This window comes from Salarchaeum japonicum (assembly GCF_020614395.1).
Lineage (GTDB): Archaea > Halobacteriota > Halobacteria > Halobacteriales > Halobacteriaceae > Salarchaeum > Salarchaeum japonicum.
Window position 1 is genome coordinate 1,349,543 of sequence record NZ_CP085324.1, and the last position, 222,238, is coordinate 1,571,780.

Below are 222,238 nucleotides of genomic sequence, written 5' to 3' on the forward strand. Positions count from 1 at the left end.
GTGGCGGCCGACGACGCGGTCGACGGCGACCACGTCGTTCGACGCGTCCTCCACGAAGTCGAGCGCGCTCTCGAACGCGACGTAATCGTCGTCGTCGAACTCGTGGTCGACGGCGTTCCGGGTCTGCTCGGAACTCCGCGAGCGGTAGTCGCTGACGTACGACGGCGACCCGTATTCCGTGGTCGTTTCGAGGTGCTCGGAGAAGGCGCGGAGGTCGTCGAGGCTCGGATTGTGTGTGATGTGGTCCGTCGATGCCGGGTCCGGGAAGTCGTCCGCGGTGTAGCGAGTCCGGGCTCGATTTGCCATTAGGTGTGGGGAGTAGGTGGACGAGTATAAACGCACAGGTATCCACGGAGAGTTGTCACCGACCGCACGAGTGGTTCGCGAGCGTCCGGTTTTCGATAGGCTCCGGGCCGTCGAGTCGCGTCGGTTGCGCGACGAACACGACGGACACCTGGGCGAGCGTCGAGTCGTGGGTGGCGTTCCAGTCGCGGCAGAGGTAGGCGGCGAACTCGTCGGCGAGCGACCGGCCGTCGAAGAGCGCGACGGTCGCGAGGTACTTCCGCCAGCGCGCGCTCGGGTAGGTCTCGGACACGTCGGGCGGTTTCGCGTACGAGACGGTGCCGCCGTTCCACGCGTCCACGGTTTCGCCGGTGGTCGTGGTGGCGGGCGCGACGTACCAGCCGTCGGTGCCGAGGGGTTCGGGGGCGAACATGTCCCAGCTGCGTTCGCTGGGCTGGACGGGCGCGCTCTCGGGGGTCTGGACGACGCCGACCGCGGCGGCGTTCCAGACGAGCACGAAGGCGAGGAGGAGCACGGAGAGGACGCGGGTTCCGCGGCGCACGAGCGCCCAGGGCGTGCTCGGGCGGGGGAGGTCGGGGAGGCGGCGGGCGAGGCGGTCGAATCGCGGCTGGGGGTCGGGGAGGCGGTTCCACACCGCCGCGGGCTGGAAGACGAGGAGCGCGACGACGGTGACGAGCGGGAAGACGCCGAGCGTCATCGTCGCGAGCATCCCGAGGTGGCCGACGGAGAGCAGGGCCGCGAGCGCGCCGCGGACGCGGCCCGTCGTGAGCAGGAGGAGCGGGGACGCGAGCAGGAGCGCGACCCACGCGTAGTCGGCGGCGGTGAGGAGGGCGGGATACCCCGCGAGGAGTTCGCCGAGCGGGCGGAGGAACTGGTCGAGGCTGAACACGTACCGGACGGCGGTGCCGGAGAGCCAGGCGTCCCCCCGGAGTTTGAGCGCGGCGTTCACGGCGTACACGGCGACGACTTGCACGAGCAGGCCCGCGGTGGCGACGCTCGCGACGGGGCCGAGCGCGCGGTCGCGGCCTCGCTCCCGGGCGGCGTCCACGCTCCACGCGCGGCCGAGCGGGAGGAGGACGCTCCAGAGGAGGAGTCGGCGGAGGAGGCTGTCGCCGGCGTTCAGGACGACGGGGTTGCGCGCCTGCAGGGAGACGAGGAGGACGAGGGAGAGGAGGGCGGCGAGCCGGCTGTGGTAGCCGACGAGCAGGCAGACGGAGAGCGCGGCGGCGAGCGCGAACAAGAGGAGTTGGAGCGCGAGGCCGCCGGAGAGCGCGTGAATCGAGACGGACGCGAAGCCGGGGAACTCGGCGTAGAGCGTTTCGCGGGGGAGGACGCCGTAGTCGGTGTAGAACGCGCGAACGTTCCGCAGGCGGAGGAGGAGGTCGAGGAGGACGACGCTCCCCAGGCCGATGCGGAACGCGGCGAGCGCTCGCGCGTCGATGGCGGCGCGGGACGCGACGAGTCGGCGGAGGCGGCCTGCAGCGGACACACTCGCAGTCCGCGCGAGGCACCCATAGGCGTTGTGCACCCGCTCCGTCCCCGGGTGTGACCGGCAGGTCTTTGCCGGCGGCCGCCGCGTTCTCCGGTATGGCTCGGGTCGCGCGACTCACGCGGTATCCGGTGAAGGCACTCTCCGGTGAGGACGTGGAGACGGTGCGGGTGACCGCGGGCGGGACGCTCGCGGGCGACCGCGAGTACAAACTCGTGGACGCGAACGGCGACCTCGTGAACGGCAAGCGCACGCCGCGCGTCCACGACCTCGCGACGACGTACGACCGCGACGCGGGGACGCTCACGGTCGAGACGAACGCGGGTGAGACGGCGACGCTCCCGCTCCGAGACCGCCCCGGGGAGGCGGCGGCGTGGCTCGGCGACGTCTTCGGCTACGACCTCGCGGTGGAGCGCGACACGGAACTCGGATTCGTGGATCGGCGGTCGGCCGGTCCCTCGGTCATCAGCACGGCGACCGTCGAAACCGTCGCGGACTGGTTCGACGACCTCACCCCGGAGAGCGTGCGGCGACGGATGCGCGCGAACGTCGAGGTCGCGGGCGTCCCCGCGTTCTGGGAAGACCGGTTCGTCGGCGCTGACGCGCCCGCGTTCCGCGCGGGGGACGTGCGGTTCGAGGGCGTTCAGCCGTGCGGGCGGTGCGTCGTCCCGGAGCGCGACCCGGAGACGGGCGAGCGCGACCCCGGGTTCCGCGAGCGGTTCGTGGAGCGCCGGCGCGCGACGCTCCCCGACTGGGTGGACGAATCGGCGTTCGACCACTTCTACGCACTCATGCTCATCGCGGACGTACCCGACGGCTCTCGCGGACGGACGCTCTCGGTGGGCGACGAGGTCGTCACCGAAGCTTAATCCCCCTGGAAACTATAACGCAGACAATGATACGGACGACGTCCTGGGGTCGCTCGGACGGCCCGACGGCGGGGTCGAACGGGTCGGCGCTCCGAGCGAACCCGGGCGTCGGCGGGCGGACGACGGGAGAGAACCCGTCGTCGAAGGACGCCACCGACGACCGAACGCGCACCGACGCCGGCGACGGCGACGCCCGCGGCGACGGTGCCGTGCTCGTGGTGGACGACGAGCAGGGGTTCGCGGACGCCGTCGCGCTCTGGCTGGACGACTACGAGGTCGTGGTCGCGTACGACGGCGACGACGCGCTCGACGCGTACACGCCCGACATCGACGTCGTCCTGCTCGACCGCCGGATGCCGACCGTTCCCGGCGACGACGTGCTCCGCGAACTCCGCGACCGGAACGCGGACGTACGGGTCGCGATGCTGACCGCGTCCGAAATCGGCGTCGAGTCCGCCGACTTGCCGTTCGACGAGTACCTCCAGAAACCCATCGACCGAGACGAGGTGCGGGACGCCGTCGAGGCGTTGAAGCGCCAGCACGCGTACCCGGAACCCGTCCGCGAGTACGTGAGCGTGCTCGTCCGACTCTCCGAACTCGAATCCACGCACTCCCGACAGCGGCTCGTGGAGACGGACGCGTACGCCGACCTGGAAGCCCGGCTCGACGACGTGCGGCCGGCGGCGGAGCGCGCCGTCGAACACCTCTCGGACGACGAGGTGGAGTTCCTGCGCGCGTACGTCGGCGACCTCGAACGCGACAGCCGGATTCTCTAGCGCGCGGGCGGTTGCGCGAGGAACGTCAGTTCGAACACGGTACCGTGCGGGTCGTTCTCTCGGATTTCGATGCGGCCGCCGTAGGCCGCCATCAGCTGTTTCACGAGGTAGAGACCGAACCCGCTCCCGGGTTCGCTGAGCTGTGAGACGCCGGTTTCGAGCACGCCCTCGCGTTCGTCCTCGGGGCTGCCGGGGCCGTTGTCCGCGATTTCGACCGTGACGCCCGGGCACTCGACTTCCTCGACGGCGTGCGGCCGGTCGGGGTCGGGGACGTGCGTGCCGTCGTCGTCCACGTACGCGGTGGTCGTGGTCTCTGCGACGGTGACGTCCACGGTCGGCGTGCTGGCGTCGTTGTGAGTGACGGCGTTGTCGAGGCCGTTCTCGAACACCTCGAATCGGTCGGTTCGGTCGGCGACGCGGCCACCGTCCGGCCCCGCGCTGGAGGTGACCCAGAGGACGCGGGAGCGGACGGTCGGCTCCGGTGACATACCGAAGTCGAGTGTGCGCGAGGGGATCTATCCGATGGCGGAACCGGCGCGTCCGCGGCGGCCGTGCCACCCCCGAGTTCGCGTATCGGAAAGAATTGTGCGCTGTTCGCTAACTCACAGATTGTAAACGAGAATCCCATCGGTGCATTTATGAAGATATCTGCTCAGTATTGATGTGACGGAGACAACAATGGAAGACGCATCCAACTGCGGAACGGCTGTGCGCGACGAACCGACGTTCGACGCCGAGGTGACCGCGGCATGACGTGGTCGAACCAGGAGTGGTGGCCGAACCTCCTCCGACTCGACATCCTCGACGACAACGCCGCCGACCTCGACCCCTACGGCGACGACTTCGACTACGCCGAGGAGTTCCAGAAGCTCGACCTCGACGAAGTGAAGTCCGACATCGCGGACGTCATGACGGATTCGCAGGACTGGTGGCCGGCCGACTACGGCCACTACGGCCCCCTGTTCATCCGGATGGCGTGGCACAGCGCCGGCACCTACCGCACCATCGACGGTCGCGCGGGCGCGTCCGGCGCGCTCCAGCGCCTCCCGCCGGAGAGCAGTTGGCCCGACAACGTCAACCTCGACAAGGCCCGTCGTCTCCTCCAGCCGGTCAAGCAGAAGTACGGCCGGAAGCTCTCGTGGGGCGACCTCATCGTCCTCGCCGGGAACGTCGCCCTCGAATCCATGGGCTTCGAGACGTACGGCTTCGCGGGCGGCCGCGTGGACGAGTACAAATCGAACGAAGCCATCGAGTGGGGTCCCGAGACCGAGTGGGAGACCACGTCCCCCGAGCGCTTCGAGGACGAGGAAGTCGGGAACCTGAAAGACCCGCTCGCGAACACCGTGATGGGCCTCATCTACGTGAACCCCGAGGGCCCGTACGGCGAACCCGACCTCGACGGCTCCGCGAAGAACATCCGCGAGGAGTTCAGTCGGATGGCGATGGACGACGAGGAGACCGTCGCGCTCATCGCCGGCGGCCACACGTTCGGGAAGGTGCACGGTGCCGACGACGAGACCGAAGTCGGCCCCGACCCCGAGTCCGCGCCCATCGAACAGCAGGGCCTCGGCTGGGATCACGACTTCGAGAAGGCCGGCATGATTACGAGCGGCATCGAGGGGCCGTGGAACGCCACGCCGACGATGTGGGACACGGGCTACGTGGACAACCTCCTCGACTACGAGTGGGAGCCGCACAAGGGCCCCGGCGGCGCGTGGCAGTGGCGGCCCGCCGACGAGGACGACCGCGAGAACATCGAGAAGGCCCCTGACGCGCAAGACTTCGACGAGTCCGAGCAGCCGATGATGCTCACGACGGACGTGGCGCTGAAGCACGACGAGGACTTCCGCGCGGTGCTCGAAAACTTCCAGGAGAACCCCGACGAGTTCCAGGCGGCGTTCGCGCGCGCCTGGTACAAACTCCTCCACCGCGACATGGGTCCCAAGGAGCGCTTCCTCGGCCCCGAAGTGCCGGAGGGCGAGTTCGTCTGGCAGGATCCGGTTCCGGACGCGGACTACGAGACCGTCGGCGAGGACGAAATCGAGGAGCTCGAAGCGGCGATTCTCGACGCCGACATCGAGCGCTCCCAGCTCGTGAAGACGGCGTGGGCGTCCGCTTCGACGTACCGCGACAGCGACAAGCGCGGCGGCGCGAACGGCGCGCGCATCCGCCTCGAACCCCAGAAGAACTGGGAGGTCAACGAGCCCGAGCGCCTCGCTGACGTGCTCGACACGTACGAGGAGATTCAGGCGGAGTTCAACGAGTCGCGCGACGACGACGTGCGCGTCTCGCTCGCCGACCTCATCGTCCTCGGCGGGAACGTCGCCGTCGAGCAGGCCGCGGCGGACGCGGGCTACGACGTTGACGTGCCGTTCGCGCCGGGTCGCACGGACGCGAGCGCCGAGCAGACGGACGCCGACTCCTTCGACCCGCTCGAACCGAAGGCGGACGGCTTCCGGAACTACCTCGGTGACGGCGACTACAACGACCTCTACGACACCCTGGAGGAGCGCCTGGTCGATAAGGCCGAACTCCTCAACCTCTCCGTGACGGAGCTGACGGTGCTCGTCGGCGGGCTTCGCGCGCTCGGCGCGACCTACGACGACACCGACCGCGGCGTCTTCACGGACGACCCGGGCACGCTCACGAACGACTTCTTCGTGAACCTCCTCGACATGGACTACGAGTGGGAGCCCGTGGACGAGGACGACGAGGTCTTCGAGGGCTTCGACCGCGACACGGGCGAGAAGGTGTGGGAGGCCACGCGCTTCGACCTCATCTTCGGCTCGAACGCGCGTCTCCGCGCGCACGCCGACGTGTACGCGGCCGAGGACGGCGAGGAGAAGCTCGTCGAGGACTTCGTCGAGGCGTGGAGCAAGGTCATGCAGGCCGACCGCTTCGACCTCGACTAGCGCGCGTCGAGTAACGGCAACCCCGCCGTCTTTCAGGGGTTTCTTATCCGCGGTTCGTCTCCCCCTAGTCGTGTCAGAGGTTCGTCGCCGCGTCACCGAGTCGCTCCGGGGGTTGCGTGGCGACGGCCGCGGCTGGATATTGTTGAGTATCGCGTCCGGATGGCTGCTCACGCTCGGCCTGCGGTTTCTGGTGCCGGCGGTGATTCCGCAGGTGAAGGAGACGTTCGTCGTGGACAACGCGACGGCGGGCATCGCGGTGACGGTGGTGTGGGCGTTCTACGCGCTCACGCAGTTCCCGGCCGGCCTCATCACCGACCGCATCGGGGAGCGAACGGCGCTCGCGGGGAGTCTCGCGATGAGCGCGGCGAGCCTCGCGTTCCTCGCGAGCGCGCCGGTGTTCGCGGTGTTCCTCGTGGGCGCGGCGGCGTTCGGCATCGGGTCGGGGTTCTACGGGCCGGCACGCGGCACCGCGCTCTCCCGGGCGTTCCCGACGCGGGCGGGCGCGGCGTTCGGCATCACGCTCGCCGCGGGGAGTTTCGGCTCCGCCGTCCTCCCGCTGGTCGCGGGCGTCGCGGTGGACGAACTCGGCTGGCGCGTCCTCGTCGGCGGCGCGGTTCCGCTGTTCCTCGCGGTCGCGGCGCTCGCGTACCGCGTCCTCCCCGACCCCATCGACGAGTACGCGGAGACCACCATCGACACCGGCCCGACGTTCACGCTCCGCGAAGCCCTCGCGCGGGTGCCGGACGCGGTGCGCGACCGCGACGTCCTGCTCGCCGTCCTGGGGTTGACGTTCTACCTGTTCGCGTTCCAGGGGTTGACGGCGTTCCTCCCGACGTACCTCGTGGATGTGGAGGGAATCGGGCAGGGCGTCGCGTCCGGCGTGTTCGCGCTGTTGTTCGTCGGCGGCGGTCTCACCCAGTTGGCGGCGGGGTCGCTCTCCGACCGCTACGGGACGGTGCCGGTGCTCGTCACGGCCGCCGCGGTCGGCGCGCTCACGCTGTTCGCGGTGCCGTTCGTGGACTCGCTCGCGGTCTGGGCGGTGCTCTCCTTCCTCCTCGGGACGCGCATGGGTATCGCGCCGGTCGCGAACTCCTCGGTCATCGCGGCGCTCCCGACGGACGCGCAGGGCGCGTCCTGGGGGTTCCTGCGGACGTGTTTCTTCCTCGTGAGCGCGACCGGGTCGGCGTTCGTCGGCGCGATGGCGGACGCCGACCTGTTCGACGAGTCGTTCGTCGTGCTCGGCGTTCTCACCGCCTGTGCCGCGGTCTGCTTCCAGCGCCTCGGCGCGCGCTAGGGCGTCGGCACGTGCGTTCGGTCGTCACCGCTGGTCGTACAGCCGGCGAGCGCGCCCGCGGCGAGAACTGACCGACGGCACATGGTTCTAACCGAAGTCCGCGCGCAAAAAGTCCCTTTGGCTCCGTTCGGGGGGAGTAAGTTTTTCCTGTCCGAGTCGAACACCCCGATGCGGGTTCACACGCCCGCACGCGGTCCGTCAACCTGTGACGGTACCGTCGCGGGGCCGGCGCACCCACGTCGGCCCCAGGACACGCGTGTCCTTTTACTGGCGGCCGAGCGTCGCGCGGAGGCGGTCTATCGCGCGTTCGACGAGACTGCTCGCGGTGTCCTCCGAGAGGTCGTGCGCGGTGGCGTCCCCGCCGGCGAGCCGGCGGCTTCCCGCGGTGTCGTACACGACGGACGCCAGCCCCCAGCGGCGCTGGAAGACGGACTGGGACTCGATGACGGTCTGGAGGCGGTAGTAGGGGACGACGGTGGTGGAGCGCGACCAGAACCCGCTCCGGGTGACGGCGTACTCGTCGCCCTCGGCGTGCCCGAGGTGGAGCCAGCGGTAGTGGCCGCCGGCGACCGCGAGCGGGAACAGGAGGAGCGAGAGCCACCAGTAGGGGAGACTCCAGAATGCGTTGGCGGCGAACGCGCTCGCGGCGACTATGCCGGCGAGAATCGAGTACCGGCCGACGTACCGGCGGCGCGCCCGGGTTGGCGGGCGTTCGACCGCGATGTCCTCGAAGGGTTCGAGCATCCGGGCGAGCGCGACGGCGTCCTCCCGGGGGGCGAACGGAACGGCGGCCTCGGAGCCGCCAGAGGGCGTGTCGCCGGGCGCGTACCCCGCGGTCTCGACGGCGAGCGTGGCGTAGCCGACGCGGCGCATCAGGACGTTCTCCGTGAGGGAGACGGACTGGAGTTTGTCGAGCGGAATCGTGCCCGTGTAGCGCTTGAGGAGGCCGCGCTCGTACCGGAGGTCGTCTCCCTCCCGACGCAAACGGAAGCCGTAGAACCGCACGAACCGGACGGCGGCGCTCGCCGCCCAGAGCGCGGAGACGAGGAGGAGGACGGCGACGCCGACGAGGACGACGAGGAGCGCGGCCCCGAAGCCGTTCACGGCGTCGCCGAATCCGAGCGTCGCGACGACCGGGCCGAGCAGTGGGAAGAGCACGGCGATGCCGGACGCGACCCGGGGGTCGAAGGAGAGGAAGCTGTACGCGAGCAACGACCGGTCGTCGAGTTCGTACAGCACGTCCCCCGCCGTCTCGCTCTCGGCGTCGGCGGTCTCGCCGGCTTTGAGGCGGCGGATTTCGGTCTGGAGGCGTTCGGCCTCCTCCGCGCTCACGCACTCCAGTTTCGCCTCCGTGCTCCCGCCGCCCGCGGTCTCGACGCTGACGGTGGCGATGCCGAGCGCGCGCTGGAGGACGTTCCGCGTCACGTCCACGTTCTGCACGCGACGCAGCGGAATCTCGCGCTCGCGGCGGCTGAGCACGCCCGAGTCGATGTCGAGCGTGTCGCCCGTGAGTTCGTACGCGAACCGCTGGTAGTACGCGTACTCGTAGCCCAGTCCGAGGACGGCGAGCGCGACGACGCCGGCGAGGATGAACGGCCAGAACTCCGCGAACGCGCCGCCGGATGTCGCGGCGACGCCGATGACGGCCGCCCACCCGAACCGCAGTCCCCTGTCCACGACGCGGTACGGGACGCTGAACGGGTGGAGTCTCATACGGCGTCCTCGGGTTCGCTCTCGATGGCGAGTTCGCGGAGCGACGCCTGCAGTTCGTCCGCGCGCTCCGGCGTCAGCCCCGGAATCGACACGTCCGCCCCGCGGCTCCCCGCGGTGTAGACGACGACCGAGGAGAGGCCGACGAGGCGTTCGAGCGGGCCGCGCTGGGTGTCCACGTGCTGGACGCGGACGTACGGAACCACGGTTCGCACGCGCGTGACGACGCCGCGCTGGAGGAAGAGCGTGTCGTCGCGCACCTCGAACCGGAAGACCCGGTATCGGAGGACGGCGAACACGACGCCGACGACGCCGACGAGGAGGAAGACGCCGACGCCGTAGAGCGGCGTGAACCACGGGAACTCGCTGGTGTCCGCGAACAGCGCGACACCGGTGACGATACCGCCGAGGACGAGGGCGGTGACGAGCGCGCCGACCGCCCAGACGACTCGGACGCGGGGATTCAGGCGTTCCATACGCGTTGAGGGAACGCCTGCCGTGAAAAACCCTCTAGTCGTCGCCGAGGATGACGCGGTGCGTCATCGCCTCGGGGTCGAGGACTTCGTCCGCCTCCTCCTCGGTGAGGTAGCCGCGTTCGAGCACGACCTCCCGCACCGTCTTGTCCTCCTTGAGCGCGGCCTTCGCGACCTCGCTCGCCTTGTCGTACCCGATGGCGGGGTTGAGCGCGGTGGCGAGCGCCATCGACTGCTCGACCTGGGTCTCGCAGTGCTCCTCGTTCGCTTCGAGTTTCGCGACGAACTTCGTGGCGAACGTCTCGCTCCCGTTCGCGACGAGGGTCGCGGAGTCGAGGAAGTTCTGCGCGAGGATGGGCTTGTAGAGGTTCAGGTCTATCTGGCCCTCCGCCGCGCCCGCGCCGACCGCGGCGTCGTTCCCGACGACCTGCTTGTGCACCTGATTCACCGCTTCGGCGACGACCGGGTTTATCTTCCCGGGCATGATGGACGACCCGGGCTGGTTCTCCGGCTGTTCGATTTCGCCGAGGCCGTTCCGCGGGCCGCTCGCGAGCAGGCGGAGGTCGTTCGCTATCTTGTTCAGGCTCCCCGCGATGGTCTTGAGCGCGCCGTGCGCCTCGCTCATCGCGTCGTGCGCGGCCTGCGCCTCGAAGTGGTTGTCCGCCTCCCGGAACTGGATGCCCGTCTCCTCGCTGATGTAGTCCGCGGCCGCCTGCGGGAACTCGGGATGCGTGTTCAGGCCCGTGCCCACGGCCGTGCCGCCGAGCGCGAGTTCGCGCAGGTGCGGCTTCACGTTCTCCACGCGCGCCAGCCCCTTCTCTATCTGCGCGCGGTACCCGCCGAACTCCTGGCCGAGGCGGACGGGCGTCGCGTCCTGCAGGTGCGTGCGACCCGTCTTCACGATGCCGTCGAACTCCGCTTCCTTCGCCTCCAGTTCGGCCGCGAGCGCCTCCAGCGCGGGCTGGACGTCCTCCACGAGCGCCGACAGGGACGCGACGTGCATCGCCGTCGGAATCACGTCGTTCGAGGACTGCCCGAAGTTCACGTGGTCGTTCGGGTGAATCTCGCGCGTGCCGATTTCGCCGCCGTAAATCTCGGTCGCGCGGTTCGCGATGACCTCGTTCGCGTTCATGTTCGACGAGGTACCGGAGCCCGTCTGGAACACGTCCACGGGGAACTGGTCGTCGTGCTCGCCCGCGATGACCTCGTCCGCCGCTTCGACGATGGCGTCCGCCTTGTCCGCGGGAATGGTTTCGAGGTCGCGGTTCGCCTGCGCCGCCGCCTTCTTCACGACGCCGAGCGCGTGCACGAACCGCGGTTTGAACGTCTCCCCGCTGATGGGGAAGTTCTCCACCGCGCGCTGGGTCTGTGCGCCCCAGTACGCGTCCGCGGGAACCTCCATCTCTCCGAGACTGTCCTCCTCGACGCGGTAGTCGTCTGCCATACCCGGGGGGTCGTCGCGGACAGCGTAAAAGCCACCGGAACGCCGCGCGCTCGCCGCGACCTACGGTTCGAAGAACTCGGGGCTGGCTTCCTCGTCGAGGAACGTGGTGACGTTCTTCACGAGGTCGGTCTGCTCCTCGAAGTGGTGTTCGTCCACGGAGATGGCGAGGCCTTCGCCGGACGAGATTGGGAAGTTCATCTCGACGGACTCCGTGAAGTACGTGATGCTGCACCGGAGGTCGCCGCATCGTTCCGCGAACACGTCGTTGATGTACTCGCGGTGGAGGGTTTCGAGTCGCATCTCGTCCACCGCGGCCGCCACGTCGTCGGGCGTGTAGCGGTGTTCCACGTCGTCGCGGAGATACCAGAGCGCGTACTCGTCCGTGGTGTACGCGACGACCGAACGCAGCGTCTCGCCGACCTGGTCGTGGAGGCGCGAGACGAGGTGCTCCCCGAAGTCGTCCCGGTGCACGTACGCTTCGGATTCCATGCGATACACTATCACGCGCCGTGGAAAAGACCTGTCGGCTATTCGTCGTACTCGTCGGGCGTGTACGTCTTCAGTTCGAGCGCGTGGATGTCCCGCGTCATCTTCCCCTCCAGCGCGTCGTACACGAGCTGGTGCTGATCGACCAGGGACAGTCCCTCGAACGCGGGCGACACCACGACCGCGCCGAGGTGGTCGTCGTCGTGCGGGCCGCGCGTGCGCGACACCTCCGCGTCCGCGTCCTCGATGTTCGACTCGATGAGCGCCTCGATTTCGGAGAGGTCCATGCACGAGGAGGGAGTGCTGTGAGGAAAAACGACGCGGTCGGGGAACCCCTGCGTCGAACCACACGGATTTTTGACAGTCGCCCGGATTGACACGCCCGTGCTCGACTCCCTCCCTCGCGCCCTCCGCGCTCTCGTCCGACCGCGAGCGGCGTTCGCCGATTCGCGGCCGGTGTCGGTTCGCGCGGGCGTCGCCGTCGTCGTCCTGCTGTGCGCGCTGAACGCCGCGGGCGTGCTGTACGCGTCCGGCGTCGTCGCCGACGCGACCACCGGCAGCGTCCAGATAGACAACCCCGCGCGGCCGTCCGAGACCATCTGCGAGGACGCGCAGTCGCCCGGCGACTTCTTCTACGAGTACCACCACGAGACCTGCGCGACCGAACCCGCGACCGTCCAACAGCCGCTCGCCAGCTACGCGGCGGACGCAGCGTCCGACCTCGCGTTCGCGGCCTTTCTGGTACCGTTCGCGGTCTGGATAGTCGTGAGCGGCCTCCTGCACGTCGTTATCGGCGGCGCGACCGCGGACGACTACGACGACCGCGTGCGGTTCTCGGCCGTGCTCGCCGTCACGGCCGTCGGGCTCGCGCCGACCGCGCTCCGCTACCTCGCGCGGCCGCTCGTCGTGGAACTGGAGACGGCGACGCTCACGCCGGCGGGCATCGACGCGGCGCGCGCGCTCGCCGCCGACGCGCTGACGCCGAGTTCGTCGGTCTGGCTCGCGGTCGTCGCCGCGACCGCCGCGTGGTCTGCGCTCGTCTGGTGGCAGTCCTGGCAGGCCGCGTTCGACGTGTCGTCGCGGCGCGCCGGCACCATCGCCGGCGTCGCGGGCGCGTGCTTTCTCCTTTCCGCCCTCGCACCCGTCCTGGTCGGCGGCGGTGCCGGCGTAGTCGGGGTTCTCCTCGTCGCCCTCGGCATCCCGGCGCTCGCGTTCCCGCGCGACCTCGAACGCATCGACCTCGCGTTCGACCTCATCGGCACCCGGGGCGGGGAGAACGTGGAACCGAAGCCGTGGCGGGTCGCCCTCCAGCAGGTCTCCGGCCTCGCGCTGGTCGCCGTCGGAACCGTCCTCCTCGGCGGGCTAGCGCTCGCCTAAGTCCACTGGTCGAGGCCGGTCTGCACCATCGACTCCTCGATGCGGTCGAACGCGGTCTCGACCTCGCTCGCGGGAATCTCCCACTCCTCGCAGACGTAGTCGCGCGCGGCGCTCACGTCCGGATCGACGTCCAGGTCGAGCGCGTAGTCGTCGGTCACGTCCGGGTCGAGAAACAGGTCGCGGATGCGGTCCGCGTGCTCGATGTACTCGTCGTCCGCGTCGAGGACGCCCCAGAGGTCGCCGTGCTCTTTCACCGAGTTCAGTGCGGTCTTGGGGCCGTAGCCGCTGATGCCGTCGTTGAAGTCCGTGCCGCAGAGGATGGCGACGTCCACGAGTTGCTCCCACGTGATGTCGTGTTCGTCGAGCGTCGCCTGGAAGTCCATGCGTTCGGGGTCGCCCTTCGAGGTGAGCTGGCGGAGCGTGTACGGCGCGCCGAACAGGATGGTGTCGTAGTCGTCGCTCCCGGCGTAGTCGATGGCGTCGTCCGTGCGCGCCATGTACGCTGCCTGCGCCTCGCCCTCCGCCGGCGCTTCGACCTGCGGGACGCCGAGGATGTCGAGCAGTTCCCGCGTCGTCTCGTGGATGGTGTCGGTGAGGCGCTGGGTTCGGGATTCGAGTCGGGCGACCGCGACCGCGTCCCCCTCCTCGCGCGCCTCTTCGAGTTGTGCCTCGTACTTCTCGCGTTGCTCGCGGCGCTCCTCGATTTCGGCGTCCTTGAGTTCGGTGACGCCGCCGTCCCAGACGAACACGGGCGTGAGGTCGTTCTCGAAGAACTTCGGGAGGCCCTTCACGACGCCGAGGAGGTTCGCGACTTCCGTGCCGTCGCTCGTGGTGTAGACGGCGTCGCTCGTCCACTTCACGGTCGTGGTGAGGTACTTGTAGAGCCAGTTGTGCGCGTCCACGGCGACCGCGTCCCCGTCGAGGTCGCTGAACGCGACCTCCTCGATGACGGCGAGCTGCCGGAGGTCGGAGAGTCCCATTACCCCGTGGTTGGGCGCGTTCGAGGTTAAGGCTTCGTCACGCGCGCCGTCAGAGCAGGCCGACGGCGAGGAGGACGAGGCCGACGAGGATGGTCGCCGCGCCCGCGCCGCGCTGGACGAGGACGGCTTCGCGGTCGGTGAGGTCGTCGTCGCCGTCGTACATCGCGTTCTCGGGCCGGAAGACGAGGCCGGGTTTCGCGAGCGCGGCGGTGCCCGTGGCGAGCGCGAGCAGGCCGAGTACGAGGAATATCGGGGACATGCGTGGGGGTCGGTGGAGCGCGCGGTTCAGGCTGGCGGTTCCCGGGTCGGGGGCGCGCCGGTGTCGAGTTTCTCCGCGACGAACGCCGATTCCGCGTCGGTCAGGTCGCGCTCGCGGTACCGTCGAAGCCCCTCCCGGTAGTCGGCGTCCGCGGGCGCGGGGTGGGCGAGCACGAGTTCCGCGAGCCCCGTGGTGTCGCCCGTCCAGCCGAACCCGGCCTTGTGGAGCGCGTGGTACGCGAAGGGGTTGTTGACGGCGATTCGCACCGTGTCGTAGCGCTCGTGGAGGCGGTCGGTGGCGAACGCGCAGAGCCGCGGGCCGACGCCCTCGCCGCGGTAGTCCTCGCGGACGGTGACGTACCGAAGCCACCCCGTCGCGTCGTCGGTGCGGTCGGCGTTGAAGGAGACCGCGCCCACCACGTCGCCGTCGTCGCGCGCGACGGCCTTCCCCGTGTTCGACATGACGAACTTCCCGGCGTACGCGAAGCGCCGCCAGTCGAGGCGCACGGTCGGGTCGTCGCCGGGCCAGCCGAGCACGTCGAACTCCATACCGACACCTGGGTCGGCGGAGGCTTATGTGGCACGCCCGCGACTCACGGGTGTGCACGACGTTCCGTACTTCGACGCGTTCGCGCCCGTCTACGACCTCGTGATGCCGGCGGCGGAGCGCGCGCCGCTCGCGGATGGCCTCGCGCACGCGCAGCGGGACGTGGCGCGCGTGCTCGACCTCGGCGGCGGAACCGGGCGGGCGGCCCGCGCGCTCGGCGGCGCGACCGTCGTGGACGCCTCCAGGGGGATGCTCGAACGCGCCGCGGGCGACGGCCTCCCGGTCGTACAGGGAGACGTGGGCGCGCTCCCGGTGCGGTCGGCGTCAGCGGACGCGGCGGTCGTCGTGGACGCCCTCCACCACTTCCCGGACGTGCCCGGCGCGCTCGCGGAAGCCCACCGCGTCCTCCGCCCGGGCGGCGTGCTCGTCGTCCGCGAGTTCGACCCCGCGACGGTTCGCGGGCGACTGCTCGAAGCCGCCGAGCACGCGATTCGGTTCGACTCGACGTTCTACACGCCGGACGCCCTCCGCGACCGTCTGGCGGACGCGGGGTTCGCGCCGCGGGTCGTCGAGCGCGGGTTCGCGTACACCGTCGCGGGCGTCCGAGAGCAGAGAAGCGAATAGGGAGGCGAGCGAAGCCCCGGTATGTTCGAGTTCGACAGGCGGACGGTTCGACGGTTCGCCGCGGGCGACCTCGTGGCGATTCTCGCGTTCGTCACCGTGGGCGAGTACCAGCACAACCCATTCCTCTTCCAGCCGTCGCAGGCGGGCGACCTCGCGGTTCAGCTCGCGGGCGCGGCGGTGCCCTTCCTCGCGGGCTGGCTGGTGGGGTCGTGGGCGCTCGGCGCGTACGGCGAGCGCGTCGCGGACTCCCGGCTCCGGCTCGCCGGCGCGACAGTCGGCGGCTGGCTCGTCGCGGACGTGCTGGGCCAGCTCGTGCGGAGTACGGCGTTCTTCCCGGGTGACGCGTCGCCGGTGTTCTTCGCGGTCGCGGCGGCGTTCGGCTCCCTGTTCCTGCTCGCGTGGCGGGTGGCCGCGACGACCATCCTCGACTCATAAGTTATGGATTAGCCATCGTTCAGCCACACTTCACCTGTGGAAAAGACTTATATGACTATCTCGCATAGTATACATCATATTATGAGTGAGTATTACGACGTCATTCTCGGCCTCATCCCCCTCGCATTCCTCGGAACCGTCGGCGGCTTCAGCCTCTCCGGGTTCTCCATCACCACCGCCGTCACCGCCGCCGGCCTCGTCGGCGTCACCCTCGTCGGTCACGCCCTCTTCGTCAACGGCCCCGTCGACCGAACGCCCGACACCACGACGCCCGCAGCCGGCGCGCCCGCCGCGCAGAACGTCTCCGGCGCGATGAACGCGCCCGTGGACGCGGAATAACCGCTCTGCTCCGTCTCCCTCAACGCTTTTCCTCCCGCCGCGCGAACCCGCACCTGTGACAGACGCACGCTACCTCGCGAGCGACGACGTCTCCGACCTCGCGACACCCGCAGACTACGTCGAGGCCGTCCGGGACGCCTACCGCCAGCGCGGCGAGGGCGCGCCCGCGGAACCGCGCACGAAACTCGTGAACGACGACCCGCCCGGGATGTTCACGACGTACGCCGCCGTCCTCCCGGACACGGGCGCGATGGGCGGCTACATGTACAGCGCAGGGTTCAGCGAGCGCGACGCGTGGTTCATGACGCCGCTGTTCGACGCGGACTCCGGCGAACCGCTCGCCCTGCTGGACGGCGCGAGCATGAACCCCTTCAAGACCGGTGCGACGGGCGCGGTGGGCGTGGACGCGCTCGCGCGCCACGACGCCACCTCCGTCGCCGTCATCGGGAGCGGCGCGCAGGCCCGCGGCCAGTTGCGCTGTACCGCCGAAGTCCGCGACCTCGAAACGGTCTGGGTGTACTCGCCGACGAAGGAGAGCCGGGAGGCGTTCGCGGGCGAGATGAACACCGCGCTCGACGCCGCCGTCGCGGCGGTCGCGTCCCCGGACGCCGCCATCGAGGACGCGGACATCGTCATCACCGCGACGAACGCCGCCGAACCCGTGTTCGACGGCGACCACCTCGAAGACGGCACGCACGTCACCGCGATGGGGCAGTACCACCCCGGGAAGCGCGAACTCGACGCGACGACCATCGAGCGCGCCGTCTACGTCCCCGACCTCCGCGCCCGCGCGACGAAAGACGCGGGGTCGTTCCTGCACGCGCTCGACGAGGGCGTCGTCACGGAAGACCACATCCACGCCGAACTGGGCGAGGTGCTCGTCGGCGACGCTCCGGGACGAACGAGCGACGACGACATCACGGTGTTCGACTCCGGCGGCACCGGCATCGAAACCGCCGCGGCCGCCTACATGCTGTACGAACGCGCGGAAGAAGCGGGACGCGGAACGACAATCGACATCTCGCCCGCGAGCGACGCCCTGACGGGCGAGTAATTACTCCTCGGCGTTACGGCCGCGCACGCGTTCGACGCGTTCTTTCACGCCGACGCTCTTCTCGCCGACGATAGCGCCGACGAGACCGCCGAGCGCGCCGCCCGTGCTCGCGGTGTTCCGGCCGAGCAGACCGCCGACCGCGGCACCGACCGCTGCGCCGATTGCTGCGTACTTCGCGCGACTCACCGCCCGGTTGATTCGGGACTTCATAGTACCCCGTAGGCGTCCCCGACACAAAAGCTTCGCCGCCGACTAGAGGTAGTCGGCGATACCGAGCGCGATATCGAGGGGGACGCCGGCGAACAGCGCGCCGACGAGGTAGCCGAGAATCGCGCCGCCGTTGAGGAGGGGGAGGCCGGCGTGCGCTTCGCCCTCCAGAACCTCGCGGAGGAGGACGACGAGGCCGACGAGGGTGCCGGCGGCGGCGGTGAGCGCGGGGATGGGGACGCCGAGGATGGCGTCGGCGTCGAGGAAGAACGCGGCGCTCGCGACGAGGATGGTGGGCATCACCGCGTCGCCGAGACCGATGAAGAGCGCGTCCCGCTCGCCGTCCTCGCCGTCGTCGTCGCCGGCAGCCTCGGACGCGGTGTCGTCGCGGAAGGAGTAGCCGAGTCGGGTCGGGACGACGAAGAGGATTGGGACGTTGAGGTTCATCACGCCCTCCGCGAGCGTGAGCATGTGCTTGGTGCGGTAGACGCTGATGGCGTCGTAGACGGCGAGGCCGACGAGCAGGAGGAGCGCGGGGAACACGCCGAAACTCACGCCGAACAGGGCGGCCGCGCCCATCCCCATGACGACGCCGGCGGCGTCGATGACGTACCACTCGGGGTGGACGAGCAGGCCGAGCACGACCAGGGCGGCCGCGCCGCCGCCGACGAGGCTCCCGCCGACGACGCTGAACACGTAGTAGGCGACGAGCGCGCCCGTGGCGATGATGACGTACCGGATGGCCTGCTGTTTGCCGTACTTGATGACGGCGAGCATCACGGCGGTCGCGACGAGCAACAGTCCGATGTAGAGGACGCTGTTGAGGGGATTCGTGGGGTCTTCGATGGTCTGGTAGCGTTCGAACGGTTCGACGAGCGCGAGCGCACCGACCTGCACGAGGAAGAACAGGAGGACGGTCGCTGCGCCCGCGAGGAGGACGCGCGTGCGCTGCTTCATGTCGGCACAGAGACGACCGGGGGTTTTCGTCGTTCCGACTTACCGGAGGTAGAGCGTGTCTCCGAGGAGCGCGGGGACGTGCACGCCGCTCGCGGGCGTGACCGCGAGGTACGGGCGGCTGGTGGGGCCGAACACGTCCACGACGCGGCCCACGTCGTCCAGGGAGGAATCGACGACGGTCGCGCCGATGTCGGGGTGGTCGTCGTCCTCACAGCGGACGATGGCGAGTCCTTGCGCGGTTCGCGTGACGGTGCCTGCGCGCCGCATTACTCGCGGAGCGCCGTGACGTACGCGCCGACGGCCTGCAGGAGGTCGGACTTCCCGGCGTCGTCCGCGTTCTCGACGAGCACGCGGCCGCGCTCGCGCCAGCTCTCTCGGCTGTAGGACTTATCGCGTTCGATGACGGCGTCGTATCCGACCTGTCCGACGGCTTTCGCTATCTCGTCCACCGTCGGGTCGGGAACCGCGAGGCTCTCGGGCACCCGTCGTCCGTCCGTCCGCGAGCACTCGCTGTCGAGGTAGGCGGGGTAGATGACGTTCTCGACCATACGCGAAAAGAATCGACGGGACGGTTAAACCCTGTTGGACCTAGCGACGCCGCGCGACGACGAGCGCGCCGGCGAGCGCGGCGAGCGCGGCGAGCACGCCGAATCCGGGCGTGCTACCCTCGGCGCTCGTGGTGGTCGCGGCGGTCGTCGTCGTTGTGGTTGTGCCGGACGAACTCGTCGTCGCGGCGGTCGTCGTCGTCGTGGTCGTGGTGTTCACGGATTCCCACGCGTCGGGGTGGAGGGCTTTCGTGATGTCCACGAGCGGGTAGACGACGCGGGGCGCGGGCTGGCTGAGGTAATTACTGTTCACGACGACGATGTTCTCGTTCTGGTAGGCCTGCGTCTGCTTGAGGGCGTCCGTCGCGACGGATTCGAGGGCTTCAGTCCCCGATGGCGTCTCGTTCACGAGCGCGGGCGTGTAGCTCGCGAGCAGCCACTCGGGGTTCTGCTGGACGACGAACTCGCCGGAGACGCCGCTCGCGGTCGCGCCGGAGAAGTCGCCGTTCAGGATGATGTTGTGCGCGCCGGCGGTGTTCATGATGTCCGTGATGAAGGAGTCGGGACCGGGCGCGTACCCGCTACCCTGGGGGTAGTGCATGGACTTCGCCTCGACGTCCTCGGTCGCGGCCTGCACCTTCGAGACCTGGTTCTGCATCCACGTCACGGTCTCGTTCGCGCCCTCACAGTTCCCGACGAGCTGGCCCGTCAGCCGGGTCTTCTCGTAGATGTCCTGGAAGCTCGTCGCGGCGTCGAACTTGAAGACGGTCGTGCCGTTCTGCCGGAGTTTCTCGGCGGTGCTGTTGCGCTGGATGTTCGCGAGCAGGACGAGGTCGGGGTCCTGGGCGAGGACTTCCTCGACGTTCGCGTACCCGAAGTCGCTCGCGACGTTCGTCACGTTCTCCGCCCCGTCGAGGTAGGTCGTGTAGGGGCTGTTCCAGATGCCGACGACCTTGTCCCGTGCGCCGATTTCCCACATCGTCTGGGTGCCGCTCGCGCCGACGACGACGACGCGTTCGGGCTCTTCGTCGACCGTCACTTCGGTTCCGGTGGCGTCCGTCGCGGTGAACGGATAGCCACACGTGGCGGTTCCGGAGTCGTCCTGGGCGGCGACGGTGCCGCCGAAGGCCGGAACGCCCGCGGTTGCGAGCAGTGCGACCATCACTACGGTAAAGAGGCGTCTGTGCACGTCACCCCGTCCACGCTTGTTCAATAAATATTTACCTAACCCAAACCTGGTTGTTCTCGTATGTCCGCCGCCCGCGTCAGAGTCTTCTCCGCGACGCTCGCCCTCGCCGCGCTCACCGTGGCGAGCGTCGTCGCGAGCGCGACCCTCGGCCCCATCTCCATCCCGCCCGCCGAGGTCGCGCAAGCCATCCTGAACGCGGTCGTCGTCCCCGTCGGCGCATCCCTCACGTCCGGCTTCCCCTACCTTGACGTGACGTGGGCGCACGTCTTCCACTTCGCCGTCCCCCAGCCGTACCCGTTCGTCGTCGTGAACCTCCGCCTCCCCCGCATCGTTCTCGGCGCGGCCGTCGGGTTCGCGCTCGCCGTCGCCGGCACCGTCATGCAGGGCTTTTTCAGAAATCCGATGGCCGACCCCTCCATCATCGGCGTCTCGTCCGGCGCGGCCGCCGCCGCCGTCGCCCTCATCGTCCTCCCGCTCACCGTCCCCGGCGGCATCCCCGCCGCGGCCTTCGTCGGCGCGCTCGCCGCCGCGTTCTTCGTCTACCTCATCGCCACCCAGAACGGCCACACGCCCGTCGCCACCCTCCTCCTCGCCGGCGTCGCCGTCCAGACCTTCCTCGGCTCCGTCGTCAGCCTCCTGATGGTGCGCTCCGACCAGCACAGCCTCCAGCGCGCCATCCACTGGCTGATGGGAAGCCTCGCCGACACCGACTGGGCGGAAGTCCAGCTCGTCCTCCCCGTCGCCCTGCTCGGCGGCCTCGTCCTCTACGCGTACAGCCGCGAACTCAACCTCCTCCTGCTCAGCGAGGAGGACGCGCACTCGCTCGGCGTCGAAGTCGAACGCACGAAACGCCTCCTGCTCGCCGTCGCCAGCGTCGTCACCGGTGCGGCCGTGATGTACGCCGGCGTCATCGGCTTTGTCGGACTCATCGTCCCGCACGTCCTCCGCCTCGTCGTCGGCCCCGACCACCGCATCCTCCTCCCGACGAGCGCGTTCGCCGGCGCGAGCTTCCTCGTGCTCGCGGACACGCTCGCCCGCGTCGGCGTGGACGGCCTCCCGCTCGGCGCGCTCGGCGTCACCGGCGTGTTCGGCGGCGGCCTCCCCGTCGGCGTCATCACGTCCTTCCTCGGCGCGCCCTTCTTCCTCTACCTCCTCCGGAAGCGCGAGGTGCACGAACTGTGAGACTCGACATCCAGAACGTCGAACAGTCGTTCGGCAGCCTCCGCGTGCTCGACGGCGTGAGCGCCACAATCGGCGAGGGGTCGCTCGTCGGCCTCGTCGGCCCGAACGGCGCGGGGAAGACCACGCTCCTCCGCACCATCACGGGCGGGCTGAGTCCCGCCGCCGGCACCGTGTCCGCGGGCGACGCCGCCGTCCACGACCTCTCCTCGCGCGCGGCGAGCAGGCGCATCGCCGTCGTCCCCCAGGAGACCACCATCTCCTTCGACTTCACCGTCCGCGACGTGGTGGAGATGGGGCGTCACCCCCATCAGGCGCGCTTCGGCGCAGACCCCGACCCCGACATCGTGACGGAGGCGATGGAACGCACCGAGGTCGCGCAGTTCGCCGAACGCTCCATCACCGCGGTGAGCGGCGGGGAACGAAAGCGCGTGCTCCTCGCCCGCGCGCTCGCGCAGGACGCCCCGATACTCCTCCTCGACGAACCGACCGCGGGCCTGGACGTGAACCACCAGATTCGCACGCTCGACCTCGTCCGCGACCTCGTCTCCGAGGGCCGCACCGCGCTCGCCGCCATCCACGACCTCGACCTCGCCGCGCGCTACTGCGACGAACTGCTCGTTCTCTCCGACGGCGGCGTGCTCGCGTACGGCCCGCCCGACGAAGTGCTCACCACGGACACGCTCCGGGCGGCGTTCGACGCGCGCACCGCCGTGAGCGAGAACCCGGTCACCGGCTCCCCGGCGGTGACGCCGCTCTCCGAACGGGCGGACGAGCGCCCCGAAACGGTTCACGTGCTCGGCGGCGGCGGCACCGCCGCGCCGCTCGTCCGACGGCTCGCGGACGCGGGGTTCCGCGTGACCGTCGGCCCCGTCGTGGAGGGCGACGCCGACCACCGGGCGGCGCGCGCGCTCGCCGCCGACTGCGTGACGGTCGAACCGTTCGCGGGCGTCGCGGGCGACGCGTACGACGCCGCGGGCAGGCTCGTCGCGGACGCCGACGCGACCGTCGTCGCGAGCGACGCGCTCGGCCTCGGGCGGAACCGCGAACTCCTGGCGGGCCACGTGCTCGTCGCGGGCGACCGAACGGCGCTCGACGCGCCGCACGTCGCCGCGGAGCGCGTCGCCGCCGCCGTGCGCGAGGGAGAACCGTGTCGGCCCGGCGCGGCGAGCGCGCGGACGGACTAATCGCGGACGCGAGCGACGAGCCGGCGGTAGCCCGGGAACGGGAGCACCGACTCGGGCGGAAGCCGGTGGGCGAGCGCGTACGCGACGCCCGCGATGAGCGTGGCGGCCGCGGCGTCCACGAGCCAGTGCATCCCGAGGTAGAACGTGGAGACGACGATGAGCGCTGTCGTGCCGCCGGCCGCGAGCGCGTACCGCCGCGTCGTCTTCCGCGCGTACAGCGCCGCGAGCACGGAGAGGCCGGTGTGGAGGCTCGGGAACGCCTTCAGCATCGAGTCCGTCGCGAGCATCCCCGCCTCCACCTCGGGCGTGACGAACACGAGCGGTTCGACGCCCGCGGGCGGGTAGAACGCGGGGATGGAGACCGGGAACCGGAGGAAGAACGGGACGGCGAGCAGGACGACGAGGACGTAGGAGACGGCGTACCGCCGGGCGTCCCGGTCGGACGCGTACGACTTGAGGGCGAAGTAGGTGAGCGGGACGAGCACGGGGAACGCGACGAGGTAGACGACGGCGAGCGTCCACGTGAGCGGCGGACTGGCGACGGACTGGAGGACGGCGACCGTTCCGCCCTCTACGGCGTACACGGCGTCCGTGAACGTCCGTTCGACGCGGTTCGCCTCCGCGAGCGACGGGAGGTTCTCGGCGACCAGCCACGCGACCCCGATGTACTTCCAGTCGGACCGGAAGAACTCGCGGACGTACCACGACGGCGACCGGGGGAGGAAGACGACCGCGGACGCGAGGAGGCCGAGGCCTGTCGCGGCGGTGACGACGAGCATGTACTCGCGGGCGGGTGAGAGCGAGAGCATCCGTTGTCTGGTGGTAGGTCGCTCCGACCGGTATGTCGGTTTCCATCCGCCCACAGAGTAAAGCCCGCGGCGGCCGCAGGCCGGATATGGAACGCGCCACGGTTCTCGTCGCCGCGCTCGTCCTCGCGGCCGTCGCGCCCGCCGCGGTCGGCGGCGTCGCCGGTACTAGCGGGCCGGGAGCGGCCGCGGCGGACGCGAGCGCGACACAGCAGGCGAACGACCTCGTTCGGACGACGACGCTCCGCCTGACGCCGGACGACCCAGGGACGGTGGCGGCGGTGGTGGCGTACGACACGCCGTCGAACCTCGCGTCGCTCGACGTGCGCGCGGGGACGGGAACGGTGGTTTCGACGACCGGGTTCGCGGAGACGGAGAGCGGCCTCCAGTGGGACGAGGAGACGGCGAACCCGTCGTTCACGCTCTCAGTGGACGTGAACCAGACCATCTCGAGGTCGCGGGCGCTCCCCGGCGACGTGCACACGACCCCGGACGCGGCCCAGGAGTCCGGCGGGTACTCGTTCGTTGACGTGGGCGAGTGGGCGATACTGCCCGTCCCCCAGTTCTCCTCGCAGTGGACGTGGTACGGGAGCGGGAGCGTGACGCTGTCCTCGGACGTGACCGTCGCGGGTGAGGGCGCGGTCGGCGGCACCATCGCCTACCTCGGCCCGGAGACGACGTACACCGCCACCAGGAACGGCCAGGAGTTCCGGCTCGTCGTCCCTGCTTCGGCGTCGCTCGCCGAGTCGCCGGACGAGATTCTGGCGTCGCTCACGAACGCCTCCGCGCTCCTGCAGGTGGGCGCGCGCGACGAGCGCGTGCTGACGGTCGCCGCGCCGACGAGCGTGGACTGGGGGCCGGCGGGCCTGGAGTACGGCGGGAGCGACTCCTGGGTGCTCGCGGACAGCCGGCTCGACACGGCCGGGAACGTCTGGCTCCACGAGTACGTCCACACCCGCCAGGACTTCTCGACGACGAGCGCGACCCAGTGGGTGACGGAGGCGACCGCGGAGTACTACGGCGCGCTCCTCACGCTCCGGCAGGGCCGCATCGGGTTCGACGCGTTCGCGGAGCACCTCGAACGCGGCACGCGGTCGCCGTACGCGAGCGCGGTGCTCGCGAACCCCTACACGTGGACGTACGCGAACTACGTGAAGGGGCCGCTGGTGTACGGGAACATCGACCGCGGCATCCGGCTCGTGTCGGACGGCGAGCACACGGCGGCGGACGTGCTCGGGCGGTTGAACGTCGATTCGGACGGGACGGTGACGCAGTCCGAGTTCCTGTCCGCGGTCGCGGCGGCGGGGTCTGACGACGTGGCGTCGTACGCCCAGCGGTACACGCAGACGCGCGCCGCGCCCGACGTGTGGAGTCGCGAGGAACACGTGGAGGCGTTCGAGGGCGCGGTCGCGCGACTGGTCGCGTCCGTGGGGGGTGACGGCGTGCGCGTCACCGGCCCGTACCGGAACGCGACGACGGGGAGCGTGCCGACGCTCGTCACGGGCGAGACCGCCGCAGTCACGGTCGGCGTGACGAACGAGGGCGGTCAGGCCGGGACGTTCGCCGCGACGCTCGCCGGTTCCGACCGCACGCTCGACGCCGCCGAGGTGTCCGTCGCGCCCGGCGAAACCCGGCAGGTGACCGTCCGCGGGACGTTCAGCGAGCCGGGCGCGTACACGCTGACGTACGGCTACGAGACGACGACGATTCGGGTGCGGGAACCGGCGACGCCGAACGCCACCGTCGAGGTGGACGCCACGACGGTCGCGGCGGGCGACGCGGTGCGGGTCTCCCTCGACGCGTCGAACCCTGCCGAGTACCCGGCGAACGCGACCTACCCGGTCGTCGTGGACGGCGAGACGGTCGAGACGTGGACGGCCGCGCTCGACGCGAACGGGACGGCGTCCTTCGAGACGACGGTGACGTTCGACGAACCGGGCGCGCACACCGTCCGGGTCGGGGAGCGCACGTTCACCGTGACCGCGGAGGAGACGGCGACGAGCACCGCCGAGGGCAGCACGCCCGGGTTCGGCGTCGCGGTGGCGCTCGTGAGCGCGCTCCTCGCCGTCGCGGTGGCGGTTCGGCGGCGTTAGGCCGCGGCGACCGCGACGTACGTGGCGGCGGTGAGTGCGGCGGCGGCGAGGAGGGCGAGCGCGGTGAGTTCGACCGCGTGTCGGCGGTCGCGGCGGCGGGCGTCCGCGTCGCTCACGGTGCCGCGGTCGCCGCCGAAGGAGAACGCGCCCCGCCACGCGAGGCGCACGCAGAACGATTCGCGGCCCTGCACGTACCACTCGACCCCGACCGCGAGCGGCGCGAACGCGCCGACGACGAGGGCGGCGGGGACGGACGTGACGGCGACGACGAGGACGTACGCGGCGGCGAGCGCGAACGCGGCGTACGCGACGCGGTAGCGGCGGCGGCGTTCTCGCTCTCCGATGTTGCACGTCCCGGGGACGTACTCGCTCATGCGTCGTGGTAGTGGCGCGCGCGGGTAAGCGTCTCGGGCAGAGGCGACACCCGCCGGGTCACGGACGGGCGGCGTCGAGTTCGTCCTGCACGACCCCCCACGCTATCGGGGGTTCGAGGTCGCGCACCGCGGACGCGAAGGCCTCGACGCGGTCGCCGTGGGCGTCCCGCCACTCGCTGGTCGCGCTCGCGTCGATGCGGGCGGCGATGTCCGCGCGGCGGTCTGCGAGGGCGTCGAGCCGGTCGGCTTCGTCGTCGTAGCCGCCGTCCCACGCGCGGAGGTCGGCGAGTTCGGCGCGGAGGTCTGCGACGACGAGCGAGAGAACGTCGGCCTGCAGGGCGGCCCCGACCCACGTCGTCGCGTCCGCGTCGCCGCCGTCGAGGCGGTCGGCGGCGTCCGCGAGCGCGTCCAGGGAGTCCGCGGTGTCGTCGAGGTCGGCCGCGAACTCCTCGCGGCGGACAGCTGGGTCGGTGAGCCAGTCCGCGAAGGACTCGGCGTCGTCGGCGAGTTCGTCGGCGTTCCACTGCGCGGTGCTCGCGTCCTCCCGGAGGTCGTGGAGGGCGAGCGCCGTGTCCGCGAGCGAGCCCTCGCGCGTGTTCGACACGATGGACTGGAGGCGTTCTCCGAGGCCGGTGACGGTGGCTTCGAGCGCGCTCAGGCGGTCTTCGTACGTGTCGAGGCGGGCGGCGACGGTGTCGTTGTCGGGGGCGTCCGCGGCGGCGTCCCGGGCGTCCGCGACCGCCATCGCGGCGAGTTCGACGCGCGTCTCGGGGGTGGCGACGACCTTCGACGCCTCCGCGAGTTCGGCGTCCACGCCGTCCCAGGTGACGCGGCCGTCCTCGTCCGCGATAGCGCCGAGCGCCGCCCGAACGACGGCGGGGTCGCGGTCGGTGTCGTCCGCGACCGCGTCGGCCGCGGCGTCCACCGGACGCCCGTCGATACCCTCGGTGTCCGCGCGTTCACGCATACTCGACGGACTCGGACGCGCGAGGATATAATTTTCGACTGAGAGCGCCGCTACCGGCTGTTTACGCCGACTGTGGCGGACGTACGACTATATAGGTGGACGTACGGCTCGTTCGAGTATCGAGGGTACGGAGCCGTACGTCCGGGTACGGGCACGAATAGTAGACTATTATAAAGGGTCTTTATACGGTACTCCAACCACTCAGGTGATGCCTCAGGACTCAACGGGCACGGGAGCGGGCGTATCACGGCGTAAGTTCATCGCGGCGACGGGCGCGGTCGGCGCGGCCGGCCTCGCCGGCTGTCAGACGGAGAGTTCGGGCGACGACACCACTCAGACGACGGAGAGCGGGAACGGCGACCAGAACACCCAGCAGACGACGCAGTCGTCCGGCAACGACACGTCGATGCTGACCGCCGAGGGGTCGTCCACGGTCTACCCCATCGCGAACACGGGGAGTTCGTACTGGAACTCGAACCCGCCGAACGACGACGGCGAGTACTGGGGGTCGAACGAGGAGTCCACCGTCCCCGGCTGGGACGACCTCGGAAGCCCCGACATGCGCCTCGCGGACTACTTCGCGAGCCTCTACGGCTTCGAGCCGACCGGCCAGCAGGCGACGCCGCCGTTCATGACGTCCATCGGCCTCAGCCACTCCGGCACCGGCTGTCAGTCCGTCTGGGACGGCCTCGTGGACATCGGGAACTCCTCCGGCCCCATCACGGCCGAACTCGGGTGGAGCGAGTCACAGGCCGAGGAGCGCGTCGTCGACCACGTCGTCGGCCGCGACGGACAGCCGGTCGTCGTCAGTAGCGACATCTACGACGCGGGCGTCACCGAACTCACGGGCGAGGAGATCCGCCAGATCTACCAGAACGAGGTGTCGAACTGGAGCGAACTCGGCGGCCCCGACCAGGACATCTACGTCATCGGGCGCGCCGAGGGCTCGGGGACGGACACGTCGTTCCGCCTGAACATGCTCGGGAGCGCGGACGCGCCGATGCCGGGCGTGAACACGCGGTTCGGCCAGAACCAGCAGGTCGCGCAGGCCGTCTCGCAGAACGAGGGCGCGATCGCGTACATGGCGCTCGCGTTCACCGGCCCCGAGGTTCAGCCGATCGCCATCAACTTCGAGGGCACGACGTACGTGCCCGACCGGGACGCGGAACACACCATCTTCGACAGCGACTACCCGCTGAACCGCGACCTCCACCAGTACACGAAGATAACGGACGACACGCCGAACGGCACGGACCTGCGGGAGGCGGCGTTCATCAACATGTTCCTCACGTCCTTCGGGCAGACGGTGTTCGTCGAGGGGAACAACTACATCCCGCTCCCGACGAAGGACATCGAGTCCGAGAAGGCGAAACTGCCCGAGCAGGCCTGACGCGGCCCCCAACCACCCGTATTTCATTCATTGATGTCATCAGTAACAGACCGTGTGGCGGCCGTCTCGGCGGCGGCGTCCCGCGCGCTCCGGCGGAGCCGGGAGTTCGTCGCGGACACCGACCCCGTCGCGCTGGCCGTCGTCGGTATCATGACCGTTTCGTTGCTCGGCGCGCTCGTCGGGTTCCTCGCCGTCTCCGCGCTGACGGCGGTGCCGTTCGTCGTGTTCCTCGCGAGCGCGGCGTACGGCTGGGTGTTCCACCAGGAGCTCACGGCGCGCGCGCTGACGTTCGCGATGACCGCATCGACGATACTGATACTCCTGCTCATCATCGTCTTCATCTTCGCCGAGTCGATTCCGGTGATTCGGTACGAGAGCGCCACCGTGTTCGGCGTGAGCGTCCCCGGCCTCCGGCTGTTCGTCCAGCCGAACTGGGACGCGGTGTCGCCGCCGATTCGGTACTCGATGGTGCCGATGATTCACGGCACCGTGATGGTCACGGTGATAGCGACGCTGGTCGCGGCCCCGCTCGGGGTCGCGGCGGCGCTCTTCCTCTCCGAAATCGCGCCGCCGGCCGTCCGCGAGACCGTGAAGCCCGGCGTGGAAATCCTCGCCGGCATCCCCTCCATCGTGTACGGCTTCATCGGGTTCACGCTCCTCGGGCCGTGGGCGTCCGATAAGTTCGACATCCTCGGCCAGGGCACCTACCTGTTCGTCGGTATCGTCGTCGGCCTGATGGCGCTCCCGACCGTGGTGTCCGTCGCGGAGGACGCGCTCGCGGCCGTGCCGGAGTCGATGAAGTCCGGGTCGCTCGCCATCGGCACGACCGACTGGCAGACCATGACGAGCATCACGCTGCCCGCCGCGATTTCGGGCGTGTCCGCCGCCGTTCTGCTCGGCGTCGGGCGCGCAATCGGGGAGACGATGGCGGCGACCGTGATGCTCCGCGGCGTCCCCCGGCTCACCGACCCCATCTACAACGTCTTCTACGGCCAGGAGACGCTCACGTCCCTCATCGCGCGGAACTACGGGGAGGCCGACGGCCTCCAGATGGACGCGCTGTTCGTCGCGGGCGTCATCCTCTTCGTGACCGTGCTCGCCATCTCCATCGTCTCCCAGTACATCGAGGCGCGGATGCGGCACAAGCTCGGGGGTGACGCCTGATGGCGACCGAATCCCGCACGCCGCTCGTCGCGGGCGACACGTCCGGGACTGACGCCGTCGCCGCCGTCGCGGTCGGGGTCGCCGCCGCCGTGTTCGCGACCGCGGCCGCCGCGCTGTTCGGTCTCGTCAGCCTCACCGACACCGTGTTCGGTATCGACGTGCTCGCCGCGCTCGGCGGCCTGCTCGTCGCGCTCGGCCTCGCGGTTATCGCGTTCGGCGTCGGCTCCCGGCTCGGCTACGTCGAGACCCAGCCGCGGCCGAGCGCGGGCATCGTCGCCGGCGTCGCGTTCACCGCCGTCTGGTTCGTCGCGGGCGGCCTCGTCGCGTCCCAGACGCTCGGTTTCGGCACCGTCGGCTGGCTCGCCGTCGCGTTCGCGGTCGGCGCGGTCGCGTTCGCCGTCACCACGTTCACTCGGGAAGACATCGGCTCGACGCTCCCCGCGGGCGCGATAACCGTCTTCGCGGGCGTCGTCTTCCTCCTCGGCGTCATCGACGCGTCGTGGGCGTGGAACCTCGGCTGGGAGCAGAAAGCGTCGTTCACGGCGGCGGTCGTGATTCCGTCCCTGGCGTTGTTCTGCGCGCTCGTCTCCGGATGGGCGTCCGCGAAAGCATACGGCGGGTTCGGCGCGCGCGGCCGGCACGCCGGCGCGTACCTCCTCATCTACCTGAACGCGCTCGCCATCATCACCGTCCTGTTCGGCCTCGTCGCGTTCACCGCGTTCAAGGGCTTCCCCGGGCTCACGCGCGGGTTCGAGGTCGGACTCGGCGTCGGCCCGACGACCACCATCGCGTTCTTCCTCCACCTCCCCTTCCTCGACGTCGCGCCCGGCTTCGTCTTCAGCTTCGACTGGCCGGTCTCTCTGCCGTTCGTGATGAACGGCGTCGGCCTGCTCAACGACTTCAACGGCGTGCTCCCCGCCATCGTCGGCACCGTCTGGCTCGTCGTCGGCGCGTCGGTGTTCGCCATCCCGCTCGGCGTCGGCGCGGCCGTCTTCCTCACCGAGTACGCCGAACGCGGCCGGTTCACCCAGGTGGTGGAGATAGCGACGAACGGCCTCTGGAGCACGCCCAGCATCGTGTTCGGTCTGTTCGGGTTCGCGTTCCTCGTCCCGCGGTTCGGCGGGAACAAGAGCCTGCTCGCCGGGATGCTCACGCTCGGGTTCATGCTCCTCCCCCTGGTGCTCATCACGAGCCGGGAAGCGATGCTCGCCGTGCCGGACGAGTACCGTGACGCGAGCGCCGCGCTCGGCGTCTCCCGGTGGCAGACCATCAAGAGCGTCGTCATCCCGGCGTCGATACCCGGCATCGTCACCGGCGTCATCCTCGGCGTCGGCCGCATCGCCGGCGAAACCGCACCCCTGCTGTTGACGATGGCTGGCGGGACGTTCGTCCCGGGCGGCCAGACCGTCGACGTCATCGGCGGGTTCGCGTTCCAGGCGACGCCGCCGTTCGTCACGAACCCCGAGCTCCTGCAGGCGACCAGCGCGCTCCCCTACCAGCTCTGGGCGCTCATCGCCGCGGGCGTCGGCGTCTCCAGCAACGTCGGGGACGGCGAGGCGTTCAAGTGGGCGACCGCGCTCGTCCTGCTCGTCGTCGTCCTCGGCTTCTACGCCATCGGCATCGCGATGCGACAGTACTTCCGGCGGAAGATTCAGTCATGAGCGAAACAACACAGCCCACGACCGACCAGCCCCTCGAAACGACGAGCGGCGAAACCACCGAAGCAGTACAGGACGAGTGGCGCAACCACAGTTTCGACGGCGCGACCAAGCTCGCCGTCGAAGACCTCGACGTCCACTACGGCGAGGAGCACGCGCTCAAGAACATCTCCATCGACATCCCCGAGCAGTCCGTCACCGCCCTCATCGGGCCGTCGGGCTGCGGGAAATCGACGTTCCTCCGGTGTCTCAACCGCATGAACGACCGCATCAAGGCCGCCAAAATCGACGGGTCGGTGGAACTCGACGGCGAGGAACTCTACCAGGACGGCGTGAACCTCGTCGAGCTCCGCAAACGCGTGGGGATGGTGTTCCAGCAACCGAACCCGTTCCCGAAGTCGATTCGGGACAACGTCAGTTACGGCCCCCGCAAGCACGGCGACCTGGACACGAGCCTGTTCTCGCGGTTGCTCGGGCGGAGCGACGAGGCGGCGGAAAACGAGCTCGTGGAGCGGGCGCTCCGGCAGGCGGCGCTCTGGGAGGAGGTCTCGGGCAGACTGGACGACAACGCGCTCGGGCTCTCGGGCGGCCAACAACAGCGCCTCTGCATCGCGCGGACGCTGGCAACGGATCCGGAAGTGATTCTGATGGACGAACCGGCGTCGGCGCTCGACCCCATCGCCACCGCCAAAATCGAAGACCTCATCGACGAGCTCTCCGAGCAGTACACGGTCGTCATCGTCACCCACAACATGCAGCAGGCCGCCCGGATTTCCGACCAGACGGCGGTCTTCCTCACGGGCGGCGAACTCGTCGAGTACGGCGACACCGACCAGATCTTCGAGAACCCCGAGAGCCAGCGCGTCGAAGACTACATCAGCGGGAAATTCGGATGACTCGGGAGAGCTACCAGGAGGAACTCGACGACCTCCGGCGGGACGTGCGGGAGATGGGCGACCTCGTCCTCGGGCGGCTGGACGACGCGCTGGCGTGCCTCGCGGGCGACGCGGGCGACGACCTGGCGCGCGAGGTCGTCCGGGGCGACGACGAGGTGAACGAGCGCTACCTCGCGCTCGAAGACGCCTGCATCGACCTCATCGCGCTCCAACAGCCGGTCGCGGGCGACCTCCGGTTCGTCGTCGCGTCCTTCAAGATACTCACCGACCTCGAACGCGTCGCCGACCTCGCCGTGAACCTCGCGGAGTACTCGCTCGCCGCGTCGGACATCGCGGTGCCGACCGACGACCTCTCGACCATCGGCGAGCGAGCGCGCGACCTCGTGGAACGCGCGCTCGACGCGTACATCGACACCGACCCCGTCGAGTGTCGCGCCATCGCGGACGCGGACGACGAAATCGACGCGCTGTGCGCGCGGGCGAACGAGACCGTGGTTCGCGACCTCATCGAACGCGAGGCGGACGCGGACGCGTGGACGGTCGAGACCCTCATGGACGACGTGTCCCGCGTCCTGCTGACGGTTCGCGACCTCGAACGCATCGGCGACCACGCCGTGAACGTCGCGGCGCGAACGCTCTACATGACCGAGAACGACCCCGAACTCATCTACTGATGGAGTCCCGGAAAGTCCAGTCCGTCGGCGGCGGCACGCTCACGGTCTCCCTCCCCCGCGAGTGGGCGGACGCGGCCGGCCTCGCGGCCGGGGACTCCGTGGACTTGCACGCGCACCTCGACGGCGTGCTCGTCGTCCAACCGGGCGCGAGCGAGGACGACGACACCAGCCACGTCACCGTTCACGCGGAGGACGAAGACCGCCTCGGTACGGCCGTTCGTGCCGCGTACACCGCCGGATACAGGACGATAGCGCTCGACGCGTCCGGCGGCGTGACGACGGGCCAGCGGCGCGCGCTCGACCGCGCGGTGCGCGGCCTCCCCGGCCTGAACGTCGTGGAGGAGGGCGGCGACGAACTGCGGTTGCGGTACGTGCTCGACCCGGCGGAGGTGTCGGTGTCGCAGTCGGTGCGCCAGCTGGCGTTCGTCGCGCGGAGCGTCGGTCGGGACGCCGCGGACGCACTCGCGGACGGCCGCGATGTCTCGTTCGACGACCGGACGAGTCAGGCGAGTCGGTTGAGCGCGATGGTCGAACGGCACTTCTCGCGCGCGCTCTCCCGGCTGGACGAGGTGGACGCGCTCGGGCTGACGCGCCCGCGGCTGGCGGAACTCCGGACGACGGCGCACGAACTCCGCGAGGTCACGGGGGACGCGGCCCGGCTCGCGTCCGTCGCCGGGGACGTGGACGCCAAGAGCGCGTCCACCCGGGAGGTCGTCGCGCTCGCGGGAACCGCCCGGGAGGCGGTGGACGGCGCGACCCGGAGCGTGCTCGGGGACGCGGACGCGACCGCCGCGCACGACGCGCTCGCGACCGTTCGCGGCCTCCGCGACGACCTCGACGCCCTCGACCGGCGGTTGTTCGAGGCGGCGGACGCGGACTACCGGCTCGTCCGCGCGGCGGACGCCGTGCGCGACATCGGCGGGCGCGCGGAGCGCATCGCGTCGGTCGGCGTTCAGCGCGGCCTCCGGGACGGCGCGTCGGTCGCGCCGACGGACGCGCCGGGGCCGCCGCAGTAGATCCGTATTTTTGCCGGAACTGGTGGGCTTACCTGCACGCCCCCTGTCGAATCCTTCACGAATGAAGAAACAGTTACTCGTGACCGACTTCCTCGACCGCGCACGCGACTACTACGGCGACCGCGAGGGCGTCGTGGGCGCGGACGGGAGCCGGTTCACGTACGGGGAGTTCGGCGAGCGCGTGGACGCGTTCGCCGCCGCGCTCCAGGCGCGCGGTATCACGCCTGGCGACCGGGTCGCCGTCGTCGATCCGAACACGCACTACCACCTCGAAGCCGCGTTCGGCGCGATGAGCGCGGGCGCGATTCACGTCCCGCTGAACTACCGGCTGACGCCCGACGACTACGAGTACCTCCTCACCGATTCGGGCGCAGACGTGGTGTTCGCAGACTACGAGTACGCGGAGAAGGTCGAGGCCGTGCGCGACGACGTGCCCGCGGACACCTTCGTGACGAACGACCCCGAGTCGGTGGCGGGCGACTGGCTGGACTTCGAGGCGTTCCTCGGCGACCCCGACGACTACGAGCGTCCCGAGATGCACGAGGACGACCTCGCGACCATCAACTACACGTCGGGCACGACGGGCGACCCGAAGGGCGTCTGCCGCACGCATCGTACGGAGTCCCTGCACGCGCAGTTGGCGACGATTCACCACCACCTCGCGGACGACGACACCTACCTGTGGACGCTCCCGATGTTCCACGTCAACGGCTGGGGACACATCTACGCCGTCACGGGCCGGGGCGCGACGCACGTCTGCACGCGCGGCGTGGACGCCGAGACGGTGTTCGACGCCATCCGGACGGAGGACGTGTCCTTCCTCTGCTGTGCGCCGACCGTGCTCACGCTCCTCCAGGAGTACGCGGAGGAGAACGACCCCGACTTCACGGGCGCGAACCCGATTCGCGTGACCGCGGCGGGGAGCGCGCCGCCGACCGCGACGATTCGCGCCGTGCAGGAGGAGTTCGGCTGGGAGTTCCTCCAGCTGTACGGCGCGACCGAGACCGGCCCGCTCATCGCCACGTCGGACGCCGAACGCCTCCTGCCCGACTCGGGCGAGGAGCGCTACGCCACCCAGCAACGCCAGGGGGTCGCGCCGCTCGCGACCGACCTCCGCGTCGTGGACGAGGACGGCGAGCGCGTGCCGAGAGACGACAGCACCATCGGGGAGGTGGTGGTGGCCGGAAACCAGGTGATGGAGCGGTACTGGAACAAGCCCGAGCAGACGGAGGAGGCGTTCAGCGGACGGCTGGACGGGTTCTTCCACACGGGCGACCTCGCGACCGTGGACGAGAACGGCCTCATCTCCATCAAAGACCGGAAGAAGGACATCATCATCTCGGGCGGCGAGAACATCTCCTCCGTGGAACTGGAGGACACCCTGTTCGGACACGACGCGGTGGGCGAGGTGGCGGTGATTCCGTCGCCCTCCGAGAAGTGGGGGGAGACGCCGAAGGCGTTCGTCGTGCCCGCGGACGGCACGCCCGAGAACCCGGGGGTGAGCGCGGCGGAACTCACCGCGCACACCAGAGAACGCCTCGCGGACTACAAGACGGTGCGGGAGGTGGAGTTCGTGGAGTCGATTCCGATGACGGCGACCGGGAAGATTCAGAAGTACGAACTCAGGGAGCGCGAGTGGGACGACGAGGACGGCATGGTCGGCGAGGGATAGCGGCTTAGAGCAGGTCGGCGAGGAGTTCGTGGGAGCGCATCCCGGTCTCGTGGTCGGGAACCGTGTGTTGAATCATGATTTCTTCGACGCCGAGGCGCTCGGTGAGTTGGGAGAAGACGGATTCGAGGCGGTCGGGGGTGCCGGCGAGCGCGCGCGGCCACTCGTCCTCGGGGAGCGTCTCGGGCGTCGGGTCGGGGACGCCACCGAGTTCGTCGATGGCGTCGGGGACGGTCGGCGTGGCCGTGAGGTCGCCGCGGCGCAGGCGTTTGCGGGCGGCCATCGACACGGCGCGCAGGCGCGCGGCCTCCTCGTCCGTGTCGGCGGCGGCGGCGTTCACGGCGACCATCGACCGCGGGCTGTCGATACCCGCGGCGAGCGACGAGGCCTCGAAGTGCTCGCGGTAGGCGTCGAGCGCGTCGGGGGCCCACCCGGGGCGGATGAAGGACGCGAAGCAGAAGGGGAGGCCGAGTTCGCCCGCGATGGTCGCGCTCGCGGTGCTGGAGCCGAGCACCCACGGCTCCGGGGGCTGTGCGCCCGAGCGCGGCACCTGGAGGTCGGCGTACGCGTGGCCGGGCGGGTAGTCGTCGTAGAGGTGGTTCAGGACGGCCTCGATTTTCTCGCGGTGGTCGTCGTCGGGGTTCTCGACGTGGCGTTCGGTGCCGAGCGCGCGGTCGGCGGCGGGCGACCCGTTCGCGCGCCCGAGGCCGATATCGACGCGACCGGGGGCGAGGCCGTCGATGGCCCCGAACTGCTCTGCGACCTTGAACGGACTGTAGTGGTTCAAGAGCACGGCCCCCGACCCGAGGCGGATGCTGTCGGTGTGCGCGGCGAGGTGGCCGAGTAGGACTTCGGGCGTCGTGCCGGCGAGGCGGTCGGCGCGCCCGTGATGCTCGGCGACCCAGAACCGCTCGAACCCGAGGCGTTCGGCCTGCTGGGCGGCTTCGACGGTGTTCGCGTAGGCGTCGGTCGCGGTGCCGCCGCGCGGAACCGGCGAGAGGTCGACGACGGAGAGCTTCATGCCCGCAGTCGGGCCTTCGCGGGAATAACGGTTCGGTAAGGGGCGAGCCTATGTCCGATTCATCCCGGAGTCCACGCCGGACTGCATGAACCGCGCGAGGATGCGGCCGATGCTGCTGTGCTCGGTCCACATCGCCTCCTCGCCGCTCCCGCCGTCGGTGGCGGCGGCGAGCAGGACGGTTTCGTCGTCCACCATCAGCGCGCGCCCCGCGAAGTCGGCGGGATGGTCGTCGTCCATCACGAGCACGCGAATCGGGGCGTCCGCGAACCGCTCGCGCGCGCTCGGTTCCGCGCTCAACACGGTGACGGCGAGGCCGTCGGCGGCGCGGTCGCGGAGCGCGGCCTCGATGCCGTCGGTGACGGAGCGTTCGGCGGGCGCGACGAGGAACACGCTCTCCGTGGCGTCCTCGACGAGGTCGGCGATGCGGTCGCTGATGGGTTGGCGGCCGCGGAGGGTGGCGACCGCGCCGGTCGTCTCGCGGTTCGTGGCGGTGGCGCGGAGGTCTTCGAGGTGGTCGAAAGCCGCGTCGCGCTCGCGTTCGAGGCGCTCGGTGAGTTGGGTGCGGGCGGCGTCGAGGCTCACCGCGCGGTACTGTTTCGGCGAGGACTCCACGAGCTCCGCGAGGCCGCGTTCCACGAGGGCGTCGGCCGCGCCGTACACCTGCGAGCGCGGCACCTCGGACGCGTCGCTCACCTCCTGGGCGGTGGCCGTGCCGAGTTCCTGGAGGGCGACGAACACGCGCGCCTGGTAGTTCGGGAGGCCGAGGCGTTTCAGCGCGGCGACTGCGTCTCGTGTGCTCATGGTGTCTCGCGGCAGATAGTGAGGGTTCGCGGGGCGGGTTCTTCAGTACCGCGCTCCCGGAGCGATAGATATAGTAGAATACTACAATATTTATGTTCTCTCTGGGTGTAGGGAGGCGTATGTCACCGGCAGACCGCTTCGCGAGGTTCGTCACGGCCCACAGCAAGGTCGTCGTCGCCGTCCTCCTCGTCGCCACGCTCGCGGTCGGCGCGGGCGCAGCGAACGTCGACGGCGGCCTCACCATCGCGGGGTTCACCAGCGACTCACCGGAGGCCGACGCGTACGACTACGCCCGTGAGAACTTCCGCACCGACGGCGAGAACACGACCGCCGTCCAGGTCGTCGTCCGCGACGAGAACGCCCTCTCCCAGGAGAGCCTGCTCGCCAGCCTCCGCTTCCAGCGGGAGGCGAGAGCCGCCGCGAGCGTGAACCAGACCCTCCGCGACGACCGCGCGTTCGTCGACCTCGCGTCGGTCGTCGCGACCGCCGCCATCCACGCCGAAGACGGCGCGAACGCCACCGCCACTCCCTCGCTCGACGCCCAAATCGCCCAGCTCGACTCGATGACGCCGGGCGAGGTCGAGGAGACGGTCGCCCGCGTGCTCGACCCCGACGCCTCGCTCCCCGGAACCGACCCCTACTCGCTCCTCCCGACCGACTACACGCCGGGCGCGACGACCGCCGACGCCCGGGTCGTCTACGTCTTCCAGGACACCGCCGGCGCGACCGGCGACGACCTCCCCGACGCCGTCGCCGCCGCCCAACTCGACCTCAAAGCCATCGCCGCCGACGCGCTCCCCGGCGAGAGCTTCGTGTTCGGCGCGGGCATCGTGAGCGAGGAGAGCACGCAGGCCACGGGCGAGAGCTTCGCCATCATCTCCCCGGTCGCCTTCCTCCTCATCATCGTCGTCCTCGGCATCGCCTACCGCGACGTGGCGGACGTGCTGTACGGCCTGCTCGGCGTCGCGCTCACGCTCGTCTGGATGTTCGGGTTCATGGGCTGGGCGGGCATCGGCCTCACCCAGATACTCATCGCCGTCCCCTTCCTCCTCGTCGGCCTCTCCATCGACTACGCCCTCCACGTCGTGATGCGGTACCGGGAAGCCCGCGACGACGACCCCTCGCGCTCCCGCCGCAAGGCGATGCGGCGCGGCCTCGCAGGCGTCGTCGTCGCCATCGGCGCGGCGACGTTCACCACCGCCGTCGGCTTCCTCTCGAACGCCGTCAGCCCCATCGCGTCGATTCGGGACTTCGGCGTCGTGAGCGCGGCCGGCATCGCCGCCGCCTTCCTCGTGTTCGCCCTGCTCCTGCCCGCGCTCAAACTCGAACTCGACGGCCTCCTCGCCCGCGTCGGCCTCGACCGTCGGGCGTCCCCGTTCGGCCGCGGCGGCCTCGCGGGCCGCCTGCTCGGCGTCGGCGCGACCGCCGCCCGCCGCTCCCCGCGCGCGATTCTCGCCGTCGCGCTCGTCCTCACCGTCGCCGGCGGCGCGGTCGTCACCGACATCGACACCTCCACCGACCAGACCGACTTCCTCCCCCGCGACTCGCCCGACTGGATGGACTCCCTCCCCGACGCGTTCCAGCCGAGCGACTACAGCCTCGTCGAGAACGCCGAGTACCTCCAGGACACGTTCGTCCAGGACCGCGAGCAGTCCACCGCCATCCTGCTCCTGCGGGGAGACGTGACGCGGGCGGGGACGCTCGACGCGCTCGCGGCGGGTCGCGCCGACCTCCGGAACGCCAGTTCCACCGTCACGCTCGCGGACGGCAGTCTCGCCGCGACCGGGCCGCTCGAAACCATCGACGCCGTCGCCGCCCGCAACGACACCGTCGCGGAACTCGTCGCGGACGCCGACACCGACGGCGACGGCGTGCCCGACCGGAACCTCGACGCGGTCTACGACGCCGTGTACGCCGCCGCGCCCGACGACGCGGCCGCCGTATTCTCCCAAGAAAACGGCGAGTACCGCGCGCTCCGCGTCGCCGTCTCCGTCGCCGGGAGCGCGGAACCCGAGACGGTCGCGGGCGACCTCCGCGGGGTGGCCGCGGTCGTGGAATCCGAGAGCGGCGTTTCGACCATCGCCACCGGCCAGCCCGTCGTGAGCTACGTCGTCCAGCAGGGCGTGCTCCGGACGCTCGTCGAGGGCTTCCTCATCACCGCGGGCGTCATCCTCGCGTTCCTCACCGTCATCTTCTGGACGCGCTACCGCTCGCTCACGCTCGGCGCGGTGGTGCTCGCACCCGTCGTCGCCGCGCAGGCGTGGCTGTTCGGCACGATGTACCTCGCCGGCCTCGCCTACACCACCGAGACCGCCATCATCGCCGCCATCGGCATCGGTATCGGCGTGGACTACGCCATCCACATCGGCGAGCGGTTCGTGGACGAGTACGACGGCACGAACGCCACGGACGCGCTCTCCCGCACCCTCACGGGAACGGGCGGCGCGCTCCTCGCGAGCGCCACCACGACCGTCGCCGGGTTCGGCGTGCTCGCGCTCGCGCTCGTCCCGTCGCTCCAGCGCTTCGGGTTCGTGACGAGCGTCGCCATCGCGTACGCGTTCCTCGCGAGCGTCCTCGTCCTCCCCAGCCTCCTCACCATCTGGACGCGGTACACGGACGCCGCCGTCGCCGAGTGAGCGCTACTCCGTCGCGAACGGGTCGAAGTGGCGGCCCGTGAGCGTCTCCGGTTCTAGCCAGAACAACCGCAGGACGGCGTCCTCGATGGGGACGCCGGACTCGTCGAGCGCGGTGAACACGGCGTTGTCAGCGAGCGCGTCCAGCGCCTGCGGCGCTTCTTCGTCCGCGACGGACGAGAGCGGGCCCTGCGCGACGACGCTCGTCGCCTCCAGCGTCTCCGTTAGCTCGAACACCGTGAACGAGGCGGTGCGCGTCGTCTCCACGAAGTCGCGCTTCCGGCTCCACGGCGCGTCCGCGAACTGGAGGCAGATGATGCGGTCGTCGCCGTCGTAGCCGTAGGATATCGGGAGGCCGTAGGCGTCGCCGTCGTCGGCGAGGGAGAGCACGCCGACGCCGTTCTCGCGGAGGAACGCGTCGACTTCGTCGTCACTCAGTTGAAGCGCGGGGCGGCGGTCCATACCCGGGACTGTGGTGGACGCGCCGTATAGTGGTTGGTACCTAGCGGCCGGGCGTCCACTCGCCGTCGAACGCCTCGTGCGTGAACGGGCGGGCGTCCTCGCCGGAGTAGGTGGCGACGAGGTGGCCGTCGCCCTCCAGGTAGTACTTGTAGGTGGTGAGGCCGTCCAATCCGACGGGGCCGCGGGCGTGCGTCTTCCCGGTGCTGATGCCGACTTCCGCGCCGAGGCCGTACCGGTAGCCGTCCGCGAACCGCGTGGAGGCGTTGTGGAAGACGCTCGCCGCGTCGATGCCCTGCATGAACACCGCGGCGTGCTCGTCGTTCTCCGTGAGAATTGATTCGGTGTGCTTCGACCCGTGCGTGTTCACGTGCTCGACGGCGTCGTACACGTCCGCGACGACCTTGACGGCGAGTTCGAGGTCGCCGTACTCGCTGTCCCAGTCGTCCTCGGTCACGGGGTCGATGTCCACGATGTCGCGTGTGTGTTCGTCGCCGCGGAGCGTCACGCCGGCGTCCCGGTAGCACTCCACCATCCCGGGCAGGAACTCGGACGCGACGGATTCGTGGACGAGCAGGGTCTCGACGGCGTTACACACCGCGGGGTACTGGACTTTCGCGTCGAACGCCACGTCCGCGGCCATGTCGAGGTCGGCGTCCTCGTCCACGAACACGTGACAGATTCCCTCGGTGTGGCCGAGCACGGGAATCTGCGTGTTGTCCTGGATGTAGGAGACGAACTCGCTCGAACCGCGGGGCATCACGAGGTCGACGCTGTCGTCCATGTCGAGGAGTCTGTCCACGTCCTCGCGGGCCTCGATGAGTTGCGCCCACCCCGGGGACACGTCGTCCGCGACCTCGGTGATGATGTCGTAGAGGACGCGGTTGGACTCGCTCGCCTCGCTCCCGCCCTTCAGGATGACGGCGTTCCCGGACTTCAGGGCGAGCGCCGCGATTTGGACGAGGGCGTCCGGCCGCGACTCGAAGACGGTGGCGACGACGCCGATGGGAACTGAAACCTTGTAGAGGTCGAGGCCGTCGTCGAGTTCGCGCGCGGAGAGCGTGCGGCCGAGCGGGTCGTCCTGGCCGGCGACGGACTCCACCATCCCCGCGATGTCCTCGACCTTCGACTCGTCGAGGCGGAGGCGGTCGACGAGCGCCGCGGAGTACTCGCCGCGCTCGTGCGCCTGTTCGGCCGCCGTCACGTCGGTCTCGTTCGCGTCCAGTATCTCGTCGGTGCGCTCGCGGAGCGCGTCCGCGATAGCGTAGAGCGCGTCGTTGCGTTCGTCCTCGGGGACGTTCGCGAGGTCGAGCGCCGCGCGCTCCGCCGCGTCCACCTTCTCGCGTGTGCTCTCAGTCATCGTTCTCGATGGGGACGAATACGGTGCCCGTGGGCTTCCCGGTGGCGATTCTGTCGAGGACGTTCGGCGTCTCGGAGCCGGCGATGACCGCGGGGATGCCGTGCTCGGCGGCGGCGCGCGCCCGCTCGACCTTCGTCAGGATACCGCCGAACGACCCGGTCGCCGTCTCCTCGATGAGCTCCTGCACGTCCGCGTAGTTCTCGCCCACGGCCTCGATGCGATGGGCGTTCGCGTCCCGCTTCGGGTTCCCCGTGTACACGCCGTCCACGTCGGTCAGCGTGACGAGGAGGTCGACGCCGACGCCGATCGCGACCGACGAGGAGAGCATGTCGTTGTCGCCGATGCGGATCTCCTCCGTCGCCACGGCGTCGTTCTCGTTGATGATGGGGACGACGCCCCAGTCGAGCAGGGTCTCGACGGTGTTCGTGACGTTCGTGAACCGCTCGGGGTTCGAGAGGTCGTGTTCGGTGAGGAGGAGCTGGGCTATCTTCTGGTCGTATCGCTCGAAGCTCCGCGTGTAGTGCCGCATCAGGTGGCTCTGCCCGACCGTGGAGAGCGCCTGACTCTCCTCCAGCGTGTGACTCTCGCGGTCGGTGTCCTCGATGGCGTCGATGCGGCCGATACCCGCGCCGACCGCGCCCGACGACACCAGGAGCACGTCCGTCCCGCGCTCGCGGAGGTCGACGATGTCGTCCACGAGCTTGTCGAGTTTCCCGCGGTCGAGCCGCGAATCCTCGTCCGTGAGCGAGTTCGTCCCCGCCTTCACGACGACGCGCTCGGCGTTCGCCGCCCGGTCGCGCGCCCGCTCGACGTCCGCGGGGCTGACGCGCGCGACGGTTCGTTCCTCACTCATCGTAGTCGCCCGCGAGTTCCCGAGAGCGCTTCTCGGCCGCGTCGACCGCCGCCCGGACGGCCGCGTCGGCGTCGCTGTCCCAGAGAACCTCCATCCCCTCGATGGTGGTGCCGTTCGGCGAGCAGACGGCGTCGATGAGTTCGTCCACGCTCCGGTCGTCCCGGAGCACGGTCTCCGCCGCGCCCTTGAACGTCTGCGCCGCCAACACCTCGGCCTGCTCGGGGTCGAGGCCGCCGTCCACGCCCGCGTCCTTCACCGCCTCGATGAGGTAGAACGCGAACGCCGGCCCGCTCCCGTTCACCGCCGTCGCCGTGTCCATCAAGTCCTCGGACACCTCGACGTACTCGCCGAGCGCGTCCAGGATGTCGCGGACATCGTCGGTCACGCCCTCCTCGGTGACCGCCGCCGCCATGTCGCGGCTGGCGGCCGCGAGGTTCGGCATCACCCGCACCACGTCCGCGTCCGTTCGCGCGTCCACGAACCCACGGGAAACGCCCGCGGCGAGCGTGACGAGCGTCTGGCCCGCGCGGAGGTCGAGGTCGTCGAGGACGTGCGGGACGGCGTCGGGCTTCACCGCGATAACCACGGCGTCCGCGTCCCGTGCCGCCGCGATGTCGGTGGTCGTCTCGGCCGCGAACGGCTCGACGTCGGCGAGCGCGTCCTCGTCGAGGTCGATAGCCGTGACGTGGTAGCCGTCCGTCCGTGCGAGTCCGCGGACGAACGCCCCGCCCATGTTTCCGCAGCCGATCACACTCACGCGTGTCATAGGTAGGGAGAGGGGATAGACGAGTATAGGGACTGCGCTTAGCGCAAGCGCGTGACGGCCTGCCTAGAGGATGCGTTTGCCGAGCGCGCTCGCCGCGAGTTCGGCCGCCATCTCCGCGGTTCGGTTGCGTTCGTCCAGAATCGGGTTCACTTCCACGAGTTCGAGGCTCCGCAGGAGGTCGTCGGCGCGGTTGCGGTCGGCGAGGCGTTCGAGCGCCGCGTGCGCCTCCCGGTACGTGACGCCGCCGCGAACCGGCGTTCCGACGCCGGGCGCTTCGTTCGGGTCGAGCCAGTCGAGGTCGAGGCTGACGTGCACGCCCTCGACGCCCCGGCTGGCGATGTCGATGGCTTCGTCCACGACGGTGAGCAGGCCGCGCTCGTCGATGTCGCTCATCGTGAACGCCGTCATCTCGCTCTCCAAAATGTCCGCGCGCTCGTCCGCGTCGAGCGACCGCAGGCCGACGAGCGCGACGTTCTCCTCGCGGAGACCCGTGGCGTTCGCCCACTCCATGTCCGCGAAACCGTCCTTCCCGAGCGCGGCGGCGAGCGGCATCCCGTGGACGTTCCCGGACGGACTGGTCTCGGGCGTGTTGAAGTCGCCGTGCGCGTCGAACCAGATAGCGCCGACCTCGGCGTCGCGCGCGCTCCCGACGAGACTCCCGATGGCGATGGAGTGGTCGCCGCCGAGCGCGAGCGGGAGGTCGCCGTCCGCGATGGCGTCAGCGACCTCGTCCGCGAGTTCCTCCGCGACCTCCCGGGTCTCCCGGAGGAACTTCGCGCGGCCCGACGCCGGACGCTCCCGGTCGGGGTCGCGCTCCTCCGCGCGCGGCACGGCGAGGTCGCCCGCGTCGGTCGTGCTCGCGCCGGTCGCCTCGATCTGGTCGGCGAGGCCCGCGTACCGGATGGCGGACGGTCCCATGTCGACGCCGCGTCGGTTCGCGCCGTAGTCGGAGGGCGCGCCGATGATGCGAACTGAACGCGTCATGCGGCAAAAAATGCGGGACGCGGGTTTAGTCGTTCTTGTACGGCTCGCAGACGAGTTCGACGCCCTCGCTGAACTCGACTTCGGGCTCCCAGCCCGTCGCGTCCTTGAACTTCGAGGGGTCGGCCTTCGTGTGGTAGACGTAGTTCTCGATGGGGACGGGTTCGTACTCGGGTTCCACGTCCGTGCCGAGTGCGTCGTTGATCATCTCGACCATCTCGTTGAACGAGTAGGCGTCGCCCGTGCCGAGGTTGTAGACGCCGTCGAGTTCGTTCTCCGCGGCGAGTTCGAGGCCGCGCACGATGTCGCTGACGTGCGTGAAGTCACGGGTCTGACTGCCGTCGCCCCAGAGAACCGGGGGTTCGCCGCTCGCTATCTGGTCGGCGAACTGACTGATGGTGTTCGCGTACTCGCCCTTGTGCTCCTCGTTCCCGCCGTAGCCCTGGTAGACCGAGAAAAAGCGCATGCCGGCGAGCGTGAGGTCGTGGAAGTTCGAGAAGTACTCGGCGTAGCGCTCCCGGCCGAGCATCGACGCGTCGTAGCCCGTCGAGGCCTCTATCTCCATGTCCTCCGGACACGGCTCCTGCTGGCTGCCGTAGATGGAGGACGTAGAGGCGTAGACGAACGTCTCACAGCCGTCGTCGCGCGCCTGTTCGACGGTGTTCACGAACCCTTCGATGTTCACGCGAGCGCCCTCGCGGGGGTTCTCTTCGAGCATCTGTCGGCTGGAGAGCGCGGCGAGGAAGAACACGACATCGACGTCGGTCGGGAGGTCGTCGTCCAGCACGTCCGCCTCGACGTACTCCACGTCGTCGCTGAGGTTCTCGGGCGTCCCGAGGTACTCGTTGTCCACCGCTATCACGTCGTTCTCCGCGGCGAGGTGGTTCGCGAGGTTCGAGCCGATGAAGCCCGCGCCACCCGTCACGAGAACACGCTGTCCCTGCATACGCGAAGCCACCCGGTCGGGCGGATAAAGCCCGTCGATTTCTGGACGTACGTGGGTCGCGGGTTTTATGCGCCGGCTGTGCGAAACAGGTTCCATGTCGAGCATCGAGCTAACACCCAGCCAGAAAACAATCCTCACGGCGCTCGTGAACCTCTACTCGGAGCGCGAGGAAGCCATCAAGGGGGAAGCTATCGCCGAGGAGGTAAACCGGAACCCGGGCACCATCCGGAACCAGATGCAGTCCCTGAAAGCCCTCCAGCTCGTCGAGGGCGTCCCCGGACCGAAGGGCGGCTACAAGCCCACGTCGAACGCGTACAACGCGCTCGACGTACAGGAGATAGAGAGCGCCGCCGAGGTTCCCGTCACCCACGAGGGCGAGAGCGTCGCGGACGCGAACGTCCAGGAGATCGACCTATCGAGCGTCCACCACCCCGACCTCTGCCGGGCCGAAATCCACATGCGCGGCAGCCTCCGGGAGTTCCACGAGGGCGACCGAGTCATCGTCGGCCCCACCCCGCTCTCCAAACTCGTCATCGAAGGCATCGTGGACGGCGTGGACGACACGAACAACGTCCTCATCCTCAAAATCGAGTCGATGGAAGCGCCCGCGGAACCGCCCGAACACTAATCCAAAGGCTTTGTATCGGTGGGCGTCGGATCTTCGAATATGTCACCGACCGTCGCAGTTCTCGGTGCCGGGTACGCCGGCGCGGGCGCGATCCCCGAACTCGAAGACCGTCTCGGGGACGACGCCGACCTCGTCTGGATCTCCGACACCGACTACCACCTCGTGCTCCACGAGGCCCACCGCTGCATCCGCGACCCCGCCGTCCGGGAGAAGATAACGATTCCCGTCACGGACATCAAATCGCCGAGCACGCAGTTCGTGCAGGCGGAAGTCACCGGCCTCGACACGGACGACCGGGTCGTCGAACTCGACGGCGCGGACGACGTCGCGTACGACTACGTGCTCGTCGCGCTCGGCTCCCAGACCGCGTACTACGGCATCGACGGGATGGCCGAGAACGCGCTCACCCTCAAGAGCCTCGACGACGCGCTCGACATCCACGAACGCGTCAAGGACGCCGCCCGTGAGGCGACGCGCGAAGACCCCGCGACGGTCGTCATCGGCGGCGCGGGCCTCTCCGGCATCCAGAGCGCCGGCGAAGTCGCCGAGTTCCGCGACAAACACAACGCGCCCGTCGAAGTCTACCTCGTCGAAGCCCTCCCCGAAATCTTCCCGCCGGGCGACGCCGAAGTCCAGGGCGCGCTCCGCCACCACCTCGAAGAAGCCGACGTGAACATCCTCACCGACGACCCCATCACGTCCGCCGACGACGAGGAAATTCACTTCGACGAGCGCGACAGCCTCGACTACGACGTATTCGTCTGGACGGGCGGCATCACCGGCCGCGACGCCCTCGACGACACCAGCCTGGAGAACGAACACAACCGCCTCAACACCGGCCAGGACTTCCAGACCAGCGACGACCGCGTGTTCGCCATCGGCGACTCCGCCATCGTCGAACAGCCCGGCGAGCACCCCGCACCCCCCACCGCGCTCGCCGCCTGGCAGGCCGCCGAAGTCGCCGCGAAGAACGTCGCGAACGCCATCGACGACCACCCCCTCGAAACCTGGACGTACCACGACGAAGGCACCCTCATCAGCATCGGCGAAACCGCCATCGCCCACGAAGTCACCGTCTACGGCATCGACGCCCCCGTCCGCACCTTCAACGGCCTCCCCGCCAAGATGCTGAAGAAAGGCGCCGCCGCCCGCTGGATCGCCAAAATCACCAGCCCCACCCGCGCCATCAAAGCCTGGGACGCGCTCTAGGCCCTTTTTCTTCGTCGGGTTCGCGCTGCGCGCGAACCGCTCCTCGAAAAATCGCCCCCAAAAAAGGCCGCGAGCGCCGGCGGCGCTCGCGGTACGACTCGGTGCAACTCCGCAACTGCACCGCCGCCGCGACCGCACCGCCGCCGCATCGTAGCAATCGATCCAGATGGCTTCGTCGAAACGGTCATTGGTGGGTTTGCGTGTCAGTCGTCGATACCGCTCGTGGGAGGGTGGGTACTCCCGTGGAAATCGTGTACAGTAGCGCGGTGAGCAGGGTGGTGTATTCGAGTACTGTGACGAGCGTGTCCTCGACACCGTAGAGGAGTTCGACCCCAAGTGCGTCGACACTGACAGCAAATAGGTGGGCGAGCAGGAATCCCGTTAGGACAATGGCCGCGATTCGGATGCTCGCGGTCAGGAGCCACGAAACATCGACGTGCGTGTCACTCATACCATCCTATTTGTCGGCTAGACGATTATTGTTCGGGTCGCACGCAGCGAGTTACACGAATCGTCGGAAAACCGCGGGTCTCCGAGAAAAGCCGAGGGGTTACTCGTCCTCGTCGCTGGGTGTGTAGACATCGACGGAGGCGACGTGGTCGCCGTCGTCGAGATCCATGATTTTCACGCCCTTCGTGTTCCGGCCGACGGTGGAGACTTCGCCCGCGACGGTGCGGAGGATTTGGCCGCTCTGGCTCATGGCGATGAGGTGGTCGTCGTCGGTGACGGCTTTGACGGTGACGACGTTCCCGTTGCGCTCCTCGGTCTTGATGTCGGTGAGGCCGTAGCCGTACCGGGACTGCGGCCGGTACTCCGTGAGCGGCGTGCGTTTCCCGTAGCCGTTCTCGGTGACTGTGAACAGCGCGCGGTCGTCGCCCTCGTGGGTCGCGACCAACCCGGCGACGGTGTCGCCCTCTCGGAGTTTGATGCCGTTCACGCCCTTCGTCGCGCGGCCGGTCGAGCGCGCTTCGGACTCGTCGAACCGGATGGCCATGCCGTGCGCGCTCGCGACGACGAGGTCGTTCTCGCCGTCCGTGACCTCCACGTCCACGAGCTCGTCGCCATGTTCGAGGCGGATGCCGATGATGCCCGTGGAGAGCACGTCCTCGTACTCGCCGGCGGGGGTGCGCTTCACTTTGCCGTTCCGCGTGACCATCGTGAGGAACTCGTCCTCGCCGAAGTCGTCCGTGTTGACGACGGCGGTGAGTTCCTCGCCGTCGTCCAGGTCGAGGAGGTTCACCGCGGACTTCCCGCGGGCCGTCCGAGACATCTCGGGTATCTCGTACGTCTTGAGCTGGTAGACCTGGCCCTGGTTCGTGAAGCACAGGAGGTAGTCGTGGGTGTTCGCGGTGAACACCGTCGACACCCGGTCGCCCTCCTTCAGGTCGGAACCGATGACGCCCTTCCCGCCGCGGTGCTGGCTGCTGAACGTCTCCGTGGGGACGCGCTTGATGTAGTCCTCCTCCGAGAGAACCACCACCACGTCCTCGCGCGGGATGAGGTCTTCGTCCGTCACCGTGCCCGCGTCCTCGATGATGGAGGTTCGGCGGTCGTCCGCGTACTCCTCCTTCAGCTCGCGGAGCTCCTCGACGATGACCGAATCGAGTTCCGCCTGGGAGCCGAGAATCGTTTCGAGGCGTTCGATTTCGGCCTGCACGTCCTCGTACTCCTCCTCGATTTCCGCGGCCTCCATCGACGTGAGGCTCCCGAGTTGCATCCGAACGATGTGTGCGGACTGCTCCTCGGAGAACTCGAACTGGGCTTCGAGGGCCTCGCGGGCGGCATCCCGGTCTTCGGCGTTCCGGATGGTCTCGACCACGTCCTCCGCGTTGTCGAGCGCCTTCAGGCGACCTTCGAGGATGTGCGCGCGGTCTTCGGCCTCCGCGAGGTCGTGTTCGCTCCGGCGGCGCACGACCTCCCGGCGGTGACTGAGGTACTCCGCCAGCATCTCCTTCAGCGTGAGCACCTTCGGCTCGCCGTCCACGAGCGCGAGGTTGATGACGCCGAACGTGCGTTCGAGGTGGGATTCGAGGAGGCGGTTCTCCACGATGTCCGTGTTCGCGTTCGACTTCAGCTCGATGACGACGCGCACGCCGTTCCGGTCGGATTCGTCCCGGAGGTCGCGCACGCCCTCCAGCGTGCCGTCGTTCACGTCGTCCGCGATGCGTTCGACGAGCCGGCTCTTGTTCTGCTGGAACGGAATCTCCGTGATGACGATGCTATCCCCGCGCTCGCCCTCCTCGATTTCGTACTCGGCGCGCACGCGAATGCGGCCGCGACCCGTCGTGTACGCCTCCTTGATGGCGTTCCGCCCGACGATGTTCGCGCCCGTCGGGAAGTCCGGGCCCTTCACGTGCTCCATCAGGTCGAGGTTCGAGAGCGAGTCGTCCTCGATGAGCGCGATGGTCGCATCGACCACCTCGCCGAGGTTGTGCGGCGGGATGTTGGTGCTCATCCCGACCGCGATACCGGAACTCCCGTTCACGAGGAGGTTCGGGAACGCCGCGGGGAGAACCGTGGGTTCGGTGGTGCGGTCGTCGTAGTTCGACTCAAAGTCCACCGTGTCCTTCTCCAGGTCGGCGAGCAGTTCCTCCGCGATGGGAGCCATCCGCGACTCCGTGTACCGCATCGCCGCGGCGGGGTCGCCGTCGATGCTCCCGAAGTTCCCCTGCCCATCGACGAGCGGGTACCGCATCGAGAAGTCCTGCGCCATCCGCACGAGCGTGTCGTAGATGGCGGAGTCGCCGTGGGGATGGTAGTCACCCATCGTCTCGCCGACGACGCTCGAACTCTTGCGGTGGCCGGCGTTGCTCGTGACGCCCGCCTCGTGCATCGCGTACAGGATGCGGCGGTGCACGGGCTTCAGGCCGTCGCGGGCGTCGGGGAGCGCACGACCCGCGATGACGCTCATCGCGTAGTCGATGTAGGACTGCTCCATCTCGTCTTCGACCCGCACGTTCTTCACGCGCTCTGCGACCTCGTCCGGGGCGTCAGGTGCGTCCGAGCTCATATGTCCACCCACTCCGCGTCGGTCGCGTGCTCCTGGATGAACCGCTTGCGGGGTTCGACGGCGTCACCCATCAGCACGGAGAACATCTTGTCCGCCTGCGCGGCGTCCTCGACCGTGAACTGCTTCAGAATCCGATTCTCGGGATTCATCGAGGTGTCCCAGAGCTGCTGGGGGTTCATCTCCCCGAGGCCCTTGAACCGCTGGACCTGCGTCGGGTTCCCGTCGCACTTCTCCTCGATGATGCGTTCGCGTTCTTCCTCCGTCATCGCGTCGTACGTCTCGCCGCGGTACCGGACGCGGTAGAGCGGCGGCTGAATCGCGTACACGTGTCCGCCCTCCAGGAGCGGCCGCATGTGGCGGTAGAAGAACGTGAGGAGGAGCGTGCGGATGTGCGCGCCGTCCACATCGGCGTCCGTCGCGAGGATTATCTTGTCGTACCGGAGGTCGTCGATGTCGAACTCCTCGCCGATGCCGGTACCCGCGGCGGTGATGAGCGCGCGCACCTCCTCGTTTTCGAGGATGCGGTCGAGGCGGTGTTTCTCGACGTTCAGAATCTTCCCGCGGATTGGGAGAACGGCCTGGAACTCGGGGTTCCGCGCCTGCTTCGCGCTCCCGCCGGCGGAGTCCCCCTCGACGATGAACAGCTCGGCGTCGTTCGGGTCTTTCGTCTGGCAGTCCGCGAGCTTCCCGGGGAGCGCGCTCGATTCGAGCGCGCTCTTCCGGCGCGTGAGTTCCTCGGCCTTCTTCGCGGCCTTCCGCGCCTTCGCCGCCTCGACTGCCTTCTGGATGACCGCGCGAGCCGTGTCCGGGTTCTCCTCGAAGTACGTGCTCACGCCCTCGTGAACCGCGGACTCCACGATGCCGCGAACCTCGGAGTTCCCGAGTTTCGTCTTCGTCTGTCCCTCGAACTGGGGGTCGGGGTGCTTCACGGAGATGACCGCCGTGAGCCCCTCGCGGATGTCCTCGCCCTTGAGGTTCTCGCCGTCCAGTTCGGAGAGCAAGCCCTCGCTGCTCGCGTAGTCGTTCACCACGCGAGTGAGCGCGGTCTTGAAGCCCGTGAGGTGGGTGCCGCCCTCGCGGGTGTTGATGTTGTTCGCGAACGCGTGCGTCGAGGACTGGAGGTCGTCGGTCGCCTGCATCGCGATTTCGACCTGAATCCCCTCCGCCTCGCTTTCGAGGTAGATGACGTCGTCGTGGAGGGCGTCACGGGTCTCGTTGAGGTAGCGGACGAACTCGCGGATGCCGCCCTCGTACTCGAAGGACACCTCGCGTTCCTCGTCGGTGCGCTCGTCCGTGAGCGTGATTTCGACGCCGCTGTTGAGGAAGGCGAGTTCGCGGAGCCGGGATTCGAGCGTGGAGAAGTCGAACTCCGTCGTCTCGAAGATGTCCGCGTCCGGCCGGAACCGAATCAGCGTGCCCGTCTGGTCGTCGGGAACCTCGTCGAGCTGTTCGAGGTCGGTGACGGGTTCGCCACGCTCGAACTTCTCCCGCCAGCGCGCGCCGTCGCGCTCGACGACGACGGCGAGGCGCTCCGAAAGGGCGTTCACGACGGAGACGCCGACGCCGTGCAACCCACCGGAGACCTGGTAGGACTTGCTGTCGAACTTCCCGCCCGCGTGGAGGACGGTGAGGATGACCTCGACCGCGGGGCGGTCGTACTCCTCGTGGGTGTCGATGGGGATGCCGCGTCCGTCGTCGTGGACGCTCACCGACCCGTCCTCGTGGAGCGTTACTTCGATGGAGTCACAGTACCCCGCGAGCGCTTCGTCGATGGCGTTGTCGACGACCTCGTAGACGAGATGATGGAGGCCGCGGGAGTCGGTAGAACCGATGTACATCGCCGGCCGCTTCCGAACCGCTTCCAAGCCCTCTAAGACCTGGATCTGCCCGGCGCTGTACTCGTTTTGGTCGCTCATGTGAACTTGCCCCGGTCTAGTACTTCCTCACTTAAGAAGGCTCGCACACGCACGCGCGCGAGTCCCCCCAACTGTCAACACAGCCGACCGTGTACGGTGCCGTGATGTCCGAGTCCTCCACCGACGCGAGCCGACTGACTCGCACCGAACTCTACGCCGCGCTCACGCTCTGGTTCGCCGCGTTCGTCTTCCTCGACACCACGAGCGGGAGCGGGGTGTTCCCCACCGCGGCCAGTATCGTCGCCGCCATCGTCATCTACCTCCTCCCCGTCGTTCTCGTTGTTGACGTGGCGTTCCGATTCTTCCGGCTCTGAGCGGGACAGTCACGTTTTCACTTTCACCGTGCTACCGGGAGTGTTTTATCCGCGAAGGGGATAGGGTCGGGCACTGAATGACGTCCTTCCAGTCTACGCTCGGCGAGGAGGAGGGCATCGCGGAGGAGCTGGCGGAGAGCCAGCGGGAGATCTCCATCGCCGAGTTCTTCGAGAAGAACAAACACATGCTCGGGTTCGACTCGGGCGCTCGCGGGCTGGTCACGGCCGTGAAGGAGGCCGTGGACAACGCGCTCGACGCGACCGAGGAGGCCGGCATCCTCCCCGACATCTACGTCGAAATCCAGGAATCCGGGGACTACTATCGGCTCATCGTGGAGGACAACGGCCCCGGTATCACGAAGGAGCAAGTGCCGAAGGTGTTCGGGAAGCTCCTGTACGGGAGTCGGTTCCACGCGCGAGAGCAGAGCCGCGGCCAGCAGGGTATCGGGATTTCGGCGGCCGTGCTGTACAGCCAGCTCACGTCCGGAACGCCCGCGAAAATCACGAGTCGGACGAAAGGGAGCGAGACGGCGAAGTACTTCGAACTCACCATCGACACGGACTCGAACGAGCCCGTGATTCAGGACGAGGCGGAGACGACGTGGGAGCGCTCGCAGGGGACGCGCATCGAACTGGAGATGGAGGCGAACATGCGTGCGCGCAGCCAGCTCCACGATTACGTGAAGCACACGGCGGTCGTGAACCCGCACGCCCGCCTCGAACTCCGCGAGCCGAACGACCACTTCAAGTTCGAGCGCGCGGAGGGCGCGGAACTCCCCGCCGAAACCGAGGAAATCCGCCCGCACCCGCACGGCGTGGAACTCGGGACGGTCATCAAGATGCTGAACGCGACCGACTCCCACAGCCTCCGCGGGTTCCTCCAGGAGGAGTTCACGCGCGTCGGCGCGAAGACCGCGGACTCGATTCTCGACGCCTTCCGCGACCGACACTACGGCCGCGAGATGAGTTGGAGCGTCGCGACGACGGAGTCGTCGCGTGACGGAGGCGGCGAAGCCGCCGGAGCGAGCGGTTTGCGGGACGCCGTCACGGACGCCGTTTCGAACAAGTCGGGCGCGGACACGGACGCGTTCGCGGACGCGCTCAGCGACGAACTCGCGGAGTTCGACCGCGTCTCCTTCACCGACATCGAGAACGCGGTCGCGGCGGCCGCGGACGACGCGAGCGAGACGACGGGGACGACGTTCGGCGAGACGGTTCGCGAGAACGTCGTGGACGCCGTCTGGGCGGTGGTGACGGCGAACCGCGACGACGACCTGTACGGGTTCGTGGACGACGCGACGAGCGTTCAGAAGGACGACGCCACGGTGGCGGGCCTCGCGCGACGCATCGGCGAGAAGTTCGGCGACGACACCCCGCGCGACCGACTCGTTCGCGACGACCTCCGGCAGTTCGTCGTGCGCGCCGCCGAAACCACCGAGGATGTGGACGATGCGACCGTCGGCGAGACTTCGCGGGAGAACATCACCGACCGGCTCTGGGAGGCGATGCGGCGCGTCGAGGACGACGTGCCGCTCGCGCGCGAGGTCGCGTCCGACCGGGACGCCGCCCGCGACCTGCTCGACGCGATGACCACGGTGGACGTCATCGCGCCGCCGACGAACTGTCTCGCACCCATCACGCCCGACCTCATCGAGGCCGGCCTGCGCAAGGAGTTCGACGCCGACTTCTACGCGGCGGCGACCCGGGACGCGGACGTGCACGGCGGCGACCCGTTCGTCGTCGAGGCCGGTATCGCGTACGGCGGCGACATCCCCGCCGACGGCACCGTCCAACTGATGCGGTTCGCGAACCGCGTGCCGCTCGTCTACCAGCGCGGCGCGTGCGCGACGACCCAGACGCTCAAACAGATCGGGTGGCGGAACTACGGTCTCGACCAGCCGGGCGGGAGCGGCCTGCCGAGCGGGCCGTGCGTGATTCTGGTGCACGTCGCGTCCACGAACGTGCCCTTCACGAGCGAGTCGAAGGACGCGCTTGCGTCCGTCCCCGCAATCGAGGACGAAATCGAACTCGCGGTTCGGGAGGCCGCCCGCGACCTCAAATCCTACCTGAACAAGAAGCGCTCGATGCAGAAGCGCCGGGAGAAGCAGAACGTCATCGCGGACATTCTCCCGAAGATGGCGCGGAAGGTGAGCGAGATGACCGAGCGCGACGACCTCGTCATCGAGGACTCGCTCGCGCGCATCATGAACAACGTCCTCGTCGAGTCCGAAGTCGAGGACGGCGCGCTGACCGTGACCGTGGAGAACCACGCGGACGCGAACGCCGACCTCGACGTGACCGCCATCGTGGACGCGGAACCCACCGACCTCTCGGCGGGGAGCGTCGTGGAGATGGACGGCGAGTACTTCGTGACGTGGGAGCCGACGGTGTCGGGCGGCGAGGACGCGACGTTGACGGCGAGCGTTCCCGACGGAGCCGAGTGTGAACTGAGCGTGGACGGCGTGGAGGCGGAGAAACTCACGGTGAACCAATGAGCGACATCACTGACGCGAAGGCGCGAGAGCGCCTCATCGACATGGCGGCGGAGTTCTACGACCAGTTCGCGGACGGCGACATCCCCCACATGGACGTGCCGACGCGCTCGAAGTCGAACATCGTGTTCGACGAGGACGCCGGCGTCTGGGTGTACGGCGACCGCACGAGCACGCGGAGCGCGAACAGCGTGCGGGGCGCGCGGAAACTCCTGAAGGCGGTGTACACGATGGAGTTTCTCGCCCAGCAGTTAGAGGAGAACCGCTCGTCCACCCTGCGTGAACTCTACTACCTCAGCGAGTCCTGGGACGAGGAGGAAGCCCAGTTCAACACGCAGTCCGAGTCGAACAAGCTCGTCGAAGACCTCGAAATCGTCTCCGGCGTCAAGCGCGAGGACTTCCACATGCGGCCGGAGGAGTCCGGCGCGAAGGTGATGGGGCCGCTCCTCCTCCGCGAGCAGACCCGGCGGGGCGACCGCGACATCCACTGCCAGGAGGACGTGGGGCAGGGCGGCTACCAGATTCCGAACGACCCGGACACCATCGAGTTCCTCGACAACGACGCCGAGTTCGTGCTCTGCGTGGAGACCGGTGGGATGCGCGACCGGCTCGTCGAGAACGGGTTCGACGACGAGTACGACGCGCTCGTCGTCCACCTCGGCGGCCAGCCCGCCCGGGCGACCCGCCGGCTCACGAAGCGTCTCCGGGACGAACTCGACCTCCCGGTCGTGGTGTTCACTGACGGCGACCCCTGGAGTTACCGCATCTTCGGGTCTGTCGCATATGGTTCCATCAAGTCCGCGCACCTCTCCGAGTACCTCGCGACGCCGGACGCGCAGTTCGTCGGCATCCGCCCCGAGGACATCGTGGAGTACGACCTCCCGACCGACCCGCTCAGCGACTCCGACGTGAACGCCCTCGAAAGCGAACTCGAAGACCCCCGGTTCCAGACCGAGTACTGGACCGAGCAGATAGAACTCCAGCTCGACATCGCCAAGAAGGCCGAACAGCAGGCGCTCGCCTCCCGCGGCCTGGACTTCGTCACCGACACCTACCTCCCCGAGCGCCTCGACGCGATGGGCGTCATCTGATTACTGCTGGGTCGGAGAGAGCGCGACCCCGATTTCGCGTCGCGCCACGTCGGTGACGAACGCGTCGGCGTCGGTTTCGAGCGCGTCGAACGTGTCGTAGTGCACGGGCACGACGAGGTCGGGTTCCATTCGTTCCGCGAGCGCGGCGGCTTCCTCGCGGTTCATCGTGAACGACCCGCCGATTGGCGGGCAGAGCACGTCCGCGTCGATGTCGTCGTGGTGGGAAAGCGCGTCCGAGTCGCCCGTCCAGAGCACGCGCGAGTCGCCGAGGGTGACGAGGTAGCCGACGCCGAACCCGGGCGGGTGGTTGTCGCGGGGGCCGTCGGGCCGGTTGTACGCGGGAAGCGACTGCACGCGCACGCCGTCCACCGTGACGGTCTCGGACTCGCCGACGCGCACCACGTCGTAGTCGAGGTCGGCGACCGGCGTCACGTCCCGGCCGATGTTCTCGGCGTTCACGCCCTCGTAGACGACGATTGTCGCGCCCGGCTTGGCGACGCGCCGAATGCCGTCCGGGTCGTAGTGGTGGTCGTGCGTGACGCAGACCACGTCGCCGTCCCGGGCGTCGTAGCCGTCGAGGACGCCGTACCGGCCGGGGTCGAGGTAGACCGTTCGGTCGCCGCGGACGCGTATCGTCGCGTAGCCGAGCCAGGAGAGGGCGATGTCGCGGTAGCGAACCATACCCGAGCGTCGGGCGGCGCGCGGAAAAAGTTAGAGGAGGTCGCGGGCGTCCGCGAGCGAGTCCCGGACGTAGTCGGGCTGCACGGGGCTCGCGGCGAGCGTCTCGTCGTCGGTGACGCCGGTGCGGACGAGCACCGTCGTCATCCCTACGCGGTTCCCCATCGCGATGTCGGTGTCGAGGCGGTCGCCGACGAGCACGCACTCGGCGGCCGGGAGGTCGAGGCGGTCGAGCGCGAGGCGGGCGGTCACGTCCGAGGGTTTGCCGAGGACGGCGTCGGGGTCGCGCTCCACGACGTTCGCGACCGCGTCGATAATCGCGCCGGAGCCGGGAACCGGGCCGTCGGGCGTCGGCACGGTGATGTCGGGGTCGGTGCCGACGAGCGCGTCCGCGCCCGCGTCGAACGCGCGGAGCGCCGCGACCATGTCGTCGTACGCGAACTCGCGGTCGTAGCCGACGACGACCGTGTCGGCGCGCCGGGCGTCAGCGACGAGTGACACGCCGGCGTCGCGGAGCTGGTCAGTTACGGACGCCTCGGCGATGGCGAACACGGACTCGTCGGCGTGGTGCTCGCGGAGGTAGTCGATGGTCGCGCTCGTCGCGGTGAGCACCTCCTCGGGGCGGGCGTCCACGCCGAGGCCTGTGAGCCGCTGGGCGTACTCGGCGGGCGGCCGCGTGGGGTTGTTCGTGAGGAAGAGCACGCCGCGGCCCGCGTCGCGGACGGCGGCGAGCGCGTCCGCCGCGCCGTCCAACAGCGAGTCGCCGGAGAGAACGGTACCGTCGAGGTCGACGACGACGCCGCGAGTCATCGCTCGCCCTCCATCGACACGTCGAGCGTGCCGCTGACCGCCTGCTGGCTCGCGGGCGCGAGCGACACGTCCGCGGCCTGCAGTCGGCGTTTCACGCGCCTGGCGAACGCGCTGTCCACGTTCGCGACGTTCGCGGAGCGCGGGTCGTCCACCCAGACGCGCGCCGAGAGCTCTATCGCGTTCTCCCCGAGCGACGTGACGTGCACGGCGGGTGCGGGCTCGCTCGCGAGGCGGTCGTCGTCGCTTGCGGCGTCGAGGATGACCTCGGTGGCGGCGTCGAGGTCGGTGTCGTACCCGACGAGCACGCGCTCGGTGAGCCGGTACTTCCCCCTGGAGAAGGGGTTGCGGATGGCGTTCGTGGAGAGCTGGGTGTTCGGGACGGTGAGGACTTCGTCGGCGGGCGTGCGGACGCGGGTGACGCGGAGGTCGATGCGTTCGACCGTGCCCGCCTCGTCGTTCCACTCGATGTAGTCGCCGACGTTGAAGTCGGGGTCGGCGACGAGGAAGAGGCCGCTCACGAGGTTCCCGATGACGTCCTGGCCGGCGACGCCGACCGCGAGCGTGCCGGCGGCGACGATCATCGTGGAGCCGGCGACGAGGCCGCCGAACCCGGCGGCGGCGGTGGCCAACGGTATCGCGGCGACGACGAACAACACGGTCGTGTACTGTTCGAGCGCGTTCACGAGCGTCGGGTTGTTCCGGTTGCGCGCGGCGACGACGCGACTCACCATCGGCCTGACGACCAGGTGGCCGAGCAGGGAGACGGCGAGCAGCGTCCCGCAGAAGAGGGCGGCGCTCTCGAACCACTCGCTGTACTGTGAGAGCAGTGATCCGAGCGTCACCACCGGTCTACACTCCTGTTCATACCCGGGGTTCGGGGGCGGACGGGGTAACTCTCCCGGCTACTGGGTGTCGGCGAGCCGGCGGACGCGCTCGATGGTGTCCGCGTCCGCGGGGTCTTTGTCGTCGCGCACGCCGAGGAAGCGGGGGAAACGGAGGGCGTAGCCCGCGGAGTACGTGGGGGACTCCTGTATCTCCTCGTACCCGACCTCGAAGACGACCGCGGGTTCGAGGTCGACGTCCTGGCCGTCCTGACTCCGGATGTGGGGTTCCAGGCGGTCGGTGAGGTCTGCGAGTTCCGCGTCCGTGATGCCGGTCGCGACCTTTCCGAGCGTCTCGTACGCTTCGGTCTCGCTGTTCCACGCGGAGAGGAGGAAGGTTCCGAGGAAGGAGGCTCTGCGGCCTTCGCCCCACTCCGCGCCGGTGACGACGAGGTCGAGGGTCTCCACGTCGGGCTTGCGCTTCAGCCAGTTCTTCCCGCGCTTTCCGGGCGAGTACGCGGAGTCGGGGTTCTTGAGCATGATGCCCTCGTGGCCGGTTTCGAGCGCGCGCGCTTCGATGTCGCCGATTTCGTCGGGGTCGTCGGTGAGCGCGAGGTCGGAGACGCCCGCGGAGAGCGCGTCCGCGAGTCGATCGTGGCGCTCGGTGAGCGGCCGGTCGAGCAGGTCGTCGCCGTCGTGGTGGAGGCAGTCGAACGCCCGCAGTTCCACTTCGACCTCCTCGCGCATCCGGTCGACGTCGTGCTTCCGGCGGAACCGCCGCAGGATCTCCTGGAACGGGAGGGGGTCGCCGTCCTCGTCGGTGGCGATGACCTCGCCGTCGAGAATCGCGGGGGCGTCGAGTTCGTCTTCAGCGAACTCTACGACCTCGGGAAGCGCGCCCGTGACGTCCTCCATGTTCCGCGAGTAGAGCGACACCTCGTCGTCGTAGTGGAGTTGGACGCGCGCGCCGTCGAACTTCGTCTCCACCGCGACCGTCCCCCACTCCGCGACGGCGTCCGTGATGGTGCCGGCCTGCGCGAGCATCGCCTGCACGGGCCGCCCGACTTCGAGGTGGATGTCGTCCAACCCCGCCTCGCCGTCGTCGCGCGCGGTCTCGGCGACGAGGCCGTAGTCGTTCGACACCTGGAGCGCGCGCTCCACCGACTCGACGGGCACGTCGAACGCCTCGGCGATGCCGTCGCGAACGGTGCCTTCGCCGACGCCGATGCGCATCTCGGAGAGCACGAGGCGGGCGAGGTAGCGCGCCTCCTCGCTCGAACACCGATTGAAGAGGCCGAAGAGGACGGTTATCTTCTCGTCCTGACTGCCCGCGCCCTCGGCCGCCGCGAGCGCCGCGAGTTCGTCGTACACCTCGCGGACGGTCAGGGCGTCGCGGCCGCCGCCGCTCGTGAACGCGCCGAGTCCCTGCTGGCCGCCGAGGTCGTAGGACGCCGCGACCGCGCCGATGTCGCCCGCGTCGGCGAGCGCGGCCTCCACGTCCTCTCTGTCCGTGTTCGGGCCGGCGGCGCGCGCGATGGCCTCGTAGCAGTAGTTCGGGCCGATGTCGAGTTTCGTCTCGCTGTACGCCGGGAACACGCGTCCCTGCACGAACCGCGCGACCACCGCGAGGTCGTCGCCCGCCGCCGCGAACAGGTCGGCGACGAGGGAGACGACGTCGAGGTCTGCGGGTTCGGCCTCGATGGCGGACGCGCGCTCGGCGAACTCCGCGAACTCCATTACGCGGTCGTTCACGGCGTCCGTGCTTAAACCGACCGAAGGCCCACCGCCTTTTATACGCTCGCTCACGAACCCTCGCGCATGACTCGCTCGGACCTCGCAGCCGCGGTCGACGACGTCCTCGACGTGGACGCCGAGGCGTTCCAGTCGCGCGTCCGGGAGGACGCCGACGTCATCAAGGAGGAACTCGCGGCCGGGACGTTCGACAACCCCCAGGCCATCGTCGGCCTGGAGTACGAGTTCTACGCGGTGAGCGACGAGGGGTCGCTCGCCCGACTCCCCCGTCGCCTCCTCGAGTTCGTGGGGTTCGAGAAGGAACTCGGCCTGCACAACGCGGAGATGACGACCAGCCCCCAGCCCCTCAACGAGTACGGCCTCGACGCGCAGGAGTCCGAGGTGCAGGCGCGCCTGAAGGCCGCCTACGAGCCGATGGACGCCGAAGGACTCCACCTCGTCAGCGACGGCATGTGGACGATACCGCCAGAGGGCGAGACCGCGGAGGAGTACCTGACGGACAGCGTCTCGGACGCGGGCATCGACCTCGCGACGAACATGAGCGCCTCGACGCGGTACCACGCGATGGCGAACACCGACCAGCCGGCGGGGATGACGCTCGACGCACCCCACGTCTCGCTCGAAGCGAACACGGTGATGCCGGAGGCGCTCATCACGTCGATTCAGCCGCACTACCAGGTTCCGCAGGCGGTCGACCTCCCGACGTACTTCCGGTACGCGCTCCGGTTCGCCGGCCCGCTCGTCGCGCTCGGCGTGAACTCGCCGTTCTACCCGCCCGACCTCTACGACGACGACGCGACCCCGGCAGAGATTCTCGCGGACAGCCACGACGAACACCGCGTCGGCGTGTTCGAATCCGTGCTCAACGTTCCCGGCGAACAGGAGAAAGTGCGGTTCCCCCGGGATATCGAGAGCATCGAGGAGGCGGTCGACCGCATCGTCGAGGACAACACCATCGTTCCGATGCCCGTCGAGCAAGGCGGGCGGTTCGACGACGAGTTCGCGCACTTCCGGATGAAACACGGCACGTACTGGCGGTGGATGCGGCCCGTGCTCGGCGGGAGCAGTCGGGAGTCCGCGAACGCCCGCATCGAGTTCCGGCCGCTCCCCGGCCAGCCCACCGTGCGGGACACCGTCGCGTTCCAGGCGATGCTGGCGGGCCTCCTGCAGTCGATGGTGCGCCGCGACCACGACCTCTACGCGCTCGACTGGGCGGACGCCCGCGACAACTTCTACGCCGCCGTCGAGGACGGCCTGGACGCCGACTTCACGTACGTCACCGCGGACGGCGACGAGACCACGGACTCGCAGGCGATTTACGAAGACTTGTTCGAGCACGCAGAACGCGGCCTGCTCGACTGCGGCCTCGGCGAGGAAGCCGCCGCGAAGTACCTCTGGCCGCTCCGCCAGCGCGCCCGCCACGGCGTCACTCCCGCCGACTGGAAGCGCGACCGCGTCCGCGACCAGCTCGACGACGGCGACACCTTCCAGAACGCCGTCTACGCGATGCAGTGCGAGTACATCGAGAACCAGCGCGAGACCATCCTCGAAGGCAGCTTCGCCGACTGGGTCGGCCGCGGCGACGGCTTAGAGAAGTAAAATTACGAGCCCAGCGCTCAAAGCAGCTATCAAGTAGATAATCGCGAGTGTCGGACTAAATAGAACAACGATAGTTGCCATCCCAAAGAGAGCCGAGTAGATGTATACTGACCCCATTAGAACCCAAATAAGGCGCCCCACACCGGCCACCAGCGGAAATCCAATCAGAAGAAAGACCGAGATAAGGAAACTAGCCCAGGTAGGGAGGGGAAGGGAAAATGAATGGGTAGTAGAACCGAAGAGGGAGAGAAAGAACCCAATAGCAATCAGAAGAGCCCCGATTATTCTCCAAGAGATTAGCTCAAGCTCAGCGATTTTGTCCCGCGTCTCTTCGTACTCGTATAGTTCAGAAAGGCGATCTTGGACTCCGCTTAATTCACCCACTGCCAAAAGAAGACTACCGAATCCCTGAATGATAGTGACGGCTGTTGAACCGCGTATCTGATCCCCGGCATTACTGTAGATAGCAATAACTAGGAAGAGTAGTGGTGTGAACAGCGCGAAGGCAGCCATCGGGAGGACCTCCTCTAAATCCGATTCTGGAACGGGTGTTTTGCGAGCAAGACGTGCCGAAATATACGATGACCCCCTCTCACGAATACGATTAGATGGAACAGGAAATAATCGATGGCGTATATCGTTCTCGGAGGGTTGCGAACTCAGTAGATAATACAGACCGATGACGAGCGTTAGGACTGGCCCGATGTACAGAGGGAGAGACGCATGAAGCGCTAACGCACCTCCGGCCCCCACTATTCCTACGCTAACCGCATAAAGACCGATTAGGTTACGTTTCAGAAAATCCATCCCTGTGAGGATGAATTATCCGCTCAACCTATTTATAATAGGTCGTCGAAGTCTTCGTGGCCGACGATGTCGACGTTGTTCTCGGTGATGCGGGTGATGTGGATGCCGTTGCCGGAGGCGGCGTCGCGTTCGCTGGCGGCCTTGACGGCTTTGGCGGCGACGGTTTCGGCTTCGTCCATGGTGAGGCCGTCCTCGTAGTTGTTTTCGAGGCTGCCGAGGGCGTACGGCATGCCGGAGCCCTGTGCGGTGTAGTCGTCCTGCATGCTGCTTCCGCCGGGGTCGAGGCTGTAGACGTGGGAGCCGTCTTCGTCGACGCCGCCGAGGATGGGGACGACGACGAAGAAGGGGCCGCCGCGGAGCATGTTCGCGGAGATGGTGGCGAGGGCGTTGATGCTCATCTTCTCGCCGCGGCGGGCCTCGTAGAGGTTCGCTTCGGCGCGGAGGCTTCGGATGAAGGACTGTGCGCCGCCGACGCTGCCGGAGATGGCGAGCGCGGCGTTCTCCTGGATTTCTTCGACTTTCTGGACGTCCTTGTTGTAGATGACGCGGCCGCCGAGGCTCGCGCGCTGGTCGGACGCCATGATGACGCCGTCGTCGGCGGCGATGCCGACGATGGTGGTCTCGGATTCGATCTGGTTGACCTCTTTTTCGGTCATGTCGTTCTGGGGGAGTTCCCCGACCTGGGGTTCGTAGGGGTTCTGCGTGGCGTCCTCGAATTTCGCGGTGTTCCGCGCGAAGTCGGAGCCTCTGCTCGGGTTATACATTACCAGTTCGTAGACGCGGCCGACTTATAAAACCAGTCCTTGCGGCGGTCTGTTAGCGCGCGTTCTCGTAGGCGTGTTCGGTGCGGGCGACCAGCCGGTGAATGGGGAGGGTGACGCCGAGTTTGCTGGTGAGCACCGCGAGCGGGAGGAGCGCGATGCCGAGGGCGAGCGTCGTCTGGTACGCGGCGGCGGTCGTGATGCGCGTGAGCGCTGTCATCTCGATAGCCGTCCTGAACGCCGCCCCCTATATAGATGTTACTCCTGCCGGGTGGCGTGAAGGGCGGCGCAGTCGTGCGATTACACTCGGGTAGTGGTGAGTGCAACTCGACTTGGGTTCGCGCGACAGGACGCGGTAGGCGGGGGCTGGCTTCGGCGGTGGTGAGCGCTAAGTTATGCGAATACTCGGCGTAACGTCCGCACCGCGGGGCGAACCACAAGACACGACTACCCGGCGCGAAATCTCTACGTATGAGCAACTACGTCGTGGCGATGGAGGCAGCGTGGCTGGTTCGTGACGTCGATAACTCGGACGACGCCATCGGTGTCGCGGTGAGCGAGGCAGGCAAGCGCCTGAACCAACAGGACCTCGATTACGTCGAGGTCGAAGCCGGGCTGACGAGCTGTCCCGCGTGCGGGGAGCCGCTGGACGCGGCGTTCCTCGCGGCGGGCACCGCGCTCGTCGGGCTCGTGCTGGAGCTCACCGTGTTCAACGCGGACTCCGAGGAGCACGCGTCGCGCATCGCGAAGTCCGAGGTCGGCGGCGCGCTCCGCGACGTTCCCCTCGAAGTCATTGAGGTCGTCGAGGAGGCCGAGGACGCCGACGAGGACGCGTAAGCCCGCGTACGTCTGCGGTCGGGCGCGTCGTCGCGCGGACAGCCAAACCTTTATTGATAACCTCGGGTAATGACGAGTATGCACCTCCCGACCCCCCAGGACTTGCGGGAGCGTCGGACCGCGCTCGAACTCACGCAGAGCGAACTCGCCGACCGCGCGGGCGTCTCCCAGCCCCTCATCGCCCGCATCGAGGGCGGCGACGTCGACCCCCGCCTCTCGACCCTCCGCCGCATCGTGGACGCCCTCAACGAGGCGGAAGGCGACGTGGTTCGGGCGCGCACACTGATGCACGACGAGGTCGTGCACGTCGGCCCCGACGACCCCGTGAAGCGCGCCGTCGAGAAGATGCAGGACGCGGGGTACAGCCAGCTTCCCGTCATCACGAACGGCGTGCCCGTGGGGAGCATCAGCGAGAGCGACATCGTGCACGCGGGCGAGAACGTCGGCGACCAGCCCGTGCGCGACGTGATGAGCGAGAGCTTCCCGACCGTCTCGCCGGACGCGACCCTCGAAGAGGTGTCGAGCCTCCTCGACCACTACACGGCCGTCATCGTCACCGAGGAGGGATCCTCGGTCGGCATCATCACGCAGGCCGACGTGGCGGCCCGCATCTCCTGAAAATGCGGTCGCTCCGGCTGTTCCGCTCGCACGAGGCGCGGCGGAGCGCGCTCGTCGCGCTCGTCGGGCTTCTCGCGGCCCTCCTCGTGCTCGCGGCGGTGTTCGCGCGCCTCGACGTGTTCTCGACGCCCGCGGAGCTCCGCGCGTTCCTCGACTCGTTCGGCCGCGCGACCCCGGTCGCGTTCGTCCTCCTGCAGGCGATGCAGGTCGTCGCCGCGCCCGTTCCCGGCCAGGTGCTGTCGTTCGTCTCCGGCTACCTCTTCGGGCCGCTCTGGGGTACCGCGTACAGCGTGCTCGGCGCGAGCATCGGGAGTTACGCCGCGTTCTGGCTCTCCCGGCGGTACGGCCGGCCGTACGTCGAGCGCATCGTCGCCGACGACGCCTTCGAGTGGTTCGAGACCGTCACCGCCGAGAACGGCCTGCTCGCGCTCTTTCTCGTCTTCCTGATTCCCGGGCTCCCGGACGACGTGCTGTGTTTCGTCGCCGGACTCACCGACCTCGACCTGAAGAAGATGACCGTCGCCGCGGCGCTCGGCCGGATTCCCGGGTTCTTCTTCGCGGCGCTCGCCGGGTCGAACGCCGCCGCGGGCGACTACGCGAGCGCCATCGTCATCGCCGCCGCGCTCGGTCTCGCCGGTCTCGTCTGCTGGGTGTACCGCGAGCGGGTTCGGGCGGCGCTCAGTCGAGTGTGAGGCCGCGCACCGCAACGCCCTCACCCTCTTCGACGGAGCCGATGACGCGGCCGTCCGTCGCGTCCGCCAGCGACTCCGCCTCCTCGGGCGGGAGCGCGACGACGAACCCCGTGCCCATGTTGAACGTGCGATGCATCTCCGCGTCGGAGACCGACCCGCGCTCCTGCACGAACGCGAAGACGTCCTGGGCGTCGAAGGGGTCGAGAATCGAGTACCGGTAGTCGCCCATCCGGGAGAGGTTCGTCCACCCGCCGCCGGTGACGTGCGCGGCGGCGTGCACGTCGTGTTCGTGCAGGTCGTCGAGGAGGTACGTGTAGAGCCGGGTCGGTTCGAGGAGCGCCTCCCCGACCGTGTCGTAGCCATCGTAGGGGTAGGGGTCGGTGTAGTCGCCGTCGCGGGTCGCGGCCTCGCGGGCGAGCGTGAGGCCGTTCGAGTGGATGCCGGAGGACTCGAAGCCGACGAGCACGTCGCCCGCCTCGGCCTCCCCGGGGAACACCTCGTCCTCGGTGGCGAGGCCGGCGGCCGTTCCGGCGAGGTCGAGACCGGACACGACTTCCGGCATCACGGCGGTCTCGCCGCCGACGAGCGCGACGCCGGCGTCCTCCGCGCCCCGGGCGAGTCCCGCGCCTATCTGTTCGGAGAACGTCTCGCTGGGTTCGTCCACCGCGAGGTAGTCCACGAACGCGACGGGGGTGACGCCGGCGGCGACGAGGTCGTTGACGTTCATCGCGATGCAGTCGATGCCGACCGTGCTGTAGTCGCCGAGCGCCTCGGCGACGAGGAGTTTGGTGCCGACGCCGTCAGTGGCGAGCGCGAGGTACTGGTCGCCGATGTCGATGAGGCCGGCGTACTCGGTGGTGTCGTTCCCGCCGACCTGGGAGACGAGCGCGGCGGTCGCGGCCTCGCTCGCGTCGATGTCGACTCCGGCGTCGGCGTACGTGAGTTCCTCCTCGTCAGTCATACACGACGGTGGGTATGACGTGGCGAAAAACCCACCGGTGTATGCACGAGCGCGCCGAGATGTTTAGACGAATCCGAGCAGGCGGAGCGCGAGCAGGATGGAGGGCGCGGCGACTGCGACGTAGACGCCGAGGTTCCACTTTCTGACGGTGTTGCCGTCGAGCGGGCCGAACGGGAGCATGTTGAAGCCCGCGAGTAGGACGTTGATGAGGACGCCGTACTCGGCGACGGCGGAGAGCGGGGTGAGCGCGAAGAAGACGGCGGCCATCGCGAGGTTCGCGACGGGGCCGGCGAGCGCGACGAGGCCGCGCTGACGGCTGGTGATGCGGCCAGCGTGGTGAACCGCGCCGGGCGCGGCGAACAGGAAGCCGGCGAGGCCGCCCGCGATGGCGAGCAACAGCATCCCGTAGTCCGCGCGGAACTCGGCGTGCTGGCCGAAGTGGACGGCGACGGCCTTGTGCGCGAGTTCGTGGCCGAGGAAGCCGACGCCCGCCGTCACGAGACTGACGACGAACAGGAGCAGGAACTCCGTCGAAACCACTACGTCGAGGCGGGTGGCGCTGATGGGGGAGAGCAGGAGGCCGAACGCGAGCCCGAGCGCGAGCCAGGCGACGGCGAGGTCTCTGAGTTCGCGTCGGCTGTAGTTCATAGGAGGGAGACGATGAGGTCGATGCTGTTCGCGATACCCGCTCTCATCGCGGCGGTGAGTTCGCCGAGGGAGTCGAAGGGGCCGCCGAGGTAGGGGAGGACGACGAACGGGAAGAGGAAGCTCGCTATCATGCTCCCGACGTTGGTGAGCGCGACGACGGCGATGAGTTTGAACAGCGGCACCTCCCGCATCCGCGCGAGGAGGTCGCCGATGGGGGCGTCCTCGTCGGCCATGATTTCGTTGAGCGTGCTGATGTCGCCGATGGAGACGGGCGTGTACCGGAGTTCGACGTAACCCGCGAACCACCCGGGCGCGAGCAGGGGGTTGAGGCTGGTGAGCCACGCGACGAGGCCGCCGACGGTCGCGCTCCGGATGCGTGCGCCGCCGACGAGCGCGAGCGTGAACGCGAACGCGCCGTTGAACACGACCCACGCGAGGAACACGCGGAGGAGGTCTTGGTTGCTGATACCGCTCATCAGCAGGAGGAGGAAGAACACGAGGAAGCCGACGGTGAGCAGGAAGCCGAACAGTTTCGCGAGCGAGAACCGCTTCTCCTCGCGGCCCTGCAGGCTCTCCATCGGCGGCAGGGTCTCGGGGTTGTCGAGGTAGCCCTTGACGCCCTCGACGTGGCCCGCGCCGATGACGGCGAGCACGTCCTTGCCCTGCTGGCGGAGCGCGAGGATGTTGTGCGCGAGGTAGGCGTCGCGTTCGTCGATGAGGGCTTCCGCGCCCCGGGGGCTGAACCGCCGGAACTCCTCCATCATCGCGCTCACCACGTCCGTGTCGGTGAGGTCCTCCATGTCGAGTTCCTCGTACTCCTCCTCGCCGCCGGTGCGCGCGAACAGCAGTCCGAGGACGGTGCCGACGACGAGCGCGACGGCGGCGGCGATGGCGACGACTTCGACGAGCATCGTGAGCACGCCGAGCAGGCCGCCGCCCGCGAGCACGAACGGCCCCGCGAGCAGTTCGACCACGAGGCCGAGCAAGCCGCCGCCGGTGAACCCGAGCGCCAGCCCGAGCGTCCACGGGTCGGCGAGGCCGAACGCGAGCCCGCCGACCATCCGGAGTTTCTCCACGAACCCCATGCGCGTCCAGAACCGCTGAATCGTCACCTGGATGTTCCGGTCTACCAGGGCGACGTCGATGCCGAGCGCTTCCGCGGTGTCCACGGCGGCGAGCATGTCCGCGCCCGGGCTCACGTCGAAGCGCTCGCCCATGCGTTGCTGGACGTAGGAGAGGAGCCAGTACGCGAGGAACTGGAACGCCATGCTCCCGCGGAGGAGGTCTTTGGGGTCGATGTCGTCGGGCGCGTCGCCCTTCATCTGTCGGTACCGGCCCTCGTCGAGTTCGACGGCGACCACGTCCGGGTCGCGCTCCTCGATTTCGCGCTCGACGGTTTCGACGGACTCCGAGGAGACGTGCGCGGTGCCGACGAGGTGAACCGACCCCTCGCGGGACTCGTCGCTCATTAGCGTGGAGTAGTCGGCCGGCGGGCCTTACAGGTGTCGGTCGGGGGTCGGCACGTTCTTCCCGCCGACGCCAGTACGTCGAGGTATGCCTTCGGTGATGGAAACGTACGTGGAGAACCGGGAGATGGTGCAGCCGAACCACGCGAACACGCACGGCACCGCGCACGGCGGGAACGTGATGAAGTGGATGGACGAGATCGGCGCGATGAGCGCGATGCGCTTCGCGGGCGAGGAGGTCGTCACGGCGCGCATGAACCAGGTGAACTTCGACCGCCCGATTCCCGTGGGGGACACGGCGCTCATCGAGGCGTACGTGTACGCGGCGGGGTCGACGAGCATGCGCGTCCGCCTGCGGACGTTCCGGGAGAACCCGCGGACGGGCGAGCGCGAGCAGACCACCGAATCCTTCTTCGTGTACGTGGCGGTGAACGACGACGGCCGTCCGACCACCGTCCCCGACCTCACGGTCGAGAGCGAGGAGGGCGAGGCGTACCGGGACGCGGCGCTGGAGGGCGAGGACGAATGAGCCTCGACATCTCGACAGGCGAGGTGCCCGACCCGCCGGAACTCGACACGGAGGCGAGCGTGGAGGACTACGAGGACCTCGACGTGGGCGGGAACGACTACCACCGCGACGACCTCGAAGCCTTCCTCCGGGAGGGCGCGTGGGAGGAGGCGTTCGTCGAGTGGGCGGACGACACCGACCTCACCGAGGAGGACTACGAAATCGTTCTCGACCTCGACCTCCTCGCGAACTTCGACTTCTTCTGGGACGACTTCGCCGACCGCGTCGGCTACCACGCGCCCGGCCTCCCCGAGGACTGGAAGGAACGCGACCTCCACCCCGCCCTCGACTCGTGGAGCACTGTCTCCGCCATCAACGCGTCGCTCACGGAACTCGGACGCACGGTGTCGGACAGGCTGAAGGCGGACTACGTGCACTGGGACGCGGAGTACGAAGCCCCGGACGACCTGCCGGATTTCGACTGACGCGAAAATCGCCCGATCGGGGGGAGCGGGCGCGGATGTACCAATGGTTGACGGGTGCGGACGCCCCGGGGGAGGCGATCTCGCACGCCGTACCTGATTGTGGTTCCTTCCAGTTTAAGCGTCTTCTGGGAGTATAGGTAAATCGCGTCTAGCGTTCCCGTATGTCCTTAAGGACTCTCGGTCGCCCAGTCGCGCGACCGTTCGACGGCGTCCTGCCAGCGGTCGTACTTGGCGTCCCAGTCGCCGTCCCGCGGGGTGAACGCGCGGTCGGTGCGGCGGTTCTCGCGGAGGGCGTCGAGGTCGCGCCAGTAGTCGGCGGCCAGGCCGGCGGCGTACGCCGCGCCGAGCGCCGTCGTCTCGTCCACGACGGGCCGGTCGATGTCGGTGTCGAGCACGTCCGCGATGAGCTGGCAGAGGAAGTCGTTCTTCACCGCGCCGCCGTCCACGCGGAGGGTGGAGAGGGACACGTCGCTGTCCGCGAGCATCGCCTCCGCCACGTCACGGGTCTGGTAGGCGATGGCTTCGAGCGTGGCGCGCACGACGTGTTCGCGGCGGGTGCCGCGGGTGAGGCCGACGATGGTGCCGCGGGCGCGCGGGTCCCAGTGCGGCGCGCCCAACCCGGTGAAGGCGGGGACGACGTAGACGCCGTCCGTGCCGTCCACGGCGCGCGCGAGCGACTCGGTCTCGCCTGCGTCCTCGACGAGTGACACGTCGTTCAGCCACTCGATGGCCGCGCCGGTCGCGAAGATGGAGCCTTCGAGCGCGTACTGCACGGGTTCGCCGCGCCGCTGGAAGCCGATTGTGGTGAGGAGGCCGTGCGTGGACTCGACGGGCGTCTCGCCGGTGTTGAGGAGGAAAAAGGAGCCGGTGCCGTAGGTGTTCTTCGCGTCGCCGGGGTCGAAGCACGCCTGCCCGAAGAGGGCGGCCTGCTGGTCGCCGAGCGCGCCCGCCACGGGAACCTGTGCACCGAGGAAGCCGCCGGGGTCGGTGTACCCATAGTACTCGTCGTCGGAGGACGGCCGGACATCGGGGAGGCAGGCGCGCGGCACGTCGAACTCCGCGAGCAACCGGTCGTCCCACGCGCAGTCGTGGATGTCGTACAGCATCGTCCGACTCGCGTTCGTGACATCGGTGACGTGCTCACCGGTGAGCTTGTAGATAAGCCACGAATCGATTGTGCCGAACAGCACCTCACCCGACTCGGCGCGCTCGCGGACGCTCCGGGTGGCCGAGCGCGTCGGTTCGATGGGGTCTGCGTTCTCCAACAGCCACTCCAGTTTCGACGCGGAGAAGTACGCGTCCGGCTCCAGGCCCGTCGTCTCCTGCACGTACGCGCTGAGGTCGTCGCTCAGCCCCTCGATGCGTTCGGTGGTTCGGCGGTCCTGCCAGACGATGGCGTCGTGAACCGGGTCGCCGGTCTCCGCGTCCCAGAGCACCGTCGTCTCGCGCTGGTTCGTCACGCCGATAGCCGCGAGGTCGGCGGGCGCGATACCGGCGTCCGCGAGCGCCGACTCCACCACCGACTGCGTGTTCGCCCAGAGCTCGCCCGGGTCGTGCTCCACCCAGGCCGGCTCCGGATAGTGCTGCTCGTGGGTCTCGTACGCGCCCGCGACCACGGACGCGTCCCGGTCGAACACCAGAAACCGAGTGCCCGTCGTTCCCTGGTCTATCGCCCCGACGTACATACGCCGAGACGCACGCCGAACCCACATAAGCGCGGAGGAAGAGGAAGCAGACTTGTATCGTCCCCGCCAGGGTCGCGTATGGAGACGTTCAGCGCGGAAGTCATGCACGTCGTCGGCCCCGAGGAGCGCGACGACCACGACCTCACGCCGTACCTCGAACGCATCAGCGAGGACCGCTACGTCCTCGTCGTTCGCAAGGGCGGCGCTCCATCCTGGCTCGACCGCGTCGTCGCGTTCCTCCGCCGCGACTCCATCGAAGCCGTCACCGTCGTCGCGGACGACGAGTACGAGGAAGGCGACGAACTCCACGTCACCGCCACGGAAACCGAGATGGCGGGCGTGTTCGACGCGACCGAGATACGGGAAGAATAGAGGCGGCGAAGACGGGCAGTCCGCAGGACGGGAGCGCGTGCGTTCCGGACGAGTACGCCTATCAGGGTCGCGTTCGAACCCGTGTTCGAATGAGCGACGAGGGCGACATCGCGGACGCCGCGTTCGGCGTGCAGGCCGGGTTCGGGTTCGCGGGGAAGGCCGCGACGGCGGTCGTGGGGTTCGTCGGGTCGGTGGTGCTGGCGCGCGCCCTCGGACCGAGCGACTACGGCCTGTTCTACGTCGCGCTCTCCGCCGCCGCGTTCTTCGTGAACCCCGTGACTGGATGGGCGACGGCGTGCAAGAAGCGGCTGACGGAACCGGAGTTTGCGGTGGACGAGGCGGTGGGGTCGCTCGCGGTCGCGGTCGCCGTGCTCGCCCTTGTCGGCGTGCCGATGGGGTACGTCGTGGTGGACGCGGTGACGGCGAACCCGGTGTTGCCGCTCGCGGTTCCCGTGCTGTTCGTGCCGCTCGCGGCGTACCGGTCGTCCACGACCCTGCTCTCGGGGCGTGCGAATTTCGCGCTCGCGGACTGGGCGGTCGTCGTCGAGACCGCCGTGACGACGATTGCGCAAGTCGTGTTCGTTCTCCTCGGGTTCGGCCTCTGGGGAATGATTGGGGGTGCCGTGACGGGTGCGCTGGTCGTCCTTCCCGTCGTGTACCGGTGGCTCGGCGTCCGGGCGCGTCTTCCCTCTCGGGAGTCGCTGCGGTCGGTCGCGGCGTTCTCGAAGTGGTCGATTCCGCGCGGGTTCGTCGGCACCGGTCTCTCCCAGATGGACGTCCTGCTCCTCGGGTGGCTGGCGGCGTCGAGCGCGGCGGGCGACTACCAGGTCGCGCTGAAGGTGTCGATGCCGGCGACGTTCGTCTCCGGCGCGATCACGGCGGGGTTGATGGGGCGGGTGTCGGCGCTCGCGGGCCGGTCGGGCGGCGACTGGACGCCGGACTTCCGGAACGCGCTCTCGACGGGGAGCGTGCTCGCCGTCCCCATCTTCGTCGGGAGTCTCGTGCTCGCGGAACCCATCGTCGTGACGGCGTTCGGCGGCGCGTACGCGGGCGCTGGCGCGTTCCTCGTCGGTCTCGCGGCGTACCGATTGCTCGAAACGCAGACCGCGCCCCGCGGGGCCGTGCTCGGCGGGCTCGACCGCCCCGACCTCGGTTTATGGGTGTCAGCCGCCGAACTCGCTATCAACGTCGCGCTCGGGCTCGCGCTCTGGTACGCGTACGGCCCGCTCGGAATCGTCGCCGCAACCGTGGTGACGCAGTCGTTCGCGTACGCCGCGAACACGCTTCTCGTCCGCCGCCTCACCGACGTGGACGTCGTCGTGACGCGGCCGTTCCTCGCGCAACTCGGAGCCGGCGCGGTGATGGGCGGTGTCGTGCTCGCGGCGAAATCCAGCGTCGGCCCCGGCGGCTGGCTCCCGGTTGTCGGCGTCGTGGCGCTCGGCGCGCTCGTCTACTTCGTCGTGCTGTTCGCGGTCTCGACCTACCACCGCGAGACCGTGCGCGGCATCTACGCAGACCTCGCCGGGTCGCGTGACGGCGGCCTCTAAGGTGCTGGCAGTTCCAGCAGTCGGTATGGACACCGAAGTACTGGTCGTGGGCGGCGGCGCGACCGGCGTGGGGGTGGCTCGCGACCTCGCGATGCGCGGCGTGGACGTGGTGCTCGCGGAACGCAGGGGGTTGAACGCGGGGACGAGCGGGCGGTCGCACGGCCTCCTGCACTCGGGCGCGCGGTACGCCGAGCACGACCCCGATGGCGCACGCGAATGCATCCGGGAGAACCGCGTGCTGAAGGACATCGCGGGCGAGGCCGTACGGGACACCCGGGGGTTGTTCGTCCAGCTGGCGGGGGATGACCCCGACTTTTTCGACGAGAAGCTCGCGGCGTGTCGCGACCTCTCGATTCCCGCGACCGTCTACGACGGCGAGGACGCCCGCGACCTCGTCCCGGGCCTCCCCGACACTGTTGAGCGCGCGATGGACGTGCCGGACGCGGTCATCTACCCGTCGCGTCTCGTCGCCGCGACGGCCGCGAGCGCGCGCGAGCACGGCGCGACGGTTCTGACGCACACGCCGATAGAGGGCTTGCTCACCACCGGGGAGGGCGTTGTCGGCGCGTACACGCCGGACGAGGAAATCCGGGCCGACCACGTGGTGAACGCCGCGGGCGCGTGGGCGGGCGGTCTCGCGCGAACCGCGGACATCGACCTGGAGATGACGCCGACGAAGGGCGCGATGGTGACCGTCGAGTACGACGACCTCGACACCGTCCTGAACCGGTGTCGGCCGCCCGCGGACGGCGACATCGTCGTTCCGCACGAGGACACGGTCGTGTTGGGGACGACGAGCGTCGAGGTGGACGACCCCGACGGCGACCTGGAGAATCAGGCGGAAGTCGAGCGGATGCGCGCGGAGTGTGCGAACCTCCTGCCCGGGGTCGCGGACGCCGCGTTAGACCACGCGTACTGGGGGGTGCGGCCGCTCTACGAACCGAGCGGCGTCGCCGAGGGCCGCGGCATCAGCCGCGGGTTCTTCGTGCTCGACCACGCGGAACGCGACGGCGTGCCCGGGTTGACGAGCGTCGTCGGCGGGAAGCTGACGACGTATCGGTTGATGGCGGAAGCGACCGCCGACCACGTCACCGACCGATTGGGCGTCGAGGCGGACTGTCGGACGGCCGAGGAGCGCCTGCCGTGCGCGGACGACGCGGAGGAACTGGATTCGCTCGTGCGGGAGTTCGACGCGGGCGGGCCGGCGGACGCCGACGTGCTCAGTACGTGATGTCGCCGGTGGCGCGTTCGAGCGCGACGACGGCGAGCGCGCCGACACCGCCGACAGCAAGCAGCGCGAGCGCGGTTTCGGGCGTCCACGCGGCCGTTTCGTCGAGCACGACTTCGCCCGGCGCGCGTAATGCGCCCGCCATCAGCATCACGAGGAAGGTGAGGGTGGCGGCGCGGTAGGCGTCGAGCGCCCACGCGACGACGCGCGCGAACGACACGATGCCGACCGCCGCGCCGACCGAGAACGCCGCGAGCGTCGTCACCGGGTCGGTGGCGTTCCCGAGGTTCGCGTTCAGGACGGCGTCCGTCGCGGCCCCGACCGCGCCCGTGATGACGTGGTACTGGCCGAGCGTGAGGAGGAGGAGGCTGCCGGAGACGCCGGGGAGTACCATCGCGCAGATGGCGATAGCGCCGGCGACGAACATCGTGGCGAGTCCCGTCGGGAGGGTCGCGGAGGCCTGGCCGCTCACGGCGAACGCGAGCGCGAACCCGAGCAGGGCGACGAACTTCCGGTTCGGCGTGCTGATGTCGAGTTCGCTCCACAGGACGACCACGGACGCCGCGATGAGGCCGAAGAAGAACGCGTACGTCAACGCAGGGGCGGAGGCGCGCGCCGCCTCGACGAGGTTCGCGACCGTCACCGCGGCGGACACGACGCCGAGTCCGAGCACGACGAGGAAGGGGACGTCGAGGACGGCGAGGCCGGCGCGGAGTTCCGCGCGCGCGTCGTCCTGGTGGACGCGCGCCAAAAACGGCAGGAGCGCCCACGCCTCCCGGGGGTCGAGGCCGGCGAGCGCCCCGATGAGGCGGTCGTAGATGCCGGTGATGAGCGCGATTGTGCCGCCGGAGACGCCGGGCACCGCGTCAGCGGCCCCCATCCCGACGCCCTTCAGGTAGACGGCGACCCAGTCGCGCGCGGACATCTATGCGGGGCGCGCGACGAACCCGGTGGTGGTATCGACGGACGCGACCGGGGTCGTAGTCGATGCGTCACCGGTCTCGAACGCGTCGAGCGTGCCGGGCGAGACGAGGCTGGACGTGTTCGTGCTGTCGTTCTCGCTCGTGTCGTTCTCCGCGCCGCCGGGCACGTCGAGGACTTCCTTCGTCAGTTCGACCTCGACGGTCTCGTCGGTCTCACCGATGACCGCGCCCTCGGAGACGTCCGCGGTCGCGTTGTACGTCACCGTGTACGCGGAGTCGTTCACGCTCGCGGGCGTGCTGAACGTGTACGGGCCGGCCGCGCGAACGCTGACGTTCGTGTGGCCGTTCTCCGGCCCCCACTCGTCGTAGCCCGTCGTCGAGTAGGGGAGCGTCATCGTGAACTCGCCGTTCTCGTCCGTCGTGACCTGCTGGGTGTACGTCGTCTGGTTCCCGATGAGCTGGTTGCCCTGGTAGGTCGTCGCGTTCAGCGTCACGGACGCGGTCACGGTCGTGTTCGCCGGGCCGGTGCCCTGGACGGTCGCGCCCGGCACCTTCTCGAACAGCTTCACCGCGCTCGGGACGTTCGTGAACTGCGACCCGCGGAGTATCTGCTGATAGCTCACCGAATCCTCGCTCGTGCCGACGAGCCGGTAGTGCTCTAAGGCCTCCACGTCCTCGACGGGCGTGCCGCCGAGTCCGCCGATCTGGCTGGTGGGCTGGCCCTGGCTCGTCGAGTCGTTCGCGACGAACGCCTCGGCTTCGGCGCGCGTGTCGAACGACCGCGTCACGGAGTCGTTCGCGCCGTCGGGTTCGTACACGCGGAGGTAGCCGCCGTCGGACAGCGGGATGTTACGATCCCAGTCGATGACCGTGGTGCCGGTCGCTTCGACGCGGCTGCCGTGGTAGCGGTAGAGCCGCACCATCAGGCTCTCGTAGTACGCCTGACTCCGAATCTGGGTCTGCTGCTGAACCGCGCCCTCGCTGTTCAGGACGTAGAAGGGACTGTAGAAGTCGTAGGCGGTGGTGTTGGTGGCGAACACCGTGGGCGCGCTGAACTTCGCGCTCAGGGACGCCATCTGCCAGTCCACCGCGACGTACCGGGTCTCCTCGCCGTCGCTCCCGAGGTCGTCGAGGATGCCGTTCGCCTCGGATTCCGTCTGACTCAGGAGGTAGTTCGCGGCCGTGCCAGCGCCCTCCTGGAACGGGTTCGCGTTCGGGATGCGTTCGCCCTCAACGGTTATCCAGTGGCCGTAGTCCCACCAGCTCATCACGCCGTACGCGCCATCCGGATACTCGTAGTCGTCCGTCTTCGCGTACGTGCCGTAGTAGTCGAGCTGGTCGGCGTTCTCGGCGTCACCGAAGTTGCCCTCGGCGGGCGTGTTGTTGTTCATCCAGTCGAGGAGGTCGTCCCACGCGAGCATGGACGAACTCGGCGTGGTGTCGCCCGTGGAGACCGCGGTGCTGGAGGAGACGTTCCCGTACGTCGTGCTCTGGAACGTGAACGGCACCGCGAGCGGGACGACGAGGAGGAGCAGGACGAGCGCGACGGCGAACACCTGGCTCGCGTCCACGTCTTCGAGTTTCTGGGTGACGCTCGCGTTCGCGCCGACCAGCCGGAGGATTTCGACCGCCGCGAACCCGCTCAGGACGGCGACGGGAACGGCGAGGTAGTAGTTGAACCGCACCTGCGTGAACGCCGCGGACGTGAGGAACACGCCCCAGACGACGATGAGGAGGTGTTCTGCGGGCCGGTCGTCCATGATGGCGGAGACGGCGATGACGAGGCCGACCACGGCGACGCCGATGAGCTGGGAGTTCACGCTGACGAGGTCGCCGAGTCCCTGCATCGCGCCCGGGAACGCGAGGATGCCGAGTACGACGACCGCCGACCCGACGACGAACCCGACCCGGTTCAAGTTCCGGTCGCGGAACGTCGGCCGCCACAGCAGCCACGCGCCCGCGAGCACCGCGATGAAGAACGTCAGGCCGTAGTCGAGGAAGACGACCGCGAAGTCACTGATGCCGTACCGGGACGCCTGCGAGAGGAACGGCTGGGCCTCGCTGATGGTGCGCTGGGCCGCGCCGGCGCTGAACCCGACGAACCGCAGGAGGTTCGACTGCACCATCGAGAACAGGCTCGGGAGCGCGACCGCGACGAGTCCGCTGCCGACGAGGATGACGCCGCCGACCGACACCGGGTACAGCGACGCGTCGAGGTTCTCGGCGTCCCACTTCCGGGCGAGCCACGCCATGAACACCGCGCCGAACGCGACCGCGAACGCGAACAAGGGCTGGAGGAGGGACGGCTGGGACGCGCTGAAGCCCGTCTGCCCGAAGGAGAGCAGGGAGAGCAAGCCCGTCGTCGTCATGCTCACCGCGCCGACGAACGCGACGTGATCCGGGCTCGTGTCGTTGTAGTAATCGGAGGAGAGCTGCACGACGAAGAACGCGCCGAAGATACCGACGAGGAGGACGCCCGGCGGCCACACGAACAGGTAGAACGCGGTCGCGACACCTGCCAGAACACTCCACCCGAGCGGTTTGCGGAGCGCGGCGAACTCACGCTCGGCGACTTGCTCCCAGACGGGGCGTTCGCGCTCCGCGACGGACAGCGCGACCATCATCGCGAGCACCGCCAGCGACATGAACAACGGCTCCGCGACGTTGTGGTCAGCCGACCCGACGAGAGAGCGTGAGAGGAAGAGGCCGGGCAGGAGGCCGAGCACAACCGCCGAAATGACGCCACCGAGCCGGCCCGAGAGGCGCTTCCCGATGAAGTAGGTGGGGATGGCGATGAGCGTCCCGAACACCGGCGGCGCGAACAACAACGTCATCGCGACCGTGTTCTCGCTCGGACTACCGAGACCGAGTACCAAGGCCGCCGTCGCGATGAGCTGGTCGAACAACGTCCCGAACTGCCCCACGGACGTCCCGAACGGGAAGTTCGTCCACGGGTCGAACGGCATCGTCGACGGCCAATTACTCACCGTGTACTGAACCTCCCGGAAATGATACCACGCGTCGTTCCCCGAGAAGTACACCTCACCACTCCGCGTGAACGCATCCCACGACTTCGCCCGCACCCAGAACATGAACGCAAGCACCAGTGCGAGCGCAGGATACTGATAATACTGTTTGAGCCAGTCCCCAGCGCGCTGGAGGGCCTCGCCGGACTGGTCGTCGTCGTCGCTCATTGCATTGAGGGTTGAGGAAGACGAGGATAAGGTTTGTGAAAGAGCGGGCTTCCTACCAGGTCAGCCCTTCGTAGGTCATGCCGTCGCGGGGCGTGATGCAGTGGCGGCCGTCGATGACGAGTTGGCGCGCCATCGCGTCGAACTCGTCGTCGAGCGCTTGGAACTCATCCCAGTCCGTGACGACGAGCGCGGCGTCCGCATCCTGAATGGCGTCGCCGGCAGTGGCCGCGTATTCGAGGTTCGGGAAGTACTCGCGCATGTTCTCGACCGCGACGGGGTCGTACGCGACGATATCGGCGTTTCGGGACTGAAGGCCATTGATGACGGGTATCGCGCGGGAGTTCCGAACGTCGTCAGTGCCGGGTTTGAACGCAAGCCCGAGGACAGCGACGCGCTGACCCGCAACGTCGAGATGCTCGTCAAGGAGGTTGAGGAAGCGCTCGGGCTGGCGGTCATTGACTTCCACGGCGGCGTTCAGCATCGGGGGTTCGTACCCCTCTGATTCCGCGGCGGCGATGATGGCGTTCGTGTCCTTCGGGAAGCAACTTCCGCCCCAGCCGAGGCCGCTCCGGAGGAACTTCGCGCCGATGCGATCGTCCAGTCCGATGGCGTCCGCGACCTCGTATGCGTCGATTCCGAATTCCTTACAGATGTTTCCGATGTCGTTGATGAGGCTGACTTTCGCCGCGAGAAAGCCGTTATTCGCGTACTTGACCATCTCCGCCGTCTTCGTGTCCGTCTCGACCACGGGCGGATCGTCGGCGTGTTCGACGAGCGGAGCGAACACGTCACTCATCACGTCGCGCGTGCGCTCGTCGTCCGCGCCCAGAACGACCTTGTCCGGATTCAGGAAATCAGCGACCGCCGTTCCTTCTCGAAGGAACTCGGGGTTCATTCCAATGCCGAGCCCCTCGCCCACGGTCTTTCTGGAAGCATCTTCGAGTATCGGCGTGAGCGTGTCGACGGTTGTCCGCGGAACGACCGTGCTCTTGACGATAACCGTGTGGAACTCTTCTTTCTCGGTGAGCGTCTCTCCGAGTGTCTCTGCGCCCGCTTCCATGATCGAGAGGTCGATGCTCCCGTCGTCGTTCTGCGGCGTCGGCAAACAGAGGAACGTCGCGTCCGTATCCAGAACGGCCTCGTAGTCCGTCGTCGCACGGAGCCGGCCGGTGCCGTCCGGCCCCGCGTGCCTCGAAACCAGCTCGGGAAGCCCCTCCTCGTGAATAGGGGCGTTGCCTCCGTTGAGAGTGGTGACAACCTCTTCGTCGATATCGACGTTTACCACATCGTGACCGAGATCCGCGAAGCAGGCAGCGATAGTCGTCCCGACGTAGCCCGAGCCAATAACGGAGAGGTGCATTTCTGTCTGAGGATGGCTCGGCCACTACCAAGTATCTCGTGGGTTCGGGCCTACTTCGTCTCGTACCAGTTAAGGAAACGCTCGATACCTTCCTCGAAGTCAACCTCGGGTTCCCAGTCGAGTTTGTTCCGAGCGCGGGAGATATCGGAGACGTACACTTTCTGGTCGCCTTCACGCCACTCGTCAAAGCTGATGTCCGTTCGCTTCCCTGTTTTCTCTTCGAGAAGGTCCAAGAACTCCAGGAGACTAGTTGTGTTGTTCTTCCCGCCACCGATGTTGTAGACGGCTGGCTTCCCACTGGGGTTGGAGAGGAATGCGTCGTATGCGCGGATGAGATCCTTCACGTAGAGCACGTCCCGAACCTGCTTCCCATCCCCGAATATCGTGAGAGGTTCGTCCCGGAGCGTGCTGAGAGCGAAGTGCGCGACCCATCCCTGATCCTCGTTTCCGAACTGGCGCGTCCCGTAGATGCAACTCATCCGGAACGCGGCGGCGTCAACCTCGTTCCGCTCCGCGTAGTCCTGCACGTAGAGGTCGGCTGCCAGTTTCGAAACACCGTACGGTGTGTGTTCGCAGTCGTCGATGGAGAGCGATTCCGGAACACCTTCTACGTACTCCGGGTCGTCGTACCAGTACCGGGTTTCCTCTTCACGTACGGGAATCTCGTTCACGTTATCACCGTACACCTTGTTCGTCGATGCGATAACAATTGCAGGGTCGCTCTCGGCCGTACGTGCAGCTTCGAGGACGTTGAACGTCCCCTCTGCGTTGACCTCAAAGTCAGTCCGAGGATCCTGAATAGAGGCGGTTACTGCCACCTGACCGGCAGTATGAACGATGGCATCGTGTCCCTCAACGATGTCTTCCAGCCGGTTTTCGTCACGGATATCTGCTTCAACGAGAGTGACCTCAGGATAGTTCTCCGAAATATGCTCCCAGTTGTATGCCGCCGTGTTTCGACTTTCATCCGCGGTTTCGAGCGTCTCAACGCGACTGAGGTTGTCGAGCGCAGTGACATCCGCGCCTCGTTCGGCGTAGTATTCGACAGCATGGCTGCCGACGAAACCCGCACCACCAGTCACGAGAACTCGGTCTAGAGAGGTCATACGTTCACACAGTAAACGACTGTGTTAATTCGTTTCTCTTCTTCTCTACTGGCGGGTGTCAACGGACACGTCAAGTTCGTCCTCAAACTGAGGGAGTGTTCGTTCGAGGCCTGCTTCGAGGGAGACTGTCGGTTCCCAGCCAAGTAGTTGCTTTGCGCGAGTGATGTCCGGTCGGCGAACTTGTGGATCGTCTTCCGGGAGATCCTGATGAACGATCTCGGAATCCGCGTCCAGAACGTCGAGGATAGTTTTAGCGAGCGTTCGGATCTCTATTTCTTCGGTGCTTCCGAGATTGAGGACTTCTCCGGAAGCGGTATTGGGGTCAGCGTCGGCGAATTCCCGAATCCCTGTCACGAGGTCGCTCACGTAGCAGAAACTCCGGGTCTGTGTTCCGTCACCGTACACTGTCAGGTCTTCCCCACGTAGCGCCTGTGAGAGGAAGTTCGGGATGACGCGGCCGTCGTCGGGACGCATCCGCGGCCCGTACGTATTGAAGATGCGAACCGTCCGGATGTCGATGTCGTACTGCTGTTGGAATGCGACCGCGAGCGCTTCCGAGAACCGCTTGCTCTCGTCGTAGGGCGCACGCGGCCCACGGATGTTCACACTCCCGTTGTACTCCTCGTGCTGGGGATGTACTTCCGGGTCGCCGTAGACCTCGCTTGTCGACGCGAGAATCGCGCGAGCGTCGTTGTCGCGAGCATACCGGAGTGCGTTGTGCGTTCCCTCACTGTTCGTCAACGCGATTTCGACGGCGTGGGATTCGAAGTCTTTTGGGCTCGCACGGGATGCGAAGTGAAAGACGTAATCCACGTCGCCGAGGTCGGGAAACGGTTCGCGGACATCGTGTTCGAGCGAATCGAACGCGTCGGACTCGATGTGCGCGAGGTTCTTCGGCCGACCGCTTCCGAAGTTATCGAGCGAGGTTACCTCGAAGCCGTCTTCGAGGAGTGAGTCGACGAGATGGCTACCGACGAATCCCGCACCACCCGTGACTACTGCATGGGGTTTCGAACTCACAGTTCGATGGTGCTGTTGTCCCCGACGTTCAGCTGGTTCGCCTCGCTCCGGACGGTCGCGCCGTCGCCGACGATGCTGCCTTCGAGATTGACACTCTCCAGGGTGGCGTTCTCACCGACGATGCTGTTCCGAACGATGCTGTCCGTGATGCGAGCGTTGTCGTCGACGCTCACGTTCGGGCCGACGATGCCCTCTTCCACCACGACGTTGTCCCCGAAGTCGACTGGCGGAACGACGACCGCGTTATCGAGGGAGTCTGCGGCGTTCGTCTCACCCTTCGCCAGGAGGACGCGGTTCGCTTCGAGAAGCGTTTCGGGCCGCCCGCAGTCGTACCAGTCCTCGACCTCGAAAACGTCGATGCGGGCGTCGGACTCGATCATGCGCTGGAGCGCGTCCGTGAGCTGGTACTCGCCGCCAGCCCCGCGAATGTCGTTCTCGACCAGGTGATTGAGCGTGTCGAACAGGAGATCCGTGTTCTCCACGATGTACACGCCACTAATCGCGTAGTTCGACTGAGGATTGTCCGGCTTCTCGACGAGACGCTCGACCCGACTGCCTTCCGAGAGTTCTGCGACGCCGTAGTGCTGGGGTTCGTCGACGGTCTTCACGCCGATACTCGCGTCCGGGTCGTCGAGCGAATCGTGCGCGTCGAGGAACGTCCCGTACCCGTTCTCGAACAGCATATCGCCGAGCGCGATGAGTGCGGGTTCGCCGCGAACAACTTCCTCAGTCTGGTAGATGCTATGACCGAGTCCCTCCGCACTCTCCTGTTCGACGAACTGGAAAGTGAACTCGTCGCCGAACGATTCTTCGGCGTACTCGACAATCTGATCCTGCATCGGGCCACCAACAACGAGGACGACCTCGTCGACTCGAGTTTCTGCGAGGCTGGAGAGAATATGGCCGAGGATGGGACACCCCGCCAGACGAACCATCGCCTTCGGCTTCGTATGGGTCTGTGGGTATAAGCGTGTACCCTGTCCTGCGGCAGGAATGACTGCCTTCATCTTATCTAAGAGGGAATTACAGAGTCGTATAGTCTTTGTTGTCTTCCCGAGCAGACACAGCGGACTTATGGGGGCGGTGACGGAAGGATGAGTAACTGATGAGCCAGGCGGGGAACATAAACATCCGCAAGCAAGCCACGATTTCCTTCGCTGGGAACATAGTGGATACAGGGATCAGTTTTCTTGGTCTGGTGGCGATGGCGTACGTTCTCGGTGCGACAGGGCTCGGGCAGTACTACCTGATTCTCGCCGTCGTGAACGTCGCACTATTCCCGATCACTGGACTCGGACAAGCCGTTCTCAAACGCGGGAGTGAAGAGCCACACGACCCCGCGAAGATATTCGGAACCGGACTCTCAATGGCGTTCCTGTACGTCGCGACAATCGTCGTTATCCTCGCGGGTATTATGATATCGGGCGTAATCCCGATTCGATTCGGGCCGAACGTCATCTTCGCTGCAACGACGGTCTTCGTAACTCGAGCTGCGCTCACTATTCAGATTGACGCATACCGCGGATACGGTCACACAGGATACGCCACGCTTGTCGACAACGCGTACGGAATCCTCCAAACGATACTACAACTCGGAGTTCTCGTACTCGGATTCGAGATTTTCGGACTCCTCGCGGCGACCACACTCGCGACACTCGTGACGGTCGTCGGCCACTACCTCGTTTCGGTGGTCTCAATTTCACGCCCGCAACTCTCTTCCGCGCGATCGTTGATTGCGTACGGACGGTGGAGCGTCCTCTCGTCCGGTATTTCGACTATCTATCAGCGTCTCCCGGTTCTCGTACTCGGGTTCGTTGGGTTGGACGCCGCTATCGGATACTACACGTCTGCGAACCGACTCCTTATGCTCGGAAGTTACGTTGGGGGAAGCCTCGCACCCGCACTGATGGCGAAAACTAGCTCTCAATCGGGTGGAGAAACCACCGGGGAGCTGTTTCAAGAGTTCCGGAACGTCCACCACCACGTCTCGATTCTCGCAGTCGCGTTCGCCTTCGGGAGTTACGCACTCTCCGAGCCCCTCATGGCCACCTTCTTCGATATGACTGACCCCCTTGCTGCCACAGCGCTGGTTGGGTTGACATTCTACCACCTAATTCGAACGCTAACGAGAGTCGAATACGCATTCCTCGATGGTCTGGATATGCCCGAATTAGGAACTCGAAGTATAGCGGTCGGCCTTGTTGTTCAGGCGGTTCTTATCCCCGTATTACTCTCACTATACGAATTCATTGGAATCGTCATAGCGATTGTGCTCGCTCATTTCGTAACACTCGTCATCGCTCAGTTGGTTTTCTGGAGGGAGTTCGGTACTATTCCGCTTCCCGGCGGACTGATCCCTCAAGGGGTGAGTGGTATCGTGATGTTCATCGTCGTTGAGGGGGTCGCCGGTACGCTCGGAATCCCCTCAATTTTCCACTTACTTGCAGTAATCGCCAGTGGGGCAATCGTCTACCTCGGAACATTGACCGTAGTTGATTCCGGATTCAGAGAAGTCGCCCACGTGAGTTTCCGGGACGCTAGAGAAGTCCTCTAATCCGATCGTCCTGCTGGGCGCTTTTACTCAGTCGATGAGGCTTCGTTTCGTCTCCGTATCGAAGACAGCACAACCCCGTGGCCCGATTGCATCTCGATTGACTTCGATGTCGAACTTGTCCTCCATCTCCGATAAGGTCATGTGAACCTCCATCAAAGCGTCCTTATACGCCCCGATATCCCGGAACTTTTCGGGTGCTTCGTATCGTTCCCTCCTAAGCGAAAGAAGGTATGCGAAGGGAGCAACGACCAAGTGGAGGAATCCTCGAACTAACGAAATCCGATTTCGCTGCCCGGTCATTTCTTCGAACGCCCACCGGAGATACGGTCGGAGATGGAGCCCACTCCGAAACTGGTTTGTGATAGTTTCAATGCCGATTTTGACCTTATCCAATCGAGAGGGATGATAGCCAAGTGCTCGCCGAACTCGATGGTGGCTGAGGCTCAGGAGCGCGTTTTCAGCGAGGAGCCTACGATAGAGATCGCGGTCTTCCCCGTAACCCATACTTCGATACGGAATTTCGAGAAGGAGTGATCGGGGAGCCATATAGAGCCCGTATCCGAGAAGTAGAAACTCGTTCTCTTTAGCGTCTTCCAACTCGTGATACAGCGAGACGAACTGCGAGATACACGGCGTGAATTCATCGTCGGCGTCGAGAGATGACAGAATATAGTCCCCTTCTGCCGCTTCGATCGCGTGTTGGCGGGCTTCCCCGTGGTTCGAATTCCCCGCGTCAGCAATTACCCGGAGATTTTCATACTCTTCTTCAAGCCATCGGAGTATCTCGACGCTTCCATCGGTTGACCCGTCATCTACTACGACGACTTCGAAGCGGTCGTCGATTTGCTCAAGAATACTAGTCAATGACTGAGCCACTGTCTCAGCCATATTTAGATGGATGACTGCGACAGTGTATTTTGGTGATTTTTCTATACCCAAATATATTCACCCCACGTTCGGGAACTACTGGAGTTATGACTACCCATATTATTCAAAATCTGGTATATTTGCAGATGGTGTATTTTCTTGGCTCAACAAGAGACTGGAGACGAGCCCAATGCGGTGAACAATCCAAGCTGTTACCTGAATGGCAGTCCCTTGGAAAGAATTATTGCCGAGTTCTAGAGGGGAAAGTGCCCACATCACTCGACCAAAGTTACTGATTCCGAGTGCGTCCCAGAGTAATGGGTCAAGCTTCCCGTATCGATATCGCTTTTCCAAATATTCCCGAATAGTGCCTGCTAAACTGTGAGTCACAACTAGGTCCGGGGCATAGTAAATATCGTAGTGCTCTCTCACCCTGTGGGCTAGTTCTGTTTCTTCATGTCCGTGAACAAACCGCTCATCAAAACCCCCTACTTTTTCAAACACTTCTCGTCGAACAGCCATATTACACCCAATCCATTCTTTCATCGGGCCTTCGGCCTCAGGGAAGTCATATCCAACCTCTGCAAGAGGAGAGTTTTGAGGATGTTGGATATGGCCCCCTACTGCAGGGTACTTGTCAAGTAAGGCAGATGCTCTTTCTAAATAGTTCGGATGAGGGATAGAATCATCGTCAAGGAAAACTAGCTTTTCAGAATTTGCTTTGCGAATTCCTGTATTCCGTGCCTTTGAAGCATTATTCTCCCGCTGTAGCAAAACCTCATAATCTGAGAAGGTTTGTTCGTCAAGTGCGTTTGTGACGGGGATATCATCTGATTTGGAGAGAGTTGGAATGATTACCGATAATTCTGGAGTTGACATTCTATCAGCCATTTATTAGATTGCTCAGTCTCTTTTGAGTATCTTTCTTCCAGTACGGTAAAAGATGTCCAAACCACGGTCTATCATCCCATGAAGAGGAGTGTGGATTTCAAACCCCCGGTCTATCAACACTCGAACGCGATTTGAATGGTTTATTCTTTTTCCAACTACCTCTGCATGTTCTGGATTGTTTATATCTCCTGGAGATCCGTCATGAAGTACCTTCACCTCGCCGATGACTTGAATCGGCCAGGACACGGGGCAATTATATATTGGGGAAAGTGCTGTTAGCTGTAGCTTCTTCTCCTCCCAAATGGCCCTGCGGAAAGAGGCCTGATCTCTTCGAAAGCCTTGTTCTTGATGTATTTGATACCATTTTTGCAGGAAAGCTCTCGTATTGGCAGAATCATCGAAAGCTAGTACTCCTGTCTGGTATATTGGCAAGCTGTCTGGGATCCCATTAAATTCCCGTTCACGGTCGTATCGGAGTTCCCATTCATATGGATCAACTGCTGCAGCAATGTTGAAATTGTCGAGTAAATCAAAAAGTTCCGACACATCCCCAATGATATATGTATCAGTATCTAAATATATTGTCTGGTCAAAAGGTGACTTGAGAAGGTTTCGAGGCTTGTCTGCGAAGTCATCATGTGGGTCGTCATCAATGATTACCTCGTCAAAAACTGGATCACTTACTTCTCGGTGTGCAACCAGACCAATTGGAACATCCATAACCCCTTTTGCACTTTGTGCTGCTTCCCTTGCATCCTCTAAGAACTCGTCAGCAGTGGCAATATACAGTAGCCCGAAATCCTGGCCCATTACTACTTCTTAGAATGTAGTTGGCTGGTGAAGTATTTATTCGTGTTCCTTATGAGCGACATGGACACGGATATCTTTTCTTAAGCAGTAGTCGCTTAGGTCGCCAGATTCTACTAGTCTACTACTCATAATTTCGTACTCGGACTCTTCCAACTTTTCTTTGACTTTTTAGATGTTGGGTTTAAAAATCTATGAGACTTCGCGATAATAGTATGAGGGAGTGTCTCCCAAATCACCAATTATTTTTAATTCCCTCTCCTCACAATCTAGAACTAATACATCAGATAGTGGTATGTCTTCGGGGCCGATTTGGTTTGCGCCAGCAGCCTCTCCTCGTAGATTGGCAGAGTTTCCGACAATACCATGACAGATGTTGATTTCTGCAGGTGGGTTATTCATTTCTACAGTTTCCTGTGCTCTCGAGGCCCAGTCGTTAGCCCCTTCGTAAACGACGATTTTTCCGTTTTCGCCCACTTGTAATGCTGCTATTACCGTTGACACACCCCATCCCCCGCCAACAATCGACACTTGATCTCCCGAGTGGATGTGCTCTCTTATCCCTTTGACTAACGCGTGTTCGTATTCTTTCGGGTTTGGATGCCCCGTTTGCCATGGTATCCAAGTATCCCCGATATACGGGCCGCTCGAACCGATATTCCGTTATACGTAGTCGTTGTGCGGGGAAGCTTGTCTCGGATTGGCCTGTAAAGATACCTTAGTCCGACGCGTATGATATATCTGCCACCTTGACGTCGGAACACGTCAATAGCCTCGTTCAAAATCCCCATTTAGACCCTCATATTAAGTGGCCACGAAGACATCCCTGCATAACATCTCCTGTACACTCTATATCCGATACTAGGTCATTAAGTATTCTGGTTTGGTGGTTCTGATATGGTCAATATAGCATTCGTCACATACTATTGCCCTCACTATCGTACGGGGTTTTTCGAACAATTCGAGAGCCGTCTGGAGGGGGATCTTGACCCAAAGATATTCTTCACAGACCATAAGGAAAACTGGCAAGCGTACGGGGATTTCGATTATGAAGTTCTCCCGCGCTTGAAACCGCGTGAGAGTTACGAAGTCGCACCTACGCTTTTCTATCGACTCTGGCAGTATGATCCCGACGTAATCGTCTCTGGACCTGTTGAACAATTTGCGGCCCACGCGTCGTATCTATATGCGAAGGCGACGGGAACGCCGTTCGTTCTCTGGACTGGCGAATGGACACTTCCAAAGACCACTCTCCGGACTCTAACGTTCCCATTAATTAGGAGAATCTACCATGGAGCAGATTCCTTAGCGGTATACGGGCCGCATATCCGAGATTACGCGGCCGACTTGGGGGTTAATCGAGATAAGATACATCTCGCGTGGAACACGACGGACATTGAGTACTTCCAGAATCCGAGTGAGGACGATGCACGAGAACTACGTGACCGACTCGATATCCCCGAAGACGCACCCGTAGCGTTGTACGTCGGGCGTCACGTGAAGGAGAAGGGGCTTGAATACTTGATTGACGCATTCCGTGAAATCGTCGACGACATCGAACCGACGCCGTATCTTCTCATAGTTGGTGACGGAGACCGGAGAGACGAATTAGAGGAACGGGCCGCTGACCTAGACACCGTTCTTTTCCCTGGATACGTAGAGAACAAGGATCTTCCGCCGTACTACGGACTGGCCGATGTCTTCGTATTGCCCTCTATTCAAACCGAAATTTTCCGCGAGCCGTGGGGACTCGTTGTCACTGAAGCGATGGCGTCGGGAACACCGGTCATAACTACGAGTGAAGTAGGAATCGCTGCGGCAGGCGTTGTCAAGGACGGCGAAAACGGATACATAGTTCCCGAACGAAATCCGATGGTTCTCGCAGACCGGCTCGAACGGCTACTCACGGACGAGGGCCTGCAGAGCGCGATGGGCGAGACCGCTGCAGAAGTGATATCTCAATACGATTATGACAAGATGGTCGACGGTTTCGTCTCCGCTATCGATAATGCATTGGGCACTCAGAGTATCGATTCGTAAACGCTCTCATATTCTCCAGTTACATCGCCCCAGGTGCCGACAGATTCGGACGGCGCGCTAAATTCAACGACGTTTCGAACTGCAGTAGCGACAGAGTCCGAATCCGTGTCGGAGACACACTCAACATCATCTCGTCCACACCAGTCCTGTAGCGCTGTTGCCGATTTCAACACACAGGGCGTTCCCGCGGATAGTGATTCTGCGACGGTGAGGCCGAACGATTCGAACGACGATAGGGAAACGTGGGCGTCGGCACCCGCGTAGTAGGCAGGTAGTTTGTCGTGGTCGACGTTTCCGAGGAATTCCACGCGGTCGTCAACCCCGACATCGATAGCAAGCTGCTCAAGCGTGTCCCGATACGGGCCGTCCCCTGCTACGAGAAGATCGTACTCGGGGAGCTGAGGAAGCGCGTTAATCGCGTGCTGGATTCCTTTGTAGTCTTCGAGACGTGCAACACACAGCAGATACGGCCGGTCACGTTCCAGTGGTTCAGCGTTCTCGAATCGCTCGGTTTCGACACCGAGCGGAATTACGGTACTCTCGACTCCGAGGTCGTCCCTCACTTGTTGACGTTCCCACTCGCTCACGGAGACGACTTCGTCTACTGAATGGAGTGCACGTCGAAGTACGGGCCGATACGCGTCGAGAAGGCGATCGCGAAACCCGCTCGCGCTGTGACCGTGGTAGTACGTCGTGGCGACCGTCGGGACGCGACTACTCAACGCGGCAAACGAGAACGAGAGCGCGTGCACGTTATGCACGTGGAGGACATCGTATTCAGTCCAGAGTCGAGGGTTGGCCAGCTGCGGCGCGAAATGAAAGGCTTCGTTCGGAGAAAGACCAAAGTGTCGGCGAACTCTGACGCCGTTGCGTACCTCTTCAGCGGGAAGAGTGGCTGTCCTACCCGCTGTTTCGACAGTTACCTCGTGACCGCGCTCAACGAGTCGTTCGCTCACCTCCTTCACTTGTGTCTCGACGCCGCCAGTGTGAGGAGTATACCGCGGAGAAACCTGGCAAATTTTCACGGATACGCGTAGATAAGGCTATCCGAGTAATTACTCCTTGTGAACCTCCACGCGCTGACAACCCCCCTACAGGAACCAACACTCATAAGCACGAACTCCCCCGTTTCTAACCCATGCACCTCGTCCAGGTCGCTCCGTACGTCACGTATCCCCCTCGTTTAGGTGGGGATCATCGGACGCACGGCCTGGTGAAGGAGTTCCCGGAATTCGACGACGTAGTGGAGCGGTTCTGTCAGGGTGGGTCGCCGGCGATGTACAAGTCGTTCGACTTCCGCCGGGAAGTCGATATCGCGGATGGATACACCGAGTACCGGCATCTGCATCCGCTCCACGAACTCCTCAAGGCTCCGATGCTTCTGGGGTATCCGAACGTGTTCCAGAGCCAAGCTCTCAAGATAGCGAGCGACGGCCTTGGTCGAATGCTCGATGACGCGGATGTCGTGCTGGCGCGGGAGCCGTGGCAGACGCCGTTCGTACTCGACCAGGTGGGCGACGAAACTCCAGTCGTGTTTTCGAGTCACAACGTGGAGACGGAGCGGTTCGGGGATATCGACCAGCCGGTGTTCGAGTCGTGGTTCGAGGAGCGCGTGGACGCGCTGGAGCGAACGTCAGTGGAGGGCGCGGACGCGATCGTGTGTACGAGCGAGCGGGACGCGGACGTGTACCGGGAGAAGTACGACCCGGGCGGCCCCATTCTCGTTGCGCCGAACGGGACGTACGAGGACGACCTCCGAGAGCATCACCCTGACTCGCGTGGGGCAGCACGTGTTCGCCAGCGATACGAAATTCCCGAGGAGGCGACTGTCTGTCTGTTCATGGGGAGTGACTACAAGCCGAACGTCGAGGCCGCGAACGCAGTCGTCGATGTCGCCCGCGAGTTCGACGACGAGTCCGAGCGCGTCCACTTCCTCGTGATGGGGAGCGTCGGGAACGCGCTCGACGACTCGGGACTCCCGGAGAACGTCACCGTCACGGGGTACGTCGAGGACGACTTCGAGGCGCACTTCGACGCGGCAGACATCGCCCTCAACCCCATGCAGTCGGGCGGCGGAACGAACATCAAACTCATCGACTACTTCGCTCGCAGTCTTCCGGTGATTTCGACGCCGTTCGGGGTTCGCGGAACCCGCGTCACCGACGGCGACCACGTCCTCGTCGCCAAACTCGACGGCTACCCCGACGCAATAGCCCGGCTCGCCGACAAGCCGCCCGAGCGAGCGGAGCTCGGGGACGCCGCCCGCCGACTCGCCGCCGACGAATACACGTGGGAAGCGTCCTCACGGGCGCTCCGCGAGTTCGTCGTGGACGAGTTCGGGCCGTTCTGACCGTCCATCATCGAGAACACAATTCTTATTCGCGGAGTCCGAATACCGGGTAGCGTGACGGTTGGTTTGGTCCTCCCCGCGTACGAGCCGGACACCGGAAAACTCCGGTCGTACGTGGACGCCCTCCTCGACGTTCTCGAGCCCGCTGTCGTCCGCATCGAGCTCGATGCACCGGGCGGCTCCAGCCTGTCGTTTCCCGAGTACGACGCCGTCGAGGTGAACGTCGTCGGGGAGCGCCGGGGGAAGGGCCTCGCGATTACGCAGGGATTCGAGTCCTTGGACACGAACGTGCTCGCGTTCGCGGACGCGGACGGCAGCACGCCCGCCGACTCCATCGCCGACGTAGTCCGGGCGGTCGACGACGCGGACGTGGCGGTCGGCTCTCGAAGACATCCCGAATCCCGGATTCAGACGCATCAGAGCGTGCTGCGGCGGAAGCTCGGTGACGCGTTCGCGTGGGGAAGCCGCGTCCTCCTCCCGGTCACCCTCTCAGATTACCAGTGCGGAGCGAAGGCGCTCACCCGCGACGCCTGGCACACAGCCCGCGACTTCCTCTACGAACCCGGGTTCGCGTGGGACGTGGAACTCGTGACGGTGGCGGACGCGCGCGGCCTCGACATCGCGGAAGTCCCCGTCGAGTGGGAGGACGACCCGCGTTCGACCGTGGACACGCGGGAGACCGTGAAGGAACTCGCGCGAACGGTCATCTCGCTCCGGGGACGGTACGCGAGTATCGCGGACGGAACCGAACACCTCTCTCGAACGCGGTTGGTGGAGCGATGACGCTCGCAGAAGACATCCAGGCGCTGATTCGGGGCGTGCGCGCGGGCCAGTTCCTCTCCGTCGGCATCGTCGGCGCGCTCTTCGACACCCTCGTCCTCACACTCGTCGTGGAGTTCGCCGGTATCGAGCCGTTCTGGGCGAAGTTCGTGAGCGCGGAAGCCGCCATCATCCTCATGTTCGTCGTGAACGACCGCTGGACGTTCTCCGAGGAGGCGGGCGGCGGCCTCGTCCCGACGGGAAAGCGGTTCGTGCGTTCGAACGTCGTGCGCGCCGGCGGCGTCGCGGTCGCGCTGTCCGTGCTCTACGTGCTCAACGGCTACTTCGGCGTCTGGTACGCGCTCGCGAACGTCATCGGCATCGGCGTCGGGTTCGTCGTGAACTACGTCGCGGAAAGCCTGTTCACGTGGCGCGTCCACATGGAGTAGGAAACGCCGAGAGAAGCATGTTAGTACGTTTCTACGTCTACGTTGAGACGTTCGAAGTCGGTGACGTTCCGCGTGAGCACGGGTTCGTCGACGACGTCCGCGGTCGCAGCGATGATGACATCGCCGTCCCCGACCGGCGTTCCGTCGTTCTGTAGCTCGCCGGCGAGCCGGCCGGCCTTCCGCATGACGACGCTGTCGGCGGGATGAATCGGTTTCGAGGCGAGAACGGTCTCAACGGTCTCGCGTTCCGCCTCGGACTCTATCGCACGGGCGACGCCGTAGTGCAGTTCGAAGAGCGTCATCGCGGAAATCCGCTGTTGCACGAGATTGTTCTCCAGCTCGCGCGCCGTCGCAACGGCGTCCTCGTCGCCGTTCATCAGGTCGATGAGGAATAACGTATCGAGCAGCACCACTACGCCTCCCGCACGTGCTCCGCCGTCTCTTCAAGGTCGTCCGCGCGTCGTGTCCGACGATCCTCGACGGCATCACGGAGTGCGTCCGCTTCCTCGTCACTGAGCACGCCAGCGATATCGAGGAGGGAGCGCTCGCCCGCGAGCCGGAGGACGACCTCGGAGAACGTCTCGTCCCCGCGCTTGTGCGCGGCGAGTCGCTCGTAGGCCTCCTCGGAGAGCCGGATACTCTTCGACATATGCATACAGTTGTATGCAGCCCTGCAAAGTCCTTTCGCCGGTATCGTGGCGCGTCCACGTCGAGTAGTCCGGGGCGATGCGTTGAAGCGGACGGCGCGTAACCATGCACGTATGCCGGAGACGTTCACGCACGACATCGACGTGCAGTTCCGCGACCTCGACACGCGCGTCCACGTGAACCACGTGATGTACGCGTCCTACTTCGAGCACGCGAAGGAACGGCTCTACGAGGAAGTGCTCGGAGTGTCGCTCGCGGACTCCCCGACGGTGGTGCGGTCGCTGAACGTGGAGTACCGGGATTCGATTCCACCCGACAGCACGGTGACCGCCGAGCTCTCCCCGATTTCGGTGGGGAAGAGCAGTCTCACCATCGACTACGAACTCCGCGTCGCGGGTGACGTGGTGGCGACCGGGCAGACGGTCTCCGTCTACCTGGACGAGGACGGCCGGCCGACCGCGATTCCGGACGACTGGCGGGACGCCCTCGCCGACTACGAGTAGAACGGCAATCCTTTTCCACGCGCCACCGAGAGTACGGATAGATGTACGGGGACGTGTGCGCGCTCATCCCGACCTTGAACGAGGCCGAGACCATCGGGAGCGTCATCGACGGCCTGCGCGAGGAGGGCCTGGAGAACGTCCTCGTCGCGGACGGCCACTCGACGGACGAGACGCGCGAAATCGCCCGCGACCACGGCGCGACCGTCTTCGAGCAGTCCGGCTCCGGGAAGGGCCAGGCCGTCCGGGAGGCGGTGCGGCGCATCGACGCCACCTACGTCCTCATGCTCGACGGGGACGGCACGTACCGCACCGAGGACGCGCCGACGGTGTTGGAGCCGGTGGTGTCGGGGGACGCAGACCACGTGGTCGGCGACCGGTTCGCGAACATGGAGTCGGGCGCGATGACGCGACTCAACCGGGTCGGGAACTCCCTCATCAATCGGGCGTTCGCCCGCATCCACGGCCACGACTACGAGGACATCCTCTCCGGCTACCGCGCGTTCACCCGGGAGTCGTTCGAGAAGATGAGCCTCACCGCGGACGGGTTCGGTATCGAGACGGAGATGGCGGTCGAGTGCGCGCGCCACAACCAGACCGTGCGCGTCGTGGACATCACGTACAAGCCGCGGCCCGAGGACTCGGAGACGAACCTCCATCCCGTGACGGACGGCGCGCGCATCATCTACACGCTCTACCGGCTCGCGAAGACGAACAACCCCCTCTTCTACTTCGGGAGCGTCGGCGGCGGCGCGCTCCTCCTCAGCCTCGTGCTCGGCGTCTACGTCGGCTACGAGTGGTTCGTCCGGGGCGTCTCCCACAACGTCATCGCCGTCGCCGCCGGCGTCGCACTCCTGTTCGGCGTGCAACTCATCATGTTCGGCGTGCTCTCCGACCTCTTCGTCACCCTTCACCGCGAGCAGTTACGCCGCCTCGAACAACACCAAGAACGCTCAGAAGAGTGACTTCAGGCCCTTCGCCACGACGCGCGGAATGTTCTTGCGGGACGTGCGGTAGGCGTCGTCGAGCGCGCGCGCCGCGCCGTCCAACACGCCGGGGCCGTGTCCGGAGAGGATGCGCTCGGGTTCGAGGCCCCGGAGCGCTTTCGGCGGGAACGCGCGCAGCATCGGGTGGACGCCGATGCGCTCGTCGCCCGCCCGGAAGTACTCGGTGTCCCCGAGGACGTCGGCGACGACGAGCGTCTCCCCGTCGTACAGCGCGGCCTCCCGCCAGCCCGGCACGTCCACCGCGTGCAACACCTCGAACCCCGTGTCTTCGAGTTCGCCCGAGAACGGCGTGCTCGGCCCGGAGAGTTCGGGCGTGACGAAGCTCGGAACGTAGACGGGCGCGTCGTGGCGGTCGCCGAACGCGTCCGCGTCCCGCGCGTGCCGGTCGCTCAACACGACGACACCCGCCACCTCGCCGCCGAACTCGCCGACGAGGTCGTCCACACCGGGCGCGTCCACGGGGTCGATGACCCACGCGTCCCCGTCGATTTCGAGGACGTGACTCGCGCGCGCCATCGCCTCCTCCGGGTGGGCGATCCAGCCGACGCCGCCGTCGAACCGGTCTATCTCGCGGTACTCGTCCGCCGGCCCGTCCGCACGGATGACCATACGCCCGTTTGGGTCGCATCCCGGATACGTCTTCGTACCGCCCCCGAGAGTTTACGGGCTGGCCCGCAATCCATCGGTATGAGCGACCACGAGTACGCGCGCGTCCACGTTCCCGACGTCGAGAGCACGCCGAACCCGACCCGGGAGAAGAAGGAAGTGGACGAGGCCGTCGGCGCGTCCAGGTTCGGGTTCAACGTCTACACTGCCGACCCCGGCGAACGCCTCCCCTGGGGCTACCACCGCCACCCCGACCACGAGGAACTGTTCTACGTCCTCGCGGGCGAACTCCGCGTCCAGACCGCGGACGGCACCGAACACCTGAACGCGGAGGACGCCTTCTTCGTCCCGGAGAACGCGCCCGTCTCCGCGGAAGCCGTCGGCGACCGACCGGCGCGCGTTGTCGCCGTCGGCGCGCCGAAGGACGCCGACGATGCAATAATCGAGGAGGAGTGCCCGGTCTGCGGCGAGGTGACGGGGCGAACGCACGACGTAGCGGGCGACGAGTACGTCTTGTACTGCGAGTCGTGCGGCGCGGAAGTGACGCGGTTCGACTAATCGACTTTCTCCGTCGTGTCGAACGTCTCCGGTTCGAACAGGTAGCCGAAGAGCGCGCCGAGCGCGTGCAACGCGTACACGAGCGGGGACGCGACGAACACGAGGTAGTCCCAGCGGTCGGTGTCCTCGTAGTAGGAGAGCCCGACCGCTATCCAGACGAACATGAACCCGACGAACGCCGCGGAGAACACGCGGAACTCGGTGCCGAACGCGACGTGGGGATTGTAGTAGTACCCGAGGAAGGTGATGACGGGCGCGAACGGACTGACGGCCCAGGACGCGTTCCGCACCGCGTACAGCACCCAGTAGCGCGGCGGCAACAGCCTGTCCTGGCCCTTCGTCCCGGCCTCCCAGCGCCGCCGCTGGAACACCATCTCGCGCACCGACGGCGGCGCTTGGTTCCGAAAGCGCGTCTCCACCACGTCGAACGACGCCCCCCACTCCACGACCGCCTTCCACACGAACACGGTGTCCTCCACGAGCGACGGGAACTCCCACGTCACCGCGTCCTCCACGGACTTCCGCACCGCGATACCGCCGCCCCACGCGTACAGCGGAATCCCGAGTTTCGGGAACGCGCGCTGTTCCACCTGGAACCCCATTCGGACGATTTCCGCCCAGTACGCCAACCGCGACCCCGTGTACGCGGGGTACTCGCGGAACTGCACGATGTCGCTGTCCGGCAGGCCGTCGAACCCCTCCATCCGGGTGTCCTCGTCGAGGTAGAGCACGAACTCGCGCTCGCAGGGGACGTGCCGGCGCGCCCACTCCAGCGCCCGGCCCTTCCGGGTCGCGATCGACTCCACGTCGTCCGGGACGACGTGCACGCTCGCGCCCGCGACGTCGATGGGGGATTCGGCGACGACGTGCACGTCCGTGAGTTCGTCCGGAATCGCGTCCACCGTCTCCTGCACCACGGACTCCGCGTCCACGGTGAGCACGCGCACCTGCACGTCGTCCGCGCCGTACTCCAGGGGCGGGGTCTCGTAGGAGCGCGCGAGCCACATCTCGTACGTCCAGAACCCCGCCGACGCCGTGTAGAGAGAAATCATCCCCCAGAGCACGACGGACGCGAGCGACGGCAGCCAGGACGGAACTCCCCCGAACACGTCCGCCCAATCGACCGCGGGACGGTTAAACCCCTACAGTCGGTCGGTGTCCACGTCCACGCCCGGCGGCGTCACCACGAGGAAGGAGCGAAAGTGCATCAGCGTCCCGCCCGCGTCCTTCACCGGGCCCGCGAACCCGCCCGCGAGGTCGTCGAGGTCGCCGTCCACCGCCAGCACGAGCACGTTCCCCGCCTCCAGCTCGCCCAGCCACTCCTCGTCGCCCGTCTCCCCGTCGAGGACGCCGAGGACGACGCGGCCCTCGAAGTCCGAGTCGAGTTCGGGCGAGAGGTGTTCCTCCGCGCTCCGCAAGTCCAGTTCGAAGTCACTCATAGGCGGGCGGACGCACCCCAGGGGCAAAAGTCGCCCCCTCCACTTATGCCCGCGCGGCCACACGTCCCACGTATGCCGAAAGTCCACCTCAGCGAGGAAACCATCGAGCGACTCGACCAGGTTCGGGACGACGACGAGTCCTACGACGAGATCGTCGAGGAACTCATCAACATCTACGAGTCCGAAGAACTGACGCTCCACCACGGCGGCGACGGCGTCTAAGCCGCGGCCTCCCGAACCTCGTCCCAGCGACCGTTCTCTTCGAGTTTCTCCTGCAACGCGTCCGCGTACTCCTGCGCGAGCGCCGCGGCCTCCGACTCGCGCTCCTCGTCCGGCGAGTCGTCGCTCCCGCCGAGACCGAGCGCGCGCTTCACGCTCCCGAGAATCCCGCCGTCGTCGTCGGACTGCTGGCCGCCCGCCATCGCCGCCATCCCCGACTCGACGTTGTCGAGTTCGTCCATCACGTGCGTCAGGTTCGACGTGTCCGCGACGAGCCGCGCGCGCTCCGGGTCGCCGGGGTTCTCGATGTCGAACTCCACCGCGGTCATCACGAGCCCCCACTGCTGGTTCGAGAACGAGGACGCCTCCACGCGGTTCCGGAACTCGTCGTCCACCCGCATCCGCTCGCCGACGATTCGGTCCTGCCAGTCGCTCATACCCGATGGGTGGACGGCCGGGGGCTTGAACGCCCGGGTTCGCGAGAGGGCTGTGTTTAGTTACGGATGACGAGTGAGGCGAGTGAATTTTGTGCCGGTTGCTGGGAGAAATCGCCCGCCTTACCGGGAGTAGCGTCTAGATTGATCTGGGATTTCTATCAATTCCTCCCTCCCCCTCTTACTTCAGACTCCTTATATTCCAGTACCAATAATCGCAATGCCAAAGACAACCAAGAGAGGCCCTATAATGCGCCCTATAGCAACTGACGTTTCACTCATCTCGATTTGAGACGGGCGTTGGGTCGTTCCCATGGATTTCAGCCACCGGTTCAGGAGATCGATAGAGGGATGGTTTATTGCGGAAAGTGCTCCGACCATGGCAAGGGCGAAGCCAAAAACCACGGCAACCCAGTCAACCATTATACTGCGTATCGCATTCGCCAGCATTAATATCTGGGAGAGAATTCTTTGGTGGTGTTTAGTTACGGATGACGAGTGAGGCGAGTGAATTTTGTGCCGGTTACTGGGAGAAATCGCCCGCCTCGCCGGAAGTAGCGGCTGAATTGATCTAGAGGTAACACTACCCGCACGAGCACCCCGAGTTTTTCCGCGCGGCCCGCGAGACCCCGGTATGGTCACCGTCGCCGCCTGCCAGCTCGCCCTCGCCGACCTCGACGCGGACGCGAACCTCGACGCGATAACCGCCCGATTGCGCGGCCTTCCCGACGACGCCGGGGTCGCCGTCTTCCCCGAGTACGCGCTCACCGGGTTCGTCCCCGACGACCGAATCGAATCCGCCGCCCTCACCCGGGAGAGCGACCGGCTCGCCCGCCTCGACGCGCTCGCCGACACGCACGACACCGCGATTCTCGCGGGCTTCGTGGAGGACGCGGGCGACGCGTACCACAACACCGCCGTCTACGTCACGCCCGACGGCGACCGGACGTACTATCGAAAGCGCCACCTCTGGGCGGACGAAGCCGACGTGCTCGCGCCCGGCGACGAGCGCGTCATCGTCGAATCACCGCTCGGCCGCACGGGACTCGTGACGTGCTACGACCTGAACTTCGTCGCGGAGAGCGCGGCGTTCACCGGCGACCGAGTGGACGCGCTGTTCGTCGTCGGCGCGTGGCCCGCGCCCTACGCGCAGAACTGGAACCTCCTCCTGCGAGCGCGGGCGCTCGACGGCGTGCGCTGGGTCGTCGGCGCGGGCCGAACCGGCCGCCGCGACCTCCCGGACGCGCGCGTCACCGACTACGCCGGCCAGTCCCGCGTGATTCGCCCCGACGGGAGCGTCCAGGCCGCGCTCAACCGCCGCGAAACCGACCTCGTCGCCGACATCGACCCCGACGACCTCGCCGACCACCGCGAGTTCATCCCCGTCGTGTAGCGGCCACACGGTTTTTTCCGGCCGCGCCCGCACCCACCGAGTATGTCCGACGACATCGACGTCGAAGTCGAAGTGGAGGTCGAAGTCGACTCCGAAGAACTCGAATTCGAGGGGAGTTCGACGGAGTACGAGGCCGAACTCGAAGCCGACGGCATCGAAATCGAAGTCGAAGCCGAAGTCGAAATCGAGGACGGCGAAGCGGGCGAAGGCGACGACGATGAGGCGGACGCAGACGACGAAGAAGACGCGGGCGAAGCGGAGAGCGACGAGTCAGAGGAAGCGTTGGACGAGAGCGACGTGACGGAGGACGCCGTGGAGCGCCACCTGGAGCGCGAGGGCGAGGGCGACCACGACGAGATGGACATGGCCTAAGACCGGTTAGAGCCCGCAGCCCGAAATCGTGGTGCAGTCGACGCCGGCGTCTTCGAGGGCGGCGATGTACTCGTTGAGGCCGATGGCGTCGCTGGCGATGTGGCCGGTGACGACGAGGTTCTTGTCGTCGTACTCCTCGCGGAGTTCGGCGGCGTCGCTCGCGGAGACGTGGATGTAGATGACGGTGTCGACGCCGTTCTCGAAGTAGGCGCGCGCCACGTCGGCCCCGCCGTTCGTGCCGGCGGCGTGGTGGACGGCGACCTCGCCGAGTTCGTTGTCGTCCGCGCCGACGCGGGTCTCGATGTCGGTTCTGGCTTCTCGAATCTCCTCGAATTCGGCGTTGAACGCGTCCGTGAGGTCGGCGACGGTGTCGGACTCGTCGAGCGTCTCGACCACGTCGACGAACGCGCGGCGGCCTAATTCGTCGGGCGCGAGGTGGACGTTCATGTACGGCTGGTCGAGGTACTCCGCTATGCTGGGGTTGTGGCGGTAGTTCGCGGCGTGCGCGCCGTACTCCGCGCCCTCGCGGATGCCGTCGGCGGCGTCCTCGGCCTCGTCCTCGGGGACGCCGTGCGCGGTCATGAACTCGACCTGCTTGTCGAGCACGTCCGTGAAGTCGAGGCGCGCGTCGTCGCCCGCGGGGTGGTGGGCGAGCGCGAGGTCGAACCCCTCGCGGTGCGCGAGCTGGATTTCGGGGCTTTCGAGGTCGATGCCGACGAGCGCCGTCTCGATGTCGTCGCCGGGGACGTAGGTGGTGCTGTCGCCGGGCACGTCGTCCCAGCCGACGAGGTCGAGACTGACCTGCATGATCTCCCCGGTAGTGAGTCCCATACTCGCGCGTGGGGTGTCGGGCACGTGTAAGGTGGGAAAGCGGCAACCCCGTTTCCGGCAAGCCGGCCCGCGGTCAGCACGGCTTTAGGACGCCCCCTGATATGTGGACGCGATGACGGACGACCTCTTCACGCCGCTCGAACTCAGGGAGACGGAGATTCCGAACCGACTGATGCTATCCCCGATGTGTCAGTACTCCTGCGACGGCCTCGACGGCCTCGCAACGGAGTGGCACAACGTCCACCTCGGCACGCGCGCCGTCGGCGGCGCGGGTCTCGTGATGGCCGAAGCGACCGCCGTGGAACCGCGCGGCCGCATCACCCCCCACGACCTCGGCATCTGGAGCGAAGAGCACGCGGACGCTCTCAAGCGCACCACGGACTTCATCGAATCCCAGGGCGCGGTCTCCGGCATCCAGCTCGCGCACGCCGGCCGCAAAGCCTCCACGCACCGGCCGTGGGCGGACGAGAACGGCTACGTCCCCATTGAGGACGAGGGCTGGGAAGTCGTCTCCGCGACGGACGAACCCTACCCCTACGAGACCGACCACCCCACGCACGCGCTCACCACCGACGAAGTTGAGGGCGTCGTCGAGTCCTTCCGCGAGGCCGCCGAACACGCGCTCGACGCCGGCTTCGACGTGCCCGAAGTCCACGCCGCCCACGGCTACCTCCTCCACCAGTTCCTCAGCCCCGTCACCAACGACCGCGACGACAAGTACGGCGGGAGCTTCGAGAACCGCACCCGCATCGTCCGCGAGGTCGTCGAGGCCGTCCGCGACGTCTACCCCGACGACAAACCCGTCTTCGTCCGCATCAGCGCGACCGACTGGATAGACGACGAACCCAGCTGGGACGTCGAACAATCCACCCGACTCGCCGACCAACTCAGCGAGGCCGGCGCAGACCTCATCGACGTCTCCACGGGCGGCATCTCCCCAAAGCAGAACATCGAATGGGTCGGCCCCAACTACCAACTCCGCTTCGCCGAACACATCCGCGAGAACAAGACCTCCGACATCAAAATCGGGAGCGTCGGCGGCATCACCACCCCCGAACAGGCCGACGCCCTCGTCCGCAACGACCGCGTCGACCTCACCATCGTCGGCCGCAAATTCCTCCGCGACCCCTACTTCGGCCTGCACGCCGCCCAAGAACTCGGCCAGGAAGACGCCAACCGCCCGCCCTCCCAGTACCTCCGGGGCTTCTAACCCACCTTTTTACGGTGAGGAGGTCGCTCCGCGACCCCCTCCGGCAAAAAACCTGGAGGGAAAATGCCGGTCGCCTCCGGCGACCGGAGCTCACGCGACGGACTGTGCGGCCTGAGCGTGACTCAGTCAGACGGTTCGTCTGACGCGAAATCGCGGCGCGAAGCGCCGCGAATGCTCACAAACGCCGCGAGCGCTCGATTCCTCTTGAGTGGTTTCACGCATCGGACGAACGTTCAAGTAGGAAGCCGCGGCCAGCGGGCGGTATCTACTGAGAATCGTCGCGCGTCGGGCCGCGAAACCCGGCGACCAGCCGGCGCGCGAACCGCGGGGTCGTCGTGTCAGCCACAAAACCCGGATTTAAGGGTTCGGCGAGCGTTCAGTCCGACGAGACGTGACTCGTTCGCCCACCCCCGAGAGACCGCCGGCCGCGAGTAGCGCCCGATGAGCCTGCGCGTCCGCTGGCGCGCAAGCCTGAAACTCGTCGGTGTCGTCCTGAAGTGGCTGTGGGTGCCGCTCACGGCACCGCTCCTCGTCGCGCTCTACGACGGCACGCCCATCCTCCCGTTCGTCGTTCCGATGGCCGTCACTGCGCTCCTCGGGGTGTCGCTCGAACGAATCCCGGAAGACGCCGACGTGCACGTCCGCGAAGCCTTCCTGATGGTCGCGCTCACCTGGCTGAGCGTCGCCGTCGCCGGGTCGCTCCCATTCCTCATCGCGCAGAACGGCGTGCTCGCACATCCCGTGAACGCGCTGTTCGAGGCGATGAGCGGCGTCACCACGACCGGCGCGACCGTCATCGTGGACTTCGACGCGCACTCGCGCGCCATCTTCCTCTGGCGGTCGCTCCTCCAGTGGCTCGGCGGCCTCGGCGTGCTCGTGCTCGCGACAGCCGTCCTCTCCCGCGTCTCCGTCGGTGGCGCGCAACTCATGGAGACGGAGACCCAGACGAAGGACGTCAAGCTCACGCCGAAGATTTCGGAGACGGCGCGGTTGCTCTGGACGATTTACATCGCGCTCACGGCGCTCGCCGTCGCCGTCCTCTACACCCTGAACCTCGCGGGCGTCGCGCCCGAGATGACGCTGTTCGACGCCATCGCGCACGCCCTCACGTCCGTCTCGACGAGCGGGTTCTCGCCGCGCGCGAACAGCATCGCGGAGTTCTCCCCGGCGGTGCAGTGGGCGCTCGTGCCGTTCATGGTCGCGGGCGCGACGAGTTTCGTCCTCATCTACCACGCCGCCACCGGGGACACGAATCGCGCGCGCAACAGCAGCGAGTTCCGGTTCTACATCGGGACGCTGACGGCGTTCGCGCTCGCCGCCGTCACCCTCCTCACGCTCGACTCCGGCCTCGGACTCTCCGGGCTGGAGACGGTGCGGCACGCGGTCTTCCAGGTAGTATCTATCGTGACGACGACCGGGTACGCGAGCACGGACTTCAACGTCTGGTCGTCGAGCGCGAAGGCCCTGCTGTTCGCGGGGATGTTCGTCGGCGGGATGGCGGGGAGCACGACGTGCTCCATCAAGGCCGTGCGGTGGCTGGTCGTCCTGAAGTCGCTGCGCCGCGACCTCTACACGTCCGCGCTCCCGGACGCCGTCCGGCCGGTTCGGATGGGCGGGAGCGTCGTGGAGGAGGAGACGGTTCGCGACATCTACGCGTACGTCCTCCTGACGCTCGTGTTCTTCGCGGCGGCGGCCGCGTTCGTCGCTATCGACGCCGCGCGCGTCGGCCTGGCGGTGAGCGAGTTCGAGGCGATGGGCGCGGCGGCGTCCACCTTCCTGAACATCGGGCCGGCGTTCGGGCTCGCGGGTCCGCTCGCGAACTACGAGTCCTTCCCGGTCTCGACGAAGCTCGTGATGACGGTGCTGATGTGGATCGGCCGCATCGAAATCGTGCCCGTGCTCGTGTTGTTGACGCCGACGTTCTGGCGGTCTTAGACCTGTCTCGCGGCGAGGAGCGCGCCGACGAGGACGAACCCGGCCGCGGCGACGAACGCCACCGGGTAGCTCGCGCTGGTGGCGAGCCAGCCGCCGAGGAGGCTCCCGAGGCCGGTCGCGATGCCGCCGAGCGCGCCGTACGCGCCGAGCGCGTCGCCGCGTATCGCGGGCGGTGCGAGGCGGGTGACGATGCTCGTGGCGGTGACGGCGACGACCGCCCACGTCACGCCGACGGCGAGGAAGAGCACGAGGAGCGCGAGGAGCCCGGGGAGCGCGGGGAGGAACGCGACGAGCGCGACGGCGGGGAAGAGGAAGACGCGCGCGGCGAGCGCGGCGAGTTGGACGAGTCGCGCGCCGTACTGCGTGGCGAGCGCGCCGGCGCGGGCGTAGAAGGCGGCGGAGGCGGCGCTGGACGCGAGGAACACGACGAACACGTCGGTGGAGCCGTAGCCGAGGTCGGTAAGGAAGGCGGGGAGCGGGCCGAAGAACGTCGCGAACCCGGTGAACGCGAGGAAGACGGCGGCGAGGTAGGCGGCGAGCGCGGGCGTGAGTCGCGCGGCGAGCGTTCGGGGGTGGAGGCGGCGTATCGCCCAGAACGACCGGAGGCCGCTGAAGGGGTTGATGCGGGCGGCGCGCCCGGAGCCGCGGAGGACGCGCTCGACAGTCGCGGTGGAGCGCCCGAAGCGCTCGATGGAGACGGTGGGCTGGGGGAGCCAGCGCCACGCGAGGACGAACGCGAGCGCGGTGACGGCGGTGGAGAGGCCGAAGAACCAGCGCTGGGCGGCGACGGGGGCGAGGACGCGGCCGGCGACGGCGGCGTTCCAGACGGTGCCGGCGAGGAGGCCGGCGAGCCAGCCGTACCCCTGCACTTCGTTGAGGCGGCCGATGCGGGCGTCCCAGCCGGATTCGGGAACGTCGGCGACGGCGAGGAGGGTGAGGACGGGCGCGGCGGCGGCGGCCGCGAACAGCAGGGCGGTGTTCGCGGCGACGACGAACCAGACGGAGGAGACGAGGGGGAAGACGGCGAACGCGAGCGCGGCCGCGCCGAGGCTGATGAGGACGAACGGCCGGTAGCGGCCGGTCGTGGAGGCGAGGCGTCCCCACGCGAGCGCGCCGGGAACGCCGGCGAACGCGCCGGTCGCCGCGATGAGGCCGACGACGAACGCGTCCGCGCCGAGCGCGAGCGCGTACAGCGGGACGAGGACGGACGCCGCGCCGATGGCGGCGTACCCGAGCGCCCACGCGTACAGCCAGCGGTCGGAAGTCACGCTCGTGAGGTATCTCGGGCGTGTGAAAGCGGTTGCGTTCGCGGAAGAACGCCGTGTTTATCCCCCGTGGTTCTGTGCGGTTTACCCGATGAGTTCTGACGAGACGCCCCCCGAGGGGATGGCGGGCGAACCGGGAACGGAGCGCGTGGAGTCGTCCATGGTGGAGTACGGTATCGAGGACGAACCGCCGCTGGGGCGCGCGGCGGCGCTCGGCCTCCAGCACTACCTGACGATGGTCGGCGCGAACATCGCGGTGCCGCTCATCCTCGCGTCCGCGATCGGGATGCCGGTGGGCGCGACCGCCCAGTTGGTGGGGACGTTCTTCGTCGTCTCCGGGGTGGCGACGCTCGCGCAGACGACGCTCGGGAACCGCTACCCCATCGTGCAGGGCGCGTCGTTCGCGCTGCTCGCGCCCGCGCTCGCCATCGTCGGCGTGATTGCGAGCCAGCCGAACCCGCCGAGCTGGGAAGTGATGCTGCGCCAGCTCCAGGGCGCGATTATCGTCGCCGCGCTCGCGGAGACGGTCATCGGGTACGTCGGCCTCGTCGGCTGGCTCAAACGGTATATCTCGCCGGTGAGCATCGCGCCGACCATCGCGCTCATCGGGCTCGCGCTGTTCAACGCGCCCCAGATCATCGACGTGAACGCGCAGATGGCGGGCGCACAGCAGAACTGGTACCTGCTCGGCCTCACCGTCCTGCTCATCGTCGGGTTCAGTCAGTACCTCTCGACGGTGAGCACGGCGTTCCGGCTCTACCCCGTCCTCATCGGCATCGTGACCGCGTGGGGTGTCGCCGCCGTCCTCTCCGTCGTCGGCGTCATCGGGCCGAACGCGTACGGCTACGTGGACTTCTCGCAGGTCACGTCCGCGCCCGCGCTCACCGTGCCATCGCCGTTCCAGTGGGGAACGCCGCTGTTCACACCGGCCTACATCGTCGGGATGTTCGCGGGATTCCTCGCGTCGATATTCGAGTCGTTCGGCGACTACCACGCCGTCGCCCGGCTCTCCGGGACGGGCGCGCCGTCCGCGAAACGCATCGACCACGGCATCGGCATGGAAGGCCTGATGAGCGCGTTCGCGGGCGTCATGGGCACCGGGAACGGCTCCACGTCCTACTCCGAGAACGTCGGCGCTATCGGCCTCACCGGCGTCGCCTCCCGGTACGTCGTCCAGCTCGGCGCGCTGTTCATGCTCGTCGTCGGGTTCGTCGGGTACGTCGGCGGCCTCGTCACGACCATCCCCGACCCCATCGTCGGCGGGCTGTTCGTCGCGATGTTCGGCCAGATCGTCGCGGTCGGCCTCTCGAACCTCAAGTACGTCGACCTCGATTCCTCCCGGAACATCTACGTGCTCGGGTTCTCGCTGTTCGTCGGGCTCGCCGTCCCCGCCTACATGGGCGGCGTGCCGGACGCCTCGGTGTTGCAGGCCGGGTTCGCGGACGTGCCCGTGCTCGGCGTCGTCCTGGGAACCGAAGTCGTCGCGCAGACAGTGTACGTCGTCGGCGGCACCGGGATGGCGGTCGGCGGGCTGACCGCGTTCGTGCTGGACAACACGATTCCGGGGAGCCGAGAGGAGCGCGGCCTCGACGAGTGGTCGTCGCTCACCGAGGACGAGGGCGCGTTCGAATCGGCGTGGGAGCGCCTCCGTCAGTAGAGAAGGAGGGGGAGCATCGCGAGTGCGCCGACGACGAGGCCGGCGGCGAGTTCGGGAACCCCGCCGTTGTCGAGGGGTCGTCCCGTTTCGCGGGCTTCCGGGATGAACTCGGTGAGGACGAGGTAGGTCATCGCGCCGGCGGCGAACCCGAAGCCGTACGGGAGGAAGACGCGCGCCCACCGCACGAAGACGAACGCGATGCCCGCGCCGATGGGCTGGGGGAGACTGCTGAAGACGGCCGCGCCGACCATCCGCCACTTGCTCATCCCGAGGTTCTTCAGGGGAATCGAGACGGCGAGGCCCTCGGGGACGTTGTGGATGCTGATGGCGACGGTCATGAAGACGGCGAGGACGGGGACGGAGAACCCGAGGAAGACGAGCGTGTTCTCGGCGGTTTCGAGGCCGAGGTTCGCGAAGCTGACGCCGACGGCGACGCCCTCGGGGAAGGAGTGGACGGTGAGGACGCCGAGGATGAGGACGAGTTTCCGGAAGTCGGCCTCCGCGAACTCCCGGGGGTCTACCTCGGCGTCGGTGATGACGCGGTGGGCGACGACGACGAGGACGACGCCGGCGAGCGCGCCGACGCCGACTTCGGTGGGGGTGCCGTGGTCGAGCCCCTGGAGTATCAGGCCGAACCCGGACGCGGAGAGCATGATGCCGGACGCGAGCCCCCAGAGCGCGACCGTCCAGCGGTCGCTCACGTCGTCCACGACGAAGAAGGGGAGCGCGCCGAGCCCGGTCGCGAGGCACGTGACGAGGCCGGCGAGCACGACGAACGCGAGCGCGGAGAGCGAGACCATATCTGCCGTTCCCGCCGAAGACTACTTGTAGCTTTGCAAACATTTTTTGGCGTTCCTAAAACTCGGCGGGTGGTTTTATCGGCCGACCGCCCCACTAGCTAGGCGATGACAGGTGTAGGAGTCGGCGGCCTCTTCGACCCCGAGCGCGTCGCCGTCGTCGGCGCGACGGACCGCGAGGGGTCGGTGGGGCGCGCCGTCCTGGAGAACCTCGACTCGTTCGACGGCGAGGTCGTCGCGGTGAACCCGAGTCGGGACAGCGTGCTCGGCTACCGGTGTCACGACTCGCTCGCCGACGTCCCCGATATCGACCTCGCGGTGGTGGTGGTGCCGCCGTCGGTCGCCGTCGAGGTGGTGCGGGCGGCCGGCGAATCAGGCATCGAGAACGTCGTCGTCATCACGGCGGGGTTCGGGGAGGCCGGGAGCGAGGGCGCGGCGCGCGAACGCGACCTCGCCGCCGTCGCCGACGAGTACGGTCTCACGCTCGTCGGCCCCAACAGTCTCGGAATCATGAGCACGCCGGCGTCGATGAACGCGACGTTCGGCCCCGCGGACGCCCTCCCGGGGTCGATGAGTTTCATGAGTCAGTCCGGCGCGTTCATCACCGCCGCGCTCGACTGGGCGGGCGACCAGGGTATCGGGTTCCGGCACGTCGTCAGCCTCGGAAACGAGGCCGTGCTCGACGAGACCGACTTCGTGGAGGCGTGGGGGGACGACGAGACGAGCGTCGTCCTCGGCTACCTCGAAGGCATCAGCGACGGCCGCGCGTTCATCGACACCGCGCGCGACGTGACCGACGAGACGCCGGTCGTGCTCGTGAAGTCCGGGCGGACGGAGGCTGGCGCGCAGGCCGCGTCCAGCCACACCGGCACCATCGCGGGGAGCGACGCCGCGTACGAGGCCGGCCTCGACCAGGCGGGCGTGGTGCGCGCGGAGAACGTCCAGCAGTTGTTCGACTACGCCCGCGCGCTCGACGGCCTCCCGCTCCCCGACTCGGATTCCGTTGCCGTGGTGACGAACGCGGGCGGCCCGGGCGTGATGGCGACGGACGCCGTCGGCGACTCCACGCTCTCGATGGCGTCCTTCACGGACGAGACGCTGGACGCGCTCGCGGACGCGCTCCCGGAGAACGCGAACCGCTACAACCCCGTGGACGTCATCGGGGACGCGGGCGTCGAGCGGTTCCGGACGGCGCTCGACACCGTGCTCGGCGACCCGAACGTCGGCGCGGCCGTCGTCGTCGCCGCGCCCACCGCCGTCCTCGACTACGCCGACCTCGCGGAGGTCGTGGGTGAGGCGCAGGACGCGCACGGACTCCCGGTCGCCGCCGTGCTGATGGGCGGGAGTCGCGCCGCGGAGCCGGCCGCGCGCCTCCGCGAGTCCGGCGTCCCGAACTACTTCGACCCCGCGCGGGCGGTGGACAGCCTCGACGCGCTCGCCCGCCAGCGCCGCATCGCGGAACGCGACTACGAACCGCCGCGGGAGTTCGACGTGGACAGGGAGGCGGCGCGCGAGATTCTCGAAGAAGCGGCCGACCGCGGGGAGACCCGCCTCGGTGTGGAGGCGATGGGGTTGCTGGACGCGTACGGCATCCCGACCCCGGAAGGCGGTATCGCGGAGACGCCGGAGGACGCGGTGTCGCTCGCCCACGAGGTCGAGGGCGACGTGGTGATGAAAATCGTCAGCCCGGACATTTTGCACAAGTCGGACATCGGCGGCGTGAAGGTCGGCGTGCCGAACGAGGGCGTGTACGACGCGTACGAAGACCTCGTCTCGCGCGCCCGGAACTACCAGCCGGACGCGACCGTGCTCGGCGTGCAAGTGCAGGAACTCGTGGACACCGACCGCGGGACGGAGACGATTCTCGGCGTGAACCGCGACCCCCAGTTCGGGCCGCTCGTCCTGTTCGGATTGGGCGGGATTTTCGTGGAGGTGATGGAGGACACGACCGTTCGGGTCGCGCCCGTGAGCGAGCGCGAGGCCGACGGAATGCTCTCCGACATCCATGCCGCGCCGCTCCTCCGCGGGGCGCGCGGCCGCGAACCCGCTGACCTCGACGCGCTCCGCGAGAGCATCGAACGACTCAGCCAGCTCGCGACCGACTTCCCGGCGATACTCGAACTGGACATCAACCCACTCGTGGCGACGGCCGACGGCGTGCAGGCCGTGGACGTCCGCCTCACCATCGACCCAGACGACCTATGACGACGACACTACTCGCATCGACGGCGGACAGCACCGGAAAGACCGCGGTGGCGCTCGCGCTCGCGCGCGCCGCACAAGACCGCGAGCGAACCGTGGGGTACATGAAGCCGCTCGGCACCCACCTACAGAGCAACGTCGGGAAGACGCTCGACCCCGACCCGTTGCTCGCGCGGGACGTGCTCGGCCTCGACACCGAAGTCCACGACATGGAGCCGGTCGTGTACTCGCCGACGTTCGTGGACGGCGTGCTCCGCGGCCGCGAGGACGCGGACGAACTCCGCGAGCGCGTCCGGGAGGCCTACGACGACATCAGCGCGAGCGCGGACGACGTGTTCGTCGAGGCCGCTGGCACGCCGAGCACGGGCCGCGCCGCCGGCCTCGCGCCGCCCGCGCTCGCCGACCTCCTGGACGCCCGCGTCGTCCTCGTCTCCGACTACACGGAATCCCGGGACGTGGACGGCGTGCTGGACGCGGTTGACCGCTACGGCGACCGCCTCGCGGGCGTGCTGTTCAACCGCGTCACGGACGCCGCGCTCGATAGCCTGGACGCGGACGCCGCGGCCTTCCTCGAATCCCGGGACGTGCCCGTGCTCGGCGCGGTTCCCCGCGTGCCCGAACTCGCGGGCGTCACCGTCGCCGACCTCGCCGCCGAACTCGGCGCGCGCACCGTCACGGACGCCGACACCGACGCGCTCGTGGAGCGCTTCCTCGTCGGCGCGATGAGCGGCGAATCCGCGCTCCGGCACTTCCGCCGCGCCACGAACGCCGCCGTCGTCACCGGGGGCGACCGCGCGGACGTGCAGACCGCCGCGCTCGACGCGCCCGGCGTCGAAGCGCTCGTCCTCACGGGCGGCCACGAACCCGCGGGGGCCGTGCTCGGGAAGGCCGCGGACGCCGGCGTTCCCGTCCTCACCGTCACCACGGACACGCTCCGCACTGTCGAACGCCTCGAAGCCGTGCTCGGCGGCGGGCACGTCCGGAACGCCGCGACCGTCGAGCGCATGAGCGGCCTGCTCGCCGAGCACGCCGACCTCGACGCCCTCCTCGGGTAGCCCGTCCGTCTCTTTTATCCGGGTGGTGGCGCTATCGGGAGTATGGACTGGTACGCGCTCTCCACGCTCGACAACGCGCTCGACGAGACGCGAAGCCTCCTCACGCCCGTCCAGGTGGGCGTCTGGCTCCGACTGGCGGTCGTCGCGGTGTTCGCGGGCGGCGCGACCGGCACCCGGAACGTCTCCGTCTTCGTCGAGGCGGTGCCGACGTGGGGCGTGCGGGACGCGCTCGAAACCGCGCCGCGGCTCGCGGTGCTCGTCGCTATCGCGCTCGCGCTGTTCGTCGTGCTCGGGTTCGTCGGCTCCGTGATGGAGTTCGTGCTCGTCTCGGCGCTCCGCACGCGCACCGTCGGCCTCCGCGGGCAGTTCGCCGCCGCGCTCGCGCCCGGCCTCCGCCTCTTCGGGTTCCGGGCCGCGCTCGGCGCGCTCGCGCTCGTCCCCGTCTCGGCCGTCGTCGCCCTCATCGTCGTCGCGCTCGGCACGGAGTCGGTCGCGCTCGCCGTCGTCGCCGTCGTCCTCGTCCCCGTCGCGGGCGTGCTCGCGCTCGCCGCGTTCGTCGCGAGCGCCGCCACCACGTCGTTCGTCGTGCCGCTGATGCAGGACGGAGACCTGGGCGTGCTCGACGGCTGGCGGGCGTTCTGGCCGACCCTGCGCGGGGAACTCCGGCAGTTCGTCGCGTACGCCGCGGTGCGGTTCGGTCTCTCCGTGCTCGCGGGCGTGCTGACGAGCATCGTCGCGGGCGCGTTCGCCGTCCCGGTCGCGCTCGCGTTCGCCGGCCTCGCGCTCACCGGCGTCGCCACCGCCGTCCTCGTCGCCGTCGGCGCGCTCGCGCTCCTCCTCGCGCTCGCGCTCCTCGTCGCCGTGCAGGTGCCGGTGACGACCTACCTCCGGTATCACTCCCTGCTCGTGCTGGACGCCTCGGATGCCGAGTTCCGGCTTCGGTAACGCCTATCAGCGCGCGGGGAGAACGACCGGTGTGTTCCCCGACATCGAGTACCTGGAGTGGATTATCGGTCGGCCCGAGGTGGCGATGTACGACCTCGGGACGAGCGACCTCCGCGGCGACCGCGACCGCGGCGGCGAAATCGTTCCCGCGCCCCTCGAAGACCTGGACGACCCGCCGACGGGCGCGAGCCTGGAGATGCAGATCGCGGGCGAGTACGGCGTCGAACCCGAGCAAGTCCTCGTGACCGGCGGCGCGACGCAGGCGAACTTCCTCGCGGCCGCGGCCGCGCTCGACACGGACACCGAGGGCGACGCGGACGCGGCGGGCGCGCGCGTGCTGGTGGAGAAACCGGGCTACGAGCCGCTCGTGGCGTCGCCCGCGGCGCTCGGCGCGCACGTCGACCGGTTCCTCCGGGACGACGACTACGCGCTCGCCCCGGACCGCGTGGAGAACGCGCTCGCGCCCGAGACAGCGCTCGTGACGGTGACGAACCGCCACAACCCCTCGGGGCGGCTGACCGACCGGGAGACGCTCGCGGAGACCGCGGCGGTCGCGCGCGAGGGCGGCGCGCGGTTGCTCGTGGACGAAGTGTACGCGCCCTACCTCCCGGAGGCGGGCGACGGACCGTTCGGCGGGCCGAGCGCGGTGGACTTCGAGGACGCCGTCGTGACGGGGTCGCTGACGAAGTTCTTCGGCCTGGGCGACCTCCGCATCGGCTGGGTCGTCGCGGACGAGGCGTTCGTCGAGCGCGCGCGCTCCATCAGCCACCACTTCCACGCCGTCTCCGGGCCGAGTCGGACGCTCGCGATGCGCGCGTTCCACAACCGCGAGCGGCTCGCGGAGCGCTCGCGGACGCTGCTCGGGGAGAACGCCGAGTTGCTCGCGGAGTTCGTGTCGAGCCGCGACGACCTCGCGGGGTCGGTCGCGCCCGGGAGCACGTTCGCGTTCCTCGACCCCGCGAACGCGGACGGGAACGCGCTCGCGGAGCGCGCGTGGGAGAACGGCCTGCTCGTCGTCCCCGGCCGGTTCTTCGGGGACAGCGAGCGCGTTCGCGTGAGCCTCGGGCTCGCGCCGAACGAGATGGCGGCCGCGCTCGACACCTTCGGGGACGTGCTCGACCGCTTCCGGTAGGCCTGCAAGAGTTAAGGGCCGCGGACGCATCGCCGGACACATGGACGAGACTCCCCAGGAGATAACGACTCTCGTCGGCCGCGAGGTCTACTCGAACAACGGCGTGTTCGTCGGCGAAATCGAGGACCTCCGACTCGACCTCGACGCGGAGGTCGTGAACGGACTCGCGCTCGGACAACTGAACGGCGACCTCTTCACCGACCACGCGACCGGGAACAAGGGCGTCATCATCCCCTACCGGTGGGTGCGCGCCGTCGGCGACATCGTGCTCGTGAACGACATCGTCGAGCGCATGAAGGGCACCGACGAGGAGAGCGAACTCGCGATATAATCCGACAGGACTTTTCTCCCCGGGAACGCGCGTTCGGCTATGTTCGTTCTCGTGAACCTGAAGGCCTACCCCTGCGACCCCGTGGAAATCGGGGCGGCCGCCGAGACCGTCGCCGCGGAGACCGGTGCGCGCATCGCGGTCGCGCCGCAGGCCGCAGACCTGCGAGCGGTCGCGGAGACGGGCGTGGAGACGTGGGCGCAACACGTCAGTCCCGTCGAGCACGGCAGTCACACCGGAAGCACGCTCGCCGAACGAGCGGCCGCCGCGGGCGCGGAGGGCACGCTCCTGAATCACAGCGAGAAGCGCCTCCGTCTCGCGGACATCGACGACGCCGTCGGCGCGGCGGAGCGCGCCGGCCTCGACACCGTCGTGTGCGCGAACAACCCCGCGCAGGTCGGCGCGGTCGCCCAGCTCTCGCCGGACGCGGTCGCCGTCGAACCCCCGGAACTCATCGGGACGGGAACCCCGGTGAGTCAGGCCGACCCGGACGTGGTGCGCGCGGCCGTGGACGCCGCGAGCGCCGTCGGGGACGTGCCCGTCTACTGCGGCGCGGGCATCTCCACCGGCGACGACGTGGCGGCCGCGCGCGACCTCGGCGCGGACGGCGTCCTCCTCGCGTCGGGCGTCGCGAAGGCCGACGACCCCGAGGCCGCGCTCCGCGACCTCGTCACCGACAGCTAGGCGCGCACGACGTAGTGAGACGCCGCCTGCGCCTCCAGCACCGCTCTCTCCCGCATGTCCACGAGGTAGCCCGTGGGCGTGCGCCGGAGGTCGTGGTCGGCGTCGATTCGAACGAGGTGTCCCCGCACCTGCGCGGACGGCGGTTTCTGCGCGGCGGCGCAGTCGTAGACCGTGAGGAGTTCGTTCCCGCTCTCTGCCTCGTAGACGACGATGCGCGCGTGCCGGTCTAGCTGCCACTCGCCCTCGGCCACCTGGGGCAGTTTGTTCACTCGAACTCACCCAGGCTCGCCTGGCTCTCCCGGTCGCCCGCGGTCGTCTCGCGGTCGCGCTCGCGCACCTGCGGCGGCGTCGAACGGCCCTCCCACGACCCGAGTTTCGCCTGGTCGGCGTCCGAGAAGGAGAGGTTGGAGACGCGGACGCCGACCTTCCGGACTTCCGCGTCCGCGAACTCCGCGAGCAGTTCGCGCGTCACGTCGTGCACGAGGTCGGGTTCGTCCACCGGCCCGGGAAGGCTCTTCGCGCGCGTGTTCACGTCGAACGGCGGCGTCACGACCTTGATGCCGATGGTTCGGTAGAGCGCGTTCTTCCGGGTCGCGCGCTCCGCGACCGCCTCCGCGAGCGCGTCCACGCGCTCTCGAACCCGCGCGAAGTCCTCCGTCGCGCCGTCGAACGCCGATTCGCGGCTCAGGCTCTTCGGCTTCCCGCGCGGCTCCACGGGCCGCGCGTCCCGGCCGTTCGCGCGCTCGTGAAGCTCCCGCCCGCGGTCGCCGAACCACCCCGACACCTCGTGTTTCGGCGTCTCCGCGAGGTCGCCGATGGTCTCCACGCCCTCGGCGCGCAGGTCGCGCGCCCGCACCGGCCCGACGCCGTGCAACCGCGCCACGTCCAATGGCGCGAGGAACGCTTTCACGTCGTCCGGCGGGACGACGGTGAGGCCGTCGGGCTTGTCGTGGTCGCTCGCTATCTTCGCCGTGCTCATGTTCGGCGCGACGCCCACGGACGCCGGCACGCCGACCTCCCGTGCGATGCGCTGTTTCACGTGCCGGCCGAACCCCGCCGCCACCGACCACTCCGTCCGCTCGGTGATGTCGAGGTAGGCTTCGTCGATGGACACCTCCCGCACGGTGTCTCCGAGGTCGTGCAAGATCTCCTTCACCTCGTCCGCGACCGACTGGTAGTACTCCATGTCCACCGGCCGGTAGTAGCCCGCGTCCGGGTCGTCCGGGTTCGCGGCCTTCCGCGGGAGCCGGTCGAGCGCGCTCGTGATGGCTTGCGCGCTCTCCACTCCGTACGCCCGCGCCTCGTAGGACGCGGTCGCGACCGCGCCCGTGGTCTCGCCGTCCTCGTATCCCATTCCGACCACGACCGGCTCCCCTCGGAGTTCTGGCTCGCGGCGGCGCTCACAGCTCGCGTAAAAGCAGTCCATGTCCACGTGGAGGACGATGCGCTCCGCGGGGTCGGGCGCACCCGGCAGGCGGTCACCGCCGCCACGCTCGCTCATACGAGATTGGAGGGCGAGAACGGGCTAAACGGTGTTGGTACCGGAGTGAAACTATTCGAACTCGACGACGGTGCCTTCCTCACGGCAGACTTCGAGGGCGTGTTTCGCGCCCATGCCGGCGTCGTGGGCGGTCGCGCCGCGGGCGACGCCGACCTTGAGGTCGACGCCGGTGTCGTCGCGGACGGCGTCGATAGCGTCGCGGTAGGCGGCGGCGTCCATCGCGGGACAGATGGCGATGATGTTGTCGCCGCCGACGAAGAAGGAGAGCGAGTCGTGTTCTTCGTGCATGTGCCGCATGAGGCTGGCGTACGCTTGCTCGATGTGGATGAAGGTGGAGAAGGCGTCGAGTTCGTCGGTGTACTCGCCGGTGGCGTCGTTCACGTCGAAGTGCGCGATCTGGAGGTCGTCGTCGGTGCGTTCGTCGTCCTCCAGGGGCGCGCCAAGCAGGGCTTCCGTGCGGTCTTCGTCCTGCGCGCTCCCTTCCTCCTGGAGGCGGGCGGTGGCGTGGGCGAGCGCGTCCGCGGGACTCGGTGCGGTGGCGGTGGAGAGGCTGACGGTGACGGGGTAGCGGTTCCGGATGGACTCCTGGATGCGCGCGTGGTCTTCTGCGTCCACGCCGTTCGTCACGGCGACCATGTTGTCGAAACGCGTGAAGAAGACGTAGCCGTCCCGGGTGCCGAACAGCTGGGAGAGGTCGGCGTACAGCCGCGATTGGAGGGTTTGGAGGTCTACTTCGCGGCGGGGGTTCGGGGTGACGGTCCACGGGCCGTAGTTGTCGAGTTGGACGAGAGTGATCTGCGTGTTCGTCACGATACGCGGAGTTCGGCGCGCGCCCCGTTTATCGGTTTTGGGTTGCGTCTCACGTATGGTGGTGGCGGTCGGGTCGAAGGTTGCCGGCGTCCACGCCGCGGAACTCGAAGCGCGCGCCGCCGTCCCTGTCGGCGATGTCGAACGTCCAGCCGTGCGCGTCCGCGATAGCCGCGACGATGCGCAGCCCGAATCCGGAACCACCGTGCGATGTGGACGGCACCGACCCGCGGACGCCCTCGCGCACCGCCGCCGGCACGCCCGGCCCGTCGTCCGCCACGAAGAACCCGTCGGCGGACGCGCCGACCGTCACCGCGACGCCCGCGCCCGCGTGCTCCACGCAGTTCTTGAGGAGGTTTTCGAGGAGTTGCTGGAGGCGGGTGGGGTCGGCGTGGAGGGTGGCGGTGGATTCGACGGTGAGGACGGCGTCGCCGGTGGCGACGTTCCGCCACGCGCGCTCGACGACGGTTTCGAGATCGACGGGTTCGGTGTCGGCGATGTCGTCGCCGTTACGGGCGAGCGCGAGGAGGTTCTCGATTATCTCGAACGCGCGGCCGAGGGAGGTGCGCGCGGAGTCGAGGTCGGGGTCGTCGGGGTGGCGTTCGCGCGCGAAGTCGAGGCGGCCGGCGACGACCTGGAGGGGGCTTCGGATGTCGTGGCTGACGACGCTCGTGAACTCTTCGAGGCGTTGCTGGCGGTCGCGGAGTTCGGCGTCCCGGCGCTCGCGGTCGGTCACGTCCCGGATGACGGAGAGGTGTTCGCCGGGGACGATGTCGCGGACGGCGGCGTACTCGACGGCGTGCTCGTCGCCGTTCGCGTCCACGAACGGGAGGGTGCCGCGCTTCTCGGGTTCGTCGCCGAACGCCAGCCACTCCTCGCCGAAGTCCACGTCGTCGGGGAGGAACGCCGAGATGCGGCGGCCGACGAGTTCCTCGCGGGGGAGCGCGAACAGGTCGCACGCGCTCTCGTTCGCTTCGAGGTAGCGGCCGTCGTCGTCCGCGATGACGATGGCGTCGAACGCCTTCTCGAACGCCGCCCGGTAGCGGTTCTCTCGAACGCTCCGGCGGTCGCGGGCGAGCGCGACGAGCGTCCGGATGCGGTCTGCGAGGCGGGCGTACTCGCCCGTGGGGAAGCGGGACTGCGAGCGCTCGGGGCCGTATGTTTCCTCGACGGTGACCGCGCCGTCGCGTTCGCGGACGGCGAGCACCGGAACGTCGGCGGCGCGTTCGCGGACGCGGTCGGCGGCGGCCGCGGCGTCCGACCCGGCGACGACCACGCAGTCCACGGCGTGCGCGTCGAGGTAGTCGAGGGCGTCGGCGACGCGCTCGCGGGCCGTGACGGCGAGCGTGGCGTCCGCACGCCCGAGGTGCGCCGCCAGCGTGCCGGTCGGGTCGAGGCAGAGAACGGAGAGAACGCGCGACCCACCAGTCATGCGAGAGATTACGCCACATACAGTATTTGAGCGTATTGGCGACTACTCGACGACTGCGACCGCGCCGCCGTCCACCACGCGCTCGCCGTCGTCGTTCGTGACGACGAGGTCGGCCTCGACGCGCGTGCCGTCCGCGGCGTCCTCGACGGCGGTGATTTCGAGGGTCGTCGTGAGCGTGTCTCCCGGCCACACTTGTGCGACGAACCGCGTGTCGTACTCGCGGAGGCCCGCGAGGCCGAACGTCTCCCGGACGAGGGCGGACGCGACGCCCGCGGTGAACATGCCCTGTCCGAACACGGACGGGTAGCCCGCGTCCCGGGCGTGCGGGTCGTCGTAGTGAATCGGGTTGAAGTCGCCGCTCGCGCCCGCGTACCGCACGAAGTCCTCGCGGGACACGTCCTCGGTGACGCGCTCGAACGTGTCGCCGACCGCGAACGACTCCGTCATTCTCCCTCACCCCGGATGGCGCGCCCGGTCTCGATGCGGGTGTTGTAGTCGGAGAGCACGTGACTTCCGGACTCGTCAGTGAAGTCCGTGCGGAGGACGGCGAACGTCATCGTGCCGCCGCCCCGACCGTCGCGCTGGTAGACCTCCGTGAGCGTGGTGTCGCCGGTGAGCGTGTCCCCGACGTAGAGCGGGCGCTCGTACTCGTAGCGCTGCTGGCCGTGCACGACCCGCGCGCGGTCGAACCCCAGCTCGAACCCGAGGTCGTGGTCGATGCCGTCCGGGCGGTACCGGGGGAAGAAGGAGGTGCGGGCGAACGTCGGCGGCGCTGGAATCGCGTCGTAGCCCGCCTCTCGGGCGGCCTGTTCGTCCAGGTACACGTCGTCGGGGTCGTCGATGGCGCGCGCGAACTCGGCGACCTTCCCGCGCTCGACGTGGAAGTCCTCGACGGTTCGATGCGTGTCGCCGACCTGGGCTTCGAGGTCGGCGAGCGGTAGGGATGGCACGCTCCGAACTCCGGCGACCCCCGGGAAAAAGGATGGGGTTAGAAGGGGTAGTCGCGGGCCTCGCGCTGGAGGCTGATCCACTTCGGCTCCGTGATTTCGTCGAGGAACGCGTCGCTGTTGTACGTCCCGATGCCGGACGCGCCGATGCCGCTGAAGGGCACGTGCGCCTCGTCGTTGATGGACTGGTCGTTCACGTGGACGTTCCCGGTCTCGATGCGCTCGGCGATCTCCTTCCCGGTCTGGAGGTCGCCGGCGTGCACGCTCCCGGAGAGGCCGTACTCGGTGTCGTTCGCGAGTTCGACGGCCTCGTCGATGTCGCTGAAGGGGATGACGGGCGCGATGGGGCCGAAGTGCTCGTTCGCCGCGACGGGCATGTCGTTCGTCACGTCGGAGAGCACGGTCGGCTTCACGACCAGCGAGTCCTCGACGCCGTCGATGTCGGCGGTTTCGCCGCCGGTTTCGAGGGTCGCGCCCTCGCTGACGGACTCGTTCACGTACCCGAGCATCTCGTCGCGCTGGCTCTCGTCGATGATGGGGCCGACGACGGTCTCAGCAGTATGCGCGCTCCCGACCGGGAGGTCTTCGGCGCGCTCGGTGAGGCGTTCGACGTACTCGTCGTACACGTCCTCGTGGACGATGTGGCGGTTGATGGAGATGCAGACCTGGCCCTGGTGGACGAACGTCCCGAACGTCCCGCCGTCGAGCGCGCGGTCGAGGTCGGCGTCCGCGGTGACGATGTGCGCGTTGTTCCCGCCGAGTTCCATCGCGGGGACGGCGAGGTTCTCCGCGGCGGTCGCGGCGACCCGCCGCCCCACAGAGGTCGACCCCGTGAACGCGACCACGTCGCTGACGGGGTGGCCGGCGACCCGGTCGCCGATTTCGGAGCCCTCGCCGACGACGACGTTCAGCACGCCGTCCGGCAGCCCCGCCTCCTCGAACAGTTTCGCGAACAGGAGGCCGCCCGTGATGGGCGTGTTCGTCGCGGGCTTCAGGACGACCGTGTTCCCGGACGCGATGGCGGGCGCGACGGCGCGCATCGAGAGGTTCAGCGGGAAGTTCCACGGACTGATGACCGTCACCGTCCCCTTCGGCTCCCGGCGCACGATGTTCTCCTTGCCAGGGATGTTGGAGTCCGCGTGCTCGCCCTTCGTCCGCCGCGGGAGCGTCGCCGCCTCCGCGGCGTGGTCGGACGCGATCTGTATCGAGGTCTCGCCCATGATGGTCGAGCCGCCGGCCTCGTACTCCAGGAGGTCGATGATTTCGTCCTCGTGCGCGTGCAGGGCGTCGAGGAAGTCCTGCACGACCTGCTCGCGTCGCGCGGGCGGCGCGTCCGCCCACGCCTCCTGCGCGGCTTCGGCGGCGTCGTAGGCGGCGTCAACGTCCGCCTCGACCGCCGCGGGCACCTCGGCGACCGTCTCGCGCGTCGAGGGGTCTTCGACCGCGATGGTGTCGCCGCTCTCGCTCTCCACCCACTCCCCGTCGATGAAGAGGTCGCTCCAGTCGGCGTCGATGGTGTACTCGGACATCCGTACCCAGCCGTTGGCGCGTCGCACACATAGGGGGGCGTCAACGGGCGAGGAGGACTGAAACCCGCATCTTCAAACGGGAAGCCGGCAGTAGCGGCGAAGAGTGCTGTGGCCGCCTCAGAGACTACTGTACGGGCCGCCCTTCGCCTCGGTGAGCCGGTCTACCTGTTCGTCCGTGAGGTCGATTGTGGCCGCACCGAGGTTCTCCTCCAGCTGTTCGACGGTGCGCGCGCCGACGATGGGCGCGGTGACGCCGTCGCGGTGGCTGAGCCACGCGAGCGCGGTCTGCGCGGGCGTCGCGTCCACCTCGTCGGCGACGGCTTCGAGTTCGTCGTGCACGTCGAAGTTCTCCTCGGTGAGGTAGGCGTCCTCGAACCGACTGGACTCCGCCGCGCGGGACTCGCCGGTCAGGCCGTCCTCGCGCGTGTACTTCCCGGTGAGGAAGCCCTGGCCGAGCGGGCTCCACGGGCAGACCGCGAGGTCTTCGCTCCGCGCGAACTCCAGGTAGTCCCCCTCGATTTCGCGGTCGACGAGGTTGTACCGCGGCTGAAGCACCGAGAACGGCTCCCAGCCCTCGGCGCGCGCGAGTTCGTTCGCCTTCGCGACCTTCCACGCGTTCGGCCGCAGCGTGGACGCGCCGAGGTAGTGGACTTTCCCGTCCTCGACGAGGCGGTTCAGCGTCTTCATCAGCTCCCGCGTCGGCGTCTGGTCGTCCCAGCGGTGGATGTAGAGCACGTCCACGTAGTCCGTTCCGAGCCGTTCGAGGAGCGCGTCGATGCGGTCGCGGACGTTCTTCCGGTTCGTCCCCCGGCTGTTGGGGTCGTTCTCCCGAATCTGCCAGTAAATCTTGGAGGCGATGGTGTATCGCTCCCGGTCGCGGTCACTGAGCCAGTCGCCGATCCACTCCTCGCTCGCGCCGCCGCCGTACACGTCCGCGGTGTCGATGTACCGGCCGCCCGCGTCGGCGTACGCCGTGAGGAGTTCCTTCGCGCGCTCCTCGCCGATTTCGACGTTCCCCTCCTCGGTCTGCTTGCCGAACCGCCACGTCCCGAACTGGAGTTCGCTCGATTTGAGGCCGGTTCCGCCGACGGACACGAAGTCGAGGTCGAGGTCACTGACTGCCATCACCGGCCCTTGGACGACCGCCGTGAAAACAGTTCAGTAATCGGCCACGTCGTCGCGGGGGCGTACCGTTTTAGGGTTCCACGACGGACGCCGGGTATGGCAGACGAAACCGCACTCGTCACCGGTGCCGGCGCCGGAATCGGCCGCGCAATCGCTCGACAGCTCGCCGACGACGGCTACCACGTCGTCGTCACCGACATCGACCCCGACGGCGGCGCGGAGACCGTCGATATCGTCGAGGACGACGGCGGACGCGCGACGTTCACCGAACTCGACGTGACCGACCACGACGCCGTCGAAGCCACCATCGACGCCACCGTCGAAGAGTACGGCGGCCTCGACGTGCTCGTGAACAACGCCGGCGTCGGCCACGAACCCGCGCTCGTCGAAGACGTCTCCGTCACCGACCGCGACCGCCTCATCTCCGTCAACGTCGAAGGCGTCTGGAACGGCTGTCACGCCGCCATCCCCCACATGAAACAGGCCGGCGAGGGCCGCATCGTCAACATCTCCTCGCTCGCCGGCGTCGTCGGCTCCCCCCGAATCGCCACCTACTCACTCACCAAGGGCGCAGTCCTGAACTTCACGCGCGCCATCGCCGCCGAACTCGGCCCCGCCGGCGTCCGCGCGAACGCCGTCTGCCCCGGCTTCGTCGAAACCAGCATGGCCGACGAGTTCTTCGCCGGCAGCGACGACCCCGAGAAAGCCCGCGAACGCATGGAACGCCAGTACCCCCTCCGCCGACTCGGCCACCCCGACGAAGTCGCCGACGCCGTCTCCTTCCTCGCCAGCGAAAACGCCTCCTACATCACCGGCCACGGCCTCCTCGTCGACGGCGGATTCAACGCGACCTGACTACGGCGTGTCACCGAGCGCGCGACGCGCCGACGCTCGAATATCCGCGTACGTCTCGGGGACGGTGATTGTAACGCCCGTGTCCGGCCGGGAGAGGCCGTCGGGTATCGAGAGTTCGTCCCCGAGTTCGATGGCGGGCGGATAGCCGCGGAGCGTCGGCCACGACCGCTCGGCCGACCACTCTTTCACGGACGCGCCGAGCGCGCCGACGGCGGTCATGAGCGCGCCTGGGTCGTCGGGGACGGTGACGGTGGCGTGGGGGCGGTTGTGGCGGGCGCGCGCCCCGACCTCGACGCGGGTGCGTTCGGGGAACGACACGTGGAGCGACCCGCCGTCCGCGTGGGGCGCGTCGTACCCGGCGGTCGCGGACGTTCGCGGGAGGGCGACGTACGTCTTCACGATTCGGCCGAGTTCGAGGTAGTGCGTGCCCTCGGGGAGGTCGCGGGGCGTGGTGGAGAACTCGCCCTGGTAGTCGCCGCTCGTGTCGCGGAGGCGGGCGTTCACGTCCGATGGAATCACGAGTTCGCTGGCCGTGAACGCCACGGCGTCGTCCACGGGGAAGACGAAGGATTCGGGTGGGGCGGGCGCGAGCGCGCCCGGGTCGGCGACGCCGAGCGTGGCGGACATGCCGGCGAGGTCGTCGCGGACGGTGAGTTCCTCGGTCTCGGAGTCGAGGGAGAACGAGACGAGAGAGGAGACTGTTCCAGTCATCGGCGTATTGTCAGGAGTCGCGTTCGTTTGAGGATGTCGTCTCCCCGGGCGGAGTGTGTGAGGATCGAGTCAGTCCGCGCGGTCGTGGGTGGCGCGGCGGAGGGTCGCGGGAGTGACGCGGTCGGTGGGTCGGACGGGTGTGCCGTCGACGCGGGGGAAGGTCGTGGGGTGGCCGAGGAGGGATGCGGCGTTCGCCGGGTCGTGCGTTTCGGGGTGTTGGACGGCGACGCCGGCGAGGTTGTAGGCGTCGTATTCGACGGGGTGGGTGAACCGGGCGACGCCGCCGAGTGGGTCGTCCGCGGTGACGGCGAGCCTGGTGGTGAACGCGTGCCGGCCGGACGGTCGTGAGTCGACGTCGATTCGTGCGGGGAAGGCGCTGTCGTCGGGACGAACGGGAACGTAGGTCGGGTGGCCGACCACGCGGACGGCGTCCCCGAGGTCGGCGTACCGCACGGCGGCTTCGGCGGAGCAGCCGACCTGGGCGCAGTGGAGGAGGTCGGCGACCCGGTCGGCTGGGAGGCGGTCGGGAGCCGCGATAACTGCGGGGACGCCGCGTTCCGCGAGCGCGACCGCCGCGTCGAACGCGTGCGTGCCGGTGACGACGCCGAGACCCAGCGTGGTCGTGTCGAGCGCGTCGAACGCCAGGACGCCGTCGGTGCACGAAATGCCGTCGGGTCGGACCGGTCGATCCCAGTACGCGACGGTCGCGTCCGCGGCGGTCTCCCGGACGGTCTCGCGGTCGTCGCTCGCGGTGACGGTGACGGGTTCGGGGAGGGCGGCGGTCGCGTCGCGGAGCGCGGACGCACGGTCAGAACCCGCGAACACGACGGTCTCGGAGTCGTCGCGCGTGACGTACGGCGTCCGCCGCGCGGCGTCGCGGAACGACGGAACGAGGCGGGTGTCGCCGACGGGCGGTACGCCGGCCGCGTGCGCGGTGGCGGCGGACGGGCCGAACGCGCCGGAGTCTATCGTCCGTCGGTCGTCGTCGACGTGGACGCGCCAGAGGCCGTGGAGGACGTGCGGGAGGAGTTCCGCGTCCGCGATGTCGTCCCGGAGCACCGCGGTCACCGGCCACTGCGGGACGGCAGGCGCGAGTAGGTCAGGAGAGACTTCGAGGTACTCCATGAGCTGTTCGGGTATCGAGGACTCGTAGAGGTTCGGCGGGTAGAACGGGAGCCTGGCCGCGAGTTCGTCGTACTCGTGGCGGGGGAGCGCGTAGTAGCCGTCCGTGCGCGCGAGCGAGTCGAGCACGAGACACGTCGCGAGCAGGCGGTCGACGGCGGTTTCGAGCGGTTCGTCGGGAGCGATCGGGGCGGTGTAGCCGTTCGAGAGCGACAGCCGCGGTTCGCTCGCGGGTTCGACGGTCGCGCCGAGGTAGTACGCGAGCGGCGCGACCCGATAGACGGCCGCAAGCGAGTCGGGGACGCCGAGCGTGACGCCCGTGTCGGGCGTCCGGAGGCCGTCGGGGATGGCGAGTTCGTCGCCGACCTCGATGCCGGGCGGGTAGCCGCGGAGCGTCGGCCACGACCGCTCCGGCGAGAACTCTCGTATCGACGACCCGAGCCGCGAAACGGCCCGCATCAGCGCGCGCGGGTCGTCCGGCACGGTCATCGTCGCCCGCGGCCGGTCGTGCGCGGAGCGCGCACCGACCTCGACGTACGCCGGTTCGGGGAAGGAGACGCGGAGCACGCCGCCCTCGCTTCGCGGTTCCGTGTACGCGGCGGTCGCCGCGGTTCGGCTCAGCCGAACGTAGGTCTTCACAGGCGCGGCGAGTTCGAGGTAGTGCGTGCCCTCGGGGAGGTCGCGGGGCGTCGTGGAGAACTCGCCGCGGTGGTCGCCGTTCGCGTTCCGGAGGTAGGCGGTGACGCCGGGCGGGAACTCGATGGCGTCCGTCGTCGTCCCGACGGCGTCGTCCACGGGGAAGAGGAATCCGTCCGGTGGTGCGGGTTCGTAGCCGGCGGCGTCGAGGGAGAACGTGAACGCCCGGTTCGTGAGCGCATCCCGGACGCGAAGATCCTCGCCGTCGAGGGAGAACGAGACGAGGTCGCGGACGTCGCCACCGGAGGTCATCGCGTTCAGTCAGGGTTCCGAACGCTTTGAGGGTGTCGCCTTCACGCGATGGTTCGCGCGGCGTCGGCGAGGAACAGCAGGCCGAATCCGGCGAGGAGGAGGGCTGAGAGCGCGCTGACGGCGGGTGCGAGGGATTCGACGCGGCGTTCGGCGGCGGCGAGCGCGAGCGGGAAGGAGACGACCCAGCCGAGCACGCCCGCGAAGAACCCGAAGATGAGTGCGAGGCTGCCGGTGTGGACGACGAGCGCGCCGGCGAGGGAGTCGCCGAGGTAGGGCGTGTAGCTGAGGAGGTCGAGCGTGCCGGGTTCGACGAGTGCGACGCCGGCGGACAGCCAGAACGCGAGCTGGTAGGGGTTGGTGATGGCGAGGACGAACGCGCGCTGGAAGCCGGTGCCGGCGACGCGTCGCTCGCCCGCCTCGCGGAACGACTCGGAGACGCCGCGGTACGCGCCGTACGCGAAGTAGAGCATGAGGACGCCGCCGACGGCGAGCAGGGCGGCGTGGAGGAGCGGAACGTCGGTGACGACGGCGACGACGCCGACGAGCGCGAGCACGAAGAAGCAGAAGTCGGCGGTCGCCGCGCCGAGACCGGCGCGAACGCCCTTCCGCCAGCCGCGCTGCACGGCTTCCTCGGCGATGACGGCGTTCATCGGGCCGGGGGGTGCGGCGAGCGCGAGGCCGAACGCGACGCCCGCGGCGACTGACGCGAACATAGTTCGAGTGGGCGGCGTGCCGTGAAAAACACCGCGTTCTTTGCGTCGCGGTGCCGTACGACCCACCATGCCAGACACTACCGTGGTCGAGGGGTGGCAGGGACGGTTCTACGAGGACTTCGATGTGGGCGACGTGTACAAGCACCCGTACGGGCGGACGGTGACCGAGACGGACAACGTCTGGTTCACGAACCTCACGATGAACGTGAACCCGATGCACTTCAACGAGGCGTACGCGTCGGCGACCGAGTTCGAGGAGCGCCTCGTGGACGGGACGTTCGTCATCGCGCTCGCGGTGGGGATGAGTGTCGTGGACGTGTCCGTGAACGCCACCGCGAACCTCGGGTACGACGACGTCCAGCACCACGCGCCCGTCTTCCACGGCGACACCATCTTCGCCGAGTCCGAAGTGCTCTCGAAGCGCGAACTCGATAGCAGAGAACACGTCGGCGTCGTCACCACGGAGTTGCGCGCGTACAACCAGGAGGGGACGAAGGTGTTGTCGTTGGAGCGGACGCCGATGGTGCTCAAGCGGGAGTACGCGGACGTGTCGGCGGATCGCCCGCCGGGCTGGCCGGACGGCGTCGGCACGCAGGCCGAGGATTAGTCGCGCATGTGGACGCTCGCCTGCGGTTCCGCGGGGTCGGTCGGCACCTCGACGAGCGTCGGGCCGTCCCGGTCGAACGCCGTGTCCACGGCCGCCCGAATCTCGTCGGGAGTCTCGGCGCGCACGGTCGTCACGCCCATGCCCTCCGCGATGGTCGCGAGCGAGAGCGGCGTCTCCGGCCAGTCGTAGGCGTCGAGGCCGTACGAGCGCTCGGCCTCCTCGGAGATGATGGCGTAGTCGCTGTTGTTGAACGCGACGAGAACGATGGGGAGGTTCTCGACCGCGGCGGTGTGGAGTTCGTGAATGCACATCATCAGGCCGCCGTCGCCGGAGAGCGCGAGCACGCCCTCGTCGGGGTTCGCGCGCGCCGCGCCGATGGCGGCGGGGAGGCCGGTTCCCATCGTCGCCCACGACCCCGGATTGACGTACGAGCGCGGGCCGTACGCCGGGAAGGAGACGAGCGTCCAGATGCGGAAGCCGCCCGCGTCCGCGGAGACGGGCGCGTCGCGGGGCGTGGCGTCGCGGACGGCCGAGAGCGCGGCGACGGACGGGAGCGGCGGCTGGGAGCGCTCGCGGAGGGCGGCCATCCGGTCGGCGTCGGCCTCCCGCACGGCTTGCGCGCGCGCCGCGCCCTCGCGGTTCTCGGTGCGTTCCAGGCGGCCCGCGAGACCGGCGAGCGCCGCGCCCGCGTCCGCGACGAGCGCCACCGCCGGCTCGTAGCCCGTCCCCACGTCCTCGGGGTCGAGCGTGACGTGCACCAGCGTCTCGGGCATCTCGACCGTCCACGAGCGGGTGGCGACCGCGTCGAAGTCCGTGCCGACGGCGAGCAGTGCGTCCGACTCCGCGAGCAGGGAGATGAGGTCGGGGCTCGCGCCGCCGCAGAGCACGCCCGCGGAGAGGTCGTGGTCTTCCGGAATCGTCCCCTTGCCCTTGTAGGTGGTGACGACGGGCGCGTCGAGGGGTTCCGCGACGCCGACGAGCGCGCCGGATGCGTCCGCGGAGCGCACGCCGCCGCCCGCGAGAATCACGGGAGCGTCGGCGTCGTTCAAGTGGTCGATGGCGTCCCCGAGCGCGGCCTCGTCCACGCCGTGAACGGACTCCGTCGCGTAGTCGCCGGGTTCGGCGAGCGTCACGTCCATCGGGAGGAAGTTCTTCGGGATGCCGACGCGCACGGGGCCCTTCGGCGGCGTTTGCGCGACAGCGATGGCGCGCTCGATTTCCGCGAGCGTGGCCTCGGGGTTCTCCACCAGGACGTTCTCCTTCACGACGTTGTCGTACGTGTCGGGCGGGGTCTCGTGGATGCCGTCGCCGCCGCGAATCTCGGGGTCGGTCTCGACGGCGAGGTGGAGGAGGGGCGTGCAGTCGTTGAGCGCGTTCTTCAGGCCGTTCATCGCGTTCATGTCGCCCGGACCGGGAACGACGCAGGTCGCCGCCATGTCGCCGGAGGTCTCGGCGTACCCCCACGCCTCGTGCGTGACCGCGGTCTCGTGGCGGGCGACGACGAAGTCGATGGCGTCGCTGTCGCCGATGGCGTCGTTCAACGGGAGGGTTTGCTTGCCGGGGATGCCGAACACCGTATCGATGCCGTGTGCGACCAATCGGTCGATGACGGCCTCGCTCACGCGCATACCGAGTGAGTCGCAGGGAGCGCAATAACTCTTGGTAGACCGGGCGAACCTTTAGAAGGACGTACACGAACGACCGTGTATGACCGACCACGACGTCTCGTTCCTCCGCGACCTCGACGTCGAGTGCTCGTTCACCGAGTCGCGCCGCGAGCAGTACGCCCGCGACGCCAGCCCCCACCACCCCTCGACGCCCGACGCGGTCGTCTGGCCGGAACGCACAGAGGAGGTCTCGGACGTGCTGTCCGCGGCGTACGAGCGCGGGGTGCCGGTGACGCCGTGGAGCGGCGGGAGCGGCCTCGAAGGGAACGCCATCCCAGTCGAGGGCGGTATCGTGCTCTCCACGAAGGAGATGACGTGGGTCGAGGCCGACCCGGACACGCTCACCGCGCGCGTCGGCCCCGGCGTCGTCTACGACGACCTGAACGAGGCGCTCGCCGGCGACGGCCTCCGCTTCCCGCCCGGCATCTCCAGCGGCGACGTGGCGACGATCGGCGGGATGATAGCGACGAACGCGAGCGGGTTCAACGCCGTCCGGTACGGCGAGACCCGCGACCACGTCCGCCGCATCGAAGCCGTCCTCCCCGACGGCGAGGTCGTGGAGGCCGGCCGGAACGTCGTCAAGACATCCTCGGGATACAGCATCACGGACTTGCTCGTCGGGAGCGAGGGCACGCTCGGCGTGGTGACGGACGCGACCATCGAACTCGCCGGCATCCCCGCCGAGAAGCGGGCGGCGCTCGTCGCGTTCGAGAGCGCGCGCGACGCCTGCCGCGCCGTCAGCGACGTCATCGGCGCGGGCGTGAAACCCGGCGCAATCGAGTTCATGGACGCGCACTCCATCGAACTCCTGAACGAGAACCGCGACGACCTCACGCTCCCCGAGCGCGCCACCCTCCTGCTCGAACTCCACGGGAACACGAGCGGCATCGACGAGGACTACGCGTTCGTCGAAGGCCTCTGCCGCGACCACAACGTCGTGGAGTGGACGGAACCCGGCGGCGCGATGGCGGACGTCTGGGAGGCGCGCCGGGAAGCCCTGCCTGCGGCGCGCGCGTACGACCCCGACCTCGACGTGGCCGTCATCGGCGACGTGGTCGTCCCCATCACGAACTACCCGGACATCGTGGAGCGCGCGCACGAACTCGCCGACGAGTACGACCTGCTCGTCCCGCTCGTCGGACACGCGGGCGACGGCAACCTCCACTACACGCCGCTCGTCGACCGGGAGGACGAAGACCACGTGATTCGCGCGATGGCGTACAACAACGAGGTCGTGCAGGCCGCCATCGAGATGGACGGCACCGCGACCGGCGAACACGGCGTCGGCATCGGAAAGCGCGGGTTCATGAGCGACGAACACGCGAACACCGTGGACGTGATGCGCGCCGTGAAGGACGCCATCGACCCGAAGGGCCTGCTCAACCCCGGGAAAGTCATCCCCGAAGAATGAGCACTGTAAAGCGAACCGGAGAGAATCCCTAACAACGCTGGGGAAGGTTTTTCGGGGTTCGCGGTGTGGGTCGCGGTATGAGTGACGCAGTCACGCTCGACGTGGAGGACGGTGTCGCGACCATCACGCTCGACCAGCCCGAGCGCCGGAACGCGCTCTCCCGCGAGATAACCGCGGGCCTGCGCGACCGCCTCGAACACGTCCGCGACGAGGTCGAGGACGCCCGCGCCGTCGTCGTGCAGGGGTCGGGCGGCGCGTTCAGCGCCGGCGGCGACATCGCCGCGATGAAAGAACGACTCAACTCCGACGAGTCGCTGGAGGAGGCCGTGAAGACGCTGGAGCGCACGACGAGCGAGACGCTCGCGCTCCTCGTGGAGTTCCCGCTCCCCACCATCGCGAAGGTGGACGGCCCCGCCGTGGGCGCGGGTGCGAACCTCGCCATCGCCTGCGACGTCCAGCTCGCCACCGAGGACGCGAGCATCGGGTTCGTGTTCCGGCAGGTCGGCCTCTCCGTGGACGCCGGCACGTCCTATCTCCTCCCGCGCGTCGTCGGGACGAACGTCGCGAAGGAACTCGTCTACACGGGCGAAATCATGGGCGCGGAGCGCGCACACGACCTCGGGCTGTTCAACCACGTCTACGGGAGCGACGAGTTCGACGCGAAGGCGGACGCGATGGTCGAACGCATCGCGTCCGGCCCGACAGCGGCGTTCCGGCACGCGAAACGCCTCATCGACGAAGGCTTCGAGAAGACCATCGACCAGGCGATGACGGACGAGGCAGTCGCGCAGGGCGTCGTCTTCGACACGTACGACCACGAAGAAGGCGTCCGCGCGTTCCTCGAAGACAGAGACCCCGAGTTCGAGGGGCGCTAACCCTCGAACTCGCGGCGCTCGTAGAACGCCTTCCCGCGCATCGTCATCACGACCTCGTCGTCCCCATTGAACATCGCGGTGTCCGTCGTGAGCAACCCCCGCCGGGGGTCGCTCTCAAGCGGCCGTTTCTCCGCGACTTCGAGGCGCACGGAGAGCGTGTCCCCGGGCCGAACGGGCTCCGTCCACTGAATCTCCTCCACGCCCGGCGACCCGAGGCTCGCCGCGTCGTCGTAGTGGTGTTCGACCATGAGCTTCATCCAGAGCGACGCCGTGTGCCAGCCGGACGCGATGAGACCGCCGAACGGCGACTCCTTCGCCGCCTCCTCGTCCACGTGGAACGGCTGCGGGTCGAACTGCTCCGCGAACTCCAGGATTTCCTCCTTCGTCACCGTGTACGACCCGAACTCCTCCACGTCGCCCACGTCGTAGTCCTCGTAGTACGTCACAGCGGCTCCTCCCCCTCGATGATGCGAACCGCGCGGTCAGCGAGCGCGGGCACGCGCTCCTCCATCAGCGGATACATCGGGTCGTCCGAGTTCCCCTCCAGGTAGCGCCGGTAGAACATCTCGCCCAGGCCGGCGAGCTTGTAGACGGCGAGCGCGCGGTAGAACCGCTCGTGCTCGAAGTCGAGGCCGGTCTGGTTCTCCCAGCGCTCCACGAGTTCGACCCGGGTCGGGTAGCCGTCGCGCTGCATGAACGTCGCCTCCAGTTCGGGGACGGCGGGCTCGGGGTCTTTCGCGTCCCGCCAGTAGGAGAGCATCCACCCGAGGTCGGCGCGCGGGTCGCCGAGCGTGCTCATCTCCCAGTCGAACACGCCCGTCAGTTCGGGGGGCGTGCCCGGCGCGTACAGGACGTTGTCGAGCTTGTAGTCCCCGTGGACGAGCGTGTGCGGGTGGTCGTCGGGACAGTGTTCGTCCAGCCAGTCCCCCACGCGGTCGAGTTTCGGAACCTCGCGGTCGTCCGCGGTGACCTCGAACGCCCACGAGAGCTGTTGCCCCCAGCGGTCGACCTGCCGACGCGTGTAGCCCGCGGGCCGCCCGAGTTCGCCGAGTCCGACCGCCTCGTAGTCCACGTCGTGGATGGCCGCGAGCGTGTCCACGAGTTCCTCGCCGACGCGCTGTCGGGACGCCGCGTTCGCGAACCGCTCGGGTTCGTCGTCGCGCAGCACGTCGCCGGGCACGCGCTCCATCACGTAGAAATCGCTCCCGATGACGGAATGGTCGTCGCACGCCGCGACCGTCGGTGGCACCGGCACGTCCGTGTCCTGGAGGGCGTCGATGACGCGGTACTCGCGGAGCACGTCGTGGGCGGTGTCCGCGGTCTCGCCCGGCGGCGGCCGGCGAATCACCAGGTCGCTGTCGCCCCACTCGACGAACAGCGTCTCGTTCGAGTGTCCTTCCGCGTGCCGCTCGACGTCGTAGGCGTCCGTCGGCCCGAGTTCGGATTCGAGGAACGCCCGCAGCGCGTCCTCGTCAACGAGCCGCGCGAAGTACGCCTCGCTCGCATCGTCTGGCATACCCGGGCGTTCTATCTCCTCGTACGAATAGGTATGGATGAGAATTACCGCTCGATGCAAAGTAGGACGAATCTTTTTACATTGTATTCACGAAGGGTGGGTATGGAGTACGACGATTCCGAGCGAGCGGTCGAGTTCGCCGAGAAGACCCGCGAGTTCGTGGACGAGGTCGTCATCCCCGTCGAGCGCGACGTGCTGGGCGGCGACCCCATCAGCGACGACCAACTGGACGCGCTCCGCGAGGAAGCCCGCGACTACGGCGTGTACGCGCCCCACCTCCCCGAGGAGTACGGCGGCCACGGCCTCAGCTACCGCGACATGCTCCCCGTCTTCGAGGAAGCCGGCCGCAGCCTCCTCGGCGCGCCCGCCATCAAGGTCGAAGCCCCCGACGAGGGCAACATGCACACCCTCGAAACCTTCGGCACCGAAGCCCAGAAGGAGGAGTACCTCCGACCGCTCGTCCAGGGCGAAATCCGGAGCGCGTTCTCGATGACCGAGCCGATTCAGGGCGGCGGGAGCGACCCGAAGATGATGGCTACCACGGCCGAGAAGGACGGCGACGAGTGGGTCATCAACGGCCACAAGTGGTGGACGACGCAGGGAACGGAAGCCGACGTGCTCATCGTCATGGCCGTCACCGACCCCGACGCCCACCCCTACGAGGGCTGTTCGCTCTTCCTCGTGGACGCGGACACGCCCGGCGTGAACGTCGTGCGCGACATCCCCCACACCGGCGGGAACGTCACCGGCATCGGCCACGCCGAAATCGAGTACGACGACGTGCGCGTCCCCGAAGACGCCCTGCTCGGCGAACTCAACGAAGGATTCAGTCACGCGCAAGCCCGCCTCGGCCCCGCCCGCCTCACCCACTGCATGCGGTACTCCGGCATGGCCCAACGCGCCCTCGACGTCGCGAAAGCCTACATCAGCGAACGCGAAGCATTCGGCGAACCCCTCAGCGAGAAACAAGCCCTCCGCTTCGAAATCGCGGACGCCGAAACCAACCTCCACGCCGCCCGCACCATGGTTCGCCACGCCGCCCGCCAAATCAACCAGGGGAACGAAGCCCGCATCCCCGTCGCCATGACCAAAGTGTTCGCCGCGAACACCTGCCAGAACGTCATCGACCAAGCCATCCAGATGTGCGGCGGAAACGGCATCGGCAAAGACCTCCCCCTCGCCGACTTCTACGAGAGCGTCCGCCAGTTCCGCATCGTCGACGGTGCCGACGAAGTCCACAAACGCGTCATCGCCCGCGACGCACTCAGCGACGCCGACGAACACGCGTTCGAACTCGAAGCCCTCACGCGCTTCTAGCCCACCTTTTTACTGCGGAGGGTTCGCTCCGCGAACCCCCGCTTGCAAAAACCTGGAGGAAAAAGACGCGAGCGCTCCGCGCTCGCGGGAACAGCGCGCCAGAGGCGCGCTGATGGCTCCGCTTCCGCACCGCCCCACACAGAGGTGAACGTTCAAATACGAGCGCGCGGCCAGCGGTGGGTGATGTACTGACGAGCGGCGGACGGGAGTCCGGTTCGGTGACGGCGACACGCTCCCGTGCGCGACGGCGCTGTCGCCTGCACGCCACTTTTCCCCGTGAACGCCTATCCGTGGATATGGACGAACGCGAGATAGCGCGGGTCGCGGCGCTGGTGCGGGACGCGGAGACCGTGGGCGTGCTCACGGGCGCGGGCGTCTCCACCGCGTCCGGCATCCCGAGTTTCCGCGGCGAGGACGGCATCTGGGGGAGCGAGTTCGACCCCCAGGACTTCCACCGTCGGCGGTTCGACCGCGACCCCGCCGGGTTCTGGCGCGACCGCCTCGACCTCCACGACGCGATGCGGCCCGACGGCGTCGAACCGAACGCCGCCCACCGCGCGCTCGCCGACCTCGAATCCGCGGGCGTGGTGGACGCCGTCGTCACCCAGAACACGGACGGCCTCCATCAGGACGCGGGGAGCGACCGCGTCATCGAACTCCACGGGAACGCCGAGCGCGTCGCGTGCGAGGACTGCGGGCGGCGGAGCGACGCGTCCGACGCGCGACGGCGCGCCGCGGACGGCGACCTCCCGCCGACCTGCGAGTGCGGCGGCGTCCTCAAACCCGACGTGGTGCTGTTCGGCGAACAACTCCCGCCGAAGGCGCTGCACGACGCCCGCGACCTCGCGGAGCGCAGTGACGCCTTCCTCGCGGTCGGCTCCTCGCTGACGGTCGACCCTGCGGCCTCGCTCCCGGCGACCGCCGCGCGAGACGGCAGTCTGGTCGTCGTGAATCTCGACGAGACGCGTGCCGACGACCGCGCCGAGGTCGTGCTGCGCGCGGACGTGACGGACGCGCTACCGGCGATAGCGGAACGCGTTCACGAGGCGTAGTGCGCCCGTGACGAGCGCGTACACCACCGCGTAGAGCACCGTGGGGAGCGCGACGAGCGCCGCGGCGAGCAGGGTGAGCGCGAACGCGACCAGTCCCGCGAGCAGGGAGAGGACGACGTGACTCACTGGGTCGCCGCGTTCCACGTTCTCGTGGAGGAACGGCCGGAGTTCGCGCCGCACTGGTCGAAGCAGGCGTTCGTGGAGCGCGGCGGCGACCGTGGACGGTTCGGGGAGCGTCATCGGTCACCCCGCACGCCGACGATGTCGAGCACGTCGCGCAGGTCGTCGATTCGGTGGCTCGCGTCGGGGCCGTCGGCGTTCGCACCGAAGGCGACGCCGCGGATGCCGTGGCGGGCGGCCCCGGCGACGTCGTGGTCGTAGCGGTCGCCCACCATCAGGGTTCGCTCGGGCGCGACCGGGCTCTTCGCGAGCGCTGTCTCGAACATCGCGTCGTCGGGCTTGGTACGACCGACGGCCTCGCTCGTCGTCACGTCGTCCACGTGGTCGAGCACGCCGAACAGGGAGAGGATGAACTCGCCTTCTTCCGTGTCCACGTCGCTCACGATACCCTGATAGACGCCGGCGTCCGCGAGCGCCGCGACGACCTCGCGCGTGTGCGGCGTCGGCCGCAGGTACCGCTGGGAGGTCTCGCGGAAGAGCGGGAACCACTCGTCGTCGGTGAGGTCGCGGCCGACGAGTTCGGCGAGCGCGAGCGCGTACGCCTCGCGCGCTGACTGGTAGGCGTTCCCGTCGCGTTCGCGGAACTGGCGGCCGACGACGCCGCGCCACTCTTCGAGCGCGGCGCGCGGGGCTACGTCGAGGCCGTGCGCGGCGACGAAGCGCTCCATGAACCGCGTGTGGGCTTCGCGCACCGAGTCCACGTCGAGCAGCACGCCACCGATGTCCCAGAAGACCGCGTCGTAGTCCATCTAGTACCACGTCATACCCGCGTCCACGTTAACGTCTTGGGCGGTGACGTGCCGGTGCTGGACGGCGAGTCGGTACGCGACGTCCGCGACTTCCTCCGGCGTCACCATCTCGTCGAGCATGAGGTCGCCGAGGTACTCATCCTGCTTCACGGCTTCGGGCGTGGTGCCGCGGGCGTCGGCCTGTTTCTCGATGACGGTCTCGATGCGGTCGCCCGCGACGGGGCCGGGACAGATGGTGTTCACGGTGACTCCGTCCGCGCCGAACTCGGCGGCGAGCGTGCGCCCGAGGCCGACGAGCCCGAGTTTGGACGCGGCGTACGGGCTTCGGTTCGGGTAGGGTCGCTTTCCGCCGACCGAGGAGACGTTGACGATGCTGCCGTCGTCGCTGTCGCGGAGCGCGCTCGCCGCGTGTTTCGCGCAGAGGAAGGGGCCGGTGAGGTTCGTCTCGATGGTTTCGCTCCACTCCTCGCGCTCGACGGTCTCGACCGGCTGTGTGGGGCCGGCGATTCCGGCGTTGTTCACGAGCACGTCGAGGCCGCCGTACTCGCTGAGAGTTGCGTCGATGGCTGATTCGACGCTCGCTTCGTCGGTCACGTCGCACTCGACGGCGAGCGCGTCCCCGAGTTCGTCGGCGAGTTGGGTCGTGTCGCTGCGCGCGGCGAGCGCGACCGCGTAGCCGTCCTCGGCGAACCGGCGCGCGATGGCTTCGCCGATACCCTGGCTCGCGCCGGTGACGAACGCGACGCCCTCACGCATCCTCGTCCACCAGTTTGAACTTCTGCACCTTCCCGCTCGCCGTCCGCGGCAGGTCGTCGACGAACTCGACCTCTCGGGGGTGTTTGTACTCCGCGAGGTTGTCGAGGCAGAACTCCCGGATGTCGTCCGCGGTCACGTCGGCGTCGGGCGTCCGCACGACGAACGCCTTCACCGTCTCGTTCCGACGGTCGTCGGGGATGCCGACGACGGCGGCGTCCGCCACGTCGGGGTGTTCGTAGAGGAGGGACTCGACCTCGCTCGGATAGACGTTGTAGCCCGCGGTGTTGATCATGTGCTTCTTCCGGTCGACTATCTCGTAGTAGTTCTCGGCGTCCCGGCGTGCGATGTCGCCGGTGCGGAAGTAGCCCTCGTCGGTGAACGCCGCGTCGGTCGCGTTCGGGAGGTCGTGGTAGCCCTTCATCACCTGGGGGCCGCGCACGAGGAGTTCGCCGGTCTCGCCGGGTTCGACCTCGTTCCCCGAGGAGTCCACGATCTTCGCGTCCGTCATCCGGAGCGGCTGGCCGATAGTGCCGGGTTTGTACCCGAACGACGACCCGACGCCGGTGTGGGTGGCGGCGGTGGTCTCGGTGAGGCCGTAGCCCTCGCTCATCGCGACGCCGGTGCGCTCCTCGAAGCGCTCCTGGACGGCGACGGGCATCTTCGCGCCGCCCTCGTTGACGGTGTCGAGCGAGGAGAGGTCGTACTCGCCGAACGACTCGTCGTTCACCATGTCCACGAACATCGTCGCGACGCCGATGAAGCTCGTAATCTCGTGCTCCTCGATTTCGCGCATGCAGGTCTCGGCGCTCCACTCCGCGGGGTTCCGGACGAACGCGGTGCCGCCCCGAACCAGCGTCTGCCACGTGGAGTGCGTGAAGCCCGTGATGTGGTAGAGCGGGAGGAAGACGAGTTCGCGTTGTTCCTCGGGCGGGAGGCCGGTGAACTGGAATCCGGAGAACGCCTGCGCGCGGAGGTTGCCGTGCGTGAGCAGCACACCCTTCGGCTGCCCGGTGGTTCCGGACGTGTACGGCTGCATCGCGGTCGTGTCGGTCTCGACATCGACGGTCACGGGGTCGCCGGACACCTCGTGGAACGCGGTCGTGTCCGCGGTGGATTCGCCGACGGTGAGCACGTCGGGGTCGGCGTCGATGTCGGCGGCGGCCTCGTGGACGTGTTCCGCGAGCGCTGGGTGGGTGACGACGACGCTCGCGTCGGTGTCGTCGAGCTGGTGCGCGAGTTCGCGGGCCTTGTACTGGGGGTTGACGGGGGAGACGACGACGCCGGCGCGGAGGCCGCCGAGGATGGTGGTGACGTACTCTGGGCAGTTCGGGAGGTAGAGGAGGAGTCGGTTGCCCTCGGTGTGCCCGCGGTCGTGGAGGCCGCCGGCGAACGCGCGGGAGCGCTCGTGGAGGTCGCTGAAGGTGAACGAGCGGGTCTCGCCCTCGATGGCGGTGGCGTCGGGTCGGTGGTCGGCCGTCGCGTCGAACAGCGCGGCGGCGTTCGCGTCCGCAACGCGCTGGAGGTAGTCGGGTACGTCCATGCCGTGCTATTTTGTAACATTTGCCATTATGTTAACGGTCGCTCCGGCGGACGCGGATTTATTACCGATGAACCGAAAACGGGTAGATGTCTTAACAATGGTAAGCAGATTCAGCGTGGCGGGCGACACCGCCATCGTCACCGGCGCGTCCTCCGGCATCGGTCGAGCAATCGCGGAACGGTTCGCCGCCGACGGCGCGAACGTCGTCGTCTGCTCGCGTGAACAGGAGAACGTCGACCCCGTCAGCGACCACATCAACGACGGCGACTACGAGGGAACCGCCCTCGCCGTCGAGTGCGACGTGACCGACCGGGACGCCGTGGACGCGCTCGTGCAGGCGACCGTCGAGGAGTTCGGGTCGGTGGACGTGCTCGTGAACAACGCGGGCGCGTCCTTCATGGCTCCCTTCGAGGACATCAGCGAGAACGGCTGGAAGACGATTGTGGACATCAACCTCACCGGCACCTATCACTGCACGCAGGCCGCCGGCGAGCACATGCGGGAGAACGGCGGCGGGCGCGTCGTGAACCTCGCGTCCGTCGCGGGCCAGCGCGGTAGCCCGATGATGAGTCACTACGGCGCGGCCAAAGCGGGCGTCATCAACCTCACCAAGACGCTGTCCTACGAGTGGTCGGGCGACGACGTTCGCGTGAACTGCATCGCGCCCGGGTTCGTCGCGACGCCCGGCGTCGAGTCCCAGATGGGCGTCAGCGCGGACAACATCGAGCGCGACGACGTGCAGCGACGCATCGGCACGAGCGAGGAAATCGCCGACCTCGCGCAGTTCCTCGCCAGCCCCGCGTCCTCGTACATCGTCGGTGAGACGGTGACCGCGGCGGGCGTCCCGCGCATCGAGGAGTCCCCCGAAATCTGATGGGATACTCGGGCGCGGACCTCTTCGTCGACACCCTCGAACAGTACGGCGTCCAGCACGTCTTCGGGAACCCGGGCACCACCGAACTTCCCGTGATGAAGGCGCTCGGGGACAGCGACCTCGACTACGTGCTCGGCCTCCACGAGGACGTGGCGGTCGGGATGGCGGCGGGGTACGCGACGACGCGGCGCTACCACGCGGACGACGACGAGTCCGTGCTCCCCGTCGGGGTGGCGAACCTGCACGTCGCGCCCGGACTGGCGCACGGCCTCGGGAACATCTACGGCGCGAGCGTCGCGGGCGCGCCGCTCGTCGTCACCGCTGGCAACCACTCCACGGAGTTCCGCCACGAGGAACCGATTCTCTCCGGCGACCTCGTGGAGATGACCCAGCAGTTCACGAAGTGGAGCGCGGAAGTCCTCGACGTCGAGGCGCTCCCGTCGATGCTCCGGCGGGCGTTCCGCGTCGCGCTGACGCCGCCGACCGGCCCCGTCTTCCTCGGCCTCCCGCTTGACGTGATGATGGCGGAGACGGACGCCGCGCCCGAGCGCCTGGGAGCGATTCCGACCGGCGGCCGCGGCGACCGCGGGCAGGTCGAGCGGGCGGCCGAGGCCTTCGCGGACGCGGAGAACCCCGTGCTCGTCGTCGGTGACGGCGTCGCGCGCGCCGGGACTGACGCCGTGGACGCCGCGGTCGAGTTGGCGGAGGCGGCGGGTGCGCGCGTGCACGCCGAGATTCTCGCGTGCGAGGTGGACTTCCCGGCGAGCCACGACCAGTGGGTGTCCTACATCCCGCCGGACGAGGACACCGCGCGCACGCTCCTCGACACCGACATGGTCGCGTTCGTCGGGTGTTCGACGAACACGACGCTCACCGCGCACTCGGGCGACCTGGTGCCGGACGCGACGTTCGTCCACATCGGCGACGACGCGTGGCAGCTCGGGAAGAACCAGCCCGCGGACGTGGCCGCTCTCGGCGACCCCGGCGAGACGATGGCCGAAATCGCCAGCGAGGTCGCGTCCCGCGTGAGCGACGACGAGCGCGAGGGACGGCTGGAGCGCGTCGCCGCGATGAAGCAGATGGCGCGGGCGGAGATGGAGAGCGACGACGAGACCGACGACCCGCGGCGGTCGAAGGGCGAACTCGTGGACGCGCTCCGTGACGCCGCGCCCGACGCCTACATCGTGGACGAGGGCGTGACCGCGAAGTACGAACTGCTCACGCGGTGGCCGCTCGAACCCGAGCAAGCAATCTCGAACAAGGGCGGCGGCCTCGGCTACGGCCTCCCCGCGTCCGTCGGCGCGGCGCTCGCCGAGTCGATGCGCGACGACCCCCGGCAGGTCGTCGGGCACGTCGGCGACGGCTCCTACCTCTACTACCCGCAGAGCCTCTACTCGGCGGCGCGCTACGACCTCGACCTCACCGTCGTCGTGCCCGACAACCGGAACTACCGCATCCTCAAGAACAACATGCAGGGGTTGTTCGGGGAGGGCGAGTACGAGTACGTCGGGATGGACTTCGACCCGCCCGTGGACATCCCGAAGAACGCGGAGAGCCACGGCGCGACCGGCGTGCGCGTCGGCCCCGATGACGACCTCGACGCCGCGCTCGGCGACGCGCTCGGCGAGTCCGGCCCGACGGTCGTGGACGTTCTCGTCCACGACAACTAGCGAACCAAACGTTTATTTGCTGTCACTGTGACGGCTTATCCGATGTATGGAGCGGGGCGAACGGACGTGGAATTCGAGGGCGTCCTCGAACGCCTGAAGGAGGAGGGGAGTTCCCTCCTCGTCGTCGGAGACGTCCCCGGAGAGGCGTACGCCCGCGCGTCCCGCCGAATGTTCGGCGACGACGACCACGCCCCCAGACAGCGCGTGCTCGTCGTCGGCGGCGGCGCGCGCACCACGCTCCCGTCCCGCGTCCGAGAGCCGCGACGACGCGACAGCGACACCGTCATCACGCACGGCACGAACGCCCGGCGCGCCGTCGCGGACGCGGGCGTCACGCCCGATATCACGCCGCGCGCGCACGTCGCCGCTGGCGACACGAACGTGCTCGGTCGTGCGGTGCTCGAAACCATCGCGTCGCTCGACGGCGAGTTCGCGCCGGGCGAACTCCGCCTCGGCGTGGATACCCTTCAGACGCTTCTCGACACCGCCGGCGAGTTCCCGACGTTCCGCACCGTGGACTTGCTCTCGGAGCGCGTGCGCCGCGAGCGCGGGATGGCGCACTTCCGCCTCCCGAAACCCCGGAGCGACCAGCACGTCCGCCTGCTCGAACCGCTGTTCGACGCCGTCGTGGAACTCCGCGTGACCGACGGCGTGGAACAGCGCTGGAGCCTCCGGGACGAGGACGTGGTGTCGGAGTGGGTTTCTCTCGACGCCTGAGACGACAACACCCTTTTGACTGGTTCGCCGCGTAAGGCGATTCGTATGGAGGAGCGAACCGGGGATGTGTTCGACGACGCGGCCGGTATCGGCGCGCGAATCGACACGCCCCCGCAGGGGGGGTTGTCGGTGTTCGACCCCATCGGTCGAACGCGGATTCGCGTCGAGACGGACGCGGAGAACGTCCGACAGCAGGGCGCGGAAGACCGGTTCCCGATGCCGCTCGACGCGGCGGTTTCGTTCCGAACGGACACCACACGTTCCCGGTGGTGGTCGCGATTCACGTCCGGCAGGCGGACGGGACGCACGTCACGCAGACCGACCACTTCGCGTTCGAGGAACTGCCCGCGGGCGAGTACGTGCTCGACCTCGCGGCCCCGATAAAACTCTACGTGCGCGCGGCGGGGCCGATGACGGTTCGGTCGGACGCGGACACGACGGTCATCGACTTCGACGGGGAGACCCGGGTGGCGGTCGGGGCGCGGTCGTTCCACGATTCGCCGGCGGGGACGGTGACGACGACCGACGACCCCCGCGACGTGATGGCGGCGGTGAACGCGTTCGGACACGCGCTGAAGACCCAGGAGCCGTCGCGGTCGTACCCGACGCTCCGCGGCCACCCGCCCCGTCTCGAACGCGGGGACGAACTCGTGATTCCGCCCGCCCTGAAAGCCCCGGAGACGGACGTTCGGATGGCGGTTCCGCCGCGGTTCGAGTACATCTATCCGGCGGTGTCGCTCGCGTACTATCTCGGCGCGCGACTGGTGCCCGGCGAGACGCCGGAGATTCGAACCGCGGACGGGTTCACGTACTCGCTCGACCGCGAGGCCGGGTACGAGCGGACGGTCGCGCGCACGCTGAAGCAGGTGTTCGTGTTGGACTGCGTGGCGCGCACGGAGGGCTACTACGAGGTGCCGTTGTTCGAGCGCGCGGCGCTCGAAGCGTCCCTCGACATCTCGTTCCCGGACGCCCGGGAGGCGTCGCCGACGGAGCGCCTCGCCACGTACCTCTCGGTGCCGTTCGAGGCCGTGGAGCCGTACTGTCCGACGTGGAAGCACACGGCGGACGTGACGCCGAGCGCGGACTACCTCGAACTCCTCCCCTACCTCGTGGACGAACTCGCGGTGGTGCGGACGCCGACGGACGACGCGGTCGCGAGCGCGACCGAGCAGGCGGAGACGGTGCGCGAGTTCTACCGCGCGACGGACGGCGGAACGAACGGCGGCCGGTACGTCCGGCCGGCCGCGGCGGACTCCGTCGAGCAGTCGTGGGCGGGCGAGGGCACGCCCATCGGCGCGAGCAAGGCGATGGTGGAGGCGTACGAGAACCGCATCAACCGCTCGCTCGCGGCCGGCGACATCAGCATCACCGTCGTCTGCAACGACGCGGACATGGTCGAGGAGCGGGACATGACGCACACGGTGTACGGGTCGCGCGACCAACTCCCGTTCGACGTGCGCCAGCACGAACGCCTCACGAAGGCGGAACTCAAGGAGGTGTTGGCGGCCGAGACGGACTTCCTGCACTACATCGGCCACATCGACGAGGAGGGTATCGAGTGCGCGGACGGGAAGCTCGCGCTCGACGACATCGAGACGACGGGCGTCGATGCGTTCTTCCTGAACGCGTGTTCGTCGTATCGCGCCGGTTCGAAGCTCGTGGAGGCGGGCGCTATCGGCGGTATCGTCACGCTGAGCGACGTGTTGAACAACGCGGCGGTGACGATGGGGCGGACGCTCGCGCGCCTCCTGAACGTCGGGTATCCGCTGAACGTCGCGCTCGAAACCGCGCGCAACGAGAGTTACGCGGGCGGCCAGTACGTCACCGTCGGGGACGGCGGCCTCGGCATCGTCCAACCGGAGTCGAACCTCCCCGACCTCGTGGAGGTGACAGACGTGCGGGACGACACTGTGGACATCACGTACCGGACGTTCCTCACGCGGTCGTTCGACCTCGGGACGATGATGGCGCCGACGATACGGAACGAGTCGATGTACTATCTCGCGCCGGTGAAGGACGGACTGACGTACACGCTGAGCGTCGAGGAACTAGTGGAGTTCGTGCAGCAACAGACGCCGATTCGGTTCGAGGGGTCGTTACACTGGGCGGATACGTTCGATTTCTCGCGGTTGGATTAGGGGCCGTTGATGGCGACGTTGCCGGCGGAGACTGCGCCCGTCTGGGCGAGGAGGAGCGTCATCGTGAAGAGGACGCCGATCATGCGGGGGTTGTCAGTGAGGAACGATGCGATCTTGCCCTGGTTGCTTTCGGACATTGCAATCGTTCATATCACGGATTTTTAGATAAATATTTTTTATATATTCACACACGTGTCGTTCTAAAAAACTCCCGCGGGCGTCTTGTGCACTCTTGCGCGACGGCTGTAGCAGATTTTGCCCGGTCTTCCCTGTGATACCACCACCCACACTTATGTGGTGTGTCCTGTAAGACCATACCGTACCAATGGTTAACGAAGGTAGTCAGAACAACGATGGGCGTTGTTCTGGTAACGAACCGGAGGGGGATCGAAACATCGTTAGCGATGTCAGGGCGAACGCGGATCGGCGGACGTTCCTCAAGGGAACGGGCGCGGTCGGCCTCGCGGCGTCCGCTGGCTGTCTCGGGGGCAGCAGCAGCGGCGACGCGCCGAGCGGTACGTTCACGGTCGGCGTCCTCACCTCGCACACGGGCACGGAGAACCCCATCGGGAACTCCATCGCGCGCTCCGCCGAACTCGCCGCGGAGGAGCTGAACGCGGACGGCGGCGTCCTCGGGAACGACGTGGAGGTGTCCGTGAAGACGACGAACGAACAACCGCAGCGCGGGAAGACGAAGTACGAGGAACTCACGGTCAGCGAGGACGTGGACTTCACGACCGGCGTGTTCACGAGCGAAGTCCTCCTGAACATCATGGACAGCATCGCCAGCCAGCAGAAAGTCCACATGACCGCGGGCGCGGCGACCCCCGAGGCATCCACGATGCTGACCGAGGACTACGAGCAGTACAAGTACTGGTTCCGCACCGGCCCCGTGAACGCGCACTTCCTCGGCGCGAACATGGTGGACTTCGCGGAGGCGAACTTCTCCGACATGGGCTGGGACTCCGTCTACGTCCTCACCGAGGACTACACGTGGACCGAACCCGTGGACGAAGTTCTCCGGAACCAGCTCGCGGACGCCGGCGTCGAAGTCGCGGGCATGAAGCGGTACGCGGGCGAGACGAGCGACTTCTCCACCATCTACGACCAGGTGGAGGCGTCCGGCGCGGACGCCGCGTTCGTCGCGATGGCGCACTCCGGTAGCACCGCCATCGTCCAGTACGCGAAACAGCAGCGGCCGTTCGCGTTCGGCGGCATCCACGTGCCGATGCAACTCCCCTCGTACTGGAGTCTCGTCAACGGCGCGTGCGCGTACGGCATCACGCAGAACACCGCGACTCCGGAGTCCGAAATCACGGAGAAGACGGTTCCCTACGCGGAAGCGTACAACGAGAAAGTCGGGAAGTATCCCGTCTACACGGGCTACATCGCGTACGACGCCGTGAAGCAGTACGCCGCCGCGGCCGAGAGCGCGGACTCCCGGAACCCCGACGACATCGTCTCGGAACTGGAGAGTTCGAGCTTCACCGGCACCGCGGGCACCCTCCGGTACTACGGCCAGGACGAGGAGTACCCGCACGACATCGTGTACGACGAGACCGGGGAGAACGGCGTGAACCCGCTCTGGCTCCAGTGGAAGCCGAACGAGGACGGCGACGGCGGCAGTCAGACGGCGATCTACCCGGACAACCTCGCGTCGGGGTCGTACGAGAGTCCGCCCTGGGTGTAAGATGGCGCTGCCACTGACCGACGTCGTCGCGAACGCCGTGATGATGAGCGCGCTGTACGCGCTCGTCGCCATCGGCTTCACCCTCATCTTCGGGGTGGGCGGCGTCCTCAACCTCGCGCACGGCGCGACCGTCACCATCGGCGCGTTCAGCGCGTACTACGTCTCGGAAGTGTTCGGGTACAGCATCTGGGTGGGCGCGCTCGCCGCGCTCCTCGTGCCCGCACTGTTCAGCGCGGCGCTCTACCGGGGGATGATTCGGCGCGTCGAGGACGACCCGATAACGGTGATGATTCTCACGCTCGTCACCGCCATCGCCGTCGAGGAGATCATCAAGACCGTGTTCGGCACCCAGCCCGCGGTCATCTCCTCCCTGCTCACAGGACAGGTGTCCATCGCGGGCGGCATCCAGGCGAACAACCTCCTCGTGTTCGGGCTGTCCTGGGTCATCATCGGCCTCCTGTTCTTCGCCATCAACTACACGAAGACGGGGAAGGCCATCCTCGCGACGAGCATGTCCACGAAGGGCGCGTCCCTCGTCGGCATCGAGAGCGACCGCATGTACCTCTACACGTGGGTGCTCGCGGGCGCGTTCGCCGGCCTCGCCGGCCTCTTCCTCGGGTCGATTCAGACCGCGTCCTGGAGCATGGGGCGTTCGCCGCTCGTGCTGTCGTTCAGCATCGTCGTGCTCGGCGGCATCGGCTCCATCCGCGGGAGCGTCATCGGCGCGTACATCATCGGCTTCCTGGAGACGTTCACGATGTCGTACGTGGACTCCTCGCTCAGCGGCCTCGCGTCGCTCGTGGTACTGGTCTTGATACTGCTCGCGAAACCCGAAGGCCTGTTCGGCCGTGAATTCACCGAGTGACGATGTCGGACACACTCACCTCGAAGCTGAACCCGCTGTCGCTCCCGCTCCGCCAACAACTCGGCCTGCTCGCGCTCGCGCTCCTGGGCCTCACGCCGTTCTGGATGGGGTTCCTGTACGCGGGCGACCAGGGCCTCCTGCACATCCGCACCATCACGATAGCGATGTTCATCGGGATGTTCGCGATGAGCTGGGATTCGGTGTCGGGCTACACGGGCCAGATAAGCTTCGGTCACGCGGTCTTCTTCGCCATCGGCGGGTACGGGAGCGCCCTCCTGAACCTCGGGTGGGGCGTCCCGCCGGTCGCGGCGGTCGCGCTCGGCACGGTGCTGGCGGCGGTCGCCGGCCTCCTCATCGGCGTGCCCGCGCTCCGCCTCGAAGGCCCCTACCTGTCGCTCGTGACGCTGGTCGCGCCGCTCATCCTCCTCCAGATATTCATCTTCCGGAGCGACGTGTTCGGCGGCGAACTCGGCATCTCGAACCCCGACCCGCTCGTCTCGACGAGTGGGTTCGCGCAGGAGACGTACGTGTTCTTCTACGTCGCGTTCGCGCTGTTCGTCGCGATACTCGCCGTCCTTCTCGCGGTGACGCGCTCGGACGCGGGGTCCGTGCTCACGGCGATTCGGGAGGACGAGGACGCCGTTGCGGCGTCCGGCCTGAACCCGGCGAAGTTCAAGACGTTCGCGTTCGTGCTGTCCGCGAGCGTCGGCGGGCTGGCGGGCGCGGTGTTCGTGCACACGCCGATGGCGAGTCCGACGCCGAGCCAACTGCTCGCGCAGACGGTGAGCATCGAAGTCATCATCGCCGCCGTCCTCGGCGGGATGGGAACCATCGTCGGCGCGGCGCTCGGCGGGATGTTCCTCAGCGTCTTCCGCAGCCAGCTCAGCAACGTCGGCCTGACCGTTCCCGGTCTCGACGTGAGCGTCGGCGACCTCGACCTCGTCATCTTCGCCGTCGTCACCCTGATAATCCTATTCGCGCTCCCCGGCGGCGTGCTCCGCTGGGGGTTGGTCGCGGGCCGGAAGCTCATCGGGGCGGACAGCGCGGCCGCTGACGGCGGCCGGACGCCGGTCGAGCAGACGCTGGAGAAGTTCCGCGAGTTCTTCCGGGGTGGTCGCGATGACTGAGTACGCGCCCGACGACGGCCTGCTCGTCCTGAACGACCTCCGGAAGGAGTTCGGCGGGCTGACCGCCGTGGACGACCTCTCCTTCGTCGTGGAGGAGGGCGAAATCCTCGGGTTCATCGGGCCGAACGGCGCGGGGAAGTCAACGACGTTCAACTGCGTCACCGGTGCGTACGCGCCGACGAGCGGGAGCGTCCACTACCACGGCGAGGACGTGACGGGCGAACCCGCCTACGAGATGGTGAAACGCGGGATGGCGCGCACCTTCCAGTCGTTCAAGCCGCTGGACGACCGCACCGTCCTCCGGAACGTCGCGCTCGCGCTCGCGCCGGACAAGCTGTTCTCGCTCTCCGGCCTCCGCGGGGAGACCGAAGAGCGCGCGCGCGAACTCTGCGAGCGCGTCGGTCTCGGCGACCGCGTCCACCAGACGCCGGACGAACTCCCGCACGCGGGCCTGCTCCGGCTCGAACTCGGCCGCGCGCTCGCGACCGACCCCGACCTCCTGCTCGTGGACGAACCCTTCGCGGGGCTGTCGAGCGGCGAGGTCGCGGAACTGAGCGACCTCCTCACCGACCTCCGCGACGAGGGTATCACGCTGGTCGTCGTCGACCACAACATGCGCGGCCTGCTCTCCCTCATCGACCGCGCCATCGTCATCCAGTTCGGCGCGAAAATCGCGGAAGGCACGCCGGAGGAGATACGGAACGACGAGACGGTGCAGGAAGCCTACCTGGGGGGTGACGATTCGCTCGGCGAATCGTCATCACGTCAGGCGGAGTCTGACGGAGGGGACGAGATATGATTCTGAACATCGACGACCTCTCCGTGTCGTACGGGGAGGTAGCGGCGCTCCGCGGCGTCAGCCTCGGCGTCGAGGAGGGGAGTATCGTGAGCGTCATCGGCCCGAACGGCGCGGGGAAGTCCACGCTCGCGAACACCGTGACGGGCTTCCGGCCGTACGGCGGGAGCGTCACGTACGACGGCACGGAAGTGTCGTCCGTGGACGCGAGCGACCTCGTCGCGGACGGCCTCATCCACTGCACGGAAGACCGCGACCTCTTCGGGTACATGAGCGTCGAGGACAACCTCGAACTCGGCGCGTACCGCCACGGCGACGGCGAGGCGGAGCGCCTGGAGTACGTCTACGACGTGTTCCCGACGCTCGAACAGCGCAAGAACCAGAACGCGCGCACGATGAGCGGCGGCGAGCAACAGATGCTCGCAATCGGCCGCGCGCTGATGGGCGACCCCGAGTTGCTCATCCTGGACGAGCCGACGCTCGGCCTCGCGCCCGTCATCCTCGAAGACATCTCGGAGGCCATCGAGGAGATTCGAGCGGACGGCGTCACCGTCCTGCTGTGCGAGCAGAACGTGACGTTCGCGATGAACCACGCCGACCACATCTACCTCCTGGAGAACGGCCGCATCGAGAAGGACGGCACGCCGGACGACCTCCGCGGCGACGACTACATCCGGGACGCCTACCTCGGCGGCTAATCCGCGCCCTTCTTTTCCGTCGCGCCCCAAGACGCGGGTAGTGTCAGAGGAGTTCTCGCTGTCCGCGTTCTACGACGCGCTCGAATCCGTCGGGAGTCCCGTCGTCACCGCGACCGACGTGGCGACCCACCGCGGGGAGGCGCAGGCCGACGCGAGCGACGGCCTCGACGCCCTCGTCGGGGAGGGCGTGGAGCGCCGGGACGTCTCCGCCGACCCGGTCGTCTACTACCCCTCGGATTACGCGGCGACCGCTGAGACGGAGCGTGTGGTCGTGTTCCCCGAGCAGCGCGAAATCGTGGTCGACCAGCCCCGGCAGTTCACGCGCGCCCGCCTCAGTCAGTTCGCGCACCTCGCGGACACGACGCGGGACGGCGCGTACCGGTATCGAGTCCGGAAGGAGGACGTGTGGAGTTCGCCCTACGAGTCCCTGGACGACATCCTCGCGGCGGTGCGGGAGGTGACGAACCGGCGCTCGAAACCCATCGAGGAGTTCGTGGAAGGCCAGTGGCGGCGCGCCCACCAGTTCACGCTCCGCACGCACGAGGAGGGCTATACCGTCCTGGAGGCGGCGTCTGACGACGTGATGGGGAACGTCGCCCGACAGAAGTTGGACGATTCGCACCTCCGCGCGCCCATCAGCGACGACACGTCCTGGGTGAACGCGGAGAAGGTCTCTGAGGTGAAGCGCGTCCTCTACGAGGCCGGGTATCCGGTGCGGGACGAGCGCGACCTCGACGGCGGAACGCCACTAGAAATCGAACTCCGCCTCGAATTGCGGGACTACCAGGCGGACTGGGTGGCGCGCTTCGAGCGCCAGGGGTCGGGCGTGCTCGTCGGCCCGCCGGGGAGCGGGAAGACCGTCGCGGGGATGGGCGTGATGGAGTCCGTGGGCGGCGAAACCCTCATCCTCGTTCCCTCCCGCGAATTGGCGTCGCAGTGGCGGGAGAACCTGCTCGAACACACCACGCTCACACCGGAGCAGGTCGGCGAGTACCACGGCGGACGGAAGGAACTGCGCTCCGTGACCATCGCGACCTACCAGACGGCGGGGATGGATCGGCATCGACAGCTGTTCGACTCCCGGGAGTGGGGGCTCATCCTCCTGGACGAAGCCCACCACATCCCGAGTCCGGTGTTCCGCCGCGCGGCGAACCTCCAGAGCAAGCACCGGCTGGGGTTGAGCGCGACGCCGATTCGGGAGGACGACCGGGAGACGGACATCTACACGCTCGTCGGGCCGCCCATCGGGACGGACTGGGACGCCTTGTTCGACGCGGGGTTCGTGCAGGAACCGGAGGTCGAGATTCGGTACGTGCCGTGGCTCTCCGAGGACGACCGATACGAGTGGGCGTCCGCGGACGGCCACGAGCGCCGGAAGCGCGCGGCCGCGAACCCCGCGAAGGTCGAGGAGATCCGCCACCTGCGCGCGGCGCACCCGGAGGCGAAGACGCTGATTTTCGCGGACTACCTCGACCAGGGCGACCGGCTGGCGGACGCGCTGAACGTGCCGTTCGTGAGCGGTGAGACGCCGCATCCGCGTCGGGAGCGGTTGTTCGCGCAGTTCCGGAGCGGGGAGCGGGACGCGCTCATCGTCTCTCGCGTGGGCGACGAGGGCATCGACCTGCCGGACGCCGAACTCGCCATCGTCGCGTCCGGATTGGGCGGGAGTCGGCGGCAGGGCGCACAGCGCGCGGGGCGGACGATGCGGCCCGCGGGCAGGGCGCTCGTCTACGTGCTCGCCACCCGCGGCACGGAAGAAGAAGACCACGCGCGGCGGCGGACGCGCCACCTCTCCGAGAAGGGCGTGCGGGTGCGGGAGGCGGACGCGCAGGCGGTCGCGTTCCGGGACTAGAACTGCTCTCGCAACTCGCCCTGCGTCACCCGGTGGACGGTGTCGGGGGTCGGCGGGCGCTCGCGGAAGCCCGTTCCGGTGGCGACGACGGCCACGTCGTCGGACGCGTCGAGACGGCCCTCGGCCGTGAGCTCGCGGACGGCGGCGAGCGACGTTGCTGACGCGGCCTCGACTGCGAGTCCGGCGTGCGTCGCGAGCGCGCGCTGGGCGTCGCGGATGGCGTCGTCGTCCACGGACAGCACGCTCCCGCCGGTGTCGCGGGCGGCGCGAAGCACCCGGTTCCCGCTCGGCGGGTTCGCGTTCGCGATGGAGTACGCGACGGTCTCGCCGCCGCCGTCCGCGACGGGAGTGACGGTGTCGTCGCCGTTCCGGTAGGCGCGCGCGATTGGGTCGCAGGCGGCGGCCTGCACGAAGTGGAGTTCCGGGACGCTGTCGAGCGCGCCGGCGGCGTGGAGTTCGCGGACGGCCTTCCACGTGCCGCTCGCGTGTCCGCCGGAGGAGACGGGGACGACGACGGCGTCCGGCGCGCCGTCGAACTGGTGGAGGAGTTCGGCGACGGTGGTCTTCTGGCCGGCGACGCGAAGCGGGGAGTCGGAGTTGACGAACGTCGGCGCGAGCGAGAACGAGGCCTCGTAGAGCCGGCCGTAGTCGCCCGAGACGGCGTACAGTTCGGGGTCGTAGCGCGCGATGTGGCCGAGGCGTTCCTCGGGGATGTCGTCGGGGACGAGCACGACGGCGTCCATGCCGGCGCTCGCGGCGTGCGCGGCGGTGCTCATCGCCATGTTCCCGTGACTGACGGTGCCGATTGCGTCCGCGCCGCGTTCGCGGAGCGCGGCCGTGGCGACCGCCGTTCCGCGGTCTTTGAACGACCCGGTCGGATTCGCGGACTCGTCCTTCACTCGGATTCGACAGCCGGCGTAGTCGTCGAGGCGGGGCGCGCGCACGAGCGGCGTGCCGCCGGCCGCGCGCTCGATTCCCACGGGGTCGCTCGCGGGCAGGAGGTCGCCGTAGGCCCAGAGGCTTCCCGATTCGGCGGGCCACGCGAAGTCGGTCGCGAGTTCGTACCAGAGCGTCTCCCCGCAGTCGCAGTGCTGGCGGTCGCCCGCGGGGTACGTGTTCCCGCAGGCGTCGCAGACGAGGTCGGGCATACCCCGTGGTTCGCGCACCGCCGGCAAAACCCCCCGGGGTTCGGACACAACCCTCCTTACCCTCCGCGACCTACACCGGGTATGGTCGAGAAATCCGACGAGGAGTGGCGCGCGGAACTCACGGACGAGGAGTACCGCATCCTCCGCGAGGCCGGGACGGAGCGGAAGTTCACGGGCGAGTTCATCGGGAAGGACGACGACGGCGCGTACGTCTGCGCGGGCTGCGGGACGACGCTGTTCGACTCCGAGACGAAGTTCGACGACGAGTCCTCCGGCTGGCCGAGTTTCTACGACGCCGTCGAGGGAAGCGTGGAGTTCCGGGACGACGACAGCCTCGGGATGCGCCGCATCGAAGTGCGCTGTGCGGAGTGCGGCGGCCACCTCGGCCACGTCTTCGAGGACGGCCCCGACCCGACCGGGAAGCGCTACTGCATCAACTCCGCCGCACTCGACTTCGAGGAATCGTAGGCGGGAGGGTTGCTAGAGCGGTTTCTCGAACACGAGAATGCCGAGGTCGCCGCCGTCGATGGTGACGGTTGTTCGCGCGGTCTGCTCGTAGCCGTTCTGTCGGTAGAATGCGTGCGCGGGTTCCTGCCGGGCGCTCGTGGAGAGAACGAAGCGTTCGTAGCCGGCGTCGCGGGCGCGGGCTTCGAGTTCGTCGTACATCGCCTGCCCGAACCCGCGTCGGTGGTGCTCGGGGTGGACGTGCATCCGCTTCACTTCCGCCGTGTCCCCGTCGGTGGTGGCGAGGTCGGCGGCGACGCCCTTCGGCGGGCGGAACGCGGCGGTCGCCACCAGGTCGCCGTTCAGCACGCCGACGAGGAACTCGCCGCCGGACTCGACGTACTCGGCGATGCGGTCGTCGTCCACGAGCGCGGGCGCGTCCTCGAAGTAGGCGTTCGCGTGCCGGAGCGCCGCCTCGATGACGGCGTCCGCGGCCTCGCGGTCGCCGGGTTCGTAGCGTCGAATCGTGAGTGCCACACGCGCCGTTGGGCGGCCACCCGTATCGGCGTTCGCGTTCCGGTACTCGCCGCGGCGGCGAATGGCTTTACCCAGGGGGCGCGCGACACCCCGGGTATGGTCACGGAACTCGCGGACGGCGTGTACGACCTCGAACTACCGCTGGAGACCGACGACGGGACGCGCGTGTTCCACGCCGTCGCCATCGAGGCCGACCACGGCGTCGTGCTCGTGGACGCCGGCCTCCCGAACCAGGCCGCCGACGTGCGCGCCGCGCTCGACGACATCGGCCACGCGGTCGCGGACGTGTCTCTCCTCGTGTTCACGCACCAGGACGGCGACCACGTCGGCGCGGCCGCCGACCTCCTGCTCGCCGGCGACGCGCTCATCGGCGGCGAAGACGGTGTCGAGGGGCCGAACGAGCGCGTGACGCCCGACCTCGAACGAGCGTACGAGTCGGTAACTCACCTCGCGGAGTACGAATACGACCGCGTGCTCTGCTATCACGGCGGACTCGTGGACGCGACGGAAGAAGACGTGGCGGCGCTCGACCCCTATTCGCCCGGCGTGTAGGGGAGGTCGGGGTCGTCGAAGCGGTCTCTGAGAACCTTCTTGTCGAACTTCCCGGTGGCGGTCTTCGGCACCTCGTCCACGAACACCACGTCGTCGGGAAGCCACCAGGACGGGAACTCGGAGTCGAGGAACGCCCGGAGTTCCTCCACGCCGATGTCGCTCCCGTTCCGGCGGACGACGCACGCGAGCGGTCGTTCCTGCCAGGTCTCGTGAGGGACGCTGATGACCGCGGCCTCCACCACGTCCTCGTGCGACATCAACTGGTTCTCCAGTTCGATGCTCGAAATCCACTCGCCGCCGGACTTGATGACGTCCTTCGCGCGGTCGACGATTTCGAGGTAGCCGTCCTCGTCCACCACCACGATGTCACCCGTCTTCAGCCACCTTTCGGAAGACCCGTCTTCCGTACTCCCGGTCGCGGCGCTCCCGGGAACGTCCTGGAAGTCTTCCTCGTTGGCCTCGGGGCGGTTGTAGTACTCGTCGACGACGGTCGGGCCGCGCACGAGCAGTTCGCCTGGGGTCTGGCCGTCCCAGGGGACTTCCTCGCCGTCGTCGTTCACGACCTTCATCTCCAACCCGGGCGACAGGAGGCCCTGCGTGGCGCGGAGGTCGTACTCCTCGCTCTGCGACACGTCCATCGTGGACTTCGGGCGGCTGACCGAGCCGATGCTCATCGTCTCCGTCATCCCCCACGCGTGCTCGATGGCCACGTCGTACTCCTCCTCGTAGCGCTCCATCACGCCCTTCGGCGCGGCGCTCCCGCCGACGACGATGCGCTCCAGGCTACTGAGGTCGCCGCCGTGGTCGTCGAGGTAGTCGAGGACGTTTATCCACACCGTCGGAACGCCCGCGGTGAGCGTCACGCCCTCGTCCTCGATGAGGCTCACGAGGTCGGCGGGGTCGGGCGACGGCCCCGGGTACACCTGCCGTGCGCCCGCCATCGTGACCGCGTACGGGAACTCCCAGGAGTTCACGTGGAACATCGGCACGACCGGCATCACCACGTCGTCCTCCGCGATGTCGAGCGCGGCGGGCGTCATCGTCATCATCGCGTGCGAGTAAATCATCTTCTGCGTGTACTCGACGCCCTTCGGTTTGCCCGTCGTGCCCGACGTGTAACACATGCCCGCCGGCTGGTCTTCCGGCACGTCCGGCCACGACTCCACGGGGTCGGCGTCCGCGACGAGCGACTCGTACGCGTGCACGTTCGCCAGGTCGGTCTCCGGAACCTCGTCGTCCATCACGACGATGTGCCGCACCGACTCGAACGAGTCGTGGAGACGTTCGACCGCCTCGAACGCGTCCGGGTCCACCAGGAGCACGTCGTCGGCCGCGTCGGTGACGATGTGTTCGAGGTGGTCGTCGTGCAGGAGGAGGTTCACCGTGTGGAGTTGCGCGCCGAGCAGGGGGGCGGCGTAGTACGCCTCGAAGTGCCGGTGGTGGTTCCAGCCGAGCGTCCCCACTCGGTCGCCCTGCTCGACGCCGAGTTCCGTGAGCGCGCCGGCGAGACCGCGGACGCGGTCGCCGAACTCGCCGTACGTGTACTCGAACCGGCCGTCGTGCGTCCGGGAGACGATGCGCTTCTCGGGGAAGAGCCGTGTCGCCCGCCAGAAGAACGGGCGGAGCGTGAGTTCCGTACTCATCTATTCGAGTTCACCGCTGGAGACTGAGAGGTAGTCTTCGAGGAGGTCTTCGCGTTCCTCTATCTCCTCGATGTCGCCGTCGAACACGATTTCGCCCTTGTCGATGATGTAGCCGCGTTCCGCGAGGTCGAACGCGAACTGGACGTTCTGTTCGGTCAGGAGCACGGTGACGTTCTGCTCTACGACGTCGCGGAGAACCTCGCGCAGGTCGTCCACGATGACGGGCGCGAGACCCTCCGTCGGTTCGTCGAGGAGGAGCACGTCCGGGTCCTGGACGAGCGCGCGGGCGACGGACAGCATCTGCTGTTCGCCCCCGCTGAGGTTCTGGCCGTTGCTCGACTTCAGCTCCGCGAGCACCGGGAAGATGTCGTACATCTCGTCCACCGTGCGGTCGCTCTCGGGCGCGAGGCGCTTCGCGAGCGAGAGGTTCTCCTGCACGCTGAGCGTCGGGAACACGCGCCGGTCTTCCGGCACGAGTTTGATGCCGAGGTCGGAGATGTCGTCTACGTCCATCCCGCTTATCTGCTGGCCGCGGTACGTCACGGTTCCCTCCCGGGGCGGGACGACGCCGACGATACTCCGCATCGTCGTGGTCTTCCCCGCGCCGTTCCGCCCGAGGAGCGTCACCACTTCCCCCTCGTCGAGGTCGAGGTCGACCCCGTGGAGGATGTGGCTGTTCCCGTAGTAGGCGTGCACGCCCTCGACGGTGAGCACGCGGTCGCCCTCGGTCATTGGCGCTCACCCAGGTAGGCCGTGGTCACGTCCTCGTTCGCCATCACTTCGTCCGGCGTGCCGTTCGCGATGAGTTCGCCCCGGTGCAGGACGAGGATGCGGTCGCTGATTTCGAGAACCATGTCGATGTCGTGTTCCGTGAGGACGAACGTTGTGTCCGTCGTCTCGTCGAGTTCCTTGATGAGTTCGACCATCTCCTCGGACTCCGATGGGTTCATGCCCGCGGTCGGTTCGTCGAGGAGGACGACGGCGGGGTCGGTCGCGAGCGAGAGCGCTATCTCGACCTTCCGCTTGTCGCCGTGACTGAGGTTCGCGGCCTCCGTCTCGGCCACGTCGGTGAGACCCGTGAGTTCGAGGACGTCCTCCGCGGACTCGCGGAGCGCGGCGTCGTCGTGGTAGCGCGAGAGGAGTTCGGTCGAGCGGTCGGTCGTGCTGACGCGCGCGACCCGGAGGTTGTCCAGGACGGACAACCCCTCGAAGTTATTGTTTATCTGGTACGCGCGGGAGAGCCCGCGGCGCGCGATGTCGTGCGGCGGGAGGCCGGTGACGTTCTCCAGGTCGCCGCTCCGCCCCCGGAGGAACACCTCGCCCGCCGTCGGGTCGAGGCGACCGGAGAGGAGGTTGTAGAACGTCGTCTTCCCCGCGCCGTTCGGCCCGATGATGGACGTGACCTCCTCGGAGTCGATTTCGACGCTCACGTCGTCCACCGCGCAGAGCGCGCCGAACTCGCGGCGCAACGCCTCCGTCTTGAGAACGGTCGTCACGCCGACTCACCTCCGTTCCCGCGAACGCGGTCAACGACCCACGTGAGCAGGCCGGAGACGCCGCGCGGCGCGAACACGACGATGACGAGGATGAGCGTCCCGAACACGAGCTGCCAGTGTGCTTCCAGCAGCGGGAACTGCGTGATGCCCCACCGGATGTACCGGTAGAACAGCGCACCGACCGTGGGGCCGATGAACGAGTACGGCCCGCCGAACACGGTCATGATGACGGGTTCGGCGCTGATGGTCCAGTGGAGGCTCGCGCCCGGCGACAGCGAACTGTGCAGGGGCGCGACGAGCACGCCCGCGATACCCGTGAACACGGCCGAGAGCACGAACGCCGCCCACTGATGCCGGCGCACGTCGATACCGAGGCCGGACGCGCGCTCCGAGTTCTCCCGGATAGCCTCCGAGACGAGGCCGAACGGCGAGTTCGCCACCCGCCAGAGGATGTACATCGAGGGCGCGACGACGAGCAGGATGACGAAGTAGTACGTCACCCGGTCGTAGAGCGAGAGTTGGAACCCGAACAGGTTCGCCGTCTGGAGCAGGACGAGGATGCCGTCGCTGCCGTTCGTGACGCCGAAGTAGTTCTGGTTCACGAGCGTGTACAGCGCCATGCTGAACGACAGCGTCAGCATCGCGAAGTAAATCTCCTCCAGGCGCACGCTCAGGTAGCCGACCGGAACCGCGATAGCCGTCGCGACGACGACGCCGAGCACCGCCGCGATAACGAACGCGAGGAGCGGCGTCGCGCCGCCGAACGGGAGCATCGGCGCGACGTCCCGGAGGAAGATGCCGAGCGCGTACCCGGCACCCCCGAAGAACATCGCGTGCCCGAACGACAGCAGGCCCGTGTAGCCGTAGAGGAGGTTGAACCCGGTCGCGAACAGCGCGAGTACGAGCACCTCCGAGAGGACGTACGTCTGGAACGTGGGGAGGACGAAGGGAGCGACGACGAGCACGGCGAGCGTGACGAGCGCGGTGCGTCGCGCCGGCAGGCCGAGAATCGTCTCGCCGCTCACTGTCCTTCACCCCCGAACAGTCCTTCCGGTCTGAAGATGAGTACGAGAATCATTGCGAGGAACGGGAGGAGTTGGCCGACGCCCGTCGCGACGAGGACGCCGAAGCTCTGCAGGAGTCCGATGAACATCGCGCCGACGAACGCCCCCGTGAACGACCCGAGGCCGCCGATGACGACGATGACGAACGCGTTGATGATGACCTGGTCGCCGAGCGCGGGCGTGAACGCCTGCATCGGTGCGGCGAGCGCGCCCCCGATACCGGCGAGGAAACTCCCGACGAAGAACACGCCCGTGTAGAGCCGGGGGACGTTCACGCCGAGCAGTGCGGCCATGTCGCGGTCGCTGGACGTGGCGCGCACCAGCCGTCCGAGGTAGGTGCGCTGGATGGCGTACCAGAACACGCCCATCGCGGCGAACCCGACGACGATGACGAACAGCCGGTACGCGGGGTAGCTGGTGCCGAGGAACTGGACGTTCGACGCGAGCAGTTCCGGCGTCGCCATCGTCTGGTTCCCCGACCCCCAGACGGTCCGCGTGAGGTCGGTGATGATGAGCACCAGCGCGAACGTGAGGATGAGCTGGTCGAGTTCGTCGCGGTCGTACACGCGCCGAATCAACCCCATCTCGATTATCGCGCCGAGCAGGCCGACGGCGAGTCCGGCGGCGACCAGCCCCACCCAGAAGCTCCCGGTGACGTTCTGCACGACCGTCAGGGAGACGTACGCGCCGATCATGTAGAGCGCGCCGTGCGCGAAGTTCAGCACGCCGAGCACGCCGAAGATGAGACTCAGGCCGATGGCGACGAGGAAGTAGCGACTCCCCAGGCTCAAGCCCGTGAGTATTTCTTGGATCGGTAGTGCCATGCTGGATTAGACACCAGCAGGCAGGTCGGTTCCTTCGAGGAGCGAACGCAGCTCGTCCGCCGGCGCGTCGATGCGCTCGACGGGGTCGAGGAGCGTGATGCCGCGTTCCTCGGAGTAACTCGTCGTCCCCCAGACCGCGGGCAACACCGCCTGATTGCTCTGACTGTTGATGGTGAACTCGCCGACGGGGGCGTTGTACTGCATGCCGTCCCACTGGTCGATGATGTCGTCGGCGTTCGTACTGCCCGCGCCCTCGATGGCGTTCTTGTAGAGGTAGAGCGCCGTGTACGCGTTCTGCGCGTTGTACGAGGGGTAGCGGCCGTCGTTGCGGTCGCGGAAGTTCTCGACGAACGTGTTGTTCGCCTCCGTGTCCGGCGCGTCGAACCAGTACCGCGTCCCGGCCTGCAGGCCGTCCGGCATGTTGTTCCCCATCGGGCGGAGGACGTCCGTCGCCGCGCCGACCGTCATGAGGACGTTGTCGATGCGTTCGAAGAAGTTCGAGTTCTTCGCCTGGTTGATGAACGTAATGAGGTCGCCGCCCCAGAGGCTCGTGATGACGCCGTCCGGATCCGCGTTCAACACCTTGTTAATGTACGGCGTGAAGTCGCTCGCGCCGAGTTCGGGGTAGGCGGTCGCGTCGTCGAGGTACTCGTACCCGAGGTCCATCCCCTGCGTGAACGCCTTGAAGTAGTCCCACGTCTGGGTTCCGAAGGCGTAGTTCGGGCCGATGGTCGTCCACGTCGTCGCGTCCGTGTCGCTCGCGGTGACGGCGGAGCCGTAGACGTTCTGCGCGAGGTTCACGCCGTCCCGGAACACGTAGTCGTTCCCGACGGCGTTCTCGCCCTCGGTCGCGGTGGCGAACGGCGTCGCCGCGTGCGTTATCATGAACGGCGTCTGGAGTTGTTCGATGACGGGCGCGACGGAGAGCGCGACCCCGCTGGAGTCGAGTCCGAGGAGGCCGTCCACGTTCTCCTCCTGGACGAGCGAGCGCGCGGCCTCCACGCCGGTCGGGCCGTCGCCCTCGCTGTCCCGGTAGACGATTTCACCGATTTCGCTACCGTCGATGCCGCCGTTCTCGTTTATCTCCTCGCGCGCCATCTCATAGCCGAGCTGGGCCGATTCGCCGTAGACGGCCGCGAACCCGGAGAGCAGGTGGATAGCGCCGAACGTCAGGGTGTCGTCGCCGCCGCCGCCCATGCAGCCCGCGAACCCTGTGAGTCCCGCGGCTCCCGCGACCCCGCTGGCCTTCAGGAAGTCCCGGCGGTCGAACTCTGCGAAGCGACGGTCGTCCGCCGCGCGATACGTGTCTTCGTGGGAGTCGTTAACCATTGGTAATCCGCACCCGATAGCACGTAGAACCCGCATGAACAATAAGTATGTTGCTGGTTGCCACGGGAGAGCCAACCGCGTCGGGCGGTCTCGTGCAACACTTGCCTCCGCCGCGAGCGGCGTGCGTCGGCGTCTGCGCGCCTCCCGTTAGCGCGCCGTCCACCCGCCGTCCACGGTGAGGACTTCGCCCGTGACGTACGCGGCCGCGTCGCTGGCGAGGAACACCGCCGGCCCGCCGATTTCCGCGGGTTCCGCGAACCGGCCGAGCGGCGTGCGGCGCTCGATGGACTCCCGGAGGCGTTCGTTCTCCTCCAGGTCCTCCGTGAGGTCGGTGCTGACGTACCCCGGCGCGAGCGCGTTCACGCGCACGTCGGGCGCCCAGTCGAGCGCCATCGACTTCGTCAACCCGACGAGGCCGTGCTTCGACCCGACGTAGGGGTGCTGGCGCGGCAGTCCCACCAGCCCGCCGACGCTCGCGACGTTCACCAGCGACCCGCCCGCGTCCTGGAGGTGCTCGGCGGCGTGCTTCGCGCAGAGGAACGCGCCGCGGAGGTTCACGTCCGTCACGAAGTCGAAGTCGTCGGTGGCCACGTCCTCGGGCGGGCCGAGCGCGCCGTCGGGGTTGACGCCCGCGTTGTTCACCACCACGTCCACGCTCCCGAGTTCGTCGGCGGTGTCGGAGAACAGCCGCTGAACCGCCGCCTCGTCGGTCACGTCCGTCGGAACCGCGAGCGACTCGACGCCGTACTCCCGCATCGCGTCCGCGGCGTCCTGCACGTCGTCGTGGCTCCGCGAGGTCGGCACCACGTCAGCGCCCGCGTCCGCGAACGATTCCGCGATGGCGCGACCGATGCCGCGCGTGCCACCTGTGACGACTACCGTCTTCCCGGAGAGGTCGAACTCCATACCGGGCCTCGTCGGGGGAGGGACTTAGCCCTAGGTGACGCTCCCGTCGAGCGAGTGCTCACGATACGCTTCGGTCTCGGCCACGTCCCGCAGTTCCTCGATTACGTCGTACACGTCCTCGAAGCGCGTGTAGAGCGGGCTCGGGCAGACGCGGAAGACGTTCGGCGGGCGGAAGTCACCGACCACGCCCCGGTCTTTCATCGCTTCCGTGATGCGGGCGGCTTCGGGGTGTTCGATGGCGACGTGGCCGCCGCGGCGGTTGGGGTCGCGGGGCGACCCCACCGAGAAGTCGTCGCCGAGGCGGTCGTCCACGAGACTGACGAGGTAGTCGGTGAGCGCCACGGATTTCTCGCGGATGGCGTCGATGCCGGCGTCGGTGACCACATCGAGACTGCCGTCGAGCGGCGCGGCGGCGAAGACGGGCACGGTGCCGGTTTGCCACGCGCCCGCCGTGTTCGCGTGCGTGTAGGTGTCTCGCATCTCGAACTGGGTGTCCTTCTCGTGGCCCCACCACCCGGCGAGCGCGGGCGTGCGCTCGTGGTGGCGCTCGTGGACGTAGAGACCGGCGATTGAACCGGGGCCGGCGTTCAGGTACTTGTAGCTGCACCAGACGGCGAAATCGACGCCGAGCGAGTGGAGGTCGTGCGGGACGACGCCGACGGAGTGCGCGAGGTCGAACCCGACGTACGCGCCGTGGGCGTGCGCGGCGTCGGTCACGCGTTTGAGGTCGAGGAGCTGGCCGCTCCGGTAGAGCACCGACGGCAGGAAGACCACGTCCACGTCGTCGGTGAGGGCGGCTTCCACGTCCGCCGCGTCGATGGTTCGGCCGTCCCGGCTCTCCACGACGACGGTGTGGTCGTCGGGGTCGAACCCGCGATTTCTGAGTTGGGCGCGGACGGCGTACGTGTCCGTGGGGAAGTTGAGTTCGTCCACGAGCACGAGCGGGTCGTCCAGGCCGTTGAGGAGCGTTCCGAGGAGCGTGTGGATGTTGACGGTGGTGCTGTTCGCGGCGACGACCTCGTGCTCGCGCGCGCCGACGAGCGGCGCGAGCCGGCTCCCCAGATACTCGCCGTACCGGAACCAGGGCGGGTCGCCGTCCGTCCACCCGCGGATGCCGAGGTCGCGCCACTCCTCGACGACGCGGTCGAGCGCGGCCTCGGCGTCGGTCGAGAGGGGGCCGAGGGAGTTGCCGTCCACGTAGTAGTCGTCGGGCACGCTGAAGCGCTCGCGGTACGCGGCGAGGGGGTCGGCCGCGTCGCGCTCGCGGGCGGCGTCCCGTGTCGTGTCCATACGCGACGTGAGAACCGGGGTGGCCGTAGGCCTTCCTCACTCCTCGTCGAGGAAGCCGACGGGGAGCCGGTCGGGAAGTTCGTCCGCGCGCCGGGCGCGGTAGCCGGCGTAAAGAAGGAGGCCAACGAGCAGCCAGGCGGCGAGGAGGAGGACGTTGTTCGCGAGGAGCGCGTCGCCGACGCGGCCGGCGGCGAGCAAGTCGAGCGCGTCCGCGATGGAGCCGAAGGAGAGCGTCTGCCACGCGAACACGGCCATCGCGGCGGCGCTGAACAGGCCGACGGCGGCGAGGACGGCGGGCGAGAGCTGGAGGTTACTGCGTTCGTAGAGGCCGGGATTGACGTGCGGGAGCGCGACGGCGGAGAGGGAGTGCGCGAGGTACATCAGGACGAGCGCGCCGAGCGAGACGTTCAGCGCGTAGCTGAACGTGGACGTGGCGACGAGCGCGACCGAAATCGCCCACGTGATGGTGAGGCCCACGTCGGGCGTGCCGAACCGGTCGTTGACGTGCGTGAGGGCGTCCGGGATGAGTTCGTCGCGGCCGAGGCTGTAGAGGATGCGGGAGGGCGCGACGTACCCCGAGTTCGCGGTGGTGGCGTACGCGAGGATGCTCCCGACGGCGACGATACCGGCGGTGCCGACGGGGAAGTAGGTCGCGGCGGCGTCCGTGAGCGGCGTGCCGGAGGCGGCGACGTCCTGCCAGGGGAGGACGCCGATGACGACGACGCTCACGAGGAGGTAGATAGCGCCGACGCCGAGCACGCTCCCCGTGAACACCTTCGGGAGCGTCTCGCGGGGGTTCTCCGTCTCGCCCGCGGTCTGCGCGAGCGACTCGAAGCCGATGTAGGAGAAGAAGATGGCGCTCGTGCCCGCGATGAAGGGCGCGACGAACCCGCTCCCGAACTTCTCCGCGGGGAACAGCGGGCTGAAGTTCCCGGGGTCGACGTGGAGCAATCCGGGGAGGCCGAGCAGGAGGAGGATGGCGACGAGGAGGCCGGTCATCGCGGCCTGCGTGCGGCCGAACACGTCCACGCCGACCAGGTGAATCAGGTAGAACGCGGTGAGGAAGACGATAGCCCACTCGGTCGCGCCGAGGAAGTCGAAGACGGGCCAGTACCCCATCGCGTTCCCGAACCCGGTGGCGAAGACGGCTTGCGCGCCGATGAACGCCACCGTCTTCAGCCAGATGAAGACGTAGCCGACGAGCGTGGAGTTCCACGTCCTGGAGATGTGCATGTACGCGCCGCCCGGGTGGTCGCCGAGCGGGCCGCTCATGTAGACGGAGTAGACGACTGCGGTCGCGAGGACGACGGGGACGCCGACGAGGAAGCCGAGCGGCACCGCCGGCCCCATGATGGCGGCGGCTTCGCCGGTGACGACGAAGATACCGGCTCCGATCATGGTGCCGACGATGACGGCGATGCTGTGTATCGACGTCAGGTTCCGTTCGAGGTCTCTCTCGGTCATCACCCACCGGTATCGGTCGGCGACGTTTAGCGATGTGGAATTCCGGTCGCCGGACAACGATTATGGCGACCGACCACCAAGGACGGGTATGAACGCGAAACGCGCCCTCTCAGTCGTCGCCGTCCTGTTCGTCGCCGCCGCGCTCGTCCACTACGTCCTGTTCGGACGCCTGCCGTTCGGGAAGCCCCAGTTGCTGGAGGAGTGACTTTTTCACGGCGGGCGGAGACGCCACGGACGTGACTGTCGTTGGACTGACGCCGCCGCACGTGTACGTGCTCGCCGCGGTGTACGCGGCCTGGACGCTTCCCGAGGTCGTGGACGACGCGCGCGGGAGCGACGACGGCCCCGACCTGGACGCGAACTCGCGGGTCGTGCTGTCGGTCGCGGTCGGAGCGGGGTTCGCGGTCGCGTTCTGGGCCGCGTTCCGCGCGCCGGCGTGGGCGACGTTCGGCGGTCTCGCACTGCCCGCGTTCTGGGCGGGCGTGCTCGCGACGCTCGCGGGGGTCGCCCTGCGCTGGTACAGCATCCGCGCGCTCGGCGACGCCTTCGACCGGTCGGTGACCGTGACCGACGACCAGACCGTCGTGGCGCGCGGGCCGTACGCCGTCGTCCGCCACCCCGCCTACACCGGCGGATTCCTCGCCATCCTCGGGGTCAGCCTCTCGCTCGGCACGTGGCCGGGCGTCCTCGCCGTCGCCGCGGGCGTCAGCGCGGGATACGCGTACCGCATCCGCGTGGAGGAGCGCGCGCTCCGCCGCGAACTCGACGGCTACGACGACTACTGCGAGCGCGTCCCCTACCGCCTCGTCCCGGGAGTCTATTAGGCGGGGCCGCGTCGGGTCGGCCGTGACGCTGGACGACGAGTTGGCGGCCGAAATCCGCGAGATAGCGGCGATGGGCGTTCCGCCGTGGCACGCGATGAGCGTCGCGTCCGCGCGCCGCGTGGAGGACGACGTGTTCGGCGGCACGTCGAGAACCGTCGCGTTCGTGCGCGACCTCGCAATCCCGGGGCCGCGCGGCGAGATACCCCTGCGCGTCTACCGGGACACGGACGACCCGGCGGGGACGCTCGTGTTCTACCACGGCGGCGGATGGACGCTCGGAACACTGGAGTCCGCGGGCGACCTCTGCCGGGAGCTCGCCGCGCGCACCGACCGCGTCGTCGTGTCCGTTGACTACCGGCTCGCGCCCGAACATCCGTTCCCGGAGGGATTGGACGACGCGTACGCCGCCCTGGAGTGGGCGAGCGAGCACGCCGGAGCGTTCGGCGGCGCGGACGACGTCGCGGTCGCCGGGACGAGCGCAGGCGGGAACCTCGCGGCCGCCGTCGCGCTCCGCGCCCGCGACCACGACGGCCCCGCCATCTCCCATCAGGCGCTCTGCTACCCCATCACGAACCACGCGTTCGACACCGACTCCTACCGGGAGAACGCGGACGGCCCCCTCCTCACCCGGGCGGACATGGAGTGGTTCTGGGAGCAGTACGCGCGGAGTCCGGTGGACGCCGCGAACCCGTACGCGAGCGTGCTCCGCGCCCCCGACCACGCCACCCTCCCCGACGCGACGGTGGTGACGGCGGGCCACGACCCGCTCCGGGACGAGGGGCGAGCGTACGCGGACGCCCTCGACGACGCGGGAACGCCGGTCGAACACCACCACTACCCGTCGATGGCGCACGGTTTCCTCAGCCTCACCGACAGCGTGGCTGTCGCGGACGACGCGATGGCGGCGGTCGCGGCGCGGTTGCGGTAGACCGCCCCCGTCGTTGGCCGCATGAGGAACCGTTTTGAATCAGCCCCGGGAAACGCGACCGTATGAACGAGGTGTACGTCGTGGGCGCGGGCCAGACCGATTACGGGTCGTTCCCGCGCGAGTCGTATCGCTCCCTGTTCAAGGAGGCCGTGGACACGGCCGTCGCGTCCGTGGACGCGGAGTTCGACCGCGAGTCGGTGGACGAGGCGTACGTCGGCACGCTCGGTGTCGGCGGCCGCCAACTCGGCCTGCCCGGCCCCGCTGTCACGGAGTTCGCGGGATTGAACGGCACGGCGACGACGCGCGTCGAGAACGCGTGCGCGGCGAGCGGCGTCGCGCTCCGACAGGCCGTGCTCGCCGTACGCGCGGGCGTCGCGGACGTGGCGCTCGCCGGCGGGTTCGAGGTGATGAACGACGTGAGTAGCGAGCGCACCGGCGAGTGGCTCGGCGTCTCCGGCGAGACGGAGTGGGAACGCATGGCCGGCACGACGTTCTCCGGCGTGTACGCGCAGATGGCGGACGCGCACATGGCCGAACACGGAACGACGCGCGAACACCTCTCCCGGGTCGCGGTGAAGAACCACGCGAACGGCGCGAAGAACCCGCACGCCCAGCTGGGGTTCGAGACGAACCTGGAGGACGCGATGAACGCGCCCGCCGTCGCCGACCCCCTGAACCTGTTCGACTGCTGTCCGACCTCGGACGGCGCGAGCGCGGTGTTGGTGGCGTCCCGGGACGCCGCGGAGGAACTCACCGACAACCCGATTCGCATCGCGGGCGCGGGCCAGTCGAGCGGCCGCGTCGGACTGTTCCAGCGGCCGAGCCTCACCGAGATTCCGGCGACCCAGCGCGCCGCCGAACAGGCCTACGACGAGGCCGACATCGGCCCCGAGGACGTGGAGTTCGCGGAGGTACACGACTGCTTCAGCATCGCGGAACTCCTCGCGTACGAAGACCTCGGGTTCTGCGAGCGCGGCGAAGCCGGGCCGTACGTCGCGTCCGGCGCGACCGAACCCGACGGCGAGCGCCCCGTGAACCTCTCCGGCGGCCTGAAGTCGAAGGGCCACCCCATCGGCGCGACCGGCGGCGGGCAGGTGGTGGAAGTGTTCAAGCAACTCCGCGGCGAGGCCGGCGACCGCCAGGTCTCGGGGCTCTCCCGCGGCCTGACGCACAACGTCGGGGGGAGCGGTGGCGCTGTCGCGGTGCACGTCTTCGAGGAGGGATGGGCGTGAACGCGCTCGACTCCCTCGGGGTGTACACGCCCCGGGCGCGCATCAGCGCGGACGAACTGGACGCGGCGCTCGCGTCCGTCCACGCGCGCGGCGTCGACACGAAGGCCGTCGCGGCCGCGGACGAGGATTCGGTGACGATGGCGACCGCCGCCGCGCGGGACGCCATCCACGCCAGCACGTACGACCGCGACGAACTCGGACTCGTCGCGTTCGCCACCACGACACCGCCGCTCGCGGAGGGCGACGTGGCGGGCACGCTCGCGGAACTGCTCGGCCTCCCCCGGGACGCGGCGGCGGTCGCGCACACGCAGAGTCCGCGGGACGGCGTGGGAGCGCTCCGGGACGCGCTCGACGCGGACGGCCCGGCGCTCGCCGTCGCGGCCGACAGCCCGTTCGGCGACCCCGGCGAGGGAATCGACCACGCGGCGGGCGCGGGCGCGGTGGCGTTCGTCGCCGGCCCCGACGGCGACGTGACCGTCGAGGGGACGGCCTCGTACACGGAGGAGTTCCCGGGGACGCGCTACCGGCCGCGGGGGTCGCGGGACGTGGAGACGTACGGCGCGACCGAGTACGAGCGCGACGCATACCGCACGAGCGTCGCACAAGCAGTCGCGGGACTCGACGGGACGCCGGACGCGCTCGCGCCGACCGCGCCCGACGGCGGCCTCCCCTACCGGGGTGCGCGCGCCGTCGAGGGCGACGCGGCGGTGTACGAGCGCGCGCACGACCTCGGCGACACGGGCGCGGCCAGCGCCCTGTTCGGCCTGCTCGCCGCGTGGGACGACGGCGAGACCGACGTGGCCGTCGTCGGGTACGGGAACGGCGCGGACGCCGTCCACCTCGACGGCCGACTCGACGTCCAGGACGAACGCGACACCGTGAGTATCGACTACCCGCAGTACGCTCGCAAGCGCGGCCACATCGGGGGTGACGCCTGATGGGGGCGTACGTCAGCCTCCCGACGTGGTGGCGGAGCAACGATTCCCGGTACCGCCTCGTGCTCGGGAAGTGCCCGGAGTGCGGCGCGCACAACTTCCCCGCGGAGGGCGTCTGCGCGTCCTGTAACGCGGACGCCGACTTCGAGGAAGTCGAACCCGAGGGCACCGGAACCGTGCAGGCCGTGACCGTCATCTCCGGCGGCGCGCCGCCCGAGTTCGACGAGTACCAGACCCGGGAGGGCGCGTTCGCCACCGGTATCATCGAACTGGCGGAGGGCGCGCGGCTCCCCGGGATGTTCTGCGACTGCGACCCGAGCGAGATCTCGCGCGGCGACCGCGTCGAGGCCGTGGTGCGTCGGCTGTACGAACAGGAGGGCGTGCCGCGGTACGGCGTGAAGTTCCGGCCGGTCGAGTAACCCCCAAGCCTTCTTATCCGCGTCCGTACAGGATAGCGGTATGCGAACACGACCCGCACTCGGTCGGGAGCGACCAGCGAACGACGGCGGCGAGCGGGGTGACGTGCGGTGAGTTACGAGCGTTCGGTGTCCGCGAGCCCGCACGAACTCGTCTCGGAGAGCGTCTGGCACGTCCAGCTCCCCGAACTCCGGTTCGGCCGGGGGAGCGTGCGCGAACTCGGCTTCCAGCTCGCCGACCTCGGCGTCCCCGCGGACGCGCACGGCCTGCTCGTCACGGACGGCACGCTCGCCGACCTCGGGCACGCGGGCCGCGTGACCGACCACCTCGAAGACGACGGGTTCTCCGTGGACGTGTACGACGACTGCCCGCGCGAACCCGCGGTGTCCGACGTGGACGACTGCATCGAGTTCGTGCGCGAGGCCGGCGACGGCGGCTACGACTTCTACGTCGGGCTCGGCGGCGGGAGTTGCATGGACGTGGCGAAGGCGACGCGCGCCGTCGTCGCGAACGGCGGCGAGGTACTGGACTACATCGCGGAGCCGACGGGCGAGGGCGAGCGCCTCACGGAGTCGGGCGCGCCGCTCGTCCTGCTGCCGACGACGGCGGGCACGGGGTCGGAGATATCGCCGGTCGCCATCTTCGCCGTCGAGGAGAAGAACATCAAGGAGGGAATTTCGAGCAACCACGTGCGCGCCGACGCGGCCGTGCTCGACCCGACGTTCACGACGACGCTCCCGCCGGAGGAGACGGCGAAAACGGCGATGGACGCGCTCGGGCACGCCATCGAGGGGTACACGACGCACGACTACGACAGCCTGCTGCGACCGGAAGACCCCGCGGACAGGCCGGTGTACGCGGGCCGGTCGCCGTTCACGGAGATGTTCTCCGAGGAGGCCATCCGCCTGCTCTCCGGGAACGTCCGCACCGCCGTCCACAACGGCGACGACCTCGACGCCCGGGAGAACATGCTCCGGGGCGCGCTGTTCGGCGCTATCGCGGGCCTCACCGCGGGCGCGACGCTCTGTCACGCGATGGCGTATCCGGTCGGGAACCGCTACCACACGAACCACGGCGAGACCATCGCGGTGCTCACGCCCGCGAGCACCATCGACTACAACTCCGCGAGCGATCCGGGGCGGTTCGCGGACGTGGCGGAGCTGTTCGGCGTCGATACCACCGGAATGACCGACAGGGCGGCCGCGGACGCGCTCAAAGAACAGTACGTTCAGTTACAGCAGGATTTGAACGTCCTGCCGAGCGGCCTGCACGAGCTCGCGGGCGTCACCGAGGACGACCTGGACTGGCTCGCGGAGCAGACCGTGAGCACCCAGAAACGCCTCCTCAGGACGAACCCGCGGCCCGTCACCGTGGACGACGTGCGCGAGGTGTTCGCGGACGCGCTCCACAATTGGGAGTAGTACAGTAGAAACCGAAACCCCGACTCGATTGAACATCGGTATTTATTGTGCGCGAATCTGTGGGTATCGTTAGATATGGTTGCGATACGGGGATACGGCTCCTACGTGCCGCTCTACCGGATCGAGCGGTCGGCCATCGCTGAACAGTACGGCGAGCGCGCGGGCGGCGGGGAGACCGCCGTGCCGGCGCACGACGAGAACGTGACGACGCTGGGCGTGCAGGCGGCGAAGAACGCGCTCTCGCACGCCGGCATCGAGTCGCCGGACGCGGTGTACGCCGCGACGACGAGCGACGACTTCGACGAGCGCGGCGTCGCCCCGCACGTCGCGCACGCGGTCGGCGCGGGCGAGGACGCGCGCGTCTCCGACTTCCAGGGGAGCGCGCGGGCGGCGACGAACGCCGTGCTCGCCGCGCGGGACGCCGTCGAGGCCGGACGCGCCGACACCGCGCTCGTGGTCGCGAGCGACGTGCTCACCGCCGACGCGGGCACGAGCGCGGAACGCACCGCCGGCGCGGGCGCGGGCGCGCTCGTCCTCGGCGCGGGCGACGGCGTCGCGGCACTCCGGGAGTCGGCGGTCGCCACGACGGGGTTCGTCGGGCGGTTCGCGCCGGCGGGCGAGACCCCCGAGACGGGCGATGGGCGATTCAATCGCGCGAACTACCTGGACGCCGTCACGACCGCCGTCGGAGGGCTGGACGGCGAGTTCGACCGCGCGGCGTTCCCCGCGCCGGACGGCCGCTGGGGGTCGAAGGCCGCGGGCGCGCTCGACCTCGACGCCGCCCTCGACTCGACGTTCGACGCGGTCGGGTTCGCGGGCGCGGGCGGCGTCCTCCTCGACCTCGCCGCGAGCCTCGACGCCGCGGAGGCCGACGAAACCGTGCTCCTCGCGGGCTACGGCCCCGGCGGCTGTGACGCGCTCAGCATCGAACGCACGACCGACGGAACACCCGAGATGACGACAGACGACTACATCGAGAGCAAGGAGTACGTACCGTACGGCAAACACCGCGGATTCCGCGGGGGTGTCGCCTGATGTACGAACCCCCGTTCACCCGCGACCGGGACGCGAACGAACGCCTCGCCGCCCGCGAGTGCGACGCCTGCGGCTGGGTGAGCTTCCCCGAACATCGCGAGATATGCAAGCGCTGCGGGAGCGTGGGCGAGTGGACGGACACCGAACTCGAAGAGCGCGGCACCGTCCAGTCCTACGTCGTCCAACAGCGCCTTCCCGACGAGTTCGAGACGCCGCTCCCGCTCGCCATCATGGACGTTCCCCAAACGTCGGGCGGTGACCCCGCCCGCGTCTACGGCCTGTTCACCGAAACCGACCCCGAGCACATCGACATCGGGATGGAGGCCGAAGCCGACTTCCGCCGCATCTTCGACGTGGACGGCCTGCCAATCCACTCATTCAAGTTCAAGCGCCCGCGGGGTGACCGGCTATGAGGGATGTGGCAGTGGTCGGCGCGGGCATGATAGACTTCGGAGAGCTGTTCGAGCAGTCGTTCGACGACATGGCCGAGCGGGCGTACCTGAACGCGCTGGACGACGTGGACAAAGGTATCGATAGCGAGGACATCGACGCGGCGTGGTTCGGGACGCTCGACATCGCGGAGAACGCCTCCTCCGGGCTGGGTCTCAGCCACCCGACGGGGTTGTTCGAGATGCCGGTGACGCGCGTGGAGAACGCGTGCGCGACCGGGAGCACGGCGTTCCGGTCGGCGGTCGAGGCGGTGCGCGCCGGGTCGGCGGACGTGGCGCTCGTGCTGGGCGCGGAGAAGATGCGGGACTCCGCTGGCGGCCTCATCGAGGGCGCGTCCCTCGAACAGGTGTGGCGCGGCCGCGGCGTCACGATGCCCGCCTTTTTCGGCCTGCGCGCCACCCGCCACATGGAGGAGTACGGCACCACGCGCGAACAGGTCGCCGAGGTGTCCGTGAAGAACCACGAGAACGGTTCGAAGTATCCGCACGCGCACTACCGGTTCACGTGCAGCGTCGAGGACGTGGTGGACAGCCCGCAGGTCACGTATCCGTTGAACCTCTACGACTGCTGTCCCGTGACGGACGGCGCGGCGGCGACGGTCATCGTGAGCGAGGACGTGGTCGAGGAGTACACGGACGACCCGGTCTGGGTCGCCGGGAGCGGCCTCGCCACCGACACCGTCCAGCGCGGGGCGGACGAGTCGCTCGCGGGGTTCCCCGCGACCCAGCAGGCCGCCGAGCAGGCGTACGAGGAGGCGGACATCACGGCGGACGACATCGACGTGGCGGAAGTCCACGACTGCTTCACCATCACCGAACTCGTCACCTACGAAGACCTCGGGTTCTGCGAGAAGGGCGAGGGCGGCGCGTTCGTCGAGTCCGGGAAACCCCACCTGGACGGCGAGAAGCCCGTGAACCCGTCGGGCGGCCTGCTCGCGAAGGGCCACCCTATCGGCGCGACGGGCGTCGCGCAGGTGAACGAAATCTACGAGCAACTCCGCGGCGAGGCGGGCGCGGTGCAGGTGGAGAACGACCCCGAGTACGGCCTCCAGCACAACATCGGCATCGGTCGGGACGCTACTGGTAGTGTGTCCTGCATCAACGTCCTCTCCAAAGACCGGCCCTGACCCGCCGATAGTTCTTTTCCGCGTCGCCGCCGCACTGCCGGTATGTCGAGCGAACTGACGGCGAGCGTGCAACTCGCGGGCGACGACCCCGTGGGGTTCGCGGAGCGCGCCGACGACCTCGGGTATCGGGGCGTGTGGACGGGCGAACTCTGGGGGACGGACGCGTTCGTCACGCTCGCGCGCATCGCCGAGCGCACGGACATCGATGTGGGTACGAGCATCGTGAACGCGTACTCGCGGAGTCCGGCGGCGCTCGCGGGCGCGGCGGCGAACATCAGTGAAGCCACGAACGGACAGGTCACGCTCGGCGTCGGCACGAGCACCGAGAAGGCCGTGGAGGACTTGCACGGAACCGAGTTCGAGAATCCGCCGCGTCGCCTGCACGAGACGATAGCACTCGCGCGCCGGTTCCTCGAAACCGACGAGAGAGTATCGTACGACGGAGAGCTGTTCTCGGTGGCGGACTTCCCGGGATTGGACGCGGACGTGCCGGTGTACGCGGCGGCGCTCGGGCCGGCGACCCGGCGCGCGACGGGCCGCGTCGCGGACGGCTGGCTCCCGCACAACATTCCGTTCGAGCGCCTCGAACCCGCGTTCGAGCTGGTGGCGCGAACCGCGCGGGAGGCGGGCCGCGACCCCGACGACATCGACGTGGTGCCGTACGTGCCCGCGGCGGTGAGCGCGGACGGGGAGGAGGCGTACGACGCGCTCAGAGGCCACCTCGCGTACTACGTCGGGAGCGCGGACGGCTACAAGAACGCGGTCGCCCAGGCGTTCCCCGACGAGGCGGAGGCAGTCGCGGACGCGTGGCGCTCCGGTGACCGCGCGGCGGCCCGCGAACGGGTGAGCGACGAGATGGTGGACGCGCTCGGCGTCGCCGGAACCCCTGAGGGGGCGCGGGAGCGACTACGCGAGGTTGCGGCGCTCCCGGTGGTGGACGAGCCGCTGGTGGTGACGCCGTCGAACGCGAGCGTCGAACTGGCGATGGAGACGGTGGCGGCGCTCGCGCCCGCGAACCTATGAGTCCGCGAAGATGGAGCGGTCGAGGTCGGCGGGACTCGTGTTCCCGGTGAGCGCGAGCGTGAGGTCGAGGTCGGCGAGGAAGTTGTTCACGACCTCCCGCACGCCCTCGGCACCGTCGAGCGCGAGGCCGTACGCGTAGGGGCGGCCGAGCAGGACGGCGTCCGCGCCGAGCGCGAGCGCGACGATGGCGTCCGCGCCCCGGCGGATACCCGAGTCGAACAACACGTCCACGTCGTCGCCGACGGCGTCCGCGACCGCGGGGAGGGCGTCGAGCGCGGCGACGGCGTTGTCCACCTGGCGGCCGCCGTGGTTCGACACGACGATTCCGTCGGCTCCTTTCTCGACGGCGCGGCGGGCGTCGGCGGGGTGGAGGATGCCCTTGAGGACTATCGGGAGGTCGGTCTGGTCGGTGAGCCAGTCGAGGTCGTCCCAGGTGAGCGTGGCGTCCCCGAAGACGGCGAGGAACTCGCTCAGCGCGGCGTCCATGTTCTCCTCGGGCGGCTGGGAGAGCAGGTCGCGGAACGCGGGGTCGCTCGTGTAGTTCGCGACGCCCTCGCCGTCGAGGAACGGGAGGTAGCCCTGGGAGACGTCGCGTTCGCGCCACCCCATCATCGGCGTGTCGAGCGTCACGACGAGCGCCTCGTATCCCGCGTTTTCGGCGCGTTCGACGAAGCTCGCGGCGACGTCGCGGTCGCTCGACCAGTAGAGCTGAAACCACTTCCGGGTGTCCCCGAGTTCGTCGGAGACGTCTTCGAGCGTCTCGGAGGACGCGGAGCTGAGGCACATCGGGACGTCGGTGTCGGCGGCGGCTTCCGCGGTGGCGAGTTCGGCGTTCTCGTGGATGATGGACTGCACGCCGATGGGTGCGAGGACGACGGGCGCGGGGAGCGTCTGTCCGAGCACTTCGACGGAGAGGTCGCGTTCGGACACGTCGCGGAGCATCCGGGGGACGATGCGGTGGTCGCGAAACGCCCGCCGGTTCTCGGAGACGGTGTCCTCGCTGCCCGCGCCGCCCTTCACGTACGCGTACGCCTCGTCGCTCATCGCGTCGAGCGCCTCGCGTTCGAGTTCCTCGAAGTTCGGCGGGATGTCGGGCGTCTCGCCCATCAGCATTCCCTGTCCGTACACCGCCTGCTGTCGGCTGTCGCCGGGGTTCTCCATATCCCGAGATTCCGACTGGTGTGTGTTAACTGTTCGCTCGATTCGCGTCCGAGTGAACGATACTAACGTAAACTCGACGGTCGATGAACAACGTTCACAATACCTAAGGCGGGGACGGCCGTCTCATCGACCATGAATCTCACCGAACACGTCCAGCGCGCGGTGGCCGACCACCCGGAGAACGTCGCCATCCACTACGAGGGTCGCGAACAGACCTACGAGGAGTTCTGGGAGCGCACCGGCCGGTTCGCCGCGGCGCTCGAACGAGAGGGCATCGAACCCGACGACCGCGTCGCCATCTACCTCCCGAACCTCCCGCAGTTCGTCACCGCCTTCCACGGCATCATGCGCGCCGGCGGCATCGTCGTCCCGATGAACCCCCAGTACCGCTCGCGCGAACTCGAACACTTGCTCGGTGACTCGGGCGCGAACGCCGTCGTCACCCTCCCGAGCCTCGTCGAGCACGTCGAGGACGTGCGCGAGGACACCGACGTGGAGTTCGTCGTCACCGTCGGCGCGGAGACCGAACCCTCGACCGAGTTCGAGGACTTCCTCGCCGACGACACGTTCGGCCCCGTCGAGCGCGACGACGATGACGTGGCCTGCCAGCCCTATACCTCGGGGACGACGGGCACGCCGAAGGGCGTCCTCCTGACGCACGAGAACCTCTACTGGGACGCGGACGTGGCCGACGCCCCGATTCCGGACGGTATCCGCGCCGACGACCGCCACCTCGGCGTCCTCCCCCTCTTCCACATCTACGGGATGACGGTGACGATGAACGCGACGCTGTTCAACGGCGGCGCGTACTACCCGATGCCCGAGTGGGAGGCCGAGGAAGCGGTCTCCCTCATCGAGGACGAGGACGTCACGCTCGTCCACGCCGTCCCCGCGATGTACAACGACCTCATCAGTCAGCCGGACGCCGCCGAGTTCGACTTCTCCAGTCTGCGCTTCGTGAACTCCGGCGGGAGCGGCCTCCCGATGGAAGTCCTCGAAACCTGGGACGACCTGTACGACGTGCCGCTCTGCGAGGGGTACGGGCTCACCGAGACGAGCCCCGTCACGCACGCGAACCACCCCGACGACCGCCGGCCCGGTAGCATCGGCAAACCCCTCCCCGGCGTCGACGCCCGCATCGTGGACGACGACTTCGACACCGTCGCGCCCGTCGAGGAAGGTCCCGTGGACGAGGACGAGGCCGCGCTCCACGAGATTACGGGCGAACTCGTCATCGCCGGGCCGAACGTCATGAAGGGCTACTACGAGCGCCCCGAAGCCAACGAAGAAGCGTTCACGGAGGCGGACGGGAAGCGCTGGTTCCACACCGGCGACGTGGGCTACCACGACGAGGACGGGTTCTTCTACGTCGTCGACCGGAAGAAGCACATGATCGTCACCGGCGGCTACAACGTCTACCCGCGCGAAGTCGAGGAACTCCTCTTCGAACACGAGGACGTGGCCGACGCGGCCGTCGTCGGCATCCCGGACGAACGCCGCGGCGAAACCGTGAAAGCGTTCGTCGTCCGGACGCCCGACGCCGACGTGACCGAGGAGGAACTCAAGCAGTTCTGCCTCGACAACCTCGCGCCCTACAAGCACCCGCGGGAGGTCGAGTTCGTGCAGGAACTCCCGCGCACCACCACCGGAAAAGTCCAGAAGTACGAGCTCGCGGGCGAGGAGTAGGTCAGCCCGCAGGGCTGACCGAATACGCGAGCGGCGAACGCCGTGAGCCGCGAGGCGGACGTAGCCCGCAGGGCTGACCGAACAGGCGAGCGGTGAGAGTGTGAGCGACTGCTGAAGTCGTCGGTTGGTTAACGAAAATAGGATTCTTGCAAACTTATTAAACGGTAGAGTCTAATTGTCGCGTATGAGTTTCCAGCTCTCAGACGAGCATCGGGCGATTCGAGAGGCGGTTCGCGAGTTCGGCGAGAACGAGATAGAGCCGGTGGCGCGCGAGCACGACGAGAACAAGTCGTATCCGTACGACCTCGTGGAGAAGGCGGCCGAGTTCGACTTCGTCGCGCCCGGGATTCCCGTCGAGTACGGCGGCGCGGGGATGGACACGCTCTCCAGCATCATCGTCACGGAAGAACTCTGGCGGGCCGACCCCGGTATCGGGAGCGCCATCGGGAGCCGCGGGTTCGGGTCGAACATGATTCGGAAGTACGGCGACGAGTGGATGAAGGAGGAGTGGCTGCCGAAGATCGCGAACGGCGAGTCCGCGTGCTGTTCCTGCATCAGCGAGCCCGCACACGGGTCGAACGTCGCGGGTATCGAGACGGTCGCGGAGAAGGACGGCGACGAGTACGTCATCAACGGGAACAAGATGTGGATCACGAACGGCACGGTCGCGGACATCGCCGTCGTGATGACGAAGACGGACACCGAGGTCGAACCGCAGCGGAAGGGAATCACGGCGTTCCTCGTCCCCACGGACACCGACGGCTTCGAGACGACGAAAATCGACAACAAGCTCGGGATTCGCGCGAGCGACCTCGCGGAAGTCCAGTTGAACGACGTGCGCGTCCCCGAGGAGAACGTCATCGGCGAGGTGAACAAGGGCTTCTACCAGCTGATGGACTTCTTCGCGTCCGGCCGGACGAGCGTCGCGTCCCAGGCCGTCGGCGTCGCGCAGGCCGCCATCGACGAGGCGAAGGCGTACGCGAACGAGCGCGAGCAGGGCGGACAGCTCATCAAGGACTACCAGGCGGTCAGCCACATGATAGCGGAGATGGCGGCGAACACGGAGGCCGCGCGCTCGCTCACCTACCGCGCCGCGGCGGCGGTCGACGCGGGCGACGACCAGGAGGCGACCCGGTTCGCGTCGATGGCGAAACTCACGGCGTCCGAGAACGCGGTTGACGTGGCGGACGACGCGATTCAGGTGCACGGCGGCGCAGGGTTCGTCACCGACCACCCCGTCGAGCGCTACTACCGGGACGCCCGCATCACGAAGATCTACGAGGGCACCTCCGAGATTCAGAAGAACATCATCGCCGGCCAGATACTCTGATGAACCACGAGGAGTATCGCGCGCGACAGGACACCGTCACGGTCGACGTGGACGGCCACGGTGTCGAGGTCGCGTACTACGAGGACGGCCCCAGGGACGGCGAGCCGCTGGTGTTCGTGCACGGCATCCCGACCTGGGGGTTCCTCTGGCGGGAGATAGCGCCCGCGTTCACCGACGAGTATCGAGTCGTCGTCCCCGACCTCGCGGGCTACGGGTCGAGCGAGCAGACGGACGGCTTCGACCGCTCGATTCGCGCGCAAGAGCAGGTGATCGAGGGCCTGGTCGCGGAACTCGACATCGGGACGCCGCTGAACCTCGTCAGCCACGACATCGGCGGCGGCGTCGCCAGCCGGTACGCCGCGCACAACCCGGACGCGGTGTCGACGTTCGTGGTGTCGAACGCGGTGTGTTACGACTCGTGGCCGGTCGAGTTCATCAACGACCTCGGCCTCCCGAGCACGGGAGACCTGCCGTTCGACGAACTGGAGGAAGACCTCGACTTCGCGTTCGCGGGCGGCGTCCACGGCGACGAGTCCGAGCACGCCGAGTTCATCGAGGGCATGAAAGCGCCCTGGATGACCGAGGCGGGCCGGCGGTCGCTCGCGCGGTGTGCGGTCGCGACGAACACGAACCACACCACCGAAATTGACTACGCCGCGATTACGGCGGACACGCTCTGCCTCTGGGGCGGCGACGACATCCTCCAGCCGGTGTCGTACGCGGAACGCCTCGCCGAGGACGTGTCCGGCGAGAGCGAGGTCGTGACGCTCGACGACGCCTACCACTGGGTGATGGAGGACAGACCGAAGGCATATAGGGAGGAACTACGCGCGTTCCTATGAGCATGGAACGAGCGCCGGACTGGGAGTTCAAGGAACGCGACGTGGTCATCCTGAAAGAACTCGCGAAGAACCCGCAGGTGAGTTCGCGCGACCTCACCGACATCCTCGACGAGGAGTACGACATCGACGTCTCGCACGTCACCGTCTCCGAATCCATTCGGAAGATGCGTGACGCGGGCGTGTTCCGGGAGGCCATCATCCCGAACGAGGCGTACTTCATCTTCGCGCTGATGGAGTTCAAGTTCAACCCCGAGCACTTCGCGGAGGGCTGGCGGGACGCCATGGAGTACATCCGCGACCACGAGAACACGCTGTTCTACTTCCTCTCGGACGGCGAGTACCAGTGGAAGTCCGTGATGATGTTCCCCAGCCGGCAGGCCGAGTCCCGGTGGATTCACGACTTCTACAAAGACCACGGCGCGGTCGTCTCGAACATCCGGAACTCGGTCGTGACGAACGTCCTCCACTTCGGCACGAACCCCGAGCTGTTCGACGCGCTCCCGCGAGAGGAGTAAGCCCCGGGGTCGTTCGACGACTCGGACGGTGGACTCGCGGGACTGTTTTCGGGGTCGTCGCGTCCCCGGCCGCGACCCCACCGCATTTATTGGTGGAGGTGGAAGTCGCGTGTATGCCACGCGTCGAAGTCGACATTCCGGACAACGTCGAGGTGGAACTCGACCGGTTGGTGGACGAGGGCGAGTTCGTGAGCCGTCAGGAGGCCGCGGAGGAGATTCTCGCGCACGGACTCCAGGTGTACAAGCCCGAAATCGAGGCGAACCGGGAGGAAGAGGAGATGTTCGGCGAGGAAATGCTGGAGACGAGTGAGCGGTCGCTCGGCGGCGAGGAAGACGACTACGAGTTCTAGCGCGTCGCGGGTCGCGGGCGCGCTCACCCCATACCCATGGAGCACGCCCGCCCCGCGTCCCGTGCGGGCAGCGTGGGACTCCCCGAATCGGAAGCCGTCGCCCGCACGAGACACGTGAATCGAGGGCGAGTACGGGCAAAAACCCACCGTCACACGGCCGTCAGACGCCCTACCGGAAGAGCCGATAGGAGGTCGCGCCGACCGCCACGTCCACCAGCTCGCCCTCGTACTCGCTTTTCACGGTAACGTCGGTCACGCCCATGGAGCCGCCGGCGCGCACGACCTCGGCCTCCGCGACGAGGTCGCTGGTAGCGGGCCGGAGGTACTTCACGTCGAGGTCGGTGGTGCTGAGCGACACGTCGCTCGGGTCGTCGAACGTCGTCCGGAGCGCGAACGCGCTCGACGTGTCCACGAGCGTCGCCGCGATACCGCCGTGCACGGAACCGCCGGAGTCCTCGGTTTCGGGGTTCATGAGTTTCTCGTCGTAGGGGACGCGCATGACGACGCGGCCCTCCGCGACCTCGTCGAACTCGACGCCGAGCCACGAGAGGTAGCCGTGGTCGCCGACGAACTCCTCGAACCCGAGGCCGGACGCGGTCTTCATTCGCCCGTGAACTCTGGTTCGCGGTCTTCCTGGAACGCCGCCGTGCCCTCGCGGGCGTCCTGCGTCGTGAGGAGGAGCGCGAACGCCTGGCTCTCCATCTGGAGGCCGGCGTCGAGGTCCTCGTCCGCGCCCTCGTTCATCACGCGTTTCGCGTGCTGGAGCGCGAGCGGCGGTCCGGAGACGAGGTCGTCGAGGAAGTCCGCGCAGGTGTCCTCGTACTCGTCGCTCGGGACGGCGCGGTTGATGAGCCCCCAGTCTTCCGCGCGCTCGGCGGAGATGTGCTCGCCGCGGAAGACGAGTTCCTTCGCGCGCGCCTCACCGATCATGCGGAGCGCGCGCTGGGTGCCGCCGCCGCCGGGGAGGAGGCCGAGGTTGATTTCGGGGAAGCCGAACGTGGAGTCCTCGGTGGCGACGCGGAGGTCGCAGGCGAGCGCGAGTTCGAACCCGCCGCCGAGGCAGTAGCCGTCGATCTTCGCGATGGTCGGCCGCGGGAACTCGTCCACGACCTGGAAGACTTCCGTTGGTTCGGCGCGCTTCGCGGGTTCGATGTCCGCGAACCCCGTAACGTCTGCGCCGGCGCTGAACGCGCGGTCGCCAGCGCCCTCGAAGGACACCGCGCGCACGTCCTCGGTGTCGATGGATTCGAGGAGGTCGACGACGGCGTCCATCAGGTCGTTGCTGAGCGCGTTCATGCGCTCCGGGCGGTCGAGTTCCACGTCGAGGAGGCCGTCGTCCGTGAGCTCCCAGTTGAGGGTGTTGTAATCGCCGGGGCCGCTCCCCGTGTTGTACTCGTAGAAGCCTTCGCCCGCCTCTTTGCCGGTCTTCCCGGATTCGACGAGTTCGACGAGGTAGTCGGCGGGCTCGTAGCGCTCCGCGCCGTACTCCTCGTGGAGGTCTTCGAGTTTCGCGAGCACGGTGTCGAGGCCGAGTTTGTCGCCGCGCACGCAGATGCCCTCGGGGAAGCCCGCGCCGAGTTTCATCCCGGTGTCGATGGCGTCCGGGGTCGCCACGTCGTTCCCGATGAGCTTCGCGGCCTCGTTCACCATGCGGGCTTCGATGCGGAGCGTGTCCACGTCCTCGCCCTGGCCCTGTTCGTAGGAGACGCCCTCGCCGTCGTCGTACCGGTAGTAGCCCTCGCCGGTCTTCCGGCCGAGTTCCTCGGCTTCGACCTTGGACTCCATCAGGGGCGGAATCTCCTTGCCGGCCTCCTTGCGGACGTGGTAGCCCACGTCGATGCCGGTGAGGTCGCCGAGTTCGAACGGCCCCATCGGGTAGCCCCGACCGTAGACCATCGCGGCGTCTATCTCCTCGATGGTCGCGAGGTCTTCCGAGGCCATCCACGCGGCCTCCTCGCCGAACGGCCCGAGCACGCTGTTCACGACGAAGCCGTTCACGTCCTTGCGCACGAAGATGGGCGTCTTATCGACGGCTTCGACGAAGTCGTAGGTCGCCTGCGCGGTGTCGTCGTCGGTCTCCGCGCCGTAGATGACTTCGACGAGATCCATCTTCACGGGCGGGTTGAAGAAGTGCATGCCGACCACGTCCTCGGGGCGGTCGGTCGCGGACGCGATTTCGGTGATGGAGAGCGAGGAGGTGTTCGAGGCGAGAATCGCGCCGTCCTCGGCGTAGTCGTCGAGGTCGCCGAACACGTCCTTCTTGAGATCCATCTGTTCGGGGACGGCCTCGATGACGATGTCCGCGCCCGCGACGGCGGTTTCGAGGTCTACTTCGGTGCTGATGCGGTCGAGGATGGTCTCGGGGGACTCGTCGAGGCGGTCGCTCTCGTCGAGTTTGTCGAGGCTCCACTCGATGGACTCGTAGCCGTCCTGCACGATGTCCGCCTCGATGTCACGCATCGTGACGTCGTAGCCGGCCATCGCCACGACTTCCGTGATGCCGTGACCCATGTTCCCGGAACCGATGACTGCGACCGTTTCGATGTCGTCTACGTCCATACGCAGTCGGTCGGCGCGCTCGCCCATTAAACCACCGACAGACTGTTATCGCTGTAAACACACCGCTCGTTGAACTGTACGAAACTAGCCGTTCGTGTTGTTTCTGAAATCTTCGGTAACACGGCGTCGGGCGTCGGCCGGACGTTTCAAGGGACGGCCGCGGGTAGTCGGGGAGGATGCGACGACTACTCGTCACCGTCCTCCTCGCCGCCCTGGTCGCGCTGGCCGGCTGCGGGGGGAGCGGGACGACGACGACCGCACCGACGACGGACGAAACGACGGCCGCGACGACCACGCAGGAGTCTGTGAGCGACTTCCCGCCGGGCGCGAGCGCGTCCGGCCTGACGAACGCGAGCGCGTCCGGCCTGACGAACGCGAGCGCGCTCATCGAGGCGCACATCGACGCGTTGAACGACACCGCGTACGCGTTCGAACTGGACGCGACGAACACCGGCGGCGACACCGAGACGCGGACGCGGTTCGCCGGCGCGACGGACGGCGACGACACCGTCTTCCGGCAGAACACGACCGGCTCCGCGCTCGAACTCTACGCGTCCGGCGACTACGCGCTCCAGCGCCAGTCGTCGGGCGACACCACCCGATACCAGGTGTTGCAGGGCCCGATAGCCGCCCAGCAGGCGAGTTCGATGACGACCGTCCAACAGCTCGTGCTCGCGACCTACCTCGGCGCGGGTGACTACGCCGTGACGGGGACGACCACGAGCGACGGCACGGAGTACGTCGAACTCAGGGCGACCGGCGTGAACGAGAGCTCGTCGACCGCGGAGAACGTCGAGTCCTTCGAGGCGACGCTGCTCGTGACGCAGGACGGCCGCATCGACGAGTTCACCGGAACGGTGCGCGCGAACCAGTCCGGCACCACGACCACGACGGAGTTCTCGTACGGCGTCACGGACGTCGGGTCGGCCGACCCGAGCGCGCCCGCGTGGGCGGCCGACATCCCGCAGGTGACCGCGAGCGTGGCTGACGGCGGGAACGCGCTCGTCGTGGAGAACACGGGCGGGAGCGCGGTCGCCGCGAACACGTCCCTCACGCTGATGACTGACGCGGGCTACGCGGACGTGACGTTCGCCGCGGAACTCGCGCCCGGCGAGACCGCGTACGTCGCCGCGACCGAGGGCGACGGCGGCCTGACCGCGACCGTCACGCGCGACGCGCCAGCCGACGGCGGCTTCGACTTCGCGAGCGCGAACCGCGTCGTCCTCACCGGGCAGGCGGGGAGCGTCGTCTTCCAGTTGGTCGTCGAAAACTAACTCCGCTGTCGCGCTCGCGCGGTCGCGATGATTCCCGCGAGCACGACCGCGCCGCCGGCGACTGTGGCGGCCCCCGGGACTTCCGTGAACACGAGGAGCGCCAGCAGCGTGCTACCGACGGGTTCGCCGAGCAGGGTGACGGAGACGACGCTGGACTCGACGTGTTCGAGCGCCCAGTTCACGACCGTGTGCCCGAACAGGCCTGGGCCGAGCGCCATCGCCGCGAACAGCACCCACTCCCCGCGGGGGTACGCGAACAGGGGGTGGCCGGCGGCGAGGACGAGCGCGAGGAGGGTGAGCGTGCAGACGGAGTAGACGACGAGCGTGTAGGGGACGAGCGCGATGCGCTGGCGGAGCGACCGCCCGGCGAGCACGTAGACGGACGCGGCGAGCGCGCCCGCGACGGCGAGCAGGTCGCCGTAGAGCGCGCCCGACCCGAGGAAGGTAGAGAGAACGCTCGCGCCGCCGAGGACGGGGTCGCCGAGCGCCATCACCGCCGCGCCGGCGACGGCGACGAGGATGCCGGCGAGCATCCGGCGGGTGAGGCGCTCGCCGAGCAAGAGTGCCGCGCCGAGCGCGACGAACAGCGGCTGGGTCTGGACGAGCGTGACCGACGCGGCGACGCTTGTCCAGTTCAGGCTCTCGAACCACGCCGCGAAGTGCACGGCGAGCGCCACGCCCGAGACGATGGCGACCGCGGCGTCACGCGAACCGAGCGACCGCACGGTGCCGGCGTGGCCGCGCGCGAACGGGAGGATGCACGCGGTCGTGAAGAGCACGCGGTAGAACGCCTTCACGAGGCTCGGCGCGCTCGACGCCTCCACGAGAATCGCGCTCGTCGAGACGGCGACCACCGCGACGGCGAGCGCCGCCATCGGGTTCGTGCGCGCCGCCAGTCGGTCGAGACCACTCACTACCCGATAACGAAACGCGCGAAAGAAGTGAATTGCGTTCGGAGACGCCGACCCAGCCGGTACGAGGGCGTTTTAGACGTCGTCGGGCACGTCGAAGTCGTGGTAGTGCTCGCCCTCCTCCTTGGAGAGGATGTCGAGCGCGGCGGCCGCGCCGTCGCCCGCGGAGATGACGGCCTGCCACTCCTGGTCGCGCACCATCGCGCCGGTCGCGTACGCGTTCTCCACGCTCGTCTCCATGTCGACCCCGACGTCCACCACATCGCCGTCGAAGTCCGCGCCGAGCTCCTCCGCGAGGTCGCGGTTCGCGCCCGTCGCGAGCACGAGATAGTCGGACTCGTACTCGTCCTCGCCAGTCACGACGTGGAACCGTCCGTCCTCGGTCTTCGTGACGGACTCGACTTCCTCGTCGTCGTGGAGTTCCGCGCCGTGGTCGTCGCTCGCGTGCTTGCGCGCGCGCTCGTGGAAGACGCTCCCGTCGATGGAGCGGATGCCGAGGTAGTTGAACAGGTGGGCCTTGTGGAGCCACGTCCCGTCCGTGTCGAACACCTTCGTGTCGAGGCCGTTCTTGGCGGTGAACAGTCCAGCGCTCAGTCCTGCCGCGCCACCGCCGACGACGAGTACGTCAGACATACCTCAGAATCCGGACGCGGGCCGCATAAATCTACAGGCCGGAGAAGTGTTCGCGGGTTCGGCGGTGGCGCGCGCGAAACATCATATCGAGACCGGGGCGGCCGAGCGCGGCGGGCGCGCCGAAGGGGAGTTCGTACCGGACGCGGTCGCGAATCAGGGTTCGGTCGTCGGAGTCGGCGTAGAACAGGTGGGTGTGTCGCCACGAGGCGAACGGCCCGCCCTCCATCTCGTCCACGAAGTACGCGAACCCGTCGCGTTCCTCGCGTTCCGCGATGACGGACGTCCAGGACTCTCTGGGGCCGGGGAGGAACGGCGGCCCCGCGGACATCCGGATGCGCGCGCCGGGTTCGAGGACGCCCGGGTCGGGTGCGCCGTCCGGGCCGACGACGGACTCGATGCGGAGGCCGGCCCACGCGGGCGTCAGTTCTTCGAGGCCCTCGACGCGCGAGTGGAACGCCCACACGTCGCTGAGCGGCGCGTCAACCCGGACGTCGCGTTCGTACATCGCCATACGGGGGGTAGGACGGCCAGCATGTAAACGCTCCCGGCGGCCGTGGCAAGTGCTAGCGACAGGAAGCACGCTTATGTACCACAGGGACTTTCGGGAGAGTATGCCCTCGGAGCGTGCGACTCGCACGACACCGTTCACAGCGATGTCCGTCCTCGAACGTGCCAGCGAACTGGAGGGTGTCGTCCACATGGAAGTGGGCGAACCCGACTTCGAACCCCCCGCGGCGGCAATCGAGGCGGCGGCAGCGGCGCTCCGGGACGGCCCGACGGAGTACACGTCGAGCCGCGGAAAGCAGAGCCTGCGGGACGCCATCAGCGACTACTACGACCGCCGGTACGGCGTGGACGTGCCCGCGGAGCGCATCATCGTCACGCCGGGGTCGTCCCCCGCGCTCCTCCTCACCATGCTGTCCATCGTCGACCCCGGCGAGGAGGTCGTGCTCACCGACCCCTACTACGCGTGCTACCCGAACTTCGTCCGGCAGGCCGGCGGCACGATTTCGACGGTGCCGCTCGACCCCGACGCGGGGTTCGCGCCCGACGTGGACGAGTTCCGGTCGGCTATCACGCGCGACACCGCCGCGGCGCTCGTGAACTCGCCGAGCAACCCCACGGGCGCGGTGATGAGCGGCGACAGCCTGGAAGCCATCGCGGAGCGCGCGCGCCGAACCGACACGCGCCTCGTTTCGGACGAGGTCTACCACGGCCTCACGTACGACGACGACGAGCACTCCGTCCTCGAATACACCGAGGACGCCATCGTGCTCGACGGCGTGTCGAAGCGCTACGGGATGACGGGCTGGCGGCTCGGCTGGATGGTCGCGCCGCCCGACCTCGTGGAGACCCTGAACCGGCTCGCGCAGAACATCGTCATCTGCGCGCCGAACCACGTGCAGGACGGCGCGGAGGCCGCGCTCCGGATGGGCGACGACTGGCTCGACGGCATCAAGGAAACCTATCGGGAACGCCGCGACTTCCTCGTGGACGCCGCGGACGACCTCGGCCTCTCGATGGACTACACGCCCGGCGGCGCGTACTACCTCCTGCTCGACGTGAGCCACCTGCCCGGCGACGCGTTCGAGGTCGCGGACGTGTTCCTCGAAGACGCCGGCGTCGCGATGACGCCCGGCCCCGACTTCGGGGAGGGCGCGGAGGACACGCTCCGCGCGTCGTACGCGACGAGCACGAGCGACCTCGAAGAAGCAGTCTCCCGGCTGGACGAACTCCTCTCCCAGACCGCTATTTGAGGCGTTCCTGCAGGAAGGAGGGGTGGGCGGCGGTGACGCCGTCGATTTCCAGAATCTCGTCGGAGATGACCGCGCCGAGTTCGTCGCCGTCCGCCGCGCGCACTTCCGCCATCAGCATGTGGTCGCCGCTGGACGTGTAGAGCGCGTGCACGCTCTCCAGTTCCTTCAGCGCGCGCGTCGCCTCGACGTACTGTTCACTCGCGACGTCGATACCGACCATCGCGATGCTCTGTCCCGAGAGCTTCTTCGGGTCGACGTCGGCCGAGTAGCCGACGATGACGCCCTCGTCTTCGAGTTTGTTGATGTACTTCCGGACCGTGGGCTTGGAGACACCGGCGTCCTCGGCGATATCCGCGTACGAGGCTTGCGCGTCCGCTTCGAGCGCCGACAGGATGCGGTCCTCGGTCGATTCACTACTCACACCCTCTCTTTGGCGTCCGTGAAAAAATATCTTCCGAAGGAGTAAACGCTACTTGTGGCGGTCGATGTAGTCGAACGACCGCTCCCACTCGGCGGAATCGTCGAAGTAGCGCTCCGCGAGCGGCTGTTCCGGCATCGAACCGCGGTGGCGCTTCTCCTGCTGGTAGGACCTGCGGCCCTCCTCCACGTAGTAGCGGCCCGTGAGCACGGTGCCCTCGTAGAGGGCGTCCTCGGTCTCGTGCATCATCTCCTGGGCCTCGCGGCGGTCGGACACGTCGAAGTCGTAGTCGTCGGAGTCCTGGATGTCCACGTAGGGGACGTACTGCTTCGCGTCCTTGTTCCACGTCGGGCACTGCGTGAGGAAGTCGACGTGACTGAAGCCGTCGTGCTCCATCGCCTCGACGAGGATTTCCTTCGCCTGGTTCGGGTTCACGGCGGCCGTGCGCGCGACGTAGGACGCGCCGGACGTGAGGCCGAGCGAGAGCGGGCGAATCGGGGCCTTCGCGTTCCCCTCCGGCTGGGTCTTCGACTTGTGACCCTGCGGGGACGTGGGCGACGTCTGGCCCTTCGTCAGCCCGAAGACCTCGTTGTTGAACACGATGTAAGTCATGTCGTGGTTCTCCCGGGCGGTGTGCATGAAGTGGTTCCCGCCGATACCGTACCCGTCGCCGTCGCCGCCGGCGGCGACGACTTCGAGGTCGGAGTTCGCGAGCTTCGCGGCGCGCGCGACCGGGAGCGAGCGACCGTGAATCGTGTGGAAGCCGTAGCTGTCGAAGTAGCTGTTCAGTTTGCCCGAGCAACCGATGCCGGTGCAGAGCAGGACTTCCTCGGGGTCTTTCCCGAGTTCCGCCATCGCACCCTTGAGGGCTTTGAGGACGCCGTAGTCCCCACAGCCCGGACACCAGGTCGGCTGCGGTTCGATACCGGGCGTGAATTCGTTCTGGTCGACCTCGCGGTCGTTACCGATTGCGCTGAATGCACTCATTGTTAGTCACCTGCCGCGGGTTCGAGCCGCGTCTGACTGGATGGTTCGTCGAGCCGGTCGTCGATCTCGATCTCGGCCGCTTCCACGATTTCCGCGGGTTCGAACGGGTTCCCGTTGTACTTGAGGAGGCTGGAGAGCATCTCGCCGTAGCTCCCGGTCTCCTTCTGGATGTGGCCGCGGAACTGCGCGGTCGTGCTCATCTCCACGACGAGCGCCTCGCTGACGCTGTCGAGGAAGTCACGAACCTTCCGCTCGGGGAAGGGGGCCATCTCCGAGATGGAGAGCGCCTTCACCGAGTACCCGTTCTCGTTCAGGCGGTCGACGGCCTCCTCGACCGTCCCCGTCTGACTGCCCCAGGAGACGAGACCGAAGTCCGCGGACTCGTCGCCGTACACGTCCTGGCGCTCGTCCTCGTCGAGGTCCGCGCGAATCGACCGCATCTTGCGGAGCCGGCGGTTCATCTGGTTCACGCGGTTGTCGGGGTCTTCGCTGATGTGGCCCTCGGGCGTGTGCTCGTTCCCCGTCGCGAGGAAGTGCCCGCCCTTCTGGCCGGGAATCGACCGCGGGCTCACGCCGTTCTCGGGGTCGTGGCGGAACCGCTCGAACTTCCCGAACTCGTCGTGCGCGGCCTCCGCGATTTCGTCCTCCGTGAGCGTCGACCCGAGGCTGGGGTTCGGCTCCTGGTCGAAGAACGAGGCGGGGACGTTCCGGTACTCGCCGGAGAGCTTCTGGTCGTAGATGACCATCACTGGAATCTGGTACTCCCACGCGATCTGGAACGCTTTCCGCGTCTGCTCGTAGCACTCCTCGGGGTCGCTGGGCGCGAACACCACGCGGTGGCTGTCGCCCTGGCTCGTGTAGAGGACGTGCTCCAGGTCGGCCTGCTCGGGCTTCGTCGGCATCCCCGTGCTGGGGCCTGCGCGCATGGATTCGACGAGCACGAGCGGCGTCTCCGTCATCTCGGCGAGACCGAGCGGCTCGGACATGAGCGCGAACCCGCCGCCGGACGACCCGGACATCGCCTTCACGCCCGCGTGCGACGCGCCGACGGCGAGCGCCGCCGCCGCGATTTCGTCCTCCACCTGCTCGCTGATACCGCCCACGTCGGGCATGAGCTGGGTGAGGATGGTGAACACGTCAGTCCACGGCGTCATCGGGTAGCCGGAGATGAACCGGCAGCCCTCGTCGAGCGCGCCGTACGCGATACCGTGGCTTCCGGAGACGAGCACCTGTTCTTCCTCGTGTTCGCCCTCGGGTACGGACACGTCGTGCGCGTCCACGTCGTACTCCTCCTGGACGGTCTCGTAGGCGTCGCGGAGCACGTCGAGGTTGGCGTCGAGGATGTCGCCGCCCATCGCGTCGGCCATCAGTTCCTCGATGTAGTCGAGGTCGAAGCCGATGATTGCGGCGGTCGCGCCGACCCCGGCGGTGTTCCGCATGATTTCGCGGCCGTGTTCCTTCGCGAGACCGCGGAGGTCGAGGTCGTAGACGTGCCAGTCGTTCTCCTCGACGCGCTCGTCGAAGTTCTCGATGTCGTCGGTGTCGAGGAGTCCGGAGTCGTAGACGATGACGCCGCCCTCGCGGAGTTCGTCCAGGTTCTCGGAGAGGGGTTTGACTTCCTCCTCGCCGTAGTACGCGCCCTCCTTCGGGTTCCGGGCGAAGGAGTCGCCGAGCGAGAGCAGGAAGTTGTAGCCGTCCCCCCGGGAGCGGACGTTCTCCTCCGACGCGCGAATCTCGACGTACGTGTGGCCGCCACGGATACGCGACGGATAGTGCCGGTGCGTGAAGACGTTGAGGCCCGAGCGCATCAGCGCCTTCGCGAAGTTCTGGCTCGTCGAGTCGATTCCGTCCCCGGAACCGCCCGCGATTCGCCAGATGAGTTCGTCGTTAGTCATAGTAGGTCTCTGGCCCCCTGCAGTCTGGGCCTTATCGCAAAATTTGGCGGGACTCACTAAATCGTTTGCTATCCATTGGCAGGGAAAAATCGTGAAAAACAGGCGAGCGAGCGCCCCTCCACCGCCCTCGACGGGTTTCCCCGACGGCGTTGTGTGCAACCTCAAACACGAAAGTACAAATACAGTACCGTAAATATAACAGTTTAGAAATGCGGAAATATCTCGTGGTTGTCCTCATCCTCGCCCTCCTCCCGACGGCCGTCGCCGCCGACGGGAACGAACGCCCACTCGCGGAAGCCGGACTCGACCAGACCGCCACCCGCGGCGCGCCCGTCTACCTCGACGCCACCGGCTCCCACGACCCAGACGGCGAACTCACCGAAACGACGTGGACGATACGACACCCCAACGGCACGACGCGCACGCCCGACTGCGCGACGTGTCCGCGCACCACGTTCACGCCGCAAACCACCGGCACGTACGCAGTCACCGTCCGCGTCACCGACGACGACGGCGCGACCGCAAGCGACACCCTCTACGTCACCGTCGAACCGGGCGACCCGCCGACCGCTACCCTCGACGGCCCCGACGCCACACCGACGGGCGACGCCGCGACCTACCGCGTCGCCGCGACCGCGGGAACCGCCCCGCTCGCCACAATCTCGTGGTACGTCGACGGAACCCGCGTCCGAACGACCGCCCTCGACGCCGCCGAGGACGCCGACACGCTCACGCACTACTTCGACCAGCCGGGCGACCACACGGTTCACGTCCGCGTCACCGACGACGACGACACCCACGCGACCGCCCGAACCCACACGAGCGCATTCACGACACCCGCCGAACCCACGAACACCCCCGACGCACCGGACGACGGCGCGAACCCCACGACAGCGCCGCCGACCACCGACACCCCAGCCGACACGACACCGCTCCTGCGAGGGCCGCGCGTCGTCACCGGCGAACAACCGCTCACCGCACCCTACCGCGTGACCGACCGCCCCGCCGACGCGACCACCCGACTGTACGTCGACGACACCCTCAGACACCGCGGCCACACAGCGACGCTAACCCTCGCCCCCGGCGTCCACGACATCTCCGCCACCACCGACGCGACACCCGTCCGATTCCCCGACAACACCACCACCGTCATCGCCGACCCCGCCCCAACCGCCCTCATCCACGACGTCCAAACCGGCCCCGGACTCACCGTCACCGCGAGCGCCACCGACGCGCTCCACAACCTCGACACCCTCACCATCAGCCTCGACGGCACCCCCATCCACCACCGCGCCCGCACCGACCTCGACCACATCAAACACACCCACACCACCCTCCGCACCACCTACCGCCACCCCACCCTCTCACCCGGCAACCACACCCTCACCATCACCGCCACCGACACCAGAAACCAAACCACCACCGCCACCAAAACCATCTCCGCACCCAGACCCCCAGAAATCATCTCCGCCAACTTCGTCGGCCGCGACGACAGAACCGCCTACGACCACCGACTCTCACCCCAGAACTACATCGCCCACCACATCACCAAAATCGCACTCAACGGCGCAACACCCGCCGATGTGACTATCCAATCAGAGCCGTCTTCTGAAGAAACATTCCGAATCACCACTCCCCCATACGACCGGACGCGAGAGTACGATGCGACCACAGACACACTCATCCTGCACGACTACTGGGCCGTCGACATCCCCCGCCAAGCACACATCGGAACGCGAGTCCTCTGGAACGGACAACTCGGATCTGAACTATCGCTAGGCGAGTTCCGCGCGTACCCGAGCGATCCAGTAATCCGATATACAATCGACGACAACGGGATGTATCCCTATTTCCACCAACGCGGAATGGTGATTAACGCCAGCAGAACGTTCGATCCCGACGATGAAACGCTCGAATTTGAATGGAAAGGAAGTGGAGCTGTCAAAAAAGTATCTCCCAGAATAGCGAAAGCTGAATCATTGAGTAGATTAACTCTCGTCGTTCGCGACGGAAACGGAGGTGTATCTAGGCAAACGTACAGCTTCACTAATGGGTATGTTCCTCCTATTGGGGAGATTACTGAGGTTTCGAGCGGGCCATACCAATGGAATGACTCTGTTCAGTTCCGGGTGTCGTCCAGCGCCGAGCGGTTGCTGAAGAATCGGTACGAGAGGAACCTCCAAGTAGGGATTCGTATACTCGGTGAGGGCCGCGTGTTGTCTTGGGACAAGAGCTACCCGTTAGTGTACGAAGGCTCTAGACAGGGCTCAGCGGTACAGTTTAGCGGCGTTGTTTCGATACCTGCAAAAGAGTTCGTAGACGGGAATCCGTCGGTAGAGTTATTCAATGAGCAAGGGGGAGACTGGAACGCAGTTTCTGAGGTACTCCCAGATGTATGGGGACTACAGCAGGGGCCACCGGAAGTCGTGAACGAGTCGGTCATCGGCGCGGAGTACTTAGTCGAGCGTCCGACGTACACGACGCAAGTCGTTCGGAGCGAACAGAAGAAGAATGAACTGCTCGGATCCGGATACGAGATTACGAGTGCTGAGCAGGTCGGGATGCGACACACTGTAGAGGAGCGGCGGTTGGTCGCACCTGCGCAGTACGAGACGGAGTACAAGACGTTCAGCCAGCAGGGGTATCTTGAGGCGTTCCTATCGGTGAACGATGCGTGGCGCGAGGGGGCGTCGTCGACGACGCTCGAAGAGCGGTCAGTGACCGAGTACGAGTGGCGCGATTCGCGGTCGGGGAGCGGTCAGTTCACGGGGGAGACGCGGCGGGTACTCATCGACGACGCGGACTACAAGACGTACCGGCAGTACCGGTACGACCGTCGCGTGCAGCGAACAGGGACGAAGACTGTGACGCGGTATCGGATGGGGCGCGTCCCGTACGAGGTCACGGAGCAAGTCCGGCGGTGTAACGACTTCTTCGGGTGTTACTGGGCGACAGTCACCGAAACCCGGTGGAAGACCGTTCAGGAACCCTATCAGACGACCGTCTCGTACACGTACTGGACGACGGAAACGGAGACGTACTGGGGACTGTCCAAGCGGAGTTGGGATCACGAGTTCACCGGGCAGACCTCGCGGGTGAAGGTTCAAAACGCCCGGTACGGAACGGAGTACCGGTACAGCTACGAACGAACGTACACCGAGCGCGTAACGACGTACACCGCGACACGGCAGGTGCAAACCAGCGACCCGACCTACGAGTGGGTTCCGGTCGAATCGACGAGCGACATACTGGACGCCGCCTCGATCGCTGCCGATCCGACACAGCGAATCAGTGAATCGGATCCGATTACCGCGTGGACGATGCAGAAACGAACCGGGACGCAAACCGAATGGGTCGACACGCCCGTTAGGGAGGAAATAGTCGCGAAGACACGACTAACGGTTCGGCAGACGCTCAAAGTCCCATATGTGCGGGAACTCAGCTGGGAGGTAGTCGAGAGGAAGGTCGTGAACACGACGACCCGAACCGTAAACGGGTACGAACCAGCAGAATAAAATACTCTAAAATAAAATAAATACAAATATGGTAAATAAAAAATATATTGCTATACTGTCTGTTTGCACAATCCTCCTCTGCACGGGATTACAGATGCCGCCCCAGACGGAGACGTTCACGTCCTTCGGCGGTATCGAATACACCGTGTCGTTCGACGAGCAAACGAAGCAAATCGACCTTACCGCGTACAACCCACACGAAGAAACCAGGCAGACGGGATACGAGATCACCGTGGATCGCTGGCTGTACGCCCAGCCACATTTCAACATCTCTGCCGGAGAAACATACCAGGAATCGTTCAACGTCACTGATGGATTGGATGTTGAATCCGTAGTGCACACAGTAAACCTCACTACGTTCGGTGCCGCAGCGAAGTTCACGTTCGACCAAGAATACAATACCCTACATCCCGGGGCCGTACCAGTCCCAAGAATCACTGATATCGAAGTCGATACTGGGACTGCTCGTGGGAACGAATCAACAGTCGTCTACGTGACTGTGGAGAACCCCAGCAAGACGGGGTATGTGTCACACGCCGTTGCATATACCGAAGAAACTTCTGCGTCGTCTAGTATGGCGAATCCCCTACCCGGAACCTCTGAGACGGTGATGTTGGAGTTGTTGGAGCCGGTTGGGTCGGATGTTCGGGGGGAGATTCGGTTGTTTATGGGGAAGCCGAACGAGACGGAGGGGGCGTTGGAGCAGGTGGAGTTCAGCGGGGCTGCTGGGTCAGAGACCGAGTACGAGCGGGAGGCGTATGAGCCGTTCAGGCTGGACGGGCCGAACGGCGGGTATTCGTACGGTGGTTCGGGCGGTGACGACATTCCGGACGGCGTTCCGCTGCTCGTGGCGGGAGTCCTTGGTGTGGTGTTGCTCGGTGGCGCGTGGTGGTGGCGGCGTTAGCGGTCGAGGCCGCCCTGTTCGCTGACCTGGAGGATGTTCCGCATGTTGAGGTAGATTTCCTGTGGGCTGGTGTCCTCGTCGTCGTCGTAGAGGTCGCTGACGCGCTGGAGGATGGCGGCTATCTTCTCGCCTTCGTCGCTCTCGTCGCGGAGGTCGCTGGCGACGTCGCGGAGTATCTCGCGTTTTTCGTCGTCGCTGAGCATGGTTACTGGAGGCTGCGGCGGTTGAGGATGCCGGTCATGTTGGCGACGTTGCCGGCGAGGTCGCGGAAGGCGTCGCCGGTCTCGCTGTCCTGGTCGAGGACGATGGGGCGGCCGCCGTCGCCGCCTTCGCGGACGCGGGGGTCGAGGGGGAGGGAGCCGAGGAAGGGGAGGTCGTTGTCGTCGGCGAACTCCTCGCCGCCGCCGCTGCCGAAGATGTCGTGGTGGCCGCCGCAGTCGGGGCACGTGAACGTGCTCATGTTCTCGGCGATTCCGAGGACGGGGGTGTCGTGTTTGCCGAACATGCGGAGGCCCTTGCGGGCGTCGTCGATGGCGACGTTCTGGGGGGTGGTGACGACGACCGCGCCGGTGAGGGGGACGGTCTGGAGCATGGTGAGTTGGGTGTCACCGGTTCCGGGCGGGAGGTCGACGACGAGGTAGTCAAGGTTCCCCCACTCGACGTCCTCGACGAGCTGGGTGATGACCTTGTGCACCATAGGGCCGCGCCAGATGACGGGGTCGTCGTCGCCGACCATGAACGCCATGCTCATGAGTTTCATCCCGTACTTCTCGGGCGGGACGATGGTGTCGTCCTGGGTGGCCTTGGGGTGGTCGTCGGCGTCGACCATGCGGGGGACGTTCGGGCCGTAGATGTCGGCGTCGAATAGGCCGACGCGTGCGCCGCGGTCGGCGAGGCCGGCGGCGACGTTGACGGAGACGGTGCTCTTGCCGACGCCGCCCTTCCCGGAGGCGACGGCGATGACGTTCTTCACGCCGGGGAGCACGGAGCTGTCGGTGTCTGTGTGCGCGGAGATGTCGGGGGTGAGGCCTTCGTCGCTGAGCGCGTCGCGGACGCGGTTCGCGATGGAGGTCTCGTTGGGGGCGTAGGGCGCGCCGAGAGCGAGGGAGACGCTGGCGGTGTCGCCCTCGACCCGGATGTCGTTGACGAGGTTGAGCGAGACGATGTCGTCGCCGAGGTCGGGGTCCTCGACGGTGCGGAGGATGTCGCGTACGTCCTCGGGAGTCATGGCGCGGAGTAGGTGGTGTGGCGTGGATAAGGATTGCGTACCGGCGGATGTAACCGATTCCAGTTACGGAAACGCGCTTCTACCCACGATTTTATGCACGTCCGGGCGGGAGGTATGGGTATGCGCGAGGACTCGTTCGGGCGGGAGGTCTCGGGGGTTCGGGTCTCCCTCACCGACCGCTGTAACTTCGACTGCGTCTACTGCCACAACGAGGGACTCGGGGACACGCGGGGGCCGATGGACGCGCGCGACCACGAGATGAGCGCGGACGACGTGGTTCGCTTCCTCGAAGTCGTAGAAGAGTACGGCGTCGATTCCGTGAAATTCACGGGCGGGGAGCCGATGCTGCGCGACGACTTGGAGGAGATTATTCGGCGGACGCCGGAGTCGATGGAGGTGTCGATGACGACGAACGGCACGTTCCTCCCCGGGCGCGCCGAAGCGCTCGTGGACGCCGGCCTGGAGCGCGTGAACGTCAGTCAGGACGCGCTCGACCGCGAGCAGTTCAAGCACGTCACGCAGTCCGGCGCGTACGACCGCGTGCTGGAGGGCGTGGACGCCGCGCTCGACGCCGGCCTCGACCCCGTGAAGCTCAACATGGTCGTCTTCGAGAAGACCGCGGGCTACGTGGAGGGGATGGTCGAGCACGTCGCGGAGAACTCGGGGCTCCAGCTCCAGCTCATCGAGTTCATGCCCGAACTCGTCGGGAAGCCCGAGTGGGCGGTGGACATCGACCGCGTCCACGACTGGCTCGCGGACGAAGCGGACGAAATCGAGCACCGCGAGATGCACGACCGCAAGCGCTACTGGGTGAACGGCGGGATGGTGGAAATCGTCGACCCCGTGGGGAACGCGAACTTCTGCGCGAACTGCCATCGCGTGCGCGTCACGCACGAGGGATACCTCAAGGGCTGTCTGAACCGGAACGACGACCTGAAATCGATGGGTGAGATGACGAAACCCGAGATTCAGGAGGCGTTCGAGCGGACGGTGGACGAGCGCGTGCCGTTCTACGGCGAGTACATGGTGCGGGACGGCGACGGCGGCTGGGAAGTGAACGAGAAGTACGTGACGGCGTGACGCTCCCCCGGGTGACGGCGGTTCGTGATGTTTAAGTAAGGGCGGTGGTTCGTTACTGATGCAGTCACTGTAGGGGCGCGAGGTCCCGAGTCCGAGAGGGCGACAGTACACACGAGAACGGGTCGTGGTAGCCTAGCCTGGTCAAGGCGCAGGGTTGCTAACTCTGTGGCGTAAGCCTCCGGGGTTCAAATCCCCGCCACGACGCCTCAACCGCAACGAACACCCACGAAATCAAACTATGAGTGCAGAAGACCAACAAGAACCGGACGAAGACGAGGAACTCCAGTACTTCGTCCGCATCGGTCAGACGGACCTCGACGGCACCAAAACCGTCGAGCGCGCCCTCTCCGAACTCGACGGTCTCGGTCGACGCACCGCGCGAATCGTCGCCGACAACTCCGGCGTCGACCGCTCGGCGACGTTCGGCCGACTCGACGACGACGAGATCGAAGCCGTCGTCGAGTCCGTCGAGGGCTTCGCTGACGAGGTTCCCGACTGGCTGACGAACCGACGCAACGACTTCTACACCGGCGAAACCGAACACATCACCGGAAACGACGTCGAACTCACGCGGAATCAGGACGTCAACCGGATGCGGATGATTCGGTCGTACAAGGGCGTGCGCCACGAGCGCGGACAGAAAGTCCGCGGTCAGCGCACCAAGTCCACCGGTCGTACCGAGGGCACCATCGGCGTGAACGTCGAGGAGCTCCGCGAAGAAGCCGAAGAAGAAGCGGAGGGTGGTGAATAATGGCGCTTCCCGGCGAGAACACCAAGTTCTACGAGACGCCGAACCACCCCTACCAGGGCGAGCGCATCGCCGAGGAGTCCGACCTCCTCGGCCGCTACGGCCTGAAGAACAAGGAAGAACTCTGGCGCGCGCAGTCCGAACTGCGCTCGTACCGCCGCGAGGCGCGTGACCTCCTCGGCACCACGAACCAGGAGGAGCGGGAGGGCGAGGAGTTCCTCGCCCGCCTGAAGCGCATCGGCATCCTCGGCGAGACGGACGAACTCGACTCCGTCCTGTCGCTGGACGTGACCGACGTGCTCGAACGCCGCCTCCAGACGGTCGCGTACCGCAAGGGTCTCGCGAACACGCCCAAGCAGGCGCGACAGTTCCTCACGCACGGCCACATCACGGTCGACGGCCACCGCGTCACCGCGCCGTCGTACAAGGTCGATGTCGCGGAGGAGGACGCCATCGAGTTCGACGAAACCAGCCCGCTCACGGACGAGCTTCACCCCGCGCGAGCGGACAACCAGGAGTAAACCATGGCTGAAGAAACAGACGACAAATGGGGCATCGCCCACGTGCACGCCTCGTTCAACAACACGATCCTCACCATCACCGACGAGACGGGAGCGGAGACGCTCGCGAAGTCGAGCGGTGGCGCGGTCGTGAAGCAGAATCGGGACGAGGCGTCGCCGTACGCGGCGATGCAGATGGCGGAGAAGATCGCAGAGGACGTGAAAGAACAGGGTATCGAGGGCGTGCACGTTCGCGTGCGCGGCCCCGGTGGCAACCTCCAGCAGAACCCGGGCCCGGGCGCGCAGGCGACGATTCGCGCGCTCGCCCGTGCCGGCATCGAAATCGGCCGCATCGAGGACGTCACCCCCATCCCGCACGACGGGACGCGACCCCCCAAGAACTCGGGATTCTAACACATGGCAACTGACTTCGACGTCGAATTCATCGACCACGGCGACCGGGAATCCCGCTTCCTCGTTCGGAACGCGACGCCCGCGTTCGCGAACGGCATCCGTCGGGCCATCATCGCGGACGTCCCGACGCTCTCCATCGACACCGTTCGGTTCGTCGAGAACTCGAGCGTGATGTTCGACGAGCAACTCGCGCTCCGCCTGGGCCTCGTGCCGCTCACGACGCCCGAGGGCGAGTTCGAGGAGGGCGAGGGCGTCACGCTCGCGCTCGACGTCGAGGGTCCCGGGGTCGCCTACTCGGGCGACCTCGTCTCCGACGACCCGCAGGTCGAGCCGGCGGACAAGAACGTCCCCATCATCGAGCTGAAGGAGGATCAGCGGCTGGAACTCGAAGCGGACGCCGTGCTCGGTCGGGGCCGCGACCACGCCAAACACCAGGGCGGCGTGGGCGTCGGCTACCGCCACCTCCAGCGCGTCGAAGTCGTCGGTGACGCGGACGAGTACGCAGAGGACGAACCCGACATCGTTCGGGGCGTCATCGAGGACGACGGCGAACTCGTCCCGACTGAGGAGTTCGACCACGACCTCACCCAGCGCTACGAGGGCAAGGAGGTCGAACTCCACGACGTGCCGGGCGCGTTCGTCTTCCACGTCGAGTCCGACGGCTCGATGCCCGTCGACGAACTGGTGCTCCGCGCAGTGAACTCCCTGAGTTCGCGCGCGGACGAACTCGAACAGGCAGTCCAACTATAACAAAATGACCTCCCCGACCCACACTACCGGCGTTCGAACCCCGGCGGAGCGGTCGCTCCGTCGGACCGAAATCGGTATGAAGGGCGGGGGCCAACGTGGAGGTACGCCTTCTCAACGGGCGTGCAGGGATAGCCAAGTTTGGCCAAAGGCGCAGCGTTCAGGGCGCTGTCCTGTAGAGGTTCGCAGGTTCAAATCCTGCTCCCTGCACTCCACTCCTAACTACACACAGTCAGAACTATGAGTAAGACGAGTCCACGACTCAGCAGTCTCATCGCCGAGCTGAAGTCCGTCTCTCGCGACGAGGGCGCGGACGTCTGGGGCGACGTCGCGGAGCGGCTGCAGAAGCCGCGCCGGACGCACGCAGAGGTGAACCTGAGTCGCATCGAACGGTACGCGAACGAGGACGAAACCGTCGTCGTGCCCGGCAAGGTGCTCGGGTCCGGCGTGCTCCAGAAATCCGTCACGGTCGCCGCTGTCGACTTCTCCGGCAGCGCGGAGACGAAGATCGAGCACGCGAACGGCGAGACCGTCCAGCTAGAACAGGCAGTCCAGCAGAACCCCGAAGGGTCGAACGTCCGGGTGATTCGATGAGTCTCGCAGAATTCGACGCGGATGTCGTCGTCGACGCCGGCGACTGCATCCTGGGTCGCGTCGCGTCGAACGTCGCCGACCTCGCCCTCGAAGGCGAGTCCGTCGCCGTGGTGAACGCCGAGGAGGCGGTCATCACGGGGAACAAGGAAGCGACGTTCGCGACGTACCGGAAGCGCGCGGAACTCGGTTCCGACTCGGGACCGTACTATCCGAAGCGACCGGACGGCATCTTCAAGCGCGCGGTGCGCGGGATGCTTCCCTACAAGCAGGATCGCGGTCGCGAGGCGTTCGAGAACGTCCGCATCTACGTCGGCAACCACACCGACGAGGACGGCGAGGTTCTCGACGGAACCTCCCTCGACCGCCTGTCGAACATCAAGTTCGTCACCCTCGGAGAAGTGTCCGAAGAACTCGGTGCTAACGTCACATGGTAACCAACACGAGCGGAAAGAAGAAGACCGCCGTCGCGCGGGCGACCGTGAGCGACGGCGAGGGTCGTGTGCGAATCAACTCCACGCCCGTCGAACTCGTCGAACCCGAGGTCGCGCGCCTGAAGATGCTGGAGCCGTTCCGCATCGCGGGCGACGACCTCCGCGACGACATCGACGTGGACGTGACCGTGAACGGCGGCGGGTTCGCCGGACAGGCTGACGCCGTCCGCACCGCCATCGCGCGCGGCATCGTGGAGTTCCGGAACGACGCCGAACTCCGCGACGCGTTCATGGAGTTCGACCGGTCGCTCCTCGTGAACGACGTGCGGCAGCGCGAGTCCAAGAAGTGGGGCGGCCCGGGCGCTCGGGCGCGCTACCAGAAGTCCTACCGCTGAGGTATACAAACCATGATGGTACCAGTCCGGTGTTTCAGTTGCGGTAAAGTCATCGGCGAACACTGGGAGGAGTTCAAGGCGCGAGCCGCCTCCAAGGAGGGTGACGAAGACCCCGAGGAAGTCCTCGACGACCTCGGGCTCGACCGCTACTGCTGCCGGCGGATGTTCGTCAGCCACCAAGACCTCGTGGACGTCGTGAGCCCCTACCAATGAGGGGGGAGTACAACCGCTACGAGAAGGCTCGAATCATCGGTGCGCGAGCGCTCCAGGTGTCCTACGGGGCGCCCGTACTCGTGGACACCGACCAGACGGAGCCCATCCTCATCGCGGCCGAGGAGTACGACGCGGACGTGCTGCCCTTCACGGTTCGGAGAGAGCAATGACGCGAATCGAGTCGGTTCGGCTGCGGACGGTGCTCGACTCCCGCGGGAATCCGACCGTCGAGGCGGACGTGCACACCGAGAGCGGTGGGCACGGCCGCGCGGCGGCTCCGTCGGGCGCGAGCACGGGCGAGTACGAGGCCATCGAGCTTCCGGCGGAGGAGGCCGTGGCCGCGGCCCGCGAACACGCGGTTCCCCGACTCGAAGGACGGGCGTTCGCCGCCGACCAGCGCGAGGTCGATCAGGCCTTGCACGCGGCGGACGGTACCGACGACTTCTCCACCATCGGCGCGAACTCCGCGGTCGCCATCAGCATGGCGGCGGCGAAGGCCGGAGCCGACGTGCTCGGCGCGCCGCTCTACCAGCACCTCGGCGGCGCGTTCCGCGGGCGGAACTATCCGGTTCCGCTCGGGAACGTCATCGGCGGCGGCGAGCACGCCGCCGACGCCACCCACATCCAGGAGTTCCTCGCGGCACCCGTCGGCGCGCCGAACGTCCGGGACGCCGTGTTCGCGAACGCCGCCGTCCACGAGACGGTCGGCGAACTCCTCACTGAGCGCGGCACGCCCGCGGCGAAAGGCGACGAGGGCGCGTGGGCTCCCTCGATCAGCGACGCCGAGGCGTTCGAGTTGATGGCGGAAGCCGTCGACGAGGTCGAGGACGCGTTTGGGTTCGACATCGAGTTCGGACTCGACGTGGCCGGCGCGGAGCTGTACGACGCCGACGAGGACGCGTACGTGTACGGCGACACGACTCGCTCCACCGAGGAGCAGGTCGAGTACATCGCCGACCTCGTCGAGGAGTACGGTCTCGTGTACGTCGAAGACCCGCTGGACGAGGACGACTACGAGGCGTTCGCGGAACTCACCGACCGCGTGGGCGACCGAACGCTCGTCTGCGGCGACGACCTGTTCGTCACGAACACGAACCGTCTCCAGGAGGGAATCGAGCGGGGTGCGGCGAACAGCATCCTCGTGAAGCCGAACCAGATCGGAACCCTCAGCGACGCGTTCGACGCCATCGAACTCGCCGTCGAGTCCAGTTACACGCCCGTCGTGTCGCATCGGAGCGGCGAGACGGAGGACGCGACCATCGCACACCTCGCCGTCGCCGCGGACGCCCCGTTCATCAAGACGGGAACCGTGGGCGGCGAGCGAACCGCTAAGCTGAACGAACTCATCCGCATCGCGGACGAAGCCCTATGAGCGAGAACGAAGAAGAACTCGAACCCGAAGAATCGACCGAGGCCGACGCGGCCGAGGCCGCGTCCGAGGAGGAGGCCGTCGAGGCCGACACCGAGGACGCCGCCGAGGACGCTCCGGCCGCAGAACCGACGGAGTCGGCGGAGGACGTCATGAGCGACGCCGAAGCCGACCTCCTCATCCCCGTCGAGGACTACCTCGGCGCTGGCGTCCACATCGGTACCCAGCAGAAGACCGAGGACATGGACCGGTTCATCCACCGCGTCCGCACCGACGGCCTGTACGTGCTCGACGTCTCGAAGACGGACGAGCGCATCCGCACGGCCGCGAACTTCCTCGCGAACTACGACCCCGAGCAGGTGCTCGTCACCTCCAGCCGTCAGTACGGCCGGTTCCCCGCGGAGAAGTTCGCGGACGCCGTCGGCGCGCGTGCCCGTACGGGCCGCTTCATCCCGGGGACGCTCACGAACCCCCAGTACGACGGCTACATCGAGCCGGACGTGCTCGTCGTCACCGACCCCATCGGTGACGCGCAGGCGGTGAAGGAAGCCATCACGGTCGGCATCCCCGTCATCGCCATGTGTGACTCGAACAACCAGACCAGTAACGTCGACCTCGTCGTCCCGACGAACAACAAGGGCCGTCGCGCCCTCAGCGTCGTCTACTGGCTGCTCGCGAACGAGACGCTCGACCGCCGCGGCGCGGAACCGTCGTACGCCCTCGAAGACTTCGAGAGCGAAATCTAGCGGGGTTCTTTCGTTTCTGTCCTGTTTCTCCGGTGGCGAGCGACAGCGCCGAGAGTGCGAACCGAACGGTCTTTCACTCGGTCGCCCGGACTCTCGGGTATGTCGACTACTGCGAGCGCCCCCGGCAAGGTCTATCTGTTCGGGGAGCACGCCGTCGTCTACGGGGAGCCGGCGGTTCCGTGCGCCATCGAGCGTCGGGCGTCGGTGACGGTAGAGGCCCGCGCGGACGACCGCCTCCGCGTGAGCGCGGACGACCTCTCGCTCGACGGGTTCACGGTCGAGTACAGCGGGTCGAGCGACGAGCGGCCGGACGTGGACGTGCCGACGCCGCTCATCGAGGCGGCGTTCGGGTACGTGGACGCCGCGGTCGCGCAGGCGCGGGACGCCGCGGACGCGCCGGACGCGGGGTTCAACGTCGAAATCGAGAGCGACATCCCGCTCGGCGCGGGGCTCGGGTCGTCCGCGGCGGTCGCCGTCGCGGGTATCGCCGCCGCGACCGCGGAACTCGGCTGCGACCTCGACGCCCGCGAGATAGCCGAGCGCGCGTACCAGGTGGAGTACGACGTGCAGGCCGGACAGGCGTCGCGCGCGGACACGTTCTGCTCGGCGATGGGCGGTGCGGTGCGCGTCGAGGGCGACGAGTGCCGGACGCTCGACACGCCCGACCTCCCGTTCGTCGTCGGATACGACGGCACGAGCCACGACACCGGCGAACTCGTCTCGGGCGTCCGGAAGCTCAAGGATGAGTACGACTTCGCGAACGACACCGTCGCGGCCATCGGCGACCTCGTCCGGCAGGGAGAGGACGCGCTCACGGACGGCGACCTCGCGGAGCTCGGTCGGCTGATGAACTTCAACCACGGCCTGCTCGCGGCGCTCGGCGTCTCCGGGCGGTCGCTCGACAACATGGTGTGGGCGGCGCGCGACGGCGGCGCGCTCGGCGCGAAACTCACGGGCGCGGGCGGCGGCGGCTGTATCGTCGCGCTGGACAGCGAGCGCGGCACGAAGACCGCGCTCTCGCTGACGCCGGACTGCACGCGAGCGTTCCGCGCGGAACTCGCCCAGGACGGGGTGCGCGTCGAATGATCGTCCTCAAACTCGGCGGGAGCGTCATCACGGAGAAGGACGAGCGCGAGACCGTCGACCTCGACTCGCTCGCCCGCCTCGCCGGCGTGCTCGGGCAGGCAGACGTGGACGATCTCGTTATCGTGCACGGCGCGGGGAGTTTCGGGCACTACTACGCGGACGAACACGGCGTCTCGACGACCGACGGCACCCGGGACGCGCGGGCGGTTCGGGAGATTCACGACTCGATGACGCGGCTGAACAAGGCGGTGCTCGACTACCTCGACGATGCGGGCGTCCCGGGCGTGCCCGTCCGGCCGTTCTCGGCGGCGCGCCGCGACGACGGCCTGGAGTTCTACGCGAACCAGGTCGAGACGATGCTCGCGGAGGGATTCACGCCCGTCCTGCACGGCGACGTGGTCGCGGACGCGGGCGCGGGCGCGACCATCCTCAGCGGCGACGAGGTCGTGACGGCGCTCGCCGCCCAGCTGGACGCCGACCGCGTCGGCCTCTGCTCGACCGTCCCCGGCGTCCTCGACGACGACGGGGACGTGATTCCGGCGGTAGACGCCTACGACGACGTGGCGGCCGTGCTCGGCGGGAGCGAGGACACGGACGTGACCGGCGGCATGGCGGGGAAGGTTCGGGAGCTGCTCGCGCTCGACGCGCCCGCGTCAGTGTTCGGACCGGACGACCTCGCGGACTTCCTGCGCGGCGAGGACGCGGGAACCACCGTACGCGGGTAACGACACCGCTATCCGGGTTTCGGTGTCCCGCGAGACCCTGCTACTTTTAATACCGGGAATCGTAACGTGGCCTAAGAAGCGTCCCGCCGGACGGATACCGGCGGCGGGACGACGGCCGTAAGACGCCGCGACCCGCGGCCGCCACTCCGGCGGGGGTTTCATAGAGCCACCCGGCTCTCAGTGATCAACAATGGAAATCGAGATCGCAACAATCGGCGGATACGAAGAAGTCGGCCGGCAGATGACTGCCGTCCGAGCAGGTGACGACGTGGTCGTGTTCGACATGGGCCTCAACCTCTCGCAGGTCCTGATTCACGACAACGTCGAGACCGAACAGATGCACAGCCTCGACCTCATCGACATGGGCGCGATTCCGGACGACCGCGTCATGAGCGAACTGGAGGGCGACGTGCAGGCCATCGTGCCGACGCACGGCCACCTCGACCACATCGGCGCGCTCAGCAAGCTCGCACACCGCTACAACGCGCCCATCGTCGCGTCCCCGTTCACGCTCGAACTCGTGAAGGACGAGATCGAGAGCGAGCAGAAGTTCGGCGTCGAGAACGACCTCGTCGAGATGGAAGCGGGCGAGACGATGCCCATCGGCGAGCGCTGCGAACTGGAGTTCGTGCACGTCACGCACTCCATCATCGACGCCATCAACCCCGTCCTCCACACGCCCGAGGGCGCAATCGTCTACGGCCTCGACAAGCGCCTCGACCACGACCCCGTCCTCGAAGACCCCATCGACATGAAGCGGTTCCGCGAAATCGGCCGCGAGGACGAGGGCGTGCTCGCGTACATCGAGGACACGACGAACGCCGGCCGGAAGGGCCGGACGGCGAGCGAGTCCGTCGCGCGCCGCGAACTCCAGGACACCATTCACAGCATGGAAGACTACGACGGCGGTATCGTCGCCACGACGTTCTCCAGCCACGTCTCCCGCGTGTCCAGCATCATCGAGTTCGCGCAGGAGATCGGTCGCGAGCCGATTCTGCTCGGGCGGTCGATGGAGCGCTACTCCGGCACCGCAGAGCGCATGGGTCGCGTGAACTTCCCGGACAACCTCGGGATGTTCGGCCACCGCAAGAGCGTCGACCGCGCGTTCAAGCGCATCATGAACGAGGGCAAGGAGAACTTCCTCCCCATCGTCACCGGCCACCAGGGCGAGCCGCGCGCGATGCTCACCCGGATGGGTCGCGGCGAGACGCCGTACGACATCGAGAGCGGCGATAAGGTCATCTTCTCCGCGCGCGTGATTCCGGAGCCGACGAACGAGGGCCAGCGCTACCAGTCCGAACAGCTCCTTCGGATGCAGGGCGCGCGCATCTACGACGACATCCACGTCTCCGGCCACCTCCGCGAGGAAGGCCACTACGAGATGCTGAACGCGCTCCAGCCCCAGCACGTCATCCCCGCGCACCACGACCTCGAACACTTCGGGAAGTACGCGAGGCTCGCGAAGAGCGAGGGCTACGAGATCGGGCGCGACCTCCACCTGAGCGACAACGGCAACATCATTCAGCTCGTAGAATGACGCAGGAAGCACGTGAGGAAACGGTGCTCGCGGCCATCGAAGACCGCCGGGAGCAAGTGAACGACGCCATCGACGAGGAACTCCCGATGGCGGAACCCGAACGGCTCTACGAGGCGTCTCGCTACCTCCTCGAAGCCGGCGGGAAGCGTCTCCGCCCGACCGTCTCGATGCTCGTCGGGGAGGCGTTGCTCGACGTGGAACCGTTGAGCGAGGACTACCAGGCGTTCCCGTCGCTCAACGACGGCACCGTGGACGTGATGGCGGCCGCCGTCTCCATCGAGGTCATCCAGTCGTTCACGCTCATCCACGACGACATCATGGACGACGACGACCTCCGACGCGGCGTCCCCGCCGTCCACCGCGAGTACGACACCGAGACCGCGATACTCGCCGGGGACACCCTCTACTCGAAGGCGTTCGAAATCATGCTCCGCACCGACGCACCGCCGGAGCGCGGCCTCGACGCCCTCCGTATGCTCGCGTGCACGTGCACCCACATCTGTGAAGGCCAGGCGTACGACGTGGACTTCGAAACCCGCGGCGACGTGACCATCGAGGAGTACCTCGACATGGTCGAACTGAAGACCGCCGTCCTGTACGCCGCCGCCGCCTCCGTCCCCGGAATCGTGCTCGGCGCAGACCAGGACACCATCGACGCCCTCTACGAGTACGGCCGCGCCATCGGCCAGGCGTTCCAGATTCAGGACGACGTCCTCGACCTCACCGTCCCAAGCGAGGAACTCGGGAAACAACGCGGTAGCGACCTCGTCGAAGGCAAACGCACCGTCATCACCCTCCACGCCCGCGAACAGGGCGTGGACGTTGACGGCCTCGTAGACGCCGACAACCCCGAGAACGTCACCGAAGCCGAAATCGACGACGCCCTCGACACCCTCCAGGACGCCGGCAGCATCCAGTTCGCCCGCGAACTCGCCGAAGACCTCGTCCAGGAAGGGAAAGACCACCTCAGCGTCCTCCCCGACAACGACGCCCACGACACCCTCGACGACCTCGCCGACTACCTCATCGAACGAGGCTACTAACGGACTTTTTTACGGTTCGGGGTCGCCGGAGGCGACCCGCTCACCGTAAAACCCCCGCTAAAAAGACGCGAGCGCCGTCGGCGCTCGCGGTCGGGCATCGGAACGACACCCGCACAGCGACCGCGCCGCACAGCGCCGTACACGACCGCCCGCGTCCGCAACCGCACCGCAACCGCACCGCGGCCGAACTGGTGGTTTCGTTCTACGTGGTCTCTCGGAGGAAGTCCGTGAGCGCGTCCCGGACGAATTCGGGGTTGTCCACGTGGGCGTTGTGGCCGGCGTTCGGGATTGTTCGGTAGCGGGCGTTCGGAATCTCGCTCGCGAGGTATCGGGCGTGGGCGGTCATTCGCGCGGTTTCGTTCCCGCCGCACATCGCGAGCGCGGGTACGTCGATGCTCGCGTAGTCGGTGCGGAGCGTTCCCCACGAGAGGAGCGCGCGGCGGACTTTCGCGGCTTCCGACGGCGGAACGCCGGAGTAGTCGTCGGCGTGCGCGTTCTCGATGCGGGCTTTCTCGTCGAGGTCGCCGGGGTCGAAGTCGTCGCCGCGGTTCGAGAGCCAGGAGACGAACGGTTGGACGGCGTCGAACCCGACGATGCTGGTGAGCGCGAGTGCGCCGGGGAGGGCGACGCGGCGCTCCACCCACTCACCGGGCGACAGCGCGCGCGAGGAGAGCGCGGCGACGCTGACGAGACCGGAGAGCGGGCCGCCGGTAGCGGCGTAGCGCTGTGCGACCATGCCGCCCATGGAGAGCCCGCAGACGACCGGGGCGTCGAGCGAGCGCGCGTCCACGAGCGCGCGGAGGTCGTCGACGTACGTGTCGATGCTGTACGCGTTGCAGTCGGAACCGCCGGTTCGACCGTGTCCGCGGAGGTCGTACACGACGACCCGGTACTCGTCCGCGAGCGAGCGGGTGCGTTCGGCCCAGACGCGGTGGTCGCTGAACGCGCCGTGCAGGAACACCACCACGGGGCCCTCGCCCCGGGACTCGTAGTAGGTCTCGACGCCGTTCGTCCGAACCGTCGACATACCCAGTCCTTCGCGGCGAGCGGTTTCCCGTTGTCGGTGCGAGCGTTCAAGTACGGGGCCGCGGCCAGCGCGGGGTATGTAGCGAGTGGCGCGCGTCGGGCCCGCGGAAACGGCGACCGACCGGCGCGCGAGGGAGTGGTCGTCTGTCCGCAGAATCCAAACCGATTTCCCCGAGTCCCGGCTACTCGCCGGTAATGGACGAAGACCTCCGCGAGCGCGTCCGCCGAGAGGCGGAAGTGGACGCGCTCTACAACGCGCTCAAGCACGGGAGCGACGCACAGGTCGGCGCTCTGATGGGGCCGATGATGGGAGAGAACCCCGAGTTCCGGGAGCACGGCGACGAGGTTCCGGGCGTCGTCGCGCCGGTCGTCGAGGACGTGAACGCGCTCTCGACCGAGGAGAAACGGGAGCGACTGGAGGAACTCGCGCCCGAGCGACTCGCGGAACTCGACGCCGAGGACGAGGGCGAGGAGCACCCGCTCCCCGACCTGCCGAACGTCGAGGAGTACGACGAGGTGCGGATGCGCTGTGCGCCGAACCCGAACGGCCCCTGGCACATCGGGCACGCGCGGATGCCCGCCGTCATCGGCTCCTACAAGGAGCGCTACGACGGCTGGATGCTCGTCCGGTTCGACGACACGGACCCCGAGACGAAACGCCCGCTCGACTGGGTGTACGACCAGGTCTTGGAGGACGTGGCGTACCTCGGGTTCGAGCCGGACGAGGTCATCACGGCGTCCGACCGCCTCGACACTTACTACGAGTACGCCCGCGACCTCATCGAGATGGACGGCGCGTACACGTGCTCGTGTCCCGCCGAGGAGTTCTCCGAGTTGAAGAACTCGGGCGAGGCGTGCCCGCACCGCGAGAAGGACACGGAGACCGTCCTCTCGGAGTTCGAGTCGATGGTCGACGGCGAGTACGACTCGGGCGAGATGGTGTTGCGCGTGAAGACCGACATCACGCACAAGAACCCCGCGCTCCGCGACTTCGTCGCGTTCCGCATCATCGACACGCCGCATCCGCGTCCGGAGGCCGAGGACTACCGGTGCTGGCCGATGCTCGACTTCCAGTCCGGCATCGACGACCACCTCACGGGTGTCACCCACATCATTCGCGGTATCGACCTCCAGGACTCCGCGAAGCGCCAGGGGTTCGTCTACGACTACTTCGGCTGGGAGTACCCCGAGGTCGTCCACTGGGGGCACGTCCAGGTGGACGAGTACGACGTGAAGATGAGCACGTCCACGATTCGGGAGAAGATCGAGGCCGGCGAGTTCGACGGCTGGGACGACCCCCGCGTCCCCACCCTGCTCTCGACGAAGCGCCGGGGTATCCAGGGCGAGGCCATCGTGGACGCGATGGTTGAACTCGGAACCTCGACCTCGGACGTGGATCTGGCGATGAGTTCGGTGTACGCGAACAACCGCGACCGCATCGACGACGAGAGCCCGCGGTGTTTCTTCGTCTCCGACGGCGTCGAACTCCCCATTTCGGGCGGCCCGGACAGCGCGCATCCCCCGGTTCACCCCGAGCACGAGGAGCGCGGCGAGCGCGATATCCCCGTCGGCGACGCCGTGCTCGTCGAAGAAGACGACCTCCCCGAACCCGGGGAGAAGCTCTGGTTGAAGGGCTACGGGCCCGTCGCGTACGACGGCGACGCGCTGACGGTAACGGACGACGACATCGACCTGGTCCGCGAGCAAGACGTGGACGTGGTGCAGTGGGTGCCCGCCGACGAGAGCGTCCCCGTGCGGATGCGGACGCCCGACGGCGACGTGTCGGGCCGCGCGGAACCCGGCCTCGCCGAGTACGACGCCGACCAGACGCTCCAGTTCGTCCGCGTCGGGTTCGTGCGCGTGGACTACGTGGCGCAACGCGCCACGGAACAGTCGAGCGGTGACAAACCGCGAGACCGCCACGAGGACGAGGAGTCCGTCGTCTACTACGCGCACCCCTAGAGGTAGTGGACGGCGAGGAGTATCGCGAACATCGCGCCGGTGAGTGCGAGTTGGACGAGGGCTGACGCGAGGACGCCGGCGGTGGCGTACGCGGCTGTTTTGACGCTTCGCCCCCCGTCGCCGTTCCGGTAGTATTCGAGGGTGAAGACGGTGCCGGCGATGCCGATGATGATGCCGATGGGGCCGCCGAGCGGGAGCAGGAGCAGGCCGACGACCGCGGCTATCAGGGTGGTTCTGGTGGACGCGCCGCCGGCGCTCGCGCCGAGTGCACCGCCGAACCAGTCCACGAAGGTGGCTGTGACGCCGAGCACGACGAGCGCGGCGAGGGCGAGCGGGCCGGGCTGGCCGGTCTGCCACCAGTAGACGGCGACGCCGACGAGGCCGGTGAGGCCGCTCGGGAGGAGCGGGACGATGCTGCCGACCATGCCGAGCGCGAGCAAGCCGAAGGCGAGGAGGACGAGCGCGTCCATCAGTCGTACCTCCGGACTTCCGCGTGGGCGGCGGGCGATCCGTACTCGTCGACGAGCGGTTCGAGCGCGCTCCCGAGCGCGCGCATGCACTGGCCCGTGGAGTGGTAGTCGAGGTCATCGGCGACCGCGTCCCAGTCCTCGGTCTGGAGGAGTTTCCGGACGAGCAGGCGTTCCTCTCGGTCGGTGAGGAGGTCGGGGTGGGGGCCGGTGAGGTGGTGGGCGGCGAGCGCGCGGAATGGCGCGGGGTCGGCGGCGTAGAGTCCGGGCCCGTAGGACGCGCCGACGACGACACTCCACTGGTGGTCGGTGAGCGAGAGCGCGGGCGGGGCGTCGGCGGCGGCGAGGCAGGCGAGCGCCACGTCCGCGTCGAGGTCGGTGAGCGCGTCCCCGAGCACGCCGGGAATCCGCTCCGCGAACCACGCGGCGTGGTGACCGTGAACCGTCTCGCCGGCCTCGCTGAGCGGGTCGAGCATGATGGCGGAGTACTCGCCGCTCGTGTCGTTCCGGGTGGTGGAGACGTGGACGGTGTCGAAGCCGTTCTCGTCCCAGAACGAGACGAGTTCGGGGGTCGCGCCGTACCCGACACCGACCCAGTCGAGGTCGCCCGCGGCTTCGCTCCGGAGTTCGTCGAGGAGGTGGCCGCCGAACCCGCGGGAGCGCGCGGCGTGGTGGGTGGCGATGCGGACGACGCGCCAGCCGACGGGGACGGCGGCGTCCTCGTCCCGGAGTTGGCTCGTCAGCACGTCCGGTATCATGTTCCCGAGGATGCGGCCGCCCGAGTACATCTCCGCGCGCGTCCCCTCGTCGAGGCCGCCCTCGCGTGCGAGGAGGGCGACGGAGACGACGTGGCCGTCGTGGCGGAGCGCGCGAACGCGGAGGTTCGGGGCGTCGAGGAGGCGCGCGAGGTCGTTCGGTTCGGTTCGGTAGTGCGCGTAGACGAGCAGGCCGAACGCCTCCCGGAGCAGGGTTTCGTCCGCGAGCAGGTCGTCGCTGTCGAGCGCGTCGTACGTCGCGTCCGCGGGGGTGGCGTCGGCGACGAGCGGGTCGACGGGCGGGCGGGCGTCGAGGAGGAGCGCGCGGAACGCCCACACCTCGACTGGGTCGCCGGCGGCGTACCGAATCGGGTCGGTCATCCGGATGTCCGTCAGTTCGAGGTCGCTGTCGGCGAGGCGGTCGCGAAAGCGCACGTCGAACCCGCGGCCCGCGCCCTCGTAGCCGTGGACGGTCGTGGTGAACGCGACGCGGTCGGCGTCGAGGAAGTCTTCGAGCAGGCGGACGGGGAGCGCCGCGGCCTCGTCCACGAACACCACGTCGGGGTCGCCCGGCAGCCCCGCGGCCGCGGGCGGTTTCTCGAAGCGCAGGCTGTCACAGTCGAGTTCGGCGGCGCGCTCGAACAGTTCGCTCGCGCTCCGCTTCCGTGGGGCGGTGACGAGCACGTCCAGTCCCTCGTCGGCGAGGCAGGCGGCCGCGATGCCGGCGGCGCTCGACTTCCCGCGGCCGCGGTCGGCCTCCACGACGACTGCCTGTCCGGTCTCGCGGAGCGCTTCGAGCGCGTGCACCGCGTCCACCTGGTCCTGCGTTCGGCAGGCGTCGTACGCCCGTTCGGGGAAGTCGTGGTTGGCGGGCGGTTCCGGCGGCGGCGGGCGAATCCGGGGCGCGGGACGCGTGCGGCCGTCCCGTTCGAGCGACCGGGCGTCCGCGTCGTAGATGCTGATTCCGGGGTGCGCGCGGAGCGTGTCGACGAGCCGGCGGCGGAAGTGCCCGGTCACGTCCGCGAGCGAGAACGGCGGTACCGCCAGGCCCTCGTCGAAGTCCTCGCGGACGCGCGGCCAGTCGTCGAGGTCGGGCGCGAGCAGGACGAGGAGTCCCCCGCCGTCCACCGCGCCGGCGATGCGGCCGAGCGCGTTCGGCCGGCACTCGTCGTGCGCGTCGTACACGACCGCCGTCCGCGTCGTTCCGAGGAGGGCGTCCGAATCACGGGGCCGCAGGCGCTCGCAGTCGAGACTCCCGACCGTCCCGAGGTGCGTGGCGTCGTCGCGCGGCACGTCGGCGGCGGAGAGCGCGGCGTCCGCGGCGTCCAGACACGACTCGCGGGACCCGGTGAGCACGAGCATGCGGCGTTCGTTCACGGACTCCGCCTCCTCGCGGAGCGCGGCGGCGACCTCGCGAACCATTATCGGGCGTTCGGCCGAGGCGGGCAAGGCAGTTTCGCCCTACACGCCGGGAGTTGGCCCCGACTCGTCGGCGGAGAGTTGCTGGTAGGCGGCGACGAGCACGCCGTTACCGAACACGGTGACGAACGCGGACCCGAAGTTGGTGACGAGGAAGTCGAACTCGGACGCGCCGAAGACCGTAATCGGAATCACGGTGACGATGTTGACGAGGAACGCGATGATGAGGAACGCGACGCCGAGGAGGAACGTCTGGAGGCGGTGGCCGGACGTGAGGCGCCACGAGGAGCGCAATCCCTCGAAGAAGTTCTCGTCCTCGACGGCGACGAAGACGGCCCAGAGGAAGAGCGCCGAGAGCAGGTAGAGACCGGGGAGCACGAGCGCGGCGAATCCGAGGGCGACGACGACGGCGAAGACGATGGCGCCGACGAACACGTTCGCGAACGTCCAGACGCCGCGGCGCGTAAACGCCGCGAGCGGGAGGCGTTCCGTCTCGTCGCTCGCGAACACGCGGAGCGCGGCGACCGTCGTGAGGAGTCCGGCGACGCCGACAAGAAGCGCGATGAGGCTGTCGACGAGCGGCGACACCTCAACGATCGCCGTCGAGTCCACCGTGAGTTCCTCGCCGCCCGGGAGGGTGAACGTGAACGACGAGGCGGTTCCGAAGACGGACTCGACGACCGTCAGGGCGTACACGATACCGAAGAGGAGCAGTCCGTTGCGCTGACGAACGCTCTCGTAGCCGGTCTCGAGTACGTTTCCGATAGATAATTTCACACCCTGAATTGTACTCCCAAACGACGTAAAAGTAGCGGGCGGCGTGGGTTCGCGTCGCACGGACGAGGAGCGAGAAACCCGTTCCCGCGAGGCTTTGAAAGCGCTTTTAAGCATAGGAACCCCACGGTAGTAGTACAGCCAGTGGGGGTCGATGATGCTCCTAGCCGTTAGGGATTGACCCGGCAGGGGAGCGCAAGCCCGCCACGGCAACTAGGTGAACACAACTATGCCAGTGTACGTCAACTACGATGTCCCAGCGGACCTCCAGGAACGAGCCCTCGAAGCCCTCGAAGTGGCTCGCGACACCGGGAGCGTGAAGAAAGGTACGAACGAGACGACGAAGTCCATCGAGCGCGGGAACGCAGACCTCGTGTTCGTCGCGGAAGACGTCTCCCCCGAGGAGATCGTCCTCCACATCCCCGAGCTCGCGGACGAGAAGGGGATTCCGTACGTGTTCGTCGACACGCAGGACGAACTCGGGAACGCCGCCGGTCTCGAAGTCGGCTCCGCCGCCGCGGCCGTCGTGGACGCCGGTGACGCCGACGAGGACGTCGAAGACATCTCGGCGAAAGTCGAGGAACTCAAGTAATAACTCATGAGCGCGGAAGAACCAGCAAGCGACTCCACGTCCGCCGAAGTCATCGAGGTCGTCGGGAAGACCGGGATGCACGGCGAGGCGATGCAAGTGAAGTGCCGACTCCAGGAAGGGTCGAACCAGGGCCGCATCATCACGCGGAACTGCCTCGGCCCCGTCCGGGTCGGCGACGTCATCCAGCTCCGCGAGACGGCTCGCGAGGCTGACCCCATCGGAGGTCAATAATGCCCCAGACACGAGAATGCGACTACTGCGGTAGCGACATCGAACCCGGCACGGGGACGATGTTCGTCTACAACGACGGCACCACCGTCCACTTCTGCTCGTCCAAGTGCGAGAAGAACGCGGACCTCGGTCGCGAGCCGCGTGACCTGGAGTGGACCGAAGAAGGCCAGGCGCAGGGCGGGGAGAACGAATGAGCCACCACGACGAGCGGACGTTCGTGATGGTGAAGCCCGACGGCGTGCAGCGCGGCCTCATCGGCGACATCGTCGGTCGCCTGGAGGACAAGGGCCTGAAGATGGTCGGCGGGAAGTTCATGCAGATCGACGAGGAGCTCGCGCACGAGCACTACGCCGAGCACGAGGACAAGCCCTTCTTCGAGGGTCTCGTCGAGTTCATCACGTCCGGCCCCGTCTTCGCGATGGTCTGGGAAGGCGCGGACGCGACCCGGCAGGTTCGCCAGATGATGGGCGCGACGGACGCGCAGGAGGCCGCTCCCGGCACCATCCGCGGTGACTACGGGAACGACCTCGGTCACAACCTCATCCACGGGAGCGACCACGAGGACGAGGGCGCGAACGAGCGCGAAATCGAGTTGTTCTTCGACGAGGACGAACTGGTCGATTGGGACCTCGCCACCACGCAGTGGGTGTACGAGGACGCTGACGACCACTGAGGTCGCCCGCGACCGATTCCGCCTATCCTTTTATCGTAATAGGTAGCCTAGCGTGGGCTATGGACAGTGAGCTGACTCGTCGCGGGCTCGTCGCGGCCATCGTCGGCGGTGGCGCGGCGGCGGGCGCGATGTCGCCGGTGTCGAGCTATCTCCGGCGGTTCGCGCCGTTCTCGGGGCGTGCGTGGGCGGACGCGGCGGACAGGACGAACGACCGGGTGCGAAGCCCGTACGGGCCCGCGACGGTCGCGTACGACGACGAGTACGGCGTCCCGACTATCGAGGCGGACGACGAGCGCGCGCTCTACTTCGCGACGGGGTACGTACACGGCGCGAACCGCCTGTTCCAACTGGACTTACAGCGACGCCAGATGCGCGGGCAGTTGAGCGAGGTGGTTGGTGAGGCGACGCTGGATTCGGACGAGTTCCACCGGCGGATGGATTTCGCGCGCGCCGCCGACGCGACCTGGGCGGAACTCGCGGGGTCGGAGACGACGGCGCTCGTCGAGGCCTACGCGGACGGCGTGAACGCCTGCATCGAACGCGAACCCCTTCCGGTGGAGTTCGGGCTATTGGAGTACGAGCCCGCGCCGTGGACGCCCGCGGACACGGTGTTGATGGAGAAGCAGATAGCGTGGCAACTCACGGGGAGTTTCGAGACGCTGCGGAACGCGGCGGCCGCGGACGCGCTCGGCGCGGAGACGGCGAACGCGCTCTATCCCGCCCGACTCGAACACGACGCACCCATCCTCCGAGGCGACGACGGCGGGCGGCCCGAGACGATTCGGGAGAGTGTTCGGACGCCGCGCGGGGACGCGCGCGGCCTCGCGGGGTGGCTGTCGGGGTTCGAGAGTCCGCCGGGCGTCGGGTCGAACTCCTGGGTGGTGTCGGGCGACCTCACCGAGTCGGGGCGGCCGCTCGTCGCGAACGACCCCCACCTCTCCCTGATGGCTCCCCCGGTGTGGTTCGAGCAGACGCTGGACGCGCCCGACTACACCGTGCGGGGCGTGACGTTCCCGGGCGTGCCGTTCGTCGTCATCGGCGAGAACGACCACGGCGCGTGGGGGTTCACGAACGTCGGCGCGGACGTCCTCGACGTCTACGAGTACGAGACTCGGAACGGCGAATACCGGTATCGGGGCGAGTGGGAGGCGTTCGAGACGGAGGAGGTGACGATTCCCGTCGCGAACGCGCCCGACCGGACGATTACGCGGCGGACGACCCGGCACGGCCCCTACCTCGAACGCGAGGGGTACAGCGTCGCCGTCGCGTGGACGGGCCTCACCGCCACCCGGACGACGGACGCCATCTACGACTTCAACCGGAGCACGGGTCTCTCGGACGTGCTCGCGGCGACCGAGCTGTTCGACGAGCCGACCCAGAACCTCGTGTACGCCGACACCGAGGGGAACACGCTCTACTACGCGACCGGCCAGATTCCGATTCGCACGATTGACGGCGAGGAAGTCCGCGGGGACGCGATATTCGACGGCTCGGCGGGCGAGGGCGAGTGGGACGGGTTCGAACCGTACGGCACGACGGACTGGAGTCGCGGGTTCGTGCCGTTCGACGAGAAACCCGGCGTGGTCAACCCCGACTACGTCGGGACGGCGAACCAGCGCGTCACCGACACGCCCGCGCACTACCTCGCGGAGTCCTACTCCGACCCGTATCGGGGAATCCGCATCTACGACCGCCTGGACGAGCGCGTTCAGTCGGCGGAGCCGGTGACGTTCGAGTTCATGCAGGGTCTCCACGACGACGCCTACGACGGTCGGGTCGAGGGGCTCGTCGGGCCGCTCGCGGACGCCATCGCGGGCGACTATCCGGGGTACGCGAGCGCGCTCCGCGAATGGGACGGCCACATGAATCGGGACTCGACGGCGGCGCTCGCGTTCGCGCTCTTCTTCGACGAGTACAAACGCGAACTGTTCGAATCCCGGTTCGACGCGGCGGGGGTGGACGCCGACTACTATCCCCGCGACTGGGTGGTGCAGCACCTCGACCCGGACGGCGAGTGGTTCGCGGAGCGCTCCCGGCGCGCGGTGATGCGGTCGGCGTTCGACGCGGCCGTCGAAACCATCGACGCGGAGGGCTACGGGACGTACGGCGACTACAACACCACCGAGGCCATCACGCACCCGTTCGGCCAGGAGTTCCTCAACTACCCGGAGTATCCGACGGACGGCTCGCGGGCGACCGTGAACAACTACGCGGTGGAGCGCCCGACCGGGAGCAGTTGGCGGATGGTGTGCGAGCCCGGCGGCCGCTCCGTGTGCGTGATTCCCGGCGGGAACGACGGCGAGGTGTGGAGCGAGCACTACAGCGACCAGCTCCGACTGTGGGCGGACACCGAGTACAAGCCGTTTCCCGTCGCACCCGGGGAAACCGCGATCCAGTTCGTGGAGGGCGAGCGATGAACACCGCGTGGCGCGCGAACCCCCGCGCGAACGTCGCGTGGTTCGTCGCCGGAGCCGTCGTCGCCGTGGTGCTCGGCCACCTCTCCTGGGTCGGGTTCCTCGCGGGCGGCGCAATCGCCGGGTTCGGCCAGCGGTCGCCGGCGCGCGGCGCGTTCGCGGGCTTCCTCGTCGGCCTCTTCTCCCTGGGCGTCTTCCTCGGTCTGCTCGCCGGCTACGGCAGTCTCGGGGTCGCGCTCGACACCGGCCAGGTGCTGTACGTCGCGCTCGCCGTCCCGCTCCTGTATTCGACGCTCGGCGGCCTCGTCCGCGGCGTCCGGTAGCCCGCGTCGTTTTTCCGGGTGCGGGCCGAACGTTCGAGTGCAATGTCCCGCACCCTGTTCGCGGCGTTTGCGGTCGTGAGCGGCGCGTTCGGCGCGCTGTTCCCGCGTCGCGTCATCGACCCCCTGAAGCGCCTCCTGCTCGCCGGCTACGAGAACCCGGAAGACCTCGAACCGTCCGACTGGTACGTGGAGGCCGTGCGCGTGCAGTCCGCGCTCACGGCGCTCGCCGGCCTGCTCGCGCTCACTATCGACCGACGACGCGGCACGGAAGAAGAAGCGGACGAGGAGTCGGCGTCCGACGCGGCGGCCTAATTCAGGTCGGGCGTGAGTTCGCCGCTGTCGAGTTTCGCCTCGACGTTCCGCGCGGCGGTGACGAGGTTCTCCATCTTCCCGTACGCGACCTCCCGGGGGAGGAGTTTCACGCCGCAGTCCGGGCTGACGGTGAGCTGTTCGGGCGGCACGACTTCGAGCCCTTTCTGGATGTTGCGCTCGATTTGTTCGACGGACTCGACTTCGGCGACGTGCGCGTCCACGACGCCGAGCGCGAGGTCTTTCGTGAACTCGGGGTTCTTGAACACGTCGAGCTGGTCGTAGTCGCCGTTCGCGAGTTCGAGGTCGAGTTCGTGGACGGGAAAGTCGAGGAGTTCGGGGTAGATGCGGGAGTAGTCGCCGTAGCAGACGTGCAGGCCGATGCGCACGTCGTCTGGGATGCCGGAGACGATGCGTTCGAGGCATTCGCCGACGATGGCGTGGTCGTCGGGGGTGGTGGCGAGCGCGGGTTCGTCTATCTGGATGTAGCGCGCGCCGGCGGCGACGAGCTTCTCGATTTCCTCGTTCACGAGGTCGGCGAGGTCGTACGCGAGCGCTTCCTCGTCCTCGTAGGCTTCGTTGAAGCTCCAGGACGCGAGCGTGTAGGGGCCGGTGATGGGGACTTTGACCGGCCGGTCGGCGACCGAGGCGGTGAACTCGTACTCGGAGACGAGCCAGGACTCGCCGTACTCGACCTCGTCGGTGACGCTGGGTTTGTCGAAGTAGTTGTGCCCCCAGACCTTGACGGGGCCGTTGAATTCGTAGCCGTCGATGCGGTGGGCGAAGAACTCCACCATCTCGTTGCGCCGCATCTCGCCGTCCACGACCACGTCGAGGCCGGCGCGTTCGTGTTCGTTCGTGATGAGGCGGCTGGCGTCGTCCTGGGCTTCCCGCCAGTCGTCGTCGTCGAACTCGCTGTCCGGGTCGTCGTGGAGGTCGCGGGCGCGGTTCAGCCACGACGGTTTGGGGTAGGAGCCGACGACCGTGGTGAGGAGGAAGTGGTCGTTCTCGTGGCCCGGGGGACGGAACTGCTCGCGGTTCTCGCTCATTCGCGGTCACCTCCGAGCGCGCCGAGCGCGCGAAGTTTCGCCTGGAACTTGTTCACGGGCAGGTAGAACAGCTCGGTGTTAGGGGTGGCGTACACGGTGTCGAACTCGCTGACGGGAATCTGGTCTCTGAACCACTCGATGCGTTCTTCGATGGTGTCGGGGGATTCGACGAGCGTGTTCTGTCCGTCCACGACGCCGAGGCTCACCGAGTCGAGCGTGCCGTACTCCTGGACGAGGTAGGTGGCGTCGTCGTGCGCGGTGACGAGGTCGTAGCCGAGCGCCGAGACGTCGGTGTCGAGGAGGTGGGCGTGGAGTTTCTCGCCGTACGTCCCCCAGTAGGACTGCACGACGACCTCGGCGTCGGTCGCGGCGGCGACCGTGTCGATGGCGGCGGCGGCGCGCTCGTCCTCGCCGTCGTCGAGCGATTCGGTGGCGAGGCTGGGTTCGAGGACGAACACGGTCTCGACGGCGTCGGGGAAGGACTCGACTTCGCCGGCGAGGAAGTCGCCGAGCGCGGCGAGGAACGCCTGGGAACTCCCGTAGTGGTCGTCGGTCGCGAGTCGGGAGAGCGAGTAGGGGCCGGGCACGACGGCCTGGAGGCTGTCGGTGAGCGCGCTCGCGCGTTCGAGGTCGCGCGCGAGGTCGCCGCTGTGCGTGAGGTCGCCGGTGACGACGGGGTCGCGGTAGAAGTTGTTGTTGTCGTAGTACCGGACGATTCCCTCGGTGCGGACGTTCTCGTGGACGGCGAGCGGATGGGCGAGCATGTCGTCCCAGCGCGCCTGCCCCTCGACGGCGCGGTCGAGGTCGGCGTCCGCCTGCCGGGTGAGGAGGTCGTCGCGCGCTTCGTCGTAGACGGCCTCGATGTCGGGGGCTTCGTCCCCGGAGACGAGGTCTTCTTTCTGGTGTCCCTTGAGGTCGGCGAGGCGCTCTCGCGCGTCGTCGGGCAGCGGGAACAGCCCGAGCGTCGTGCTGACGACTGTCATCTACCCCGAACTACGCCATACCCTCGTTTAATATTTTCCTTCTAAATTTATTCTTCGTGGTTATCCAACGCGGTGCGGCTCCGACCGAGGTAGCGGAGCGCGATGAGCGAGTCCACCACGGGCACGAAGATTCCCGGAACGGCCGCCATCGCGTACACCTCGCCGTCGAACGCTCCCCCAGTCGCTTCGTAGACGGCGCGGGCGTCCGCGCGAATCGCTATCGGGAGGAGTAGGCGGACGACCAGCGCGGCGAGCAGGAACGGCGCGGCGAGCACCGCGAGCGCCGTCAAGGACACGCCCGTCCGCGCGACGACCGCGACGAGGAAGAGGCCGAGCGTTGCTTCGATGGCGGTGACCGCGGGCATCGCGTACACCGCGTACCGCCACTTCGACGCACCGGACATAGCTCGTACGAGAACGGCCGGGGAGTAAGCGTTACCGGACGAGCTTCAGGACGGTGAGCGTCTCGAACGGGAAGGACTCGTCGCGGAGCGCGACGGCGGAGAACCCGCGGTCTCCGGCGTACGCGACGACCTCCTCGACGCCCGTGAGCGTGCTGACGAGCAGGAGAACGTAGCCGTCCGGCGCGAGCACGCGCGCCACGTCGTCCAGGAACGCTTCCACGACCTCGCGGCCCGTCTCGCCGCCCGTGAGCGCGACCTCCATCCAGTCGTCGCGCTCCGCCGCGGGGTCTTCCGGGAGGTACGGCGGATTGAACAGCACCGCGTCGAAGACACCGTCGCGAAAGGGCGCGACGAGGTCGGCGCGAACCGCCGGGACGCCGCGCTCCCGGGCCTGCCGGCACGCGTGCGGGTTCACGTCCGACGCGACGACGTTCGCGCCCGCGTCCCGGACGCGTTCGGCGACGACGCCCGACCCCGTGCCGACCTCCAGCACGCGCGCGTCCGCCGCGAGTTCGGCCACCGCGGCGTCCGCGAGCAACATCGAGTCCTCCGCCGGCTGATACACCTCGGTCTCGACGCCGCGGCGGTCCGCGAGGTCACTCACCGTCGTCACCCGAGGGCCCGTAGTCGTCGGGGATGCGGACGCCCATCCCGTCGTCGCGCGCGCTGAGTTCGCGCTGCGGGAACGGGATGGTGATGCCCGCCTCGCGGAACGCCTCGTGCACCTGCGAGATGACCGCGGTCTGCGCGCGCCACTTCCGGCGCGCGCTCGGCTTGTCTATCCAGAACCGGAGGTCGAGCACGACCGCCGAATCCCCGAACTCGGTGAGCACGACCTGCGGCTGCGGCACCGTCAGCACGTCCTCTACGTCCTTCAGGGTCTCCTCCGCGACCTCGATGGCGTGCTCCACGTCCGTCGTGTAGTCCACGCCGACCTCGACGTGCAGGCGGAGGCGGCCCTTCCGCGAGCGGTTCACGACCTCCTCGGAGCCGACGTAGTCGTTCGGGAGCATCACGTACTCGCCGTCGAACGTCTGTATTCGCGTGTTCACGATGGTGATGTCCGTGACGATGCCGTCGTTCGACCCGATTTTCACCCAGTCACCGATTTCGAACGGCCGCGCGAACATCAACACGAACCCCGCGATGACCGCGCCGAGCGTCTGCCGGGCGGCCATGCCGAACACGATACCCGCGAACCCCGCGCCGATGAGGAGGCCGGAGAGGTTCACGTTCCAGATGCCGAGCGCGGTGATGAGCGCGCCGACGTACAGCGTAATCTGGAGGAGGCGGAACGTGATTTCTGCCTGGTGGTCGGTGATGTTCTCGCGGTCGGCGACGAAGTCGTCCACGCGGCCGTGCAGGAACTCCGTGAAGACGTACGCGCCCGCGAGGAGAACCGCCGTGAGGACGAGGCGGACGCCGAGTTCCGCGCGGTCGGTCACGGCCTGCACGGCGTCCACGGCGAGCGGGTGCGCGCCCCAGAGCACGAGGAACGCCTCGACGCCGAGCGCGCCGAACGCGAGCACGAGCACGACGAGGAGCACGTCCACGATGCGGTCGCTCCGGTTCTCGCGCGCGCTCGCCGCGAACCGCCGAGACGCCCGCCAGCCGAGCGCGAGCAGGACGAGCACCGCGACGGAGAGCACGGCGCGCTCCGCGGGGCCGAGCGACTGCACCGCGTCCGTCAGGTCCGCGAGCGCGCTCACGACGGGTCACCGTGGTCGTACGCGACGCTCGCGACCGCCGCGAACCGTCGCGGTTCCAGTTTCTCCGGGCGCGCCGAGAGCAACTCGTCGTCCAGGGCGTCCACGACCGCGTCCGGGGCGTCGAGGCCCGAGATGTGGGCGGTGTTCCGAATCGCGTTCCGCATCGTCTTCCGGCGCTGCGTGAACACGGCCTTCACGAAGTCGAGGAAGAAGTCCTCGTCCGGCACCTCGTAGTCCGGGTCGCGCGGCGTCAGGCGCACGATGGCGCTCTCCACGCGCGGCTGGGGGTCGAACGCCTCCTTCGGCACGATTTCGACGACCTCCACGTCCGCGTAGTGCTGGGCGGCCACCGAGAGCCGGCCGTACTCGCTCGTGTCCGCGTCGGCCGCCATCCGCTCCGCGAACTCCCGCTGGTACATCAGCACCGCCGGCTTCCCCGCCGGGAGCAGGCGGAACGTGAGTTCGCTCGACGCGCTGTACGGGAGGTTCGAGACACAGCACGAGTACGCGGGGAGGTCGACCGAGAGCGCGTCCCCCTCGACGACGGTGAGGTCGCCGCGGTCGATTGCGTCTGCGAACTCCTCGCGGACGAACGCCGCGAGGTCGGGGTCGCGTTCGATTGCGGTGACGCGGTCTGCGGCGTCGAGCAACCGGTCGGTGAGCGCGCCCGTGCCCGCGCCGATTTCGAGGACGTGCGAGCGGTCGAACTCGCTCGCGTACGTCGGGATGCGGTCGAGCACGCGGTCGTCCACGAGGAAGTGCTGGTCGAAGTCGGGGTTTCCGCGGCCCGCACGCCGAATCAGGGCGTCCGGGTTCCGGTACTCGGTCATACGCGTAGTACTCGCAGGCGGCCCTTACTCTCTCCGGACGAACAATCGGTACTTCACGTCGTCCGGGTTCTGTAGCTCCTCCATGATGCGCTCCACGACCGTCTCCTTCGGACTGTGCAGGCCGGAGACGCGGTCTTCGAGGTCGTCGAAGCTCTCGAACGGCCCCGTGCGTTTGCGCTCGTCCAGGACGTTGTCCCGGAGTTTGTCCCCGATGCCGGGCAGGAGGTTGAGCTGGTGGAGGCGCAGGGAGAGCGGCTGTGCGTCGTTGAAGAAGTCCACGAAGCGCTGTTCGTGTTCCTCCACGAGTTCCTCCACCACGTAGTCGAGTTCGGAGCGCGCGCCGTCCGTGAGGTCTTCGTACGCGACCGTGTGCCCGCGCTCGATGCCCGCGTCGAAGTCCGGCGTCACCTGGACGGAGTCGCCGATGGAGATGTCGGTGTCCTCGCGCAGGCTGAGTTCGTAGAGCGTGAAGTCGTCCGCGGCGACCGCGTACGCGAGCGGCGACCCGCTGTACGCACCGCCGTTACTTCGGCCGTGGTGCAGGACATCGAGCACTACCGCTTCCGACGTCTCGTCGCGTTCGCTGCTCATACTCGCCCTAGAACCACGCGATACTTAAAAAGTCGGACGCGTTACGCGTACTTCGCGACGACGTCCAGCACGTCGTCGAGTTCGTCGCCGGAGAGCGCGTACCGCTCCTGCGCGAACACCGCGCGGAGTTCGTCGCGGCTCCGCGGCAGGAGGTCAGCGACCTTGAACGCCGCCTGCTCCTCGATGGTGTCGAGTTCGAGGAGTTCCTCGACGAGTTCGCGGGACTCCTCGGCCTCCAGCACGGCGAACCGGTTCGTGTGCTCGACGGCGCGCGCGAGTTCGTACCGGAGTTCCCGGTCTTCGTCGGCCGCGCGCTCGGCCTCGATGTCCTCCAGGAGGGCCTTCGCCTCCGACGTGGTGAGGAACTCCTCGTCGAGCGTCTCCTTGAAGATGGTCATGCTAGTTCTGCGCGCGGAGGTGCGCGGGGTACGCCAGGACGACCTTCTCCTTGCCGTTGTCGTTGATCTTGACCTTGTAGGAGCGACCCTGCTCGCCGACGATTTCGCCCGTCAGACCGCTGAATCGGGCGTGGAAGCGACCGTTCGGCGTCGAGGGGTCGATTTTCAGGTGTACCTTCTGACCCTCGTCGAACTCGGCGACGGAGCGCTGGGGCGGCGACGTGCCGC

231 protein-coding genes and 2 tRNA genes (2 of these 233 cut by a window edge) are annotated in these 222,238 nt (G+C 67.8%); 117 read left to right on the forward strand and 116 right to left on the reverse strand.

What is annotated here, in order from left to right:
* Together LI334_RS07645 and LI334_RS07650 are read right to left on the reverse strand one after the other, a co-directional pair.
* Nucleotides 1–306 carry the start of a phosphoenolpyruvate carboxykinase (ATP) gene (locus LI334_RS07645; RefSeq protein ID WP_227259805.1) on the reverse strand. Its footprint begins 1,212 nt before the window's first position, so 306 of the gene's 1,518 nt are visible here — the first part of the coding sequence; the start codon lies at nt 304–306; the stop codon falls past the left edge of the window.
* 55 nt (nt 307–361) lie between these two features.
* The gene (locus tag LI334_RS07650; protein ID WP_227259807.1) at nt 362–1,792 is read right to left on the reverse strand and encodes an HTTM domain-containing protein; all 1,431 of its coding nucleotides are present in this window, start codon (nt 1,790–1,792) and stop codon (nt 362–364) included.
* Between the two features lie 98 nt (nt 1,793–1,890).
* Between LI334_RS07650 and LI334_RS07655 the strand changes: the two genes are divergently transcribed.
* Nucleotides 1,891–2,661: an MOSC domain-containing protein gene (locus LI334_RS07655; protein WP_227259808.1), complete on the forward strand. Its 771-nt coding sequence runs from the start codon at nt 1,891–1,893 to the stop codon at nt 2,659–2,661.
* A 26-nt stretch (nt 2,662–2,687) separates the two neighbouring features.
* Nucleotides 2,688–3,437: a response regulator gene (locus LI334_RS07660; protein WP_227259810.1), complete on the forward strand. Its 750-nt coding sequence runs from the start codon at nt 2,688–2,690 to the stop codon at nt 3,435–3,437.
* Here the strand turns inward: LI334_RS07660 and LI334_RS07665 are convergent.
* A complete protein-coding gene (locus tag LI334_RS07665) occupies nt 3,434–3,925 on the reverse strand; it encodes a sensor histidine kinase (protein WP_227259812.1) in 492 nt (163 codons plus the stop codon). The two genes, LI334_RS07660 and LI334_RS07665, sit on opposite strands and share 4 nt — an antisense overlap.
* A 261-nt stretch (nt 3,926–4,186) precedes the next feature.
* Between LI334_RS07665 and katG the strand changes: the two genes are divergently transcribed.
* A complete protein-coding gene (katG, locus tag LI334_RS07670; protein ID WP_227259814.1) occupies nt 4,187–6,349 on the forward strand; it encodes a catalase/peroxidase HPI in 2,163 nt (720 codons plus the stop codon).
* A gap of 70 nt (nt 6,350–6,419) precedes the next feature.
* Nucleotides 6,420–7,643, forward strand: coding sequence for an MFS transporter (locus LI334_RS07675; protein WP_227259816.1), 1,224 nt, complete (start codon nt 6,420–6,422; stop codon nt 7,641–7,643).
* Nucleotides 7,644–7,907: 264 nt separating this feature from the next.
* On the opposite strand, the gene LI334_RS07680 is transcribed toward LI334_RS07675, so the two are convergent.
* From LI334_RS07680 to LI334_RS07700, 5 genes are read right to left on the reverse strand one after another with little or no spacing between them, the layout of a single operon-like run.
* A complete protein-coding gene (locus tag LI334_RS07680) occupies nt 7,908–9,356 on the reverse strand; it encodes a PH domain-containing protein (RefSeq protein WP_227259819.1) in 1,449 nt (482 codons plus the stop codon).
* Entirely contained in the window at nt 9,353–9,829 is a 477-nt protein-coding gene (locus LI334_RS07685) for a PH domain-containing protein (protein ID WP_227259822.1), read from the reverse strand. Before LI334_RS07685 ends, LI334_RS07680 begins: the two co-directional genes overlap by 4 nt.
* A gap of 34 nt (nt 9,830–9,863) precedes the next feature.
* Nucleotides 9,864–11,270: a class II fumarate hydratase gene (locus LI334_RS07690; protein ID WP_227259824.1), complete on the reverse strand. Its 1,407-nt coding sequence runs from the start codon at nt 11,268–11,270 to the stop codon at nt 9,864–9,866.
* 60 nt (nt 11,271–11,330) lie between these two features.
* Complete coding sequence (locus LI334_RS07695) at nt 11,331–11,759, reverse strand: hypothetical protein (RefSeq protein ID WP_227259825.1); 429 nt, start codon at nt 11,757–11,759, stop codon at nt 11,331–11,333.
* A 38-nt stretch (nt 11,760–11,797) separates the two neighbouring features.
* A complete protein-coding gene (locus LI334_RS07700) occupies nt 11,798–12,043 on the reverse strand; it encodes a BolA family protein (RefSeq protein WP_227259826.1) in 246 nt (81 codons plus the stop codon).
* Between the two features lie 97 nt (nt 12,044–12,140).
* On the opposite strand from LI334_RS07700, the gene LI334_RS07705 reads away from it, so the two are divergent.
* Nucleotides 12,141–13,133, forward strand: coding sequence for a hypothetical protein (locus tag LI334_RS07705; protein ID WP_227259828.1), 993 nt, complete (start codon nt 12,141–12,143; stop codon nt 13,131–13,133).
* Here the strand turns inward: LI334_RS07705 and fen are convergent.
* The 3 genes from fen to LI334_RS07720 are packed head-to-tail and all read right to left on the reverse strand — an operon-like array spanning nt 13,130 to nt 14,920.
* On the reverse strand, nt 13,130–14,113 hold the full coding sequence (gene fen / locus LI334_RS07710) for a flap endonuclease-1 (protein ID WP_227259830.1): 984 nt from the start codon (nt 14,111–14,113) through the stop codon (nt 13,130–13,132). The two genes, LI334_RS07705 and fen, sit on opposite strands and share 4 nt — an antisense overlap.
* A 49-nt stretch (nt 14,114–14,162) precedes the next feature.
* Entirely contained in the window at nt 14,163–14,372 is a 210-nt protein-coding gene (locus tag LI334_RS07715) for a hypothetical protein (RefSeq protein WP_227259832.1), read from the reverse strand.
* Nucleotides 14,373–14,398: 26 nt separating this feature from the next.
* Nucleotides 14,399–14,920, reverse strand: coding sequence for a GNAT family N-acetyltransferase (locus tag LI334_RS07720; RefSeq protein ID WP_227259833.1), 522 nt, complete (start codon nt 14,918–14,920; stop codon nt 14,399–14,401).
* Between the two features lie 103 nt (nt 14,921–15,023).
* On the opposite strand from LI334_RS07720, the gene LI334_RS07725 reads away from it, so the two are divergent.
* The 4 genes from LI334_RS07725 to LI334_RS07740 all read left to right on the forward strand — a co-directional run bounded on the left by LI334_RS07725 (nt 15,024) and on the right by LI334_RS07740 (nt 17,370).
* Nucleotides 15,024–15,542 carry a class I SAM-dependent methyltransferase gene (locus LI334_RS07725; protein ID WP_343750122.1) on the forward strand — a complete coding sequence of 173 codons (519 nt, stop codon included), beginning with the start codon at nt 15,024–15,026 and terminating at the stop codon, nt 15,540–15,542.
* A gap of 21 nt (nt 15,543–15,563) precedes the next feature.
* Complete coding sequence (locus tag LI334_RS07730) at nt 15,564–15,977, forward strand: DUF3054 domain-containing protein (RefSeq protein ID WP_227259836.1); 414 nt, start codon at nt 15,564–15,566, stop codon at nt 15,975–15,977.
* 81 nt (nt 15,978–16,058) lie between these two features.
* Complete coding sequence (locus LI334_RS07735) at nt 16,059–16,316, forward strand: hypothetical protein (protein WP_227259838.1); 258 nt, start codon at nt 16,059–16,061, stop codon at nt 16,314–16,316.
* A gap of 55 nt (nt 16,317–16,371) precedes the next feature.
* A complete protein-coding gene (locus LI334_RS07740; RefSeq protein WP_227259840.1) occupies nt 16,372–17,370 on the forward strand; it encodes an ornithine cyclodeaminase family protein in 999 nt (332 codons plus the stop codon).
* Here LI334_RS07740 and LI334_RS07745 read toward each other — a convergent pair whose 3' ends face one another.
* The 5 genes from LI334_RS07745 to LI334_RS07765 are packed head-to-tail and all read right to left on the reverse strand — an operon-like array spanning nt 17,371 to nt 20,241.
* Nucleotides 17,371–17,580, reverse strand: coding sequence for a glycine zipper 2TM domain-containing protein (locus LI334_RS07745; protein WP_227259842.1), 210 nt, complete (start codon nt 17,578–17,580; stop codon nt 17,371–17,373).
* A gap of 42 nt (nt 17,581–17,622) precedes the next feature.
* Nucleotides 17,623–18,534 carry a presenilin family intramembrane aspartyl protease PSH gene (locus tag LI334_RS07750; protein WP_227259843.1) on the reverse strand — a complete coding sequence of 304 codons (912 nt, stop codon included), beginning with the start codon at nt 18,532–18,534 and terminating at the stop codon, nt 17,623–17,625.
* 39 nt (nt 18,535–18,573) lie between these two features.
* A complete protein-coding gene (locus tag LI334_RS07755) occupies nt 18,574–18,801 on the reverse strand; it encodes an H/ACA ribonucleoprotein complex subunit GAR1 (protein WP_227259845.1) in 228 nt (75 codons plus the stop codon).
* The gene (gene srp19 / locus LI334_RS07760) at nt 18,801–19,082 is read right to left on the reverse strand and encodes a signal recognition particle subunit SRP19 (RefSeq protein WP_227259847.1); all 282 of its coding nucleotides are present in this window, start codon (nt 19,080–19,082) and stop codon (nt 18,801–18,803) included. The genes LI334_RS07755 and srp19 overlap by 1 nt, the downstream gene beginning before the upstream one ends.
* Before the next feature lie 40 nt (nt 19,083–19,122).
* Nucleotides 19,123–20,241: a PGF-CTERM-anchored ABC transporter substrate-binding protein gene (locus LI334_RS07765; protein WP_227259849.1), complete on the reverse strand. Its 1,119-nt coding sequence runs from the start codon at nt 20,239–20,241 to the stop codon at nt 19,123–19,125.
* A gap of 87 nt (nt 20,242–20,328) precedes the next feature.
* Here LI334_RS07765 and btuC point away from each other — a divergent pair, with 87 nt between their 5' ends.
* Complete coding sequence (btuC, locus tag LI334_RS07770; protein WP_227259851.1) at nt 20,329–21,450, forward strand: vitamin B12 ABC transporter permease BtuC; 1,122 nt, start codon at nt 20,329–20,331, stop codon at nt 21,448–21,450.
* Nucleotides 21,447–22,634, forward strand: coding sequence for a heme ABC transporter ATP-binding protein (locus LI334_RS07775; RefSeq protein ID WP_319799814.1), 1,188 nt, complete (start codon nt 21,447–21,449; stop codon nt 22,632–22,634). The genes btuC and LI334_RS07775 overlap by 4 nt, the downstream gene beginning before the upstream one ends.
* On the opposite strand, the gene LI334_RS07780 is transcribed toward LI334_RS07775, so the two are convergent.
* Nucleotides 22,631–23,443, reverse strand: coding sequence for a phosphatase PAP2 family protein (locus LI334_RS07780; protein WP_227259854.1), 813 nt, complete (start codon nt 23,441–23,443; stop codon nt 22,631–22,633). The genes LI334_RS07775 and LI334_RS07780 overlap by 4 nt on opposite strands.
* A gap of 86 nt (nt 23,444–23,529) precedes the next feature.
* On the opposite strand from LI334_RS07780, the gene LI334_RS07785 reads away from it, so the two are divergent.
* A complete protein-coding gene (locus LI334_RS07785; RefSeq protein ID WP_227259855.1) occupies nt 23,530–25,533 on the forward strand; it encodes a PGF-CTERM sorting domain-containing protein in 2,004 nt (667 codons plus the stop codon).
* Here the strand turns inward: LI334_RS07785 and LI334_RS07790 are convergent.
* Both LI334_RS07790 and LI334_RS07795 read right to left on the reverse strand, forming a co-directional pair.
* The gene (locus LI334_RS07790) at nt 25,530–25,907 is read right to left on the reverse strand and encodes a hypothetical protein (protein WP_227259858.1); all 378 of its coding nucleotides are present in this window, start codon (nt 25,905–25,907) and stop codon (nt 25,530–25,532) included. The two genes, LI334_RS07785 and LI334_RS07790, sit on opposite strands and share 4 nt — an antisense overlap.
* Nucleotides 25,908–25,965: 58 nt before the next feature.
* Nucleotides 25,966–26,874 carry a hypothetical protein gene (locus tag LI334_RS07795; protein ID WP_227259859.1) on the reverse strand — a complete coding sequence of 303 codons (909 nt, stop codon included), beginning with the start codon at nt 26,872–26,874 and terminating at the stop codon, nt 25,966–25,968.
* Between the two features lie 208 nt (nt 26,875–27,082).
* On the opposite strand from LI334_RS07795, the gene LI334_RS07800 reads away from it, so the two are divergent.
* The 7 genes from LI334_RS07800 (at nt 27,083) to LI334_RS07830 (ending at nt 35,344) form a co-directional block, all read left to right on the forward strand.
* Nucleotides 27,083–28,264: a substrate-binding domain-containing protein gene (locus LI334_RS07800; RefSeq protein WP_227259861.1), complete on the forward strand. Its 1,182-nt coding sequence runs from the start codon at nt 27,083–27,085 to the stop codon at nt 28,262–28,264.
* 33 nt (nt 28,265–28,297) lie between these two features.
* Nucleotides 28,298–29,428 (forward strand): phosphate ABC transporter permease subunit PstC, encoded by a 1,131-nt coding sequence (pstC, locus tag LI334_RS07805; protein WP_227259863.1) that lies wholly within the window; start codon nt 28,298–28,300, stop codon nt 29,426–29,428.
* A complete protein-coding gene (pstA, locus tag LI334_RS07810; RefSeq protein ID WP_227259864.1) occupies nt 29,428–31,089 on the forward strand; it encodes a phosphate ABC transporter permease PstA in 1,662 nt (553 codons plus the stop codon). The genes pstC and pstA overlap by 1 nt, the downstream gene beginning before the upstream one ends.
* Nucleotides 31,086–31,982, forward strand: a complete 897-nt coding sequence (gene pstB, locus LI334_RS07815; RefSeq protein WP_227259866.1) for a phosphate ABC transporter ATP-binding protein PstB — start codon at nt 31,086–31,088, stop codon at nt 31,980–31,982. The genes pstA and pstB overlap by 4 nt, the downstream gene beginning before the upstream one ends.
* A complete protein-coding gene (gene phoU, locus LI334_RS07820; protein WP_227259868.1) occupies nt 31,979–32,656 on the forward strand; it encodes a phosphate signaling complex protein PhoU in 678 nt (225 codons plus the stop codon). Before pstB ends, phoU begins: the two co-directional genes overlap by 4 nt.
* Nucleotides 32,656–33,672 (forward strand): AbrB/MazE/SpoVT family DNA-binding domain-containing protein, encoded by a 1,017-nt coding sequence (locus tag LI334_RS07825; protein ID WP_227259870.1) that lies wholly within the window; start codon nt 32,656–32,658, stop codon nt 33,670–33,672. Before phoU ends, LI334_RS07825 begins: the two co-directional genes overlap by 1 nt.
* Before the next feature lie 61 nt (nt 33,673–33,733).
* The gene (locus LI334_RS07830) at nt 33,734–35,344 is read left to right on the forward strand and encodes a long-chain-fatty-acid--CoA ligase (RefSeq protein ID WP_227259872.1); all 1,611 of its coding nucleotides are present in this window, start codon (nt 33,734–33,736) and stop codon (nt 35,342–35,344) included.
* A gap of 4 nt (nt 35,345–35,348) precedes the next feature.
* On the opposite strand, the gene LI334_RS07835 is transcribed toward LI334_RS07830, so the two are convergent.
* Both LI334_RS07835 and LI334_RS07840 read right to left on the reverse strand, forming a co-directional pair.
* Nucleotides 35,349–36,362 carry an LLM class flavin-dependent oxidoreductase gene (locus tag LI334_RS07835; protein ID WP_227259873.1) on the reverse strand — a complete coding sequence of 338 codons (1,014 nt, stop codon included), beginning with the start codon at nt 36,360–36,362 and terminating at the stop codon, nt 35,349–35,351.
* A 48-nt stretch (nt 36,363–36,410) separates the two neighbouring features.
* Nucleotides 36,411–37,163, reverse strand: coding sequence for a TrmB family transcriptional regulator (locus tag LI334_RS07840; protein WP_227259875.1), 753 nt, complete (start codon nt 37,161–37,163; stop codon nt 36,411–36,413).
* 119 nt (nt 37,164–37,282) lie between these two features.
* Here LI334_RS07840 and LI334_RS07845 point away from each other — a divergent pair, with 119 nt between their 5' ends.
* Nucleotides 37,283–39,799, forward strand: coding sequence for an efflux RND transporter permease subunit (locus LI334_RS07845; protein WP_227259878.1), 2,517 nt, complete (start codon nt 37,283–37,285; stop codon nt 39,797–39,799).
* A gap of 3 nt (nt 39,800–39,802) precedes the next feature.
* Here the strand turns inward: LI334_RS07845 and LI334_RS07850 are convergent, their stop codons facing one another.
* The 6 genes from LI334_RS07850 to LI334_RS07875 all read right to left on the reverse strand — a co-directional run bounded on the left by LI334_RS07850 (nt 39,803) and on the right by LI334_RS07875 (nt 45,161).
* Nucleotides 39,803–40,258, reverse strand: a complete 456-nt coding sequence (locus LI334_RS07850) for a pyridoxamine 5'-phosphate oxidase family protein (RefSeq protein ID WP_227259880.1) — start codon at nt 40,256–40,258, stop codon at nt 39,803–39,805.
* 40 nt (nt 40,259–40,298) lie between these two features.
* Entirely contained in the window at nt 40,299–41,615 is a 1,317-nt protein-coding gene (locus LI334_RS07855) for a glutamate-5-semialdehyde dehydrogenase (protein ID WP_227259882.1), read from the reverse strand.
* On the reverse strand, nt 41,608–42,468 hold the full coding sequence (gene proB / locus LI334_RS07860; RefSeq protein ID WP_227259884.1) for a glutamate 5-kinase: 861 nt from the start codon (nt 42,466–42,468) through the stop codon (nt 41,608–41,610). The genes LI334_RS07855 and proB overlap by 8 nt, the downstream gene beginning before the upstream one ends.
* Nucleotides 42,461–43,234, reverse strand: coding sequence for a pyrroline-5-carboxylate reductase (gene proC, locus LI334_RS07865; RefSeq protein WP_227259886.1), 774 nt, complete (start codon nt 43,232–43,234; stop codon nt 42,461–42,463). Before proC ends, proB begins: the two co-directional genes overlap by 8 nt.
* 63 nt (nt 43,235–43,297) lie before the next feature.
* Nucleotides 43,298–44,218, reverse strand: coding sequence for an arginase (rocF, locus tag LI334_RS07870; protein WP_227259888.1), 921 nt, complete (start codon nt 44,216–44,218; stop codon nt 43,298–43,300).
* A gap of 25 nt (nt 44,219–44,243) precedes the next feature.
* Nucleotides 44,244–45,161 carry an NAD-dependent epimerase/dehydratase family protein gene (locus tag LI334_RS07875; protein ID WP_227259890.1) on the reverse strand — a complete coding sequence of 306 codons (918 nt, stop codon included), beginning with the start codon at nt 45,159–45,161 and terminating at the stop codon, nt 44,244–44,246.
* 94 nt (nt 45,162–45,255) lie between these two features.
* Between LI334_RS07875 and LI334_RS07880 the strand changes: the two genes are divergently transcribed.
* Together LI334_RS07880 and LI334_RS07885 are read left to right on the forward strand one after the other, a co-directional pair.
* A complete protein-coding gene (locus LI334_RS07880) occupies nt 45,256–45,789 on the forward strand; it encodes an Rrf2 family transcriptional regulator (protein ID WP_227259892.1) in 534 nt (177 codons plus the stop codon).
* A gap of 39 nt (nt 45,790–45,828) precedes the next feature.
* On the forward strand, nt 45,829–46,998 hold the full coding sequence (locus LI334_RS07885) for an NAD(P)/FAD-dependent oxidoreductase (RefSeq protein WP_227259894.1): 1,170 nt from the start codon (nt 45,829–45,831) through the stop codon (nt 46,996–46,998).
* 184 nt (nt 46,999–47,182) lie between these two features.
* Here LI334_RS07885 and LI334_RS07890 read toward each other — a convergent pair whose 3' ends face one another.
* The 3 genes from LI334_RS07890 to gyrB form a co-directional block, all read right to left on the reverse strand.
* On the reverse strand, nt 47,183–47,449 hold the full coding sequence (locus tag LI334_RS07890; protein WP_227259896.1) for a hypothetical protein: 267 nt from the start codon (nt 47,447–47,449) through the stop codon (nt 47,183–47,185).
* A 99-nt stretch (nt 47,450–47,548) separates the two neighbouring features.
* The gene (gene gyrA, locus LI334_RS07895) at nt 47,549–50,008 is read right to left on the reverse strand and encodes a DNA gyrase subunit A (protein WP_227259898.1); all 2,460 of its coding nucleotides are present in this window, start codon (nt 50,006–50,008) and stop codon (nt 47,549–47,551) included.
* Complete coding sequence (gene gyrB / locus LI334_RS07900) at nt 50,005–51,924, reverse strand: DNA topoisomerase (ATP-hydrolyzing) subunit B (RefSeq protein ID WP_227259901.1); 1,920 nt, start codon at nt 51,922–51,924, stop codon at nt 50,005–50,007. The genes gyrA and gyrB overlap by 4 nt, the downstream gene beginning before the upstream one ends.
* Nucleotides 51,925–52,028: 104 nt before the next feature.
* Between gyrB and LI334_RS07905 the strand changes: the two genes are divergently transcribed.
* The 3 genes from LI334_RS07905 (at nt 52,029) to LI334_RS07915 (ending at nt 55,821) form a co-directional block, all read left to right on the forward strand.
* Nucleotides 52,029–52,238 carry a hypothetical protein gene (locus tag LI334_RS07905; RefSeq protein ID WP_227259903.1) on the forward strand — a complete coding sequence of 70 codons (210 nt, stop codon included), beginning with the start codon at nt 52,029–52,031 and terminating at the stop codon, nt 52,236–52,238.
* A gap of 77 nt (nt 52,239–52,315) precedes the next feature.
* Entirely contained in the window at nt 52,316–54,733 is a 2,418-nt protein-coding gene (locus tag LI334_RS07910) for a DNA topoisomerase VI subunit B (protein WP_227259905.1), read from the forward strand.
* Nucleotides 54,730–55,821, forward strand: a complete 1,092-nt coding sequence (locus LI334_RS07915) for a DNA topoisomerase IV subunit A (RefSeq protein ID WP_227259907.1) — start codon at nt 54,730–54,732, stop codon at nt 55,819–55,821. Before LI334_RS07910 ends, LI334_RS07915 begins: the two co-directional genes overlap by 4 nt.
* Here the strand turns inward: LI334_RS07915 and LI334_RS07920 are convergent, their stop codons facing one another.
* From LI334_RS07920 to ligA, 4 genes are read right to left on the reverse strand one after another with little or no spacing between them, the layout of a single operon-like run.
* The gene (locus LI334_RS07920) at nt 55,822–56,502 is read right to left on the reverse strand and encodes an MBL fold metallo-hydrolase (protein ID WP_227259909.1); all 681 of its coding nucleotides are present in this window, start codon (nt 56,500–56,502) and stop codon (nt 55,822–55,824) included.
* A gap of 30 nt (nt 56,503–56,532) precedes the next feature.
* On the reverse strand, nt 56,533–57,309 hold the full coding sequence (locus LI334_RS07925; protein WP_227259911.1) for an HAD-IIA family hydrolase: 777 nt from the start codon (nt 57,307–57,309) through the stop codon (nt 56,533–56,535).
* Entirely contained in the window at nt 57,306–58,151 is an 846-nt protein-coding gene (locus LI334_RS07930; RefSeq protein ID WP_227259913.1) for a mechanosensitive ion channel family protein, read from the reverse strand. The genes LI334_RS07925 and LI334_RS07930 overlap by 4 nt, the downstream gene beginning before the upstream one ends.
* Before the next feature lie 60 nt (nt 58,152–58,211).
* On the reverse strand, nt 58,212–59,867 hold the full coding sequence (ligA, locus tag LI334_RS07935; RefSeq protein WP_227259915.1) for an ATP-dependent DNA ligase LigA: 1,656 nt from the start codon (nt 59,865–59,867) through the stop codon (nt 58,212–58,214).
* An 81-nt stretch (nt 59,868–59,948) separates the two neighbouring features.
* On the opposite strand from ligA, the gene LI334_RS07940 reads away from it, so the two are divergent.
* On the forward strand, nt 59,949–61,481 hold the full coding sequence (locus LI334_RS07940; RefSeq protein ID WP_227259917.1) for a hypothetical protein: 1,533 nt from the start codon (nt 59,949–59,951) through the stop codon (nt 61,479–61,481).
* Here the strand turns inward: LI334_RS07940 and LI334_RS07945 are convergent.
* From LI334_RS07945 to LI334_RS07955, 3 genes are all read right to left on the reverse strand, one after another.
* Complete coding sequence (locus tag LI334_RS07945) at nt 61,470–61,994, reverse strand: hypothetical protein (RefSeq protein WP_227259919.1); 525 nt, start codon at nt 61,992–61,994, stop codon at nt 61,470–61,472. The genes LI334_RS07940 and LI334_RS07945 overlap by 12 nt on opposite strands.
* A gap of 326 nt (nt 61,995–62,320) precedes the next feature.
* Entirely contained in the window at nt 62,321–63,052 is a 732-nt protein-coding gene (gene psmB / locus LI334_RS07950) for an archaeal proteasome endopeptidase complex subunit beta (RefSeq protein WP_227259921.1), read from the reverse strand.
* A 52-nt stretch (nt 63,053–63,104) separates the two neighbouring features.
* Entirely contained in the window at nt 63,105–63,269 is a 165-nt protein-coding gene (locus LI334_RS07955; protein WP_227259923.1) for a hypothetical protein, read from the reverse strand.
* Between the two features lie 251 nt (nt 63,270–63,520).
* Here LI334_RS07955 and LI334_RS07960 point away from each other — a divergent pair, with 251 nt between their 5' ends.
* From LI334_RS07960 to LI334_RS07970, 3 genes are all read left to right on the forward strand, one after another.
* Nucleotides 63,521–63,886 (forward strand): DUF555 domain-containing protein, encoded by a 366-nt coding sequence (locus tag LI334_RS07960; protein ID WP_227259925.1) that lies wholly within the window; start codon nt 63,521–63,523, stop codon nt 63,884–63,886.
* 78 nt (nt 63,887–63,964) lie between these two features.
* On the forward strand, nt 63,965–64,504 hold the full coding sequence (locus LI334_RS07965) for a CBS domain-containing protein (RefSeq protein ID WP_227259926.1): 540 nt from the start codon (nt 63,965–63,967) through the stop codon (nt 64,502–64,504).
* A gap of 2 nt (nt 64,505–64,506) precedes the next feature.
* On the forward strand, nt 64,507–65,196 hold the full coding sequence (locus LI334_RS07970; protein ID WP_227259928.1) for a TVP38/TMEM64 family protein: 690 nt from the start codon (nt 64,507–64,509) through the stop codon (nt 65,194–65,196).
* Here LI334_RS07970 and purM read toward each other — a convergent pair.
* From purM to LI334_RS07985, 3 genes are all read right to left on the reverse strand, one after another.
* Nucleotides 65,183–66,157, reverse strand: coding sequence for a phosphoribosylformylglycinamidine cyclo-ligase (purM, locus tag LI334_RS07975; RefSeq protein ID WP_227259930.1), 975 nt, complete (start codon nt 66,155–66,157; stop codon nt 65,183–65,185). The genes LI334_RS07970 and purM overlap by 14 nt on opposite strands.
* A gap of 63 nt (nt 66,158–66,220) precedes the next feature.
* On the reverse strand, nt 66,221–66,805 hold the full coding sequence (locus tag LI334_RS07980; protein WP_227259931.1) for a zinc metalloprotease: 585 nt from the start codon (nt 66,803–66,805) through the stop codon (nt 66,221–66,223).
* On the reverse strand, nt 66,802–68,274 hold the full coding sequence (locus LI334_RS07985; protein WP_227259934.1) for a TraB/GumN family protein: 1,473 nt from the start codon (nt 68,272–68,274) through the stop codon (nt 66,802–66,804). Before LI334_RS07985 ends, LI334_RS07980 begins: the two co-directional genes overlap by 4 nt.
* An 85-nt stretch (nt 68,275–68,359) precedes the next feature.
* Between LI334_RS07985 and LI334_RS07990 the strand changes: the two genes are divergently transcribed.
* Nucleotides 68,360–68,800, forward strand: coding sequence for an acyl-CoA thioesterase (locus LI334_RS07990; RefSeq protein ID WP_227259936.1), 441 nt, complete (start codon nt 68,360–68,362; stop codon nt 68,798–68,800).
* The gene (locus tag LI334_RS07995) at nt 68,797–69,264 is read left to right on the forward strand and encodes a hypothetical protein (RefSeq protein ID WP_227259937.1); all 468 of its coding nucleotides are present in this window, start codon (nt 68,797–68,799) and stop codon (nt 69,262–69,264) included. Before LI334_RS07990 ends, LI334_RS07995 begins: the two co-directional genes overlap by 4 nt.
* A 167-nt stretch (nt 69,265–69,431) precedes the next feature.
* On the opposite strand, the gene glpK is transcribed toward LI334_RS07995, so the two are convergent.
* Entirely contained in the window at nt 69,432–70,949 is a 1,518-nt protein-coding gene (gene glpK / locus LI334_RS08000) for a glycerol kinase GlpK (RefSeq protein ID WP_227259941.1), read from the reverse strand.
* A gap of 78 nt (nt 70,950–71,027) precedes the next feature.
* Between glpK and LI334_RS08005 the strand changes: the two genes are divergently transcribed.
* From LI334_RS08005 to LI334_RS08015, 3 genes are all read left to right on the forward strand, one after another.
* Nucleotides 71,028–71,321 carry a DUF7526 family protein gene (locus LI334_RS08005; protein ID WP_227259944.1) on the forward strand — a complete coding sequence of 98 codons (294 nt, stop codon included), beginning with the start codon at nt 71,028–71,030 and terminating at the stop codon, nt 71,319–71,321.
* A gap of 89 nt (nt 71,322–71,410) precedes the next feature.
* Nucleotides 71,411–72,868, forward strand: coding sequence for an oligosaccharide flippase family protein (locus tag LI334_RS08010; RefSeq protein ID WP_227259948.1), 1,458 nt, complete (start codon nt 71,411–71,413; stop codon nt 72,866–72,868).
* A gap of 25 nt (nt 72,869–72,893) precedes the next feature.
* Nucleotides 72,894–74,099, forward strand: a complete 1,206-nt coding sequence (locus LI334_RS08015) for an FAD-dependent oxidoreductase (protein WP_227259950.1) — start codon at nt 72,894–72,896, stop codon at nt 74,097–74,099.
* Here LI334_RS08015 and LI334_RS08020 read toward each other — a convergent pair.
* The 6 genes from LI334_RS08020 to LI334_RS08045 are packed head-to-tail and all read right to left on the reverse strand — an operon-like array spanning nt 74,089 to nt 82,706.
* Nucleotides 74,089–75,021, reverse strand: coding sequence for a DUF368 domain-containing protein (locus tag LI334_RS08020; RefSeq protein ID WP_227259952.1), 933 nt, complete (start codon nt 75,019–75,021; stop codon nt 74,089–74,091). The genes LI334_RS08015 and LI334_RS08020 overlap by 11 nt on opposite strands.
* The gene (locus tag LI334_RS08025; RefSeq protein WP_227259954.1) at nt 75,022–78,213 is read right to left on the reverse strand and encodes an oligosaccharyl transferase, archaeosortase A system-associated; all 3,192 of its coding nucleotides are present in this window, start codon (nt 78,211–78,213) and stop codon (nt 75,022–75,024) included.
* 52 nt (nt 78,214–78,265) lie between these two features.
* The gene (aglM, locus tag LI334_RS08030; protein WP_227259956.1) at nt 78,266–79,573 is read right to left on the reverse strand and encodes a UDP-glucose 6-dehydrogenase AglM; all 1,308 of its coding nucleotides are present in this window, start codon (nt 79,571–79,573) and stop codon (nt 78,266–78,268) included.
* Between the two features lie 50 nt (nt 79,574–79,623).
* The gene (locus tag LI334_RS08035; protein ID WP_227259958.1) at nt 79,624–80,679 is read right to left on the reverse strand and encodes an NAD-dependent epimerase/dehydratase family protein; all 1,056 of its coding nucleotides are present in this window, start codon (nt 80,677–80,679) and stop codon (nt 79,624–79,626) included.
* 45 nt (nt 80,680–80,724) lie between these two features.
* Entirely contained in the window at nt 80,725–81,699 is a 975-nt protein-coding gene (locus LI334_RS08040; RefSeq protein ID WP_227259960.1) for an NAD-dependent epimerase/dehydratase family protein, read from the reverse strand.
* A complete protein-coding gene (locus LI334_RS08045; RefSeq protein WP_227259962.1) occupies nt 81,696–82,706 on the reverse strand; it encodes a sugar phosphate nucleotidyltransferase in 1,011 nt (336 codons plus the stop codon). The genes LI334_RS08040 and LI334_RS08045 overlap by 4 nt, the downstream gene beginning before the upstream one ends.
* A gap of 98 nt (nt 82,707–82,804) precedes the next feature.
* Here LI334_RS08045 and LI334_RS08050 point away from each other — a divergent pair, with 98 nt between their 5' ends.
* The gene (locus LI334_RS08050) at nt 82,805–84,253 is read left to right on the forward strand and encodes an oligosaccharide flippase family protein (RefSeq protein ID WP_227259964.1); all 1,449 of its coding nucleotides are present in this window, start codon (nt 82,805–82,807) and stop codon (nt 84,251–84,253) included.
* 27 nt (nt 84,254–84,280) lie between these two features.
* Here LI334_RS08050 and LI334_RS08055 read toward each other — a convergent pair whose 3' ends face one another.
* The 4 genes from LI334_RS08055 to LI334_RS08070 all read right to left on the reverse strand — a co-directional run bounded on the left by LI334_RS08055 (nt 84,281) and on the right by LI334_RS08070 (nt 87,322).
* Nucleotides 84,281–85,192 carry a glycosyltransferase family 2 protein gene (locus LI334_RS08055; protein ID WP_227259966.1) on the reverse strand — a complete coding sequence of 304 codons (912 nt, stop codon included), beginning with the start codon at nt 85,190–85,192 and terminating at the stop codon, nt 84,281–84,283.
* Between the two features lie 48 nt (nt 85,193–85,240).
* Nucleotides 85,241–86,011 (reverse strand): glycosyltransferase family 2 protein, encoded by a 771-nt coding sequence (locus LI334_RS08060; RefSeq protein ID WP_227259969.1) that lies wholly within the window; start codon nt 86,009–86,011, stop codon nt 85,241–85,243.
* A gap of 12 nt (nt 86,012–86,023) precedes the next feature.
* Entirely contained in the window at nt 86,024–86,821 is a 798-nt protein-coding gene (locus tag LI334_RS08065) for a glycosyltransferase family protein (protein WP_227259971.1), read from the reverse strand.
* 189 nt (nt 86,822–87,010) lie between these two features.
* Entirely contained in the window at nt 87,011–87,322 is a 312-nt protein-coding gene (locus LI334_RS08070) for a hypothetical protein (protein ID WP_227259973.1), read from the reverse strand.
* Nucleotides 87,323–87,715: 393 nt separating this feature from the next.
* Between LI334_RS08070 and LI334_RS08075 the strand changes: the two genes are divergently transcribed.
* Nucleotides 87,716–88,858, forward strand: coding sequence for a glycosyltransferase family 4 protein (locus tag LI334_RS08075; RefSeq protein ID WP_227259974.1), 1,143 nt, complete (start codon nt 87,716–87,718; stop codon nt 88,856–88,858).
* Here the strand turns inward: LI334_RS08075 and LI334_RS08080 are convergent.
* Nucleotides 88,840–89,883 (reverse strand): glycosyltransferase family 4 protein, encoded by a 1,044-nt coding sequence (locus tag LI334_RS08080; RefSeq protein WP_227259976.1) that lies wholly within the window; start codon nt 89,881–89,883, stop codon nt 88,840–88,842. The two genes, LI334_RS08075 and LI334_RS08080, sit on opposite strands and share 19 nt — an antisense overlap.
* A gap of 113 nt (nt 89,884–89,996) precedes the next feature.
* On the opposite strand from LI334_RS08080, the gene LI334_RS08085 reads away from it, so the two are divergent.
* Genes LI334_RS08085 through LI334_RS08095 form a run of 3 tightly spaced genes read left to right on the forward strand, consistent with a single transcriptional unit; the run spans nt 89,997 to nt 92,416 of the window.
* The gene (locus tag LI334_RS08085) at nt 89,997–91,208 is read left to right on the forward strand and encodes a glycosyltransferase family 4 protein (protein ID WP_406675854.1); all 1,212 of its coding nucleotides are present in this window, start codon (nt 89,997–89,999) and stop codon (nt 91,206–91,208) included.
* A 54-nt stretch (nt 91,209–91,262) separates the two neighbouring features.
* Nucleotides 91,263–91,991, forward strand: a complete 729-nt coding sequence (locus tag LI334_RS08090; protein ID WP_227259981.1) for a glycosyltransferase — start codon at nt 91,263–91,265, stop codon at nt 91,989–91,991.
* Nucleotides 91,988–92,416 carry a GtrA family protein gene (locus LI334_RS08095; RefSeq protein WP_227259983.1) on the forward strand — a complete coding sequence of 143 codons (429 nt, stop codon included), beginning with the start codon at nt 91,988–91,990 and terminating at the stop codon, nt 92,414–92,416. The genes LI334_RS08090 and LI334_RS08095 overlap by 4 nt, the downstream gene beginning before the upstream one ends.
* Nucleotides 92,417–92,436: 20 nt before the next feature.
* On the opposite strand, the gene LI334_RS08100 is transcribed toward LI334_RS08095, so the two are convergent.
* Both LI334_RS08100 and LI334_RS08105 read right to left on the reverse strand, forming a co-directional pair.
* Nucleotides 92,437–92,829 carry a type II toxin-antitoxin system VapC family toxin gene (locus LI334_RS08100; protein ID WP_227259985.1) on the reverse strand — a complete coding sequence of 131 codons (393 nt, stop codon included), beginning with the start codon at nt 92,827–92,829 and terminating at the stop codon, nt 92,437–92,439.
* Nucleotides 92,829–93,065, reverse strand: coding sequence for an antitoxin VapB family protein (locus tag LI334_RS08105; RefSeq protein WP_227259987.1), 237 nt, complete (start codon nt 93,063–93,065; stop codon nt 92,829–92,831). Before LI334_RS08105 ends, LI334_RS08100 begins: the two co-directional genes overlap by 1 nt.
* A 112-nt stretch (nt 93,066–93,177) precedes the next feature.
* Here LI334_RS08105 and LI334_RS08110 point away from each other — a divergent pair, with 112 nt between their 5' ends.
* Nucleotides 93,178–93,567, forward strand: coding sequence for an acyl-CoA thioesterase (locus tag LI334_RS08110; protein WP_227259989.1), 390 nt, complete (start codon nt 93,178–93,180; stop codon nt 93,565–93,567).
* Between the two features lie 41 nt (nt 93,568–93,608).
* On the forward strand, nt 93,609–94,529 hold the full coding sequence (gene aglJ, locus LI334_RS08115; protein WP_227259991.1) for an S-layer glycoprotein N-glycosyltransferase AglJ: 921 nt from the start codon (nt 93,609–93,611) through the stop codon (nt 94,527–94,529).
* Here aglJ and LI334_RS08120 read toward each other — a convergent pair.
* A complete protein-coding gene (locus LI334_RS08120; protein WP_227259993.1) occupies nt 94,518–95,180 on the reverse strand; it encodes an MBL fold metallo-hydrolase in 663 nt (220 codons plus the stop codon). The two genes, aglJ and LI334_RS08120, sit on opposite strands and share 12 nt — an antisense overlap.
* Before the next feature lie 78 nt (nt 95,181–95,258).
* On the opposite strand from LI334_RS08120, the gene LI334_RS08125 reads away from it, so the two are divergent.
* Nucleotides 95,259–95,735 (forward strand): cupin domain-containing protein, encoded by a 477-nt coding sequence (locus LI334_RS08125; RefSeq protein WP_227259995.1) that lies wholly within the window; start codon nt 95,259–95,261, stop codon nt 95,733–95,735.
* Here LI334_RS08125 and LI334_RS08130 read toward each other — a convergent pair.
* A complete protein-coding gene (locus LI334_RS08130) occupies nt 95,732–96,844 on the reverse strand; it encodes a glycosyltransferase family 2 protein (RefSeq protein WP_227259996.1) in 1,113 nt (370 codons plus the stop codon). The genes LI334_RS08125 and LI334_RS08130 overlap by 4 nt on opposite strands.
* A 33-nt stretch (nt 96,845–96,877) precedes the next feature.
* Nucleotides 96,878–97,174, reverse strand: a complete 297-nt coding sequence (locus tag LI334_RS08135; RefSeq protein WP_227259998.1) for a DUF5779 family protein — start codon at nt 97,172–97,174, stop codon at nt 96,878–96,880.
* A gap of 72 nt (nt 97,175–97,246) precedes the next feature.
* On the opposite strand from LI334_RS08135, the gene LI334_RS08140 reads away from it, so the two are divergent.
* Complete coding sequence (locus tag LI334_RS08140; RefSeq protein ID WP_227260000.1) at nt 97,247–97,396, forward strand: DUF4806 domain-containing protein; 150 nt, start codon at nt 97,247–97,249, stop codon at nt 97,394–97,396.
* Here the strand turns inward: LI334_RS08140 and LI334_RS08145 are convergent.
* Both LI334_RS08145 and LI334_RS08150 read right to left on the reverse strand, forming a co-directional pair.
* The gene (locus tag LI334_RS08145; protein ID WP_227260002.1) at nt 97,393–97,830 is read right to left on the reverse strand and encodes a DUF5799 family protein; all 438 of its coding nucleotides are present in this window, start codon (nt 97,828–97,830) and stop codon (nt 97,393–97,395) included. The two genes, LI334_RS08140 and LI334_RS08145, sit on opposite strands and share 4 nt — an antisense overlap.
* 192 nt (nt 97,831–98,022) lie before the next feature.
* Nucleotides 98,023–98,250: a hypothetical protein gene (locus LI334_RS08150; protein ID WP_227260004.1), complete on the reverse strand. Its 228-nt coding sequence runs from the start codon at nt 98,248–98,250 to the stop codon at nt 98,023–98,025.
* Nucleotides 98,251–98,461: 211 nt separating this feature from the next.
* Here LI334_RS08150 and LI334_RS08155 point away from each other — a divergent pair, with 211 nt between their 5' ends.
* Nucleotides 98,462–99,220 carry a carbon-nitrogen hydrolase family protein gene (locus tag LI334_RS08155; RefSeq protein WP_227260006.1) on the forward strand — a complete coding sequence of 253 codons (759 nt, stop codon included), beginning with the start codon at nt 98,462–98,464 and terminating at the stop codon, nt 99,218–99,220.
* Between the two features lie 42 nt (nt 99,221–99,262).
* Nucleotides 99,263–99,592: a hypothetical protein gene (locus LI334_RS13110; protein ID WP_319799815.1), complete on the forward strand. Its 330-nt coding sequence runs from the start codon at nt 99,263–99,265 to the stop codon at nt 99,590–99,592.
* A 6-nt stretch (nt 99,593–99,598) separates the two neighbouring features.
* Here the strand turns inward: LI334_RS13110 and LI334_RS08165 are convergent, their stop codons facing one another.
* Nucleotides 99,599–100,423: a hypothetical protein gene (locus LI334_RS08165; RefSeq protein WP_227260008.1), complete on the reverse strand. Its 825-nt coding sequence runs from the start codon at nt 100,421–100,423 to the stop codon at nt 99,599–99,601.
* A gap of 112 nt (nt 100,424–100,535) precedes the next feature.
* On the opposite strand from LI334_RS08165, the gene LI334_RS08170 reads away from it, so the two are divergent.
* Both LI334_RS08170 and LI334_RS08175 read left to right on the forward strand, forming a co-directional pair.
* Nucleotides 100,536–101,633 carry an NADH:flavin oxidoreductase/NADH oxidase gene (locus LI334_RS08170; protein WP_227260009.1) on the forward strand — a complete coding sequence of 366 codons (1,098 nt, stop codon included), beginning with the start codon at nt 100,536–100,538 and terminating at the stop codon, nt 101,631–101,633.
* 441 nt (nt 101,634–102,074) lie between these two features.
* Complete coding sequence (locus LI334_RS08175; RefSeq protein ID WP_227260011.1) at nt 102,075–103,568, forward strand: TrkH family potassium uptake protein; 1,494 nt, start codon at nt 102,075–102,077, stop codon at nt 103,566–103,568.
* Here the strand turns inward: LI334_RS08175 and LI334_RS08180 are convergent.
* Entirely contained in the window at nt 103,565–104,836 is a 1,272-nt protein-coding gene (locus LI334_RS08180) for an MFS transporter (RefSeq protein WP_227260013.1), read from the reverse strand. The two genes, LI334_RS08175 and LI334_RS08180, sit on opposite strands and share 4 nt — an antisense overlap.
* Before the next feature lie 88 nt (nt 104,837–104,924).
* Here LI334_RS08180 and LI334_RS08185 point away from each other — a divergent pair, with 88 nt between their 5' ends.
* Complete coding sequence (locus tag LI334_RS08185; RefSeq protein ID WP_227260015.1) at nt 104,925–106,490, forward strand: uracil-xanthine permease family protein; 1,566 nt, start codon at nt 104,925–104,927, stop codon at nt 106,488–106,490.
* Here the strand turns inward: LI334_RS08185 and LI334_RS08190 are convergent.
* Entirely contained in the window at nt 106,484–107,290 is an 807-nt protein-coding gene (locus LI334_RS08190) for a ZIP family metal transporter (protein ID WP_227260017.1), read from the reverse strand. The genes LI334_RS08185 and LI334_RS08190 overlap by 7 nt on opposite strands.
* 105 nt (nt 107,291–107,395) lie before the next feature.
* Here LI334_RS08190 and LI334_RS08195 point away from each other — a divergent pair, with 105 nt between their 5' ends.
* Genes LI334_RS08195 through tpiA form a run of 6 tightly spaced genes read left to right on the forward strand, consistent with a single transcriptional unit; the run spans nt 107,396 to nt 113,633 of the window.
* Entirely contained in the window at nt 107,396–109,492 is a 2,097-nt protein-coding gene (locus tag LI334_RS08195; protein ID WP_227260018.1) for an acetate--CoA ligase family protein, read from the forward strand.
* Nucleotides 109,489–110,544: a phosphotransacetylase family protein gene (locus LI334_RS08200; protein WP_227260020.1), complete on the forward strand. Its 1,056-nt coding sequence runs from the start codon at nt 109,489–109,491 to the stop codon at nt 110,542–110,544. The genes LI334_RS08195 and LI334_RS08200 overlap by 4 nt, the downstream gene beginning before the upstream one ends.
* Nucleotides 110,545–110,586: 42 nt before the next feature.
* Nucleotides 110,587–111,489 carry a DUF7544 domain-containing protein gene (locus LI334_RS08205; protein WP_227260022.1) on the forward strand — a complete coding sequence of 301 codons (903 nt, stop codon included), beginning with the start codon at nt 110,587–110,589 and terminating at the stop codon, nt 111,487–111,489.
* A gap of 31 nt (nt 111,490–111,520) precedes the next feature.
* A complete protein-coding gene (locus LI334_RS08210) occupies nt 111,521–112,621 on the forward strand; it encodes a pyridoxal phosphate-dependent aminotransferase (protein ID WP_227260024.1) in 1,101 nt (366 codons plus the stop codon).
* A 40-nt stretch (nt 112,622–112,661) separates the two neighbouring features.
* Nucleotides 112,662–112,952, forward strand: coding sequence for a PRC-barrel domain-containing protein (locus LI334_RS08215; RefSeq protein WP_227260026.1), 291 nt, complete (start codon nt 112,662–112,664; stop codon nt 112,950–112,952).
* 39 nt (nt 112,953–112,991) lie between these two features.
* Entirely contained in the window at nt 112,992–113,633 is a 642-nt protein-coding gene (gene tpiA, locus LI334_RS08220; RefSeq protein ID WP_227260028.1) for a triose-phosphate isomerase, read from the forward strand.
* Here the strand turns inward: tpiA and LI334_RS08225 are convergent.
* The 8 genes from LI334_RS08225 to LI334_RS08260 all read right to left on the reverse strand — a co-directional run bounded on the left by LI334_RS08225 (nt 113,630) and on the right by LI334_RS08260 (nt 120,974).
* Complete coding sequence (locus tag LI334_RS08225) at nt 113,630–113,902, reverse strand: hypothetical protein (RefSeq protein ID WP_227260030.1); 273 nt, start codon at nt 113,900–113,902, stop codon at nt 113,630–113,632. The genes tpiA and LI334_RS08225 overlap by 4 nt on opposite strands.
* Nucleotides 113,899–115,134 carry a DNA polymerase IV gene (gene dinB / locus LI334_RS08230; protein WP_227260031.1) on the reverse strand — a complete coding sequence of 412 codons (1,236 nt, stop codon included), beginning with the start codon at nt 115,132–115,134 and terminating at the stop codon, nt 113,899–113,901. Before dinB ends, LI334_RS08225 begins: the two co-directional genes overlap by 4 nt.
* 51 nt (nt 115,135–115,185) lie before the next feature.
* Entirely contained in the window at nt 115,186–115,944 is a 759-nt protein-coding gene (locus tag LI334_RS08235) for a GTP cyclohydrolase III (protein ID WP_227260033.1), read from the reverse strand.
* A gap of 49 nt (nt 115,945–115,993) precedes the next feature.
* Entirely contained in the window at nt 115,994–117,373 is a 1,380-nt protein-coding gene (locus LI334_RS08240; protein WP_227260035.1) for a sensor histidine kinase, read from the reverse strand.
* 42 nt (nt 117,374–117,415) lie between these two features.
* The gene (locus LI334_RS08245) at nt 117,416–117,820 is read right to left on the reverse strand and encodes a MaoC family dehydratase (RefSeq protein WP_227260036.1); all 405 of its coding nucleotides are present in this window, start codon (nt 117,818–117,820) and stop codon (nt 117,416–117,418) included.
* Nucleotides 117,817–118,323, reverse strand: coding sequence for an FAS1-like dehydratase domain-containing protein (locus tag LI334_RS08250; protein ID WP_227260038.1), 507 nt, complete (start codon nt 118,321–118,323; stop codon nt 117,817–117,819). The genes LI334_RS08245 and LI334_RS08250 overlap by 4 nt, the downstream gene beginning before the upstream one ends.
* Nucleotides 118,324–118,361: 38 nt before the next feature.
* Nucleotides 118,362–119,849, reverse strand: a complete 1,488-nt coding sequence (locus LI334_RS08255) for an aldehyde dehydrogenase family protein (RefSeq protein ID WP_227260040.1) — start codon at nt 119,847–119,849, stop codon at nt 118,362–118,364.
* A 117-nt stretch (nt 119,850–119,966) separates the two neighbouring features.
* Nucleotides 119,967–120,974 (reverse strand): aldo/keto reductase, encoded by a 1,008-nt coding sequence (locus LI334_RS08260; protein WP_227260042.1) that lies wholly within the window; start codon nt 120,972–120,974, stop codon nt 119,967–119,969.
* A 96-nt stretch (nt 120,975–121,070) separates the two neighbouring features.
* On the opposite strand from LI334_RS08260, the gene LI334_RS08265 reads away from it, so the two are divergent.
* The gene (locus LI334_RS08265) at nt 121,071–121,829 is read left to right on the forward strand and encodes an SDR family NAD(P)-dependent oxidoreductase (protein ID WP_227260043.1); all 759 of its coding nucleotides are present in this window, start codon (nt 121,071–121,073) and stop codon (nt 121,827–121,829) included.
* Here the strand turns inward: LI334_RS08265 and LI334_RS08270 are convergent, their stop codons facing one another.
* From LI334_RS08270 to LI334_RS08280, 3 genes are all read right to left on the reverse strand, one after another.
* Nucleotides 121,830–122,540 carry a hypothetical protein gene (locus LI334_RS08270; RefSeq protein WP_227260045.1) on the reverse strand — a complete coding sequence of 237 codons (711 nt, stop codon included), beginning with the start codon at nt 122,538–122,540 and terminating at the stop codon, nt 121,830–121,832.
* A gap of 69 nt (nt 122,541–122,609) precedes the next feature.
* On the reverse strand, nt 122,610–124,610 hold the full coding sequence (locus LI334_RS08275) for a type 1 periplasmic-binding domain-containing protein (RefSeq protein WP_227260047.1): 2,001 nt from the start codon (nt 124,608–124,610) through the stop codon (nt 122,610–122,612).
* 41 nt (nt 124,611–124,651) lie between these two features.
* Complete coding sequence (locus LI334_RS08280; protein WP_227260049.1) at nt 124,652–125,323, reverse strand: LysE family translocator; 672 nt, start codon at nt 125,321–125,323, stop codon at nt 124,652–124,654.
* Between the two features lie 67 nt (nt 125,324–125,390).
* Here LI334_RS08280 and LI334_RS08285 point away from each other — a divergent pair, with 67 nt between their 5' ends.
* A complete protein-coding gene (locus LI334_RS08285; protein ID WP_227260051.1) occupies nt 125,391–125,930 on the forward strand; it encodes a MaoC family dehydratase in 540 nt (179 codons plus the stop codon).
* Here the strand turns inward: LI334_RS08285 and LI334_RS08290 are convergent.
* The gene (locus LI334_RS08290; protein ID WP_227260052.1) at nt 125,927–127,558 is read right to left on the reverse strand and encodes a thiamine pyrophosphate-binding protein; all 1,632 of its coding nucleotides are present in this window, start codon (nt 127,556–127,558) and stop codon (nt 125,927–125,929) included. The two genes, LI334_RS08285 and LI334_RS08290, sit on opposite strands and share 4 nt — an antisense overlap.
* A gap of 79 nt (nt 127,559–127,637) precedes the next feature.
* Between LI334_RS08290 and LI334_RS08295 the strand changes: the two genes are divergently transcribed.
* Both LI334_RS08295 and LI334_RS08300 read left to right on the forward strand, forming a co-directional pair.
* Nucleotides 127,638–129,008, forward strand: a complete 1,371-nt coding sequence (locus LI334_RS08295) for an FAD-binding oxidoreductase (RefSeq protein ID WP_227260054.1) — start codon at nt 127,638–127,640, stop codon at nt 129,006–129,008.
* 77 nt (nt 129,009–129,085) lie between these two features.
* Nucleotides 129,086–129,883 (forward strand): enoyl-CoA hydratase/isomerase family protein, encoded by a 798-nt coding sequence (locus LI334_RS08300; RefSeq protein WP_227260056.1) that lies wholly within the window; start codon nt 129,086–129,088, stop codon nt 129,881–129,883.
* Here the strand turns inward: LI334_RS08300 and LI334_RS08305 are convergent.
* On the reverse strand, nt 129,880–130,329 hold the full coding sequence (locus LI334_RS08305) for a MaoC family dehydratase (protein WP_227260057.1): 450 nt from the start codon (nt 130,327–130,329) through the stop codon (nt 129,880–129,882). The genes LI334_RS08300 and LI334_RS08305 overlap by 4 nt on opposite strands.
* Nucleotides 130,326–131,399: a phosphotransferase family protein gene (locus LI334_RS08310; RefSeq protein ID WP_227260059.1), complete on the reverse strand. Its 1,074-nt coding sequence runs from the start codon at nt 131,397–131,399 to the stop codon at nt 130,326–130,328. Before LI334_RS08310 ends, LI334_RS08305 begins: the two co-directional genes overlap by 4 nt.
* Before the next feature lie 102 nt (nt 131,400–131,501).
* Here LI334_RS08310 and LI334_RS08315 point away from each other — a divergent pair, with 102 nt between their 5' ends.
* Together LI334_RS08315 and LI334_RS08320 are read left to right on the forward strand one after the other, a co-directional pair.
* Nucleotides 131,502–132,716 (forward strand): acyl-CoA dehydrogenase family protein, encoded by a 1,215-nt coding sequence (locus LI334_RS08315; protein WP_227260061.1) that lies wholly within the window; start codon nt 131,502–131,504, stop codon nt 132,714–132,716.
* A 296-nt stretch (nt 132,717–133,012) separates the two neighbouring features.
* A complete protein-coding gene (locus LI334_RS08320) occupies nt 133,013–133,768 on the forward strand; it encodes an NAD-dependent protein deacylase (RefSeq protein ID WP_227260063.1) in 756 nt (251 codons plus the stop codon).
* Here LI334_RS08320 and LI334_RS08325 read toward each other — a convergent pair.
* The 4 genes from LI334_RS08325 to LI334_RS08340 are packed head-to-tail and all read right to left on the reverse strand — an operon-like array spanning nt 133,733 to nt 136,993.
* On the reverse strand, nt 133,733–134,008 hold the full coding sequence (locus tag LI334_RS08325) for a hypothetical protein (protein WP_227260064.1): 276 nt from the start codon (nt 134,006–134,008) through the stop codon (nt 133,733–133,735). The genes LI334_RS08320 and LI334_RS08325 overlap by 36 nt on opposite strands.
* Nucleotides 134,005–134,697: an HAD family hydrolase gene (locus LI334_RS08330; RefSeq protein ID WP_227260066.1), complete on the reverse strand. Its 693-nt coding sequence runs from the start codon at nt 134,695–134,697 to the stop codon at nt 134,005–134,007. The genes LI334_RS08325 and LI334_RS08330 overlap by 4 nt, the downstream gene beginning before the upstream one ends.
* Nucleotides 134,698–135,453 (reverse strand): SDR family NAD(P)-dependent oxidoreductase, encoded by a 756-nt coding sequence (locus LI334_RS08335; protein WP_227260067.1) that lies wholly within the window; start codon nt 135,451–135,453, stop codon nt 134,698–134,700.
* Nucleotides 135,446–136,993, reverse strand: coding sequence for a class I adenylate-forming enzyme family protein (locus tag LI334_RS08340; RefSeq protein ID WP_227260069.1), 1,548 nt, complete (start codon nt 136,991–136,993; stop codon nt 135,446–135,448). Before LI334_RS08340 ends, LI334_RS08335 begins: the two co-directional genes overlap by 8 nt.
* A 97-nt stretch (nt 136,994–137,090) precedes the next feature.
* On the opposite strand from LI334_RS08340, the gene LI334_RS08345 reads away from it, so the two are divergent.
* The 4 genes from LI334_RS08345 (at nt 137,091) to LI334_RS08360 (ending at nt 142,392) form a co-directional block, all read left to right on the forward strand.
* A complete protein-coding gene (locus tag LI334_RS08345; RefSeq protein WP_227260071.1) occupies nt 137,091–137,867 on the forward strand; it encodes an SDR family NAD(P)-dependent oxidoreductase in 777 nt (258 codons plus the stop codon).
* Entirely contained in the window at nt 137,867–139,537 is a 1,671-nt protein-coding gene (locus LI334_RS08350; protein WP_227260074.1) for a thiamine pyrophosphate-binding protein, read from the forward strand. Before LI334_RS08345 ends, LI334_RS08350 begins: the two co-directional genes overlap by 1 nt.
* Before the next feature lie 42 nt (nt 139,538–139,579).
* Nucleotides 139,580–140,254, forward strand: coding sequence for a DUF7504 family protein (locus tag LI334_RS08355; RefSeq protein ID WP_227260076.1), 675 nt, complete (start codon nt 139,580–139,582; stop codon nt 140,252–140,254).
* A gap of 266 nt (nt 140,255–140,520) precedes the next feature.
* Nucleotides 140,521–142,392, forward strand: a complete 1,872-nt coding sequence (locus LI334_RS08360; RefSeq protein WP_227260078.1) for a CHAT domain-containing protein — start codon at nt 140,521–140,523, stop codon at nt 142,390–142,392.
* On the opposite strand, the gene LI334_RS08365 is transcribed toward LI334_RS08360, so the two are convergent.
* Nucleotides 142,389–142,529 (reverse strand): DUF7503 family protein, encoded by a 141-nt coding sequence (locus LI334_RS08365; protein WP_227260080.1) that lies wholly within the window; start codon nt 142,527–142,529, stop codon nt 142,389–142,391. The two genes, LI334_RS08360 and LI334_RS08365, sit on opposite strands and share 4 nt — an antisense overlap.
* A gap of 188 nt (nt 142,530–142,717) precedes the next feature.
* On the opposite strand from LI334_RS08365, the gene LI334_RS08370 reads away from it, so the two are divergent.
* Genes LI334_RS08370 through LI334_RS08395 form a run of 6 tightly spaced genes read left to right on the forward strand, consistent with a single transcriptional unit; the run spans nt 142,718 to nt 149,420 of the window.
* The gene (locus tag LI334_RS08370; protein WP_227260082.1) at nt 142,718–144,082 is read left to right on the forward strand and encodes an ABC transporter substrate-binding protein; all 1,365 of its coding nucleotides are present in this window, start codon (nt 142,718–142,720) and stop codon (nt 144,080–144,082) included.
* A gap of 1 nt (nt 144,083) precedes the next feature.
* Nucleotides 144,084–144,947 carry a branched-chain amino acid ABC transporter permease gene (locus LI334_RS08375; protein ID WP_227260084.1) on the forward strand — a complete coding sequence of 288 codons (864 nt, stop codon included), beginning with the start codon at nt 144,084–144,086 and terminating at the stop codon, nt 144,945–144,947.
* Between the two features lie 2 nt (nt 144,948–144,949).
* Complete coding sequence (locus LI334_RS08380) at nt 144,950–146,074, forward strand: branched-chain amino acid ABC transporter permease (protein WP_227260086.1); 1,125 nt, start codon at nt 144,950–144,952, stop codon at nt 146,072–146,074.
* The gene (locus LI334_RS08385; RefSeq protein ID WP_227260088.1) at nt 146,067–146,873 is read left to right on the forward strand and encodes an ABC transporter ATP-binding protein; all 807 of its coding nucleotides are present in this window, start codon (nt 146,067–146,069) and stop codon (nt 146,871–146,873) included. Before LI334_RS08380 ends, LI334_RS08385 begins: the two co-directional genes overlap by 8 nt.
* Entirely contained in the window at nt 146,870–147,568 is a 699-nt protein-coding gene (locus tag LI334_RS08390) for an ABC transporter ATP-binding protein (protein ID WP_227260090.1), read from the forward strand. Before LI334_RS08385 ends, LI334_RS08390 begins: the two co-directional genes overlap by 4 nt.
* Before the next feature lie 40 nt (nt 147,569–147,608).
* Complete coding sequence (locus LI334_RS08395; RefSeq protein WP_227260092.1) at nt 147,609–149,420, forward strand: DEAD/DEAH box helicase; 1,812 nt, start codon at nt 147,609–147,611, stop codon at nt 149,418–149,420.
* Here LI334_RS08395 and LI334_RS08400 read toward each other — a convergent pair.
* Entirely contained in the window at nt 149,417–150,568 is a 1,152-nt protein-coding gene (locus tag LI334_RS08400) for a threonine synthase (RefSeq protein WP_227260093.1), read from the reverse strand. The two genes, LI334_RS08395 and LI334_RS08400, sit on opposite strands and share 4 nt — an antisense overlap.
* An 81-nt stretch (nt 150,569–150,649) precedes the next feature.
* Here LI334_RS08400 and msrB point away from each other — a divergent pair, with 81 nt between their 5' ends.
* Entirely contained in the window at nt 150,650–151,036 is a 387-nt protein-coding gene (gene msrB / locus LI334_RS08405; RefSeq protein WP_227260095.1) for a peptide-methionine (R)-S-oxide reductase MsrB, read from the forward strand.
* Between the two features lie 12 nt (nt 151,037–151,048).
* On the opposite strand, the gene LI334_RS08410 is transcribed toward msrB, so the two are convergent.
* The gene (locus tag LI334_RS08410; RefSeq protein WP_227260097.1) at nt 151,049–151,549 is read right to left on the reverse strand and encodes a GNAT family N-acetyltransferase; all 501 of its coding nucleotides are present in this window, start codon (nt 151,547–151,549) and stop codon (nt 151,049–151,051) included.
* 96 nt (nt 151,550–151,645) lie between these two features.
* Here LI334_RS08410 and LI334_RS08415 point away from each other — a divergent pair, with 96 nt between their 5' ends.
* Nucleotides 151,646–152,101 carry an MBL fold metallo-hydrolase gene (locus tag LI334_RS08415; protein ID WP_227260100.1) on the forward strand — a complete coding sequence of 152 codons (456 nt, stop codon included), beginning with the start codon at nt 151,646–151,648 and terminating at the stop codon, nt 152,099–152,101.
* Here the strand turns inward: LI334_RS08415 and LI334_RS08420 are convergent.
* The 9 genes from LI334_RS08420 to LI334_RS08460 all read right to left on the reverse strand — a co-directional run bounded on the left by LI334_RS08420 (nt 152,083) and on the right by LI334_RS08460 (nt 162,117).
* Nucleotides 152,083–153,744: a long-chain fatty acid--CoA ligase gene (locus LI334_RS08420; RefSeq protein WP_227260101.1), complete on the reverse strand. Its 1,662-nt coding sequence runs from the start codon at nt 153,742–153,744 to the stop codon at nt 152,083–152,085. The genes LI334_RS08415 and LI334_RS08420 overlap by 19 nt on opposite strands.
* Entirely contained in the window at nt 153,745–154,476 is a 732-nt protein-coding gene (locus LI334_RS08425) for an ABC transporter ATP-binding protein (protein ID WP_227260103.1), read from the reverse strand. It lies immediately after the preceding gene.
* The gene (locus LI334_RS08430; protein ID WP_227260105.1) at nt 154,473–155,240 is read right to left on the reverse strand and encodes an ABC transporter ATP-binding protein; all 768 of its coding nucleotides are present in this window, start codon (nt 155,238–155,240) and stop codon (nt 154,473–154,475) included. Before LI334_RS08430 ends, LI334_RS08425 begins: the two co-directional genes overlap by 4 nt.
* Complete coding sequence (locus tag LI334_RS08435) at nt 155,237–156,265, reverse strand: branched-chain amino acid ABC transporter permease (RefSeq protein ID WP_227260107.1); 1,029 nt, start codon at nt 156,263–156,265, stop codon at nt 155,237–155,239. The genes LI334_RS08430 and LI334_RS08435 overlap by 4 nt, the downstream gene beginning before the upstream one ends.
* Entirely contained in the window at nt 156,262–157,128 is an 867-nt protein-coding gene (locus LI334_RS08440) for a branched-chain amino acid ABC transporter permease (protein WP_227260109.1), read from the reverse strand. Before LI334_RS08440 ends, LI334_RS08435 begins: the two co-directional genes overlap by 4 nt.
* A 6-nt stretch (nt 157,129–157,134) precedes the next feature.
* Nucleotides 157,135–158,457, reverse strand: a complete 1,323-nt coding sequence (locus tag LI334_RS08445) for an ABC transporter substrate-binding protein (RefSeq protein ID WP_227260111.1) — start codon at nt 158,455–158,457, stop codon at nt 157,135–157,137.
* Between the two features lie 147 nt (nt 158,458–158,604).
* Nucleotides 158,605–159,363: an SDR family NAD(P)-dependent oxidoreductase gene (locus tag LI334_RS08450; protein ID WP_227260113.1), complete on the reverse strand. Its 759-nt coding sequence runs from the start codon at nt 159,361–159,363 to the stop codon at nt 158,605–158,607.
* Nucleotides 159,364–159,393: 30 nt separating this feature from the next.
* Nucleotides 159,394–160,653, reverse strand: coding sequence for a kynureninase (gene kynU / locus LI334_RS08455; protein ID WP_227260114.1), 1,260 nt, complete (start codon nt 160,651–160,653; stop codon nt 159,394–159,396).
* Nucleotides 160,654–160,689: 36 nt separating this feature from the next.
* Nucleotides 160,690–162,117 carry an APC family permease gene (locus LI334_RS08460; RefSeq protein ID WP_227260115.1) on the reverse strand — a complete coding sequence of 476 codons (1,428 nt, stop codon included), beginning with the start codon at nt 162,115–162,117 and terminating at the stop codon, nt 160,690–160,692.
* Between the two features lie 236 nt (nt 162,118–162,353).
* On the opposite strand from LI334_RS08460, the gene LI334_RS08465 reads away from it, so the two are divergent.
* From LI334_RS08465 to LI334_RS08510, 10 genes are all read left to right on the forward strand, one after another.
* Nucleotides 162,354–162,941 carry a methyltransferase family protein gene (locus LI334_RS08465; protein ID WP_227260117.1) on the forward strand — a complete coding sequence of 196 codons (588 nt, stop codon included), beginning with the start codon at nt 162,354–162,356 and terminating at the stop codon, nt 162,939–162,941.
* A 70-nt stretch (nt 162,942–163,011) separates the two neighbouring features.
* Nucleotides 163,012–163,869 (forward strand): alpha/beta hydrolase, encoded by an 858-nt coding sequence (locus LI334_RS08470; RefSeq protein WP_343750120.1) that lies wholly within the window; start codon nt 163,012–163,014, stop codon nt 163,867–163,869.
* A 62-nt stretch (nt 163,870–163,931) separates the two neighbouring features.
* The gene (locus tag LI334_RS08475) at nt 163,932–165,101 is read left to right on the forward strand and encodes a thiolase domain-containing protein (RefSeq protein ID WP_227260119.1); all 1,170 of its coding nucleotides are present in this window, start codon (nt 163,932–163,934) and stop codon (nt 165,099–165,101) included.
* On the forward strand, nt 165,098–166,039 hold the full coding sequence (locus LI334_RS08480) for a hypothetical protein (RefSeq protein ID WP_227260121.1): 942 nt from the start codon (nt 165,098–165,100) through the stop codon (nt 166,037–166,039). The genes LI334_RS08475 and LI334_RS08480 overlap by 4 nt, the downstream gene beginning before the upstream one ends.
* Nucleotides 166,039–166,455: a Zn-ribbon domain-containing OB-fold protein gene (locus LI334_RS08485; protein WP_227260123.1), complete on the forward strand. Its 417-nt coding sequence runs from the start codon at nt 166,039–166,041 to the stop codon at nt 166,453–166,455. The genes LI334_RS08480 and LI334_RS08485 overlap by 1 nt, the downstream gene beginning before the upstream one ends.
* Nucleotides 166,456–166,563: 108 nt before the next feature.
* Entirely contained in the window at nt 166,564–167,874 is a 1,311-nt protein-coding gene (locus LI334_RS08490; protein WP_227260125.1) for a hydroxyacid-oxoacid transhydrogenase, read from the forward strand.
* A gap of 75 nt (nt 167,875–167,949) precedes the next feature.
* Complete coding sequence (locus LI334_RS08495) at nt 167,950–168,909, forward strand: hypothetical protein (RefSeq protein ID WP_227260126.1); 960 nt, start codon at nt 167,950–167,952, stop codon at nt 168,907–168,909.
* Complete coding sequence (locus LI334_RS08500) at nt 168,909–169,322, forward strand: Zn-ribbon domain-containing OB-fold protein (RefSeq protein ID WP_227260128.1); 414 nt, start codon at nt 168,909–168,911, stop codon at nt 169,320–169,322. The genes LI334_RS08495 and LI334_RS08500 overlap by 1 nt, the downstream gene beginning before the upstream one ends.
* Complete coding sequence (locus LI334_RS08505; protein WP_227260130.1) at nt 169,319–170,485, forward strand: thiolase domain-containing protein; 1,167 nt, start codon at nt 169,319–169,321, stop codon at nt 170,483–170,485. Before LI334_RS08500 ends, LI334_RS08505 begins: the two co-directional genes overlap by 4 nt.
* A 42-nt stretch (nt 170,486–170,527) precedes the next feature.
* Nucleotides 170,528–171,508 carry an LLM class flavin-dependent oxidoreductase gene (locus tag LI334_RS08510; RefSeq protein ID WP_227260132.1) on the forward strand — a complete coding sequence of 327 codons (981 nt, stop codon included), beginning with the start codon at nt 170,528–170,530 and terminating at the stop codon, nt 171,506–171,508.
* Here LI334_RS08510 and LI334_RS08515 read toward each other — a convergent pair.
* A complete protein-coding gene (locus LI334_RS08515; protein WP_227260134.1) occupies nt 171,503–172,669 on the reverse strand; it encodes an alpha-hydroxy-acid oxidizing protein in 1,167 nt (388 codons plus the stop codon). The genes LI334_RS08510 and LI334_RS08515 overlap by 6 nt on opposite strands.
* Nucleotides 172,670–172,801: 132 nt before the next feature.
* Here LI334_RS08515 and LI334_RS08520 point away from each other — a divergent pair, with 132 nt between their 5' ends.
* From LI334_RS08520 to LI334_RS08540, 5 genes are all read left to right on the forward strand, one after another.
* Nucleotides 172,802–174,355: a long-chain-fatty-acid--CoA ligase gene (locus LI334_RS08520; protein ID WP_227260136.1), complete on the forward strand. Its 1,554-nt coding sequence runs from the start codon at nt 172,802–172,804 to the stop codon at nt 174,353–174,355.
* A 184-nt stretch (nt 174,356–174,539) separates the two neighbouring features.
* Complete coding sequence (locus LI334_RS08525; protein WP_227260138.1) at nt 174,540–175,685, forward strand: acyl-CoA dehydrogenase family protein; 1,146 nt, start codon at nt 174,540–174,542, stop codon at nt 175,683–175,685.
* The gene (locus LI334_RS08530; protein WP_343750119.1) at nt 175,682–176,527 is read left to right on the forward strand and encodes an alpha/beta fold hydrolase; all 846 of its coding nucleotides are present in this window, start codon (nt 175,682–175,684) and stop codon (nt 176,525–176,527) included. Before LI334_RS08525 ends, LI334_RS08530 begins: the two co-directional genes overlap by 4 nt.
* 2 nt (nt 176,528–176,529) lie before the next feature.
* Nucleotides 176,530–177,042 (forward strand): winged helix-turn-helix domain-containing protein, encoded by a 513-nt coding sequence (locus LI334_RS08535; protein WP_406675873.1) that lies wholly within the window; start codon nt 176,530–176,532, stop codon nt 177,040–177,042.
* 113 nt (nt 177,043–177,155) lie between these two features.
* Nucleotides 177,156–177,392 carry a ribbon-helix-helix domain-containing protein gene (locus tag LI334_RS08540; RefSeq protein ID WP_227260144.1) on the forward strand — a complete coding sequence of 79 codons (237 nt, stop codon included), beginning with the start codon at nt 177,156–177,158 and terminating at the stop codon, nt 177,390–177,392.
* Between the two features lie 169 nt (nt 177,393–177,561).
* Here the strand turns inward: LI334_RS08540 and LI334_RS08545 are convergent, their stop codons facing one another.
* Nucleotides 177,562–177,996, reverse strand: a complete 435-nt coding sequence (locus LI334_RS08545) for a PaaI family thioesterase (protein WP_227260145.1) — start codon at nt 177,994–177,996, stop codon at nt 177,562–177,564.
* The gene (locus tag LI334_RS08550; RefSeq protein WP_227260147.1) at nt 177,993–179,951 is read right to left on the reverse strand and encodes a 3-hydroxyacyl-CoA dehydrogenase/enoyl-CoA hydratase family protein; all 1,959 of its coding nucleotides are present in this window, start codon (nt 179,949–179,951) and stop codon (nt 177,993–177,995) included. Before LI334_RS08550 ends, LI334_RS08545 begins: the two co-directional genes overlap by 4 nt.
* A 176-nt stretch (nt 179,952–180,127) precedes the next feature.
* Between LI334_RS08550 and LI334_RS08555 the strand changes: the two genes are divergently transcribed.
* Nucleotides 180,128–181,225: a DUF7537 family lipoprotein gene (locus tag LI334_RS08555; protein WP_227260149.1), complete on the forward strand. Its 1,098-nt coding sequence runs from the start codon at nt 180,128–180,130 to the stop codon at nt 181,223–181,225.
* Here the strand turns inward: LI334_RS08555 and LI334_RS08560 are convergent.
* From LI334_RS08560 to LI334_RS08570, 3 genes are all read right to left on the reverse strand, one after another.
* Nucleotides 181,222–182,100: a DMT family transporter gene (locus tag LI334_RS08560; protein WP_227262333.1), complete on the reverse strand. Its 879-nt coding sequence runs from the start codon at nt 182,098–182,100 to the stop codon at nt 181,222–181,224. The two genes, LI334_RS08555 and LI334_RS08560, sit on opposite strands and share 4 nt — an antisense overlap.
* 111 nt (nt 182,101–182,211) lie before the next feature.
* Complete coding sequence (locus LI334_RS08565) at nt 182,212–182,769, reverse strand: NAD(P)/FAD-dependent oxidoreductase (RefSeq protein WP_227260151.1); 558 nt, start codon at nt 182,767–182,769, stop codon at nt 182,212–182,214.
* Between the two features lie 31 nt (nt 182,770–182,800).
* Nucleotides 182,801–183,280, reverse strand: a complete 480-nt coding sequence (locus LI334_RS08570) for an SRPBCC family protein (protein ID WP_227260153.1) — start codon at nt 183,278–183,280, stop codon at nt 182,801–182,803.
* Nucleotides 183,281–183,380: 100 nt separating this feature from the next.
* Here LI334_RS08570 and LI334_RS08575 point away from each other — a divergent pair, with 100 nt between their 5' ends.
* Nucleotides 183,381–184,526 carry a pyridoxal phosphate-dependent aminotransferase gene (locus LI334_RS08575; protein WP_227260154.1) on the forward strand — a complete coding sequence of 382 codons (1,146 nt, stop codon included), beginning with the start codon at nt 183,381–183,383 and terminating at the stop codon, nt 184,524–184,526.
* Here LI334_RS08575 and lrpA1 read toward each other — a convergent pair.
* Genes lrpA1 through LI334_RS08590 form a run of 3 tightly spaced genes read right to left on the reverse strand, consistent with a single transcriptional unit; the run spans nt 184,519 to nt 187,826 of the window.
* Entirely contained in the window at nt 184,519–184,947 is a 429-nt protein-coding gene (gene lrpA1 / locus LI334_RS08580) for an HTH-type transcriptional regulator LrpA1 (protein ID WP_227260157.1), read from the reverse strand. The two genes, LI334_RS08575 and lrpA1, sit on opposite strands and share 8 nt — an antisense overlap.
* Before the next feature lie 48 nt (nt 184,948–184,995).
* Entirely contained in the window at nt 184,996–185,931 is a 936-nt protein-coding gene (locus tag LI334_RS08585; protein WP_227260159.1) for a thiamine pyrophosphate-dependent enzyme, read from the reverse strand.
* 2 nt (nt 185,932–185,933) lie between these two features.
* Nucleotides 185,934–187,826 (reverse strand): 2-oxoacid:acceptor oxidoreductase subunit alpha, encoded by a 1,893-nt coding sequence (locus LI334_RS08590; protein WP_227260161.1) that lies wholly within the window; start codon nt 187,824–187,826, stop codon nt 185,934–185,936.
* 224 nt (nt 187,827–188,050) lie between these two features.
* On the opposite strand from LI334_RS08590, the gene LI334_RS08595 reads away from it, so the two are divergent.
* Entirely contained in the window at nt 188,051–191,341 is a 3,291-nt protein-coding gene (locus LI334_RS08595; RefSeq protein WP_227260163.1) for a PKD domain-containing protein, read from the forward strand.
* A gap of 145 nt (nt 191,342–191,486) precedes the next feature.
* Nucleotides 191,487–192,245, forward strand: coding sequence for a hypothetical protein (locus LI334_RS08600; protein WP_227260165.1), 759 nt, complete (start codon nt 191,487–191,489; stop codon nt 192,243–192,245).
* Here LI334_RS08600 and LI334_RS08605 read toward each other — a convergent pair.
* Entirely contained in the window at nt 192,242–192,448 is a 207-nt protein-coding gene (locus tag LI334_RS08605) for a hypothetical protein (protein WP_227260167.1), read from the reverse strand. The two genes, LI334_RS08600 and LI334_RS08605, sit on opposite strands and share 4 nt — an antisense overlap.
* Nucleotides 192,449–192,450: 2 nt before the next feature.
* Nucleotides 192,451–193,473: an Mrp/NBP35 family ATP-binding protein gene (locus LI334_RS08610; RefSeq protein WP_227260169.1), complete on the reverse strand. Its 1,023-nt coding sequence runs from the start codon at nt 193,471–193,473 to the stop codon at nt 192,451–192,453.
* Between the two features lie 120 nt (nt 193,474–193,593).
* Here LI334_RS08610 and moaA point away from each other — a divergent pair, with 120 nt between their 5' ends.
* The 18 genes from moaA (at nt 193,594) to idsA3 (ending at nt 205,101) form a co-directional block, all read left to right on the forward strand.
* Nucleotides 193,594–194,553 (forward strand): GTP 3',8-cyclase MoaA, encoded by a 960-nt coding sequence (gene moaA / locus LI334_RS08615; protein ID WP_227260170.1) that lies wholly within the window; start codon nt 193,594–193,596, stop codon nt 194,551–194,553.
* 121 nt (nt 194,554–194,674) lie between these two features.
* A tRNA-Ser gene (locus LI334_RS08620) sits at nt 194,675–194,757 on the forward strand.
* Nucleotides 194,758–194,791: 34 nt separating this feature from the next.
* The gene (locus tag LI334_RS08625; protein WP_227260172.1) at nt 194,792–195,304 is read left to right on the forward strand and encodes a 30S ribosomal protein S13; all 513 of its coding nucleotides are present in this window, start codon (nt 194,792–194,794) and stop codon (nt 195,302–195,304) included.
* Nucleotides 195,304–195,822 (forward strand): 30S ribosomal protein S4, encoded by a 519-nt coding sequence (locus LI334_RS08630; protein WP_227260174.1) that lies wholly within the window; start codon nt 195,304–195,306, stop codon nt 195,820–195,822. Before LI334_RS08625 ends, LI334_RS08630 begins: the two co-directional genes overlap by 1 nt.
* 3 nt (nt 195,823–195,825) lie before the next feature.
* Nucleotides 195,826–196,215: a 30S ribosomal protein S11 gene (locus LI334_RS08635; protein ID WP_227260176.1), complete on the forward strand. Its 390-nt coding sequence runs from the start codon at nt 195,826–195,828 to the stop codon at nt 196,213–196,215.
* Between the two features lie 3 nt (nt 196,216–196,218).
* Entirely contained in the window at nt 196,219–196,965 is a 747-nt protein-coding gene (locus LI334_RS08640) for a DNA-directed RNA polymerase subunit D (RefSeq protein WP_227260178.1), read from the forward strand.
* A gap of 122 nt (nt 196,966–197,087) precedes the next feature.
* A tRNA-Leu gene (locus tag LI334_RS08645) sits at nt 197,088–197,172 on the forward strand.
* A 30-nt stretch (nt 197,173–197,202) separates the two neighbouring features.
* Nucleotides 197,203–197,556 carry a 50S ribosomal protein L18e gene (locus tag LI334_RS08650; protein WP_227260179.1) on the forward strand — a complete coding sequence of 118 codons (354 nt, stop codon included), beginning with the start codon at nt 197,203–197,205 and terminating at the stop codon, nt 197,554–197,556.
* Entirely contained in the window at nt 197,553–197,990 is a 438-nt protein-coding gene (locus tag LI334_RS08655) for a 50S ribosomal protein L13 (protein ID WP_227260181.1), read from the forward strand. The genes LI334_RS08650 and LI334_RS08655 overlap by 4 nt, the downstream gene beginning before the upstream one ends.
* On the forward strand, nt 197,984–198,382 hold the full coding sequence (locus LI334_RS08660; RefSeq protein ID WP_227260183.1) for a 30S ribosomal protein S9: 399 nt from the start codon (nt 197,984–197,986) through the stop codon (nt 198,380–198,382). Before LI334_RS08655 ends, LI334_RS08660 begins: the two co-directional genes overlap by 7 nt.
* 12 nt (nt 198,383–198,394) lie before the next feature.
* Nucleotides 198,395–198,595 carry a DNA-directed RNA polymerase subunit N gene (locus LI334_RS08665; RefSeq protein WP_145846812.1) on the forward strand — a complete coding sequence of 67 codons (201 nt, stop codon included), beginning with the start codon at nt 198,395–198,397 and terminating at the stop codon, nt 198,593–198,595.
* Nucleotides 198,592–198,765 (forward strand): DNA-directed RNA polymerase subunit K, encoded by a 174-nt coding sequence (locus LI334_RS08670; RefSeq protein WP_145846810.1) that lies wholly within the window; start codon nt 198,592–198,594, stop codon nt 198,763–198,765. Before LI334_RS08665 ends, LI334_RS08670 begins: the two co-directional genes overlap by 4 nt.
* Nucleotides 198,762–199,967 carry a phosphopyruvate hydratase gene (eno, locus tag LI334_RS08675; protein WP_227260185.1) on the forward strand — a complete coding sequence of 402 codons (1,206 nt, stop codon included), beginning with the start codon at nt 198,762–198,764 and terminating at the stop codon, nt 199,965–199,967. The genes LI334_RS08670 and eno overlap by 4 nt, the downstream gene beginning before the upstream one ends.
* Entirely contained in the window at nt 199,964–200,710 is a 747-nt protein-coding gene (rpsB, locus tag LI334_RS08680) for a 30S ribosomal protein S2 (RefSeq protein WP_227260186.1), read from the forward strand. Before eno ends, rpsB begins: the two co-directional genes overlap by 4 nt.
* A gap of 99 nt (nt 200,711–200,809) precedes the next feature.
* Nucleotides 200,810–201,796: a mevalonate kinase gene (mvk, locus tag LI334_RS08685; RefSeq protein ID WP_227260188.1), complete on the forward strand. Its 987-nt coding sequence runs from the start codon at nt 200,810–200,812 to the stop codon at nt 201,794–201,796.
* On the forward strand, nt 201,793–202,521 hold the full coding sequence (locus tag LI334_RS08690) for an isopentenyl phosphate kinase (RefSeq protein WP_227260190.1): 729 nt from the start codon (nt 201,793–201,795) through the stop codon (nt 202,519–202,521). Before mvk ends, LI334_RS08690 begins: the two co-directional genes overlap by 4 nt.
* A gap of 190 nt (nt 202,522–202,711) precedes the next feature.
* Nucleotides 202,712–204,058, forward strand: coding sequence for an RNase J family beta-CASP ribonuclease (locus LI334_RS08695; RefSeq protein ID WP_227260192.1), 1,347 nt, complete (start codon nt 202,712–202,714; stop codon nt 204,056–204,058).
* Nucleotides 204,055–205,101, forward strand: coding sequence for a geranylfarnesyl diphosphate synthase (gene idsA3 / locus LI334_RS08700; RefSeq protein WP_227260194.1), 1,047 nt, complete (start codon nt 204,055–204,057; stop codon nt 205,099–205,101). Before LI334_RS08695 ends, idsA3 begins: the two co-directional genes overlap by 4 nt.
* 202 nt (nt 205,102–205,303) lie before the next feature.
* Here idsA3 and LI334_RS08705 read toward each other — a convergent pair whose 3' ends face one another.
* Nucleotides 205,304–206,128, reverse strand: coding sequence for an alpha/beta fold hydrolase (locus LI334_RS08705; protein ID WP_227260195.1), 825 nt, complete (start codon nt 206,126–206,128; stop codon nt 205,304–205,306).
* Between the two features lie 194 nt (nt 206,129–206,322).
* Between LI334_RS08705 and LI334_RS08710 the strand changes: the two genes are divergently transcribed.
* Entirely contained in the window at nt 206,323–208,089 is a 1,767-nt protein-coding gene (locus LI334_RS08710) for a glutamate--tRNA ligase (RefSeq protein WP_227260197.1), read from the forward strand.
* Here LI334_RS08710 and LI334_RS08715 read toward each other — a convergent pair.
* The 3 genes from LI334_RS08715 to LI334_RS08725 are packed head-to-tail and all read right to left on the reverse strand — an operon-like array spanning nt 208,086 to nt 211,507.
* The gene (locus tag LI334_RS08715) at nt 208,086–208,559 is read right to left on the reverse strand and encodes a DUF456 domain-containing protein (protein ID WP_227260199.1); all 474 of its coding nucleotides are present in this window, start codon (nt 208,557–208,559) and stop codon (nt 208,086–208,088) included. The two genes, LI334_RS08710 and LI334_RS08715, sit on opposite strands and share 4 nt — an antisense overlap.
* Nucleotides 208,559–210,733, reverse strand: coding sequence for a tRNA(Met) cytidine acetyltransferase TmcA (gene tmcA, locus LI334_RS08720; RefSeq protein ID WP_227260201.1), 2,175 nt, complete (start codon nt 210,731–210,733; stop codon nt 208,559–208,561). The genes LI334_RS08715 and tmcA overlap by 1 nt, the downstream gene beginning before the upstream one ends.
* 39 nt (nt 210,734–210,772) lie before the next feature.
* The gene (locus LI334_RS08725; protein WP_227260203.1) at nt 210,773–211,507 is read right to left on the reverse strand and encodes a hypothetical protein; all 735 of its coding nucleotides are present in this window, start codon (nt 211,505–211,507) and stop codon (nt 210,773–210,775) included.
* A 226-nt stretch (nt 211,508–211,733) separates the two neighbouring features.
* Here LI334_RS08725 and rpl7ae point away from each other — a divergent pair, with 226 nt between their 5' ends.
* The 7 genes from rpl7ae to LI334_RS08760 are packed head-to-tail and all read left to right on the forward strand — an operon-like array spanning nt 211,734 to nt 216,049.
* Nucleotides 211,734–212,096, forward strand: a complete 363-nt coding sequence (gene rpl7ae, locus LI334_RS08730; RefSeq protein ID WP_227260205.1) for a 50S ribosomal protein L7Ae — start codon at nt 211,734–211,736, stop codon at nt 212,094–212,096.
* A 6-nt stretch (nt 212,097–212,102) separates the two neighbouring features.
* Nucleotides 212,103–212,327 carry a 30S ribosomal protein S28e gene (locus LI334_RS08735; RefSeq protein WP_227260206.1) on the forward strand — a complete coding sequence of 75 codons (225 nt, stop codon included), beginning with the start codon at nt 212,103–212,105 and terminating at the stop codon, nt 212,325–212,327.
* Nucleotides 212,327–212,521 carry a 50S ribosomal protein L24e gene (locus LI334_RS08740; RefSeq protein ID WP_227260208.1) on the forward strand — a complete coding sequence of 65 codons (195 nt, stop codon included), beginning with the start codon at nt 212,327–212,329 and terminating at the stop codon, nt 212,519–212,521. Before LI334_RS08735 ends, LI334_RS08740 begins: the two co-directional genes overlap by 1 nt.
* On the forward strand, nt 212,518–213,000 hold the full coding sequence (ndk, locus tag LI334_RS08745; protein WP_227260210.1) for a nucleoside-diphosphate kinase: 483 nt from the start codon (nt 212,518–212,520) through the stop codon (nt 212,998–213,000). The genes LI334_RS08740 and ndk overlap by 4 nt, the downstream gene beginning before the upstream one ends.
* Before the next feature lie 59 nt (nt 213,001–213,059).
* Entirely contained in the window at nt 213,060–215,417 is a 2,358-nt protein-coding gene (locus LI334_RS08750; protein WP_227260212.1) for a penicillin acylase family protein, read from the forward strand.
* A complete protein-coding gene (locus tag LI334_RS08755) occupies nt 215,414–215,737 on the forward strand; it encodes a hypothetical protein (RefSeq protein WP_227260214.1) in 324 nt (107 codons plus the stop codon). The genes LI334_RS08750 and LI334_RS08755 overlap by 4 nt, the downstream gene beginning before the upstream one ends.
* A 42-nt stretch (nt 215,738–215,779) precedes the next feature.
* The gene (locus LI334_RS08760) at nt 215,780–216,049 is read left to right on the forward strand and encodes a hypothetical protein (RefSeq protein WP_227260216.1); all 270 of its coding nucleotides are present in this window, start codon (nt 215,780–215,782) and stop codon (nt 216,047–216,049) included.
* Here LI334_RS08760 and LI334_RS08765 read toward each other — a convergent pair.
* The 9 genes in view from LI334_RS08765 to LI334_RS08805 are tightly spaced (at most 47 nt apart) and all read right to left on the reverse strand, a layout consistent with a single transcriptional unit that may run on beyond the window.
* Entirely contained in the window at nt 216,046–217,095 is a 1,050-nt protein-coding gene (locus LI334_RS08765; RefSeq protein WP_227260217.1) for a methionine synthase, read from the reverse strand. The genes LI334_RS08760 and LI334_RS08765 overlap by 4 nt on opposite strands.
* Complete coding sequence (locus LI334_RS08770) at nt 217,092–218,078, reverse strand: 5-methyltetrahydropteroyltriglutamate--homocysteine methyltransferase (RefSeq protein WP_227260220.1); 987 nt, start codon at nt 218,076–218,078, stop codon at nt 217,092–217,094. The genes LI334_RS08765 and LI334_RS08770 overlap by 4 nt, the downstream gene beginning before the upstream one ends.
* Nucleotides 218,079–218,125: 47 nt before the next feature.
* Complete coding sequence (locus tag LI334_RS08775; protein WP_227260222.1) at nt 218,126–218,482, reverse strand: hypothetical protein; 357 nt, start codon at nt 218,480–218,482, stop codon at nt 218,126–218,128.
* A 31-nt stretch (nt 218,483–218,513) separates the two neighbouring features.
* On the reverse strand, nt 218,514–219,086 hold the full coding sequence (locus LI334_RS08780; RefSeq protein ID WP_227260224.1) for a HemK2/MTQ2 family protein methyltransferase: 573 nt from the start codon (nt 219,084–219,086) through the stop codon (nt 218,514–218,516).
* Nucleotides 219,079–220,191 carry a mechanosensitive ion channel family protein gene (locus tag LI334_RS08785; RefSeq protein ID WP_227260225.1) on the reverse strand — a complete coding sequence of 371 codons (1,113 nt, stop codon included), beginning with the start codon at nt 220,189–220,191 and terminating at the stop codon, nt 219,079–219,081. The genes LI334_RS08780 and LI334_RS08785 overlap by 8 nt, the downstream gene beginning before the upstream one ends.
* Entirely contained in the window at nt 220,188–221,021 is an 834-nt protein-coding gene (locus tag LI334_RS08790) for a 16S ribosomal RNA methyltransferase A (RefSeq protein ID WP_227260227.1), read from the reverse strand. The genes LI334_RS08785 and LI334_RS08790 overlap by 4 nt, the downstream gene beginning before the upstream one ends.
* A 24-nt stretch (nt 221,022–221,045) precedes the next feature.
* The gene (locus LI334_RS08795; protein ID WP_227260229.1) at nt 221,046–221,612 is read right to left on the reverse strand and encodes a DUF655 domain-containing protein; all 567 of its coding nucleotides are present in this window, start codon (nt 221,610–221,612) and stop codon (nt 221,046–221,048) included.
* Between the two features lie 41 nt (nt 221,613–221,653).
* On the reverse strand, nt 221,654–222,010 hold the full coding sequence (locus tag LI334_RS08800; protein WP_227260231.1) for an RNA polymerase Rpb4 family protein: 357 nt from the start codon (nt 222,008–222,010) through the stop codon (nt 221,654–221,656).
* 1 nt (nt 222,011) lies between these two features.
* Nucleotides 222,012–222,238, reverse strand: partial view of a 50S ribosomal protein L21e gene (locus LI334_RS08805; RefSeq protein WP_227260234.1) — the 3' portion only. 64 nt of this gene lie beyond the right edge of the window; 227 of the gene's 291 nt are visible here — the last part of the coding sequence; the start codon falls outside the window, past its right edge; it ends in the stop codon at nt 222,012–222,014.

Coding starts and splice junctions, on each gene's coding strand:
- LI334_RS08045 (WP_227259962.1), bottom strand. CDS start 82,706: ATGAAGGCAGTCATTCCTGCCGCAGGACAGGGTACACGCTTATACCCA.
- LI334_RS08550 (WP_227260147.1), bottom strand. CDS start 179,951: ATGGACGTAGACGACATCGAAACGGTCGCAGTCATCGGTTCCGGGAAC.
- LI334_RS08420 (WP_227260101.1), bottom strand. CDS start 153,744: ATGAGTACGGAACTCACGCTCCGCCCGTTCTTCTGGCGGGCGACACGG.
- LI334_RS08380 (WP_227260086.1), top strand. CDS start 144,950: ATGTCGGACACACTCACCTCGAAGCTGAACCCGCTGTCGCTCCCGCTC.
- LI334_RS07835 (WP_227259873.1), bottom strand. CDS start 36,362: ATGAAGCTCTCCGTCGTCGACCTCTCGCCGGTTCCGCGCGGCGGCACC.
- aglM (WP_227259956.1), bottom strand. CDS start 79,573: ATGCACCTCTCCGTTATTGGCTCGGGCTACGTCGGGACGACTATCGCT.
- LI334_RS08205 (WP_227260022.1), top strand. CDS start 110,587: ATGGACTGGTACGCGCTCTCCACGCTCGACAACGCGCTCGACGAGACG.
- LI334_RS07890 (WP_227259896.1), bottom strand. CDS start 47,449: ATGAGTGACACGCACGTCGATGTTTCGTGGCTCCTGACCGCGAGCATC.
- LI334_RS08460 (WP_227260115.1), bottom strand. CDS start 162,117: ATGACCGAGAGAGACCTCGAACGGAACCTGACGTCGATACACAGCATC.
- LI334_RS08195 (WP_227260018.1), top strand. CDS start 107,396: ATGACAGGTGTAGGAGTCGGCGGCCTCTTCGACCCCGAGCGCGTCGCC.
- LI334_RS08425 (WP_227260103.1), bottom strand. CDS start 154,476: ATGACCGAGGGCGACCGCGTGCTCACCGTCGAGGGCGTGCACGCCTAC.
- idsA3 (WP_227260194.1), top strand. CDS start 204,055: ATGACGCAGGAAGCACGTGAGGAAACGGTGCTCGCGGCCATCGAAGAC.
- LI334_RS07695 (WP_227259825.1), bottom strand. CDS start 11,759: ATGGAATCCGAAGCGTACGTGCACCGGGACGACTTCGGGGAGCACCTC.
- psmB (WP_227259921.1), bottom strand. CDS start 63,052: ATGTATAACCCGAGCAGAGGCTCCGACTTCGCGCGGAACACCGCGAAA.
- LI334_RS08170 (WP_227260009.1), top strand. CDS start 100,536: ATGACGGACGACCTCTTCACGCCGCTCGAACTCAGGGAGACGGAGATT.
- LI334_RS08300 (WP_227260056.1), top strand. CDS start 129,086: ATGAGTGACGCAGTCACGCTCGACGTGGAGGACGGTGTCGCGACCATC.
- eno (WP_227260185.1), top strand. CDS start 198,762: ATGACGCGAATCGAGTCGGTTCGGCTGCGGACGGTGCTCGACTCCCGC.
- LI334_RS08520 (WP_227260136.1), top strand. CDS start 172,802: ATGAATCTCACCGAACACGTCCAGCGCGCGGTGGCCGACCACCCGGAG.
- LI334_RS08370 (WP_227260082.1), top strand. CDS start 142,718: ATGGTTAACGAAGGTAGTCAGAACAACGATGGGCGTTGTTCTGGTAAC.
- LI334_RS07840 (WP_227259875.1), bottom strand. CDS start 37,163: ATGAGCACACGAGACGCAGTCGCCGCGCTGAAACGCCTCGGCCTCCCG.
- LI334_RS08605 (WP_227260167.1), bottom strand. CDS start 192,448: ATGCTCAGCGACGACGAAAAACGCGAGATACTCCGCGACGTCGCCAGC.
- LI334_RS07795 (WP_227259859.1), bottom strand. CDS start 26,874: ATGCGTGAACGCGCGGACACCGAGGGTATCGACGGGCGTCCGGTGGAC.
- LI334_RS08705 (WP_227260195.1), bottom strand. CDS start 206,128: ATGTCGACGGTTCGGACGAACGGCGTCGAGACCTACTACGAGTCCCGG.
- gyrB (WP_227259901.1), bottom strand. CDS start 51,924: ATGAGCGACCAAAACGAGTACAGCGCCGGGCAGATCCAGGTCTTAGAG.
- LI334_RS08065 (WP_227259971.1), bottom strand. CDS start 86,821: ATGGGCCAGGATTTCGGGCTACTGTATATTGCCACTGCTGACGAGTTC.
- LI334_RS08515 (WP_227260134.1), bottom strand. CDS start 172,669: ATGGAGAACCCCGGCGACAGCCGACAGCAGGCGGTGTACGGACAGGGA.
- LI334_RS08010 (WP_227259948.1), top strand. CDS start 71,411: ATGAGCGACGAGGGCGACATCGCGGACGCCGCGTTCGGCGTGCAGGCC.
- LI334_RS08665 (WP_145846812.1), top strand. CDS start 198,395: ATGATGGTACCAGTCCGGTGTTTCAGTTGCGGTAAAGTCATCGGCGAA.
- LI334_RS08190 (WP_227260017.1), bottom strand. CDS start 107,290: ATGGTCTCGCTCTCCGCGCTCGCGTTCGTCGTGCTCGCCGGCCTCGTC.
- LI334_RS08475 (WP_227260119.1), top strand. CDS start 163,932: ATGAACGAGGTGTACGTCGTGGGCGCGGGCCAGACCGATTACGGGTCG.
- ligA (WP_227259915.1), bottom strand. CDS start 59,867: ATGGAGTTCGCGGAGTTCGCCGAGCGCGCGTCCGCCATCGAGGCCGAA.
- LI334_RS07940 (WP_227259917.1), top strand. CDS start 59,949: ATGACTCGCTCGGACCTCGCAGCCGCGGTCGACGACGTCCTCGACGTG.
- LI334_RS08075 (WP_227259974.1), top strand. CDS start 87,716: ATGGTCAATATAGCATTCGTCACATACTATTGCCCTCACTATCGTACG.
- LI334_RS08535 (WP_406675873.1), top strand. CDS start 176,530: ATGGAACGAGCGCCGGACTGGGAGTTCAAGGAACGCGACGTGGTCATC.
- LI334_RS08390 (WP_227260090.1), top strand. CDS start 146,870: ATGATTCTGAACATCGACGACCTCTCCGTGTCGTACGGGGAGGTAGCG.
- LI334_RS08690 (WP_227260190.1), top strand. CDS start 201,793: ATGATCGTCCTCAAACTCGGCGGGAGCGTCATCACGGAGAAGGACGAG.
- LI334_RS08400 (WP_227260093.1), bottom strand. CDS start 150,568: ATGCCCGACCTCGTCTGCGACGCCTGCGGGAACACGTACCCCGCGGGC.
- LI334_RS08035 (WP_227259958.1), bottom strand. CDS start 80,679: ATGACCTCTCTAGACCGAGTTCTCGTGACTGGTGGTGCGGGTTTCGTC.
- purM (WP_227259930.1), bottom strand. CDS start 66,157: ATGACTGACGAGGAGGAACTCACGTACGCCGACGCCGGAGTCGACATC.
- LI334_RS08105 (WP_227259987.1), bottom strand. CDS start 93,065: ATGTCGAAGAGTATCCGGCTCTCCGAGGAGGCCTACGAGCGACTCGCC.
- LI334_RS07745 (WP_227259842.1), bottom strand. CDS start 17,580: ATGAAGTCCCGAATCAACCGGGCGGTGAGTCGCGCGAAGTACGCAGCA.
- LI334_RS08740 (WP_227260208.1), top strand. CDS start 212,327: ATGCCCCAGACACGAGAATGCGACTACTGCGGTAGCGACATCGAACCC.
- LI334_RS08750 (WP_227260212.1), top strand. CDS start 213,060: ATGGACAGTGAGCTGACTCGTCGCGGGCTCGTCGCGGCCATCGTCGGC.
- LI334_RS08660 (WP_227260183.1), top strand. CDS start 197,984: ATGGTAACCAACACGAGCGGAAAGAAGAAGACCGCCGTCGCGCGGGCG.
- LI334_RS07955 (WP_227259923.1), bottom strand. CDS start 63,269: ATGACAGCGCTCACGCGCATCACGACCGCCGCCGCGTACCAGACGACG.
- LI334_RS08540 (WP_227260144.1), top strand. CDS start 177,156: ATGCCACGCGTCGAAGTCGACATTCCGGACAACGTCGAGGTGGAACTC.
- LI334_RS07855 (WP_227259882.1), bottom strand. CDS start 41,615: ATGACTGAGAGCACACGCGAGAAGGTGGACGCGGCGGAGCGCGCGGCG.
- LI334_RS08560 (WP_227262333.1), bottom strand. CDS start 182,100: ATGGCGGCGCTCGCCGTCGCGGTGGTCGCCGTCTCGACGAGCGCGATT.
- LI334_RS07700 (WP_227259826.1), bottom strand. CDS start 12,043: ATGGACCTCTCCGAAATCGAGGCGCTCATCGAGTCGAACATCGAGGAC.
- LI334_RS08050 (WP_227259964.1), top strand. CDS start 82,805: ATGAGCCAGGCGGGGAACATAAACATCCGCAAGCAAGCCACGATTTCC.
- LI334_RS08060 (WP_227259969.1), bottom strand. CDS start 86,011: ATGGCTGATAGAATGTCAACTCCAGAATTATCGGTAATCATTCCAACT.
- LI334_RS07800 (WP_227259861.1), top strand. CDS start 27,083: ATGCCTCAGGACTCAACGGGCACGGGAGCGGGCGTATCACGGCGTAAG.
- LI334_RS07830 (WP_227259872.1), top strand. CDS start 33,734: ATGAAGAAACAGTTACTCGTGACCGACTTCCTCGACCGCGCACGCGAC.
- rpl7ae (WP_227260205.1), top strand. CDS start 211,734: ATGCCAGTGTACGTCAACTACGATGTCCCAGCGGACCTCCAGGAACGA.
- LI334_RS08385 (WP_227260088.1), top strand. CDS start 146,067: ATGACTGAGTACGCGCCCGACGACGGCCTGCTCGTCCTGAACGACCTC.
- LI334_RS08415 (WP_227260100.1), top strand. CDS start 151,646: ATGGTCACGGAACTCGCGGACGGCGTGTACGACCTCGAACTACCGCTG.
- mvk (WP_227260188.1), top strand. CDS start 200,810: ATGTCGACTACTGCGAGCGCCCCCGGCAAGGTCTATCTGTTCGGGGAG.
- LI334_RS08365 (WP_227260080.1), bottom strand. CDS start 142,529: ATGTCCGAAAGCAACCAGGGCAAGATCGCATCGTTCCTCACTGACAAC.
- LI334_RS07780 (WP_227259854.1), bottom strand. CDS start 23,443: ATGCTCTCGCTCTCACCCGCCCGCGAGTACATGCTCGTCGTCACCGCC.
- LI334_RS07655 (WP_227259808.1), top strand. CDS start 1,891: ATGGCTCGGGTCGCGCGACTCACGCGGTATCCGGTGAAGGCACTCTCC.
- aglJ (WP_227259991.1), top strand. CDS start 93,609: ATGTACGGGGACGTGTGCGCGCTCATCCCGACCTTGAACGAGGCCGAG.
- pstB (WP_227259866.1), top strand. CDS start 31,086: ATGAGCGAAACAACACAGCCCACGACCGACCAGCCCCTCGAAACGACG.
- LI334_RS08770 (WP_227260220.1), bottom strand. CDS start 218,078: ATGACAGTCGTCAGCACGACGCTCGGGCTGTTCCCGCTGCCCGACGAC.
- LI334_RS07665 (WP_227259812.1), bottom strand. CDS start 3,925: ATGTCACCGGAGCCGACCGTCCGCTCCCGCGTCCTCTGGGTCACCTCC.
- LI334_RS08150 (WP_227260004.1), bottom strand. CDS start 98,250: ATGGTTGACTGGGTTGCCGTGGTTTTTGGCTTCGCCCTTGCCATGGTC.
- LI334_RS07715 (WP_227259832.1), bottom strand. CDS start 14,372: ATGTCCCCGATATTCCTCGTACTCGGCCTGCTCGCGCTCGCCACGGGC.
- LI334_RS08445 (WP_227260111.1), bottom strand. CDS start 158,457: ATGGTTAACGACTCCCACGAAGACACGTATCGCGCGGCGGACGACCGT.
- LI334_RS08255 (WP_227260040.1), bottom strand. CDS start 119,849: ATGTCCGAGTACACCATCGACGCCGACTGGAGCGACCTCTTCATCGAC.
- LI334_RS08640 (WP_227260178.1), top strand. CDS start 196,219: ATGGCAACTGACTTCGACGTCGAATTCATCGACCACGGCGACCGGGAA.
- LI334_RS07725 (WP_343750122.1), top strand. CDS start 15,024: ATGCCGGCGGCGGAGCGCGCGCCGCTCGCGGATGGCCTCGCGCACGCG.
- LI334_RS07915 (WP_227259907.1), top strand. CDS start 54,730: ATGAGCGACATCACTGACGCGAAGGCGCGAGAGCGCCTCATCGACATG.
- katG (WP_227259814.1), top strand. CDS start 4,187: ATGACGTGGTCGAACCAGGAGTGGTGGCCGAACCTCCTCCGACTCGAC.
- LI334_RS07785 (WP_227259855.1), top strand. CDS start 23,530: ATGGAACGCGCCACGGTTCTCGTCGCCGCGCTCGTCCTCGCGGCCGTC.
- LI334_RS08345 (WP_227260071.1), top strand. CDS start 137,091: ATGGTAAGCAGATTCAGCGTGGCGGGCGACACCGCCATCGTCACCGGC.
- LI334_RS08755 (WP_227260214.1), top strand. CDS start 215,414: ATGAACACCGCGTGGCGCGCGAACCCCCGCGCGAACGTCGCGTGGTTC.
- LI334_RS07680 (WP_227259819.1), bottom strand. CDS start 9,356: ATGAGACTCCACCCGTTCAGCGTCCCGTACCGCGTCGTGGACAGGGGA.
- LI334_RS08315 (WP_227260061.1), top strand. CDS start 131,502: ATGGAGTACGACGATTCCGAGCGAGCGGTCGAGTTCGCCGAGAAGACC.
- LI334_RS07690 (WP_227259824.1), bottom strand. CDS start 11,270: ATGGCAGACGACTACCGCGTCGAGGAGGACAGTCTCGGAGAGATGGAG.
- dinB (WP_227260031.1), bottom strand. CDS start 115,134: ATGAGCGAGCGTGGCGGCGGTGACCGCCTGCCGGGTGCGCCCGACCCC.
- LI334_RS08140 (WP_227260000.1), top strand. CDS start 97,247: ATGCCGAAAGTCCACCTCAGCGAGGAAACCATCGAGCGACTCGACCAG.
- proB (WP_227259884.1), bottom strand. CDS start 42,468: ATGAGTGAGGAACGAACCGTCGCGCGCGTCAGCCCCGCGGACGTCGAG.
- LI334_RS08270 (WP_227260045.1), bottom strand. CDS start 122,540: ATGACTGGAACAGTCTCCTCTCTCGTCTCGTTCTCCCTCGACTCCGAG.
- LI334_RS07750 (WP_227259843.1), bottom strand. CDS start 18,534: ATGAAGCAGCGCACGCGCGTCCTCCTCGCGGGCGCAGCGACCGTCCTC.
- LI334_RS07925 (WP_227259911.1), bottom strand. CDS start 57,309: ATGACTCGCGGCGTCGTCGTCGACCTCGACGGTACCGTTCTCTCCGGC.
- LI334_RS08265 (WP_227260043.1), top strand. CDS start 121,071: ATGGCAGACGAAACCGCACTCGTCACCGGTGCCGGCGCCGGAATCGGC.
- LI334_RS08495 (WP_227260126.1), top strand. CDS start 167,950: ATGGTTGCGATACGGGGATACGGCTCCTACGTGCCGCTCTACCGGATC.
- LI334_RS08670 (WP_145846810.1), top strand. CDS start 198,592: ATGAGGGGGGAGTACAACCGCTACGAGAAGGCTCGAATCATCGGTGCG.
- LI334_RS08625 (WP_227260172.1), top strand. CDS start 194,792: ATGAGTGCAGAAGACCAACAAGAACCGGACGAAGACGAGGAACTCCAG.
- LI334_RS08775 (WP_227260222.1), bottom strand. CDS start 218,482: ATGTCCGGTGCGTCGAAGTGGCGGTACGCGGTGTACGCGATGCCCGCG.
- LI334_RS07825 (WP_227259870.1), top strand. CDS start 32,656: ATGGAGTCCCGGAAAGTCCAGTCCGTCGGCGGCGGCACGCTCACGGTC.
- LI334_RS07845 (WP_227259878.1), top strand. CDS start 37,283: ATGTCACCGGCAGACCGCTTCGCGAGGTTCGTCACGGCCCACAGCAAG.
- LI334_RS08120 (WP_227259993.1), bottom strand. CDS start 95,180: ATGGTCATCCGTGCGGACGGGCCGGCGGACGAGTACCGCGAGATAGAC.
- LI334_RS08245 (WP_227260036.1), bottom strand. CDS start 117,820: ATGACGGAGTCGTTCGCGGTCGGCGACACGTTCGAGCGCGTCACCGAG.
- LI334_RS07990 (WP_227259936.1), top strand. CDS start 68,360: ATGCCTTCGGTGATGGAAACGTACGTGGAGAACCGGGAGATGGTGCAG.
- LI334_RS08175 (WP_227260011.1), top strand. CDS start 102,075: ATGAGCCTGCGCGTCCGCTGGCGCGCAAGCCTGAAACTCGTCGGTGTC.
- gyrA (WP_227259898.1), bottom strand. CDS start 50,008: ATGAGCTCGGACGCACCTGACGCCCCGGACGAGGTCGCAGAGCGCGTG.
- LI334_RS08330 (WP_227260066.1), bottom strand. CDS start 134,697: ATGGACTACGACGCGGTCTTCTGGGACATCGGTGGCGTGCTGCTCGAC.
- LI334_RS08695 (WP_227260192.1), top strand. CDS start 202,712: ATGGAAATCGAGATCGCAACAATCGGCGGATACGAAGAAGTCGGCCGG.
- LI334_RS07910 (WP_227259905.1), top strand. CDS start 52,316: ATGACGTCCTTCCAGTCTACGCTCGGCGAGGAGGAGGGCATCGCGGAG.
- LI334_RS08320 (WP_227260063.1), top strand. CDS start 133,013: ATGGACGAACGCGAGATAGCGCGGGTCGCGGCGCTGGTGCGGGACGCG.
- LI334_RS08790 (WP_227260227.1), bottom strand. CDS start 221,021: ATGACCGAGTACCGGAACCCGGACGCCCTGATTCGGCGTGCGGGCCGC.
- proC (WP_227259886.1), bottom strand. CDS start 43,234: ATGACACGCGTGAGTGTGATCGGCTGCGGAAACATGGGCGGGGCGTTC.
- btuC (WP_227259851.1), top strand. CDS start 20,329: ATGTCCGCCGCCCGCGTCAGAGTCTTCTCCGCGACGCTCGCCCTCGCC.
- LI334_RS07960 (WP_227259925.1), top strand. CDS start 63,521: ATGAGCAACTACGTCGTGGCGATGGAGGCAGCGTGGCTGGTTCGTGAC.
- LI334_RS07885 (WP_227259894.1), top strand. CDS start 45,829: ATGTCACCGACCGTCGCAGTTCTCGGTGCCGGGTACGCCGGCGCGGGC.
- LI334_RS07880 (WP_227259892.1), top strand. CDS start 45,256: ATGTCGAGCATCGAGCTAACACCCAGCCAGAAAACAATCCTCACGGCG.
- LI334_RS08570 (WP_227260153.1), bottom strand. CDS start 183,280: ATGGCGATGTACGAACGCGACGTCCGGGTTGACGCGCCGCTCAGCGAC.
- LI334_RS08165 (WP_227260008.1), bottom strand. CDS start 100,423: ATGGGACTCACTACCGGGGAGATCATGCAGGTCAGTCTCGACCTCGTC.
- LI334_RS08340 (WP_227260069.1), bottom strand. CDS start 136,993: ATGGACGTACCCGACTACCTCCAGCGCGTTGCGGACGCGAACGCCGCC.
- LI334_RS08240 (WP_227260035.1), bottom strand. CDS start 117,373: ATGACTGGTGGGTCGCGCGTTCTCTCCGTTCTCTGCCTCGACCCGACC.
- LI334_RS08110 (WP_227259989.1), top strand. CDS start 93,178: ATGCCGGAGACGTTCACGCACGACATCGACGTGCAGTTCCGCGACCTC.
- LI334_RS08375 (WP_227260084.1), top strand. CDS start 144,084: ATGGCGCTGCCACTGACCGACGTCGTCGCGAACGCCGTGATGATGAGC.
- LI334_RS08440 (WP_227260109.1), bottom strand. CDS start 157,128: ATGGCACTACCGATCCAAGAAATACTCACGGGCTTGAGCCTGGGGAGT.
- LI334_RS08545 (WP_227260145.1), bottom strand. CDS start 177,996: ATGAAGACCGCGTCCGGCCTCGGGTTCGAGGAGTTCGTCGGCGACCAC.
- LI334_RS08555 (WP_227260149.1), top strand. CDS start 180,128: ATGCGACGACTACTCGTCACCGTCCTCCTCGCCGCCCTGGTCGCGCTG.
- LI334_RS08325 (WP_227260064.1), bottom strand. CDS start 134,008: ATGACGCTCCCCGAACCGTCCACGGTCGCCGCCGCGCTCCACGAACGC.
- LI334_RS08510 (WP_227260132.1), top strand. CDS start 170,528: ATGTCGAGCGAACTGACGGCGAGCGTGCAACTCGCGGGCGACGACCCC.
- LI334_RS08155 (WP_227260006.1), top strand. CDS start 98,462: ATGGTCACCGTCGCCGCCTGCCAGCTCGCCCTCGCCGACCTCGACGCG.
- LI334_RS08310 (WP_227260059.1), bottom strand. CDS start 131,399: ATGCCAGACGATGCGAGCGAGGCGTACTTCGCGCGGCTCGTTGACGAG.
- fen (WP_227259830.1), bottom strand. CDS start 14,113: ATGGGACTCTCCGACCTCCGGCAGCTCGCCGTCATCGAGGAGGTCGCG.
- LI334_RS08575 (WP_227260154.1), top strand. CDS start 183,381: ATGCCCTCGGAGCGTGCGACTCGCACGACACCGTTCACAGCGATGTCC.
- LI334_RS08295 (WP_227260054.1), top strand. CDS start 127,638: ATGACCGACCACGACGTCTCGTTCCTCCGCGACCTCGACGTCGAGTGC.
- LI334_RS08450 (WP_227260113.1), bottom strand. CDS start 159,363: ATGGAGTTCGACCTCTCCGGGAAGACGGTAGTCGTCACAGGTGGCACG.
- LI334_RS08095 (WP_227259983.1), top strand. CDS start 91,988: ATGACGCTCGCAGAAGACATCCAGGCGCTGATTCGGGGCGTGCGCGCG.
- LI334_RS07920 (WP_227259909.1), bottom strand. CDS start 56,502: ATGGTTCGCTACCGCGACATCGCCCTCTCCTGGCTCGGCTACGCGACG.
- tpiA (WP_227260028.1), top strand. CDS start 112,992: ATGTTCGTTCTCGTGAACCTGAAGGCCTACCCCTGCGACCCCGTGGAA.
- LI334_RS07720 (WP_227259833.1), bottom strand. CDS start 14,920: ATGGAGTTCGACGTGCTCGGCTGGCCCGGCGACGACCCGACCGTGCGC.
- LI334_RS08525 (WP_227260138.1), top strand. CDS start 174,540: ATGAGTTTCCAGCTCTCAGACGAGCATCGGGCGATTCGAGAGGCGGTT.
- LI334_RS13110 (WP_319799815.1), top strand. CDS start 99,263: ATGTCCGACGACATCGACGTCGAAGTCGAAGTGGAGGTCGAAGTCGAC.
- msrB (WP_227260095.1), top strand. CDS start 150,650: ATGGTCGAGAAATCCGACGAGGAGTGGCGCGCGGAACTCACGGACGAG.
- LI334_RS08025 (WP_227259954.1), bottom strand. CDS start 78,213: ATGAGCGACGACGACGACCAGTCCGGCGAGGCCCTCCAGCGCGCTGGG.
- LI334_RS08715 (WP_227260199.1), bottom strand. CDS start 208,559: ATGGACGCGCTCGTCCTCCTCGCCTTCGGCTTGCTCGCGCTCGGCATG.
- LI334_RS07905 (WP_227259903.1), top strand. CDS start 52,029: ATGTCCGAGTCCTCCACCGACGCGAGCCGACTGACTCGCACCGAACTC.
- LI334_RS08590 (WP_227260161.1), bottom strand. CDS start 187,826: ATGACTAACGACGAACTCATCTGGCGAATCGCGGGCGGTTCCGGGGAC.
- tmcA (WP_227260201.1), bottom strand. CDS start 210,733: ATGGTTCGCGAGGTCGCCGCCGCGCTCCGCGAGGAGGCGGAGTCCGTG.
- glpK (WP_227259941.1), bottom strand. CDS start 70,949: ATGTACGTCGGGGCGATAGACCAGGGAACGACGGGCACTCGGTTTCTG.
- LI334_RS08795 (WP_227260229.1), bottom strand. CDS start 221,612: ATGAGCAGCGAACGCGACGAGACGTCGGAAGCGGTAGTGCTCGATGTC.
- LI334_RS08765 (WP_227260217.1), bottom strand. CDS start 217,095: ATGAGCGAGAACCGCGAGCAGTTCCGTCCCCCGGGCCACGAGAACGAC.
- LI334_RS08145 (WP_227260002.1), bottom strand. CDS start 97,830: ATGAGCGACTGGCAGGACCGAATCGTCGGCGAGCGGATGCGGGTGGAC.
- LI334_RS07945 (WP_227259919.1), bottom strand. CDS start 61,994: ATGGCTGCCTTCGCGCTGTTCACACCACTACTCTTCCTAGTTATTGCT.
- LI334_RS08020 (WP_227259952.1), bottom strand. CDS start 75,021: ATGTCCGCGCGCGACTGGGTCGCCGTCTACCTGAAGGGCGTCGGGATG.
- LI334_RS08135 (WP_227259998.1), bottom strand. CDS start 97,174: ATGAGTGACTTCGAACTGGACTTGCGGAGCGCGGAGGAACACCTCTCG.
- LI334_RS08125 (WP_227259995.1), top strand. CDS start 95,259: ATGAGCGACCACGAGTACGCGCGCGTCCACGTTCCCGACGTCGAGAGC.
- LI334_RS07985 (WP_227259934.1), bottom strand. CDS start 68,274: ATGAGCGACGAGTCCCGCGAGGGGTCGGTTCACCTCGTCGGCACCGCG.
- LI334_RS08710 (WP_227260197.1), top strand. CDS start 206,323: ATGGACGAAGACCTCCGCGAGCGCGTCCGCCGAGAGGCGGAAGTGGAC.
- LI334_RS08655 (WP_227260181.1), top strand. CDS start 197,553: ATGAGTCTCGCAGAATTCGACGCGGATGTCGTCGTCGACGCCGGCGAC.
- LI334_RS08735 (WP_227260206.1), top strand. CDS start 212,103: ATGAGCGCGGAAGAACCAGCAAGCGACTCCACGTCCGCCGAAGTCATC.
- LI334_RS07995 (WP_227259937.1), top strand. CDS start 68,797: ATGAGCCTCGACATCTCGACAGGCGAGGTGCCCGACCCGCCGGAACTC.
- LI334_RS08630 (WP_227260174.1), top strand. CDS start 195,304: ATGGCGCTTCCCGGCGAGAACACCAAGTTCTACGAGACGCCGAACCAC.
- pstA (WP_227259864.1), top strand. CDS start 29,428: ATGGCGACCGAATCCCGCACGCCGCTCGTCGCGGGCGACACGTCCGGG.
- moaA (WP_227260170.1), top strand. CDS start 193,594: ATGCGCGAGGACTCGTTCGGGCGGGAGGTCTCGGGGGTTCGGGTCTCC.
- LI334_RS07755 (WP_227259845.1), bottom strand. CDS start 18,801: ATGCGGCGCGCAGGCACCGTCACGCGAACCGCGCAAGGACTCGCCATC.
- rocF (WP_227259888.1), bottom strand. CDS start 44,218: ATGACGCGTTCAGTTCGCATCATCGGCGCGCCCTCCGACTACGGCGCG.
- LI334_RS08215 (WP_227260026.1), top strand. CDS start 112,662: ATGGACGAGACTCCCCAGGAGATAACGACTCTCGTCGGCCGCGAGGTC.
- LI334_RS08275 (WP_227260047.1), bottom strand. CDS start 124,610: ATGACCTCCGGTGGCGACGTCCGCGACCTCGTCTCGTTCTCCCTCGAC.
- LI334_RS07875 (WP_227259890.1), bottom strand. CDS start 45,161: ATGCAGGGACAGCGTGTTCTCGTGACGGGTGGCGCGGGCTTCATCGGC.
- kynU (WP_227260114.1), bottom strand. CDS start 160,653: ATGGACACGACACGGGACGCCGCCCGCGAGCGCGACGCGGCCGACCCC.
- srp19 (WP_227259847.1), bottom strand. CDS start 19,082: ATGGTCGAGAACGTCATCTACCCCGCCTACCTCGACAGCGAGTGCTCG.
- LI334_RS07765 (WP_227259849.1), bottom strand. CDS start 20,241: ATGGTCGCACTGCTCGCAACCGCGGGCGTTCCGGCCTTCGGCGGCACC.
- LI334_RS08610 (WP_227260169.1), bottom strand. CDS start 193,473: ATGACTCCCGAGGACGTACGCGACATCCTCCGCACCGTCGAGGACCCC.
- LI334_RS07660 (WP_227259810.1), top strand. CDS start 2,688: ATGATACGGACGACGTCCTGGGGTCGCTCGGACGGCCCGACGGCGGGG.
- LI334_RS08470 (WP_343750120.1), top strand. CDS start 163,012: ATGGGCGTTCCGCCGTGGCACGCGATGAGCGTCGCGTCCGCGCGCCGC.
- LI334_RS08585 (WP_227260159.1), bottom strand. CDS start 185,931: ATGAGTGCATTCAGCGCAATCGGTAACGACCGCGAGGTCGACCAGAAC.
- LI334_RS07730 (WP_227259836.1), top strand. CDS start 15,564: ATGTTCGAGTTCGACAGGCGGACGGTTCGACGGTTCGCCGCGGGCGAC.
- LI334_RS08015 (WP_227259950.1), top strand. CDS start 72,894: ATGGACACCGAAGTACTGGTCGTGGGCGGCGGCGCGACCGGCGTGGGG.
- LI334_RS08505 (WP_227260130.1), top strand. CDS start 169,319: ATGAGGGATGTGGCAGTGGTCGGCGCGGGCATGATAGACTTCGGAGAG.
- LI334_RS08335 (WP_227260067.1), bottom strand. CDS start 135,453: ATGCGTGAGGGCGTCGCGTTCGTCACCGGCGCGAGCCAGGGTATCGGC.
- LI334_RS08005 (WP_227259944.1), top strand. CDS start 71,028: ATGGAGACGTTCAGCGCGGAAGTCATGCACGTCGTCGGCCCCGAGGAG.
- LI334_RS08760 (WP_227260216.1), top strand. CDS start 215,780: ATGTCCCGCACCCTGTTCGCGGCGTTTGCGGTCGTGAGCGGCGCGTTC.
- LI334_RS07850 (WP_227259880.1), bottom strand. CDS start 40,258: ATGGACCGCCGCCCCGCGCTTCAACTGAGTGACGACGAAGTCGACGCG.
- LI334_RS08800 (WP_227260231.1), bottom strand. CDS start 222,010: ATGACCATCTTCAAGGAGACGCTCGACGAGGAGTTCCTCACCACGTCG.
- LI334_RS07735 (WP_227259838.1), top strand. CDS start 16,059: ATGAGTGAGTATTACGACGTCATTCTCGGCCTCATCCCCCTCGCATTC.
- LI334_RS07685 (WP_227259822.1), bottom strand. CDS start 9,829: ATGGAACGCCTGAATCCCCGCGTCCGAGTCGTCTGGGCGGTCGGCGCG.
- LI334_RS08565 (WP_227260151.1), bottom strand. CDS start 182,769: ATGTCTGACGTACTCGTCGTCGGCGGTGGCGCGGCAGGACTGAGCGCT.
- LI334_RS08290 (WP_227260052.1), bottom strand. CDS start 127,558: ATGCGCGTGAGCGAGGCCGTCATCGACCGATTGGTCGCACACGGCATC.
- LI334_RS07980 (WP_227259931.1), bottom strand. CDS start 66,805: ATGAACTACAGCCGACGCGAACTCAGAGACCTCGCCGTCGCCTGGCTC.
- LI334_RS08500 (WP_227260128.1), top strand. CDS start 168,909: ATGTACGAACCCCCGTTCACCCGCGACCGGGACGCGAACGAACGCCTC.
- LI334_RS08635 (WP_227260176.1), top strand. CDS start 195,826: ATGGCTGAAGAAACAGACGACAAATGGGGCATCGCCCACGTGCACGCC.
- LI334_RS08285 (WP_227260051.1), top strand. CDS start 125,391: ATGCCAGACACTACCGTGGTCGAGGGGTGGCAGGGACGGTTCTACGAG.
- pstC (WP_227259863.1), top strand. CDS start 28,298: ATGTCATCAGTAACAGACCGTGTGGCGGCCGTCTCGGCGGCGGCGTCC.
- LI334_RS08260 (WP_227260042.1), bottom strand. CDS start 120,974: ATGGCAGTCAGTGACCTCGACCTCGACTTCGTGTCCGTCGGCGGAACC.
- LI334_RS08200 (WP_227260020.1), top strand. CDS start 109,489: ATGACGACGACACTACTCGCATCGACGGCGGACAGCACCGGAAAGACC.
- LI334_RS08085 (WP_406675854.1), top strand. CDS start 89,997: ATGCACCTCGTCCAGGTCGCTCCGTACGTCACGTATCCCCCTCGTTTA.
- LI334_RS08485 (WP_227260123.1), top strand. CDS start 166,039: ATGGGGGCGTACGTCAGCCTCCCGACGTGGTGGCGGAGCAACGATTCC.
- LI334_RS08650 (WP_227260179.1), top strand. CDS start 197,203: ATGAGTAAGACGAGTCCACGACTCAGCAGTCTCATCGCCGAGCTGAAG.
- LI334_RS08350 (WP_227260074.1), top strand. CDS start 137,867: ATGGGATACTCGGGCGCGGACCTCTTCGTCGACACCCTCGAACAGTAC.
- ndk (WP_227260210.1), top strand. CDS start 212,518: ATGAGCCACCACGACGAGCGGACGTTCGTGATGGTGAAGCCCGACGGC.
- LI334_RS08185 (WP_227260015.1), top strand. CDS start 104,925: ATGAGTTCTGACGAGACGCCCCCCGAGGGGATGGCGGGCGAACCGGGA.
- LI334_RS08280 (WP_227260049.1), bottom strand. CDS start 125,323: ATGTTCGCGTCAGTCGCCGCGGGCGTCGCGTTCGGCCTCGCGCTCGCC.
- LI334_RS07965 (WP_227259926.1), top strand. CDS start 63,965: ATGCACCTCCCGACCCCCCAGGACTTGCGGGAGCGTCGGACCGCGCTC.
- phoU (WP_227259868.1), top strand. CDS start 31,979: ATGACTCGGGAGAGCTACCAGGAGGAACTCGACGACCTCCGGCGGGAC.
- LI334_RS07970 (WP_227259928.1), top strand. CDS start 64,507: ATGCGGTCGCTCCGGCTGTTCCGCTCGCACGAGGCGCGGCGGAGCGCG.
- LI334_RS07790 (WP_227259858.1), bottom strand. CDS start 25,907: ATGAGCGAGTACGTCCCCGGGACGTGCAACATCGGAGAGCGAGAACGC.
- rpsB (WP_227260186.1), top strand. CDS start 199,964: ATGAGCGAGAACGAAGAAGAACTCGAACCCGAAGAATCGACCGAGGCC.
- LI334_RS08355 (WP_227260076.1), top strand. CDS start 139,580: ATGTATGGAGCGGGGCGAACGGACGTGGAATTCGAGGGCGTCCTCGAA.